Below are 230686 nucleotides of genomic sequence, written 5' to 3' on the forward strand. Positions count from 1 at the left end.
GCATCTGTTACTTTAGATGGATCTAAGGTCGCAAGCTCGGCTAAATAGCTCCAATTCAACTCTTGCTTTTCAGCTAATTTATTAGAAGCACTCTGTTCTTTATTAGAACTACATGCAGCTAATAATAGTCCTGCCGTAGCAACAACTAAAGTCTTAGTAAAAAGGCGTTTGACTTTCATAAAAATCCCCCTTGAATAAAATTATAAAAACTAAACAAAAATTAATGTTTAACTAATTTTATTCTATTCAGATTTTAAAATCAATCTTTTTCTAAAAAAAATCCAGCTTCGCTAGAAGCTAGATTTTTTTAATCACGACTTTGGATCACACAAACTACTCCACTTGTAAACTTAAAATGAGCGGTCGAACCTAAAAATTCATTACTGATATAAGCGAGTGGTCCTGCAGTTTTTTGATCGGTCAACCGATATTTCTCATCACTCAAAGTCAAACCTGTTACTGCCGTCAATGGGATAAAAGCCAGATACTTCATTTCAGGCGCTTTTCTCAACTCATGTTCTCCTGGCAAATAAAATGTGATCAAATTTTGGCGATCGATAAAACAGACTTTTTCGACCAATTTAGGGAAATCTATGTTTAAAACACTTAGTAAGTTCGCTAAAAAATGATCTAAACGTCCTCCTGTTGCGCCATAAACATTGATCCTTTCTGGGCTATAAGTAAGCTCACACTCTAATAAAGCAAGCTCTGTATCAGTTTGATCTTTTTCTGGAATAGCTGTAATGAGCTTATGACTAAACTTACGAACTAATGCTTGTTCTTTAGGCGTCGCCGAGTCAAAATCACCGATCGAAAAAAGTGGTCTGATCCCATGTTGAGCTAAATAGACAGCCCCATGATCAACACCGATCCATGTATCAGCTTTAGCTTTTTTTAAAATATCAGGCGGTAAAAATTCAACAGGGCCTCCAGTCAAAATATTGAGTTCCATCAGCCTTTAGCACCTTGTTTCAATAATTTGATCTGCTCAACCGGATCAGAGGCATTAAAAATGTAAGAACCTGCAACAGCAACAGTGGCGCCTGCTTTAGCTACTTGCTCGATCGTTTCAGCATTGATCCCACCATCAACTTCGATCTCAAAATCAAGTCCTGCCTCTTGTTTAAGCTGTGCTAACCGCGCAACTTTTGAAACAGTAGATTCGATAAAGGCTTGACCACCAAAACCTGGATCAACAGTCATCACTAAAACTTGATCAACTAGTGGCAAGATTTCCATGAGCGCTGTCAATGGTGTTCCTGGATTGATAACGACTTCTGCTTTGACACCAGCTTCTTTGATCTGACTGAGTACTCGATGGATATGAGGAGTAGCTTCGATGTGTACTCCGATCAAATCGGCTCCAGCCATAGCTAATTCTGCAATATATTTCTCTGGTGTTTCGACCATCAGATGACAATCAAACACTAATTTAGAATGCTTTCGTAACGCCTTGACAACATTAGCGCCAAACGTTAGATTTTCGACAAAATGTCCATCCATAATATCAATGTGTAAATATTCAACACCTGCTTGCTCAACAATGGCAACATCGTGAGCCAAATTTGCAAAATCTGCACTTAAGATCGATGGTGCTATTTTCATTTTTCTTCATCCCTTCTAAAATTATCCTCAACGATATTTAGGCTTTCGTTCAACGATCGCCGTATGGAATTGGCGATAGTTCTCATACCGACTAGTTAAGATCTCACCTGCTGCAACTGCTTCTTTGACAGCACAACCTGGCTCGTTCAAATGTAAACAACCTCTAAAGCGACAGCCCGCTTGAAAGGCTACAAAGTCAGGGAAAAGTAGCGGTAATTCTTCTTTAGTGATCTCACGCAATTCAAAAGAAGAAAAGCCTGGTGTATCAGCGAGTAAATTATCCCCGATCGGAAGCAATGAGACCTTTCTTGTCGTATGCCGTCCACGACTGAGAGCTTTAGAGATCTCGCCAGTTTCAAGTTGTAAACTTGGATCTAAATGATTTAATAATGTCGATTTCCCAGCACCAGTTTGGCCCATCACAACGATCACTTGGTGGTCTAAGTCAGAGAGGATCTTCTTAGCAACACTTTGTTCATTTTGTCTTCCTCCAAGATAAACAGGATAATATTTGTGATAGTAAGCTGTGAGCGCCTGTATTTTTTCCAATTGCTCTTCAGTCAATAGATCAACTTTTGAAAAATAAAGTACTGGTGCGATCTGCTTTGCTTCTAACATCACCAACTGCCGATCCAATAAGTTACTTGAAAAATCAGGCTGCACACAAGCTGTGACAACGATCGCCGTATCAAGGTTAGCCATCGGAGGGCGAATAAGTTCATTTTTACGTGGATAGATCTCCAATATATAGCCTTCATCGCTTTTTTCAGCTTTAAATTCAACTTGATCACCAACAAGTGGTGTTTGCTTTTTCTTACGGAAATTGCCCCGAGCTCGCGTGCGATATTCTTCTCCCGTTGCAGTTACTACATCGTAATAACCACTCAACGATTGTCTGATCTGTCCCTTTACCAAATTATCATTCCTCTTCTTGTTTATAATATTTCGAACCAGTCGCTCCTTTGGTCCCTATAGTAACTTCTAAAACATCCCCCTCTTGAACAAATGTTCCAACTGGCGGATCTTGAGCGATCACAGTATCAACTTCTTCACTTGAAGTCACTTTAACTTTTTTTACGATCAATTCGAGACCACATTCACGTGCGTACGCTTTAACTTCTTTTAAAGAAAAGCCACTCAGATCAGTCATTCCTGCTAAATTTTGCCCTTTGCTAACTGTAAAAGTTACGGTCGTCTCTGAAAGTGCAACTTTCTTTTTAGCTGCGATCGATTGTGCAATGATCTCTCCTTTTGCGACACTGTCAGAGTAGCGCTCCTCTTTTTTGACGACCACCCCTTGTTTGCGCAAACGTCGACTGACATCGGTATAATTTCTTCGACGATAATCACCAAAAGTCACTAAAGGCGCCCCTTTAGATAAAGTTAAAGCGATCTTAGTATTTTGCTTGACGGTCGTCCCTTTTTGGGGCGAAGTAAAAGTCACTTGACCTTTAGGGTAGTTTTTATCATATTGGTAAGTTATCTTGCCGATCTCAAGTTGCTTTGCCTCTAGTAATTGTAACGCTTGTTTTTGCGAAAGCCCCTTTAAAGCTGGAACTGAAACATCTTTTGGAATAAGGTAAAAATAACTGAGTAAAATAATTACCAAGACGCATCCGATCCCGATAAGGTAACGCCGTTTAAAACTTTTGACTTTGGCTTTTTTAGTCACTTGACTGATTTTCCCTAGATCAAGTGTCTTTTCTAATTCCAGATCAGACTTAGCTAATTTTTCAGAAAGATCTGGTAAGACTTTCGTTTCTTCTTCAACGATCTTTTTAGGTCGCCAAGGTAAAGCATCTTTTCGTTTAGGATCAAGACAAGTCTCTAGATCTAGCTGCATCTCCGTTACGCTTTGATAACGTTCCCGCCGATCTTTTGCTGTTGCGTGTAAAACAACATTTTCCAACGCTTGTGGGATATCAGGATCGTCTTTCCGAAGTGATGGCATCTGGCTACGATAATGTTTGAGAGCGATCGAAACAGCAGTCTCACCATCATAAGGCACATGCCCTGTCAAAAGCTCAAAGAGAATGATCCCCAAAGAATAAATATCTGATTGCTGGGTGATCATACTTCCACGTGCTTGTTCAGGCGAAATATAATGAACTGATCCCATTAAAGTATTGGTTCGTGTCATCGTCTCTTCAGCAACTGCGATCGCGATCCCAAAATCAGTGATCTTAACATTACCAGCTTCGTCTAACAAGATATTTTGTGGTTTTAAGTCACGATGTACGATCCCATGTTGGTGAGCTTCGCGGACAGCTACTAAGATCTGATTCATGATCGCAACTGCTTTTTCATAAGACAAAGGTGCATTTTGGGCAATATAACGTTTAAGGTCCATGCCCTTGACGTATTCCATGACGATATATTGCATCCCTTGATCTTCACCGATGTCAAAAATATCTACAATGTGCGGATCATCTAATTTGATCAAAGAGTCAGCTTCACGATGAAAACGGCGGACCGCAGCTGAATCATCGCGAAGATCAAGGCGTAAAAGTTTAACTGCCACATCACGATCTAAGATCAGATCATGGGCCAAATAAACATTAGCCATCCCACCTTCACCTAATGTTTTGATAACTTGGTAACGCCCATTAATGGCATAACCAGCTCTCATGGCTCACCGCCTCCCTTATCGATCTGGATGAGTAAAGCCGTGATATTATCTGTTCCCCCAGCTAAATTAGCTTGATCGATCAGCTGCTCACACTTCTTTTCAAGCGTTTGCTCTGATTCAAGGATCATTTTGATCTCTTTATCGTCTAACATATTTGTCAGACCATCAGAACAAAGTAGCAAAATATCACCTGCAACTTTTTTATAGATCTTTGTATCGATCTGTGCTTGCTTGGAAACGCCTAATGTTCGCGTAATGATATTTTTATGGGGATGGTGTTTAGCCTCTTCTTTGCTGATCTCTCCACGTTTGACGAGCTCATTGACATAAGAATGATCTTCTGTCAATTGTTCAAAAGAACCTGCATGCCACAAATAAGCACGACTATCACCGATATTAGCGATCGCATACTTATCTTCAAAAAGCAGTGCACACACAAGCGTCGTTCCCATTCCAGCTAGATCATGATATTGATCAGCGCGTTTTAAAATACTTGTATTCTCCACGATCACTTGGGCTTTCAACCAAGTGATCGCTGCAAGCGGATCATTTAATGTCGTCTGCTCAAATAAATAGCCTAAGTGAGAGACTGCCATTTCAGAGGCAACTTCCCCACCTAAGTGTCCACCTAGACCGTCAGCAACGATAGCAAAAGTTGCTTGATTTTTATTTTTAAAAACAGCGACTCGGTCTTCATTTATTTTACGTTCTTTTCCAACATCACTTGTGTATGCGATCTGCATCTATTACACCTCAGTTCTCTTTTTTAATGTAGCAATGAAAAAACCATCTGAAAGATGATCATCTGGATAGATCGTTAACCCCAATTCGTTGCGATCTTTCTTTAAATTATTTTTTGTTTTAGTTTTTACTTGTTCAAATTCTGGATGTTTCTCCAAAAATTCATCAACAGTTGCTTGATTTTCTGTCGTCAAGATCGTACAAGTGCTATAAGTCAAAGTGCCTCCAACTTTTAGCGTTTGCGCGACCTTATCTAAGATCTCGACTTGGATCCGATGCAAATTTTTAGAGTCTGTCAAACTTTTCTCATATTTGACTTCTGGCTTTCGCCGCAATAACCCTAGACCAGAGCAGGGAGCATCAACTAAGATCTGATCAAAAGTTTCAGGCGCAAAGACTTCTGCGGCTTTTCTTGCGTCGAGTTGTTTTGCTTCAACATTTTCAGCAACATGTGCTCTTTTAGCATTTTGCTCGATCAATTTGACTTTATGCGCATGGATATCTAGACTGACCACTTTACCTGTCGTCATCTCTGCTGCTAGTTGTGTCGTTTTTCCTCCAGGAGCTGCACAAGCGTCTAAGATCAACGCATTTGGCAAAATTTCCATTGAATCAACTGCCAACATTGCACTTTCGTCTTGAACGATGATCTGTCCTTTAGCAAAAGCTTCTGTCGCTGGGATAAAGCCCCCAGTAAGACGGAGCGCCTCGGGTGTAACTGGACTTTCTTCAACTTCAAATCCAGCTTGATGCAAACGCGTCATGATCTCTTCTTTATTTGCCACTTTTTTATTGATCCGAACAGTTTGATGCGGTGGCTGATTGACCGAGTCAAGGATCTGTTCAGTTTTTTTCAGTCCCACTTCAGCCTGCAACGCTTCGACCAACCATTTAGGTGTACTTGTTTTGATACTTAAATATTTAAGCGGATCTTTGATCTCTTTTAGATCTGGTAGTCCTTGACGATCAAGTGCATGTAAGATCCCAGTCACAAATTTTCTGATCCCTGCATGCCCTTTGACTTTAGCGATCTCGATCGTTTCGTTAAAGATCGCCCGCTTAGGAATATTATCTAAATAGATCTGTTGGTAAAGAGCAGTCAATAAAAGTTGCTTGACCCAAGGCGTGACCTTCTTAGGATCTTTGATAAATGGTCGTAAATAATATTCAAGCGTTAATTTATGTTGGATCACACCATACACGATATTGGTCAGTAAATGTGCATCACGCTTAGATAATCCATGTTTTTTAATAGTTTGGTCTAACGCCAAATTAGAATACGCCCCATTTTTTTCGACTTTGACAAGTAACTCGACCGCTAAAGTACGCGGATCATTTTTCAATTTATTCACCATCAGCTATGACCTTTTGCCCTACTTTTAATCCTTGACCGACACCATTTAAATAATCAGTGACTTTTAACTTTGGTTTTCCAGCTGGCTGTAAAATATTGATAGCATAAACACTACCATTAGCCCCAGCTAAAAGTAACTCATGTTTATCAACAGAAACAACTGTTCCAGCTGTAAATTCTGTTTTTTCAGCTAGTGGAGTCACATCCCAAAGCTTTGTTCGCTTGCCATTAAAGTTTTTAAAGTACGCACCTGGTGCAGGGCGAAGCGCACGAACTTTTTGGTCAAGCTCTTTTGCTGTCAATTTAAGATCTAACACTTCTTCTTCTGGTTTGATCGTTGGTGAAAAGACAACACTTGTCTCATCTTGTTCGACTGGCTCGACTTTACCAGCGATCAGATCAGGTAATAAGGTAAGGAGCGTTTCTTTTCCTAAAATACTCATTTTAGTAAAGATCGAAGCGGTGTCATCAGTGGCTGTGATCGGCATCTTAGCCTGGGCAAGCATCGCCCCAGCATCCATCTTTTTGACCATGTAGATGATCGTGACCCCTGTCTCAGTTTCACCATTCATGATCGCATATTGAACTGGTGCGCCTCCACGATATTTAGGTAATAAAGATCCATGAACATTGATCGCTGCGATCTGAGCTGCATTGATCAATTTTTCTGGTAAAAATTGGCCAAAAGCGGCTGTAATGATCAGATCTGGTTTTAAGTCAATGATCTCTGCCATTTCGGGACTATTACTCAATTTTTCTGGCTGTAATACTTTGATCCCGTGTTCTAAGGCTGTCTTCTTGACTGGTGAAGCAGTCAAGATGCGTTTTCGTCCTACAAGACGGTCTGGCTGGGTCACAACTGCTTTGACGTCATAACCAGCTTCGATCACTCCTTCTAAGATCGGAGCTGCAAATTGGGGTGTGCCCATAAATACGACTGATGTCATCTTATCATCCTTTACTATAAGTTTTGTGGCTCATGTTAAAAAATTGACTGGATCGCGATCAACAACGACCTGCAACCCTTTTTTCTCACCACGTTGGCTTTGAATGACTAACTCTTCGAGATAACTTTCCAAAGCCTGTTCATGTTTATATTTTATCACTAATTGATAATAAAACCGATTTTTGATCCGCATGATCGCACTCGGAGTTGGTCCTAAAATGATCGCATCTGCACTAAGGCATTGAGCTAGTTGCTTTTTGATCAAAAAACTTTCTTTTGCAGCTAAATTTTCACTTTCAGCACTGACAGTGATCTTGATCGTATAATAGTACGGTGGGTAATCGTTTAAATGGCGCAGCTGCATCTCTTGAAAGAAAAAGCGCTCATAATTTTGCTGACAAGCTAATTGGATCGCATAATGTTCTGGATTATATGTTTGGATCACAACATGTCCTTTCTTATCTGCACGACCAGCACGCCCACTGACTTGTGTCAAAAGTTGAAAAGTCCTTTCGCTAGCCCGATAATCCGGAAATTCTAAGGCTGTATCAGCATTTAAGACCCCAACTAACGTTACATCTGGAAAATCAAGCCCTTTAGCGATCATCTGTGTCCCTAACAAAATGTTAGCCTGTTTTGCTCCAAACTGTTGCAGTATTCTCTCGTGTGCGCCTTTTTTTCGCGTCGTATCAACATCCATTCGCAAGATCCGTGCATCTGGTAAAAGTTGGTTGAGTTTTTCTTCGATCTTTTGCGTTCCTGTTCCGTAATAATAGATCTTTCTACTATGACACTGAGGACAAACATGCGGGATCGCTTCTTCATGTCCACAATAGTGGCATTTCATCGAATGGGTATCCATGTGCAACGTCAAAGAAACATCACAATTAGGACATTTAAGTACGAAGCCACATTCACGACACATGACAAAAGCCGAGTATCCTCGGCGATTTAGCATCAAAACAGCTTGTTCTTTACGTTGCAAACATTTTGCTAAAGCTTCTAACATCTCATTTGAAAAATCTGGATCTGGTGCAGTCAGCTTAGCTTTGCGCATATCAACAAGCGTGACTTCAGGTAAGTTGTCCCCGTTGATCCGCTTTGTTAATTGTAAATGTGTATATAAGCCTTTTTGAGCGCGGGCCCGCGTCTCAAGAGCAGGAGTCGCTGAACCTAAAACAACTGGACAGTTATGATATTTAGCACGCCATAAAGCCACTTCTTTGGCTTGATAACGAGGCATATCTTCTTGTTTATAACTTGTTTCATGCTCTTCATCGATAATGATCACACCCAGATCTGTCAGCGGGGCAAAGATCGCTGAACGCGCTCCTACAACAACACTTGCTTCGCCCCGCTCGATCCTGCGCCACTCATCATAACGTTCACCGTCTGATAAAGCGCTATGAAGTAACGCCACTTGTTTTCCAAAACGTGCTTTGACTCGAGCGACCATTTGTGGCGTCAATGAGATCTCAGGAACTAACATCAAAGCTTGCTTTTTTTGTTCTAAAACACGTGCGATCGTTTGCAGATAAACTTCTGTTTTCCCACTGCCAGTCACACCTTGAAGTAAAAAAGTCGTTGCCTGAGCTTGTTTAACAGCTGAAGTGATCTGATCAACTGCATTTTTTTGTTCTGCTGTTAAAATTTTGGGTACACTTTGCCCATAATCTTTTGTTTGTGTTGGATCACGATAAGTTTCGCGTTCAAATTGTTTGATCCAGCCTGATTCACTAGCCTTTTTCAGTTGACTAGCAGTAAGATCGAGTTGCGCTTGAACTTGTGCTTGTAAAAGTTCTTGACCACTTTTTGCAGCTAAAAATGCTAAAAGGTCAAGTTGCTTTGTCGCATTTTTACGCACTTTAGCTTTGAACTCAGCATAATTTTGGCGTGTGACTAACGAAGTCAAAAATTTCGTTTTTTTAACACGCGCACGATCTTTCACATGATATATGACTTCTAGTTGTCCTGCTTTTTGTGCTTTGCGCAATAACGCCTGTTCAGCTTTTGAAAAGCGTTCGGCTGAAAATTCAAGTTCTTCTTTAGCTCCAAAAAATTGCTTCAATTCGCTTGAAGCTGTTGGTAAAAGTCGTAATCCTTTAGAATAACTAGCCCGCATCACATTTGGTAGCATAACTTGTAAACAACGGATCTTAAACGCAAATGTCTCTCTAGCTAAATGATCAGCTAACGCCAACGCTTCTTCATTCAAAACTGGCGTTAGATCCATCAAAGCTTCGATCTGCTTTGGTTCGATCTGATCAGCAAAAGTTACTTTTTCACTCAACTCAACGACAAACCCTTGAACTTTGCGATCTCCTTTTCCAAAAGGAACGACGACCCGCATGCCAACTCGGATCTGATCTTTTAATTCAGCTGGGATCTGGTACGTATACGGCCGATTGGTCTGCATCGCTTTGACATCAACGATCACTTGCGCATAATTTGGCATAATCTCCCCCTCTTCACTTGCTTGACCTTAAAACCTCATCTAAGATCTCATGAGCCAAGCGTTCTTTAGTTACTTTAGGTGTCGTCTTGACTTCTTTTTGAGGACGTAATAATAAAACTTGATTTTCATCTGACCCAAAACCGATATCTGACCTTGAAACGTCATTAGCGACTAAAAGATCTACATTTTTGGCGAGCAATTTATCTGTTGCGTTTTTTAAGAGCTCATCTGTTTCAGCTGCAAAACCAACTAAATATTGATCAGCTCGCTTGATCTGTCCTAAATGCTTTAAAATATCAGGATTTTTCAATAATTTTAATTCCCACGTCTCATTTTTCTTCTTGATCTTTTGCGAAGAGATCTGGGCAACACGATAATCAGCGACTGCTGCAGCCATGATCGTGATATCGGCAGTTGGGAAATGCTTTAAGAGAACTGCTTCCATTTCAGCTGCTGTTACGATTTTTTCGACCTGAATCCCCCTTGGAACAGGCAGATCACTCTTAGTTGTTACTAATGTCACTTGGGCGCCTCGAGCGTTAGCTGCGTTGGCTAGAGCATGTCCCATTTTACCACTTGACCGATTAGCAATGTATCTAACAGGGTCGATCGGTTCGAGCGTTCCACCAGCACTCACTAAAACCCGTTTCCCCTTAAGATCTGCGTTAGACGTAAGTTCGGTGGCTAACCACGCCATGATCTCTTCTGGCTCTGGCATTCGTCCTTTTCCTGTATAACCTTCAGCTAAATACCCGTCTTTAGGCATCAAGATCTTGACACCATCAGCACACAACTGCCGGTAATTACGCTGTGTTGCACTAGCTTCCCACATCTTTTCATTCATTGCTGGAACTAAATAGATCGGGGCAGCAGTAGCTAATAGTGCCGTTGAAACAAGATCATCAGCGATCCCATGCGCAAGCTTGGCCATCAGATCAGCTGTCGTCGGCACAACTAAGGCTAACTCACTCCAGTCAGCTAATTCGATATGGGGGACTGCTGTCTTTTCGTCAGTAAAAAGTTCAGTCAGGACCTCATTATGAGTCAAAGCTTTAAAAGTCAGTGGCGTTACAAATTCTTGAGCAGCTCGGGTCATAGCAACACGCACCTTGGCCCCAGCTTTCATCAACGAACGTGCGACATACGCTCCTTTATAAGCCGCGATCCCACCTGTGATATAAAGTGCGACTCGTTTATTTTTTAGGCTCTCCATAATAAATCCTACTATGTTCTTTGAATAAAGAAGTATAGTTTTTCCTTTCTTAACTGCTCGATATTTTCATTGTACCGCATTCTAGACTGCTCATGTCAAACTTCGCCTTATAAAATTTGACGATAAAAATAAATAAGATCAAGGTGATCACCTTGATCTTATTTATTATTCTATTAGCCTTCTTCACCCTCGGATTTGATCTTAAGATCTCCGGCTACGATCTCTTCTAGGGCACGACCAACACTTTTAACTGATTCATATTCATTGAGCATCGGTAAAGCACCTGCATCTAATTCATGTGCCCGCTTTGAAGCAAGCATGATCAAAGAGTAACGAGAATCCACACGTTCTAGAAGTTCATCAACTGATGGATATAAAATCATTTTAACACTCCCAATTGTTTCTTATAGTCTGGCAAAAAGCGTTTTACACGCCAACGTTCTGCTCGAATGATCGTTTTGATCTTCTCGGCTGCTTTAGCAACTTCATCATTAACGACTGCATAGTCATAATTTTGCATCATTTCGATCTCATCTTTTGCCTTTTCCATCCGCTTATCGATCGTTGCAAGATCATCTGTCCCACGGTTGATGATCCGCTGACGCAACTCCATTAAATCTGGAGGAGTCAAGAAGATAAACAAGCCATCTGGCACCTTTTTGCGTACTTGCATCGCACCTTTGACTTCGATCTCTAGGAAAACATCTTTTCCCATGTCAAGCATTTCATTAACGTATTTTAATGGTGTTCCATAGTAATTGTCAACATATTGAGCATATTCAAGCATACCATCTTCAGCTATCTCTTTTTCAAACTCTTCTTTGGAGACAAAATAATAGTCTTTCCCATTAACTTCACCAGGGCGCATCTGCCTTGTAGTCATCGAAACGGAATAATGAAAGTTGTTACCTTCTTGTGAAAAGATCTCCTTTCGTACAGTCCCTTTGCCCACACCCGAGGGGCCTGAAAGAACGATCAACATTCCTCTTTTAGCCATGCTTTCCAAAACTCCTCAATTTTATAAATTTATATACCATTTTGCACTTTTTTAGTACTATTTTCAAGTCATCTTAAACAATTTAATGGAAATATCCAAAAAAACTAGTTAAAAAAGTCCTTTTCTCATCGAATTTAGATGAACTGCTAAAATTTTAACAAAAAATACACTTGATTTATCGAACGGATGTTCATATAATGATTATATCAAACAAACGTTCTCAAGGAGGAGCCAGCCTATGTCATTCAAAACTTTTTTCCGCTCTAAGAAACTCACTCGCTTTTCTCACGAACTACATGAACGCGCCCAAACTTTTTTTGAACCAACAGCTCCAGTTAAAAACTACGCTACGATCCCAGAAAATCAGCTCAAACTTTTCTTAAATCAAGCGATCCAAACCAAACGCTTAGTAACGATCACACTCAAGACACAAAACAATAGCTACGAAAAACTCACTGGGACGCTGTATCCCTTGAACGATCAGTTAAAAGTCGTTTATTTACGCCTTGATGCTAAAAAAACACGTTTGATCTTCATTAAAGACATCGTTCACCTTGATCTTGGAAAGTTAAGTTTAAAGGATGTCCGCCCCTTGACTTACGAACGTGTCTCTTTTCACTGACAAAAAATAAAGTTGGACACTCTATTTAACCTATATTTCTTAAGGCAAGATATCGGTATTCTACCGGTACCTTGTCTTTTAGTTTGACCTTTATCCACTCGTTAATTACGATCTAGCCCTTGATCACTGTGGAAAGCCATATGATGGTTTGGTCTAAATTTTATTAATGCATCCAACGATCTTAACAAGGGCTGTTGTTGGAGGCTTACTGGTACTATAGCTCACTATTTCATCTGTACATAGATCGACTTACGTGATCACTATTTTTTTGAAATGATAATATAGATCAAAACGACGCTATAATTAAGTTTCTAGTTTTCTTACCTTGTAATCCAAGGACAAAATCATTTTCTCACATTTGTTTATTATACACATGTGCTGATAGATCATTTTCTCGCATGATACGACTAACACGTTTATACTTTATTTTTATGCCTTGAGGTCATAATTTAAGGTTACTGTACGAACGGGTAGGTCCTATATATTATTTTAAACCACCATACTGTATTTTTATTTGGACCACATAAGGATACTTGAGCGAAGCTTCACTCTATAGACTTTAGCTACTATGTTGCTCCGTATGACGAACAGGCAACAAGCGCAAAAAAACTGGTATGGGATCTCATCATCCCATACCAGAAAATGTATACTTTTTTATCAATACAGTTCTAAATATTGATCGCGTTCCCATTGAGAGACTTCTTGGCGATAAGCTTCCCATTCAAGACGCTTAGCCTCAACAAAGTTGTTGTATAAATGTGGTCCCATCGCAGATTTGATCACTTCGTCTGTTCTTAATGCTTTCAAAGCATTATGTAAAGTTGAAGGTAGATCTTCGATCCCACTTTCTTTTCGCTCTTCTTCATCCATTACGTAGATATTGCGATCAACTGGTTTTGGTGGCTCGATCTTATTCTTCAAACCATCAAGCCCTGCTGCTAACACAGCTGCTACCGCTAAGTATGGGTTAGCCGAAGGGTCAACACTGCGTAACTCAACTCGAGTCGATGCTCCACGTGCGATCGGCACACGGATCAAAGGTGAACGATTATGTCCTGACCAAGCAACATAAACTGGTGCTTCATAACCAGGCACAAGACGCTTGTATGAGTTAACCGTTGGATTCATAACAGCCGTATAATTACGTGCATGTTTGATCAGACCACCTAAGAAGTAACGTGCTTCTTGCGAGAGTTGTTCTTCTGCATTCTCGTCAAAGAAGGCATTGCCATTTTTATCAAACAATGACATATTCAAGTGCATCCCTGACCCATTGATCCGATCAAGCGGCTTTGGCATAAACGTTGCATGCAGACCATATTTACGCGCAACAGTCTTAACGACCAACTTAAATGTTTGAATATTATCACAAGCATGTAATGCATCAGCATATTTGAAGTCAACTTCATGTTGACCAGGAGCAACTTCATGGTGCGATGCCTCAACATCAAAACCTAATTTTTCTAATTCTAAAACGATATCACGACGACAATTTTCACCTAGGTCAACAGGTGCGAGATCAAAATAACTCCCCTTATCGTTCAAATGGGTCGTTGGTTTGCCTGTTTCTGGATCTAGCTTAAATAAGAAGAATTCCGGTTCTGGTCCAATATTGAAATCAGTAAAACCTAATTCTTTCATTTCATCTAAAATACGGATCAAATTATTTCTTGGATCACCATAAAACGGTGTTCGATCAGCGTTATAGACTTCACAGATCAAACGAGCAACTTTACCATGCTCACTTCCCCAAGGAAAGACGAGCCAAGTTGAAAGATCAGGGTAAAGCCACATATCACTTTCTTCGATCCGAACAAAGCCGTCGATCGAAGAACCATCAAACATCATCTTGTTATCCAAGACTTTTTCTAATTGGCTGATCGGCACCTCAACATTTTTGATCGTACCATATAGATCAGTGAACATTAAACGCAAGAATTGGACATGTTCGTCTTTTGCAATTTTGCGGATCTCTTCTTTAGTGTAGCTAGGTTTTGCCATAATGATCGCTCCTTGTAAGTTGATTAAAGGCCGTTATTTCGAAATGAGAACTGACTTTGCTTGCTTAAACCGCTGACAGCGATAAATTCATCATGCAAGATCTTTCTAACATCAGCATCCGTTAACGATTTACCTTGTTTAGCTTGCTTTTCTGCTAATTTTTTAGCATAGATCCGCTTGATCCCTGCCATATTTAGCCCTTCAGCTAAATAATCTTTGACTTCAAGTAATTTATCGATATCATTTAGCGAATACATCCGCCGATTCCCTTCATTTCGAGCAGGTATAACAAGTTCTTGTTCCTCATAATACCGGATCTGACGTGCCGTTAGATCGGTCAGCTTCATCACAGTCCCGATCGGTAAGACCGCCAATGAACGGCGCAGTTCTTTTTCTTTCATAACGTCCCTCCTTCTGACTACTCGTTAAGCATATCAATTTAAAATTAAATTGTCAACGTTTCATGTTATAAAATATAACACGAGAATCATTTTTTATAAAAAGCTTCCTTAGCTGCTGCCGTAACAGCTAATTTAACATGGGCATATGAGAGGCCACCTTGAATATATAAACAGTACGGTTCACGTAGCGGACCGTCTGAAGACAGTTCGATCGTTGAACCTTCTGTAAAGCTCCCTGAAGCCATGATAACTTGATCAGCATAACCATCCATATAACTTGGTACTGGATCAACAAAGGCATTCATCGGCGAATGATGTTGGATCGCAGCGCAGAATTTTATCATCGGTTCTGGCTTCCCAAAGATCACAGTCTGGACAAGGTCGGTTCGCTTGGCAGACCATTTAGGACTGACCTCCATTCCAAGCTCTTCTAGTAGTGCTGCTGTGTAGATCGCACCTTTGATCGCTTCACCAGTTGTATGTGGTGCCATGAAAAGTCCTTGATAAAAATCACGTAAGTAACCCCAAGTTGGACCTTCTGCTTTACCTAGGCCTGGTGCATAAAGTTGGGCTGCTGCTTGAGCGATCAGATCTTTTCTCCCGACTAAGAAAGCACCACCTTTAGCGATCCCAGCGCCAGCATTTTTAAAGAGTGACCCTGCCATCAGATCTGCTCCAAAGAATGTCGGTTCATCCACTTCAGAAAATTCACCATAGCAATTATCAACAAAGATCACTGCATTTGGCGCATATTTTTTGACAAAATCGATCATCTCTTTTACTTCAGAAACAACGAAACTATCACGTGTAGCATAACCACGTGAACGTTGGATCGCAACCATCTTGATCGTATGGTCAGTAACTAATTTTTCTTTGACTGCGTCGTAATCGACCTTACCAGTTTCATCTAACGGAGTATAGTCAAATTTGATATCATACTCTTTCAAGGTCTTAGGATTATCCCCTACGACTCCGATCACCTGTTGGATCGTGTCGTAAGGCATCCCTGTCATATAATATAATGTATCTTTAGGGCGTAAAACACCATAAAGAGCCGTTGCGATCGCATGTGTTCCTGAGATCAGTTGCGGACGCACTAAAGCATCTTCTGTCTTAAAATAATCTGCATAGATCGCTTCAAGTTTTTCACGCCCGATATCATCAAAACCGTAACCTGTCGAACCAACAAGATCTTCTTCAGCTACGCGATGTTCTCTAAATAATTTTAAAACTCGTTGTTCATTGTATAAAACTTGATCATCGATCGCTTTTAAATGACCTTTGATCATCTCATCAACTTTTGCAACTTTTTCTTGTAGATCTTTAGGTAGATCTTGTTTCCATAATTCCATCAAATCAAATTCCTTTATTATTTTTTATCTTCTTTGAGCCAATTTGAGACAAGCTTATTTACTTGTGCTAATTGCTCTGGCTTTTGGACTAGATCAAACCAATTCACGTCCATTTTATTGCGAAACCATGTTAGTTGGCGTTTCGCATAACGGCGCGAATTTTGTTTTACTTGAGCGATCGCTTCGTCTAAAGTCAAATCACCCTCAAAATACGGATAAAACTCTTTGTATCCGATCCCTTTTCCAGCTGGAAGCAACTCGCCTCCTTTTTGATATAGCTCTTTTGCCTCTTCGACTAATCCTTGTTTGACCATCAGATCGACGCGCTGGTTGATCCGCTCATATAAAAGAGCTCGATCAGTCGTCAATCCGATCACAAGTGGGTCATAAGTTGACACACGTTCATCATTTTGAGCCGAAAAAAGTTGTCCAGTCTTGGTATATACTTCAAGCGCACGAACAACTCGCTGTTCATTTTGCCAAGGTATCTTTTGCGCTGCCTTAGGATCAAGTGTCGCTAACTCTTTCCAAAGTGCCTCTTTCCCATTTTTTTGAGCAAACAAATGCCACTTAGCTCGTTCTTTTTCAGAACTATCATAATCATCTTGCCCTAGACGAAACCCATTCAATAAAGCATGGAGATAAAAACCAGTCCCACCAACAAGCAATGGTAACTTGCCTTTCTCAGCGATCAAACGCGTATCTCGAGCGCATTCTGCGATAAAATCAGCAACTGAAAAACGCTCTTCGACTCGCTTGATATCAAGCATATAATGTTTGATCCCTTGCATCTCATCTGGGGTGACTTTAGCAGTTCCGATATCCAACTTTTGATAGATCTGCATTGAATCACCTGAAATGATCTCACCATCAAATCTTCTTGCCAATTCAACTGAGAGTGCAGTTTTTCCAACAGCAGTTGGACCGACTATCAACAACAGCTTTTGTGTCATCACGTTTTCCTTTCATTTATTATCTTTCAGCTAAAGCTGACACTATCATATTCTAACACTTCTAACTCGATTTTTTTACCTTTACTTAAAATATAGGTGTAAATAACTGGATATTTTTTAAGTAATCGTTCATAATGTAAGTGTTAGCAATTCGTAAAGGGGGTCGTCTTAGATGAAATCATTTGGTAAAGGCTTTTTAGCCGGTGCATTAACAGCTTTTGGTGCTGTTGCAGGTTGCGTTTTTGCTTTCAAAAAGACAGTTGTCGAACCGATCGAAGAACGTGAAGCAGTTTTAGACGAACATCGTCGTCGCGCTTTACGCAAACGACGTTCCTCACATCAAGGTTAAATATCAAAAATTCAGTCCCCGCTTTGCCCTGTAATAAGGTAAAGCGGGGACTTTATTTATTCTTATCGTTATGATATCATTATGATATCAAAGAGAGGTGATATTTATCATGGCCACATCTGAAATGACGTCTCTTTTATTTCGTTTACCTGAGACACTCAAGGAAAAATTATCTAAACGAGCTAAACAAGAAAATCGTAGTATCAACGCAATGCTCTTAGAGATCGTATCTAAAGAATTAAATGAATACCCATCTCAGCAAACTTCTGATATAGCTTTAGAGCATAGACACTTTTTAGGCCGCCTGATCTCTCCTAAACAATTCGCCGAACTCGATGGTCTCGTCAAGCTCGATGGGATCTACTATCGGTATCTGATCGAAAGCAATCGTCCATTTGATCCAACAGTAAACTATACTGTGATCGAGGCATTGGGGAATATCTTAACACTTCGTCCACTATCACAAAAATAAATAAGCTACATAGAAAGGTGAGGAATTCATATGTTTGGTATCAAGATCGTTAAACAAAATTGTCGAGGCTTAGTCGAAACACTCGGGCGTTATTCTCGTTCAGTCGAAGCTGGACTTCATTTTTACATTCCGATCTTCCAAAAGATCCGCGTCGTTGAATTAGCGATGCACCCACTACGTTTACAAAAATATTCGGTGATCACACAAGATAATGCCGATATCGAAGCAAGCGTTACGCTGAATTATCACGTAACTGATGCTAAAAAATATACGTACGAAAACTCTGACTCAGTTGAATCAATGGCCCAACTTGTTCGTGGTCATCTCCGAGATATCATCGGTAGGATGGAGTTAAATACTGCGCTAGGTTCGACCTCAAAGATCAACGCTGAACTTGCCGCTGCGATCGGAGATTTGACAAATATTTATGGGATCAATGTTGACCGAGTCAACATCGATGAACTGACTCCTTCAAAAGAGATCCAAAAAGCAATGGATAAACAATTGACAGCCGACCGAGAAAGAGTAGCTATGATCGCTAAAGCTGAAGGTGAAGCTCGCAATATCAAACTGACAACTGATGCGCGAAACAAAGCTTTAGTCGAAACTGCTCAGGCTCAAGCTCAAGCAACGCGCGCCAAGGCAGATGCCGAAAATTATCGGATCCAAAAGATCCAAGCCGCCTTGCAAAATGTTGACGACAATTATTTCAAAGACCAAAGTATTGGGGCTTTTAAAGAGCTATCTAATTCAGAAACTAATTTAGTCGTGCTCTCCAAAGAAGAAATGACAAGTCTAGGACAAGTTCCAGTGATCCAAAAGATCTTAGAACAAACCAAGTAAACTTTTCCGCTCAAAAAGATAACGGCGAAAAAGCCTTAAAATAGAAAAAAGGCTAAGGAGTTCCCCAAAAAAAGGTTCTCCTTAGCCTTTTTCTAATACCATGATCATTGTACTTTAATTAAGCGATTTTCTCAGTCTATCTTTGGCATAGACCTCTTGCTCATTTCACTCTAGATCTGCTTTTTCATCTTCCTCTCTAGATTTCTTCTTACGCGTTCCCAAACCTAAGAAGGCAGTCCCACTCAGTATACTTAATCCTAACATCATAGCTACTGTATCAGAGCTAGCCCCTGTTTGCGGTAACTCATCCACTTTTTCATCTATTTCTACTATCGCTCTATCGTTTGTGCTCGTTTGTTTGCTCAAAGTTCCGCTCTGAAGATCTGAGTGTTTTTGTCCTCTTCTATCTTCAATCGGAGTGATATTCTTTGGCAGTGAGTCCTTTTCAATGACAGTCTCTTCTTTTTCTTCAGACAGTACTTGATCCAATGAATAATAGATCGTTTGGATCTGATCTCCGCGCTCTGGACTCAAGATCCGCTCTGCGATCATCTCTTTATCTGGCGTATATCCTGTAACACTTGGCGAAGTATGTGAAGGGATCTTTCCATCACCACTCCACATAGTCGCGATCGTCTCACCAGTTACGCGATCGATCGTATACACTGGAACAAATACTTTTTCGATCACTGTCGGAGGGAATACGGGACGTCCCTTATTTGGACCATTGTTGTAAATATAGTTAACTGTATCCGTGATAATATGAGGCTCTCCGATAACTTTCTTAACTCCATGTGTCAAGTAAACGTAGTAGTCTTGAGTAACGCTTGGATCTTCATCAAACGTTCCTTTCAGTGCTTCTGGTTGAGCCTCGATCAATTCATAACCGACTTTTTCAAAGTCCCACAACGTATTTGTATAGCTCGCATTCGCATCACCAGTCAAAGTTTGAAGCTGCGCTTCTAATTCTTTACCTGCTGTCGGTGTCGTTTCGACCCCATATGCATCGATATAGTGAACTTTGACTGTTTGCGTTCCTGCCGTGTAAACAACAGTTTCGACAATATCTTTTGCGTCGTAGGTCAAACTTTGACTGGCCACTTGTTTGCGATCAGCTACATAACCTGCGACTTCTGGACTCTCTACTACTTCTGTCATTTGAGCTGGGCTCCATTCTGTCGCTAATACTTTATGCGTTACTGCATCTACAGTATCAATCGACGTGAAGCGATACTCTTTAGTATACGTTTGAGCTGCAGTTTGCCCTTTCTGTGGTCCGTTCCCATAAACATAAGTGATCGTTTGGGTCACGACTTTTGAAGCTCCCGCTTCTTGTTTTTTACCATGGCTCAAACGGATAACGACGTTTTGATCGTGCTCACTATCATCATCAAAGTTCATTGGTAAAGGATCTTGACTATCTACAATATACCCTTGTGCTTCATAAGCTTTGGTGATCTCGCCATATCGTTTTTCAACTTCGGCTGGAAGATCACTCAAACTCTCACCTGTCGCAAGTTCTTCTTTATCAACTAAGATCTGTTCTGTTTCGTCACTATCGATCACTGTATATGTCAGTTTTTGAAGATCACCCGTATAGTAGACAGTAAATGTTTGAGCTGTACTTGTTGGAGTGACTTTAACTTCTGAGATCAAACTTTGATCTGCCGTATACCCTGTGATCTTTGGACTTACCACTTCTGTAAAGACCGCTTCACTTGGGGCCCAAGTTGCTTCACCGACTTTTTGCCCTGTGACTTGGTCTATCGTCTCTGTTGGGACGAACTCTTGAGTCCGGACGACACTTGGCGCTGCCACTTGACCTTTCTTTGGCCCACTACCATAGAGGTAATCGATCGTCTGAGTGACTGTGACTTTTTGGCCAACAACGTTTCTTAAAGCATGTGTCAAGTAAACGTAGTAATCTTGGGTGACGCTTGGATCTTCATCAAATGTTCCTTTCAGTGCTTCTGGTTGAGCCTCGATCAATTCATAACCGACTTTTTCAAAGTCCCACAACGTATTTGTATAGCTCGCATTCGCATCACCAGTCAAAGTTTGAAGCTGCGCTTCTAATTCTTTACCTGCTGTCGGTGTCGTTTCGACCCCATATGCATCGATATAGTGAACTTTGACTGTTTGCGTTCCTGCCGTGTAAACAACAGTTTCGACAATATCTTTTGCGTCGTAGGTCAAACTTTGACTGGCCACTTGTTTGCGATCAGCTACATAACCTGCGACTTCTGGACTCTCTACTACTTCTGTCGTTTGAGCTGGGCTCCATTCTGTCGCTAATACTTTATGCGTTACTGCATCTACAGTATCAATCGACGTGAAGCGATACTCTTTAGTATACGTTTGAGCTGCAGTTTGCCCTTTCTGTGGTCCGTTCCCATAAACATAAGTGATCGTTTGGGTCACGACTTTTGAAGCTCCCGCTTCTTGTTTTTTACCATGGCTCAAACGGATAACAACGTTTTGATCGTGCTCACTATCATCATCAAAGTTCACTGGTAAAAGATCTTGACTATCTACGAGATACCCTTGTGCTTCATAAGCTTTGATGATCTCGCCATATCGTTTTTCAACTTCGGCTGGAAGATCACTCAAACTCTCACCTGTCGCAAGTTCTTCTTTATCAACTAAGATCTGTTCTGTTTCGTCACTATCGATCACTGTATATGTCAGTTTTTGAAGATCACCCGTATAGTAGACAGTAAATGTTTGAGCTGTACTTGTTGGGGTGACTTTAACTTCTGAGATCAAACTTTGATCTGCCGTATACCCTGTGATCTTTGGACTTACCACTTCTGTAAAGACCGCTTCACTTGGGGCCCAAGTTGCTTCACCGACTTTTTGCCCTGTGACTTGGTCTATCGTCTCTGTTGGGACGAACTCTTGAGTCCGGACGACACTTGGCGCTGCCACTTGACCTTTCTTTGGCCCACTACCATAGAGGTAATCGATCGTCTGAGTGACTGTGACTTTTTGGCCAACAACGTTTCTTAAAGCATGTGTCAAGTAAACGTAGTAATCTTGGGTGACGCTTGGATCTTCATCAAATGTTCCTTTCAGTGCTTCTGGTTGAGCCTCGATCAATTCATAACCGACTTTTTCAAAGTCCCACAACGTATTTGTATAGCTCGCATTCGCATCACCAGTCAAAGTTTGAAGCTGCGCTTCTAATTCTTTACCTGCTGTCGGTGTCGTTTCGACCCCATATGCATCGATATAGTGAACTTTGACTGTTTGCGTTCCTGCCGTGTAAACAACAGTTTCGACAATATCTTTTGCGTCGTAGGTCAAACTTTGACTGGCCACTTGTTTGCGATCAGCTACATAACCTGCGACTTCTGGACTCTCTACTACTTCTGTCGTTTGAGCTGGGCTCCATTCTGTCGCTAATACTTTATGCGTTACTGCATCTACAGTATCAATCGACGTGAAGCGATACTCTTTAGTATACGTTTGAGCTGCAGTTTGCCCTTTCTGTGGTCCGTTCCCATAAACATAAGTGATCGTTTGGGTCACGACTTTTGAAGCTCCCGCTTCTTGTTTTTTACCATGGCTCAAACGGATAACAACGTTTTGATCGTGCTCACTATCATCATCAAAGTTCACTGGTAAAGGATCTTGACTATCTACGAGATACCCTTGCGCTTCATAAGCTTTGATGATCTCGCCATATCGTTTTTCAACTTCGGCTGGAAGATCACTCAAACTCTCACCTGTCGCAAGTTCTTCTTTATCAACTAAGATCTGTTCTGTTTCGTCACTATCGATCACTGTATATGTCAGTTTTTGAAGATCACCCGTATAGTAGACAGTAAATGTTTGAGCTGTACTTGTTGGAGTGACTTTAACTTCTGAGATCAAACTTTGATCTGCCGTATACCCTGTGATCTTTGGACTTACCACTTCTGTAAAGACCGCTTCACTTGGGGCCCAAGTTGCTTCACCGACTTTTTGCCCTGTGACTTGGTCTATCGTCTCTGTTGGGACGAACTCTTGAGTCCGGACGACACTTGGCGCTGCCACTTGACCTTTCTTTGGCCCACTACCATAGAGGTAATCGATCGTCTGAGTGACTGTGACTTTTTGGCCAACAACGTTTCTTAAAGCATGTGTCAAGTAAACGTAGTAATCTTGGGTGACGCTTGGATCTTCATCAAATGTTCCTTTCAGTGCTTCTGGTTGAGCCTCGATCAATTCATAACCGACTTTTTCAAAGTCCCACAACGTATTTGTATAGCTCGCATTCGCATCACCAGTCAAAGTTTGAAGCTGCGCTTCTAATTCTTTACCTGCTGTCGGTGTCGTTTCGACCCCATATGCATCGATATAGTGAACTTTGACTGTTTGCGTTCCTGCCGTGTAAACAACAGTTTCGACAATATCTTTTGCGTCGTAGGTCAAACTTTGACTGGCCACTTGTTTGCGATCAGCTACATAACCTGCGACTTCTGGACTCTCTACTACTTCTGTCATTTGAGCTGGGCTCCATTCTGTCGCTAATACTTTATGCGTTACTGCATCTACAGTATCAATCGACGTGAAGCGATACTCTTTAGTATACGTTTGAGCTGCAGTTTGCCCTTTCTGTGGTCCGTTCCCATAAACATAAGTGATCGTTTGGGTCACAACTTTTGAAGCTCCCGCTTCTTGTTTTTTACCATGACTCAAACGGATAACGACGTTTTGATCGTGCTCACTATCATCATCAAAGTTCACTGGTAAAGGATCTTGACTATCTACAAGATACCCTTGTGCTTCATAAGCTTTGATGATCTCGCCATATCGTTTTTCAACTTCGGCTGGAAGATCACTCAAACTCTCACCTGTCGCAAGTTCTTCTTTATCAACTAAGATCTGTTCTGTTTCGTCACTATCGATCACTGTATATGTCAGTTTTTGAAGATCACCCGTATAGTAGACAGTAAATGTTTGAGCTGTACTTGTTGGGGTGACTTTAACTTCTGAGATCAAACTTTGATCTGCCGTATACCCTGTGATCTTTGGACTTACCACTTCTGTAAAGACCGCTTCACTTGGGGCCCAAGTTGCTTCACCGACTTTTTGCCCTGTGACTTGGTCTATCGTCTCTGTTGGGACGAACTCTTGAGTCCGGACGACACTTGGCGCTGCCACTTGACCTTTCTTCGGTCCACTACCATAGAGGTAATCGATCGTCTGAGTGACTGTGACTTTTTGGCCAACAACATTTCTTAAAGCATGTGTCAAATGCACAACTACTTTCTGATCGGCAGTCGCATCTGAATCATATTTTTCTGGGATCTCGTCTTGACTTACGACTTCGTACCCTTGATCGAGGTATTTTTGTATCAATTCCTGATACTTGCTTTTGACCTGTTTATCGATCTCACTTTCTGCTCGACCTTCACTTAACAATTCATTTGAAACTAATGTTTGTGACGCATAATCATCAAGGATCGTTACTACTAATTTTTGAATATCTTCAACGTAGTTTACTCGATAAACTTGGATCTCTTTATCAACATCTCCTACATTTTCAGTCTCATCAAAAGTCAATTTAGCAGCCAAAGCTTCTGTGAGCGTCGTATATTCCTTTCCATCTGGGGCTAAGATCGTATAACGATATCCTGTACGCTTGAGTAATTCATCTGTGAGAGCTGAGTCTTTAAACATCACTTCACCTGAACGACCATCATTATAATATGGCGCCATTTGTGCTGCTTTCTCGACCGTATCTGGTATTATCTTTTGCGGATCATTTTGACTGATAAGGACCGCTTTTTGGAAATCACCACTATAGATCACAACAAAGTTTTGCGTGACGATCCCGTCGTCAGCCTTATCATCAAAAGTCCCCTGAGCTGATAACGCTTCTGCCAAACTGGTATATCTAGAGTTTCCGTTTTGGTCTACCAAAGCCTGACCTGTTTGATCAACAACTTGGATCTGATACGTATAACCTGGTCGCTTCAATTGAGCATCTGTCACGTCAAATGTGATCTCTGCGATACCTGTTGGTGTTGCTCCTGGTATTTGACTAGTATTAGCATGTGGATCACCAGTAGCTTCTGCTAATTTAGTTCCTGTTAAAGATCCTTCAAAAAGTCGTGCTTGATCGACCTGATAGTGACGTGTAATGATCGTCGAACCACCGGCAGCTAAAACTGGGGAAGTTCGAGTATCATTTACAAACTGATATCCCTTAATTACTGGTGCTTTTTCTAAGAAATAAGCTCCTCCAACTTTCCCGATCAAACCAGGATTTTCAACTTCATATTCACCTGTTTTTTCATTCAATGTAACTTTACCTTGAATATCTGGATAACCATTGATTCGGTTTCCTGCTTGATCTACGATCTGGACAGTCGCATAAGTTGCATAACTATCTGTAACATCCCCAATAATGAGCGAAGTTTGATCTTTATAGCCGGCCGTTTGTCGCAGAGTAACTTTCTTTGACATATTATCATTACTTGTTGGTGAGTAGGCATTGAATTGGTACATGATCTTGTTTTCGCTACTGAAATTTGATATAGATAAAATCAAAGCTTTGATTTGCGACCAATCTGTAACTTGATCTGCAGTCAAAAATTCACTTGGGATCATTTCACCTTGCGTCCAAGTTCTTCCATCATCAAAGGTCAAAGTTGTTCCATCACTACTCAACGTCACCAGATGCGTCGAATAATAGAGCGTATTAGGATCGTGCATTGTATTATTTAGTGGATTTGTGTCTAATACACCCGCACCGCTGATATTTAAAGTAAATTCCTGTTTGACGTTTGGATTATTTGGATCGACTCCCCCTGCTTGTGGCAAGTTCATTACTGAGATAACATTTTCCAAAGCTCGTGGCATATTATTGGCTAATCCAAACTGGAGTTTTTGTAAGCCCTCTTTCCCAGTGGCACTCTCTAAATAATCTTTAGTCTGATAATTCAAACCTTCCGCAGAAAGTGAAAAATCACTTGTTCCCTTGATCAAAGGAAGTGGTTTGACCTCACTTGGCGCAATAATTCGGAAGTAATAGTTATTACTTCCAGCATCGATCATCGTTGTATCAGCAACTGTCCCATCTTCGAATTTGATCTGTGCTTTTCGGTTAGCAGGAATATCTGATTGGCTCGTATCGCCTCCAAGTTGGATCCAACTTGTATTGCTATCACTATTCACATTTGCTGCATAAGCTCTCAACCCTTCTGTCGAAATGCCCTTTTTAGCAAGTTCAGCTTTAGTATAAAGGGTGATCGCAACGTTATTCTTTTTGTCTTCATAAGCATATAACGTTTCAGTTGTCCGCCCAACGTCAAACCCGTTGATCGCATTTTCTATGACTTTTAAGTTGAAAAGCAAGCGCATCTTCGGAGTAAATTTAAAATCAGTCCCCCGCCAATCTAAGATCACTACCGTTTGACCAGCGCTATTTTTCTTTTGCGTGATCTTTGGTGGAACAACTGCTATTTGTTTTCCATTGAGTGTAACTTGATAAAATTTATTATCGCGGGCAAAATCGGTCAACTCTGTTTGATCAGGCATGGTAAAGTAAACAACTGGTTCTTTGATCGTACCATATTCAACCGTCAAAGCATGTCCCGGTAGATCAGTTGCGGTTGCATTTCCCTTTCCGACCAATACCCCTGAGGCATCTAAATTACTACCACTACCTGTAGCACTGATCGCCCCTAACGTTTCAAACCCCATGACAAAAGAATCTCCCGCTTTATACGCTGTCTGATTATTAGCAGTATTCACTCTTGATTCGGGCCAATTATAATTTTGAAGTGGCAATTTCAAAGGTTCAGCAACTTCAACTCTAAAGTCAGCTACTATCCTTTTATATTCAGATTCGACTGCGATCTTAGAGCTATATATTTGACCGATCTGGGCTTTCGAATTTAAATACCCCAAAATATTGATGTATCCAGAATTGATATCGTTTAACGCATTTTTCCCATTAGTTCCATTTACTGAAGCTTGAAGTGCATTAGCATAATATTTATTATCTGGTGTCACATCATAAGCTACGATCCTAGTTCCATCAGCAAGTTTTACCCCTTGACTAAAACTTCCTAGGTGATCGATCCGGCCTGTCAAAGGATCATAATTATCACCTGCTTGTAAGCGTTGAGTGATCTTTGTTCCATCTGACCCAGTTACTACTACAGTATAACCAACTTGAGCTGGGTTGTATGAGCCAAAATCAGAAAAATCATTGGTTACATTATTAAGCGGTAAAGTGATACCAGTTATAGTGATCTCATCTGGAAACTCAAAATGATAAGTTGGTGTAAATTCTGTCAGACCGTTTGCACTCAAACCTACAGCATATAATACTGGCGCAGTGCTATCACCTTTCTCAGAAGGGGTTCGTCTGACAGGCTCTATGGAAGTCCCACTACTTACAGCATCAGGATCTTTGAGCGTGTCATAAGAATCATTGCGCACAGTCAATTTATGGTTACTTGTCTGTTCACTATTAGAATAGCGAAGAATAAGATCAAAATTTTCATGTACTGCGGGGATCGTTTTTCCATCTACTACTTTAGTCGCATCTTTAGCTAAGACCTTTTGTTGGAATCCTCGTGCCTGTGGATTTAACTCAGCTGGATCAAGAGCTGTGCCCGTATCGATATTGACTTCACCAAAATACTTCTTTTGCCCATCTCCAAGATCGATCCACCCAGAAGGTGAGGCACTTTTCCCAGATGTTTGAGTACTTGTGTAGCGTCCGATAAATGGTAGCTTAGCACTTATTTGCTCAAAAATGATCGGTTTGACACTTTCGATAATGATCGCTGTCCCCTCACCACCAGGTTGACTGACCGTTATGGTCCCATTCAAGTAAGGGTCTGCCATATTTTTGAGATATTTAGCCGTTGCATCAGTATCTAGTACAAAATGCTCTGGTACAGGAATTTGTAATTTTACATAACCACGAGCAGTTGGCTTTTTCCCCGCGATCAGTGGTGTTTCTAACGTATCCACGGTGTAAACATAATTTGTATCGACTGTGACTGTCGTTTGCCCGGCTTCACTTACAGCATCTGCTTTAGTGCTCACCTCAGCTCCAGTCACATTTACTTGTTTAGCTAACACGATCTTAACGTTAGAACTCGCTGAAACTGGTTGCTCATTTATTAAAAAACTGATTAGGTAATTGTCACCACTGACTAACATGTCTTCACTTGCGGAACTACCAACATATGGCCAATATTGATCAGCTACGATCCGCGCTTCCTCTGAAAAGAAATTAAGTGGCGGGATCGTCTGAGTAACTGTTGCACTCGCGTTGTCAGCAACTCCACTGATCGTCCATGTATATTTGTAAGCCCCATTAGCTAAGGCGACCACAGTTGGCGTACCTGTAGGGCGTAATGCTTGGGCAGCACTTAGATTACCATTTTTAGCAGCGGAAGGCGTAATGATCATACTAAATGTATCATTATTTTTTCCAGTATAAGAAATGTTCATACCGATCTTACCAGAAGTTGACATTGTATTGTCAGTTGTATAAGTATATTTGGTTGAACCATCAGCTTCTACTTGAGAACTCAACTTCCCGTTATTATCCGCACTGACATTCGTCACTTTGATCGCTTTTTGCTCCTCGACCTCTGCCGCTTCTGAAAGTGCTCGACTTGTTGCAGTAACCACCGGACTGCTGGTCTCACTTTCAATATTTACTGTAGACTCTGATGAAGTAGCTTCTGAAGTCGCAACTGCCAAAGATGTTTCACTTGAGTTTTCTGAAGTATTTAGCAATTCACTGTTCTCTGAGTGCGGTTGCACCGATTGCGATGTATTCGTTTCCAAATTTTCTAGATCTGGATCATTCGAGTTTTCGTCAGCATTTGCAGTCACGTTTGTCTCAGAAGTTTTTTCAGTTGCCGAATCCTCCTCCTCAACTGTAGCACGCTCTTCGGTTTTAGGATCCATCGATAGCGTTGTTATCTCATCTGCTAAAATCGGAGCTTGTAGTAAAAAGGCAGCACTAAACAATGCAACACTAGAAACGACCCATAACTTCTTTTTTTTATATAATTTAAAACGTCTCGTTTCTTCAGTCATATATTTTTGAAGACGTTGTTTTCTCTTTTTATTTTCCAAGACTCTTTTTTGCTATTTTTAAAGCAGATCATCACTCTACTTTAAAAATAAACTCTCCTTTCTTGATTTTATTTCTTTCTTAAAATAATCGTCTGTTTTAAATTCACGCAAAAGATATATTTCTCAGATACTCTCTAACTAAATGAAATTTAAATTTGTAACAAACTAAAATTTGCTAGTTACAACGAGCCAATTATTAAATATCTTATAAATATAATATAAAATTAATTGCTTAAAAATTCAAATATATAAATTATTTTTCAATAATTTTTTAATATTTTGCACAAAAAAACACTTCCTATAATTTGATCTGAGACCCGTCAAGTGAACAACTAAATAATTAAAATTCTAGGCAGCCTGATTCCGGTATTCTTCTGGAGTCAGGCTGTTTAGTTTTATTTGGTAACGTTGGGTATTGTAGAACTTGATATAGTTTTCGATCATTTCTACAAGTTCTCCATATGTTTCACATTTTAGCCAATAATAACATTCTGTCTTGAAATGACTCCAAAAACTTTCCATTGGTGCGTTATCGATACATTTCCCCACTCGAGACATACTTCTTGTAACACCATGCCTTGAGGTCAACCGAAGATATTCCTTTGAAGTATATTGAAATCCACGATCACTGTGAAGAAGTAGATTAGCTTCATTTAAATGCGTGAATGCTTTTTCTAAAGTCTTCATGACAAGCCGATTATCATTTCTTTTACTAATTTCAAAACTTATGATAGATCCATCGTATAGATCTTTGATCGCACTTAAATAAGCTTTTTGTCCTAAGCCATATTCTAAATAAGTGACATCAGTCACCCACTTTTGATTAGGTCTAGTAGCGGAAAAATCACGACCTAAAGTATTTTCTTCGTAGTTTAAATGTTCTGAACGAGTACAACCTCGGCGTTTGCGACGAATTACTGAATATAAACCAAGGACTCTCATTAAGCGACGAATACGTTTGAAGTTATATTGTTTTTGATACTTTCGATTGATAAGAAGAGTCATTCTTCTAGAACCGTAAATTCCATTTAAAGCATGAAATTCTTTTTTTATGATCTCACTTAACCATTCATTTTCCAAAGTACATTGTGATTTTGGAGCAGTTAAATAACGATAATACCCTGAGCGCGATACATTTAAGATCGCACAAAGGATCCAGAGTTCAATTTGTGGAAACTCTTTAAGAACTTCCTGAATAGCTTTAAAACGCAGATTTTTAGGTATAAAGCTTATCTCCTCCTTTCGAGTTCGTCCAATTTTTTTAAAACGATATTTTCTGCTTCTAGATATTTATTACGTTCTTTCAAACGTAGGATCTCAAGCTTGAGACGCTCAGTTTCAGAAAGAGTCTTATAATCACGATCTTTAACTGTTTTACCACGATTATCGTATAATGCCTTTTCGCCATCTACTTCAAACTTTTTGACCCAATTATAGACTTGGGAATAAGAAACATTATATTTATCGATCGCTTTGTGATAATTCTTATTATTAGCAAGTGTATACTGAACTATTTCGAGCCGTTCCTTAAAAGTAGTTTTACGTCCATGTTTCATTCTATTACGACCTCCAATGGTAGCTTTAAAGCCTTTTCCATTAGTATACAAGTTGATCCATTTACGTAAAACCGAAACACTCGAAATATTGTATTTATCACAAATTTTCTTTGGTGAACGTCCATTTTCTAAATATTCTAGAACCGCAGTTGTTTTTAATTCAACTGAATATTCTTTCCAGGTTCTAGACTCTTTTAAGCCATCTAAACCGCCAGCTTTGTATTTTCTGATCCAATTATCAAATGTATTTTTAGAAATGGTATATTTCCGGCAGATAAAGTACTTACTATATTGTCCACTAAGATACTCGGAGACTGCCTGGTATCTTTCTTCAAGTGTATGTTTAGTAGTTCTTCTAGACATAAAAAATCCCCCTAGAGTGATCACAGAATCTTTATTATTTCCGTGTCCACTCTAGGGGAATCATATCAATTTCTCATAGGAAGTGCTTTTTAAGAATATTCATATCAGTTGACAAAAACTTAGAGTTTTTTGTTAGTCAACCACCATTGACTAAAGTCAGTGGCTTGTGAGCCGAAAATCCTTACAGATTTCGAACCACAATTTGCGTAGATAGGGACAACTTATTTGACCAACCGAAATTGTAATCAAACAGCGGTCGTCTAATTACCAACGCCTTTTATGTCCCCAGGTTGCCATAGGGACAGATAAGCTAAGCTAGTTTAGCTATTCCCTTATCAAGAATATTTTTAGCTGCGTTCCAGTCACGAATATGGTGAATACCACAGTTGGGACAAGTCCATTTTCGGTCATCTAACGTTAGTTTGTCCGTCCCATTAGTGCCCATCACAAAGCCACAATCGCAACATGTTTGGGTAGTGTTTATTGGATTGATTGTGATAAATCGACGCCCATAAAGCTTTGCTTTATAAGCCAACATGCCAAGAAATGTTCGCCAACCAACGTCAGAAATACTAAGTGCTAAAGCATGATTTTTAAGCATATTCTTGCTACGCAACTCTTCGGCTACTACTAAATCGTGGTTCTTGATTAATGCAGTAGAGATTTGTTGGAGAAAATTATGTCTTTGGTTCATTACTTTGGCATGGAGTTTGGCAACTAGCAAGCGTTGCTTTTGGTAATTTTTACTATCGCGTAAAGAACGATGTTCTTTTTTTGCACGTTGTTGCCGTCTAGATAAAATGCGCTGTTCTTTGGCTAATTTACCTTTAATAGTGCGATAATATCGTGGATTAGGAACTATGTTACCTTCACTGTCGGTTAAGAAGTTATCAGTATTAAGATCAACTCCAACATGCCCATGAGTAGCTTTGGCCACTTTAACAAAAGATTCATCTGAAGCTAACTGCATTGATAAGAAGAAGCGATCCGCTGAATCTTTAGTCAACGTCACAGTACCAATTCTAGTCTCGCATATTCTTTTCAAAAGCCGTGCTTGCGAACCGGCAACACGTAACAGTCCGATTTTAGGGACTTTGACATGGCTATTATCTAGAAAACAGACTGTACCGTTAGTTAGCAACGCAGTCTTTTGCCCTGGGTATTGACAATTGGTTTGATAACGCCAGCGATAATTCTTTCGATGAAACTTAGGAACACCAGCGGTGTGAACCTTCCGAAAAGCATTCCAAGCTTTCCGATAGTTCTGAATGGCATTAGCTTTCGTCAAACTATCAATTCGTTTATCTTCTAAGAATTGATAGTGATTAGACATTTGCTTAGCGTTTTGGCGCATAGTTAGTTGCTTAATACGATCCCGAACTATGTCAATCGGTAGCTTAACTCTGCGAAGCTGCATCAGTTCCTTATTGATCGCAACCATTTCGTTATAGATAAAGCGACTAGCGTCACTGTTGATTTTAATCAACTGCTTTTGTTGGTCACTAGGATAGCAGCGCATTTTTAGGCCATAATGATATTTCATTTTTGCCATTGACTTCATTGGATTTCACCTCCCTTATTGATATAATAACATTATATCATGATGTCAATATATTAACAAAGGAGACCATATTATGACTAAAGAAAAAATCAAAGAGGCCATTTATACTCGTCGTTATATCTATAATTTCCATTACCATTTGATCTGGGTAACTAAATATCGCAATCAGACTTTTACAACCGAAGCCTTATCTAACGAAATGAAAGCTATCTTGCAGCAAGTTGCAGATAACAATGACATCGTAATCGAAAAGATGGAAGTCATGCCGGATCACATTCATATGCTGATCAGTTTTCCGCCAAGCAAAGCGCCGGCTAGTGCCATTAAGGCGCTCAAAGGACGTAGTGCCTATATTTTTTTACAAAATCATCCAGAAATACGACGTAGCCAATATTGGGGCGGTCATCTTTGGTCGCCAAGTTACTATATGAGTACATTGGGCAATATGAGCAAAGAAGTTGTCGAGAAATATATCAATGACCAAAAATATGGGTATTCGTCAACTGATATGGATATTCCTACAAACACTTCCTACAATAGAATTGATATGATTCCCCTAGAGTGGACACGGAAATAATAAAGATTCTGTGATCACTCTAGGGGGATTTTTTATGTCTAGAAGAACTACTAAACATACACTTGAAGAAAGATACCAGGCAGTCTCCGAGTATCTTAGTGGACAATATAGTAAGTACTTTATCTGCCGGAAATATACCATTTCTAAAAATACATTTGATAATTGGATCAGAAAATACAAAGCTGGCGGTTTAGATGGCTTAAAAGAGTCTAGAACCTGGAAAGAATATTCAGTTGAATTAAAAACAACTGCGGTTCTAGAATATTTAGAAAATGGACGTTCACCAAAGAAAATTTGTGATAAATACAATATTTCGAGTGTTTCGGTTTTACGTAAATGGATCAACTTGTATACTAATGGAAAAGGCTTTAAAGCTACCATTGGAGGTCGTAATAGAATGAAACATGGACGTAAAACTACTTTTAAGGAACGGCTCGAAATAGTTCAGTATACACTTGCTAATAATAAGAATTATCACAAAGCGATCGATAAATATAATGTTTCTTATTCCCAAGTCTATAATTGGGTCAAAAAGTTTGAAGTAGATGGCGAAAAGGCATTATACGATAATCGTGGTAAAACAGTTAAAGATCGTGATTATAAGACTCTTTCTGAAACTGAGCGTCTCAAGCTTGAGATCCTACGTTTGAAAGAACGTAATAAATATCTAGAAGCAGAAAATATCGTTTTAAAAAAATTGGACGAACTCGAAAGGAGGAGATAAGCTTTATACCTAAAAATCTGCGTTTTAAAGCTATTCAGGAAGTTCTTAAAGAGTTTCCACAAATTGAACTCTGGATCCTTTGTGCGATCTTAAATGTATCGCGCTCAGGGTATTATCGTTATTTAACTGCTCCAAAATCACAATGTACTTTGGAAAATGAATGGTTAAGTGAGATCATAAAAAAAGAATTTCATGCTTTAAATGGAATTTACGGTTCTAGAAGAATGACTCTTCTTATCAATCGAAAGTATCAAAAACAATATAACTTCAAACGTATTCGTCGCTTAATGAGAGTCCTTGGTTTATATTCAGTAATTCGTCGCAAACGCCGAGGTTGTACTCGTTCAGAACATTTAAACTACGAAGAAAATACTTTAGGTCGTGATTTTTCCGCTACTAGACCTAATCAAAAGTGGGTGACTGATGTCACTTATTTAGAATATGGCTTAGGACAAAAAGCTTATTTAAGTGCGATCAAAGATCTATACGATGGATCTATCATAAGTTTTGAAATTAGTAAAAGAAATGATAATCGGCTTGTCATGAAGACTTTAGAAAAAGCATTCACGCATTTAAATGAAGCTAATCTACTTCTTCACAGTGATCGTGGATTTCAATATACTTCAAAGGAATATCTTCGGTTGACCTCAAGGCATGGTGTTACAAGAAGTATGTCTCGAGTGGGGAAATGTATCGATAACGCACCAATGGAAAGTTTTTGGAGTCATTTCAAGACAGAATGTTATTATTGGCTAAAATGTGAAACATATGGAGAACTTGTAGAAATGATCGAAAACTATATCAAGTTCTACAATACCCAACGTTACCAAATAAAACTAAACAGCCTGACTCCAGAAGAATACCGGAATCAGGCTGCCTAGAATTTTAATTATTTAGTTGTTCACTTGACGGGTCTCAGATCAAATTGTGGGGAGTGTTTTTTTTACGCAAATATACAATCAATTCGTAAAAAGAAAAATTGTTGATTAGCAAAACCGTAACAACTTCGTTTTAAGAGTTTGATCTTTCGATTGATACCCTCCAAAGGACCATTGGAATATTTTGAAGTTACGCTATTTATTAGATAGCTGCGATTTTTACGGAAAGTACGAATAGTCGTATCCATCTCTGTATTGGTGCGCTCATAACTATCGAGAACCTCATTCAAAGTAGTAATGTCTTTATTCTTCAAAGCTAAGGTAATATCTTGGTAAGTCTGATAAACTATTTTGAATTCAGAAAATTTATTGATGATCAAGTCGATCGCATTCTGTTGAGTCATATATTCATTGATTCCCCTAAGATAGACAACATTTTTAGGGTCGATCTCATCAGATTTCTTATGGAATAAACGCCACTGTGATTTGAGAATCTTGTATTCTCGACTATGCTTATTGAGTGATCTAGTGAGAGCGATTCGACAACTGTCTAAAGCACGTCCGGCTAGCTGAACTATATGAAACCGATCAATAATAATCTTGGCATTCGGGAAAAGTCGGCGAATGAAGCGCTGGTATTGAGCGTTTAAATCAATGACGACTGATTCCACTTGATCACGTTCAAACTTTGAGTAACGATTTTCAAAATAATTGATAATGGTAGAAGATAGTCTATCTGGGAGTTTAACAACTAACTTATGAGTTTGTGCATCACAACAGATAAAAGAAGTTGTATTTTTAATCGAACGAAATTCATCAAAACAAAGATTCTTGGGCAAAACAGGTACTCGATATTGAGGTTTGATCCGTTCGACAATAGTTCTTCGAACACTACTAGCAGAGCAATGACAGATGCGAGCGATAAGTTCACCGTTCAAACCTTCCCTAGCTAATAACATGATCTGATTTTTTAGTTTACGAGAAAGAGTTTGATTAGGCTTAGTCAATTCAGAGGTCGCACCGAAAGTTGTGCGACAATTTTTACATTGATAGCGTTGTTTATGAAGGATCATTTCATAACGTATACCGTTTAAACTTGGTAAACGTACGTGAGCTTTAGCGAAACCATTTTTATTAACAGTGGCAAAGCCACAATTTCGACAACGGCTGATAGGATAAGATAGTACAGCTTTGATCAAAACTAATTTCTCTGTGCCATTATTTAAATTATCGATAACATCAATAACTTTGAGATTAGGGTCTTTAATATTTAGAAGTTTTAGTATACAATCGTTATGGGACATTTAAATTCTCTCCTTTACGTGGTTTGTGGTGAATTCATTGTATAACGAGAGGGCATTAAATGTCCTTTTTTTGCGCAAAAAAACTGGTATGGAATTTTTCATCCATACCAGAAAGTGTATACCCAAAAATATACAGAAACAAACAAAAAGCCCCATAAAGGGGCTCAATAGTGGCCTATCCATCCCATGACTAAAGTCACGGGATGGATAGGCGTCATTAAAATGTAGCTGATCAACGGTGGATGTAGATATAACTACCTGCGTTAGAAACTGTTTGTGTATTTGGACCAGCTGGATTGCTAAAGCCCATTCCTCCTTGGCTGATCGTAATGCTACTTCCGTTAACAGATTCAACGTAAGCTACGTGTCCATAAGCGCCGTCAGCAGTCCATTGGCCACCGACTGATTGTCCTGGAACAAAGACTACGATCGCACCAGCAGCTGGTGTATGGTCGACTCTAAAACCTGCTGCTGCAGCAGAAGAACCCCATTGACCACCGTTGCCCCAGTTGTTGCCAGCCCAAGGAGCTACTTGTTTTACATACCATGTACATTGACCCCATGGATAGGTATTACCTGCAACGACTGGATGTGAACCACCATCGCCTTGGCTAATAGCTGTATCTGTTGTAACACTTTCTTGCTTAGCAATTGAATTTCCATTATTGTTGCTATCAGTGTTTGCTTTTTCTGATGCTTTTTCACTAGTTTTATTTTCTGATTTACTTTCAGCGTTAGTTGTTGTTACATTAACTTTTTCTTGTGCAAGTTTAACTGCATTAGCTGCTTCTTCATATTGAGTTTGTAATGCAACTAAAGTGGCGCGGTTGTCTTCGATCTTTTTATTTAGATCAGCTTGTTGTTGATCTGATTTAGCCTTCATTTCTTTAAGATCGTTTTGCTTTGTTTCAAGTTCAGTTTTATCAGCTTGTAAGTTAGCTTTTGTTTGTTCTTGTTGATCTAATAAAGAAGCATATTGATCTTTTGCTTCTTTAACAGCATCTAAAGCTTCTTTGTTTGCTTGGTTTAATTTTCCAACTGTAAACGTACGTGTAACTAAGTCAGAAAAATCTTTTGAATTAATGACAAAATCAAGATAAACGTTACCACTAACGGTATTACCAGCTTGCTTTTGTAAAGCGACTAATTGGCTCTTAAGTGCATCTGTGCGGTCGTTTACTTCGACTTTAGCGCTCTCGATCTGACCATTTAATTCTTTGATTTTTTTATTTGAGTTATCGATATCTGTCTTCAAGTTATCGATCTTGGTTGTGTTATCTGAGATCTGTTGTTGTAACTTGATATTATCAGCGTTAGCGGCTGCAATATCCTTTAATAATTTGTCTGTTTCGCTTTTATTGTTTGCGATCTCTTTTTGTGTATCTTCAACTGCATCTGCTTTAACAAGACCAGTATTATTAAAAACGGAAACAGTTAATAGGCCAAGTGCGACCGTGCTTGTGACTACTTTCTTCAAAAACATAATTTTTTCTTACCTCATCAATTTAATTGCTTCTTGTAGTATACACTAGAAACATTACAGGAATATTACTTCCAAGTTACATATTTTTATTTTTAAATGTTAATAACAAAAAAAAGATACTTGAAAAAACTCAAGTATCTCTTTACTCAAAGCTTTTTGGATTTTTTCTTGCCGTCCCACTTAGAAAAGCCACCCTTTAAGATATAAATATCTTTAAAACCGGCTTTTTTCAAGCGCGATGCGATCCTGATCGGCATTGCTTTACTCGTATCGTACAAGTAAACTGGAGCATCTTTTCGAAGAGAACCTTGAAAGAGCTCAAACTGCGCAAATGGCATGTTTCTTGCCCCTAAAATATGGGAACGATCAAATTCAGCACTATCCCGTAGATCAATAACTTGACCTTTGCGAAGCCCTTGCTTGAATTCATCATTTTCAACGATCTTAGCGACTCGTTTACCACGTTGCCACCAATAAAGTTGGGCGCCAAACATCCAAACTAAGATCAAGATCAAAACAAGATCGATCCAAAGCCATGTTGAAATATCACCTAGTAGCATTTTTTATCCCTACTATACAGATGTGAGCAAATATGATCTAGCATATTTGAAAAAGATCTATAGTTTACCTCTCTTATTATACTGACTAGACCAAGATCATTCCTGATCTAAAGATATCTGCCTCACATCTTCCTTCTTGCAGATATCAGCTTATTTAAATTCCAAAGCTAAAGAAGCTGCTCCGATCACACCAGCAGAATTACCTAATTGTGCTAATTTGATCGTTGTCGTATTACGGATCGTTGGGAAGGCAAATTTCTTGAAGTAAGCAACGACTTGATCTAACAAGAAGTCACCGGCTGCTGAGACCCCACCACCGATAACGATATATTCAGGGTGCAAGATACTACTGATATTAGCACATGCAAGCCCTAAGTAATAGCAAACACGGTCAACGACCCGTTTAGCTAAAATATCGTCTTCTTTTGCTAGATCAAAGACCATTTTAGAACTGATCTCTTCACCATTATCTAACGCACGTTTCAATTCAGAATCACCAGCGAATTCTTCTGCCATATCACGCGCCACACGAACAACACCTGTCGCTGAAGCATATGTTTCTAAACAACCATGATTGCCACATGTGCAAAGATAACCTTCTGGTTCAACATTGATATGTCCAACTTCACCAGCTGCACCTAGACCGTGGAGCAATTTGCCATCAGCGATCAAACCGCCACCAACACCTGTACCTAAAGTAATGAAAGCAACATTATCAGCATTTTCGCCAGCACCTTTCCAGCGTTCACCTAAAGCTGCTACATTAGCATCATTGTCGAGCGCAAACTTGATCCCAGTGCCTTCTTGGATCTCTTCTTTAACGTTTTGGACTGTTTTCCAATTCAAGTTATAAGCACCAACGACTGTTCCCGCAGCGCGGTCAACTGTCCCAGGTGTCCCCATGCCGATCCCGATAAATTGTTCTGGTTTCATATCGTATAGACTAAGATGATGATTGATCGATTCGATAATATCTGGCACGATATGTGTTCCATCATCTAAAACATTTGTTTCAATACTCCATTTTTGTTGGATCTCACCATCTGCTGTTAAGATCGCAAATTTGATCGTTGTCCCACCAAGGTCAACACCGATAAGTTTTTTATCCATAATGTCACTTCCTAATCTTTAAATATCTTTTGTAGCTTCGTATTCTTCTTCCACGCGATGTTCTCGTGTCAAAACGAGCTTAGCACTCAAAAAAGTTGGCTTATCGATCGCACTTGCTTTATAAAGATTATCAAGTTCGATCGCCATCAATTCGATATCCCACAAACGTTTTCCGACATATACAAAAACTCCAAAATGTTTTAATAATTGTTGAACATCATACAGCGTCTTCAAGCTAAACACTCCCTTGAAAATTATACAGGATATTGCCATGTATTAAAACCGATCTTAAGTAAAACGATAAAAATAAGCCCTAAAGCGATCATACTTATGATCCGTTTGAGCTTTTCGATCTTTCCTAAGTTCGGTACACCAACGACATAAGCTACTAGAAAACCAGCTACGAGACCACCTAAATGCCCATAAAGATCAATGCCACTGGCAAAAAGATCAAAAGCAAGATTTAAAATGATCAAAACTAGAAATTGACGGGCGATCATTCGAATAGAAGGGACTTGCCTAAATGATTCACCTAACATCAAGTAAGCACCAAACAATCCAAATAAAGCTGTACTAGCTCCAGCTGAAATACTTGGCGAAAAAGCAAAACTTGCGATGTTTCCACCAATTCCACTCACCAAGTAGATCAAAAGAAAACGCCACTTGCCAAAGAGTTGTTCTAATTGACTTCCTAAAAAGTAAAGCGTCAACATATTCAACGCTAGATGTTCAGCTCCGATATGAATAAACATCGGAGTAAAAAGGCGCCAAATCTCACCTTGAACGATCAAAGGATCATATTTAGCTCCCCAATAGATCAAATTTACAGGATTTTCACTGCCACCACTCAAAGTCATTGCAATAAAGATCAGCACATTGAGCGTGATCAATCCGTAAGTTATGATCGGCTTTTTTTGAAAGCTATCCAAACACATCCACTCCTATCAAAATTCTGGCTTATTGCTATTTTAGCACAAAATCGCTTGAATTTTTCAATTTCTATGCAAACGGTTCACCTAACTTTCAAAAAAAAACAACAGGGTTTTAAACCTGTTGTTATTTTGTTTCGCGGTGCACAGTAACCTTGTGATCACGTGGGCAATATTTCTTAAGCTCAAGACGATCTGGGTTATTACGCTTGTTCTTGTTTGTCAAATATGTTTGTTCATGACATTCTGTACATTCTAATGTAATATTTACACGCATGCTCTAAACCTCCAATACGTATCGATTCAAAAAGATGTTCCAGACACCTTTAACGTTTAATATCATATCATTTTTTAAAATTAATTACCAGTATTTTTTTGTTAATTGTTAAGTGAAATCCCTTGACACTAAAAAAGAGCATATCTTTAGAAATATGCTCTCTTAATTCATCAATTAAAGCCATCGCTTGATTGCACTGTTTTCCAATAAGCTTCATAGATCTCTTTGACAGTCTGTGTGTTGATATTACTTTCTGTATTAGTAATATTTGGAAAAGCAACAACTACCACGACTTGCGGATCGTTAGCTGGTGCGTAACTGATCGCACTCAATGTTTCAGTTTCAACATTATTATAAAAAGTTTGTGCCGTCCCTGTTTTAGCAGCGATCTCTGGTTTGACCGAAGCCATCGAGCCCCCAGTCCGATACGTATTTGTCCCATGAACTACGCGCCAGAGACCTGTTTTTACAACATCCCACTGATCTTGTGTTCCTTCAACAACATTTAAGATATTGGGTTGAACTTCATATTTGACAGCGCCTAGGCTTCCATCTTTATTAGTTTTTCGGATCGATTTCAAAATATGTGGTTGGATCCGATAACCACCATTAGCGATCGTTGAGGCATATTGAGCTAACTGGATCGGCGTATAGGCATCATAGTTCCCAAAGGAAAGGTCCAAAGCATTACCAATATGACTTTGATCAGCAGCCCCTTCAAATCCAGTTGCTTCACCAGGAATGTCGATCCCTGTCTTGACCCCAAGCCCATATTGCTTGAAGTTTTGTCGTAATTTATCAAAGATCGAAGTTGGTAAATTCAAAGCAGCTCCCGAACGATAAGTAAAGCCACCTTCCATCATCGCAAGTTTCATCATATATGTGTTAGAAGAAACTTGTAATGCATCGGAAGCTGATAAACTCATATTAGCTGCACCAGTCTTATTGAACCAAGAAGTTTTAGAAGCTGTTCCCGCCAATTTGATCGGTTCTTCTAATAGCGTATTGTTCGTAGGAGTGATAACGCCATCTCTTAAAGCGCCCATGACCATCGCACCTTTAACAACTGACCCCATAACAAATGTTTGGTTGATCGTTCCCAAGGCATTTTCAGTCACTTCACCTGTTGAAAGATCCCGACTGACACCAGCCAAAGCATAGATCCCACCTGTCTTAGGATTCATCACGACCGCATACCCGCCTGGTAAGTATGGATTGCTGCCAGCATTAGCTTTAACTTGATCTTCAACGATCTTTTGAACTTGATTTTGAAACTCAGAGTTGATCGTCAATTGAAGATTATCACCTGGGCTACCAGCATACTGCTTGATCTCTTTAACGATCTCATTATTTTTAGTTTCAACATTGATGACTTCTTTACTACCTTTGAGTACGTCTTCGTATTGCGATTCGATATAACTAGAACCAACACTGTCATTACGCGAATAACCTTGTGCTAAAAGCGTATTGATCTTATCACTTGGCAGACCTTGCTTTTCAGAAGTAACTGTCCCAATGACACTCTTGACAGCTTCGCCATTTGGATAAGAGCGTGACCAGCTTGTCCCGATCTTGACACCAGGTAAAACTGAAAGATGTTCGCCAACTTCAGCCATCTCAGTGTCTGTCACATCACTTGTCTTTAGATAAACAGTCGACAGGGCATAAGCGCCTGACATCTTGCTATAAAGGGTCGCAGCTTTTTTTTGTTGATCAGTCAAGTTATCGACTAAGTTATTTTTTTTGACATACGCCACTTCTAAAGAGGCCAATTTATCTGCATCTTGCATCGTATCAGCACCTTTGATATGCGAATTGACCTCTTTTAAATGTTTAGGGTCGGCTAAGTAATAATCGATCTTATTGCGCGTCGTCAAAGATTCTGTGTCAACACTGATATACCCTGCCAAACTATTAGCCACTTTATACATCTGTTCATTTTTAACGTTTAACGGTTTAGTATACGTGACTGCCCGTGAAGTGTTATTGGCAACTAAAAGTTTACCAGTCGCATCGTAGATCATCCCTCGTTGAACATTTTTAGTCTCAGTCTTATTATCACTACTGATCGCTTCTGATTCAAATTTTGCGCCGTGAATGATCTGCAAATAGACCAATTGTCCGATAAGCGCTGCAAATAATAAGAATACGATCAAAAAGAGAAAATTCAAACGAAACGGGATCTCTGAACCCTTTTTCTTCTTTTTACTATTTGCTTTTCTTAAAAATCGCACGTGCACATTACTATACTAGATATAGCTGAATGGCAAAAGTATAGTCTCCTTTTCTAGATTCTGTCTTCACCGCTGACTTAAATAGATCACTGCTATATCTTAACTTTGCCTTGATCATTTTAAGTTAAATATCAGTGGATATATATTATAGTATACGCTCATCGCCTTAATTCAGACAATAAGTTATCGAACGTTTTTATTTTTATTTAAATTAACTCTTGATCTATATTCCAGCATAATTTTTAGCCACTTTACATGTTATAATTGTAGGGTGCATATTTTGCACGATTACTGTACGACCTTATAAAAGGTCTTATCACGGAAAGGATCCATTTCATGCAAAACTATTTAAAAAAGCATTACCCTTTGCTACTTAGTTTTTGCACTCCAGTTATCATATTGTTGGGCTACTTCATCTACCGTGGCTTCTATCCCTTTGGTTCTTCAAGTGTCCTAACAGTTGATCTGGGGCAGCAATATATCGATTTTTTTGCCTATTTTAGGCAAACTTTGCTCCAGCAGCCAAGCGCTTTTTTCTATTCATTTTCAAAAGCGCTTGGTGGTCAGATGCTCGGAGAATATGCCTACTATTTGCTTAGTCCATTTAATCTGATCTTTTTGCTCTTTCCTGGTAAATACCTAACGGCTGGCTGTTTAGTCGTTTTACTCTTAAAATATGGGCTAGCAGGCTATACTTTTGGTCGGCTCCTCCAACATAAATTAAAGCTCCGTGGCCTTTTTATCCCAACTTTAGCAACGAGCTATGCTCTAATGGGATGGATGATCGCTAATCAACTCAACATGTTATGGCTCGACGCTCCGATCTTTTTACCTTTGATCGTTTGTGGGCTTTACGACCTACTCCAAAAAAAGCAAAGTCTTGGTTATGTTTTGACTCTTAGTTTGATGATGATCATCAATTACTATATGGCTTACATGATCTGTCTTTTCTTAGGACTTTTCTTTATTTGGTACGAAACAAATTACCGCGCTCTTAAACAACTTAGGCGTGATATTTGGCTTTTTTTGAGCCGTTCATTACTTGCGGTAGGATGTGCCAGTTTGATCCTTTTACCGACACTTTATTCGCTTTCAACAAGTAAAGGTCAATATACAGAAAATTCTATTCATTTTAAATTTGAATATGCCCCGCTCGAAATGATCGCAAAATTTATGATCGGAGCCTTCAATTTTGAACAAATGCCCAAAGGACTGCCAAACCTCTTTTTAGGTAGCCTCGCACTTTTTGGCTTTTGTCTCTACTTTTTAAGTAAAAAGATCGCAGGCAAAGCTAAAATAGCTGCCTTTTTAGTCAGTGCTGTCTTTGTTCTTTCGCTTTGCTTTGAACCACTTGACCTTTTGTGGCATGGGATGCAATTTCCAGTTTGGTATCCTTATCGCTTCTCATTTGTCGTCAGCTTTTGGATGATCTTTTTAGCTGCCATTGCATTGAAAAAGAACCACTTTGCTTTAAAAAATTGGCAAACGCTTTGCTGCTTAGGGCTAGTTGGACTCGGACTAGGTTATATCTATTTTGATATCAAGAAGTTCGACTTTGCTTCGACACTTCTATTATTGATCACGGCTTTATTCAACGTTTTGATCTTATTATTGTTGACTCTGCCCAAAAGCAAAGTCCATAAACGCTTAAACCCTTTAGCGATCTATCTAGTCGTTTGTGCTGAACTTTTAGCAAATACAGCTTATTCGCTCAATAATATCAGTTATTTAACGCAAAAAGAATTTGAAGTACCGACTAAAGCATTAGCTAATGATGCACAGATCTTAAATGATCTCGATAGTTCATTTTATCGGACTGCTCAATTATATGCACGAACTAAAAACGATGGGATCGCGCATGGTCTGAATGCTGGTTCTTATTTTAGTTCAGCTCTTGAAAAAAGCATCCCAGACTTTTACGGGCAACTTGGGCAACCAGATGGTGATAACTATGTTGGTTATTACAATGGCACCTTGATCAGTGATGCTTTACTAGGGATGAAATATTTGCTCTACGCTAAAGATGAAGCTGAATTGAAAACACCGACTGACGAAAAATTAAATGTTACTAGTTATCGACCTGACTTGATCGAATATAATAAACAAGTCGTTGGTAAAACAACTTCGATCTATCGTGATCCTTACGCCCTTTCCTTAGGATACGCTGCTAATAAACAGCTAAAAAAACTACCAGTTTTATATGATCGTCCTTTGACTTACCAAACAAATTGGCTCAATGCTGCCACTGGTTCAAATTCAAAGACTAAATATTTCTACGCAGCTAATTTTAACGAAGTTGTTTTCCAAAACACTAAAAAGCAAACATCTTTAACTGGTTCGTTTTTCAAAAAGACCGATCTAAAAGATCCAGCCCAGATCATCTTTAAATTTACGCCTGATACTGATGATCCTTATTACTTGACACTTGGACCAAGTCTTGACCAAGACAATGTTACTTGGTATTTAGGAACACAAGAATATCCAGCCTATAAGACTTTTAGGCACACTGTCGTCTTGAATCCGACCACAGGAAATAAAGGCGAAGAGATCATTTTAACGGCTAAATTCAAAAAAGCCAACTTATGGTTACAAAACTTTGTGCTTTATCGCCTCGATAAAGAGTTAGCTTTACAAAAGATCGAACAACTCAAACAAAATGAACTAAAGATCTTAGATCACAGTGCTAACCGGATCTATGGTACGATCGAACTCACAAGTAAAGATCAATTTATGGCGACAACGATCCCATATGATAAAGGCTGGCACGCTAAAGTCGATGGTCAAGCGGTCAAAACATTCAAGATCCAAGATACATTCCTTGGACTAGATCTAACTCCTGGAACACATACGATCGAATTGACCTATGTTCCACCATACTTCTATCTTGGTTGTCTGATCTCTTTAGGAAGCTTTTTAGTTTTAGGGTTACTTTATTATAAGAAAAGATAGATATTAAAAAACGAGCCACAAACGGGCTCGTTTTTTGTACAGCTCTCTAAAAATCGAGTTTTTCTAAAAACAAATAGCGCAACCTTAAGGCTACGCTATTTGTTTTTATTTTACTTTTTCATTCAAAGCTTGGCCTTCAAGTTTTTGCCACTCTTTAGTGTAGAAATAATCATTGATCTTATAAGTTGGTGTTTTCTGGTCGGTGCTCAAAAACGGTCCAACTGCTTGATCCATCTTGAGCCAACCACGCCAACCTAAGTGGATCGTATCTTGCATGAAATATCTTTCGCCCCCATCTTTAGAGAGATCGACGATGTTAGTAAAGCCTTGTGATTGTAATTGATATTTGATCTTCTCGGTACAAGCTTGGAGCATTTCTCTTGATAAGCCTGTATAATTCGACCATTTTTCATTGACAGGCGGGATCACAAACATCACATTCATATTATTTTCAGCAAATTGATTTAAGACTAACTCAAAATCAGAATACTCTGGAGAGCTGACATAATTATAACTACTTTGCTTGTTCTTTAATTTGAAATACTTATCGCGCAAGTTCTTATCAAAGAAACGATCATCAATATCAAATGGGTTATTGTTAGTTTTCTTAGCTCCCATTTGATAAGCTAAAGCATCAAGTTTAGCTTGATCATATGTTGCTGGTAATTTAGCAGCAACTTTAGCGATCTTTTCTGTATTATCCTTGAGAGCTAAAGTCGAAAAGAGCTGATCCTCATGCTTGAGCTGATTATATTTTAGATCGATATAAGTTTGCATCGAACTTGAAAGTTTTTGGCCATCTTTAACTTGTAAAACAGCTTTTTTCAAAATATGGTCATTTTGGATCGTTGGCATAGCTAACAAACGCTCTGCTGCAAACCGATCCATCTTACCATCGTTGACATGCTTCAACCAACTAACAGTTTCTAAGTTTGAATAATATAAACTAAAGGCTGCTGGATTAGTTCCTTGCTTGACAAACCATTGCGGAGAAATGATCATCACTGCTTTTTTCCCTTTCAATTGGGCTAATGAGCCTTGCATCCCATAAAATTGGGCTAAAGAGGTCGAACCTGGCCCACCTAATAAGAAAGGACGGTAGTTACGATCATAACGCTTTGCTAATGAAGCTGGATGAAAGGCGTCCATCCGTGAAAGTTCTGAAGAGCCAAAAAACGGAACATAATTTTCTTCAAAAGCTTTTTGTTTGACAGCGTTACCTTTGAAAATATTTTTAGACTGTGAAAGAGCAGCAACTTGTAACGTATGTTGGTTTACTTTACGCACATTAAACGGTGAGACCAAAAAAAGTGTCAGTAAGATCCCAGCTAAAATAACTGGTCCAAAGATCTTAAATAGCTTCTTTTTTGTGTCCATTATTGCATACTTTCCACTTTCGCGATGATTTTATTTGGTGTGTTCCATTCGTTGCGATCAAATTCGGAAACTGGAACATCAACATCACATTGTGATTGTAATTCAAGTAAAAGTTGTACTGTTCCCATTGAATCTAAAAGACCTGTTTCAAAGATATCGATATCTTTGTCATTTCTTACTTCATCACTACCTGTTAAATCTTCTAAAATATCTAAAACTGTTTCTTCCATCATTACATTCCTCCAAATTTTATTACGCAAAGAATAATTTATCTAAAAAGCCTGAAAAGATCAAAAAGCTAAAGCAAACAACATTAAACGTCATAAAGATCGCAAAAGCTTCGGTGAATTTATTATGTGGGATATGCTCTTTATGTTTCTTTTTAAAACGTAACCAAGCATCACACAAGATGATCGCTAAGGCGTGGTAGAGCCCATAAACGATATAATACCATGTGATCCCATGCCAAAAACCCATGATCAAAAAGAGCGTTAAGTAACCAACATTAGCGATCGCGATCTTACTTTTCAGCAGTTTCTTTTTCATGATAAAGAAAACTAAACGCATATAGATGTAGTCTCTAAACCAAAATGAAAGGGTCATATGCCACCTATTCCAGAAATCTTTGATATTTTTGGAAATAAATGGTTTATTGAAGTTCATCGGTGTTTTGACGCCCATGATATAACTTGTTCCGACTGCAAATAAACTGTAACCTGCAAAATCAAAGAATAAGTTCATCGAAAAGACGTACATATAAGCGACGACCCACCACGACCAACCACCGTGAGCCAAAGCAAGCGCCGAAACTTTAGGTTGTAATAAAACGCCAAAAAAATAAGCTAAAATGAACTTATATAAGAATCCTAAGAAAATATACCAGATCCCTTTATCCAGCAATTCTAAGTATTTCTCACGACTTGGCGTCTTCTTGTAATCTCCTAAAAAGCGCCGATAGCGATCGATTGGTCCAGATGAGATCGTTGGGAAGAAGAGCAAGAAGTGCAACGCTTCTTTAAAATCAACTTCCTTAATGATCCCATCTCGGATCTCCATGATCATCCCGACCGTTTTAAAGGTCAAATAACTGATCCCTAAAAAGCCGATGATCGATTCCTTACCGTTGTTCAATAACGGTGAAACTTTAACGATCACTAACGGTAAGATCGACAAAACAACAGCTAAGTCAAAGACAAAGGTGTTATTTTTCTTCTTGCGATACGCCAAATAACCATAGATCAAAAGCATCTCAAAAAGGATATAACCACTTAAGGCAACACCTTGTTCCCATTTTACGCCTCCAAAGGTCAAAAGTAAAAAGAGAAATGAGATGAGCGTTTCATAGATCCTAAAACGACGACCATACATCAAGCCTACTGCGATCGGCAACAAGCCGATCAGCAAGAAGACAAAATAAGTCGGGTCTTGATACGGTTGCATGTTAAGCATCAGCTATTGACCTCTTTCATCAATTTTTTGCGATCGATCTTACCATTTGGTGTCAACGGTAATTTCTCAACGTAAACAAATTTTTGAGGCATCATATAAGACATCATCGTCTCTAAGAGCTCTTTTTTGATCGCTTGTGTCAGTTTAAAATCACTCGCAAAGTCTTTTGTCTTAGCTTGATCTTTTACGATATAAGCTACTAACTGACTGACTTTATGATCTTTATCATAACGTGGGACTGTTGTCGCTTGCGTGACATAACTGACTTTATCTAAATGATGATCGACATCTTCTAATTCGATCCTAAAGCCATGCAACTTAACTTGGAAATCGATCCGCCCTTTATAAAGTAGCTGACCATTTTCATCAAATTGCCCTAAGTCTCCCGTTTTATAAGCTGGTTGTCCGTCATATGTCAAAAAGGCATGTTTTGTCTTTTCTGGATTATTTAGATATCCCTTTGAAACACTTGGTCCAGCGATCAAGATCTCACCACTTTGCCCGACCGGTACTGGCTGATCATTTTCATCAACTAAAATGATCGTCGTATCAGCTTTTGCTTGTCCGATCGGTAAACGTGGATAAGTCTCCAAGATCTCGTCTGTGATCTCGACTTGGCTGACAGCTACAGTCGCTTCAGTCGGACCGTATGTGTTAAAGATCTTTGCTTTTGGAAAACGTTTTTTTAAAGTTTGCGCAGTCTTATGTGTCAACTCTTCACCACAGAAGAAGAAATGTGTTAGTGTTGGCAACGTTTCGGCTGAAAAGGTCGGTTGCAATAAACAAATATCGATAAACGAAGGCGTTGAGACCCATTCTGTGATCTTTAACTCTGGTAAAACAGCAAATAACGCTTTAAAGTTATCGGTCGTCTCTTTTGGTAGAACCGTCAACTGCTTTCCAGCCGTCAAAGTTGGATATAGATCCATCACTGAAAGATCAAACGAGTATGGCGGCTGTGATAAACAACTTCCTGTCTGCTCTAACGCAAAGTCCTTTTGCATCCAAGCGTTGAAACTAACTAGATTGTCATGACTGATCTGAACGCCTTTTGGTACCCCTGTTGTTCCTGAAGTAAAGATGATATAAAAATTCTCATCGCCAGAAACAAACTGAGCTTTGGTAGTTAATTTTTCTTTATTAGAAAAGACTTCTGTCAACTTTTGTGGTTCAATGATCGTCATATCAGTAAATGTTAACGGTAACTCTTCAACTGCGATACAAGCAGCTGGTTTGGCGATCTCCTTGATGATCTTGATCCGTTCAAGTGGTGAATGAGCGTCTACTGGAATGTAAGCATGTCCTGCTTTGACTGCTCCTAAAAATGAAGCGATCATCTCAAAAGTTTGTCCCCCAAAAATGATCACTGGCGCCCCTTTTGGTAAATCTAATGTCATCAAGTATGCGGCTAACGAATCAGAATACTCTTTTAATTCAGCGTATGTGTTCGTTTTCCCTAGATAATCATAAGCGATCTTATCTGGAGAAGTTTTAGCCCAGCCATCGATCACTTCGATCAAATTTTCTGACATCGCAGTTCCTCCTAAAACTCATTATAAATAAAATGTGGCTGATTTACTCCGCTATAACTATATAAATACACTAACGCAAATAGTACAGCAAAATAAAAGATAGTCTTTAAGATAAAATCGACATAGCCATTACTTAAAAATTTTTGCCATTTTTTCTTCAAGCATTTCACCCCTATATATTTAATAGGCACACAAATGCCACATCTCATTAATATTACAATAACTTTACCTCATAAAACAAGGCTTTATGTTTTCATTAAACATTTAAAATGTCATTTAAGCAAGTCCTTGTCATTTAAAAAAAAGTTAAGATCTCAATTGTCCATCAATTCTTCTAAACGATCGATCGCTTCTTTTGGCCCCGCAACTAAAATACTGTCATTTAGTCCTAAAACATCATCTGCCGCAGGAAGACACATCTCACTTTTACTATGTGCTAAAGCGATCACATTCAACTTATATTTATCGCGAAAATCTAATTCAGCTAATGAACGCCCAAAAAAGCGGGGATTGGTGATCAAGATCTCAGCCATTTTAAAGTTTGAATCAAGGTCTAAATAATCGATCATATTTTTAGAAGTCAAGCTACGCCCGATCCGCACGCCCATATCCCGTTCTGGATGGACGACACGATCAACGCCTAGTTTCTCTAGAACTTTAGCATGGTAGCCATTTTGGGCTTTAGCTGTCACATACTTGACTCCTTGCTCTTTGACCATCAAAGTTACTAAAATACTTGCTTGGATATCTTCACCGATCGCCACGATCACATGATCGAAATTTCTGATCCCTAAAGAGCGTAAAACATCTTCATCTTGAGCATCAGCTACAACAGCCTGAGTCGCAATATCTTTGTAGTCGTTGACGCGTGCTTCATCCTTATCGATCGCCAAAACTTCTTTACCGGCATCAGCTAGCGTCTGACATACGCTCCCCCCAAATCGACCTAGACCGATCACTGCAAAAGTCTGTTTTTCCATCTAGCTTTTTCCTTTCTAATATCTGCAAAGTAAAAAAGTCCAGTCTATGTCCGACCAGACTCTTTTTACTAGTATTCCATCAAACACAACGTATCATAATTTTCGAGACGCTTGCGTCCATTTAGATCTTTCAATTCAATGATGAAAGCACAACCAACGACTTTTCCCCCAAGTTGTTCGACTAGATCGATCGTAGCTCCGATCGTTCCCCCAGTCGCTAAAAGATCATCGACGATCAAGACTTTTTGCCCAGGCTTGATCGCATCTTTATGCATATAAAGTGCTGATGTCCCATATTCAAGATCGTACTTAGCTTCGATCGTTTCGCGTGGTAATTTACCAGCTTTGCGGGCTGGAGCAAATCCGACCCCTAATTCATAGGCTACTGGGCAACCGACGATAAAGCCTCGTGCTTCTGGGCAAGCGACCATCTCGACACCTTTATCTTTTGCAAATTGGACGATCCTATCAGTTGCTTGACGGTAGGCTTGACCGTCAGCCATCAAAGGTGTGATATCTCTAAAAATGATCCCTTTTTCTGGATAATCAGGGATACTTGCAACATAATTATTCAAATCTAAAGCCATTTTGCTCAACTATATAAATGTGAGTCCACAACCGTTGAGTTGCTTAAAAGTTTATATATTCCCTTCTTTAAAATATGCACTAAATATCCAGCTCACATCTCGACTTTTTCATGGATATTTTAACTACGTGCACTCAACCAATGTTTGAGTGTTCCTTCATCTGACTTAAGTAAAGTCGCTACGACTTGTTGCTTAGCCCTTTGGCTTTGGTAACTTGGAGTATCTTCCAAACGATGTGCTTTAGCACTAGCATTGAAGCTCAAGATACCCTTGTTTATTGTAACAAAACCCGCCTCAAAAAACACCTTTAAGATCAATAGCGCTTGATCGTCTTCTAAAGCACACGTCTTAGCAAGCGCAGCAAGATCGTCTGGAAACGTTATTTTTTGGTAGCGTTGCATAAGTTTATAGACTTTGCCAAATTCTGCTCGTGTCGGTAATAAAACTTCTTGCTTTTTAGTGTAAAAATGAACTCGCATAGTTTTAGGACGGACACGTTTTAAAACAAACTCTAATTGGGTCAAATTAGCTGGCAGATCCACTAAAACTAACTCATCTAGGTCAGTCGTTGTTAAGTTCTTGTCAAAAACAAGGCACTGAGCTAGAGCTGGTAAATGAGGGCGGAGTTTTTGTGCCAATTGTGGATTAAAGAAACCATAAGTCACAGGACGTAAAAACATCTCCTGCGTTAATTTTACTTTGCGCTCGATAACAACTTTTGCATGTTTCTCAGCTAAGCTAAGATCTTTGATCAAAAGTTGAGGCTTGACCTGTCCGCGCCACTCGTTTTTAGCAAGAGAAGCTACAAATTGGATATCTGCTGGCGCTTGTAAGAGCTCAGGAAGTTCTTCTTTGACGCCAAACGCTAGTGCTGTGATCTCAGTTGCTCCATTTTTCAATTCCAAGCGTAAATGATCGTTATTTTTTCCGATCGCTTTAGCACTTACAACTTGATGATCATTGATCTCAAAAAGTGGCAACTCATTCCCAGTTCCAAAAGGAGCTAACTTAGCAAGTTCATCGAGCAAATTCAGATCAACTTCGCTTAAAGATAAAGAACTAACGATCGCCAAGGCTTGTGCTTTAGCTTGATCTAATTTTTGATGTTTAGCTTCGGTATCTAAGATCTGTTGCAACTTTTCAATATTAGTTTGTAAAACCGTCACACCACAAGCCATATGATGTCCACCAAAGCTTTCTAAAAACTCTCGGTGTCCGTCAAGAGCATCAAAAAGATGAAAAGCTTCGACCGATCGACCTGAACCTTTAGCTTCTCCGTTTGCGAGATTTAAAACGACTGCTGGTCGTCCTGTCTTTTCAACTAAACGGCTCGCAACGATTCCTAAAACTCCTTCATGCCAATCAGTTCCAGCCACAACATCAACGAGATGTCCTGGCGCTTTAGCAACTTTAGCTAAAGCTTCCGTCGTGATCTTTTCAACTATTTCTTGGCGTTTAGCATTCAAAGCTTGCGCCTTTTTAGCTAACTCTTGGGCCCGCTCTTCATCTAAAGTCGTCAATAATTCGACTCCGATCTGAGCATGTTGCATCCGTCCGATCGCATTCAATCGTGGTGCCAAAGTAAAACCAACTGTTTGCTCTGTGATCTCTTTTTCATTGAGACCAGCCAATTCGTAAAGCGCCAACAAACCAGGCCTTAAAGTATTTTCTAAAGCAACCAGCCCAAATTTAGCTAGCGCACGATTTTCATCTGTTAAAGAAACAAGATCAGCGATCGTTCCTAAGGCAGCTAGATCTAAGAAATCTTCTGGGATCTCCTCTAACATCGCTTGAGCCATTTTAAAAGCGACGCCAGCTCCAGAAAGATCGGCAAAAGGATAGTCACCTTTAGGATGACGCGGATGGATCACCGCATAAGCAGGTGGAAGCTGAGCTGGGAGCTCGTGGTGATCAGTTACGATCACATCTAAGCCTTGTTCTTTAGCATACGTGATCGCTTCAAGCCCAGCGACCCCATTATCAACAGTCACTAATAGTTCTGTGCCTTGTTCGAGCAGACGAGCATATACCTCTTTATTAGGACCATAACCATCTTGGAAGCGATCAGGGATATAATAATCAACATCTGCTCCCAATTGAAGTAATGCTTCATACATGATCGCAGTACTCGTCAGACCATCTACGTCATAATCACCATAAACTGTGATATGTTCTTCATTGACGATCGCATCTTGGATCCGTTCGATCGCCCTTTGCATATCAAATAATTGATATGGATCATAAAAACTCTCGCTTGTCGGTTCTAAGAAGCGTTTGATCTTAGCCACAGTGTCTTGTCCTCTAGCCACTAAGATCTCAGTCACTAGCGGAGAAAGTCCAAGTTCAGTTGCTATTTCATCGACATTTTCTTTTTCTGGGAGATCTTGTTTTTTCCATTCATATTTTGGCGTGATCAAATTAAAATCCCTCACAATTATTTAACTTTATCTGGACGTGTTTCAGTTGTTTCCTTTTTTTCAGTTCTGCGCATCGTTTTATTAGCTTGAACTTGTTGCTCTAAACGTTTGATCTCATTTTTTTGTTGCAAGATCGTCGCTAACGACAACGAAACTGCAATGATCACACCGATCAAAAGCACTAAAACTAAAACGATCACTAACGGCATCGTAACTTTAGCAAAACCAAAATTTACTGTCGCTGGTTGAACGTTCATCCAAGAAAAGATCACCACTAACAAAACTAAGATCAATACTAAGACTAAGTTCCACTGTTTTTTCATTCTTTACCCCCCTTACTATTTTTTGTTAAAGATCCCACCAGCTAAGTGATCACCTAACCATGGGAAAAGTTGATAGCCATAATTAGCCCATTGCATATAACCAGGTAAATTCAATTCACGACGACTCGTTCCGATCGCATTAACGATCTTTTCTGCTACGATCTCTGGGTTCAAAGCCATCCATTTGACTCGATCGATATACTCGCCTGAACGGTCTGCGATCTCAAAGAATGCGGTCCTGATCGGACCAGGGTTGACAGTCATCACTGCGATCCCTAAAGGTCTCAGCTCAAGTCTTAAAGCATTCGAATAAGCGATCACAGCGGCTTTAGTGGCCGAATAGATCGAAGATTTTGGCGTTGCGATCTTGCCAGCGACCGAAGCGACATTGATGATCATCCCCCGTTGTCTTTTAGCCATGTTCAAAGCAACGTATTTTGTAATATACATAACACCTAAAACGTTGACACGAAACATCTTTTCTGCGATATCCATATTAAAACTCAAAGCTTGATTCATCAAACCAAAACCAGCATCATTGATCAAGACATCAACTGGCCCGATATTATTCTCGATCTCATCGACGATTTGTTCGATCTCCTCTGGTTTTGAAACATCAAGTTGATAAGCATAGGCCATCCGCCCTGAGATCGCTTTACAAACAGACATTACTTTATCTAATTTTTCTTTTCGACGAGCACAGCCAACAACGATCGCTCCTTTTTTGGCTGCTTGATAAGCGACTTGCTCTCCTAAACCAGAAGAGGCTCCAGTGATCAATACAACACGATTAGTTAAATTTTTTAATTGTCTATATCCCATCATTAAATTTCAGAACCTTTCTTGTTAAAGGGGACGTCGATCACATCAAAATCTTTGACGACCCGTGTTTGAGCAAAGACTTTGCGCGCATCTTTTTCAAGTTGTGTAACTAAAGGCCCAACATAACGAGCCGAGATATGCGTCAATAATAGTTCTTTGACATTAGCTCTAGTCGCTAAATTAGCCGCTTGAACACAAGTTGAATGGTAATAATTTCGAGCAAGTTTTGCTTCACCTTTACCAAAAGTACTTTCATGTACTAATATATCAGCATCTTGGGCCAAAGGTAAAATACTTGCAGTTTGGCGTGTATCACCTAAGATCGTGATCGTACGTCCTTTTTGAGGTGCCCCAACATAATCTTTGCCCTCAAGCACGCGTCCATCTGGCAAAGTCACTATCTCACCTGCTTTTAACCTACCATATACTGGTCCTGCAGGCACTCTTTCTTGCTTAAGTTTTTCGATCAAAAGTTCACCAGGATGATCTTTTTCTTCGATCCGATAACCTATACACTCGATCCGGTGGTCCAAGCGATCAAATGAAACTTTAAATTTATCATCTTCAAAGATCACACCAGGCTCAGTTAATTCGACAAAATGCAACGGATAAGAGAGCCGTGTTTGAGAAACTTGTAAACTGATATCTACAAAAGCCTTGATCCCTTTAGGGCCATAGATCGTAAGCGGTCTGATCTCTTCACCACTTTGAAATGAACGACTACTCAAAAATCCAGGTAAGCCAAAAATGTGGTCTCCATGTAAGTGCGTGATAAAGATCTTATCGACTTTTCGTGGACGGATCGTCGTCCGTAAGATCTGATGTTGTGTTCCTTCACCAACATCAAAGAGCCAAACGGCATTTTCTTCATCCAATAATTTGAGCGCAAGGGAGGTCACATTTCGAAATTTAGCGGGTGAGCCTGCGCCAGTTCCTAAAAACTCTAATTCCATGTTACTTTTTATTCCTATTCTAATCGGTCAGACCGAAGTAGTTTTCTTTGCATTCTTTTCTATTTTATCATCATTTTTTACAGCTTACAAAAAAGCCTTAAGAATTCTTCTTTATTTTAGAAAAATTACGTCACCACCCTTTTTATTGACTAGCATGCCAGCTCCTTTTACAATTAGAACACAGTTTATACGAAAGGATGGCTATTTAGCCAACATTAGATCTATGCTTATCGGAGATTTCTTACTATTGACAAATGAATTAGACCAAACATTACAACTTGGCTTAGAGACCCCTGAAAAGCCTTTAGGATTTATCCGTCTTGATGGAACACAACTCATTTTCTTACCGGCTAAAAAAGCTTTAACTTTAAAAAAAGCACGACAAAAACTTGTCACCTTTGAACCAACATTTCAGTTATGCGTATTTGATAACGAAGACGCACGTTTACTCTTTGGCTTAAAGATCGCTCCTCCTTTTTTACTACTCAAATGATCTTCCACAAAATAAATGACCGCTAGTTACATTTACTTTTCAAACTAGCGGTCATCTATTTTATTTTAATATCTGACGGGCCACATATGGTCCATAGTATTTAAGTCCTTCTGGATTTGGGTGGACGTTATCATCATAAAACCACTCAGGATGATCTTTGCTATATGTATACCAATCGATCACTTTTAAATTTGGATACTTTTTAGCAGCTACTTTCAGATCATTATTTACTTGATCTTGCCAACGTCTTGTTGGAACATGCACATTGATCCAGTAAAGTTTCCGCTCTTTTCCAACGATCGCCATGATCTGGTCTAGCTCTTGTTCAGAATACGGGCCATTCGTTCCTTCACTGAGTAAGACTGTATCTGCAAGTTTTCCACTTTGAGCTAAACTTTGTAAAACGGGGATCGCTTCTCCTACTTGCCGTCCTACTTTAGCGTCGACATACATATTAGGGAAGATTTCTTGCAAAGTAGTCGAAGAAGCAGCTAAAACTGAATCCCCAACGGCGGTGATCTGTAGTTGCTTAGCTTTGGCGATCTCATTTTCAGTCAGATCAAATTGCTTAGCTGTATTAGTATCAGCGCTACTTGAAGAGTGCTCACTACTTGAAGTTTTAGCAGCGATATTTTTATTTTGTTTGGCAACTTTTTTATCGTTTTCTTTGATCGTCTTTTCAAGCGCTGTATCTTTTTTAGCTTCAGAACCCGAAGTCGTTCCCGTTGTTGCTCCGACGACCGCTAACAAGACGATCAATCCTGGGATCAGCATATACCAACGCTTGTTGCCATAACTCGAATCTCGTCGACAAAACTCTTTGAGCGTACTCCATGTTTTAGAGTAATCAAAGTGTTGCAATGGCAGCTCTAAGAAGCGATATGACAGATCACTCAAAACTAAGATCAGCGCTACTTCGATCAAAGCATACAAAAATGAATGATCAGCCACATTGATCTTACTCTCAAAAAAGACTAAAACAGGATACTGATAAAGATAGATCCCATAGCTTCTTTTTCCGATCCAAGCAAAGAGTCGATTTGTCAACAGTCGATTCATATCAGCGCCAGGATGAGCAACAACTGCTACTAAGATCATCGATAAAACTGAGAAAAAGAACATCCCTCCGCGATAAACAAGGGCACTCTCTCCTGTCATCTGCATAAACATCAAACAAAGCAACATCAAAGCTCCGCCCCCGATCACATCTAGCAACAACCGCAGATTAGTCGGAAGATCTTTTCTCAAAGCTGTACTTGGCCAAACAACTGCTAAAGCCGCTCCAAGCAAGATCGAAAACATGCGTGTATCGGTCCCGTAATAGACACGTGAAGGGTCTTGCCCGGTTCGGTATAAGATCGCCATCAAAAGCGCTGAAATAAACGCTAAAATGATCATCGTGTCAAAGATCGGCTGCTTTTTCTTGACAAATTTCAACAAAATGATAATGATCAAAGGCCAAAAGAGATAAAACTGCCCTTCGATCGACAACGACCATAAATGTGTAAACGGTGACTGCGTTCCAAATTTATCAAAATACGACTCGTGATGGGTCACTTGGTACCAATTGTACACATATAATAAGTTAGTCATGATCACTGCCCGTATATTAGCCAAGAGATCACGAGCAAAGAGCGTGATATAGGCTGTCGTCGCCAAGACTAATGTTACTAAAGCAGGGTAAAGTCTTTTCACCCGCCTGATATAAAATCCAATAACATCGATCCGTTTATTTTGTTGCCATTCTTGAAATAAAAGATCAGTGATCAAATACCCAGAAACAACAAAGAAGATCGGCACGCCTAGAAAACCACCTTGAAATTGATATGGGGCCAAATGATATAAAATAACTCCTATCACAGCTAACGTTCTGATCCCATCAAATCCAGAAATATATCTACTTTTTTTTAACCTTTTTCCCATTTGTCAGCTATTCCTTCATTGCAATTAGTTACTACTCTACAAATTCAAACGTAAAGCTACCGATCCGCACTAGATCACCATTTTGAGCTCCTTTAGCTCGTAAAGCATCATCGACGCCCATACCACGCAATTGACGAGCAAAGCGCATCATACTTTCTTCATGATCTAAGTTTGTCATCTTGAATAACTTCTCTAATTTAGCACCCGACAAGACCCAAGTCGTATCTGGATCACGTGTGATCCCAAAGGCTTTTTCTTCTGGCTCTTCAAACTCATAAACTTTAGCTTCATTCATCTTCTTAGCTGCTACAGTTTCAAAGGCTGGGGTCTCTTCTAATAGCTTAGCCGTTTTTTGTAGCAATTCTTCTAAGCCTTGATGCGTTACAGAAGAGATCGCTAGGATCTCAGGTCGTTTTGGTAAAGTTGTGTCTGCTTCCAATTTTTCAGCAAAACGGGCTAAATTATCTGCCGCTTCAGGCATATCCATTTTAGAAGCAACAATGATCTGTGGTCGCTTCAGCAGATCTGGATCGTATTCAGCTAATTCAGCATTGATCTTTTGGTAATCTTCAAAAGGATCACGACCTTCTGTCCCAGACATATCGATCAAATGCAAGATCACACGTGTACGTTCAACATGGCGCAAAAATTGGATCCCTAAGCCAACACCTTGGGAAGCACCTTCGATCAAACCTGGTAGATCAGCCATCACAAAATCTTTGCCACTATCTAAACGGACCATACCTAGATTTGGCACAAGCGTTGTAAAGTGGTAATCAGCGATCTTCGGCTTAGCACTTGTAACAACAGAAAGTAATGTTGATTTTCCGACAGATGGAAAACCAACTAAACCAACATCAGCCAAAACCTTTAACTCTAGACGTAATGTCCTTTCGATCCCTGGTTCACCATTTTCAGCGATCTCAGGGGCTGGATTTTTAGCTGAAGCAAAGTGGATATTACCACGACCACCGCGACCACCTTTAGCTACAACTAATTCATCTCCATCTTTGATAAGATCGCCTAAAACTTCACCAGTTTCATCATCAGTAACTGTCGTACCTTCTGGAACTGAGATATAGAGGTCTTTTGCTCCACGACCATACATGCCTTTTGTCATTCCATTTTGTCCAGGCATAGCTTTAAAAGTCCGATGATAACGAAAATCCATCAAAGTTCGCAGGCCTTCATCAACTTTTAAGATCACGCTACCTCCTTTACCACCATCACCACCAGCAGGTCCACCGTTAGGCACATATTTCTCACGACGGAAAGCAACAGCCCCGTCGCCCCCTTTGCCGGCTTTAACTTGAATCTTAACCTGATCTACAAACATTTTTTTCACCCTTCTAAATCTAGCTTCTACATAAAAATCTTATTTTCAGATCACCATCGTCAGCTATAATAATAGCACTAAGCTTCAATATAACAGTTTTTTTAGACTTGGTCAAAATATTTATTCATTACATTTTATTTTTATTCTTTGAGTCTTTTTCCGTTGGATTCAAACTCAATTTGATCGTTTGAGCAACTTTTTTAGAGATACCTAGAGCCTGCAGTTCTTCTAAACTAGCTTGTGCAACTTTCTTTAATGAACCATATTGGCGCAAAAGCTTGATCCGCGTCTTAGGTCCGACACCTGGGATCCGTTCCAAACGCGAAGATAGCGAATTTTTCGAGCGCACTTGGCGGTGAAACGCGATCGCAAAACGATGGACTTCATCTTGGATCCGCTGTAAAAGATAAAAGCCTTCACTTTTAGGATCTAAACCAAGCTTATGCCCATCTGCGCGCAAAAGATCAGCCGTCTTATGGTGATCATTTTTGACCATCCCAGCAACTGGGATCGCTAACCCCAATTGATTTTCTAAAACATCTTTAGCTGCTTCAACTTGGATCTCGCCCCCATCCATCAAGATCAGATCGGGTAAAGGTCGGTTTTCTTTTGCTAAACGACTATAACGACGATAAATAACTTCACGCGTGCTTGCTGCTTCATCGGCATGATCGACGGTTTGCAATTTATATTTGCGGTATTCCTTTTTTTCTGGACGTCCATCGATAAAACAGACCATCGCCGAAACAAGATCACTACCTTGGATGTGAGAATGATCAAAAGCTTCGATCCGATGTCCCAAAGGCAAGCCTAACGCATCTGTGAGCTCTTTCATCGCTCCGGTTGTTTTCCGATCATCTAATTCGAGTAAACGGAATTTTTCTTCTAAGATAAGTTGTGCATTTTTAGTAGCCAATTCCAGCAATTCTTTTTTAGGGCCACGTTTTGGTGTTTTGATCGGGACTCCTAAGATCTCACTTAAGATCTCTTTATCTAATTTAGCCGGAACTAAGATCTCTTTTGGTAACAGCCGATTTTTTTGGTTATAAAATTGAAGAATAAACGAAGCTAATTCTGCTTCAGGCGTATCGATACATGGGAAAAGCCGCTTCTCGCGCTTGATCAAGCGTGCTTGGCGGATAAAGAAGACTTGGATCGAGATCCAGCCTTTATCCATGTAAAAACTAAAGAGATCACGTGGCGTATTATCATTTGAAATGATCTTTTGTCGCTCAACTGTCATCTCAACGTAACGGATCTGATCTCGTAATTCACCCGCTCGTTCATACTCCATATTTTCTGCTGCTTGTTGCATTTTATGCGTGAGCTCTTTTTTGATCCCTTTTACATTTCCATTTAAAAATGATTTGATCTTTTTGATATTTTTAGCATATTCTTCTGGAGGTACTTCTTTGAAACAAGCACCTAAGCACTGTCCCATATGATAATAAAGACATGGTCGTTTTTGATAACCGTGACACCGCCTCAACGGATAAACTTTTTGTAAAAGTTGCAGTGTCTCTTGGGCTGCATAAACATTGGGATACGGGCCAAAATAATAGCCCCCATCTTTTTTGACTTGACTTTCGATCTTTAACACAGGATCTTTTTCATTTGTGATCTTGATATATGGATACCCAGTCCCCCGTTTTAATTTGATATTATAATGAGGCTTATGTTTTTGGATCAAAGTGATCTCAAGTAAGAACGCTTCTTTGTCAGTCGATGTTACGATCGTTTCAAAGTCATAGATCTCAGAAACAAGCTTTGCTGTCTTACCTTCATGTGAACTCTTGAAATAAGAGCGCACTCGATTTTTCAAGTTTTTAGCTTTACCAACATAGATGATCTTACTATTGATATCTTTCATCAAATAGCAACCGGGAAGATCTGGTAGAAGTTTCAATTTTTTTTCGATATGTTCTGAAGCCACGTGCGTATCCCTTCCTCTAAAATATCCTAACTTGATTATACCGCAAAATACTGAGCTACTCATGAAAAAAAACGTTTGCCTGGAATAGACAAACGTTTCAGAACGTAGACAAACTCTATTCAAATCGGATAGAGTTTGTTTTTTTATGTATTTTTATAACTATATACTTTGAAATATACGAATATAACAGGGTTTTTCCCCAGTATTTTTACCAATTTTTTTAGATTTAGGCACGCAAATATCAACCCAACTTTAGCTAGAATTTTATCAATTCCTACTTCTCGGGCGTATCTCAAGTTGTGATATTCTTTTGCCGAACCAAAATTTCTTTCGATCGTCTCCTTTCGCGCTTCATACTTTAATTTTGAGCCAGTTTGATGCCTGATATCCTCACATTTTTCCATACTATCTTGCCAAACATGACGAGCGATAACTCTTTGATGATTTTTACTTTGTGTACATTTGTGCAGTAAAGGACATTTTTCACAGATTGTAGGATCACTTTTATATTCACGATAACCACTTCGATTAGTTGTGGAGTACATTAAGATTTGATCGCCAGGACATAAATAACAATCATAATATTCATCATAAACAAAATCTTTGGGTCTAAGCGTACCAACTTTGCCCCTTGGGCGTTTATAAGGAAGAATGGGAATTATGCCTTGAGATAGTAAAAAGTGTGCGATCGTGGGTGTTTTATAGCCAGAATCAGCGATAATATATTGTGGGTCGTACTTCCGTACTTTTTCAAATATTTCAGGAAAAAGTTGCGTATCATGGATATTTCCCGCACCGACCACATAAGCTAAGAGCCACCCATTTTTATCACAGGCAGCTTGAACGTTATAGGCAAAAACCTGTTTGTGTTCACCCTTATGAAACCATCCACTATCAGGATCAGTTTTAGATATTTTTACTTGTCTAGTTTTTTTTTAGGTTTTTCTTCTTTTAAGGGTTTCTTTTGATGTTTAGCTCTATCTACATTTATTTCTTTTTCGAGATCTTCACTCATAAATTTTGACTTAGTTTCAATAACTTCAGTAGTATATTTACGGCTGTTAGCAGCAGCTTTCAAATGAGTTCCATCAATAAAGATATCAGTTGTGTCGATAAGATCATTTTCTAAACAGAGTTTCAAAATATGAGCAAAAATAGCTTCTATTACATGGCTTTCAGCAAATCTTCTTTTATAATTTTTACCGTAGGTAGAGAAATGAGGAACAGGATCATTTAAACCTAGTCCTAGAAACCATCGATAAGCGACATTAACTTGAATTTCTTTGATCGTTTGACGCATAGAACGAATACCAAATAGATTTTGGATCAAAGGAATCTTTATGAGTAGTACAGGGTCAAGACTAGGACGACCATTATTTTTACAATAGGAATCTTCGACAAGATCATAAATAAAAGAGAAATCAATAATTTGATCAATTTTACGGAGTAAATGATCTTTTGGGACCAAATCATCTAGAGAAGTACGAGCATATTCACAGCGTTTGAGATTGGGATCACTTTTGTGAAGCATAATGAGCACCTCCGTAACCGTTTTCTTTAATTATACAAAAAAAAGTCACCAGAGCACATACTCTGATGACTTAGTCTACATTCTGAAACGTTTGCCTGGAATAGACAAACGTTTTTTTCTATAAAACCTTGGCTAAAAAATCTTTAGCCCGTTCAGTTTTAGGATGTTCAAAGATCTCTTCTGGCGTCCCGATCTCTTGAACATATCCATCAGCCATAAACCAAACTTCATCAGCCACTTCACGGGCAAAGCCCATTTCATGGGTAACAACGACCATCGTCATTCCTGAATCAGCTAGATCTTGCATAACCTTTAAAACTTCTCCGACCATTTCTGGATCAAGCGCTGAAGTCGGTTCGTCAAACAAGATCACTTCTGGATCCATCGCTAACGCCCGTGCGATCGCGACCCGTTGTTTTTGTCCTCCTGAAAGGCTCTCTGGATATTGGTCTGCTTTATCCAACAATCCCACTTTTTCCAAAAGCTCTTCACCACGTTTTTTAGCTTGCGCTTCTGGCACGTTTTTTACTTTCATCGGGGCTAATTTGATATTTTCAAGCACACTCATATTAGGAAAGAGATTGAACCCTTGAAAGACCATTCCCATTTTTTCGCGTAAAACATTCAGTTCTTTTTCTGAGATATCTGTCAGATCTTTACCTTCAAATAAAATTTTCCCAGCTGTTGGTCGTTCTAAAACATTTAAACAGCGTAAAAAAGTACTCTTTCCTGAACCAGATGGGCCGATCACACAGATCACTTGCCCTTTCTTGACTGTTTCCGTGATATCTTTTAAAACTTCATTTTCACCATATTTTTTCTGCAAGTTTTTGATCTCGATCATATTATCCATGGTTCAACTTCCTTTCAAAGACGTTAAGTAGCTTCGAGAGACTAAAGGTCATGACAAAGTAGATCACCATTGCAACAAAAAGCGGTAAGACCCCTTTATAAGTTGAGGATTGAACTAATTGGGTCTGATACATCAGATCACCGACCCCGATGATCGAAACGATCGAGCTTTCTTTGATCAATGTCACAAACTCATTTCCTAGAGCCGGCCAAATATTTTTAAGCGCTTGTGGGATGATCACATAACGGTAAGTATCTTTTTGGTCCATTCCAAGCGATCTAGCTGCCTCAGTTTGCCCAACGGGGATCGATTCGATCCCTGAACGAATAACTTCAGCGATATAAGCTGCCGAGTTCAAAGAAGTTGCAATGATCCCAGCTATAAGCGCTGGAAGCGATTGGATCAAAGCACCGATCCCAAAGTAAACAAACATCACTTGGACCATCAAAGGTGTCCCTCTGACAAATTCAATATAGCAAACAGCTAAACTATGCATCACCTTACTATTTGAAAGACGCATCAATGAAAGTAAGATCCCTAAAATAAACCCGAAGAAAACAGCTGCGACTGTGATGATCAAAGTATATTCGATCCCTTTAGCAAAATAAGTCCAATAACTTAAAACCGTATTGTTTTTAGTTGAAGTCTCCATATATTTAGCGGCTTCAGGTACGTATTTAGTATCGATCAAGTTCTCAGCTTTGATCTGATCCAACGTTTTGTTGGCTGCTGCTACTAACGCTGGTGAATTTTTAGCAAAGGCGATCGCTGAACCAGTTTGGCTCGTATCGCTCACAAAACCTGGATCGATCGCGACAACTTGACTATTATTAGCTGCGTAAGCTTTAGCTGTTGGTTCTTCCATCGCCACCCCAGTTACTTTACCTGATTGAAGCGCGATCACTAAGTTATTTAATTTTGAAAGACCTTTGATCTCTGAACCAGGCAATTGTTCTTTAACTAAACTGTACTGTAATGAACCTGTCTGAGCTCCGATCGGTTGACCTTTAAAATCTGCTAATTTTCTATATTTTGTCACATCTTTTTTATTGATCAACATATATTGCTTACCAGTATAGTAAACATCTGAAAAATCAACGCTTGCTTTTCGTTCTGGCGTTGGATTCATCGCAGAGATAATTGCATCGATCTTGTGCGTTTCTAACGCGACCAATAAAGAATCAAAAGCCATATTTTTGATCTCAAGTTTGACACCTAAGTCTTTGGCTAGCTTTTTAGCGATCTCAATATCGATCCCCACGTATTTTGTCTTATCGCCTTCTTTGACGGTAAATTCATACGGTGGATAATCAGCACTTGTTCCAACCACTAATTTCCCGCTTTTTTTGATCTGCTCTAATGAAGCATCAGTTTGATCAGCGTGGATCTGGGTCGGTAAGAGTGGTACGAAAACAGCTAACAACATGACGACTAGTAATAGCATTTTTTTAGCTTTATTCATCACTTTAAAACCCCTTTTATTTTTTGATTTATTGGTATTATACCCCCATAAGATTATTTATGCAATAAAATCACAATAAAATTTATTTTTATACATAAATTAAACATTTATTCATTTGAAAAAAAGTACGCGACCTGTTATTCTAGAGACAAATCGAGCTAAAGGAGTTTTTTACATGGGCTTAAAAGTCAACCAACAAAATAGTTTAGAAGATCTCTTCAATAAATTTGCGATCGAACCCCAAAAAAAGAGCAAAGATGAAGAAAAAGAGAGTCGTGATCCTAAGAAAGAAGATAAAACAAAGAAAAAATAACAGCGACTGGAAAAATCGCAAAAACGCTAAGAAGTACTTTTAAAAAAGTTTACTTCCTAGCGTTTTTTAGTATCGATAGTTATTTGCTTTTTACTTAGTGACCAAGTCTTGGCTAGTTTTTATGCATTTGGTGTAAAACCATTGGGATAACGCTGATTGAGCGTTTCGATATTTTTTTCTGCCACTTCATCAAAAGGAATATCTGCCCACTGTGCGATCTGAGAAAGATACCATAAAACATCACCCATTTCATCGATCAATTTATCTCGGTCAAGATCTTTACCTTTGAACGTATAATCTTTGACCAAATCGATCAATTGTCCACTTTCGCCTGCTAGACCTAAGGCACAGTTTGTCAAAACTTGTTCGTTACCATATAATGTGCGGTTAGCCGCTACTTGATATTCATTAAACTCCATTCGAGCTTGCCCCCTAATCTGTATGTTGTTCGATCCAATCCCAGATCTTTTCTTTACCTTGTTTTGTCACTGCGGAAAATAAAATCAGTTGATCTTCTTTATGCAGATCTAGCTTGCGTCTGATCGTGCTTTCGCTTTTATTCCACTTGCCACGTGCGATCTTATCGACTTTTGTCCCCACGACTAAGATCGGGAGCTCATAGTAATGTAAAAATTCGATCATCTGTTTATCCAGTTCTGTTGGTTCATGTCGTGCGTCGACAAGTGAGATCACCCCGCGCAGTGGTTTGCGTGTTTCAAAGTAAGTTTCGATCATCTTACCCCATTTTTCACGATCTTTCTTAGATACTTTAGCATAGCCATATCCAGGAACGTCAACAAAATATAACTCATCTTCGATATTATAAAAATTAAGTGTTTGCGTTTTTCCCGGTTGACTTGACGTGCGCGCATAATTTTTTCGATTGATCAAAGTATTGATCAAAGAAGATTTGCCCACATTTGAGCGTCCAGAAAGTGCGATCTCAGGATAACCTTGCTCAGGATACTGTTCTGGCCTAACTGCACTGATCGTTAATTCGACATTATGTACGTCCATCTGATTGACCCCCGTAAAGTAATTCATGTTTCATTCTATCATAGATCTTTAACAAATAAGCAAGAATTGTATTTAAAAAAAAGAAACACCCCAGAACGTTAAAGTTTGGGCGTGCTTCAGTGATAAAAACAGCTAGGGCCATGGTCCCTATTCGTTTTTATATAAAATTATTTTGTTTTCACAACTTCTTTGTCACCGTAAAAACCACAAGCTGGGCATACGTGGTGTGATTTTCTTAATTCACCACAGTTAGGGCATGCGCTCATGCCAGGGACTGACAATTTGTAGTGTGTACGACGTAATCTTTTACGTGTTTTAGATGTTTTACGTGCTGGTACAGCCATCGAGAAACACCTCCTTTAAAATTTTAAGAATCTCCAACAAAAAGAATTGTACTGGTTATTGGCCACTTTTGCAACTATCATTCTGATTTTTCAAAAAAATCTTTTAGTTTTGCAAAGCGTGGGTCGATCCCGTCTTTATCTTTTTGTAATTTCTTTAGCTGACCTTCACTGATGACGCTCCAATCAGAACCAGTCGGTAAACTCGCATCTGCTTTGCGCTCAGCTTCAGTCAAAACCTGCATCGGAATTTGTAACAAAATATTATCTTCGACCACACTCTTTAGATCTAAGATATCATTTTCTAAAATGATCACAACATCTGTATCTTCAAAGCGTGAGAGATCACGTTCATGAAAACTGACATAATGTTCAGTCAAATCAAAATCAAGAGCGATCGTCGCTGGTTCAAGCGAACGAGTCGATGGCAAAACGACTGTCGTCTTGATCTTCAAATAACCTAAAACACCGAGTTCATCAACAGAAAACAAGCCTTCAACTAATACATCAGAAACATCTAAAATATCTGGTCGGCGTTTCATCAGATCAGCTTTAAGGTCTAAAACTTCTTTAAAACGCAAGGGCTCGTCAACTGTTTGACGTAATTCATTTAGCGACCACTTCATGCTATATTCCTCCTAATGCAACAAAATTGATTATACCTGTCTTAAAAAGCTTTGTCAATGCTTTTTCCTTGACACCTGATCAGAAAATGCGTATTGGCGCTCTTTTCAAGTCTTGTTCAGTTTTATTTTTCAACTGATAGATCTTACCTGCTCGATAGTCAAGGGCAAAAAAATTATTTTTATCATCTTGTGAAACTTTAGTTACAAGTGGATGAGGATTACTTTTTTTAGCTTTATTCAAAATATTTTGCCCAGTCGGTGTAAAACCAAGTAGTCGCAAGTACGGAACTTTTTCATACGCTAAAACTTCGGCTGTTTTCATTTCTAATAAGATCGCACAAGCTAAACGAGAAAGACGCGTATACGTAAAGCGCTTGGTTTTGACAGCTTTTAACCATGTTTCAAAATCAGCTTGATCTGTAAGGCGCTCCATCTGATCTTTCAAACGATATTCGATACCTTCTGCCATTCCATAGATAGTCTGCAATTCTGCAACTGAACTTGAAAGCAACTTATACTTCAAATAAGGGAAGAAATCATCCCAAGATAAGAGTTCTTTTTGCCTTAAATCGTTAAAAGTTTGCGCTGGAATATACTGTGCAAGCTTATTTTCTCCTTGAGTATAGTTCTTTCTGATCGCAGAAGCACTGGCGATCGTTCCTTTCCCTAAGGTCACTTCATGGTAACCAGCTTGTTTTCTTTGGATCGGATGAAATGTCAACGGACTGTCAAAAGCTAAATTAGCCTTAGCATACGCTAACCCTAATAGATCGTTTGGTTGTGAAACTTCATGTCCGATCTTTGTTGTGATCGCCCGTTGAAATGAAGCCGCGTAAGATTCATCATATTTTTTAAAATCACCATGTGCTTCTTTGACTAATTTGGCATATGTCATAAAATCATACTCGGCATGTTCAGCTCCAAAAAAGAGATCCGTTACGCCAAGTGCTGCTAAACTGCGGACTCCACTTCTAGCAAAGCGATCAGCTGGTTGAACACAAGCAGCAACTGGTAGCTCTACTACAACATCTGCTCCGTTTTGAAGTGCTTGGTTAGCTCGTGTCCATTTATCTAAACAAGCAGGTTCGCCACGTTGCAAAAAATTTCCACTCATTGCGATCACAAGCGGAACGTTTGGTAAAGCGCGTTTGACTTGTTTGATCTGATATAAATGGCCATTATGAAATGGATTATATTCAGCAATGATCCCCGCTACTTGCATCTTAATCTCGCTTCCTTTTCCTATTTTTGACAGCTAAAAAACCAGCGTGTCGTTTTTTCAGTAGGTCGACTCTTCCCAAAATCAGCACTGACTTGGATCTGCTTGAACCCAGCTTGACGCAACAAACGCTGATACGTTGCTAGCGGATATGTGCGCTCATGATGAAGCTCGCTGACCCGGCGATAGCTATCACGGGTTGGTTCATAAATAAAAAACGTTAATTCATGAACTGCACTATGTGGTGCTTCATCAGCAAAACTGGACCAGACAAACGCCTGGGTCTCATCAGTATAATTATACATATAACCAGGATAAACTTCGTCTGTTTGGTATGGTGTGATCACATCAAAGATAAAACGCCCGCCAGTTTGCAAGTGCTGATTTACTTCGGTAAAAGCTTGGAGCATTTGAGCTTCATCTTTTAAATAGCAAAAAGAATCTGCAAAACAAGTTACGGCTCCAAACTTAGGTAATTCAGCAAGATCTAACATATCAGCCTGAATAAATGGGATCTCACACTGAGCCTCGCGAGCATGCATTTCTGCTAAAGAGAGCATCTCTTCAGACAGATCAACACCAACGATCTCATAGCCACTTTGAGCTAACATAACAGCTAAACGCCCAGCTCCACATGCAAGTTCTAGGACAGGACTAACATTTGGCTTTAATTCATGGGTAGCAAAGTCAAACCACTTTTCATACATCGTTTCATCCATCAGCTCATCGTAGAGCTTAGCAAAACTTGAATAGATCATCTTATTCTTTGACCCAAGCACTTAAGTCAACTAATGGTGCTTCTGACCAAAGCTTTTCTAAATTATAAAATTGACGTGTTTCTTCTTTGAAAACATGCACGATGACATCACCTAGATCAAGCAAGATCCAATTGGCACCGTCTTTGCCTTCAACACTTTTGACTTCTTCTTTGGCTTCATGTACTTTTTCCACGATCGCTTCTGTGATCGCTTTGACTTGGCGCTCTGAACCACCTTGCATGATCACAAAATAGTCAGCTAATAAGCTGACATTTTGTACATCAAGGGCTACGATATCTTCTGCCCGCTTACTATCAGCGGCTTTAACAACTAATTCTAATAATTCTTTACTTTCCATATAGTACCTCTCAATTTTTTATCGTCAGATCTTTTTACTTAGCCACATAGGCATTATAAGTCAAGATCGCTGCTGGATAGATCGTTTTTTCTTGTTGCATCAAATGGAGCAATGTATGCTTAGTCTCGTAACTGACGGCCTGTGTTAAGTTCTCAAAAGCAAGCTCACGCGCCTTGTTGACCCCTGGAAAGTCACGACCAGCTTCGATATAATCAGCAACATATAAAACCTGTTCTAATAAAGTCATTTCTGGTGCACCGACAGTATGTCTGCGCACGGCTTCTAAGATCGCTTCATCGGTGATCTGCAACTCGTCTTTGATGATCTGAGCCCCAACAACCCCATGCCAAATAAAGTTATTCCATAAAAGCAGTTCGGGATCAAGCCCCTTTTGTACGATAACAGCTTTAAATTCAGCCGCACTGCGCTCTTTTGCATAGTCATGAACTAAAGCTGCTACACTTGCTTGTTCTAGGTCAACACCATTTTTTTCAGCTAATGTTAAGGCTGCTTGTTCGACTCCTAAAATATGAGCAAACCGCTTTTCACTAACGCTAGCTTTGACTTTTTCTAAAAGTTGTTGGCGTGTGCCTGGATAATAATGTTTTTGATACTCAATCTTTTTTGTCACGATATAACCCTTCTTGCTTGATATATTCTTCAACTTCACGCGTGACGAGATACTTGATCGATCGATCTTGTCTAATTTTTTCACGGATCAAAGAAGAACTCAGATCGATCCGCAAAACATCGACCCAGATCAAAGGATAGTCACTTTGCTTTGGATATCCTTTGCGTTCAACACTGACAAATTGGACTAATTTGACCAATTCATCGATCCGATACCATTTTGGAAGATAAGCGACCATATCGCCCCCAATGATAAAATAAAACTCGATCTCTGGATACATTGCTCTTAACTCTAGGATCGTGTCATACGTATAGCTGACACCACCTCGCTTGATCTCAAGCTCTTCTAACTTGAAGTCAGGCTCGTCTTTAATGCTTAACGCGACCATCTTGACCCGATATTTGGCTTCAAGCGCATCTTTTTTATCGATGTGTGGTGGTAAATTATCTGGCATGAACCAAACTTCATCTAATCCAAGTTGTTCTTTGACTTCTTTAGCGATGATCAAATGACCTAAATGTGGTGGATTAAAAGTCCCCCCCATCAGACCAACTTTTTTCTTCGGTAGCTCAGTCAAAGGCTGCACCTCAACTTGCGTCAAGGGTCCATCTGTCTTGATCAACTTTGACCACCCCTTATAATTTAGCGACCTCATTTGAATAGGAACGATTCTCTTTTTTAGTAGCACGCTTATAAACGACTAAAACATGTCCGATCTTTTGGACGACTTGGATCGCAGTATTATCTTCAATAAAAGCGACCACTTCTTCATCTTCAACGAGTGCATTTTGTAAGATGTTGATCTTAAAAAGTTCACGTTTTTCGATCGCATCTTCGATCTGGGCTAACCAATTTGCACTCAATCCTTCTTTACCGACTTGAAATAATGGACGCATCCCGTGTGCTTGGGAGCGTAAATAACGTTTTTGTTTTCCTTTAAGTTGTTGCATTCTCTTTTTCCTCTTAAATCATTGCTCTTCTTAAGATCACAGCGACTCCTTCAGGGGCCCAACCAGCGACGACACTATTAGCTTTGACAGTGACCCAGCCTAAACCTGCAAAAACAAGATCGCTCTTTTCTGTTGTTTTGAACTCAAAACGGACAAGTTTAGGGAAATCTTTCATTTCTGCCTTAGTCGGTGGCTGTAAAAGTTCTCCTGCATGTTTTTCATAAAAGGCACTAGCCTTTTCTGTCTTCGTTCGATGGATCATTAAATTATTATCTACATAGACTACGACACCTTGTTTTCCACCAGAAATATAATCAAAGCGTGCTAAAGCTCCAAAGAACAGAGTTTGTCCTTCATTTAATTGATAAACTTTTGGTTTGATCTCTTTTTGCGGTGTTGCCAACCTTAATTCTTTTGGTGACAAATAATGCGCCATTTGATGACGGTGAATGATCCCTGGCGTATCGATCAAAAAGTGCCCATCTCCCAATGGGATCTCGATCTTATCAAGTGTTGTCCCTGGAAAACGGGAAGTCGTGATCACATCTTTGACTCCTGTTGAGTTGTCGATGATCTTGTTGATCAACGTTGATTTTCCGACATTTGTCACGCCAACGACATAAACATCGCGCCCAGCCCGATATTCATCGATCAAGGCCAATAACTCTTCCAGATCTTTACCACGTTTAGCACTTGTTAAAGCTACTTCGACTGGACGAAGCCCTTGCTTATTAGCCTCTTGGCGCATCCAATCTTTGATCTTAGAGCGTTTGAGTGAATGAGGTAAAAGATCTTCTTTATTACCAACTAGAAGAACTGGATTATCACCTACGAACCGGTGAAGTCCTGGGATAAGTGAGCCATTGAAATCAAAAATATCAACAACATTAACGATCAAAGCATCAGCCTGTCCTAATTGATTCAAAAGACGTAAGAAATCATCATCTGTCAAAGAAACATCGGCGACTTCATTATAATGTCGTAATCTAAAACAACGTTGACAATATAATTCACCCGTCTCGAGCCCTTTTTGCAAAGCTGCTTTAGGTGTGTAGCCTGGTTCATTTTTATCATCAGATTGGATCTTAGCTCCACAACCGATACAGTACAATTCTTCATTTGTTTCAGTCATCTAGCTTATGCCCCCATTTTGTACTTAATCTGTTAGTCTTGACTAAACGTTTTTTGACTAAGCGTTCAAAAAAACGATTGATCTTAGTATTCCAAGCATCAGAATCAACTAGTGGCCGAACTAAGATGCTTTTGATCTGCGCATTATTTGCTGCCAAAACATCGGTCATCAACTGATCACCAACTAATACGACTTCAGAACGCTTAACGTGATAGCGTTTGAGTGCAACATTTATCCCTCGCGTCAATGGCTTTAAAGCCCGGGCGATAAATGGCAATGAAAGTTCATCCAAAGCTTTTTTGATCCGCTCATGTTTATTGTTTGAAACAACAACAACTGGGATCTTGGCTTTTCTCATTTCTTTTAGCCACTCATGGAGTTGTGGCGTCCCACTTGGGTTATCCCAAGCGATCAAAGTATTGTCAAGATCGGTCAAAACTACTTTGATCCCCTGTTTTTTTAATTGTTCAGGTGATAGATCATAGATCGACTCGACCATCCATGTTGGTCTAAATCTATTGAGCAATTCTCTTTCTACTATATCTGCTCTTGCTTTTTTTAAAGATATAGCTTTTCCTTTCTTGATTTTAACGAGCAAAAGTTTTTGTTTTGTCCCTTTAATTTTGAGACACAAAGAACTTTTTTACTAAATATTATTATATGCTAGTTAGCTATGCTTTCGCAAAAATTTCTTTACTAAAAGAAAAAGCCGAGACAAATCTATGTCTCAGCCTTTTAACTAAATGAATGACAAATTATTTTGCCAAAGCTTTCTTAGCTTCTTCAACGATAGCTGTAAATGCAGCTGCATCGCTGACTGCAAGTTCAGCCAACATCTTACGGTTAACATCGATGTTAGCTAATTTCAAACCGTGCATCAACTTGCTGTAGCTGATATCGTTCATGCGAGCTGCTGCGTTGATACGAGCAATCCATAATTTACGGAAGTTTGATTTTGTCTTACGACGATCGCGGAATGCGTATTGGTAAGACTTCATAACTTGTTGCTTAGCTACTTTAAATTGGATATGCTTTGAGCCGCGGTATCCTTTAGCTAATTTGATCATTTTTTTACGGCGTTGACGCGTAACTGTTCCACCTTTAACACGTGGCATGGTTAATTCCTCCTTAAACTTTGCCCGACGTATGTGCGGGACTCAAAAACTGATCTGTACGTTGAAACAAAACACCCACTGGTCTTTGCTGCAAGCACGTTTTTGCAATAATGTTATATTGCACCGAGTAATAGAATCTCAATAATTATTTCATTTGAGAAAGCATTTGCTTGATACGCTTCATATCTGAAGCAGATACCATTGCTGGTTTACGCAATTGACGACGTTGTTTCTTCGTCTTGCCGTGGAAACGGTGAGATGTGAAAGCGTGAGCACGCTTTAAACCACCATTTCCTGTACGCTTAAAGCGTTTTGCTGATGCGCGGTGTGTTTTTTGTTTTGGCATAATACTGTACTCCTCCTAAATAAACTATCAGCCTATTTTTCGGCTTTAGGCGCAAGCATCAAGAACATGCTGCGTCCATCCATTTTTGCTTTAGATTCAACTGTGGCAACATCACTTGTTTCATCAGCAAATCTATCGAGAACTTCGCGTCCGATCTCTTTATGAGTGATCGCACGACCCTTAAAGCGGATCGAGACTTTGACTTTATCACCTTTGGCTAAGAACTTACGCGCATTCTTGACCTTTGTGTTGAAATCATTAGTATCGATCGTTGGACTTAAACGAACTTCTTTAACGTTGATCACTTTTTGCTTTTTACGAGCTTCACGCTGTTTCTTCTGCAACTCAAAACGATACTTCCCATAATCCATGATCTTGGCAACAGGTGGTTTTGCTTTAGGTGCTACCAAAACAAGGTCTAAGTTAGCTTGTTCTGCCAACTTCAAAGCTTCTTGCTTAGATTTGACCCCCAACTGGGAACCATCATCAGCAATCAAGCGTAACTCACGTGCGCGAATGCCTTCGTTTACCATTTTATCAACTGCTATGGCGTTTCACCTCCAAAAAAATTCAGAGAAAATGCAGAAAAAATGCGGGGATTTTGAAGTTACAAAGTCCCCGCACAGATCCGTTTTTATCGGAATTACATTCATAATTCTGCCCCGGGACTGATATATCCCTTAGGCGAGAAGCGGGAGCCTCTGCTTTTTTTCTCAACTATCACATCATAGCATATCCTTGAACTTAAAACAACTATAAAAACCAAAAAACTTCCTTTTATACAAAAGGAAGCCTTTTTAGATCATCGATCGATCTCTGGTGCTTGGTCTAATTCAGCACTGATCATCCAGATCTTCTTTTCGATCGCAGTCTTAAAACCAATAAAGATATCTTGGGTACTGTAATCTTTTTCTTGATCGCTGACTTCGATCCCTTTTTGATAAAGTGCAGCTAGATAACGATAACCGACTAATAGACCAGCTAAACGTTCTGGGGTACTCTTTTCATATGTCCCAGGTTCATCTTTGATCCCTGTATGCTCCGCCATTTCTGTCAAGGTCGAATATGGTGCGCCATCAAGTGCGATCAAACGTTCTGAGATCACATCGAGCTGAGCATTGATCTCATCCATGAACTCATCCATCAAGGGATGAAGCTTCAAGAAGTTCGTTCCACGCATATACCAATGTGTCTGGTGGATCACCATCGACATCTGACTTAGATCAGCTACAAGTTGATTCAAAACATTTTTTGTTTCTGCATACTTCATAAAAAGATCCTCCTAAAACGTTTTCTTTTAACTACACATACACTATAACACTTCCTGATAATAACTTTCAAAATTTTAGCTTACTTGCGACATTAAAAAAGATCCCCTATCCATGCGATCGAGGATCTTTGTAGAAATTTATCAGTAAATAACTACTGGTTCACTTTGCTCTAAGTTATTAAAGACGTTCCCAGCCTCACTTGGTTTCATATTGACACATCCAAGCGATCCTTCTTTAATATAGGCTGTATTAGACCAATTCGTCCGCCAATCAGCATCATGGAACCCACAACCATCAAGGGTAAAAGGAGCCCAGTATTCAACCGGACTTGCATAGGCTGAGCCATCTGCTCTAGAGCCACGTAAAGTTGTTTTTGTCTGTTTATACATTATATAGTAGACACCCTTAGGCGTATCGTTATGCGTACTTTGAGTTCCAGTGACAACATCGATCGAAGCGACTTGCTGACCGTTTTTATAAGCCCAAAGATGTTGTTTTTCGATCGAAACTTCAACATAAGTGTTGCCGATCCCGTTATTATCTGTAATATCGTAACCAGTCCCCCGCGTATCATAACCAGTTCCATAAATATCACCTTTAGCATCGACTTTGGTCTTGTCACCTGTCAACGCCTCAGTTAACGTTTTTTCTGCTTTAGTTGCACTGATCGCCCAACCATAAGAACCATCAGGAACGCTGATCATATTACCTTCACTTGTCTTAAAATTAAATGCTTTATTCAAAGTTGCTTGTTTTTGATTGATCTCAACGATCTTATTTTTTAAAGCTTGTGTATCAAACTCATATTTACCGTTTTGATACCGCGCTGTTGTCAATATGTCACTTGTCGTCAACTCGTAGTTCGTTTTTTGAACTGTATAGGTGACTTTTTTATCAACTAGTTCTTTTAACTTTTGTTCTTGTGTCTTGACTGTCTGACTCGTAGCTTTGACTGGTCGAAGGTACTTAGCAGTTAAATAGATCTTATCTGCACTCTCTTTTTGATTTAATTCCTTTATTAAGGCTGCGATATCGTACTGATCACCCTTGACCTCTTTTTGGACTCTGACTTTGCCCCCCTCTAAGATCGCATAAGCATCGACTGGTGCAGTTCTCGTCTTATTTTCTGCTGTTAATTTATTTGTAACTGCATCTTGCAAAGTTGCATCTTTTTTTCCAACTAGATCAGCTGGAACGATCGTATAATTCTTTTGTTCAGAATTTGGTAAAAATGTTGCTTGTTTTTTCAAAGTTGCTTCAAATTTTGTTTGATCTTTTGCTGTTATTTCAGAAGTTTTAGGCTCAGCTGTATAGAACAACTTCCCATTTAAGTAGACTTTTTTTTCAACTTTTGTTTTAGCTACTTTAGCGCGCGCTTCTTTAGCAGTCAAGCCACCGACATTGACCCCATTTATTTGAATATTTTTGTTAAAATGCGTTTGTTGTTGATAAATAAAATATCCGCCACATACTAAAGCAATTCCAGCTACCACAGCACAGATCGCTAATTTACTTTTGTACTTCATCATAAATAGATAAAGATCTTGAATTTGATCTTTATCTGCTTCAACCCCTTTGCTTCATTTATTTATTGTGGTTTTTGATTTTTTTACAACATCGCTCACCTTTCAAAATATCTAATTATTACAGATATGTTACAATATTTTGCACAAAAAAACAAATTTTTAGGAAAATATTTACAAACACCATTTTAGTTTCCAAGAAAATTATACGCTCTTAGCTAAATTTAAGCATGAAATATGTGTTATAATGGTGTATCATTCGTCTAGAGTTAGGGGATATTTTAAATGGAAACAAATAGTCTTTTGACCTTTGATCGCAGTATCGGAAAAACTAAACGAGTGGCTGGTAAAAAAGCGACTAGCTGTCCATTTTGCGATGTCGCACATTTGACTGATATTTACGACCAACAAGGTGACATGATCTTTTTAAAGAATAAATATCCAACCCTTAAACAGACCGATCAGTTCGTCTTGATCGAATCAAGTAAGCATGACGGCAATATTTCTAATTACACAAAAACTGAGTGGGAAATGATCTTCACTTATGCGATCCAAAAATGGAAAACATTTTACAGTGACCCTAAATATAAAAGCGTCTTACTTTATAAAAATTACGGTAAGTTATCTGGTGGTTCTTTATCACACCCGCATATGCAGATCGTTGGTCTGTTGGAAGCTGACGGTTATCGCGAGATCGCACCAGCTTATTTTACTGGGCAAATCGTTACAAAACGAGCTGGAGTTTACTTAAACATTTCAGACCATCCGATCATGGGTTTCTTAGAGTTCAACGTTAGCTTTACCGAAGAGACACTGCTTACAGCGGCAGACCTCATCAAAAAAGTTGTTTCTTTTATCTTAAAAGACTACAATGATGGTCAATGCGAAGCATACAATCTCTTCTTCTACAAATTAAATGACCGCCTATTTTGTAAGATCGTTCCACGTTTTATAGTCTCGCCATATTTTGTTGGATATTTTATCAGTCAAAAATTCGATGATGCCTTTACTGACCGTGTCATCGCTAAATTAAAAGCTGACTACCTCTAAAAAGTCTCAAAGTAACAAAAAGCACTAGGGAGCTCCACTTTTTTAGGTGCTCCTTAGCGCTTTTTAGTATCATAATTATTTATTTGATGGCCACGTTTTAGTCTAACTTTTAGTTGTAAAAGCGGAGACCCTTTGGGAAAAAGTTTTTGACTGTCTTATCGACTAACTTTCCAAACGCAAATGGTTTTCCTTCACAAACTAAGAGATACCACCCATTTTTCAAGTCTTTTTTATCAAGCTGGACTGTATTGCCAGCAACATAATCTTGCCACTGTTTTTTAGTCACTGCTAAAACATTTTTGACTTCATCTTGCCTTAAACTAAGAGCTAACGTATAACTTGGTTCAAAACGCTTCTTTTTAAAAACGCCTAGCAATAATCCTGGCCGCATAAAACGTAACCGCGAGATATCAGGCCAACTTGGAGCATAAAAATAAAGATATTCCCCATAGCATCGCAATTGGTCTAATGAAAAAGGTGTTTCTTTAAAGAAGTTTTGGGCAAAATCTTGCCACAACTGCTCTTGTTCTTTTGTCAAAGTCCCCTTTTGTTTTCGCTTTTTTTTCTTTTTGAGCTCAGTAGCTTTTTTAGGTCGCATATCTTTTAATTTAGCGATAAAATGCCCTTCACCCTTAAAATGATGTGGCATTAATCGAACTGTTCCAGTTAATTCTTCAGCACCATTCCCAAAAGCTGGAACACCTTGATCCATCCCTGCATAATGCTTTAATGGAACAATTTTTAAATACGGATAGTTCTCTAAAAGCCAGGCGATGATCTGTTCATCTTCTTCAGGAGCAAATGTACAAGTCGAATAGATCAATTCGCCTCCAACGCCTAGCATTTTCAAGGCTTCGACCAAGATCTCTTTTTGGCGGACTGCACATTGAGCAGGATAATCTTTATGCCAATAACTGATCGCATGTGGATCTTTCCGAAACATCCCTTCACCAGAACACGGTGCATCGACTACGACTTTATCGAAATATTCTGGTAGCTCTTTTGCTAGCGTTTGTGGCTCTTCATTGACTACGATCACGTTTTTAGCCCCCGTTCGTTCAATGTTTTCGGCCAAGATCAAAGCCCGCTTTTTACTGATCTCATTTGCGACTAACAAACCTTCATTAGCCATACTTTCAGCAATATGCGTCGATTTTCCTCCTGGGGCTGCACAAAGGTCCAAGATCTTTTCTCCGGGTCGAGCAGCTACGACCTCTCCTACATACATCGCGCTCAAGTCTTGACTATAGACATACCCCGCTTGATGTTCCAAAGTCTTACCACTGACAGCACCAACATAACCAGTCTTAACGTAAGCAACTGGTTCTTGCAAGGAAACGTCTACCTCTTGATAATTTTGTTTGAGTGGATTGATCCGAAAGCCTTTTTGAACTTCATCATCTAAGCTTTCAAAAAAAGCAGACGCTTCCTCACCTAATAATTTTGTATACTTTTCTTTAAAATCGACTGGTAATTTCACACTAACGTCCTCATTTTCCTTCTTTTTCTAAGCGTGCCTTGATCAGTAAATAAAAGCTCATACTGCATAAGATCGCGATCCCTAGCAAATAACTGATCAGTGCCACATATGAAGTCATTTGGAAGTATAAGATCCCAAATAACGTACCACTTCCAAGACCTAATAAAAGCCACAGTGAATACGTACGCCATTCATCAAAAATAAAACGCGCTTTGTCAGCCTTTAAAAAAGTGGCCTCGGCAAACCGTTTGCCAGACGCTAACAGCCATAAAAGCATTTGCGCTAAGACCCCAACTACGACTGCCATTAGCCCTAATACTTGCGCTAAATGCGAAGATAACCATGACTCATGCGAAATGATAAAGTTTTTATTGACTAAACTTTTTGCTGTTGCAAGGTTTAATTGTTTCTTTAGTGTTTTAGCACTCAGCGGTTCTGTCATATCAAGTACGATCCGATAATGACTCGTATTCAGTTCATTTAACGTTGTTACTGAAGCTGCAATAAAGATCTGATCATCTAACTCAGACGCATATTGTTCTCCCATGATCCCAAGCACAGGAACATACTGACCGTCTAATTTTAAATATGCTTGATCTTTAGGCTGGTAAAGTTTATCTTGATAATTCTTACCAACGACTAGCAAAGGAACAGCCGAATCAAAGTCAGCATTTGAGAAAAAATGCCCCGAGATCATCGGAGGAACAGCATAGTCTCCTTTACCGTAAAAATATGTTATCCGCGGGTCTTTTTTACTTTGATAATGGATCTGGATATCGTCTAAAGCACTTGCATTTTTGACTTTTTCACTAAAAGCTGCTAAAGATGAATTTTGCTTAGGTGTTACCTTATAAGCATCAAGCGACAAGTTATTATTATTCAAACGGATAATAATATCTCGTTCTTGGATCTTAAAAAAAAGATAAACGCTCAAAAAAGCTAACAGAGCAATATAGATCACAAAGACGAACTTTCTTTTGAACACTTTATATACCATTTGAATCGTGGGCTAAACACCCAACTCATTTTCCTTTCCTGCTTATTTAGCTCAATGGATCCCCAATGCCATTTTAGCATATGTTGTCATTCGCTCTGTCGTCCAAGCTGGTTCCCAGACAAACTGAATATCGACTTTCTCTACTTCGGGAACATCTTTTAAAGCCCTTTCGACCATATCTGCCAAAATATTTGTCAAAGGGCACCCCATCGTTGTAAGGGTCATTTGAACCTCACATGTTCCATCTTCTTTTAGATCGATCGCATAAACTAGACCTAAATTAACGATATCGACCCCTAGTTCTGGATCGATCACTGTTTCAAGCGCAGCTAAGATCTCTTCTTTAATAACTTCGGTTGCTCGTTTTTCCATTTTTGATTTCCTTTCAGACATTGAAATATTCGGCAAATTTTTCAGCCATCTCAACGGCAGCTTGATAACTAACTTTATGGCCTTGACCTTCAGCTGTTGTGAAAGTCACATTTCGTGCAAAAGGCTTTCCTTTGATCTGCTCATAGAAAGCATGATCTGGTCCGTACAAAACGACCTCATCAGCTGTCCCATGCCAAAAATGAACTGGACGTCCTGCGATCTTTTCTGGCTGGCGTGAAAGATCGATCACTTCTAATTGTTGCAACTGTTCAGCGATATATTCGGCTGGAAGCTCTGCGGTTCCTGGTAGTTCAGCGATCAAGCGATGTGCAAATTCGACGGGACAAGGCGAGCCCATCAAACTCACTCCTGCTGTGATCTGTTCATAAACCGTTAAAAGTGCACAAGTCGTGATCGCTCCCATTGAAAGTCCGCTGACCCCAAGTTTGTTTTCTTTGATACCAATATTTTTTTGATAGTACGCGACTAGCGTAGGAAATTCTTTGACAGAACTTGCAACGATCTCCCAAAATTCTTGCCGATGTGTGATCGTTTCACCTACTTGTCTTTGACCATGAAACTTAGCATCTGGTGAGACGACTCTAAGTCCACGTTTAGCCAATTCATAACCTTCCATCAAGACTTTTTCTTTACAGCCAGTCCAACCATGATAGAAGATAACAAGTGGTAACGCTTCGGCCTTTTTAGTGGCTGAAACTAGTTCTAAGACAGGAAGCCCTGCGATCTCTTTTGTTGTGATCTCGATCAAATCCATCGCACCTTTCAATTTGAGTTTCTCGTTAATTATACCAATTTTTATTTAAAAAACCTAATCACTAAATGCTATGCTTTTTAAATAACTTATTCTCCGTGATCGCTCTAACTTGTTTTTTTATAAACTTTATGATAACTTAAATCAGATAATATTTTGCACAGAGGATGAAAACTTTATGGAACAAAAATTGATCGCGATCGACCTTGACGGTACGACGTTGAATAATCAAAGTCAGATCACTCAAAAAACAAAAGAAGTGCTCACAAAGGCAGTCCAAGCAGGCCATATCGTCTCGATCGTCACTGGCCGACCTAATCGGATCTCTGAAAATTACTACGACTTTTTAGGTCTCAGATCACCAATGATCAATTTTAATGGGGCCGTTGGACATATTCCTCATCAACAATGGGATAAAGAGTATGCTTTGACTTTTAATAAAGATATCGCTTTTGAGATCATGGCTAAAAAACAACACTTGGGGATCCAAGTGATCGCAGCTGAAGGAAAAAATATGGCATTAGCCGATGTTCCTAATACCGTGATCGACGACTTTTTCCCCGTAACATTGAAAGCAAATGAAGTTTTGAATCGGATCAACTTAAAAGAAGATCCTTCAGCAATGACGATGTTAGTTAAGCGTCCTCAAATGAAAAAAGTTGTTTCACTACTTGAAGATGAATTTGGTGACAAGATCAATGTCGGCGTCTGGGGTGGCCCAAATCCAGTCTTAGAACTTTCACCTAAAGGCGTTGATAAAGCACATGGCGTTAAATTTTTAGCCGATACGTATCAGATCGACCGTAAAAATATCGTAGCTTTTGGTGATGAACATAATGACGCCGAAATGATCGATTATGCTGGGTGGGGAGTCGTCATGCAAAATGGAACAAAACAACTTAAAGCTTTAGCCAATGACATCACACCGCTAACTAACGAACAAGATGGTCTCGCCCACTATTTAGAAGAATATTTAAAACTTGCTTAAAACAAAAGATCGCTAACGCAAAAACGTCAGCGATCTTTTGTTATTTTTCATCACTCTTTAACGTTCCACCAACAGCGTAACGATCCTTTTGCATCTCGTTTAAAACAACATGCACGTGTTCAGCTGGCGCACCTGTGTTTTCAACTACGGCAGCTGTAACATCTTTAACTAAGTTCTTTAACTGTTCTTCACTCCGACCTTCGATCAGTTCGATATGAACTAAGGGCATTTATTTCACCTTCTTTATTTTGATATCATGATTATAGCATAATTTTAGCCAGACCAAACTAAGAAGTTCTAGAGGATCTTTACACTTTTAACTTTTTTGATGCTAAAATTATCCTATCGAGCATTTCTAATTTAGAGAGGAAGTTTTTTATGCCACTTTATAAAGGATTTGATTTTTCTGCTTGCACGAGTATTTTAGTCGGTAAAAAAGCGATGGCTGATGGTTCAACCGTGATCGGACGTAATGAAGATGCTAAAAGCGCGTGGCCCAAACATATGGTTATCCATCCCCATGAAGAATTTACTACTAGACAAGAATTCACCTCACGGGCCAACGGTTTTAAAATGCCCCTACCTAATGTCCGCTTCAAGTATAGCGCTACCCCTGAATGGACACCTGAATTTGGTCTTTTTGAAGAAGATGGGATCAATGAATATGGAGTTGCGATGAGCGCGACCGAAAGCGCCTATGCTAACGAACGCGTTTTAGGTGTCGATCCGTTAGTAAAAGACGGCATCGGTGAAGAAGCGATGGTCACTGTTGTCTTGCCTTATATCAAAAATGCGCGTGAAGGCGTCAAGCGTTTAGGTAAGATCATCGAAGAATATGGGACTTGTGAGACAAACGGGATCTTATTTGCTGACAACGATGAAGTTTGGTACCTAGAAACTGGTTCAGGCCACCACTTTGTCGCTCAACGGATCCCAGATGACCACTACGCTGTTGTGGCTAATCAATTAGCGATCCAACAGATCGACTTCAATGATCCCGATAACTTTATGTACTCAACTGGGATCCAAGAATTTGTTGACAAAAATCATCTCAACCCAGATCCAACTTGCTTTAATTTTCGCAATATTTTTGGAACACATGAATTATCTGATGAGATCTATAGTACTCCCCGCGTCTGGTATGGGCAAAAATATCTTACACCTAGCGTCACCCAAGATCCAATGAGTGAAGAATTGCCTTTTATCCAAAAAGCAGACCGTCTCTTATATTTAGACGATCTCAAATATGTTTTAGGCTCTCATTTTCAAAATACACCTTATGATCCTGTTGGTAACGGTAGTTCTCAAGACAAACATAAATTCCGACCGATCAGTTTAGCTAAGACACAAGAATCTCACCTCTTACAACTTCGCCCTGAGCTACCATTAGAGATCGCAGGTCTGCATTGGGTCGCTATGGGTGTCACAGCGCAAAGTATTTTCGTGCCAGTCTACGCTGGAACAAACGATGTCCATCCCGCTTATAAAGTTGGCCAACAAACTTATTCAAGCGACTCAGCTTACTGGACGTATAAATTGCTAGGTGTACTAGTTGATCCTCACTATCATCGCTTTAGTAAACAGATCGCTGATCTCCAAAAAGAGCTTGCAGTGCTTTTTAGTCAAAAGATCAGCCAAACCGATCAGTTAGCTTTAGAAGTGACCGACGCAAAACGCAGTCTACTTTTGACAGAAGCCTCAGTGGCTATGCAAGAACTAGGTTTGACTAAAACAAAAGAAGTCATCGCTTCGATCATCACCGAAGCAACTGATCTTTCGCCACTAAACTTCAATACAGACGCTAATTTATAGTTAATAAAAAACGAGTAGCAAAGAACTACTCGTTTCAGAACGTAGACAAACTCTATTCAAATCGGATAGAGTTTGTTTTTTTATGTATTTTTATAACTATATACTTTGAAATATACGAATATAACAGGGTTTTTCCCCAGTATTTTTACCAATTTTTTTAGATTTAGGCACGCAAATATCAACCCAACTTTAGCTAGAATTTTATCAATTCCTACTTCTCGGGCGTATCTCAAGTTGTGATATTCTTTTGCCGAACCAAAATTTCTTTCGATCGTCTCCTTTCGCGCTTCATACTTTAATTTTGAGCCAGTTTGATGCCTGATATCCTCACATTTTTCCATACTATCTTGCCAAACATGACGAGCGATAACTCTTTGATGATTTTTACTTTGTGTACATTTGTGCAGTAAAGGACATTTTTCACAGATTGTAGGATCACTTTTATATTCACGATAACCACTTCGATTAGTTGTGGAGTACATTAAGATTTGATCGCCAGGACATAAATAACAATCATAATATTCATCATAAACAAAATCTTTGGGTCTAAGCGTACCAACTTTGCCCCTTGGGCGTTTATAAGGAAGAATGGGAATTATGCCTTGAGATAGTAAAAAGTGTGCGATCGTGGGTGTTTTATAGCCAGAATCAGCGATAATATATTGTGGGTCGTACTTCCGTACTTTTTCAAATATTTCAGGAAAAAGTTGCGTATCATGGATATTTCCCGCACCGACCACATAAGCTAAGAGCCACCCATTTTTATCACAGGCAGCTTGAACGTTATAGGCAAAAACCTGTTTGTGTTCACCCTTATGAAACCATCCACTATCAGGATCAGTTTTAGATATTTTTACTTGTCTAGTTTTTTTTTAGGTTTTTCTTCTTTTAAGGGTTTCTTTTGATGTTTAGCTCTATCTACATTTATTTCTTTTTCGAGATCTTCACTCATAAATTTTGACTTAGTTTCAATAACTTCAGTAGTATATTTACGGCTGTTAGCAGCAGCTTTCAAATGAGTTCCATCAATAAAGATATCAGTTGTGTCGATAAGATCATTTTCTAAACAGAGTTTCAAAATATGAGCAAAAATAGCTTCTATTACATGGCTTTCAGCAAATCTTCTTTTATAATTTTTACCGTAGGTAGAGAAATGAGGAACAGGATCATTTAAACCTAGTCCTAGAAACCATCGATAAGCGACATTAACTTGAATTTCTTTGATCGTTTGACGCATAGAACGAATACCAAATAGATTTTGGATCAAAGGAATCTTTATGAGTAGTACAGGGTCAAGACTAGGACGACCATTATTTTTACAATAGGAATCTTCGACAAGATCATAAATAAAAGAGAAATCAATAATTTGATCAATTTTACGGAGTAAATGATCTTTTGGGACCAAATCATCTAGAGAAGTACGAGCATATTCACAGCGTTTGAGATTGGGATCACTTTTGTGAAGCATAATGAGCACCTCCGTAACCGTTTTCTTTAATTATACAAAAAAAAGTCACCAGAGCACATACTCTGATGACTTAGTCTACATTCTGAAACGAGTAGCAAAGAACTACTCGTTTTTTATTAGGCACGTAAGTCGATGACATTCAAAACTGGGGTCAGATCTCCTGAGTTATTGCCGACTAAACGTAAAGTCATATTCTGCTCATTTACTTTGAGTTGCATCACTTGGTCTAAATACATGTCAGAGTAACCTTTGTAATAGACTTTACCTAAATTTGTCTCAAGCACTTGATCGTAATCATGTAGATCAGCTTCTTTAGGAGCTACGACTAATTGGAATGCTTGATTGAGTGAGCAGACTCCCACTTTTGAAAACGGTCCGACTCCATCGTCAAAATCCAATAATATAACTGCATTTTTATCGTCAAAATAAGGTTTTAATTTAGCTTCTGCTTCTTTTGTGATCGTTAATTGCATAATATCGACCCTTCTTTTTTTAGTATATCTTGATTATTATCCTTTTTCTTTTTAAAGACAAGTTTTTTGCTTACCTTTAATAAGTTCTACGCAACTTGATCTAAATGTCTGTCTACTGAAAAACATGTTACAATTATATGATAGGATATGTAGAAAGGGTGACTTTTGTGGAACCGATCATTGATCCCCAAACAAAAAATGTTACTTTTAAATTAGCTGATGACCAGACATTGTGGCTCGATCCCCCAAGAAATGCAACTTTAAAGGCAAAAGACATCGTCTTATTCACACATCTTTCGACTGATATGCTTGAGCTCTTGAACCAGCCACAAAGATCTTTGCTTTATTTGCCACAAGAGCTTTTAAAATTACTCCAAAAGCTCGTTTGGCAAAAACGGATCACACCTTTAGTTTTAGATAAAATCAAGTGTTATCCCTACCACTACTCGGTTTCTTTGACTACTGAGCTAAGTGTCACAGCTTTTCCAAGTGATGATGGCTTTTTAGGTGCTACTAGTCTCCTTTTAAAGACTAAGACTTCAACGCTTGGATATAGTGGGCGTTTCATCACCCAAGGGCCACATAAAAATCGAATCAAAAAATGGAAAAAAGCTTTCCAGCAAGCTGATATAGATCTTTTCTTGCTTGATAGTCGTGCTTTGCAGAGCAAAAAGCCTTTTAACAGTAGTGCTAAAAACTTGACCCGCTTTTTCAAGCAACTCCCAGAGACAAGTTTACCAGCGTTCAAACTTTCGCCTTTTGCGCCAGAAAAAACATTATTTTATTTAGCAAATACTGCTAAAAATGGGCGAACTCTCCTTTTAGATCTCGAAGATGCTAAACTTTTACATGCCTTAGATCCGTTTACTGAATTTCCTGAGATCTCACAAGAAACTTTGACTGCAGCTTTAGCTGAGCCAACACACTATGCGCTTCAAAAAACAGGTCCAGCTCAAGGCGAAAACGTCTTTAACGCTTCAGAAAGTTTTGAACTAGATGAGATCAATGCAGATCAGACTGTAAGTGAGCTAAAAGAGTTCGTTCATGTGATCGCACCTCAAAAGACACTCATTTATGGTCCAAATGAACTTGAATTTAATTAGAAAGGATGTCAAACTATGTTGATCGTAACAACTGAAAATATTCCCGGAAAAAATTATGAAGTCTTAGGTTCTGTTTTTGGCGTAACGACGCAATCACGAAACTTTGCCAGTGATCTAGGGGCTGGTCTCAAAAGTATCGTTGGGGGCGAGATCAAAGGTTATACAAAAATGTTGAACAACTCTCGTTTTGAAGCTTTAAAACGCCTCGAAAAAGAAGCAGCTACACTTGGAGCCGATGCCGTCGTCATGATGCGTTTTGACTCAGGCTCGATCAGCGCTGATATGCAATCAGTTGCTGCTTATGGAACAGCTGTTAAATTTATCGACTAAAAAAATACCTTTCTAACACTATCTGTTAGAAAGGTATTTTTTGAGATCTTAGATCACCGCCACTAAACATTAAATGCCGATTTTTTTTATGATCTCCGCTTGATATTTTTGATCATGAACCTCTGAAATATCGATATCATAGTTCATTTCAGCTGTATGTTTGCCCTCGATCGGGACCCTTGTTTTCGCTCCCATTTTGTACCATTCATACTCTGGGTCAAGATGTCCTAGATCGATCACTTGTGTAAAACCTGCTAGATCTGCTGCAATAACACTAGCTGTCATTCCTAACATAACAAGAACCAAACGCTCTTTTCCATATAGTTTTATTGCGTCTTCGATCTCTTGATATTTTGTCCATGCATTTTTAGAAGGACAAATGATCCGTTGAAGCGAACGGGCATTTGAAAATAGATCGTTGCCTACTCCCGAACGCGTGTAATGTCCTTCAACTATAAGCAGATCACGATCAGTCCAAAGTTCTTTTAGCTGCTTAAAGACCCGATCGGCTGCAGTCCGATCCTTAAAATCTATATATGGTCGAGTCACCATCGTATTACCATATATATTTTCTTTTTTGCCAAGTTCTCTATAATAATCAGCAAAAGTAATAAGATGTCCTTGCCACCAATCCCGTGCAGGATCAACTAACATATCCAAACCATGAAAAACGTCACTTAAACAAACTAAGAGCTCAGGGCTACTTCCTGCCTGTACGATCTCATTTAATCTTTTATTAAGTGCTGGATCTGCTTGTTGGAAAACTTGATCAACTCCGTTTAACAGTGCAATTTCTCCATCGCCGAAGCGAGATACTGAACACTGATGTTTTCTTATATACATCAAGGTATCTTCACTATCCATGACCCGCAGATCGTACTTAGCTGGGCGAAATAAGCTGGAAAAATCAGCATTAGATCGCTCTGATAACTGCTTTGGTAGATCTATTGCTAGTTGATCAGAATGAACTGTAGTTTCTGCTTGTAATTTTTTTAAATAATTTATCATACCAGAAACATCAGTATCAGAAAAGCTCTGATAATTAACTGCATCTTTAAAAATAGAATTTACTTCATCAAAAGAAATGATCGGCTTTCCGGTTTTTTGAAACTTTTCTAATATCGCTTCGTTTTTAGTGCCGTAATTAATATCTAAGTAACAGTCAGCCTCATCTATCAATTGATCCCTAATAGTCCCGATGATCGCTGGATAAAGATGAACATTAGGATAACAAATCAATTTAGTTAAATTTTCTCCCATATTAGTATAGGCAGCTATATTAAAAGTCCAATTCGGTAATGCTCTAACTAAGCGTTCAAGATCCTTTACGTTCTCACTATCTGTCATAGTAAAAGATCGTCCGTTTTCTTGGTATCCAAGCGTCGAAGGAATATGTGCATGCTGACATACTTCTGACCAGGAGAGATCATGATACTGCCACCACTTGCTCCGATAACGACTAGTGCTCAATTGGTCCCATGGCTTTGAAAACCCAGTGTAGTGAATAATACTCCCCTTGATATCAGTCTTATCCCAGTAACCGTGGTCATACGACGGATAATAGTAACATAAAAAATCATACCCAATAGCAAGATTATACTTTAGTGGAAGTTTTAAATATGTGCTATTGAAGGCTTCATTTAAAAGCGCTCGAGCTTTCTCAGTTAACTCTTTGTCTATGCCGATCTTAAGTATTTTTGTGATAATATCTGGGTATTTTTTTAGGACAGGCATGTTGAGCAATAATACACCAGGATCAAAGCGATCATCATAAAGTAGATCAGGAACAGCCGCGATAGGATGGTCAGCAAGCTCCAACTCAAACAATTCACTAAGATCTTGATCCACAATAACATCACTTTCTAGATATAATACTTGCTCATCATCAAATGATCCAGGGATCAAAATGCGCTCATAAAATGTTTCGTCAGTTTTTGATCGCAGTGTATGTTCGTATGTTACAATGCTTTGATCAATTCTTGTATTTATAATTTGACTATCTACTTGCCTAAGATGCTTGTTGATATTGTTAAACCATTCTTGTGGAATATCCTCGTTAACTATATAGATTTTTGTCTTAGAATGATGATAAATAATTGATTTAGCAGTTGTTTCAATTTGATTTATATGCCCATAATCACTTACTAAAACAAAACTTTTTTGCTTCATCAGTTAAAGATCCCCTTTTAATAATAGTTTTATTTTATTATACTAGCTAACTGCCCCACGCTAAAGTAGGAGGCTCATGAGATCGATCTCTACAACTGAAGAGCTATAAATAAAAGAGATACTACACGAGATCACGAGCAAAAAACATATCAATTAGTAAATGTAAAAGCAATACATCTTTAAAACACGATGAGCAGATCTTTATTTTGATCAGATAAAATAGTGAGCAAATTAATTTGTAAAGCTTGACGTTGGTCTAGTGTCTCGCAGATATTTTTCAAACAAGATCTTCTTTTCGTTTTTGCAAGACAAAGTATCCTAGAAGTAACATCCCACTTATAAGCAAAACTAACTCTACGATCCAAGCAAGCTTTAAGCTAAAGAAATAGAGCAGTAGCGTAGCTTGTAAAGAACCGAGTGGTGGCGCAAATAACAGCACAAAATTCGTCAAGCTTGCAACGCGGGCAAGCTCTTCTTCAGGTACCATCTCGATCATCTCAGCCGAAAATTTCGGTACTAAATACCCCATCACACTTGCAAATGCTATCTGGGCTAATAAGACGACCCATAATGGACCGTAAAACAGACAATCGATGACACTAACGGTGATGATCCCGATCATGATCACTAAAAGCTCAGCATAACTTAAAGCTTCTAGCCATTTTGGACGCAAAAAAGCCCCTGTGAGCAAGCCTATAAAAAAGCATAATTCCAATGTAAACAATGTTTGACTGTAACTGCCAAAGTGCAAATTTTGATCAGCATCTAAAGCGACTTTTCGCAATAACGAAAAACTCGCCAAAATAAAATTGACTAACGCCATCATTATCAAATTATTCAACAATTTTGTCGTTTTGATCTGATGATAGGCCCTTTGCATTTTTGTCCCAAAATCTTTGAGCGAGATCTTTTCAGCTCGCTCTGTACTTTTTAGCGTACCATCCACCTTTATGCGCTTTAAAAAACAAGCACACAGTAAAAAAGTCATAGCATTCAAAACTGAGAGCGTAGCAAACTTCTGCGGGTAAAGCATCAACCAGAAAACACCTAAAAGTTTACCCAAGATACTACAGATCTGGCGAATGATCGTTGACGCTGAAGAAAATAGGCGCAATTCATCTGACGCGACCCACCGTTTGATCAGGGGATTTTGTAAAGCTATTATGTAATTATCTAAAATATCTGACAAAACGTTAGCTAAAACGACCACGATAAAAAGGGCAAATGGTAACTGAGAGTCAAGCAAAAAAATAGCTGTCACTAAGTAGATCAACGCTTGCACAAAACTTAACTGGATCCCCTTTTTTAGATGTTTTTCTTCACGATCACTCAAGTAAGCTGTAAACGGATCGATAATATCTGGCAGATAGCCTAGTAAACTGACTAACGAAATCGCTAAGGCAGGATCTTTTTGTTGTGACGCTAACGTCAAAAGCGCTAAGTTATAAAGTGAACTACCAATGATCGAGGCCGACTTACCCTCTAAAAGAGAGCCTAGATGAGGCTTTTTTCTCATTAAAACTGCAAATTGACTTTGCTGAAGTTTTTTACTTTCATCTCAATTCCCCCTCAAAACTTTTTGAAGAGCATAACATTTTTTAAGACTTCAAAACCAAAATTGTCTTTTTTGACAAAAAGTTTTTAAGTTTGAACTAAAAAATAAGCACTTGAGAATTCCCAAGTGCCTATTTTTTATTAAAAATCTGCTTCCCGATAACCGGCTTTTTCTAAATTCTTACGTCCCCGTTGTAAAATGTAGATCGCTAAAATAACTAAGACGATCCCCACAACTTCGACCCAATTCATGCCTAGACCTAAAAAGATCACGCTTAAAACTGCCGTCGTAGCTGGTTGTAAAGCATCCATGATACTGATAACATCTGATGGGGCAAAGCGAGAACTGTATAATAATAATCCAAATGGAATGATCGTGCCAAGTAAGATGACCGTTGAAATCGTTAGCACAAGTCCCCCTGTGATCGTTGGCGGAGCGACCCAAACTGGGTGATAACAGTTGAATAAGACTCCAGCAATGAAAGTCCCCCAACCTAAGATCACAACAGGGGGATAATCTTTAGCAATCGGTTTAGGCAAGACCACATAAAGTGCGGCTGTGATCCCAGAAACGATCCCCCACAAAAGTGAATCGACTGGGATCGACATTTGCGTAAAGTCACCTTTAGTGATCGCAAGTATGACCCCTAATAAAGCGACGATAAAGGCGATCATGTCTGTCGTCAAAGGTCGTTGACGTTTGATAAAGATCCCACCTAATACGATAAATAACGGACTCAAGTACTGTAAGATCGTCGTGGCTGAAGCATTCCCTTTTTGGATCGAGATATAAAATGACAATAAGTTTGCCATCAAACCAAAGATCGCATAGGCAAGCAAATAGCCAAATGTTCTCCAAGACGAAAAAACACCAAAAGTCTGTTTACCATACAAAATAAAACTGATAAGTAGTAAGATCACACCGGCACCTAACGTTCGGATCGATAAGTACCAATCAGCTGGTAAGTTCTGATTTTGTGAAATAAATTGCACAGTAGTGCCTGAGATCCCCCAGACTGCTGAAGCCACAGCCGACCAAAAGATCCCTTTCATAACATTATTTGATGTTGCCTTCATTGATATTCCCTCCAAATATTTAATTATATTGTGAGATCTTGATTTTGGCAATCATCTATTTTACTTTAGCTACTAAAAAGTAGCATTAGCTTTTAGCTATGATCTAAATACGAAAAACTAGTGTCAAAATAAAATAGACCTCTTAAGCTAGATCCTTCAGCTAACTTAAGAGGTCTATTCAAAAATCAGTTTTTACTCAAACATGCGTTTTGTTGCCCGTAACAAGACACGGGGATCTTTATCATATCTTGGCGTTTTGACTAAGCGCTCGGCTGGAACACCGGCAAAGTGGAACGCAGCGATCTCACCTGAACGGACTGCACTTTGCTCAGTGAAGACCATTTGGTAAGGTTGTTCGACAAATTCACCTGTGAAGGCTAAATTTGTGGAATGTTCTGGGATGATCTCTGGGCGATCTGTCTTAGCCCGGTTATTGAAGAGCGCTGAAGCATACGGCATATAAACTGGGATACAGTTGATCACACTTTCCATGATCTCTTTTTCTTTTTCTTTGATGTTGACTGGACCTGGGTCAACTTTTGAAAGTTGTCCGATCAACTCTTGGAGCATTTCCTTCCCAGTCATCTTGATATATGGTTTGTCAACAAACTCCCCGTGACGTCTTGGATATAAGAAGTAACCCCAAAGAACTGTTTCGTTTGGCTTTTGTGTCGTAAAGTGCGGTTGATGATGTACAACGATCGACATATTGACGTCTTCTTGACCTAGTGGCGTGATCGGCGTCGTTGATAAGAAGGAATTCAAAGCATTCCCTGGTAATTGAGTCGTAATCCGAGTGATCTCATTTAACAAAAGATGATCTTTAGTCGTCAAAGTAAAACTGACCCACTCAGAAGCATTGCGATCAGCAAAGAACTTATCTGGATTACCAAGGTTGTAGAAATGCTCAGTCGCTTGTTTCCAAAGCGATGAGGCTGCACCATAATCCATATTTTCAGGAGCAGGTGTATTGAAATCACCTAAAGTTGCTGAATCAGTGATCGAACCGTTTGTGAAGAAGACTGCTGTCTTATCATCGATCTCAACATGTTTCTCTTCGTTAGTCTTTGTGTCTAAGATCTTAAGTCCAGTAACAGTGATCTCATCTTGCATTGGTGTTTCTTTAAAATCAAAAGCCGTGACGCGACTGTTCATGATAAAGTGACATCCTTTATCTTTCAAGTATTCGATCAAAGGCAACATGATACTTTCAAATTGATTATAGCGTGTCCGATTGACCCCTACTAAATGTTCGATCTGAGTAAATTCGTAGATCATTTGGTGCATATAGCGCCGTAACTCTTGCGCAGAAGATTCGACCCGGAAAGCAAAAGTCGTCTCCCACATATACCAGAAGTTCGTTTGGAACATGTGTGGATCGTCTTTGAAGTATTCAGCGATCGAAACGTTATCTAACTCTTCTTCTTTGTCATCTGGCATCATGACTAAACGTGTCAATAACAAGCGGTCTAAATTATTCAGACCTAATTTATGTCCATCGATGATCCCTTTGCCACCTTGCATCAAACGTGCTTTATCATAGGTCCGATGTTTGCTGTCAAAATCACGTGTATCTTCAGCTGCCGTCATCCCTTTTTCTGTAACCGAAGGAACACGGTCTAATAAGTCCATCAGATCGACATAAGTCCGGTAGTTGAGCATCCGTCCACCACGGGCAACATAGCCTTTAGTGTTTTCCATTGGGTGATTTCTGTTCCAATATTGTTCTGCCGCAATTGAAGCAGCTGCCCCATCGTTTGAACCATGTAGGTCAAGTGCATAGAAAGTGATATCATCACCTTTCCAATGTCCTTCTTGGATCAAGTAAACGGCAGCTGCCATATTGGCAATACCGCCACCGATCATTACAGCTTTATTCTTTAACATCCTTATCACCCCATCAATCATAATTCACCTACATTATAGTTCCCACTTGTAAATAATGCTCAATTAAACACTTAAAAATGGGACATTTTTTTCAAAATGTCCCATTTCAACTATTTTTCTCGTCCGTAAGCAACTAAGATCTTTCCTAAAAGTTCGGTCCCGTTGACAAAATCAGCTAACCGGATATGTTCATTTGGACTATGAACTTGACTACCTGCATAAGAAACACCTAAGATCGCGATCGGAAGTTCTAATAACTTTCCGAAAACTTCTGCTGGCCCACCCCCAGCCGAGTTAGGCAAATATTTTGTTTCTGGACCGTATTGTTTCTTTGCTTCTGCTAGCGCTAACTGGATAAACGGATCATCCATTTCTGAGCGATAACCATTTTCTCCTAAACGATAACGAACTTTTAGATCGGGATAACCGTTTTTGATGAGTTGTTTTTGGATCAGTTCTGCGATCTTTTCTGGATCTTGACTTGGAGTAAGGCGGCAATCGAGCTTAGCAGTCGCTAGATGAGGGATCACTGTTTTGATCCCTTTGCCTTGATAACCCGAAGTGATCCCGTTGATCGTTAGTGTCGGTTGATTGACCAATTCAACTTTATGATCTTTTTTGATCGTCCGGCGTAACCCCGCCCGACTGATCGCCACATCAAGGTCAAAATCATAGGCAAAGACTGCTTGTTCTTCTTTAGGCGATAAAGGTTCTACATCATCATAAAAGCCTTCGACTAAAACAGTCCCATCATCAGCACGCAACGAGGCTAGACCTCGAACTAAACGCCATGCAGCATTTTCAGCATAAGAGGCTAGCGATGAATGTAGATCGATATCAGCTGTCACAGCTTGAACATCAAAGATCGTGATCCCACGCATCCCACCAACGATCTGGTAGTTATCGACATAATTTTTACCGCCACCTTCCCAAATGCAAGCATCAGCCTGAAGTTTGAAGCGATTTTTTCGCACGATCTCTTCAACATGGGGACTTCCATTTTCTTCTTCACCTTCAACGAAAAATTTTATATTGACCGGTAACCCGCCATGCTCTTGAAAATATTTGACTAAGACTAGCCGCGAGATCAGCTCACCTTTATTATCTGAAGCACCCCGGGCAAAAAGTTTTTCGTCTCTGATCACTGGAACAAATGGATCACTTAGCCATTTTTCTAACGGTTCAGGCGGTTGGACATCGTAATGTTGATAAAACAACACTGTTTTATCAGAACGTTCACTAGTAAATTCCGCAAAAACTGCTGGGGGGTGTCCTGGACCACCTAGTTTTTCGACCCTAGTCGCGCCGAGTTCTTTAAAAGTTTTGACTAAATATTCAGCTGTTTGGTTGAGCTCGGAACGCTCAGATGAAACTGAGCGAAAAGTAAAAAGTTCGGCATGATCCATTAAATGTTTTCGTGCAAATGTGCGTAAAGTTTCTCCCATATTACCCTCTCATTTTAGCAAAATGCTTTCATTTTTTTCTAAAGTATATTTAATCTAAAATGAGTTGTCAATCATTCGCAAGCATTTCTTCCCTAAAAACTAACTGACACGATCATCGATAGGCTTGCTTTTGTAATTCATATAACTCGCGGTAACTTGGCTCAGTCGCTAAGAGCTCTTTATGTGGGCCACAAGCGACTGACCGCCCATCTTTTAAAAATAAAACTTTGTCGGCTAGATTCACGGCTGACATCCGGTGTGTCACAAACAAAAGCGTCGTATCTTTTCCGAGTTCTACAAAATGTCTATAAAGCTCTTGTTCACTCTTAGCATCAAGCGCTGCAGTCGGTTCGTCTAAAAAGATCAGTTTACTTTTTCGATGTAAGCAACGCGCTAAAGCAACTTTTTGCCATTGTCCGCCAGATAGCTCAGTTCCGCCTTCAAATTCACGCGATAAGATCGTTGTTAGCTCTAGCGGTGCTTTTAACGGTAGCGTAACTTCTTGCAAAAGCGCTTTGACTGTTGCCTCGGGTAGCTCTTCAAGTGCAGTCACATTATCTTGCAAACTCAATTTAAAATGACTAAAGTCTTGAAAAGCAACTGTCACTTTTTGCCAATAACTTTTAGCACTAAGATCACATAGCTTTTGTTCATCAAAACTGATCGTTCCACTTGAAGCTGGATATAGTTTGAGCAGTAACTTGACTAAGGTCGACTTACCCGAACCATTCTCACCAACAATCGCGATCCGCTCACCTTTTTTGACTGAGAAATTTATTTGATGTAACACTTCTTTAGTTGAAAAAGGATATGTAAAAGAAAGATCTTTAACTGTCAGTGCTTCAAAATCAGCATCAAATTCGAGCTTTCCATCTGTGGCCGATTCTTTGAAGTCTAAAAAGTGCTCATATTTTTTGACCCATAATAATGAATCGTAGAGTAAACTCGTTGTCTCAACGATATTTGTCATCCTCTCGACGATACTTGCGATCACTGAGATATATAATAATAAGATCCCGACTCCTAAAACTTGACGTTGAACTTGTACGATGAACCACCAAAATCCAAGCGAACTGACCGTCACTGTCAAAAGCAAAAAACAACTTGCGATCACGAGTTGCTTTTTGCGCACTGCATTTACCGTACGCTGTGTTTCAAAAAATAACGTACGATACTTTTTGATCACAGAATTAAACATTTGAAAGATCCTGACTTCTTTAGCATCCTTTCTTTCTAACAACAGTGAGCTAAAATAATCGAGTTTCCGGGCATTTTTACTACGTGTTACCATCGTTTCAAAGGCTTCTTGTTGGATCCGATAATAAACTAATGTTTGTGGCAACAAAACTAAAAATAATAAGAGTGCTAAAAACCAGTTATATTTTCCTAACAAACAAAACATCCCAACTAAAGTCAAAGCATCGCGTAAAACAGCAACTCCAAAGACGATCAAATTGACTGGGCGCCAACTAGCATCTTCACTCAGTAATTTGAGATCGTCAAAATAAGCACTGTTATCAAGAAGTTCTAACGTTACTAGTTTTTTAGATTTCTGCTATATAAAATATGAATAAATGTAATCAAACGTGTCGAATGATTACATTTGAGAAAGAAATATAGCTTTTCCTTTCCTAATTTTATTTACTACCGTCAATGCTAGTATTCCCATATCCTAACTAGAGGGTAATGACATTGACTAGCTCTGATAGCCTAAGGGGGTAGCCCACCCCGTTATCTTTTTAATTTAATAAAGCTAAAAGATTAGCTACTGCATTTTCATCTCGATCCATGATCGCACCACATTCATAACAAATATATTCGTTATGCTTAGTTCTGTGCTTTTCATTACCATTAAGACCGACTTTATCTTCGCCAGTCTTAATGAAGCCACACTTAGAACAACGTTGCGTGCTTGGATAATATTTATCAGCCAAAACTACTTTTTTACCATACCAGTTGCACTTATAAGTTAATGTTTGTCTAAAGTAGCCAAACAATGAACGGTGAAGCCCTTTAGAGGCAACATGTGTCATCTGCATTTTCTTGACATCTAGATCTTCTATTACGACCTGATCGTAATTAGTCACTAACTCAGTGGTAAATTTATGGATAATGTCATGTTGGATACTAGCCGCTTTGCGATAATCACGTTGTAACTTGGCTCTCGTTTTAACGTAATTACTCGTTTGAGTAGCTTTTTTACCATTCACAACACGTTTTCTAGCTAATTTTCTTTGATAATACTTGATACGTTTATAAAGTCGTTTCAAATTACTTAGCAAAGTATTGATCTTACCGTCTGTGTAGTTTAGATGTCCGACATTGACGTCAACGGCTGAGTTCTTACCAGTCTTGATCTTCTTTTTTATCTCGATCTCAAAAGGCAAACTCGCCCAGTACTTACCATTTTCACGATAAATTGAAACAACTTTTAATTCACCTTCTAAGTTCTTAGCACCTTTGAATCTAATATCATACCAAATTTTGATCCCTCGAGGTTTATCTAGACGTAACTTTCCCGCAACGATCTTAGCTCGATCAGTTTTAAAACCTTGTCTAGGAGCTTTCTTGGACTTAAATTTTGGTTTGCCCCAATCAGGTTGGGATCTATTAAAGAAATTTTTCCAAGCTTTACCTAGATCAGAGATCGCTAATTGTAAACAACGAGCTGATAACAAATATTGCCAATCTTCTTTATTAGCTACTAATTCATCACGAACCTTACGTTCGCTAGGTTTTAACTTTTTATCCTCTAAAATCAAGGAATTATCATACATATCATTCCATAAAGCTAAGCCTTGATTCCAACAATATCTGCGATAATCACACAAATCATCAATCACCTTTTTCATGGTCTTGTTTGGATAAAGCCTTACTTTTTGAACTCGAATCATTATTTTCACCAGCTTTCAAAGACTTGTCATTTTTTAATTTACTTTTGTATTTACGTAAACCATATAAGCGACAAGAAAATCCATGTACAATGCTTATCATATCGTCGATCATTTCTTGAGTAGGACTAGTTTCAATGTTATTTAACACTACAATTTTTGTATTGTGCATCTTACATAATCTTTCAAACCATTCGTAACCAAAGCGGATAAATCTATCTTTATAGGTAATAAAGATCGCATCGACTTGATCATCCATTACTTCTTTTAGTAATTGATTCCATTTTTTACGGTTATAATCAAGCCCGCTGCCAATATCAGTAAATGTTTCATCAAGAATAATGCCTTTTGCATTAGCATATTGTCTAATAAAAGCAATTTGATTTTTTAAATCATCTTTCTACCCATATGTTGAGACTCTAGCATAAGCAACATTCTTACGATCATTACTGGTTGATCGACCGATGTATTTTAAGTATTGTTCTTCTGTGTAATATCTTCGATTAGTGGGAGTACGATAAGCTTTTAAAATCCCATTATTATCCCAGCGTTGGAGGGTCAGAACAGTAACGCCCAATCTTTCAGCCATTTCTTTTGGTTTTAATATCGCCATAATATCTACCTCACATTTTATCTTTATTGTAGATATTATATAACATTTGATTATATTTTAATTAACAGTTATCTCCTCCATCAATGAGATATTGATAAAACCAGTCAGTTTATCAGTCAAGATCCCTTGGATGTTTGTTACTAAGACCGGCAACAGTTGCGTTAATAATGTTGCTATGATCCAAAGTATCAAAAAGTAAACATAACTTTTTTGTGCCGTTAACTGATCGACTAATTTTGTCCAGCTTGAACGGTCACTAGTGGTAACAAAGCCTGGATCGGCGTCAGTAAAACTAATAGTAACGTTATCTTAAAAGCTGCTTAAAAAAACGTCTGGTATGTCTTGTATAATAACTTGAGATACTGTTTGATCTGTTCAAAATGAATGACTAACATCTGATCCCCCCTTAAGCTATAATTGCTTTGATTATAGCAAAAAGTAAGGCTTGAGCTATATTTTTGTCATATATGACAAAAACCCGCTAAAAAACTTAGCGGGTCCAACGTTTTTAGTTATCGGCCTCTAACGCCTTTTTTCTTGGTGGAGCTTTTCTTTTAGTTTGCGACGTTTTTCTTTGACCAACTCTTCGTACTTGTGCGGGACATATGTTTTCAAATAACTAGCAGCTGTCGTCTTCAATTCTGCTTCATCAAAATCAAACTCTTTATGCATTTAAACGTCACCTCGATCTTTATTTATTTGCCTTTATCCTACCTCTCATTTCTTTAAACTGCAATAGAAAACGCTTTAATTTAAAACTAAAAAAAGAGATACTCACGAGCATCTCTTCTTATGATTTTTTTAATCTTTACGGCTGTATGTTTCAACGTCGTGCAAGATCAGATCTCTGAATTGGTCTTGACTCATCGTTTCTGTATCTTCACTACCGTATTTGCGGACAGTCACTGTTCCGTCAGCTACTTCTTGATCACCGACAACTAAAGTATATGGTGTCTTCATCACTTGCGCTTGACGGATCTTGTAACCCATCTTTTCATTGCGATCATCGATACTTACACGAAGCTTGTAAGCCCCGAGTTTTTCACTCAACTTGCGCGCATAGTCTAAATGAAGTTCATTTTTGACTGGGATGATCTCAACTTGTTTTGGTGCTAACCATGTTGGGAATGCCCCCTTGTACATTTCTGTCAAGTAAGCTGTGAAACGTTCCATCGTTGAAACGATCCCACGGTGGATCATAACTGGACGGTGTTCTTCACCATCAGCACCAGTATATTTAAGATCAAAACGTTCTGGTAACAAGAAATCCAATTGGATCGTGGATAATGTTTCTTCGCCACCTAAAGCGGTCTTCGTTTGCACGTCTAATTTAGGACCGTAGAAAGCAGCTTCACCTTCAGCTTCAAAATATTCTAGCCCAAGATCGTCCATCGCAGCTTTCAACATCCGTTGTGATTTTTCCCACATTTCATCATCATCGTAATATTTGTGGGTATTCTTAGGATCACGATAACTCAAACGGAAACGGTAATCTTTGATGTCAAAGTCATTATAAACATCGACCATCAATTGTAATGTCTTCTTGAATTCTTCTTCGATCTGATCTGGTGTCACAAATGTATGACCGTCATTTAAAGTCATTTCGCGAACGCGTGAAAGACCTGTCAAAGCACCAGATTTTTCATAACGGTGCATCATCCCAAGTTCAGCGATCCGCAATGGAAGGTCACGATAAGAGCGAATATGGTGGTTGTAAACTTGGATATGTGATGGACAGTTCATCGGACGTAATTCAAGCAATTCGCCATCGCCCATATCCATTGGTGGGAACATATCTTCCCGATAGTGATCCCAGTGACCTGATTGCTTATAAAGATCAACGTTAGCTAAGATCGGTGTGTAAACATGTTCGTAGCCACGGGCCACTTCTTTATCGATGATATAGCGTTCGATCGTTCGGCGGATCGTTGCCCCGTTTGGCATCCAGTAAGGTAGACCAGCCCCCACTTTAGGATCAACAAAGAAAAGATCTAAGTTGTTTCCGATCACACGGTGATCACGTTCACGCGCTTCTTTGCGACGTTGTAATTCAGCTTCAAGATCTTTTTGCTTGTAAAAAGCTGTTCCGTAGATCCGTTGTAACATCGGGTTGCTTGAAGCGCCTTTCCAGTAAGCACCAGCTACTGAAAGAAGTTGGTAAACTTTGATCGAACCTGTTGTTGCAAGTTGCGGACCAGCTGAAAGATCGATAAAACCATCTAAAAGATGCGCAACGACTTTGCCATCGTTATCGCGTGCGATCTCTTTGACTAATTCAGTTTGGTATTCATCACCTGCAACAGCTGCTAAAGCTTCTTCTTCTGTATAAACGACACGTTCGATCGGTAAGTTTTGCTTGATGATCTCGTTCATCTTCTTTTCGATCTTTTCAAAGTCAGCTTCTGCTACTTGCCCGGAAGCGTTATCTGTATCAAAGTAGAAACCGTGTTCTAAGCTTTCCCCTTGACCAAACTTCATTTCAGGATAAAGGCTATGTAAAGCACTTGCCATAACATTAGCCACTGTTTGCCATAAAACTTGCATACCTTCAGCTGAATCTTTTGTGATGATCTCGATCTCACCGTCTTCAGTCAACGGTTCGGTATAATCGACTAATTTACCGTTGAATTTACCGGCAACAGCTTTTTTAGCTAAGCTGATGCTGATCGATTCAGCGATCTCTTTTGTCGTTGTGTTAACTGCAAATTGCTTTACTGCGCCATCTGGAAATTTGATATTGATCTCTGACATAAAATCTTGCTCCTTTATTTTTGACAAACGAACGTAAAAAACGCCCCTAATACTTCTAAAAAGTACTAGGGGCGTCTTTTGACGCGGTTCCACCCAAATTCCAGGCCAAACAGACCTGCTCTTAGACCGTTGATAACGGAAACGAACCGTCTTACCTTTACCGTAAGCTTTCAGCGTAAAAGTGGTAAGCTCCTCTTTTAAGAGACTTGCAGTCGAGATCTCTTTCCCTGGATCGATTTGCCGTTTGTCTTTTACTAATGTAACTCCTATTTAAGCACGAAAATTTGATTTTTTCAAGTCTCTACTAAAATTTCTTTAAGGATTTCGTCGGTTTTTGCCGACAATATGATATTCGTCTGCTAAAAATTTGATCCGCTCCATGATCCTTAAAGCTTTTAACGGTTCAGCCTCGCCACGATTATTGATCGCTAAATACTCATTTTCTAACTGTTCAAACGAAAGATTTGAACTAAAGAAGGTCGGCAGTTCTTCTTGCATACGATATTGCAAGATCACCCCTAAAACATCGTCGCGGATCCAGCTACTCAATGAATCAGCTCCGATATCGTCTAACATCAAGATCGGAGCTTTTTTTAAACGTTCTAGATACTCTGTCGTCTTATTTTGTCCGATCGAACCTTTGATATCGACAACAAAAGAAGGAAAATGTACTAATGTCGTTTTATATCCTCGTTTGGCTAGATCATTAGCGATTGCAGCTAATAAATATGTTTTACCGACACCAAAACTACCTTCTAAATATAAACCTTTATGAAATTTTTTTGGTTCTTTGGCATAGTCATTTGTAAACTGCAAGGCAGCGCGGAAAGCTTCATTTCGTTCTTCGCTACGATCATAATCGACTAATTGAGCTTGGCGCATGCTCTTTGGTAAAGCGATCATCTTGACGCGCGCATCAAGTTCTTGTTTAGCTCGTTTAGCTAAAAGCTGTTCACTTGGAACATAAACGACTTCGATCCGGTGTTTACTCACCGCTAACGTCGGCAAATATCCAGGCGCAAAGGTTTGCTCTCCTTGAGCCATTTTTTGCTTGATCGTCACATATTCATAAAGCTTACTGATGCTTTTCATAACATCGTCTTTTGTCAAAAGATGCTTATTTTCAGCTAAAAAGCGTTTGACATCTGGATCATTTAAGGCCGTTTCGACTAATTCATTATAGCGCTTTGACCAGTTATGCCGTTGCATCTGTTCTGTCAAACTTTTCCCTATATCTTCCATAGTCTTTCTATCCTTATTCTTTATTTTCTTCGAGTTGTGCTAAGAGATCATCGATCTCAGCATCTAACTTCTGTTTTTCAGTTGCTGAGCTTTTTTCTTTTGAACTAGACTGTTCTTTTTTAGCCCAATCCGGAAGTGTCTCACGCTGAACGACCTTTCTTGAGGCATAACTTTGCTTTTTCTTTGTTCTTTTTTCTAAAGCTTCTTGATTCGCACGTTTCATAAGATCCATCGCTTCTTCTGGGGTCTGGACCTTGTTTTCTGCCAGTTTAGCCGCTGCTACCGTAAAGCGATTAGAAACTCTACCCTCTAACACAGGATTATCTTGAGCGATCAAATAATAATGCAACAAGACATTGATGACTGCATTTGGCAAAACTTTTTTCGTCACTAAATTTTGAACGACATAACGCTCTAAATCAGAAACAAAACTATTTTTTTGTTGCTTTAAGACCGTTAAAAACTCAAGTGGTAAATAAGCTTTGCAAACTTCAGCGATCGCTTGTTCTTCTTTTGAGAGCACCGGAAGTTCTTTTGCCGTCTCGTTCTTACTTTCAACAACTTGTTCTCGTGGCTGAAGCTCGCGCTCAAATTGGCGTGTGGCTAATTTTTTGAATTCTTCATGATCAACTGTATTATCATGCACGTTCAAGGCTTGTTCTAATAAGCGAACGATCTGTAATTCATCTAAACCATAAAGGAGCGTTACCGTTTTGATCAGCTCACTTGCTTTAGTCAACTCTTCTTCAGGAACAAATGAATTTGCCACAAGATCTTTCAAATATTCTAGATCTAAGGTAACTTCGACTTGTGCAAGTGGGCTTTTTTTCGGACGTTCAACGACCCGCGGACGTTTTGAAGCAGTCAATAGATCTGCACTTTTGACTGTGTAGACATCTAATAAATCCCGAGTGATCTCTTGCACTTTAGGATATTCCAATTTTGTAGCTAAATAGCTAGTTTTCAGTTCATCATAACGAACTTGCCCAACTGAATCACAAAGTAACGTGCTAAAAAGGTCGTCTGTAAAAAAAGCTTTGGCGCTTAAAGGTGCTTGGAGCTCATAAATAAGCAGATGGCCTAGATCATCTGTTCGTTCAAAAGTTCTAAGAAGCCCTAAAGCTTCTAACTTGATCCGTGCTTCATAAAAAGCCCGCAGACCTAAACCAGAACTAGCCAATAGTTCTTTATGCAAGCGCCGTTCAAGTAGATCAAAAGTACGCTGAGCCTGTGAAACTAACAGTGCATAGATCCCATAAGCTTCGACTCCCAGAAGTGGTTGATAGAGCTCTAAAACTAGCTTAGCTTCAGTGGAGCCGATCTGGTCTAGCGTTGTTGCGATATAGCCATCTTTAGGCGACAGCTGTTTTAATGCATCAACCATCGACAGACCCCTTTCACTCTTTATTTTCAGTCTTAGGTGCCTTTTCGCGGGCCATCAGCTCTTGGAGCTCATTTGCAAAAGAAGCCATATCTTTGAACTCACGGTAGACACTAGCAAATCTGATGTAGGCGATGTCATCAACATCAACTAAGATCGACATCACATATTCTCCGATCAATTGACTAGAAACTTCATTTCCACCAACTGCTCGGATCTTCTTTTCAACTTGATCAACGATCGCTTGGATCTGATCCATTGGGACTGGACGTTTTTCGGCAGCGCGCATCACGCCCCGCAAAACTTTTTCACGATTAAATTCTTCTCTAGCTCCATTTTTCTTGATAACGAGTAGTGGAGTTGCTTCAACTCTTTCAAAAGTTGTAAAGCGAAACCCACAATTTTCACATTCCCTGCGCCGCCTGATCGCATGTCCATTGTCGGCGGGCCGGCTGTCCACTACGCGTGATCCATTTTGATGACAATTTGGACACTTCATGTTTCTTTACCCCATCTTATCTTTCTATCAAATGATTTGTCTTTAGCCATTTTATCATTTGTGCCCGCGTCTCTTCAACTGTTCCCGAACTATCAAGCACAACAGTCGCCTTTTTACGCCTGATCTCATCTGGTAATTGGTGTTTGATCCGCGCTAAAGCATCTTCTTTTGCAAGGTGATCGCGTGCCATGATCCGCTTTATTTGTAAAGTTTGCGGTAAACTCACAGTCACGACTGCATCACAAAGCTCATCATATCCTTGCTCAAATAATAAAGGCGCATCAAGAACGATCACCTTGGCTGATTTGGCGTGCGCGATCTGAGTTAGATACTCAGCTTTGATCAATGGTATCATCACCGTATTTAGCTTAGCTAACATCTTAGGATCGTCAAAAACGATTTTTCCTAAAACAGCCCGATCTAGATCACCTTCAGGCGTTAAGATCTTTTGGCCAAACGTGTGCACGAGCCGTCTTAGACCGGGTGTCCCTTTTTTGACGACTTTTCGGGCGATCTGGTCAGCATCTAAAACACAAAAGCCTAACGTTTTCAAATAGGTGCTCAAAGTTGATTTTCCCATTCCGATCCCGCCAGTCAAGCCTAAAATATAACTCATTTTGGCACCTGCTGACATTGAGGGCAAAAATGCGTTCCTCTTTGACCAACAACTGTTTTTTCGATCAAGGTCCCACAACGCTTGCATGGCTTACCCGTTTGACCGTAAACATCTAATTCAAATTGGAAACCACCTTCATTTTCAAACGCATCTGTATAGCTTCGGATCGTTGTACCTCCAGCTGCGATCGCCATTTTAAGTTCGGCAATGATGTTATCATGAAGTTCTTTAGCTTTAGCAAAAGATACTGCATTACAAGGTGTCAACGGATGAAGTTTTGTCTGCCATAAAACTTCGTCGACATAAATATTACCTAGACCCACAACAAGCGTTTGATCAAGTAAGGCTGTTTTGAGCGCCTTTTTCTTTTTTTGTAGACCTGTATAAAAAGTCTCAACTAAAAAGTCGCTTGCGACAGGTTCTGGTCCCAATTTTTTTAAACTTGCAAGTTGGGCTTCTTGCCCAGTTTTCACTAGCTGCATTCGCCCAAATTTGCGTACATCGTTATAACGCAGTTGTTTTCCCGAGGCAAGCTCAAAAATGACATGTGTATGCTTATCGACTGGTTCGGTAGCTTGTTTGACATAATATTTACCTTCCATTCGCAAATGAGAAACAACGGTCTTGGCATTTGAAAAGCGTAATAGAAGATATTTTCCGCGCCGATCGACACGTTCTAGCGTTTCCCCTGCTAATGCCTGTTCAAACTCACTTGGATCGCCTAAGATCATCTTAGGATATAAGACCTCGACTTGTTTGATCTTTTCATGCAAAACCAGTTGCGTTAGTCCGCGTCTGATCGTTTCAACTTCTGGTAATTCTGGCATTTTCTTTCCCCCTATTTTGTATCGAACCACGTTTTGCCACTAGCACTTTCGACTTTAAGTGGCACGGCTAATGAAACTGCAGAATCCATCACTTGTGGCACAAGTTGGGCTAGTTTTTCGATCTCATCTTTTGGCGCTTCAAAGATCAACTCATCGTGGACTTGCAAGAGCATCTTAGCTTGTAAGCCTTCTTTTTGGAGCATCTTTTGCATATTGATCATCGCAACTTTGATGATATCGGCAGCACTTCCTTGGATCGGCGTATTCATTGCAGTTCTTTCGGCAAAAGAACGCAGATTATAGTTTCTGCTATTGATATCATCTAAATAACGGCGGCGGTGGAAAAGTGTTTCAACATAGCCTTGTTCTTTAGCTTGCTCAACGATCTCTTGCATATACCGATGGACACCTGGGAACGAGGCAAAATAAGCTTCCATAAACTCTTTCGCTTGTTTACGTGTACTATTGATGCTTTGGGCCAACCCAAAATCACTGATCCCATAAACGATCCCAAAGTTAACAGCTTTGGCTTGACGACGCATATTAGGCGTTACTTGACTTGGATCATCTAAGCCAAAGATCTGCATGGCCGTATTAGCATGGATATCGCGATCCTCCCGAAAGGCTTGTTGCATCCCTTTATCGCCTGAGATATGTGCTAAAACGCGTAATTCGATCTGCGAATAATCAGACGCAAAGATCTCCCAGTCGGGATGACTTGGAACAAACGCTTGTCTGATCTTACGGCCTTCTTCTAAGCGAACTGGGATATTTTGCAAGTTAGGATCGACTGAAGATAGACGTCCGGTTGCAGTCAAAGTTTGTGTATAACGCGTGTGTACTTTTCCATCTGGTGCGATCACTTTTAAAAGCCCTTCGACATAAGTAGACTGTAACTTAGCTAACTGACGATATAATAAAATATTATCGATGATCGGTGACATTCCCCGTAATTTTTCTAAAACACCAACTGCCGTTGAATAACCAGTTTTTGTCTTTTTGATAACTGGTAATTTGAGCTTTTCAAATAAGATCACTCCCAGTTGTTTGGGTGAATTGATATTGAATTCTTCTCCGGCTTCCTGATAGATCACTTGCTCTAACTCGCTTAAACGTTCTTTAAACTCGCTTTGCATGCGATCAAGCCGCTCACGATCTACTTTGATCCCAGCCAGCTCCATCTGCGCTAAAACTAAAGAAAGGGGACGTTCGATCTCAAAATAAAGCTCATCTTGTTTGTTTTGCGCTAGTTCTTCCATCAATTGATCTTCAAGATCTGAGATCGCCTTGGCTTTATGCGCTAAATGTTCAAAATAGAGCTGATCATCAGCGGGAACTTTTTTCTTTGCGCCTTTACCGTAAACTTCTTCATCTGTTTTGACGTCTAAATAGTTATGCCGTTTAGCCAAACTCCCTAGATCATTGCTATTATCGCTTGTATTCAAGAGATAAGATACTAATAAAAGATCAAAATTGATCCCAGTTAGTGTGATCCCTAACCGATCAAGCGCAGCATAAGTTTGTTTTCCATCAAAAACATCGATCTTAAAACGTTCATCTTCAAGAAGCGTCTTTAACTTTGGCTCTTTTAACAGCTCAACATCCCGACTTGCATAGTATTTTTCATCGATCTTAAAAACAAAGCCCCAAAAATCGGCTGTATGATAATTATCATCAGCTAACTCTAAATAAAAACTGATATCTGAGTCAGGTGTAAGATCGAGTTTAGCGAATGTTTCAGTTGTCAAAGGGGTCACAGCTAAGTGACTGATAGCTTCGTCTTCTTCAGGTATTTTAGCGTCTAATTGCGTTAAGAAACTCTTAAAATCCATCTCCTCAAAAAAGTCAACGAGTTTAGTATGATCTTTACCGTTCCATGTAGTTTGAGCTAAGGTCATTTCGACTGGCGCATCTTGTTTGATCGTGGCAAGTTCTTTACATTTGAAAGCAAGCTCTTGGTCGGCCAAAAGATTTTCTTTGAGTTTTGATTTTTTCATCTCGGCGATATTTTCATAGATCCCTTCGATCGAACCATACTGTTTCAAAAGTTTGATCGCGGTTTTTTCGCCAACTTTTGTTACCCCAGGATAATTATCTGAACTATCCCCAGTCAGACCTTTCATATCAATGATCTGAGCTGGCTCTAAGCCATATTTTTCTAAAACATGTTTTGGAGTATATTTCTCGATCTCTGTAACGCCTTTGATCGTTACCGCTACAGTCGTGTTATCTGTCGTCAATTGCGTTAGATCTCGATCTCCTGTCACGATCGTAACTTGATAACCTTCATCTTCTGCTCTTTTAGCCATCGTTCCGATGATATCATCAGCTTCGTAGTTAGGTAGTTCATAATTTTTGATCCCATAAGCAGTCAATAACTCTTTTAAATATGGAAACTGCTCGGAAAGCTCCCCTGGAGTCTTAGAACGTCCTCCTTTATAATCAGCATAAGCTTTAGTTCTAAAAGTTACCTTACCAGCATCAAAAGCCACTAAAACATTTTGCGGATCAACTTCAGCTAAGATCTTATCTAACATCAATTTAAAACCATAGATCGCATTTGTATGCAATCCCGCATGATTGACAAACCGCTCTAGTTGATTATGCATCGCAAAAAAAGCACGAAAAGCCACACTATTCCCATCGATCAAAAGTAATCGTTTCTTTTCTGCCATAATATCGCCATCCTTTATACGTTTCTACTTACTTTCTATTTTACCAAAATTTTGATCAGATTAAAAAAAGCCTCTCATAAAGAGAGACTTTAAAATCACTGGATCAGTCGCGGTCGCCACCAACACCAGTAAAGATATTTAGCAAGAAGATAAAGATGTTGATAAAGTCAAGATAGAGTTGTAAAGCTCCCATCAAAGCTAAGTTATTGACGTTGACTTGTGATCCCATCTGAAGATACATTTGCCGTAAACGTTGTGTATCCCAAGCTGTCAAGCCCATAAAGATCACTAACCCTACAAAAGAGAAGATATAGTTGATCATTGGACTTCTTAAAAAGAGATTGATCAAAGAAACAATGATCAAAGCGATCAACGCAGCGGTTGCTTGCCGTCCGATCCCTGAAAGATCTTTTTTCGTTGTCGTTCCCATGATCGCTAAAACAGTAAACATCACAAAGGCAGCCACAAAAGCACTCGTGATGTTTTGCGCAGTATAAACGATAAAGATCCCGCTAAACAAAAGCCCTTCTAAACCAGCAAATAAAAATAACCCTAAGGCACTCATCAACGGTGAACGGTCTGCTTTGACCGAAGACATCGAGTAGACTAAAACTAGTTGGATCGCAAAAACCCCAAATAAGGCTAATGGGTTGCTCATCATTCGGATCACAGTTGGATTAAATGACCCAATGTAAGCAGTTAGGGCACTGATCGCAACTGCTAAGCCCATATATCCATACATCTTTGTAAAAAAGCTGTTCAATCCTGTCGAACGGCTATCATATAGATTTGGTTCGTTATTCATCAAAAATTCCCTCTTCCTATTAAATTACTCTTGGCGTGGAGGACGCGCCATGACGACTGAATCTAAAACACGTTCGTCCTGACTATTAGTCGCTTCGACCGAGATCATGACGACTTCTTTCATTAAGTCGACTTTAATGACTTCGAAACTAAACGTGATGATCTCATCGTGATAGACTGGCATGATAAAATTAGCTGACAAATTAACGATCTCACTTCCTGGACCAGGTAAAAGTTTTGAGACCGAACTAGTGATGATCCCACTCAATAAGATCGGTGGAACGATCGTCTTCTTATGGCCTAAACTCTTAGCATATTCGTTTTGAATATACAACGGATTGTTATCATTTGTCAGTCCTAAATAGATCAAAAGATCTCTTTCTGAGATACTTTCGGTTACTGTCAACGAATCACCTTCGCTGATAGCAGTGATCGGTTTTCCTTGCCTATGCACATCATCAGGCATAAAGCTTCACACTCCTCTACGTTGTCTTAGATACATAATAGCACACCTGATTTTTTTGCTCAAATAACGTACTCAAATAACTAAAAAAGCTGGCATTCAAGCCAGCCTTTTTTAGTTATTATTCAAACTTAGATCACTTAAAAGTTTTTCATAAGCATATTCGTATTTTTGAATATCGCCTGCGCCCATGAAGACCACGACATCATCATGGTAATCAAGTAATGGCGACATATTATCGAGTTCTAAAACTGCGCCACCCTTAGTGATCTTTTCACCTAGATCTTTAGCTGAGACTTTGCCATCATGTTCGCGGATCGAGCTGAAAATATCCGTCAAATAGACTTTGTCAGCTAGATCTAAACTTTTAGCAAAATCATCCATCAAAGCGATCGTCCGACTGAACGTATGCGGTTGAAAAACAGCAATGATCTTTTTATCTGGGTATTGTTGCCGGGCAGCGTCAAGTGTAGCAGTGATCTCAGATGGATGGTGTGCATAATCATCGATAATGACCATATCAGCAACACGTTTTTCTGTGAAGCGCCGTTTAACACCTTTAAAAGTTAAAAGTTCCTTTTTGATCTCTTCTTGATCGACTTTTTCTAAATGTGAAACAGCGATCACAGCTAAACTATTTAAAATGTTATGCTTGCCAAACATCGGAATCTCGTAATTGCCCAGATATTGGTCATGCAAATAAACATCAAAAGTCGAGCCTTTAGTCGTGCGCTTGATATTTTCAGCGCGAACATCATCATTTGCTTCTGTACCATAGTAGTAAACTGGGACATCAGCCTTCAAGCGCCGTAGATACTTATCTTCACCCCAAACAAAAAGTCCCTTTTTAGTCTGTTTTGCCAAAGTTTCAAAAGCATCACAAACATCATCGATCCCAGTGAAATAGTCTGGATGATCAAAATCGATATTTGTCATGATCGTATAATCGGGGTGGTAAGCGACAAAATGTCGGCGGTATTCGTCAGCTTCAAAAACAAAGAAACGAGCATCTGGGATCCCTTTTCCCGTTCCATCCCCAACTAAAAAACTTGTTGGTGAAACGCCACTCAACACATGTGCTAACAAACCTGAAGTACTTGTCTTACCATGGGCTCCCGCCACACCGATACTTGTTGTTTCTTCGATCAACATTTGCACGACTTCAGGATAGCGTAAAACTTTCAAACCTAATTCACGTGCTCTTTTGATCTCTTCTTGATCATCACCAAAAGCATTTCCGGCTACGATCGTCATTTTTTTATCAATATTTTTTTCATCAAACGGGTAGATCTTGATCCCCGCTTGTTCTAATCCTCTTTGCGTAAAAGTATACTTTTCGATATCTGAACCGGCGACTTTACAACCTTTATCATTTAAGATCAAAGCTAAAGCGCTCATTCCAGTCCCTTTGATACCTACAAAAAAGTAGGTTGTATCCATATCCATGGTAAAGATCCTCTTTTCTTATTTAACGGTCAAAAACAGTTTACCATAGATAATAGATCGATTGAAAGTCTTGTAAGCCTTTCAAAGAAAACTTAGTATTTTTAACTACTGTGTAGTTAAAGGTTTAAGTTTCCCAAGATCTGCGATGATCTCAAACATCTCAGTTTTTGTCTTAGTATTGAAAATATAGCCGATATCTCCCATCACATCTGCAAAAACACCAGGAACTTTTTGGATCTCTTTTAAATTAGTTTGATATTTTTGTTTGATCTCTTGTTCACTATAATAGTAATTTTGCTCTAAATCGCGTGAAATATAGACACTATAGTAAGGACAATCACTTGTGCCATAGAAACGATCTTCAAGCACGATGTGGGCATATTCATCAAAGAGACTCAGTTCGTGCGCATGATTCATAAGATCGATCGAAGGTCCTCCTGGTGGGCGACAATTGATCTCTAACGCGATCAACTTACCAGTTTTCGTTTTGAAAAATTCAAAGTGAAAGAAACGTTCACGAATATCAAAAGCTAAAACGCATTTCACACCTAATTCATATAGGTCTGCAGGCACGTTTCGTGTTTCATAGAAATACATATCACCAGCACGTGAAACTGTTTCTAGCGCCGGCTCCTGATACACTAAAGAAGAATAAAAAACAACATTACCGCTTTGGTCTGTCAGACCATCAAACGTCACGATATCACCTTCGATAAATTCCTCCATAAAGTATGGACGATCATGTTTGTTCTTCAAAAAATCGGCTAGCTCTTTTTCATTTGTGATCTTATATGTATCACTTGCCCCAACGCCTTCGTCTGGTTTAATGATAACTGGATAGCCTAACTCTGATAAAGCTTGCTTAGCTTCAGCTTCAGTCGTAAAGACTTGGCCTTTAGCAACTGGGATCGCATTTTTTAAAAAGACCTCTTTCATTTTAGATTTATACTTGATAACATCCATGTCTTTTGTTTTATAACCTGGAATATTAAAATCAGTTCTTAACTGAGCATCTTGAAAGAGCCAGTATTCGTTATGCGATTCTAAGCGATCGATCTTCCCGTATTTAAAAGCAAAATAGGCTACAGCACGATACATTTGAGCGTAATCTTCCATGTCATCTACACGGTAATATTCTGTCAAAGCATCCTGCAAAGTCGGTGACAGCTGATCATAAGGATGATCACCGATCCCTAAAGTCGTTGCGCCATTGGCATTTAAGCGCACTGAAAATTGTTCAAAATTTTCAGGAAAATGTGGTGAGATAACAATAAAATTCATACACGGCCCCTTTCTAAACTTTACCAGCAGCTTCAAGTTCTGTCAGATAATACGGTAACTGTTTTTGCCACCAATTCCAATCATGAGCAACATCATAGCCCCAATAATCAAACCATCCAGGCACTCCTTTAGCTTGAAAGACCTCTTCTAACTTTTTAGTCTCATAAGGTTCTTCATAAGGCCCTTGACCAGTGCAAACAATAAACGTATTTTGACGATATTGCTCTAAAAACCACGGATCAGCCAAATTAGCTAAGTAACTCGTCGGCGAATTTAAATAGACATGTTCGTCATTGATAGTTCCTAGTAAAAAACTTAGATCGTAAAAACCGCTCAATGAGATCACAGTCGCAAAAACATCAGGATGACGTAAACCAAAATTCATCGCATGATACGCTCCCATTGAACAACCAGTCGCCAAAAGCTTATCCTGGGACTTATTTTCAACTTGGATAACTGGGACTAACTCTTCAATAATGAACCGATCATACGCATCGTGGGCTAATGCCTGTTCAAATGGGGCTTTGTAGGATGCCTCCCATGACTGTGCATCATAGGAATCAGGTGTATAAAAACGCAAAAGGCCACGTTCGATCCACGAACGACAGGCTTCGATCATTCCAAAATCCCCAAATTCAGAATGACTCCCACCTGAAGATGGAAAGACAAGCACTGCTTTGCCTGCATGTCCATAGACATTATAATGCATCGTCTGACCTAAATTTTTACTCTCGTAGCTTCGTTCTTCAAAATACATGTAGTTTCCCCCTCATAACTTTCAGTCACCTTAAAATTCATTCTTATCTAATTTTTCATTAATATTATCACAAATGAAAATTAATGTGAATAATAAAATCACTTAAAGTTTTTACTAGACTTCTCATAAACAACAAGATATGATAAAGCAAAAAGGAATTATGGAATTTATATCCTTGAAAAACAACAGGTGATGGAGATGCCACAGAATAATTTTTTAGAATTAAAAACGCACTATCTTGCAATGCCTTATGACCGCCCCCGGCGGATCCGAGTTTTATTACCTAAAAACTACTACCAAGAACGGCATAAGACGTATCCTGTGTTGTACATGCACGATGGACAAAACGTTTTTTATAGTCGCGAAGCTTTTATGGGTCATTCTTGGAAAGTGATCCCGACGCTTAAAAAACACCGAGAATTTCCCCCTTTGATCATTGTTGGACTTGACAACAGTCCCCGATATCGTTCGGATGAATATACTCCGTGGCCGACCGAATTTTATCAAGATGGAAAGCAGCAACGATTTGGAGGGGGCGGTCAAGCTTATGCTGCTTGGATCGTAGAAGTCGTTAAACCATTTATCGATACTCATTACCGAACACGTCCAGCTCGAAGCGATACACTTTTAGCGGGAAGCTCTCTAGGCGGTTATATTACTGCTTATATGGGTTCGGCTTATCCAGACATCTTTGGGAATCTAGGTGTTTTTTCTAGTGCCGCTTGGTTAAGTGATCAATTTAGTCCCTTTGTCGCTGAAAATCCATTGAAAAAAACAACTAAAGTTTATATCCAAGCTGGAGCCAATGAAAGTGACGCTGGCGATGATGAGATCATTTCCCCTAACTTTCAAGCTCAAGCCTATATTGATGAAGCCATTGCCTATTACCAAACTTTACTTTTGAATGGTCATCCTCTACCCCAGATCAAATTAAAGATCTTTGCTGGTGAATCACACAATGAGTACTTTTGGGCCAAACATTTCCCTGAATTTTTAGATTTTTGCTTAAAAAAATAGAGCTAAGCCTACACTTAGCTCTATTTTTTAAGATAGCGACGATCTGCCGTCCACTGCTTGAGCAAGTAAGGTGCCGGGATCTACACAAAGCGTGCTTCGAAATTCGTTAGGCTTTTAGGCTCACAAATAGCACCTTTAGCCAGTAGTGGTCGCGCGCAGTTTATCTAACCCTTCTTGCGTCAAGAAAACTTTACGGGGCTTAGCACCGTGGGCTGGTGAGATATATTGCTTGCTTTCAAGTGTATCAATGATACTTGCGGCTCGATTATATCCGATCGAAAAGACTCGCTGTAATTTAGAGGTCGAGATCGTCTCTTCATTGACTAGATAATCTAAAACACGTGGTAAAAGTTCGTCTTGCTTTTCGCTTTCTAAAACTCGCTGTTTCAAACCATCTGGGTCAAAAGCATATTTAGGCCGTCCACTTTGTCTAACAAAATCCGTGATACGCTCAACTTCATCTTCAATGTAAGTTCCTTGCAGGCGCAGTGGTTGACTTGCCCCATTGCCAAGATAAAGCATATCTCCCCGTCCTAACAAGCGCTCTGCTCCTGCAGTATCTAGGATGGTGCGCGAATCAACTTGACTAGCTACCATAAAGGCGATGCGTGTTGGAATATTATTTTTGATCGTTCCCGTAATAATATCCACACTTGGACGTTGTGTCGCAACGATCAAGTGGATCCCTGCTGCCCGTGCTTTTTGCGTGATCCGTGCGATATGATCTTGAACTTCAGAAGAAGCGACCATCATCAAATCAGCCAATTCATCGATGATCACAACGATATATGGTAGCTGTAGACTGTACTCACCTGCTTGTTTTGCTTTTTCATTATATACTTCGATATTACGTGATCCTGCTGCAGCTAAACGTTGATAACGTTCCTCCATCTCATTAACTAACCATTTTAAAGCAGCGGCGGCAGCTTGAGGGTCAGAAATAACTGGAGCTAAGAGGTGCGGTAGGTCATGATAAGGAGCCATCTCAACTGCTTTGGGATCGATCAAAAGTAGTTTGACTTCAGCTGGAGTAGCTTTATAGAGCAAGGAAACTAATAGACTATTGATAAATACTGATTTACCTGAACCTGTAGCCCCTGCGATCAAGCCATGTGGCATTTTTTTGATATCTGTGATCTGTGGCTCGCCAAAAAGATCGACTCCTAAAGCGATCGTTAGTGGAGAAGAGGCTACTTGAAATTTTTCAGAACGTAAGACTTCTGATAGCATGACCGGACGCGAAGTCTTATTAGGGATCTCGATCCCGACAGTGCTCTTTCCGGGGATCGGAGCTTCGATCCGAATATCTTTTGCAGCCAAAGCTAGTTTGAGATCATCTGTCAAATTAGTGATCTTATTGACTTTGACGCCATGCCCTAAAGTCAGTTCAAACTGTGTGACTGTTGGCCCGATCGTCCATTCGCTCACCGTAGCCTCAACATTGAACGCTTTAAGTGTTTCATTTAAAGTCACAACTTGTTCTTCGACCCACTGCTCAAGTGCGGGATCGGCCTCAACAACTGGGGCTGGCAACAAAGTCAACGGCGGATAAGTATATTGGACATCTGGATTTGATACACTAGTGTTAGCTAGCTTCTCTGCTTGGGCTACTTCTTTTGTTTCGTGTTCTAGTGCTGCCGCTAACCCACTCAAGCGTTTCTTAGGTCTACGAACTTCAGTTTGTGCTAAAGTAGTGTTTTCTACTGGTCGTTTTACTTCTCCAGTTGTTGTTGCTTCTTTTGTGACTACTGATCGCCATACTTTTTCAGTTGGGCGTGTCTCTTGAGAAATTTCAGGTCGTTTAGTTGGCAGACTAGAGGACTTAGTAGTGGCAGGTCCTTCATCTAAAGCTCGCTCATCACTCAAAGGTTTTGAGTGTTCTTCTTTAGATCGGGCTGCCGTGTGTTCTGAAACGTTTTTGACTTCGTTTACTTTTGGTCTTTCTTTTGTCAGATCGATCGCTTCTGAGCCAAACAAGATCCCACTATCAAATAGCAGATAATCACCTGGGTCCTTTTTTAATGCATTGATCAGTTTAGCATAATCAGTCCGCTCAACAACAGGCGTCGTGTGTACTAACGATTGCGGAACATATTTGGGACTAAAGGCACGTACTGTATTATATTGAGAATTTGTTTTCTTTTTTTCTTTTTTTTGTTCGACCTGCTTATCTGGCTTATGGTAAGAAACTTGCGGAACTTGTCGCTCTCTTCTTCCATTTCTAAAAAAAGCTGGTCCGTCGTAATGTTCCATTTCTTTCATCCTAACTTCTTTTAGCTCCAAAACTTAATTAGCTCTGGCATCATAAATATACACTTAATTATATAGTCTAGCTAAAGACAAAACAACTAAGTCTCTTAAGATCTGATAGTAAAAGACCGGATATGTCTAACATATCCGGTCAAAATTTTTTAGCGTTCTTCAGGGTAAAACAAACCCCACTCTTTTCGCAACGCACTCATCATTTCCATAACATCTGTCGTATAGTTTAAGTACATCACATTTTCAGCCCCACTGACTGCTCGTTCCATATCTTTAACTTCATATGCCAAAGCATTTTCAGTTTGGCCTGCTTGGAGAACTTCTTTACTCCCATCTTCTGTATAAGTGATCGTTGCTTCGTTTCCCCGTGGATATTCGTAGATCTCAATGTAGCCTTCTTCAAAAGCTAACATCCCACGTTTAGGTTGTTTAGCGTGTAATGTCAAGGCGATCGTTGCCATCTCACCAGCTTTATTTTGCAATAAGATCCCTGCTTGTTCATCGACTCCACTTGGAGCTAAGCGCACTTGAGAAGCCAGTTTATCTGGTTTTTCTGACATAAACCAACGCGCAAACGATAAAGCATAGACTCCGATATCTAATAAAGCCCCACCAGCTAATTTAGGTGAGAAAAAACGGTTATTCATATCATAATCTTTGTAACTTCCAAAATTCAACTGGATCATCTGCAATTTACCTAAACGTTTTGTTTCGATAATATCACGAAGCTTTTTATAGATCGGCATATGGTAAAGTGTCATAGCTTCAGCCAAGACCACATTATTTTCTTTAGCTAAAAGTTTAGCTTCAGCAAGTTCAGCAGCATTCAACGTGATCGATTTTTCACATAAAACATGCTTCCCTGCCGCTAGAGCTTTACGCAAAAATTCAATATGCGTATTATGGGGCGTTGAGATATAAATAATATCTACATTGGGATCAGAAAAAACACCATCGATCTGATCATAGACTTTTTTGATCCCATATTTTTCAGCAAAAGCTTCGGCCTTGCTATGTGTTCGGTTAGCCACACTATAAAGTGTGCGTCCCTCTTTAGCCAGAGCTTGCGCTAATTCGTTAGCGATCACACCACAACCTAGCGTCGCCCAATTATATGTTTTCATCCTAAACACCTCTACTTTATTGATACTCTTATTTTAGCAAAATTACTTTATCTACTTCAAAATAATAGCTTAAAAAAAGTCATACCGTCTCGTTAAGACGATATGACTCAAAGTTATATATTATTCGTATAAAACCTTAAAGACTGCTTCTGTTAATGTTTTTTTAGCAAAAAAGCCTTCACGAATAAGTGGGGCAAAAGCTTCAACCCGTTGGACCATCTCATGATACTTTTGGTCACTTAAAGCTTGAACTAGAGTAACGGCTTCCTTTAAATCAGAAACTGCAAAGCCTAGACCTTTTTCTACGATCCTCTGACTTTCAGGTAATTCTTTGGGCAAGATCAACGGGATGCCTGCTGCCAGATATGTACTCAATTTATGGTTAGCATTGAGTTGCATATATTTACTCCAGTAAGCATTGTCATCCCAAACTAAGCCAAATCCACCATTTGTTCGTAATTTTTCAATTAAAACCCCATCTGACTGCCAACCACCAAACTTGATGTTTGCATTTTCAGGGACCTCTACCTGCTCACTAAATACATATAAACTAGTTTCAGCGAATTTCCAATTTTGTATAAATCTAAACTTTTCTGGATTACCAGCAAAGTTAATAACTTTAGTGTTTTGTGGAATAGTCAACGGGTTGATCTGACATAAATGATCCCACATATGCTGAACTACGATCTTTTCGACTGTCAGACCTTCAGTACGTAAAAAATCAGCCATATTTTGAGAAGCAACGATAACAAGATCAGCACTGTTATAAAAATCAATAAACTTAGGCAGTAAATAGCGATTCGATTCAAACATCAATGGAATGATGTCATGAATAAAGATGATCTTATTAACAGCGTACGGTGCTAAGTGATCAAGAAAGGCTTGATCCCATTCGATCGAATTCCAACTTGGAGATTGAAAAATGATCGTATCCCCTTTACTGACCGAAGCAATGATCCCATCAAAACGTGCATTGAGTTGCGCATCTGGTTCTTCTGGCCAGTTATAGTTGTAGATCCCCAGTTCTTTGAAACCAAGTTCTCGGCAAGCAATTTGAGCGACTTGATTTTGCGCAAGTTGCGCAGTGCTTTGGTAACTTTGGCCATGTATATTTGTGATATGCACTTTCATTTCAATCACTATCCTATAGCCTGTGGAATTATATAACGATCTATATAATCAGAAATACTATAGTGCTTCCTTTCTTGGATAAGTCATCTGCCCCACAACCTATTTTTCTAGCAAACCTGCTTTGTTTGTAAGCTTAAGCAAATAATCGTGCGCCTTTTGCAAAATCAAAAGCTGTCCCAACTTTGAATTCAGCTGGATCTAAAATCAAGATCCCACGTGCTTTAGGTGCGTTAGGTAAAGCTAATTCACGTGCAGCACAGAGCATCCCAAAACTGTCGACCCCGCGTAACTTTCCAGGCCAGATCAAAGCCCCACTTGGCATCATCGCACCAACTTTGGCAACGACAACATTTTGTCCTGCTTCGATATTTGGTGCTCCACAAACGATCTGAAGCGTTTCACCGTTATCGACTTCGACTTTAGCAATATGCAAATGATCTGAATCTGGATGTTCTGCTAATTCAGCTACATACCCCACTACAAATTTAGGTGTCATATCAACTGTAAGTTCTGCTTCAAAACCAGCTTGACTTAAAGCTTCGTTTAAAGTCGCTACTTGCTTTTCTGTTAAAAAGACTTGTCCTTGATCTGTCAGATCAGACAAAAGTTCACTGACTTCAAAAAAGTTATAACCTAAAGTCTCATTCGAACTTACATCATAGATCCGAACGATCTTTTCTTTTTTCTCAGTTGCTTGCGTAGCAACATCTGGTTTTGTTATTGCTACTAAAACATCACCCATTTGCGCTGGGTTATAGCTAGTGATCAACATGTTTCATACTTCCTTTAGCTTAAATATTATTTAAAAAATCTTCGACTTCTTTTTTAGTCTTCCGGTCTTTATTGACAAAACGAGCCTTTTCTTTGCCATCTTCATAAACGACAAAACTAGGGATCCCCATGATCATCAGCTCTTGGCAAAGATCGATATTTTCATCACGATCAACTGTAATAAACTCAAATTGGCTAAATTCTGCTTCGATCTCAGGCATCGCTGGTTTGATAAAACGACAATCTGGGCACCAATCTGCGGTAAAGAAAAGAACGTACTTGCCATCTTGTAACTTTTCTTCTAATGTTTTTTTATCCATTTTTGCTAATTTTTCCATAATGATCCCTCCAGAATAAATTACTTACTTTTTGTATTATAACTTATCAAGAGTTATTTTTAAATTTATTTGCTTGTTTTGAAATGTGCTTCTAACTTATAGATTGGTTGACCTTTTTGACTGAATTTTTCTTCATATTCTGTCATCACATTGTCAACTAAGTCGGGAGTTTGGTGAAGATCTAACCAAACTTGATCAAATTCCATCCCATAGTTATTCATGCTTACTAATGAATACTCAAAAAGACCACGATTGTCAGTCTTAAATTCTAAGTGACCTTCTGCGCACATAACTTCTTCATATTGAGCTAAAAAACTCTTATATGTCAAACGCCGTTTCTCAGTACGCTTCTTCGGCCACGGGTCTGAAAAATTCAAATAGATCCCACTGACTTCATTTTTTTCAAAAAATTCTGTCAGTCCACTCCCGTTAGCACAAATAAATTGGAGATTCGGTAACTGTGCTTCAAGTTGTTTTTTCAAAGCGATCCCTGTTGCTACAGTTTGCATCTCGATCCCGATAAAATTTCTTTCTGGATATTTTTTAGCCATTTCGACGATGAAACGACCTTTTCCCATCCCAACTTCAATATAAAGTGGTTGTTTTTTGGCAAAACGACTTTGCCATTTTCCACGCAACTCAGCTGGTTCTGTAACGACATATTGCGGGTTTTCCTCGATCAAAGGCTTCGCCCAAGGTTTATTTCTTAAACGCATCTTTTTTTAACTAGTTAACAACTAGTTTTCCTTTCTATAACTAACTTTCACTAAATAAGGGACAAAAGGTGCACTGCCTTTTATCCCTTATCGCATCAACAATGCTTGGCATTGTTATTTTTGTTTTTGATAAATTGACTAAGCTTGATAATGTCTTGGTTCATTTCATGGAAATGACCACGTTCATAGTTATGCTTGATCACTAACAATAAGTTGATCATCGCATACCAATCGATCCGAGCTGATAAGTCTGCTGAAGGTTTTTTTCCTTCATAACGCGTTAACCATTGCTCCCAATCCTTACGTGGGACATATTGACACATTAACATACTAAGATCTAAAGCTGGGTCAGCTATACGAACTGCTTCCCAATCGACTAGATATAGCTGTCCTGACTCAGATAAGAGCCAGTTTTTATGATTTAAATCGCCATGACATACTTCGTAATTCGAGCTTTCAAGCCGCGGCATATCCTCTCTTAATCGTGCGACAACACGCATCAATAACGGATGCTTACGTAGATCACTGCTCAAGTTAGTAAAATATTGAGCTAAGAGGTCATCTGGTGTATAAGTCTTACCCCCAACTTGGAGCAACATCTTTTTTAAAAGTTTTGAGTGGTGCATTCGATAAAGAAGTTGAGAAACTTGTACTGAACACATCTCTTCGCGCTTGAGCGAACGACCATTCATCCACTCTTGTGCAGTCAAAGTATCACCTGAGACCATCGTTTTAGTCCAAATCAGACGCGGAACGATCTCCTCTAACGATAAAGCCGCCAAAAATGGGGAAGTATTTCTCTTTAAAAAAATACGTTCATCATTATTGACTGCCATATAAGCAGTACCTGTGTCGCCATCGATCGGAAGGATCTGCCAGCCATTGTCCAAACTGATATCCATCTGGGGCTCTCCTTTTGAAAATATCGATAACTAAAATAAGTCTACAAAGAACTAAGTAGCCTGTCAAGCTCTTTTTATTAGGCGCACTTTGGTATAGGGACCAGCAAGCAGTAAACACTCACCTAATAAAAGACCTAAAGAAATGCTTCCTGAAAAAAGACCTAACGAGCTAAAAACGACAAGTGAAAAGACAACTGCACAAAGCGCAAGACTAGTAAATAAAACTTGACTGAAGGCTTTGAGCTTTTGGTTCTTCTCTAACGGATAAAGATGCATAAAAACAAGCTCATCATAGTAAAAATAAAGTGGCAATAACTGGAAACCTAAAAGATAAATGAACAGCATCCCTAAAACATAAGCTAACCACGGAGTTTCGACAAAGTATAAGATCACCATTCCTAGTAAGCTCAAACGTAAATAAAGGCCACTATAGTTTCCATTTCGGACTAACGCCCGCCAATACAAATAAGTGAAACTTCTCGTAGGACTATTTGAAGCTTTAGGTAAGAAGCGATCTAAATAACGCCGTCTCTTAGCAGCCACTTGGATAAATGGTACATCGGTAAAAAGATCAAAAAAGCGATACCAACGTAACATTCTTCGTTGTTCTCTTTTGATCGCTTGCTCCCATAGAAAGCTCCCACTAGCGGCACTTGCTTTTTGCGCTCTTTCTAAAAAGATCCCTATCATCGCACTCAACAAGAGCAAATAAAGCGCATTAAAATAAAAACTCGCTAGTAAAATGAGGAAACAAAAAAGATCAGCAAAAAGTAATCTGAACCATCTTTGAGCTAATTTAGCGTGATACAAAGCAAGTAATTCGCGCTCAAGTTGCAAATATTTCAATACTAAAACGAGCAACCAAAGCAATAAGATCTGTGGCGTCTTCAGCAAGACCGCATGCAAAAGATACGGAACAAGCGCCAAATAAAACACTGAAACGCTGAGCCAAGAAAAAAATAGTGAATGCGTAAAAGCACGGCTTAAGTAGCTTCCGATCTCGGCTTGCTTAGGTCCTAAAAAAACAAGATCTGCTGGGCGCAAAAGGGTCGCTAAAGAACCACATTTTAAAACGAGCCATAAGATCAAAGCACTGATCACAGGACTAAATGAAACACTTTTTTGACTAGTCAATGTTTGCAGATAATTAGAATAACTCAAACCTAGCCCACCTAGTAAAAAGAGCAAAGCTAAGACAAAATGATCATTCAATACATAACGTAAATATTTGAACATTTGTTTTTGATGTTTAGCTTGACGTTTTTTCCATAATTCAAGCATCACTTTCACCACCCTGCGCGAATTTGAGATAGATCTCAGATAAAGAAGCTTCTTGTTTTCCATAGGTTTGCCGGAGTTGCGCTAGATCGCCGCTTGCTGTGACTTGCCCTTGGTCAAGCATCACAAACCGATCACAATACTCTTGCGCAGTACTCAAAACGTGCGTTGACATCAAGACGGCTGCGCCAGCTTGCTTTTTTTGGGCGATCAACTCAAGTAGATCATTTGTTGCAAGTGGATCTAGTCCTAAAAACGGCTCGTCAATGATATATAAAGATGCATCTGTGATGAAAGCACAAACGATCATCACTTTTTGTTTCATCCCTTTTGAAAAATTAGCGGGAAACCAATCTAACTTATTATCTAAGCGAAATTTCTTTAATAGTTTCTGCGCCTTTGGCCAAGTTTTTGTTTGATCGAGTCCATAAGCCATCATCGTTAGCTCAAGATGTTCTTTTAACGTCAACTCTTCATATAAGATCGGAGTTTCTGGGATATACGCTAGTTGGCTCTTATAGTGCTTAGGATCTTTAGCAAGAGTCACTCCATCAAGTTTGATAGTTCCTTTTTGTGGCATAAGTAAGCCAATGATATGCTTCAAAGTCGTCGATTTACCTGCCCCGTTGAGCCCGATCAGGCCAACTAGTTCACGATCATTCACTGTAAAAGAGATATCCTTTAATACTGGGACTTGTGAATAGCCACCAACAAGTCCGTTAACTTCTAAAGTCATAGACTACCCTCCGAGAAATTTTCTTATTCTTTAGTTTACACCAAATTCAGGCTAAAGGAAAAATTGGATACATAGTGTTAGAATTTTTTCTAGAATAGATGATCGACTAAATTTTAGTGTATACTAGAAGAAAGATCTATTTTTTTGAAAGAAGGTTTTAAATATGCAAGATTGTATCTTTTGTAAGATCGTCGCTGGAACGATCCCAAGTACAACAGTCTACGAAGATGATGAAGTCAAAGCTTTCTTAGACATCTCCCAAGCTACACCAGGACATACTCTTGTCGTTCCTAAAAAACACGCAGCTGATATCTTCGAATATGATGAAGAACTGGCTAAAACCGTTTTTAGTCGGATCCCCAAGATCGCTCGGGCACTCAAAGCCTCAGATCCTCAGATCACAGGGCTAAATATCGTCAATAATAACGGTGAAGTTGCCTACCAAACGGTCTTTCATTCACATGTTCATTTGATCCCACGTTACAGCCAAAAAGACGGCTTCAAGATGGTCTTTGACGATAATTCAGACCAATATGATAGCGCAAAACTCCAAGCGATCGCAGCTAACATCAAAGCCCATTTAGAGGATCAGACCAATGAATAAATTAACTCGTTTTGCGTTGATCACAGGTTCGCTTGCAACGATCGTCTATCTCAAACGTGATGAGATCTTCAAATATTTGACTAAAAAGGCAGTCGTCCTTGATCAAACAGTCGCAGAAGGTAAAGCTTATCTAGCTAAAGTTCAAGTTGTCAAAGATAAGGCTCACGCTTTCAGTGCTGAATTAGAAAAAGCCACTCCTGTTTTAGATGAGCTTTCAAAAGAGATCAATGTTTATAGCGAAGAGATCAAACCTTTGACAAAAGAGCTCGACCGTTCTGCTTCTGAGCTCGAACAACGATTTTCTTAAAAATTATTAAACGTTTGCGCGTCATTTCGCCAAATGTGTTATATTGTACTTATTAGATTTTTACGAATAGGATGTGTTTAACATAATGAAAAAATGGTTAGTCGCCTGTGCTGGTGTCTTGATGACATTGAGCTTATCAGCTTGTTCAAGTAAAACTGTGGCCACTACTTCGGGTGGTAAGATCACTGAAAGTCAATACTACGATAGTATGAAAAAGACCTCTTCTGGGAAACAGATCTTACAACAAATGATCTTAGACAAGATCTTAGAAGGTAAATATGGTGATAAAGTTACCGATAAGATGGTCAACAAAGAATATAACAAATACAAGAAACAATACGGTTCTTCTTTCTCAGCTGTCCTTTCACAAAACGGCTTGACAGCTTCAGCTTTCAAGAAGAGCATTCGTTCTAACTTGTTATTACGTCAAGCAGTGATCGCTAATACAAAGATCACTGATGCGCAACTTAAGAAGCAATGGAAATCTTATGAACCAACGATCACGGTTGCTCAGATCCTCGTTTCAAATGAAGACGAAGCTAAATCGATCATCGAAGATCTCAACAAAGATGGTTCCTGGAAGAATTTCAAGAAGTTAGCTAAAGAAAAATCGATCGATGACTCAACGAAAAACGATGGCGGTAAGCTACCATCATTCAACAACACAGATACTTCACTTGACAGTACATTCAAAAAAGCAGCATTTGCTTTGAAACAAGGTGAATACACTAAAGAACCTGTCAAGACAAGCTATGGCTACCACATTATTTACAGCGTCAAGAACCCTGGTAAAGGTAAGATGTCTGACCATACACAAGAATTAAAAGATCAGATCATCGATGAAAAACTAAACGACTCTGCAACACTTCAAGCTGTTATCTCAAAAGAATTCAAAGAAGGTAACGTTTCGATCAAAGATAGTGACTTGAAAGATATTCTAGCTGATTACCTTTCAACAAGTAGTGTGACGACTTCAAGTTCTTCAAGCAAGAAGAGTAGCTCTTCTTCTAAGAAAGAAAGCTCTTCTTCTGAAGCTTCCTCTTCTGAGAGTTCTTCAGAAAGTTCAGCTGCTGATAGCAGTAGTGCCGAAAGTAGCAGTGCTGAATAAGCAACACGCTTACTAAACCAATAAACTAAAGACCGATCAAGTTGGATCCCTAACTTGATCGGTCTTTTTAAGGTTCTTTATTTTAAGCCACAAGCTTCTTTAGCTAGTTGATCAGCACGTTCATTAAATCTTATACCTGTATGAGCGGCAACTTTATAAAACTTGAGCTTTGCTTGCGTTTCAGCTTTAAATTTCTGCACAAAGGCGACATAGCGTTTTGTTACTGGTGTCTTAGCTTGCCAAGAACCATCCGCCCAACTAGCGATCCCCTGATAATCATGACAGATCACCACTTCAGTCATCCCTTTGGCTTGCGCATACTTAAGCGCATAGATCGTAGCCAATAACTCACCCCCGACATTTTGTAACTTGATCAAGTCTAGATGCCGATCGTCTCTGACTTTTTGTTCAAAAATGATCTGCTCATTTTTAACATGGATAAAAGCGCCTCCTACGACCTGTTGCTCTTTTGCAAAACTTCCATCTACAAAAATACTCTCTTTGGGAAGAGCTTGTTCTGTCTTTCCTAAAAGAAAAGCTTCTGCTTCTTCTTTGGTCACAAACCCCTTAAAAACAGGATTTGTGACTTGTTTTAACGCTTGTTGACACTCTGGCCAAGAAGTGTAGATCTGTCCGGTATTTTTAAGCGCATAAAAATTTTTCTTTGCCATTGTCTACCTCGTTATTTTTCACTAGGACGATAAAAATTGCGCCCATCCAGCCCAAAGATCCGCTCAGTAAATTCTCCTGGTGCTGTATGTTCTAAACTTTTGTCTAACATTTGTAAAGAAGCGTCTAAGTTATCTAACTGATGCAACACTTCAGCTTCGACCAAGTGCGGACGCACAGGTGAACCATATTCTAACAAACCATGATGTGAAATGATCATATGTCGTAATAAAAGCGCATCCTCACTTTCAGTTGCAAGTCCTAGACGTTCACAGGTCTTAACGATCTCTTCATCGATCAAAACGATATGCCCTAAAAGATTTCCCGCTAAAGTATAAGACGTAGCAACTGGACCTGAAAGTTCTAAAACTTTACCAATATCGTGCAAGATCGCTCCTGCATACAATAACGAAGTATCTAACTGCGGATATTGTGTACCTAACGCTTTGGCTAAACGTAAGATCGAAAGCGTATGAAAAGCTAGACCCCCAGCATATGCATGATGATTTGATTTAGCTGCAGGGAAGGTGAAAAATTCCTTTTGATATTCCTTTAATAAAGCACGCACGATCCGATTCCACGTAGGATTAGTGATCTCAAAGAGATAACGGTTCAATTCTGCTTCGATCTCAACTCTTTTTTCAGGTGCTTTTTGTACAAAAAGTGCGGGATCTTGAGGCTCACTTTCTTTAGCTAAGCGCAATTTAAAGATCTTGATCTGAGGATTATTTTGATAGAGTTCGCGCTTGCCTTTGAGATATACGACCTTTCCAGGCGTAAAAGTAGCGATCGCTTCTTTAGAAGCATCCCAAAATTTAGCACTGATCACACCGGACTGATCAGAAAAATTGAAAGCAATAAATTGTTTTCCATTTTTAGCGATCCGCGTCTCAGCCGATTTGATCAAAACAAAAAGTTCTATATTTTCATCATTTTTATAATCAAAGATTCTTTTATTCAATATTTCTACCTATCCGTTTCTTTCAAGGTTCTCGCTTATTAACTTTAACATATTTTAGCTAAGTAAGATACGCTTTTCCAAACGCTACATTTTTCTTTGCGAAAAAACGCTTGGGAACAGTCGCGATCGACTGCTCCCAAGCGCTCAAGCTCACTTATTAGTCTTTATATAATTCTTGAACTGGTTGGAAGATGATCTGGCTCACTTCATCCATCAACATACTCAAAGCTTGTTCTTTCAACATAAGTTGTTGTAAAGTTTCAAAGTCTTTAGCTTTAGCTCCTGCTTCTTGTAGCTTCTTGAAATCTTCTTCAGTGATCTCGCCTTTCATCTGCTTTTGTTGCATCTCTTCTTGCAAAGTTTGCAATTCTTTGAAGCAACTATAAGCAGCTTCATCAGCTTTTAAAGCATCATAAGCAGCTTTGAGCTCTGTGTATTGTTGGGTTTCTTTTAACTCGCTTCCCATTTGGTTAGCCGTATCATAAATGTTTACCATAGATCTTCTATCCTTGCTATATCAAATATGGCTCAAGATAAAGTACTTTATCCTGCTAAAAAGAAATATAGCCTTCCTTTCATGTTTATTTGCTACTCTTAGTTTCAAAAAATAACTTAAGCAGCTCTAAAAGATAGTCATCATCCTGATCCTTAGTACCTAGTCCATATTTTATCTTTTTTGTAGATACTATCGATCAACTATCTTTTTACTTTTCAATTACTATTATACATCACTTTATATTTTTGATTAATTCAAAAGCCTCTCAATTTCCAAATAAGTTATTCCAAACATCGCGTCCTTTTTGCAACCACGAATCAGCTGTATCGCGCCAATCAGAAGTTTCATTTTCGGCTTGTTGACCTGCTTTTTTCAGTTTATCCCACCAACTTTCAGTATTGTTTGTTTCATCTTCTTTAGCTAGCGTTGAAGCAGCAGCAACATCAAATTTTGTTTGTTTTGTATATGGCAAGATATTTTCCATCTCTGTTTTGAATAACAAAGCTCCTCCACGTGAACCAGCATCTTCGATCGAATTTTTATTTGAATCAAAACCGACCCAAGTTGCTAGTACGATATCTGGTGTATATCCAACATACCAATGATCAGTGTCCGCACTATTAGGATCAATACCATTTCCTTGAGTCGAACCTGTCTTTCCAGCGATCGTATATCCTGCTGGTTTAGCATTGCTTCCTGTCCCGATCGTATAAACGTCGATCATCATGCTCGTCATTTCTTTAGCATTTTTTGCAGATAAAACTTGATGTGAATCAACATCACCATTATCAACGATCGTCTTACCAGAAGCATCTACGATCTTGCGAATAAAATGCGGATCATAACGGACTCCATCATTGGCAAAAGCCGTATATGCACTAGCGATCTGATATGGAGAGACCCCTTTCTTTAGTCCCCCTAAAGCTAAACTTAAATTCTCGTCTGACTCATCAAGTTTGATCCCAAATTTTTCAACTGAATCAAAGCCTGTTTTAACACCGATCTTGTTCAGTAACCAGACCGCAGACGTATTTTTACTTTCAGCTAAGGCTTTATACATTGGAAGTTCTCCAGTATAAACGTTGTTCCAATTATGTGGTGTATACTTATTAGTTCCATAACTTTTGAGTTTGTCAGGTAGTTCTGTATCATAATGATACCCTTTGGCCAATGCAGGTGCATAAACAGCTAACGGTTTGATCGTTGACCCAGGTGAACGAACTAACTGTGTTCCACGATTATACCCCCGAAAAACATGAGTCCCACTGCGTCCTCCAACAACAGCTGCTACCCCGCCGGTCTTAGGGTCGATCGCAACCGATGCTCCTTGAGCTTTAGCCCCACTGGCGGCATCTGCTGGAAAAAGATAGTCATTTGCAAAATCTTCTTGCAGGCTGGCTTGGTAGTTTTGATCTAATGTTGTGTAGATCTTGTATCCGCGGTTCATGATGTCCGATTCACTTAAGCCATACGTATTGATCGCTTCCGAGATCACAGCATCAAAATAATAGGGATATTTATAACCAGAATTATAAACATACGTATCATTTGTGATCATCGCTTGTGCTTGATATTGTTTAGCTTGTTCTTCAGTCAGTTTATTATTAGCAACCATCAGACTCAAAACAACATCCCGTCTTTTTTTAGAAGCTTCAGGGTGATCAAGAGGATTAAAAGCATTAGGACTTGTCAGCATTCCAGCCAGCGTGGCTGCTTGCGGAACAGTCAATTGACTTGCACTTGTCCCAAAATACTTTTTGGCCGCATCTTCAACACCCCAGACACCATTCCCAAAATAAGCATGATTCAAATACATCGTTAAGATCTCTTTTTTGCTATACGTATTTTCGACTTGCATTGCGATAAAGATCTCTTTAGCCTTACGCGAGAACGTCTGCTCTTGCGATAAAAAAGCATTTTTGACTAATTGTTGCGTTAAAGTACTGCCCCCACCACTGATCGCTTGGCTACCAGTCAGTTTATTTTTGACATAAGACACACCTGCTCGGGCGATACCTTTGACAGAAAAACCGTATTCTTTATAAAAATTACGATCCTCAGTTGACAAAACAGCATCTACGACATTTGGTGAAATATTATCAAGTGAGGTCCAAGTCCCTTTTTGCGAATACAGATACCCTGCTTTTTGATCATTTTTATCATAGATCTCAGTTGCTTGTTCTAATGCGCTTTTCAAACCTTTAACATTTGACGTCTTTGCAATAAAAGTCAAATAGATACTCATACATAAAAAAAGCGATAAAACTAAGACGATCGCCCAGCGGATCAATTGATATCTCTTACACTTAGCCCAAAACCAGCACCAAAAACGTTGGCTGTAATAGGCTATTTTTTGCCAGGCTTTTTCTAAAAATCCATTCATAATAAAACTTTCCTTTTTAGCATTGTCACTCTCTCATCTTACCATATCAGATAAGGTTATCACATAATGCCTTCTAATCTTAAGCAAATATCTAAAAACGAGCACCTAAAGGCACTCGTTTTAGCTTATGTAAGCTCATCATGTGCAAGATGCTCGTTAAATAAAGTATTGATCTTCACTGCACTTTCACGTGTCGGACTAATGACGACTACAGTATCAAAGCCGGCCACGGTCCCAGCAATATCCTCTAACGCTAGGTCATCTAAGATCGCTGCTAAAACGTTCGCACTCCGTGGCGTCGTATGGATCACATTCATAAATTCGACCAAAATGACTGCTGTGACCGAATCATAGATCGCTTTATTCAATTTATCTTGTTCAGAACTATTGTGAGCTTTAAAGATCATATAACGCAAATTACCTTGCGCATCTTGTTGTTTAACGATCTGCATCTCACGAATATCACGTGAGATCGTGGCCTGCGTAGCACTGATCCCAAGCTCTTTTAGTGCTGCCATCAGCTCTTCTTGATTAGCGAGCGGTCGTTGATTTATCAACTGCTCGATCTTTGCTTGTCGTAGTTCTTTTTTCAAAAGATCACCTCAAACATTAGTACACATCTTGATACATATCATTTTAACAAAAAAAACTTAACAATCATAGGTCAACTACTGCTATATAAAATGTAAGTAAACATGAACAAATAATTATGTTTGAGAAAGAAATATAGCTTTTCCTTTCCTAATTTTATTTACTACCGTCAACGCTAATTCCTATATCCTAACTAAAGGGTAATGATATTGACTAGCTCTAATAGCTTTAGGGTATAGCCCCCCTTCATATTTTTAATCTATTAAAGTCAAAAGATTTTTTACTGCATTTTCACCTCTATCCATAACTAGACCACATCCATAACAAATATATTTGTTTTATTCTATGTTTTTCATTACCATTGAGACCAACTTTATCTTCGCCAGTCTTAATAAAGCCACACTTAGAACAACGTTGCGTGCTTGGATAATATTTATCAGCTAAAACTACTTTTTTACATACCAGTTACACTTATAAGTTAATGCTTGTCTAAAGTAGCCAAATAATGAACGTTGAAGTCCTTTAGCGGCAATATGTGTCATTTGCATTTTCTTGACATCTAGATCTTCGATTACGATCTGATCGTAATTAATAACTAACTTGGTGGTAAATTTTGGATAATGTCATGTTCACTTTGAGATGATCACGTTATACTTTGGTTCTCTTCTTAACGTAATTACTCGTCTATGTGGTTTAGATGTCCGACATTGACGTCAACGGCTGAGTTCTTACCTGTCTGGATCTTCTTTTTTATCTCGATCCCCAAAGGCAAACTCGCCCAGTATTTACTATTTTCACGATGAATTGAAATAACTTTTAATTCATCTTCTAAGTTCTTAGCGTCTTTTAATCTAATATCATACTAAGTTTTGCTCCTGCTCAAAAGTCCCTAAAATAAAACCCCTCAAATTGCTCCAAAACAAAATTCTTATCTAATAGCATTTTATAGCGCCCTGTTAAAGCTAAATTTTCGGCTACTAACTGTGTCAAGACCTCTGTTACAGATGAACGTGAAGTTCGCGCAAAAGAAGCTAAGATCCCCCGTGTCAACTTATGAGGCAAACAGATCCAACCGTTATGTTGATCTTGGCCATAAAAAAGAGCCAAATAACAAAGCGAGGCGAGCACTCGATTTTTAGCAAATAATTGATAACAATAGAGTTCAAAGATAAGCATTCGTTCCAGTTGAGCTTTGAGCTCTAAAAACAAAAACATCTCAAAAGAGCGCGAACGTTCCCGCAAAAGCATCACGATCTTACTTGGGATCTTTACTAAAGTAACTTCCCCATCAAAGGCTACTAACTCTAAATTGAGCTTTTCTTGCGACGAAAAAGAGTCCAGCGATAAAAAACATTGACCTTGTTTATAAAATTGAAGATAGTCCACTTCCTCTGCATCTCGCGCAAAAGTGCGACAAGCTACTAACCCACTGACCATAAAATAAAGTGAGTCACTTGGGCGTGCACTTAACTCGATGATCTCATTATAAGTAAAAAGTTGTACATGGCATGTTTCAGCCAAAAGCTTTTGTTCAGTTTCGTCTAATTGCAGAAAAGATCCTAAAATATTAGTAAGTACGATCTGCTTTTGTTCATAATTATAATTATACATTGATTCACCTTCCAATGCTGAAACTGGTTTTTTAAATTTTACCACGATAATTTACTTTATGAATTTACGTTTTACTAAATTATTTACCACGTTTTTTTCATTTTAGAGATTTTTCTATCACCAATCACTAAATAGTTCCCTAGCTTCCGCTGATTTTACCAGATCTTTTTAGAACATCTGATCAAAATCACTTTACAAGTTTTAGTTATCATTATTATCAAGTTATACTAAAAAAACTCACCCCCAAAGGAGTGAGTCTTCTTAGTATAACTTGATAACTGACTATCACTTCAAAATCAGCGATCTATAAGTCAGATACGTTATAATACTGTTTGGAAAAGACACGATAAATATTATCGGACTAAACCCAAAAATTCAGATTAAAGTGCGTTTGATGCACCATGGTAAACAATACCGCGACGAGAGTCAACAGTTACAACTTCACCATCAGTGATCAATTCTGTTGCGTTAGTAGCACCAACAACAACTGGGAGACCCATAGAGATACCAACAACAGCAGCATGTGATGTCAAACCACCGTTTTCAACGATCAAAGCAGATGCTTTTTCGATAGCTGGTAAGTAGTCTTTGTCAGTTGTCTTTGTTACAAGAACAGCACCTTCAACAGCTTTTTCGTTTGCTTCTGCAGCAGATGTTGCTACAACAGCTTTACCGATAACTGTTTCGTCACCAACGCCTTGACCTTCAACTAACTTAGAACCGATCAATTGGATCTTCATAACGTTTGTTGTACCTTTTTCACCAACAGGAACACCAGCAGTGATCAAGATCAAGTCGCCTTCTTTAGCAAAGCCAGCTTCTTTAGCTTTTTCTGTTGCTAAGTTGAACATTTCATCAGTTGAGCTTGGTGTTTCAGCCACAACTGGGAAGACGCCCCAGTTTACAGACAAGCCACGACGTGTACGTTCGTCAAATGTCACAGCCAAGATGTCTGCATCTGGACGGTATTTGGAGATCATACGTGCTGTATGACCAGATTTTGTAGCTGCTACGATCGTCTTGATGTTCAAGTTATCAGCAGCTTCAGCAACAGCGCGACCAATAGCTTCTGTCACGTCTGTCTTATCAAATTCATTCAATGCAAATGATTTGTGTTGACGCAATGCATTTTCAGCTTTAACGTCGATACGTGCCATTGTTGCAACAGCTTCAACTGGGTAATCACCGTTTGCAGATTCACCAGAAAGCATTGTTGCATCTGTACCGTCAAACACAGCGTTAGCAACGTCAGAAGCTTCGGCACGTGTAGGACGTGGGTTTTCTTGCATAGAATCAAGCATTTGTGTAGCTGTGATAACAGCTTTACCAGCAGCGTTACACTTCTTGATCAATGATTTTTGTACCAAAGGCACGTTTTCTGCTGGGATCTCAACACCCATGTCACCACGAGCGATCATCAAACCATCAGAAACTTTTAAGATCTCGTCAAAGTTATCGATACCTTCTTGAGATTCGATCTTAGGGAAGATTTGAACATGTTCCATGTTCTTTTCTTCTAAAAGTTCACGAATATCTAAAACGTCTTGAGGTTTACGTACGAATGATGCAGCGATGAAGTTGATCTCGTTGTCTAAACCAAAGCGGATATCATCAGCATCTTTTTCTGTGATACCAGGTAAGTTGATGGAAACGCCAGGAGCGTTAACACCTTTACGTGAACCAAGTGTACCTTCGTTGATAACTGTACATACTAATTCGCGGTTTGCTTCGTCTTTCTTTTCGATCTTCATGTCGATCAAACCATCATCGAATAAAACATGACCACCTTCATGTACGTCATCGTACAAGTCTGGGTAAGTAACAGCGATCTTTTCTTTTGTACCTTCAAGTGATGCGTCCATTGAGATACGAACTTCATCACCGATGTTGAAGTGTAACTTACCACCTTGTTGAACTGTTGTACGGATCTCAGCCCCTTTTGTATCAAGCATGATACCTACCATCTTGCCTGTTACTTTTTCAGCTTCGCGCACAAGGTTCATACGGCCTAAATGTTCTTCATGGTCACCATGAGAGAAGTTGAAACGGAAAACATTAGCACCCGCTTCGATCAATTTGCAAATTGTATCTAGATCTGAACTAGCTGGTCCAAGTGTACTTACGATCTTGGTCTTTTTCATGAGTTGATTCTCTCCTTTGAAATCTTTCGATGCTTTATAGCATTTATCAAATATTAGTAACACAGTTTCAAACTGTCTCTACCGGATGATCAAGTCCGCCAGAGCGCCTTTTTTAGTTACCAGTCAAAAAGCATTTGGATGATAAATTAGAAGCTCAAACGTTCGTTTAAGTCTAGCAAGGACACGTCTGTCACATGCTTGTGGTTTTCTAAAGTATCGATAATGTCTGTTGCAACAAGTTGGTTATCGTGGATGCCAATAGCAAGGCCACCTTTGCCTTCAAGCAACAAACGAACAGCATAATCGCCAAAACGACTAGCTAAGACACGGTCTTTAGCAGTTGGTACACCACCACGTTGGACGTGTCCTAAAGTGATCGCACGACTATCAAAATCACCATGTTTATCAAGTTCTTCTTTGAAGTCTTGCGCTGACATAACTCCTTCAGCTAACACGATCAAGCCATGATCTTTGCCATGTTCGCGGTTCTTTGTCAACTTATCAGCGATCGCTTTGATGTCATATTCGCGTTCTGGTACGACAATAGCATCTGCTCCGGCTGCGATCCCAGACCACAATGCGATGTCACCAGCACCACGACCCATGACTTCAACAACAAAGACACGTTGGTGTGATGTTGCTGTATCATTGATACGGTCAAGTGCTTCTGTAGCAACGTTAACAGCTGTATCAAAACCGATCGTAAAATCTGTTCCTGGAATATCGTTATCGATCGTTCCTGGGACACCGATCGAGTTAAAACCATGCCTTGTAAGTTTCAAAGCACCATGATATGAACCGTCGCCACCGATCACAACTAAAGCATCGATCCCAAACTTCTTAAGTTGTTCGATACCTTTTAGTTGTGTTTCTTCTTCTGCAAATTCTGGGAAACGTGCAGAGTAAAGAATTGTACCGCCACGATCAATGATACCGTCCAATTGTGCAGATTCCATCTTGAAGATATTACCTTCAACCAGACCCTTGTAGCCATAGTTGATACCATAGGCTTCAAGACCGGCGTTCATGGCAGAACGAGCAATCGCACGTACAGCAGCGTTCATCCCGGAGGCATCGCCACCGCTTGTTAAAATACCAATGCGTTTCATTTCTTCACCTCAAGTAATAATTCTGTAGTACTACATTCTCCAAATGTAATCTTATCACTTTTATGAGCGCTTGTCTTGTAAAAAATTGTTTTTCTGTAATAAATTAAAAGCGCATTTTCACAAATTTTCATTACTTTAAGACAACGTTTTTGCTACCTAATAAGGTTGTTAGCGCTTCTTTTGTTTCTGGAGTGTTATTTAGCCACATATTTTCTTTTAAAATTATTTTTTTCTTCTCATTTGTTTCGATCAAGATCACTGGAACATTCCCTTGATTTTTTTGTATCAAAGTTTGTAATTGTTTTCGTTTTTCCAGTGTTGCTGTCGCATCCAAACGTAGATAATAGCATTGCTTTGAAAATGAAGTCGCTAAAGCAAGCTTAGTCACGATAATATTTTTTTGGTCATTACGCATCTCGACTTTGCCTTCAACTAATACACATTCATCTACTTGTAATAATTCTGAAAAACGCCGATATTCTTCTGGAAAAACGACTAATTCACCTTCGGCACTCTGGTCGCCAACTTTGACAAACGCCATCTGTTCTCCTTTTTTAGTTCGGATCACACGTACTTTATCGATATATACGAGAACTTTCATGCGTGTTCCTGGTACGATCGCATTTAAAAGTTTAGCTTGCTTTCGTTTGGCTAACCAAGCATATTTTTCGACTGGATGCTTTGAAAGATATGTGCCTAAATAGTATGCTTCTTTTGCCAACAACTCTTTTTCAGAAATCTCTGGGATCTCAGCTTGTTCTTTAGGGGCAAGTTTTTCAAATAAAGTTTGATTATCTCCACTTAGTGCGATATTGCTCAAAAGTAGCGGTACTTGTGCGATCAACTTTGCGCGATCTTTTGTTAAACTATCTAAAGCTCCAGCATAGATCAAAGCTTTTAACTGCTCTTCTTTTAAAAATTTTTTATCGATCCGCTTGATCAGATCGACTAAAGAAGTATAGGGACCATTTGCCTGGCGTTCGTTGAGGATAGCTTTGAGCAGATCACTACGTACCGTCTTGATCGAAGCTAGACCAAATATCAACGCCTGTTCTTTGAGCGAAAAATATAAAACACTTTGATTGATATCTGGACCTTTTAGTGTCAGCCCGTACTGTTTGATCTCCCCTAGATATTCACGTAACTTAGCCTCATTTCCGATCACAGAATTCAATAAAGCCGCAAAAAAAGCTGCTGGATAATGACTTTTTAAATACGCTAATTCAAAGGCCATCTTGGAATAAGCGACCGCATGTGAGCGGTTGAAACCATAATTTCCAAACCTTTTCATGTAATCATAGACTCGCTTGGCTTTTTCTTTAGCATAGCCTTGTTGCTTAGCGCCAGCAATAAACGCAGTCTGCAATTGGTCGATCTTCGTCTGATCTTTTTTACTGATCGCACGTCGCAACAGATCGGCTTGTCCAAGCGAAAAGCCCCCCATCTCGGAAGCAACCTGCATGACTTGCTCTTGATAGACCATAATACCATAAGTTGACTCTAGGATCGGACGCAAGCTTGGTTCAGGATAGATAACTGGCTTTTTTCCGTGCTTTCTTGCAATAAACTCATCGATATTTCCGATCGGTCCTGGACGATAGAGAGCATTGACGGCCGCTACATCTTCAAAAGAGGTCGGTTTTAGGCGACGTAAGACATTTTGGATCCCATTTGATTCAAATTGAAAGATCCCGTTTGTTTGGCCTAACTGAAATAAACGAAGAGTCCTAGGATCGTCCAAAGATATCTTACGAAGATCTAGACGTTCTCCATAACCAGTTTTGACGAACCGCAGTGCATTATCTAAGATCGTTAGATTGCGCAAACCTAAAAAATCGATCTTTAATAGACCAACTTCTTCGACTTGTTCCTTTGCAAACTGTGAAAGTAAGATCTGATCTCCACCAAGTTGAACTGGAACTGATTCACTCAACGGACGATCACTCAGTAAGATCCCAGCCGCATGGGTCGAATAGTGACGTTTCAAGCCTTCCAATTTAAGTGCCGTTTTAAAAAGACGTTCATTTCTTGGACTATCTGCGATCAAATTTTTCACTTTTTGAGATTCTTGATAAGCTTCACGTAAAGTAAGCTTGTATCGATGTGGTAAAGCTTGCGACCATTCGTCTAATTCAAAACTCGTCAGTCCCATCACTCGCCCTACATCTCGGATCGCCTGACGTGCACCTAATGTTCCAAAAGTAATGATCTGCGCCATATGCGTATGCCCATATTTTTGATGAACATATCGGATCAGGCTCTCTCTTTTAGTATCTGGAATATCTAGATCGATGTCAGGCATCTGAGCTCGCTTAGGATTTAAAAATCTTTCAAACAATAAGCCATACTTTAAAGGATCCACATCTGTGATCTTTAAAACATAAGCAACTAACGAACCAGCGGCTGAACCACGTCCTGGACCGATCCGGATCTTTTTTTCATGCGCAAAATTAGTTACATCCCAAACGATCAAAAAATAGTCTGCAAAACCTAATTGTTCGATCAAAGTTAGTTCTTTTTTTAGTCTCTTTTCATAAGTTGCTCTAGTCGAAACTTGTTCGATTCGTAGACGTTCATTTAGACCTTCTTGACATAATTTTTGTAAATAACTCACTGCACTCAATCCATTTGGAGTCTCAAAATGAGGCAATTTTGTTTTCGAAAATTCCAAATGTAGCTGGCTTTCAGCTAACAATTTTTCCGCATTTGAAAAAGCATCTTGTAGACCAGCGTTTTGATATTCGATCTGATACTGACTAGGCTCTTTTAAATAGTGGCGCCCGATCTGAGCTTTCAAAGAACTTTCAAAAGAGAGCTTTTCCCCCGAAGCGATCGCGCGTAAAACTTTAACTTCAAAATATTCATCTGCAGTCAAATAATGGACGACACTTGTAGCAAGTAAGGGGGTTTGTGAGAGCTTAGAAAGCATCGTCAGGGCCAACTGTTCTTTTTTAGCTAACGTCGGTTCGATCCCTAAATAGACGCTATTGGGATCAGCATATTCTTTTAGATGCTTCAAGATCTCAGTAGCATTATCATAATACTTGGCTAGCAAACTCTCTGTTGGGGGCGCAATGATATTTAGATCTGTCAAATAAGGGCTTATCTGGTCTAAAAATTCACTAAAAGCTAGTTCGCTATCTTTAAAACGTGTTAATTTCAACGAAGAGATCTGTAAAAGATTGCGGTAACCTTGTTCATTTTTAGCTAACAAGACTAAAGAAGAACTCGCTTCCACTTCAAGTGTGATCCCCACAACAGGCTTGATATGATATTTTTGACATGCATGATAAAAATCTAAGACTCCATACATTACATTGAGATCACTTAAAACTAAAGTCTGATACCCAAGATCAGCAGCTCTTTTGACATAGGTCTCGATCCGCAGATCACTTTTCAAAAGACTATTTTCACTCAAAACTTGGAGCGGGCTAAACATTTTTATCACTTCCTTTGCAAAGTTTCGCTTTATTAATAATAATTATACTATGCCTTAAGATCTTAGCAATGATTTACTAAAGCGACATTTAGTCCTATTTATTTGTGCAAATCACCCATAAATGTGCTACACTACTTAATGTGAATGCGAGGTGTTAGCAATGGCAAAACAACTTACGATCCTCTTTTGGGGGTTTATTTATGGTGAAGTTATCGGTTATATCCTTTCAGCACTTTCAGGAAGTACATTTGAACCACTCTCAAGTGGCTTGATCGCCATGGTTGCTGGTTGGATCGCAGTCAACTGTTTGACTCCTTTCATCAAAAGCCCTACAAAGACTAGTGATAGCAAATAATTTTTCAACTGTACGACAAATTCGTACAGTTTTTTCTTAGATGTAAAAAAGATCATTCTACTCTCGAATGATCTTTTTTACATCTATTTTTGGATAAGATCCTTTGTCTCAAAAGCGACTTGATCACCAGCAAGTTTTAATAAGACCTCAGAATGAGGCATGATCTGCCCAGCGATCAAAGCTTTAGCAAGTGGAGTCTCGATCTTTTCTGTGATGAAACGCTGTAATGGACGCGCACCATAAGCTGGATCGTAACCATTTTTTGCGATCCACGCCTTCAATTCATCACTTAAAACTAATTTGATCTCTTGATCAGCTAAACGTTTCGTCAAACGTTCGATAAATTTTGTCACGATCTCAGTCACGGCTAAAAGATCCAACGGTGTGAACATGATGATATCATCGATCCGATTTAAAAACTCAGGTTTAAAGTGTGCTTGAGCGATCTTTAAAACTTGCTCTTTAGTTTTATCTGAGATCTGACCATCAGTTGAGGCATCATTTAAAAGCAATTCTGAACCTAAATTAGAAGTCAAGATCAAGATCGTATTTCTAAAATCAACTGTCCGCCCTTGACCATCTGTCAAACGTCCGTCATCTAAAACTTGTAGTAACAAATTGAAAACATCGGGATGCGCTTTTTCGATCTCATCAAATAACACGATCGTATAAGGATCTCGGCGCACAGCCTCTGTCAATTGGCCGCCTTCTTCATAGCCGATGTACCCAGGTGCTGCTCCTACTAGCCGTGAGATCGAAGCTTTTTCCATATATTCAGACATGTCGATCCGCACCATATGCTTTTCTGAATCAAAGAGATCTTCAGCTAACGCTTTAGCTAATTCCGTTTTCCCGACCCCAGTTGGTCCTAAAAACATAAAAGAGCCTAACGGTTTAGATGGATCTTGTAGACCGGCGCGCGAACGTAAGACAGCATCTGAAACAGCTTTGACTGCTTCGTCTTGTCCGATCACACGTTGGTGTAACTTTTCATCAAGGTGTAACAGTTTTTCTCTTTCACCTTGAACGATCTTGTTGACTGGGATCCCTGTCAAACGACTGACAACTGAAGCGATCTCATCGTCAGTAACTGATTCTTCAACTAAGAGATGCGCAGGCTTTTTCTCATTTTCAAGTGTGGCTAGCTCTTGTTCGAGTTTTGGGATCACTCCATACTGTAACTTAGCTGCTTTTTCAAGTTCATAGTCACTCTCAGCTGTTTGCAATTCTTGCTTAGCGTGATCAAGCTCAGCCTTTTTATCACTAACTTTTTGAATACTTTCGCGTTCACTTTCCCACCGCATCTTTAATTGATTTGCTTGCTCTCTTAAATCAGCTAACTCGCTTTGCATCTCTGCTAATCTTTTTTTAGAGGCTGAGTCGCTTTCCTTTTTCAAAGCAGCTTCTTCAACTTCTTTACGCATCAATTCACGCGTGACTTGATCAAGTTCAGTTGGCATCGAATTCATCTCAACTCTGATCTCAGCACAAGCTTCATCGACTAGATCGATCGCTTTATCTGGCAAATAGCGATCAGTGATGTAACGGTCAGATAATGTTGCTGCTGCGACTAACGCATTATCATGGATCCGTACTCCGTGGTGTGTTTCATACCGTTCTTTTAAACCACGCAAGATCGAGATCGTCTCAGTGACACTTGGCTCTTTAACTAAAACTTTTTGAAAACGCCGTTCAAGTGCTTTGTCTTTTTCTAAATATTCACGATATTCATCTAACGTCGTCGCCCCGATCAAGTGCAATTCTCCTCGGGCAAGCATTGGTTTCAAGAGATTCCCCGCATCCATACTTCCCTCGGTTTTACCTGCACCAACGATATTATGGATCTCATCGATAAATAAGATGATCTGACCTTCACTTTTAGCGACTTCTTTTAAAACAGCTTTCAATCGTTCTTCAAATTCACCACGATACTTAGCACCTGCGATCAAAGCTCCCATATCAAGTGAAAAGATCGTCTTATCTTTCAAATTATCTGGAACATCGCGTGAAACGATCCGTTGCGCCAAGCCTTCAATGATCGCCGTCTTGCCGACCCCAGGTTCTCCAAGCAACACAGGATTATTTTTGGTTTTGCGTGATAAGATCCGGATTACATCGCGGATCTCATCATCGCGTCCGATGATCGGATCTTGCTTACCTTTTTTGACTTGTTTGACTAGATCGATCCCGTATTTTTCTAAAGCCTTATATTGCTCTTCTTGATTTTTAGAAGTTACTTTCTCACCATTGCGCAATTGAACAACAACTTCTTCTAACTTTTTAGCAGTGATCTTGTGTTCTGTTAAAAATTTGACTAATGGATCATAAGTTTGCTTCATCAAAGCTAAAACAAGAGTATCTAAGGCAATATATTCGTCAGCAAACTGTTTTTTGATCTCATCTGCATCCCGTAAAAGTTGTAACAACTTTTGGCTAAAAGTTTGACCATAGCTCACATTACCAGTCAAAACAGGTTGCTCAGCTAAAATTTGATCGATCTTTTGCTCAAATCCATTTAGATCAATGCCAGCCCTTTTATAAATATCAGCGACTAGTTCACCTGGTTGCACTAAAAATTTAAATAGGTGGCTCACATCGATCGCTTGATTTTTACGGGTGATCGCGATCTGTTGTGCTTGTCCTAAAGCATCTTGGACTGCTGTCGTAAAATTATTTTCATCATTCATCGTCTTCTTTGCCTGCTATATAAAATGTGAATAAACATACTTATTTATAATAAATGAGCACATTTTTAGAAAGAAATATAGCTTTTCCTTTCTTGATCTTATTTACCATTATTGCTATCAAAAGGCCCTACTTTTGACGGCAAATATATTCGCCTCACATTTGATCTTTCTTACGAATCTTGATCATATCTCAGTATCTTTGGGCCAACAAGCGAGCACTCAGCCACAGATCACCGAACTGCCAGTGAAATGATCTCTAAGATCACTGCTACAGCTTGTTCCATAACTTGTGTCGAAACATATTCATAGCGCGCGTGCATATTTTCGCCTCCAGCAAAAATATTTGGCGTTGGCAGACCTTTAAATGAGATCGTTGAACCATCAGTACCACCCCGAACTGGATAAATGACTGGAGTGATCCCTAAATTCTGCATTGCTTGCTTAGCAAGTTCAACTACTGTCATATCTTTTTCGATCACGTCACGCATATTATAATATTGATCTTTTAGCTCTAATTTGATCCGCTCTGTCCCTAGTGCTTGATTGATTTGCGCGACATTTTCTTGCATCAAACGTTTCCGTTGTTCAAATTTTGCGTGATCATGATCTCGAATGATATAGCTTGAACTAGCATGATCAACTGTCCCGCTCAATTCTTCTAAATGAAAGAATCCTTCGCGCCCAGATGTTTTTTCAGGAACTTCGTCTTTAGGCAACATTTCATGAAGATCGATCGCCAGTTGTAACGCATTGACCATGATCCCTTTAGCGGTAGCTGGGTGCACATTTTTCCCGATAAATTCAAGTTTAGCTTGCGCAGCGTTGAAAGTCTCATATTCAAGTTCACCAAGCGGTCCTCCGTCAACAGTATAAGCGATCTCAGCTCCAAAATCGTCTACGTCAAATTTGAGTGCCCCTGTTCCGATCTCTTCATCTGGCCCGATCCCGATCATTACATCGCCATGTTCGATCTCAGGATGAGCAAGTAAATATTCCACTGCAGTGATCACCTCAGCTACTCCTGCTTTATCATCGGCCCCAAGTAATGTCGTTCCATCAGTTGTGATCAGATCATGACCAGCATACTTTTTCAAACTTGGAAATTCAGCAGGTGACAATACATACTCACCCGCAGCATCTAACTTGATCTCGCTACGCCCATCATATGCTTTGACGATCTGAGGTGAAACATTTGTTGCATTAAAATTAGCTGTATCCATATGGGCTAAAAAACCGATTTTTTTAGCTTTCTTACCTGCTGGCAGATTACTTGGCAAAACAGCTAAAACATAGCCATTATTAGGATCGATCCGCACATTTGCTAGTCCAAGCTCACTTAGTTCTTTAGCTAGCTCCTTAGCAAATTCAACTTGACTTTTAGTTGACGGGATCGTCGTTGAAGTCGCGTCTGAACGTGTTTCTTTTTTCACATATTTTAAAAAACGTGGTACTAGATTTTCATACTTGCTCATTTAAACTCACCCTTCTTTTTAAATATATTCAAATGGATCAGTCGTTAATCGTGAAGCGATCACTTCGATCCCCCAGTTATTTTCTGCTTGCCACTTAGTGAACAATGTTTGTAAATGTGGTTTACAGATCGCTTCAAAGTGATGTCCAGGATCGATCACCGCTAAGCCAGTCTCATACATGTCATGTGCGGTATGATAAGAAACATCACCTGTCACATATACATCGGCCCCTTTTTTTAGCGCAAATGGATAAAATTTAGCTCCTGAGCCTCCTAAAACGGCAACTCTTTGAACTAATTTAGTTTGATCTTTAGCAACTAAGCGCAAGCCTTTTAAATTTAAACGTTCTTTACAAAAAGCAACGTAATCCATCAAAGGCATCGGTTTGGGTAGCATTCCGATCCGCCCCATCCCTGTCTTTTGACCTAAGCCTTCAACTTGATAAAGATCAAAAGCGATCTCTTCATAAGGATGGTTAGCTCGCATCGCTCGTAAAACATTATCCTTTATCTCACCTGGAAAAACGACTTCGATCTTTTCTTCTTTGACTTCTGTAAATTCACCGACTGTGCCAATATAAGGCGTAGCTCCAGCTTCTGGTAAAAAACGTCCTGTACCAGTTAATGAGTAGGAACAACCTGCATAGTCACCTAAATACCCTGCCCCAGCTTTAGCTAAAGCTTGACGCATTGCTTTAGCTGCTTCAAGTGGGGTAAAAACAGCTAATTTATACCAAGTCTGTTCTCGTGTTGGCAATAAACTAGTAGTTTGACTGAGCCCTAGTGCTTTAGCTAACCAATCATTCATGCCTCCATTAGCGTTATCTAAATTCGTATGCGCTGCATAAACTGTGATCCCGTGTTTGATCAATTCAGCATACATCGCATTTTGCGGGTCAGCTAGATCAAAACTTTTGATCGGAATAAACAGCGCTGGATGATGCGCAAAGATAAAATCGACTTGGTTTGCGATCGCTTCAGTAACGACTTCAGGGCGAACATCTAAGGTGACCATCATCTTAGTGACTTCTTGTTCTAAACTACCTAGTTGCAACCCGATCGGATCGTTTTTTTCAGCGATCTCTTTGGGCGCAAACTTTTCAAATCTTTGGACGATCTCTTTAACTTTTACCATTCAAAACACCTTCGATCTGCTCGATTTTGGCTTCAAGTGCCTGTTTCTTTGCGACTGGAACATCTTTAGCTTTTGTCAACTGCGCTAAGACGGTTTCACTTTTAGCGATCTCTTTTTGCCATTTTTTAACAAAAGCATTTGCACGTTCATTCAACAAATATGGTCCAAAAATAGCCTCTTTATCTGTTAAAACTGGCTTTGTAGCAGTATACTTTGCAGCTATGATCTCATAAATATGTCCATCTTCTTCCATGATCATCTCATTTACAAGCGTATAACCATTAGTGTCGAGCCAATTTCTGACATTTTTTTCGCCCACATTTGGTTGCAAGATCAAAAAAGGATGTTCGACTAATTTATCTTTACCTTTTTCCAATATATCGCAGATCAAAGTGCCTCCCATCCCACAGATCGTGATCGTATCGATCTGGTCACTAGCTTCGATCGCAGCTAGACCATCAGCTAAACGAACAGCGATCTGTTCATTTAAGCCTTGCGCTCTGACGACTTGCTGAGCGTTTTGGAATGGTCCTTTGACAACTTCACCTGCAACTGCAAATTCGATCTGTCCTTTTAAAGCTAAATAGGCCGGTAAATACGCATGATCTGAGCCAATATCAGCTAATCGTGCTCCTTTAGGAACTAATTTTGCTACATTCAATAAACGCTTTGATAAATGATGTGCGTCCAAATCAAACCACCTCAACTAAAATTCTCTAACTATATTCAATTATCTATTATCGGCTCTAAGATAGCAAGGTCAAATGCTGACTTGCCGATCCGAAGCGCGTTCAGCGGTCTTTTAGGTATATAAAAAAGCTTTGGCCTGTACCAAAGCTTTTAAGTTTATTCTAAGAAATCTTTTAATTGTTTAGAACGCGATGGATGGCGCAGTTTGCGCAAAGCTTTAGCTTCGATCTGACGGATCCTTTCACGTGTAACACCAAAGACTTTACCTACTTCTTCTAAAGTCCGTGTGCGTCCATCATCAAGTCCAAAGCGTAAACGTAAAACATTTTCTTCGCGATCAGTCAACGTATCTAAGACACTTTCGATCTGTTCTTTTAAAAGTTCATAGGCTGCATGCTCGGCTGGGCTAGTCGCATCTTGGTCTTCGATAAAATCACCTAAATGTGAATCATCTTCTTCACCGATCGGTGTTTCTAATGAAACTGGTTCTTGTGCGATCTTTAAGATCTCACGCACTTTTTCAGTCGGCATGTTCATCTCAGCACCGATCTCTTCTGGGATCGGCTCACGTCCTAAGTCTTGCAACATTTGACGTTGGATCCGGATCAATTTATTGATCGTTTCGACCATATGAACTGGGATCCGGATCGTCCGCGCTTGATCAGCGATCGCACGGGTGATCGCTTGCCTGATCCACCATGTCGCATAAGTTGAGAATTTGAAACCTTTCCGATAATCAAATTTCTCGACGGCCTTCATCAGACCCATATTTCCTTCTTGGATCAGATCAAGAAATGACATGCCTCGACCAACATAACGTTTCGCGATCGAAACAACTAAGCGTAAGTTAGCCTCAGCCAAACGTTGCTTAGCTTCTTCATCGCCCTCTTCGATCCGTAAAGCAAGAGCCACTTCTTCGTCAGCTGTCAATAGGTTCACCCGACCGATCTCTTTTAGATACATCCGTACAGGATCGTTGATCTTGACCCCAGAAGGAGCAGAGAGATCACTTTTAGAAAGTTCTTTTTCTTCGCTACTTGCTTTTTTCAAACTTAAAGCACTTGGGTCACCATTTTCATCAACAACGGAGATCCCAGCATCTTCAACACGTGCGATCAAAGCATCCATTTGATCAGCATCGAGATGAAATGGAGTCGCCATCTTATCAGTCAATTCATCATATCTGATCTCTTTTTTTGCCTTATATTCTTGTAATAATTCCCGTAAAGCTTTACGATATGCTATTTCGTCAAGGTTTGTATTTTTCTTCTCTTCTGCCAAAATAGAGGCCTCCCTTAAATGATTGACTTCTCCGTCTGCTTTTTTTGTAATAACTCGATCAATTTTGCAGTTTGCGTAACGATCGTTTGACTATCATTGATCCGTTTCGCTTGTGCGATCTTTTCTTTAACGGCTTCGATCTGAACTTCAAGCGGTGAACGCTTCATAATAAAAGCTAAACAATCATCGATCTCTTGCTCATTTGCCTCGCCATATTCAGTCAGCTCAAGCGCGATCACGATCTGTCGTAAATGTTCTTCTTTTAGATAATCTAAAAAACTGGCACTTTCATAAGTTGCATAATGTTCAAAATAACCCTCTGCCAGTAAAAAGATCGTCTCATATTCTTCGTGAATAAAAGAAAAATCAGCAAGTGCTCTGACCCGTAAATAAACATTTTGTTCATGTAAACTTCGGTACAATAATAAACGCTCTGCTTGTTCAACTGGTGAATACCGCGTCTTTTCGTGACTTTTTTTTGTTGTATAGGCTATTTTTTCTGAATGCTTATAGTTTACTTGCTCTTTGACTTGCTCAGCTTGAAAACGTGTCAGCAAAACTTGGAGCTGACTTTCAAGATTGACACGCTCGATCCCAAATTCTTTTGCTAAACGACCTAACGTTAGATCGCGTAAGAGTGGATCTGTAACTTGGGCTACTTTTTCTAAGATCGCAGTGATATATTCTAATTGATCGTGTTCATTTTCAAGATTTTTATTTTGTTTGTAGTATTCTAAGTAGAATTCTAATTCAGTTTGGCGATTTTGCATAACAAAATCCGCAAAACTTGCTTCACCATATTTTTTTACATATTCATCAGGGTCGAGCTTTTCTGGAAGTAAGACAACGCCTAATTCAAATTTATGCAAAGGACTGATCAACTCAAGCGCACGTTTAGCTGCCGCTTTTCCAGGTGCATCACCATCATAGCAAACATAAAGTTTTGTCGCAGTTTGCTCTAATAAGTAGATCTGTTCAGTCGTTAGACTCGTTCCCATCGAGGCAACGCTATTTTTGATCCCTGCTCGCCAAGCAGCTAAAACATCCATAAAACCTTCAAATAAAAAAACTTCACCTGTATGCCGAATAGTTTTTTTAGCTTTATCAAAATTGAAAAGAATTTTACGCTTGTTAAAAAGCGGTCCTTCAGGTGAATTGAGGTATTTGGGGACCTTTTTATCAGCCGTTAAAGCTCGGCCTGAAAAAGCGATGACCTGCCCCATTTGATCACGGATCGGAAACATGATCCGATCATTGAAACGTTCTTTTAATGTCTCATCTTTGCGCTCGCTAAAAAGTCCTGAACGCCGTAATAATTGATAATCATCTATTTTCTTTTCATGAAAAAAGGCTTGTAAAAGTTCATCATTTGGCGCATATCCTAGCTGAAACTCATTGATGATCTCATCGGATAAACCTCTTGCATGTAAATATTCTAGCGCAGATTCACCCAATTTAGTATTAACTAAAATATGATGGTAAAGCTGACTCACTTGGGCATAGAGTTGCTTTAATCGCCCGTTCTCCGAATGAGCTGATTCGTTTGCTTTCGGCAAATATGCTTGGTCAAGTTCGATACTTGCAAGTTCAGCCGTTCGAGAGACAGCTTCCGGAAAAGTGAGGTCTTCGATCTCCATCAAGAATTTAAAAACATTTCCACCACGCCCACATGAAAAGCAATGAAAAAACTGTTTTTGTTCATTAACCGAAAATGAACCTGTCTTTTCAGTGTGGAAGGGACAAAGGCCAAACCAGTTGTTTCCTGAACGATGTAACTGTACGTACTGGCCAACTATATCTAAAATATTGACACTTGACCGAACTTGATCGATCACTTCCGTTGGAATCCTACGTTGACTCACAGTCTCACCCACCCATCTTTGTGCCTGATTGAGAAGAGCCGCACATGACGTACGACTCTTCCAACTGTTTTTACACTCATTAACGATTTTATAATAAATAGAACTTGATTGCAAGACTTGTGTTAAATTTTAAATATATCAGATCTAAGTACCTTTGACAAGTTTTTTCCACATTCTACTTAGAAAAAAGAGTTGCACTGTTAGGCAACTCTTTTAAAGATCTATTTGATATTCAAGTTGTCTAGCTCACCAAAGACAGCTGTCAGATCAGCGATCTTAGCTAATTCACGAAGACGGTTTGCTCTGATCTTTTCGTCCTCAGCCATGACCATGATCTTTTCAAAATATTGACTGATCGGTCCACGTAAGGTCTGCAAAGCCATGAATTTTTCTTCAAGGTCTGCTGTCGCAAATTCTTTTGCAACCGTTTCAACAGCTTGATGTAGCTGTTGTTCAGCTTCGTCTTCAAACAAGGCTGGATCAACTTCACCTTTTTGCTCTTTATCCATTTTTGCTGCTAAACGCCCTACCCTAGTCAAAGCCTCGATCGTTTCTTTGAAAGTTTCATCTTCAATATGATCGGCCAATGTTTGCGCAGCTTTTCTTTCAGCTACAAAAGGATTTTCCTTATTTGCGATAACTGTTTCCAAAATGTCACGCCGAACTTCATCGTTCAACAACTGATGAACTCGATCGATCATAAAGTCACGCAATGGTGTTTCATTTTTGACTGGTGCGATATTTTTATAAAGATCAGGGCGTTTTTCAAACGCATACTCAATCGCCGCGCGCAATAATGGCGCCGATAGCGCCCAATCTTTTGCAAAAGCGATCCGCACTATCCCTAGTGCTTGGCGTCGAAGTGCATACGGATCATTGGAGCCACTTGGCAACATTCCTGCACTAAAGAAAGCTTGGATGCTATCTAGTTTGTCTGCAACTGATAAAACAGCGCCTACATCAGTCTTTGGTAATTTTCCTTCAGCACTGATCGGCATATATTCTTCACGCATCGCAGTAGCAACAGCATCATTTTCACCTTGCAAGCGCGCATAGATCTCACCCATTACACCTTGAAGTTCGGCAAATTCACCGACCATCCCTGTTACGAGGTCAAATTTATAGATCTGACTAGCACGTTTTAAATCTGCCAACTCTGTTTCACTTAAGCCTAACTTTTCACCAAGAAATTCTGCGATCAAACTAACACGTTCCATCTTTTCGTAGATCGTGCCGATCTTATCATGAAACATAACTTTCTTCAAACGCTCAACATAGTCAGCGATCGTTTGTTTTTGATCTTCTGCATAGAAGAACTCAGCATCTTCTAGGCGAGCAGTCAAGACTTTCTCATTTCCAGCGATCACATTTTCTAAATATTCTTGGTCACCATTGCGGACAGAAACAAAGTTTGGTAAGAGCTTACCATCTTTGTCAGTAACGTAAAAGAAACGTTGATGATCTTTCATCGAAGTGATCAAAACTTCATCTGGGATCGCTAAATATTTAGCTGCAAATGAACCTGCAAAGACCGTTGGATATTCAACTAAATTATTTACTTCCTCTAATAGATCAGGATCAACTTTGATATCCCAATCATTTGCTTTAGCTAATGCTTCGATCTGTGAAACGATCAGTGCTTCACGCTTTTTAGCATCAGCAATGACCTCTTGACTTTCTAAGCTAGCTGGGTATTCGTCTGCATGTGCTAATGTTACTGTTTCACCTAAGAAACGGTGTCCTTTTGTCGTTCGCCCAGTTTCAACGTCCAAAACGTTAAAGGAGATGACTTCATCATCAAGTAAAGCAACGAGCCACTTGATCGGACGCACATACTCAAAGTCATTATCCGCCCAACGCATCATCGTTGGAAATTTAAGATCCATCACGACAGCTTTTAAGTCAGCTAAAACTTCCTTAGCTAGACGGCCAGGAATAAATTTCTTAACATATGCATATTCGACTCCTTTTAATTCCTTAAAAAAGATGTCATCTGGCGTACAGCCTTGACCACGCGAAAATCCTTGCGCAGCTTTGGACCAATTGCCTTCTGCATCAAGCGCGATCTTTTTAGCTGGACCTTTAGCTTCCTCTTCGATATCGGCTTGTTTGTCTGCAAGACCGAACACTTTGATCGCTAATCTTCTTGGAGTCGAATAAGCTTTGATCTCTTCAAAACTCAAACGTTCAGCTTCTAAAAAGTTTTTGACTTTTTGAACTAGTTGTTGACTGCTAGGTGTCACAACATGCGCAGGGATCTCCTCAAGTCCGATCTCTAATAAAAATGTATGTGCCATTATTTTTCCTCCTCTAGCAGTTTTTGACGTAATTTTTCATCTTTCAACAATGGATAGCCTAATTTTTTACGTTCGGCCACAAATGCACGTGCTACTGAACGTGCCATGTTACGGATCCGTGAAAGATAGCCAGCACGTTCTGTCACTGAAACAGCCCCGCGAGCATCTAATAAATTAAATGTATGGCTGCATTTTAAAATATAATCATACGCTGGATGGACAAGTCCTTTTTCGATCTGTTTTTTAGCTTCTGCTTCATACGTATCAAAGAGCGTAAGTAACATTTCTTGATCACTTTCCTCAAAGGAATATTTAGAATGTTCGTACTCAGGTTCTTTGAAAATATCGCCATATTTTACACCATCAGCCCATTCAAGTTCAAAAACTGAATTAACATCTTGGATATACGAAGAAAGGCGCTCAAGTCCATAAGTTACTTCAACTGCAACCGGTTTGACTTCAAGGCCACCAACTTGTTGGAAATACGTGAACTGGGTGATCTCCATTCCATCGAGCCAAACTTCCCAGCCAACACCAGCACACCCCATCGAAGGGTTTTCCCAGTTATCTTCAACAAAGCGAATATCATGTTCTAGCGGATCGATCCCTAAAGCACGTAAACTATCTAAATAAAGTTCTTGGATATTTTCTGGCGAAGGTTTCATGATCACTTGGAATTGATGATGCTGGTATAAGCGGTTGGGATTTTCGCCATAACGACCATCAGCAGGACGTCTGGAAGGTTCAACATAAGCTACATTCCATGGTTCAGGCCCGATCGCCCGTAGAAATGTATATGGGCTCATCGTTCCGGCCCCTTTTTCTGTGTCATATGCTTGCATCAACATACAACCTTGACGTGCCCAAAATTGTTGTAACGTCAAAATGATATCTTGCATCGCTAATTTATCTGCCATAAACTCGACCTTCTACTGATTGTGTGTAAATAGAAATATCAGTAGTTTCCTTTCTTAATTTTAAATCTCAAAAGCTTAGTTCAAAACAACAACTAGCACACAACTTCTAACTAGCTTTGAACTTTTTTGCAAAAATAAGCCAAAGAAGAGAAAAAACGCCCCTATGTAGCGCCTTTGGCTACATAGGGACGATCTTTCGCTGATCGCGGTTCCACCCTACTTCTAGTTAGACTAGCAACTTAATTCGTTTAGACTCCGAAAGTGCCAACTACATCTCTAGCAACTATCTGCTCTCACCATACCAGACTCGCTACAGTCACCTTTGAGACAGCCCTCTTTCATCAACATCTACTCTATCAATAATCTTAGGATAGTTGACCCTCAAAAATTTGTCAAGGTTTATTTTTTCCAAGGTCCCAATCAGCCATTTGATCTAAAAATTTTTTAGCCGGAACATAGATCCCTACTTGACTTTGATAGATCTCATCAAGTGTTTTACGTAACATCGTTTTTGTTTCGGGTCTGACTTTGATCGAGCTCAACTTACTCAAATCAACGACTGAAAACAAACGCAAGTAGTAGATTGTCCTTTGATCTAAATGTAAACGGTGCGGATCCAAATGAAAATGTTTTTGGCATAAGAGTCCACCATAGTTTTCTGAATAATCAAAGGGTCCATCTGAACGTTGGCAGACCACACAATCTTCTAAATGTGGACGCACTCCAAATTCTGTCATCAGTTGGATCTCGATGATATTAGTGATGATCGCAGGATCAAAGTGCGCATCGATCAATTCTAAAGCTTGTCGCAATTTTAAAAACCACCCACCAAAAACGAGCTGTCTTTCACTAAGAGCTTTTTGGGCTAAGCTCAGTAGATACGCTGCATAAGCATTCAATTCGATATCTTGCGTGAGGGCTAAGTATTGCTGTATCTCACGTGTCGCAGTGATAAAAGAGAGCCCAGCGTCATTGATCGTGCCCAAATAGGTCCCATGAGTAAATGGTAAGATCGCAGCCCCTAATTTAAAACCTCGTTTTCTGACACCACGGACAAAAAAAGTTTTGAAGCCATATTTATCTGTTAAGATCTGGACCAACATGTCACGCTCGCGGTAATCACGCCGTGAAACAACGATCCCATAAAATTCTGCGCCTTGCTTAACTACCATGCTTTTTCCTTTCACTAAAAAAGGGTCAGATCATTATGACCTTAGACCCTTCATCACTCAATTATCTACTTAATAATCATCTTGACGATAACCAAACGCTTTGAGGTCAACTTGACGATCTTTCCAATTTGGTTGGACCTTGACCCAAAGTTCTAAAAAGACTTTATCACCTAGCATAAACTCGATCTCTTTGCGCGCTCGCGTACCGATCTCTTTTAGCATTTTACCACCTTTACCAATGATGATCCCTTTTTGACTAGCACGTTCAACAACGATCGTTGCTTGGATCAAAACTTTTTCATCATCTTCACGTTTGATCCGATCAACAACAACAGCGACTGAATGTGGGATCTCTTCGCGTGTTAGTTGTAAGACTTTTTCGCGGATCAATTCTCCAATGATAAAACGTTCAGGGTGATCAGTCACTTGATCTTCTGGATAGTATTGTGGCCCTTCTGGCAGATCTTTGACTAGATCTTGGACAAGTTCGGCACAGTTATTTCCATTTAACGCTGAGATCGGAAAAACTTCTTTATAGTCGAGCGTCTCACGATAATCATCCATAACTTCTAAAAGATGATCAGGGTGGATCTTATCGATCTTATTGATCACTAAATAGATCGGTTTTTTGACTTTTTTCAAGCGTTCGATGATAAAGTCATCACCCCGTCCACGCTTTTGTTCGGCATTGACCATAAAAAGCACTGCATCAACTTCATTTAAAGTCGAAAGTGCAGATTGGACCATGAAATCACCTAAACGACTATGTGGTTTATGGATCCCTGGAGTATCGATGAAGACGATCTGAGCTTCATCTGTTGTATAGATACCTTGGATCTTATTTCTTGTCGTTTGTGCTTTATCGCTCATGATCGCGATCTTTTGACCAACAACATTATTTAAAAATGTTGATTTACCAACATTAGGACGTCCAACGATCGCTACGAAACCTGAATGAAAATTTTCCTTCAAAATAATTACCTCTCTTACAAACAAATCAACTAAATAAATGCCATATTTTTGGCAAAAAGATCAGTGAAGCTACGATAAGCGAAAAGATAGCTGCTAATAAAACAGCCGCAGCCGCCATGTCTTTAGCCTTTTTTGCTAAGGGGTGGCGCTTATAGTTCGTTGCTAGATCGACAACATTTTCGATCGCCGAATTCCAAACTTCACTTGAAATAACTAAGAAAACACACAAAGCTAACCACAGCCACTCACCGATCGAAACATGTAACAAAAAACCCATAACTACGACCAAAGTTATGGCACTTACATGAAACCGCAGATTTCTTTCTTCCCGATAAGCAGTTTTCAAACCGACGAGAGCAAAATACAGCGACTGAAAAAAATGTCGATTCTTCCAACCATTTACTGGTTGGCGTCTTTTATCTCTTAAGCCCATACGCATCTAAGATCTCACGTTGCAGACCAAACATCTCCTGTTCATCTTCTGCTTTCATGTGGTCGTAGCCGTTGAGATGTAAAAAACCATGAACAACTAAAAAACCTAACTCACGTTCTTTTGAATGCCCTAAATACTCAGCTTGTTCAGCAACTTTGTCTAAAGAGACCATGATATCACCGATATTTTTAGGTAATTCAAATTCTGGATCATCTGGCATGATGATCGGGAGTTCTTCAGGATCTTCTTCTTCGATCGCAAAACTGATCACATCTGTCGGTTTATCAACGCCACGATATTTTTTATTGATCTGATGGATCTCTTCATCATCCATCAAAGTGACCGACATTTCTGTATTTTCAGGCAGATCAATGTAAGCACCAGCATAATTTAAAATATCTTTGATCAATTCAAGCCATGCCTCAGGCGCTTGCTTAGTATTGTCGTAAACTTCCAAATCCATCGTTATTCCTCATTTTCTGTTTGTTTATTTTGTGCATCATAGGCTTTGATGATCTCAGAAACGACCGGATGTCGAACTACATCAGCTGCATCAAAATTGACAAAACCGATCTGGGGTAACCCTTTTAAGATCTTCTCTGCATCGACAAGCCCACTTTGTTGATGTCCACGTGGCAGATCGATCTGCGAACGGTCACCGTTTACGACCATCTTCGAACCAAAGCCAAGCCGCGTCAAGAACATTTTCATTTGTGCCCTAGTCGTATTTTGAGCTTCATCTAAGATCACAAATGCATTATCTAATGTTCTTCCACGCATATAAGCTAGTGGTGCGATCTCGATCACACCTCGTTCGATCAAACGTTCAACATGTTCAGCCCCTAAGATCGAATTTAACGCATCATAGATCGGACGTAAATAAGGGTCGACTTTTTCTTTGAGATCACCAGGCAAAAAACCTAGTGATTCACCCGCTTCAACTGCTGGGCGAGTCAAGATCAAGCGCTCGACTTCTCGGCGTTTTAAAGCAGCCACCGCCATCACGACAGCTAAATAAGTTTTCCCCGTTCCGGCTGGTCCGATCCCAAAAACTAGATCTTTATGTTTGATCTCTTGCACATATTGTCTTTGTCCATAATTTTTGACGCGGATCACACGTCCCCGACGATCTTTTAGTAGTTCTTCTGTATAAAGATCTTTGAAATATTCTAACGTTCCTCGTTCAGCCATCTTTAAGGCTGAAACGATATCTGGTCCGCTGATCGTGATATTTTTACGTAAAAGTGCGGTCAATTCTTGTAAGATCGCATAAGCATCATTAACATTTTCTGCTTGTCCTGTGATCTTGATCACACCACCAAAAGGCTTCAATACAACGTCTAGACCTTCTTCCAGTAATTTAAGATGGCTATCATTGATCCCTGCAAGTGAGATCTGTAACTGTGAATCATTTACGATATATTCTTTTTCGATCAACTTTTCTTCGTTCAACCGCCTATTTATCGCTATTTAAAATGTGAGCGTCCCTAACTATCTCTCAAGGAACGCGAAAGTTAGATAGCTTTCCTTTCTCGATTTTTCTCATATAATGGATAATAAATAGTAGTACCTAGCGAAGCATTTACTTGTGACTAAAATCACACATTAACATATGGACTACTCTGAACTTTGATATTTATTTCACATCTAAACTTTCCTTTAAATATCAAAAACAGTCATAGTCAACGACCTAACTTCTAAATACTAGGTACCTAGCTTCGTATCCGCTTTGATATACCCCAATTATACTTGTAATCAATAGGATAAGCAAATATCGCAAGGAAACGACAAAAAAGCCGAGATCAAGATCTCGACTTTTTTGTTTACTTGTTAAGCAATGACATTACAGTAGAGTTGACGAGTTTACCGTCAGCTTTACCTTTTAATTTTGGCATCACTGCCCCCATTACCTTACCGAAGTCAGCTTTTGATGTCGCTTTGACCTGTTCGATCGTTTCTTCAACTACGGTCTTTACTTCATCAGCACTGAGTTGTTTTGGCAAATAGCTTTCAACAACCTTGATTTCTTCTTCGAGTTTTTGGACAGCTTCGCTACGTCCGGCAGCTTTGAATTCTTCTAAAGAATCCTTCCGTTGCTTCAACTCACGAGATAACACGCTGATCTCTTCATCAGAGGTCAGGTCATGTCCAACGTTGATCTGCTCATTAGTAACTGCAGCTTTAAGCATTCGAACAGTGCCTAAACGGTCTTTGTCCTTAGCTTTCATCGCAGCTACCATGTCTTTTTGTAATGAATCTAACAAACTCATCACATTTGCCTCCTCTAGAAACTAGAAACGACGCTTATTTTTGCGCTTTCTTGCTGCTTCGGATTTTTTCTTACGTTTTACACTTGGCTTCTCGTAGAATTCACGTTTCCGATATTCTTGCAAAGTACCTGTTTTTGAAACGGAACGTTTGAAGCGACGAAGAGCGTCATCAAGAGATTCGTTTTTACGAACGACTGTCTTTGACATGGTTGTTTCCCTCCCTCCGAGCTTAAATGTAACCGTCTTAATTGTAGTACAACAAACTTCAACAGTTCCTTTCTATTATAAACTAAATTTAAAGATCTCGTCAACAAACTTTATCAACTTTCACACAATTCTTTAAGTAGACATAAAGTACTCTGTATCGTTTGTCTCAGAAACAAGATCTGTAATATAATTGACTCAGAAATAGCTTTCATTTTCCTACACCTATCTCGATCATGTGAAAAGTAAAATGTGCTCTGTGGTCGCAGCCGGAAAGCTAGAATATCTAGAAAGGAGTAGCTATATATTTTCATCAGCACATTTATATAGCGATCATCATCTATGTCAAATAAGGCCAATATTTATGCTATCTCAGATTCATTAGGGGAAACAAGTTATGCACTTGCTCAAGCAGCCGCCGTCCAATTCCCACAAACCGATTTTAAGATCCAACGTTTTCCATTGATCAAGACAGTCTCGATCTTGACTGGGATCTTAAATCGTGCTAAGCGTGAAGATGCTACGATCTTTCATACTTTTGTCGATCCCGAGTTATCAAATTTTGCGAATAATTTTTGTAAAGATAACGGACTGATCGTGATCGATGCTTTGAGCCAAGCTCTGACTGAGCTTTCGCAAAAAACAGGGCAAAAACCACTGCAAAAAGCCGGGATCAATCACAATACTGACAAAGAATATTTCAATCGGATCGAAGCTTTAGAATTCGCTGTCACATACGACGATGGTAAAGACCCAGCCGGCTTCTTAAAAGCTGACCTAGTTTTATTAGGGATCTCGCGTACTTCTAAGACGCCACTTTCGCTTTTCCTAGCTAACCGCGGTTACAAAGTCGCTAATTTACCACTCGTTCCTAAAGCTCAGATCCCACAAGAGATCTATAAAGTCGATCCAAATAAGATCTTTGGACTAACAAATGATCCTGAGATCTTGAACGGTATCAGACGTGAACGCATGATCTCTTACGGACTTGATCCAGATACACACTACTCAAATATCGATAACATCGAAAGCGAGTTACGCTTTGCCAATGAACTTTATAAAAAACTAGGTTGTCCAGTGATCAACGTTGCACACAAATCGATCGAAGAAACAGCAACGATCATCACCGAAAGTTTAGACAATAACGCCAAAAAATAATATCACTAAAAAGTAGCCCTCTCAAGTTGATCTGAGACCCGTCAAGTGAACAACTAAATAATTAAAATTCTAGGCAGCCTGATTCCGGTATTCTTCTGGAGTCAGGCTGTTTAGTTTTATTTGGTAACGTTGGGTATTGTAGAACTTGATATAGTTTTCGATCATTTCTACAAGTTCTCCATATGTTTCACATTTTAGCCAATAATAACATTCTGTCTTGAAATGACTCCAAAAACTTTCCATTGGTGCGTTATCGATACATTTCCCCACTCGAGACATACTTCTTGTAACACCATGCCTTGAGGTCAACCGAAGATATTCCTTTGAAGTATATTGAAATCCACGATCACTGTGAAGAAGTAGATTAGCTTCATTTAAATGCGTGAATGCTTTTTCTAAAGTCTTCATGACAAGCCGATTATCATTTCTTTTACTAATTTCAAAACTTATGATAGATCCATCGTATAGATCTTTGATCGCACTTAAATAAGCTTTTTGTCCTAAGCCATATTCTAAATAAGTGACATCAGTCACCCACTTTTGATTAGGTCTAGTAGCGGAAAAATCACGACCTAAAGTATTTTCTTCGTAGTTTAAATGTTCTGAACGAGTACAACCTCGGCGTTTGCGACGAATTACTGAATATAAACCAAGGACTCTCATTAAGCGACGAATACGTTTGAAGTTATATTGTTTTTGATACTTTCGATTGATAAGAAGAGTCATTCTTCTAGAACCGTAAATTCCATTTAAAGCATGAAATTCTTTTTTTATGATCTCACTTAACCATTCATTTTCCAAAGTACATTGTGATTTTGGAGCAGTTAAATAACGATAATACCCTGAGCGCGATACATTTAAGATCGCACAAAGGATCCAGAGTTCAATTTGTGGAAACTCTTTAAGAACTTCCTGAATAGCTTTAAAACGCAGATTTTTAGGTATAAAGCTTATCTCCTCCTTTCGAGTTCGTCCAATTTTTTTAAAACGATATTTTCTGCTTCTAGATATTTATTACGTTCTTTCAAACGTAGGATCTCAAGCTTGAGACGCTCAGTTTCAGAAAGAGTCTTATAATCACGATCTTTAACTGTTTTACCACGATTATCGTATAATGCCTTTTCGCCATCTACTTCAAACTTTTTGACCCAATTATAGACTTGGGAATAAGAAACATTATATTTATCGATCGCTTTGTGATAATTCTTATTATTAGCAAGTGTATACTGAACTATTTCGAGCCGTTCCTTAAAAGTAGTTTTACGTCCATGTTTCATTCTATTACGACCTCCAATGGTAGCTTTAAAGCCTTTTCCATTAGTATACAAGTTGATCCATTTACGTAAAACCGAAACACTCGAAATATTGTATTTATCACAAATTTTCTTTGGTGAACGTCCATTTTCTAAATATTCTAGAACCGCAGTTGTTTTTAATTCAACTGAATATTCTTTCCAGGTTCTAGACTCTTTTAAGCCATCTAAACCGCCAGCTTTGTATTTTCTGATCCAATTATCAAATGTATTTTTAGAAATGGTATATTTCCGGCAGATAAAGTACTTACTATATTGTCCACTAAGATACTCGGAGACTGCCTGGTATCTTTCTTCAAGTGTATGTTTAGTAGTTCTTCTAGACATAAAAAATCCCCCTAGAGTGATCACAGAATCTTTATTATTTCCGTGTCCACTCTAGGGGAATCATATCAAAAGTCGCTTCATTGCTCAACTTAAGAGGGCTACTTTTTATTTTTAACTTAATTTCCCTTTAGTCGCATAAACTTTATCTAGCAGATCAGGATCAAATTCGCCTGCCCGTAACATAGCTAGCTCATAAGCATATGGTGCATAACGATCATTTTTATCTGGACCAACATACGGCGTTTCAAGGATCTTAGCGATCTCTTTGAATTCTTCTTTTTGCGCGACCCTTTCAAGGGCAGCAAAACCGATCGTCCCAAACCCTAGATTAGCATGCCGATCTTTATGACTTCCCCGCTCATTTTGGGAATCGTTCAAATGGATCACTTGCAATCTTTCTAAGCCAATGATCTTATCAAATTCAGCTAGCACACCATCAAAATCATTTTTGATATCATAACCAGCGTCATTTGTATGGCATGTATCAAAAGTTACCGAAACTTTATCGTCATGTTCGACTAATTCGATGATCTGTGCTAATTCTTCAAAACTACGCCCGACTTCAGTCCCCTTGCCAGCCATCGTTTCTAAAGCGATCTGGATCTTTTGGTCTGGTTTGATCACTTCATTTAAGCCCCGTGCGATATTTTTGATCCCTTCATCAGCACCTAGACCTACATGCGCTCCAGGATGAAGTGTCATTTGCGTTGCTCCTAAAGCTTCAGCACGTTCAACTTCTTCTCTTAAAAATTGGACGGCAAAATCAAAATTTCCTGGTTTTTTTGTATTAGCTAAATTGACGATATACGGTGCATGCACAACGATCTGACTTAAGCCATGCTCTGCCATATATTCTTTGCCAGCTGGGATATTTAACTCTGCGATCGCCTTTCTTCGCGTATTTTGGGGAGCGCCAGTATAGATCATAAATGTCGATGCTTGATAGCTTGCCGCCTCTTTAGCAGCACCAAGTAGCATCTCTTTACCTTTCATCCCTACATGTGAACCGATCAACATTTTCTCACCTCATATCAGATAATATAAAATAACTTAAACAACAGCGGATCAACGACCCGCAAATATAAATTGACTTTACTACGCGTTTTTAAGTACGGATTGTGTTTATAATTAGGAAAATCATGCCGTAAAGTTTGCTTGATCTGATCAAGAAGTTGACGGCGTAAAGCTTTATCCTTGATCTTTAAAACTTTACGTACTAAAACATTGCCTAATAAATTTCGGCTAAAACGATACTCCAATTCAGATCGATATTTTGCTAAACACCCTCGTTGCTCATAAAAAGACAAAATATCGGCATAGATCGTAAAGATCTCTTGAACTCGTGTCGTTTCTCGATACGAGATCGAATCTCCTCGCTGGATATAATGGACTTCACAGACTGGATCGAGCGCAACTTCTGTAATATCTGTCAAATAAGTCACTAACTTAAAGAAAAACTCTTGGTCTTCATATAAGAGGCCAACTGGAAATTTGACTTTTGTTGCTAAGAGCCAGTCACGTAAATAAAGTTTGTTCCAGGCTACAACGCGTCCTTTAACTAAATAATCTTTGAGTGAGGCATAACTTTTAATGATATCAGCTCGTTTCTTTGTCTCATATTCCCAAAAAAAATTACACTCAACGATCTTTTTTTGCCCGGCTTGACTTTTAGCGTACATTCGCGCTAACATTTCAGGTTCAACATAGTCATCTGAATCGATAAACAAAATATATTGTCCAGTAGCATAAGGTAAACCGTAATTTCTAGCGTCTGACAAACCACCATTTTCCTTTTCATAATATTGGATCAACGCTGGATATTTGTCAGCATATGTTTGACAGATCTCACCTGAAGCATCGGTGCTACCGTCATTAACTAAGATCACTTCATATTCTGTCAAAGTTTGTGCCACTAAACTTTCTAAGCAACGGGGTAAATAAGCTGAAACATTATAAACAGGTACAATGACACTGATCTTTTTCATTGTTCATCCCTACCTATCAATTTTTTAGCCCGCCTTTCAAGTGCCCAGTATGCCCGAAAACCTAAATTGATCTTCATTCCGAATTTTTTTCCAAAAGTTCGGTTGATCTTTCTGATCGTTTGGATATGTTTTAAATTCGTTTGACTTTGCCACAAAGCACTATAATGGTGAATGCTCAAAGTTTGTTCTGTGATCACGATCTCTCCTGTCAAAAAATCCATTGGTGCAAAATATTTTGTTGGATAAATAACGACATCATCTAACTTTTGTAACTCATTTTTACGTTCATACCCAAGCTTTTCTAATTCTTTTGTCGTATAAACTGGGACGGCAAGCATATTCAAACTACCATCTGGAGTGATAAAATCGACATCTAAGTACATATCGCGCAACTTTTTCAACAGTGGATGTTTAGCTCTTGCCCCAAAACCTAGCCCAGGAGCAACTTCTAGACCAGCCTCATTTTCTTCGATCGCAAAGAAAGCTTCATTATCTAAAACTGGATCTAGAGAACGAACTAATTCAACATCAGTATCTAAATAGATCCCCCCATACTCATAAACAACATCAAAACCTAAGTAATCAGAGACAAAACTCCATTTTCCTGCTTTGGCTGCTTGCGCCATATACGGGACTTTTGTCACATCGTAATTTTTTTCATTCCATTCAATGACTTCATAATCAGGACAAAGTCTTTTCCATCCTGCGATATAATCTTGATATTCTTTAGGGAGTGGTTTATCACCAAACCAACAATAATGGATCTTTTTTTCGATCATATCTTCACCTCGATTTGTTCACAGATCTTTTGCACGGCCGTTTTCAAATACTCTCCTTGCCGCATTTTTTGTGCGATCAATTGTGTATTGTGCCACATCTGTTCATATTCAGCTTGTTCTAATCCAGTTAAACGTTCATCTAATTCAGTCAGGTCGGCAACACACAGACCGACTTTATTTTGAGCGACAAAATCAGCCAAAGCAGCTTCTTGCCAAATGATCACTGGAAGACCCGAACTCAAGTAAAGTGATGCTTTATGCGGATCATTATATTTTAAATACTCACCATAGACACCATCGCACCGCTCTAAGCTCGTCCCGTCCCAGATCAAGCCAAGATCTTGCGTTAACTTTTTAGGTAATTCATCTGGTGCAAAAGAACCTTCATAGCTAAGTGCAGTCGGATAGTGATCTTTTGGATTAGGTCCAAATAAACTCATTTTATGCGTCAAGCTCAATTTTTGCAAAAAATCAGCCTTTTGAAGATTACCGGCGTAGCAAAGCGTCCTTTCAAAATGATGCTCTTTTGGCAACGCAACTGGATTTAAATAGTCAAAGATCTCAAGCGAAACTAAAGGTTTGGCTATTTTATGTTCTTTAAACCATTGCTTCATTTTTTCATTGTGCACGATCAAGCCATCACCTTGGGCTAAAAAATCGAGCTCAGTTTGTTGATAAAGACGATCAGCTCGCCGAGTTCTCAAGCTTTCGACATCATGGATCAAAAAAACGATCTTAGCCTTCGTATAACGGCGTAATGCTTTTAAGATCGCACGATCAGTCATTTGATCAAAAGTTGGATATTGAAAAATAACTAATTCAGGCTGGATCTTTTTGATCTTTTGCGGAATATCCCAGACTCTTTGTCTCAGACTGATCACTTTAGCTTTCCGAGCTCCTGAAAAATAAAAATTAAGACGTTTGAAACCTTGAGCAGCTAAAATGTCTTCAACGTCAACTTTAGCTTTAGGGCCAGCTTCATTTTGCCCCTTGTCATACATCGAGATAACATATTTTTCCATGTTATTTTCCTTTCCTTACGGCTTAGGCTCATAAAAATGTCCCATAATATGCACATTCTCAGCAATGCTAACAAATGCGTGTGGATCTGATTCCCGCATAGCTTTACGAAGTTCAGGTTGTTCATACCGCGAAATGACCGTAAACAAGATCGTTTTTTTATCGTGTTTATAAGCCCCTTCGACACCATGCACGATCGTGATCCCACGGCGCATATGATTTTGAATGCAATCGATCACACTTTTAGGTTTACTTGTTACGATCATAACTTGCATCTTCTGTTGTTTAGTATAGACCATATCCATGACGCGCGCATTGACGATGATCCCTAAAGCTGAATAAAAAGCATAAGGCCAACCGTAAACTGCACCAGCCGCTAAGACGATAAAAGCATTGAAAATGATATTGATCGTCCCCACACTTTTACCAGTATGCTTTCTGATCGTCAGCCCTAAAATATCTAAGCCCCCTGTCGAGATCCCATTTTTTAAAGCTAGCCCTGTCCCAAAACCATTGATCGCCGCGCCAAAGATCGCACAAATGATCGGATCAGTCGTCAACGGGAGCGGTTGGATCGCTTTGATCATCAATGAAGAACAAAAAACAGCAATGATCGTAAAGATCGTAAAGCGATGGCCGATCTGGAACCAAGCTAAAATAAATAATGGCACATTCAAAACAAAGATCAAAAGCGCAGTTGACAATGGTACTGGCCAATTAGCGCTTAAAGTAGTCAATAACTGAGCTAGTCCCGTTATTCCTGAAGAATAAATATGTCCTGGTTCCCAAAAAAAGTTCAATGCAACTGAAACTAAAACACCATACATAAAAGCAGTTGAGGCTTTAGCGATATAAATATGTCGCTTCCAGATCTTCTGTAGTTCATCCATAGATATGTAGTTCCTTCCTTAATTCAATGGCTTAAAAAGCACATCAAAACTTTGAGCGATTCTCTTACTTCTCTATACTAATATACCGCACTTTATCACTAGAACAAACTATTTTTCAAATGAAAAATAGCCTATTTATATGAAAAAAATTTCACATAAATAGACTATCGATCAATAAACTATTCCTTATTTTCAGGCACTTCTGTCTTCAAATATAATTCATCCAATTGTTTTGGTGCCACAACACTTGGTGCGTGTGTCAAAGGTTCAGAAGCTTTCGAGTTCTTTGGAAAGGCGATCACTTCCCGAATATTATCTTTACCTGCAAGTAACATCGCAAAACGATCTAAGCCAAGCGCTAATCCGCCATGTGGTGGGAAACCAAAATCAAGTGCATCCATGAACCACCCGAACTGTTCTTTAGCACTTTCTTCGGTAAATCCTAACGCTTTGAACATCTCTTCTTGTACTTTACGTTGGTGGATACGGATCGAGCCCCCGCCTAATTCATACCCATTCAAAACGATATCGTAACTTTGGGCATGGCATTTATGTGGATCGGTCGTCAATAACTCTAGGTCTTCTTCATTTGGCATCGTAAATGGATGGTGAGCTGCAATATAGCGTTCAAATTCTTCACTATATTCAAAGAGTGGCCAGTCAACGACCCAAACAAAGGCAAATTGCGAACGATCGATCAGATCTAATTCTTTAGCGATCGCAACCCGTAAATAACCTAAAGCATCAGCGACAACTTTACGTGTATCAGCAACAAATAAGATCAGATCACCAACTTTAGCGCCTGTTGCCTCTAAGATCTGTGCTTCACGTTCCTTTAAGAACTTGGCGATCGGTCCAGTCAGACCTTCTTCGCTGACTTTGAGCCAAGCAAGACCTTTAGCACCAAAGCGTTTGATGTATTCTTGTTTTTCATCGATATGCTTGCGTGAATACTTATCTGCTCCACCTGGTACTGTGATCGCTTTGACTTGACCACCATTTTCTAAAGTTGCATCAAAAACTTTAAACCCAGCGCCTTTAACGGCCGTAGCCATATCCGTCAATTCCATCCCAAAACGAATATCTGGTTTATCTGAACCAAAACGATCCATCGCTTCATCCCAAGTTATCTTTTGGATCGGAGTTTGCAATTCGATCCCTAAAGTTTCTTTCATGATCGCTTTTAATAGACCTTCTGTCATTTTTTGGATCTCTTCGGCTGTCATGAAAGACATTTCCATATCGATCTGCGTAAATTCTGGTTGGCGATCGCCCCGAAGATCTTCATCACGGAAACAACGTGCGATCTGGTAGTACCGGTCAAAGCCAGCCCCCATCAACAACTGTTTGAAGAGCTGTGGTGATTGTGGTAAAGCATAAAAATGTCCAGGGTAAACACGTGATGGCACTAAGTAGTCTCGCGCTCCTTCAGGTGTCGAACGTGTCAAATAAGGGGTTTCGATATCTAAGAAATCATTTTCATCTAAATAACGATGAACTGTTTGGGTGATTCGATTTCTGATCTTCAAAGCCCGTAACATTTCAGGTCTTCTGAGATCTAGATAACGATACTGCAATCGGAGATCATCTGAAGCATTGATGTCATCCGCAATATCAAATGGAGTCGTTTTAGCTTCATTCAAGACTTTGATCGTTTGCACTTCGATCTCAACTTTCCCAGTCTTCATATTAGGATTGGCATTAGCTCGTTTGACGACTTTTCCTGTGATCTCGATCACATATTCACTACGAATATTTTCCGCTACTTTAAGAGCTTCTTCACTAAATTCTTGACTAAAAACTAATTGCACGATCCCTTCACGGTCGCGAAGATCGACAAAGATCAAATTACCAAGGTCACGTCGCTTTTGGACCCAACCTTTTAAAGTTACTGTTTGGCCTAAATATTTTTCATCAACTAGACCTGCATATGTTGTCCGTTCCATAATATTCTTTATTCCCCTTTACTCAAAACTGTCGCAAAATCGCCATAGATCGCAGCTAGAGCAACACTGGTCTCTTCTCCTGTTGCCATATTTTTTAAATTGGCTTGTCTTGCTTCTAATTCAGTTTCTCCAAGCGTCAACGTATACCGCGCATTCAAGCGACTTGCCGTCTTAAATTGACCCTTTGGTTTTCGAGCGAGATAGTCTCTTTCCGCACTAAAACCTTGATGACGTAAAGCTTGTACTAATTTCAAAGCTTCAGCATTAACTTTTTCGCCGATCGAAACGATATAAACATCAAGTGGATCACTTAAGTCAAGCTGATCTGTTTCTGCTTCTAAAACTAAAAGTAAACGTTCGATCCCTAGCCCAAAACCGATCCCTGGCGTTTCTGGGCCTCCAAGTTGTTCGACTAAGCCATTATAACGACCACCTGCACAGACTGTCGTCCACTTACCACCAAAAGCCTTTGAATCACTCATTATTTCAAAGATCGTATGATTATAGTAATCTAGACCGCGAACCATATTAGGATCGACGACATATTCGATCCCTAAAGCATCAAGCAAACTTTTAACTGTTTCAAAATGCTCTTTAGCTGCTGGTGTTAAATGATCTAAGATCGATGGTGCATCTGCTACGATCTTTTGATCAGTTTGATCTTTACTATCTAAGACCCGAAGCGGATTTTTGTGCAGACGTTCTTTTGAATCAGCTGAAAGTTGGTCTTCATAGGGCTCTAAATAATCGATCAGAGCTTGCCGATAGTTTGTTCGAGATTCATTATCACCTAAAGTATTGAGTGCTAGTTTCAAACTCTTGAGCCCAAAATTTTGCAAAAGATCGATCGCCATTGCGATAACTTCAACATCTAATGTAGGACTATCGACGCCAAAAGCTTCGACTCCGATCTGATGAAATTCACGGAGACGCCCAGCTTGAGGACGTTCATACCGAAACATCGGCCCCATATAATATGTTTTGACAGGTTTTTGGAATTCTGGTCCATAAAGTTTGTTTTCAACAAAACTCCGAACGACCCCTGCTGTTCCCTCAGGTCGAAGTGTAATATGCCGGTCACCTTTATCATAGAAGTCATACATCTCTTTTGTGACGATATCTGACGTTTCACCTGAAGTTCTAGAAAAGACCTCAAAACTTTCAAAAATTGGCGTCCGCATTTCTTGATAGCGGTACTTTTTAAATAATTCGCGGGCTTTTTTTTCAACATATTGCCATTTAGCCGAATCTTCTGGCAAAATATCAAAAGTTCCCTTTGGACGTTGGTATTTCATAATCACACCATATAAAATGTAGTAGATCATTAATGATCTTGAAAGATATATATCCTTTCATTTGATTTCTCTGCTCGCTCCCCTACATTTTTAACTTTCTAGTCGCTGAGCTTTTCAGAAATCGGTCAAAAGAAAAACCCTTGCTGAATAAAATCCAACAAGGGCGCAAAAACGGCGCGGTACCACCTTTATTTTTTCTATGGATAACGCACCATTACGCGGCATGTTCTCACATACACCTCAAGAGTTGTCTTTTAGTCAGTTCCACTGGCGGATCTTGCAGCTAACTCCGCTCTCTAAGCAGTTTCCCTGACCTACTTTTCTCTTTAGACCGGTCTGATATTCTACTATTCAGAATAATATCAAACCAAGTTAAAGTCAAGCACATCTCAACGATTATTTTCTAAATGCTCTAAAAAGCCTAACGCTGTTTTATAATCAGGTTCATTAGTTTGTTCTTTGATCAGTTCTTGATATAAGATCTCTCCATTTTCAGCAACGACCCAAATACTCCGAGCATCGATCTTTTTGTCAGCAACATACAACCCTAACGCCTTTCCAAATTCAGCTTGTACATCGGAAAGAAGTTGCATTTTTTCAACACCTTCAGTCGCACACCAATTGGCTTGTTCAGCTAAAGTATTTGTCGAGATCGTGTAAAAATTGAATCCTTGATACTTGTCGACTTCTTGGTTGAAATGCTTAGTTGAAAGGCTACAAACTCTGGTATCGATATCTGGCACGACACTGATCAAACTTGGTTTAGTCAATAGCTCTTTAGTGGACAAAGTCTTATTGGGAGCTAAAACCTTAAACTCTGGCAAAAATTCACCTACTTTAGGTGGCATTTTCTCTGTTTGACTAGCAACTCCGTGAAATGTGATCTCCATTAGCTTTATCTGCTATCAAATGGTAGAGTTTAGCACTAAAGATCTGTGCTTTCTTCAGAAAGAAAGATAGCTTCTCCTTCGTTATTTTTAAAAGTGATGAATCTACTCTACTTTTTTCTTTCTGATCTGATATCATCTTTATCAAAACGCTATCTTTTTATAGCGCTTCTATCTATTACTCTACCACCAAATCAAAACAGACCGTAACTTTTTGCTTAACTACCAACTAGCTTTTTTGACCCCTGGGATCAAGCCTTGATGCGCAAGCTTGCGGAAATTCAAGCGTGACATTTTGAATTTGCGCATATATCCATGTGGGCGCCCGTCGATCTGATCACGATTATGGTAACGTGTTGGACTCGAATCCCGAGGCAATTTTGCTAAAGCCTCCCAATCCTTTGCTTGTCTTAATTCACGTCGTAAAACAGCATATTTTTCGATCATTTCAGCTTGTTTTTTAGCTTTTGCGATCTTTGATTTTTTAGCCATCACTTTCCTCCTGTTTAAATAGTAATAATTACCATTTAAACAATACAATTTCTATTTTATTTTGTCAATAGCTAAAATTTACGCAAGCTTTTGATAAAGATAAAAACTGAGCAAAGCACTAGCTAGTAAAAAAACATTCAAACAGCCAACTATATTGACTAAAGCTATTTTTTCACCTAGCGCTCCGATCAAAAAAGAAGCAGTTGTCAAAAGCGCCGAGATCATTAGATTGCTGACTGAAATGATCGTCGCTCGGACATTTGCATAAGCAAGTGCTTGGAGTTTATTTTCTAAAATAACGTTCCAGATCTCATAGACAACATTCACGCTCACCAAGCTCAATAAAATAATACTCAACTTCTGCTCTAAAAAGAGCGCAAACAACACTAAGCTAATACTTTGTAAGCTCCAAACTAAAAGATCTTCTTGAATGATCTTTGAAAGACGATAAGTAAAAAAGACTGCTATCGCGCCTAAAAAAGAAAGGATCCCAAAGATCGTAGAAACAAGACTGACATTTAGTTTGAGCGTTTCTAAGATCAACGGTCCATATTGATAACTGATCGTCACTGCAGTTGCTGAAAAACAGGTCGTCGCAAGTAAAGGAAGTGCCCTTTTTTCACGTAAAAAGAAAGTCCTTAACTCAGCCAATAAAAGTTTGAAAGTCTTACTATCCTCTTCAGTAGTTATTAAATTTTTAGTGTCGATCTGAGTACATAATAAAAATGCTATCGCTCGACCACTAAGCCCAAGGATAAAGAGCAGTGTCCAAGAGTACTGTGCGATCCAACCACCAGAAAAGTTTCCAAGCGCAGTCGCTAAAACGCCAACTGCAGTAAAAACACTAGCATATTTCAAATAATTTTGTTTTTCTTTAGATGAAAGACTTTCATATAATAATGAAATATCAGTTCCAGATATCAAAGCTAAACCTAAAGCAAACAATAAAAAACTTATATAAAGCAATATATGTATTTTAGGAACAAAATATGCTAGAAGATAAATAAAACAAAGAGTTTCCCCTAAAAGTAACGCTTTTTTATGCCCGATCCGATCTGAGATCAAACCTGAAGGAAGCTCAAAAATAACTTGACAGATCGTAAAAAAGCCTTCAAGTAAAGCGATCTGCGTGATCGTCCAGCCTTGACTTTTCAAATAGATCATCCACACAACAATTTCCAACATCAAATTAGAAAAACCATTATATAATAGTAATTTTCGCATAAAAACCCCCCTTTACTTGCTGAATTATAACATATCCGCCCATTAAATATTTAGTCACTGTGAGGATCTAAGTAGGAATTTTTCAACTCATCCTTTATGCTAAAGTATTACCCTTTTTTCACTACAACTTACTGTTTTTAACTATTTTTGATATAAAATAAAAGGGTATTCGTCAACTGATATGGATATTCCTACAAACACTTCCTACAAACACTTCCTACAATAGAATTGATCTGAGACCCGTCAAGTGAACAACTAAATAATTAAAATTCTAGGCAGCCTGATTCCGGTATTCTTCTGGAGTCAGGCTGTTTAGTTTTATTTGGTAACGTTGGGTATTGTAGAACTTGATATAGTTTTCGATCATTTCTACAAGTTCTCCATATGTTTCACATTTTAGCCAATAATAACATTCTGTCTTGAAATGACTCCAAAAACTTTCCATTGGTGCGTTATCGATACATTTCCCCACTCGAGACATACTTCTTGTAACACCATGCCTTGAGGTCAACCGAAGATATTCCTTTGAAGTATATTGAAATCCACGATCACTGTGAAGAAGTAGATTAGCTTCATTTAAATGCGTGAATGCTTTTTCTAAAGTCTTCATGACAAGCCGATTATCATTTCTTTTACTAATTTCAAAACTTATGATAGATCCATCGTATAGATCTTTGATCGCACTTAAATAAGCTTTTTGTCCTAAGCCATATTCTAAATAAGTGACATCAGTCACCCACTTTTGATTAGGTCTAGTAGCGGAAAAATCACGACCTAAAGTATTTTCTTCGTAGTTTAAATGTTCTGAACGAGTACAACCTCGGCGTTTGCGACGAATTACTGAATATAAACCAAGGACTCTCATTAAGCGACGAATACGTTTGAAGTTATATTGTTTTTGATACTTTCGATTGATAAGAAGAGTCATTCTTCTAGAACCGTAAATTCCATTTAAAGCATGAAATTCTTTTTTTATGATCTCACTTAACCATTCATTTTCCAAAGTACATTGTGATTTTGGAGCAGTTAAATAACGATAATACCCTGAGCGCGATACATTTAAGATCGCACAAAGGATCCAGAGTTCAATTTGTGGAAACTCTTTAAGAACTTCCTGAATAGCTTTAAAACGCAGATTTTTAGGTATAAAGCTTATCTCCTCCTTTCGAGTTCGTCCAATTTTTTTAAAACGATATTTTCTGCTTCTAGATATTTATTACGTTCTTTCAAACGTAGGATCTCAAGCTTGAGACGCTCAGTTTCAGAAAGAGTCTTATAATCACGATCTTTAACTGTTTTACCACGATTATCGTATAATGCCTTTTCGCCATCTACTTCAAACTTTTTGACCCAATTATAGACTTGGGAATAAGAAACATTATATTTATCGATCGCTTTGTGATAATTCTTATTATTAGCAAGTGTATACTGAACTATTTCGAGCCGTTCCTTAAAAGTAGTTTTACGTCCATGTTTCATTCTATTACGACCTCCAATGGTAGCTTTAAAGCCTTTTCCATTAGTATACAAGTTGATCCATTTACGTAAAACCGAAACACTCGAAATATTGTATTTATCACAAATTTTCTTTGGTGAACGTCCATTTTCTAAATATTCTAGAACCGCAGTTGTTTTTAATTCAACTGAATATTCTTTCCAGGTTCTAGACTCTTTTAAGCCATCTAAACCGCCAGCTTTGTATTTTCTGATCCAATTATCAAATGTATTTTTAGAAATGGTATATTTCCGGCAGATAAAGTACTTACTATATTGTCCACTAAGATACTCGGAGACTGCCTGGTATCTTTCTTCAAGTGTATGTTTAGTAGTTCTTCTAGACATAAAAAATCCCCCTAGAGTGATCACAGAATCTTTATTATTTCCGTGTCCACTCTAGGGGAATCATATCAAATTGTGGGGAGTGTTTTTTTACGCAAATATACAATCAATTCGTAAAAAGAAAAATTGTTGATTAGCAAAACCGTAACAACTTCGTTTTAAGAGTTTGATCTTTCGATTGATACCCTCCAAAGGACCATTGGAATATTTTGAAGTTACGCTATTTATTAGATAGCTGCGATTTTTACGGAAAGTACGAATAGTCGTATCCATCTCTGTATTGGTGCGCTCATAACTATCGAGAACCTCATTCAAAGTAGTAATGTCTTTATTCTTCAAAGCTAAGGTAATATCTTGGTAAGTCTGATAAACTATTTTGAATTCAGAAAATTTATTGATGATCAAGTCGATCGCATTCTGTTGAGTCATATATTCATTGATTCCCCTAAGATAGACAACATTTTTAGGGTCGATCTCATCAGATTTCTTATGGAATAAACGCCACTGTGATTTGAGAATCTTGTATTCTCGACTATGCTTATTGAGTGATCTAGTGAGAGCGATTCGACAACTGTCTAAAGCACGTCCGGCTAGCTGAACTATATGAAACCGATCAATAATAATCTTGGCATTCGGGAAAAGTCGGCGAATGAAGCGCTGGTATTGAGCGTTTAAATCAATGACGACTGATTCCACTTGATCACGTTCAAACTTTGAGTAACGATTTTCAAAATAATTGATAATGGTAGAAGATAGTCTATCTGGGAGTTTAACAACTAACTTATGAGTTTGTGCATCACAACAGATAAAAGAAGTTGTATTTTTAATCGAACGAAATTCATCAAAACAAAGATTCTTGGGCAAAACAGGTACTCGATATTGAGGTTTGATCCGTTCGACAATAGTTCTTCGAACACTACTAGCAGAGCAATGACAGATGCGAGCGATAAGTTCACCGTTCAAACCTTCCCTAGCTAATAACATGATCTGATTTTTTAGTTTACGAGAAAGAGTTTGATTAGGCTTAGTCAATTCAGAGGTCGCACCGAAAGTTGTGCGACAATTTTTACATTGATAGCGTTGTTTATGAAGGATCATTTCATAACGTATACCGTTTAAACTTGGTAAACGTACGTGAGCTTTAGCGAAACCATTTTTATTAACAGTGGCAAAGCCACAATTTCGACAACGGCTGATAGGATAAGATAGTACAGCTTTGATCAAAACTAATTTCTCTGTGCCATTATTTAAATTATCGATAACATCAATAACTTTGAGATTAGGGTCTTTAATATTTAGAAGTTTTAGTATACAATCGTTATGGGACATTTAAATTCTCTCCTTTACGTGGTTTGTGGTGAATTCATTGTATAACGAGAGGGCATTAAATGTCCTTTTTTTGCGCAAAAAAACTGGTATGGAATTTTTCATCCATACCAGAAAGTGTATACCCAAATAAAAGAGGCAAAACGTTGATATAACAGCGTTTTGCCTCTTCTTAACTAGTATTAACTTCATTTAAAATGATTCGGGTGAGATTCGAACTCACGACCTACGGTTTAGAAGACCGTTGCTCTATCCAACTGAGCTACCGAACCATCGCAACGAAATTAATTATACCTTTTAAACTATTCTACTGTCAATAATTAGTCTAGAAAAAATTAAGAAATTATCGATAAAGCTTATTCATTTTTTAAGCCCTTGAATAAGCGATCTAAAAAGCCGCCTTCTTCTGTGACTTCATCACCAGACGCTTCAGCAAAAGCCTTCAAAGCGAGTTTTTGTTGCTTATTCAAATTCCTTGGGACTTGAACTTTGACTGTGACCCTTTCATCACCGTTTCCAGCTCCATGCAAACGTGGTGCACCTTTGCCACGTAAGCGGAAAGTTGTACCAGTTTGCGTTCCTGCTGGGATCTTTAATTTGACATCCCCATGAACAGTCTTCACTTGGATCTCATCCCCTAAAGTTGCTTGCACAAAACTGATCGGTTGTTCAAGATAGATCTCAGAGCCGTCACGCTTGAAGATGTCACTTGGAGCTACATTAAAGACGATAAAGAGATCGCCATATGGACCTCCGTTTACTCCAGCTTCACCTTGCCCTTGTAAACGCATTTGGTTACCATCTTCAACACCAGCTGGGACTTTGACTTCCACAACATGTTTTTTCCGCACATGTCCTGAACCATGACACGTTGTACATTTATCTTTGATCTCTTTTCCGGTCCCACCACAAACTTCACATTCTTGTTGAGTCATGATCCGACCAAGCGGTGTTTGCCGTTCAACTTGGACAAACCCCCGCCCACCACAGTGCGAACACGTAACTGGAGATGTTCCAGGTTTAGCACCTGAACCACCACACGTATCACATTCTTCTTCGCGAGTATATTCGATCTCAGTCGTTTTTCCAAAGATCGCTTCTTCAAAAGTCAAGTTCATTTCATACTGAAGATCACGCCCTTGACGAGGAGCATTGCGTGTCCGACCACCGCCTGCTCCACCACCAAAAAATGAGCTAAAGATGTCTTCGAAGCCACCGCCAAAGCCACCATCAAAACCACCAAAACCTTGGCCTGCTCCGCCACCAAAACCTTGAGCACCAGTTGAACCAAATTGGTCATATTGTGCTTTCTTTTGAGGATCACCTAAGATCTCATAAGCATCATTGACTTCTTTAAAACGTTCTTCTGCTCCTGGTTCATGGTTTAGATCTGGGTGATATTTCTTAGAAAGCTTGCGATAAGCCTTCTTTATCTCATCAGCAGATGCGTCTTTGGAGACACCCAATACGTCATAAGGATTTTTTTGTTCTGCCATTTTATTTATGCTATACCAAATGTGGTAAATACGTCGAGTATTCTAGAAAAATATAGCTTTTCCTTTCATGATTTTATTTACCAACTTACTCCACCTAAAGATCCGCTTTCTGTGCCACATTTTTCTTCCTAAACAGTAATTGCTTGATCATTTTGGGTAAAGTTTTATTGAGCATATTATGTTTTAATTATACAAAATTAATCAAAGCTTATCTATGCTCGAATGATAAACTTAGGTAAAAAAGAAAAGTCAAAGTCCCCACGGGCCTTTGACTTTTCTTTGTGCCATTTAGTGATTATTTATCGTCTGGATCGACTTCTTTGAAATCACCATCAACAGTGTTATCATCATTAGCATTTGCGTCTGATGCATCAGCTGTCTGTGCTTGGCCTTGAGCTTCTTGTGCCTGTTGGTAAAGTTTTACAGACATATCTTGAATGATCTTTGTTAGATCATCTTTTTTAGCTTTCATTTCTTCGATGTTGTTTTCTTCTTGCGCTTTCTTCAATGCATCGCGTGCATCAGTTGCTTTTTGAACTTCATCATCAGAAACTTTACCTTTGATCTCTTCTAAAGTCTTATCTGTTTGGAAGAGCAATTGGTCGACTTCATTACGAAGATCAACTTCTTCTTTTCGTTTCTTATCTGCTTCTTCGTTTTCTTTAGCTTCTTTGACCATTCGTTCGATCTCTTCGTCAGAAAGACCAGATGAACTCTTGATCGTGATCTTTTGTTCTTTATTTGTTCCAAGATCTTTAGCAGAAACATTTACGATACCATTCTTATCGATATCAAATGTAACTTGGATCTGAGGAACACCACGTGGAGCTGCTGGAATATCTGTCAATTGGAAACGACCTAATGTCTTGTTATCAGCTGCCATTGGACGTTCACCTTGTAAAACATGGATATCAACAGCAGGTTGGTTATCAGCAGCAGTTGAGAAGACTTGTGATTTAGAGGTTGGGATCGTTGTGTTACGATCGATCAACTTCGTAAATACGCCACCCATCGTCTCAATACCTAATGATAATGGAGTAACGTCAAGTAAAACGACATCTTTTACATCACCAGTGATGACCCCACCTTGGATCGCAGCCCCTAAAGCAACAGCTTCATCAGGGTTGACAGATTCGTTTGGTGTATGTCCAGTTTCAGCTTTAACAGCTTCCTTAACTGCTGGGATACGTGTTGACCCACCAACTAAAATAACTTCATCGATATCAGCATTTGTTAACCCTGCATCTTTTAAAGCGTTACGAACGGGGATCTTTGTTCGTTCGATCAGATCATGTGTCAATTCATTGAATTTAGCACGTGTCAATGTTGTTTCCAAATGCAACGGTCCAGCTTCACCTGCTGTGATAAATGGAAGTGAGATCTGTGCTGAAGTTACCCCAGAAAGATCTTTTTTAGCTTTTTCAGCAGCATCTTTTAGACGTTGCATTGCCATCTTATCGTTTGAAAGATCGATTCCATGTTCTTTTTTGAATTCATCAACTAACCATTCAATGATCTTGTTATCAAAGTCATCCCCACCAAGATGTGTGTCTCCGTTTGTCGAAAGCACTTGGAAAACACCATCACCTAATTCAAGGATCGAAACGTCAAATGTACCACCACCAAGGTCAAAGACTAAAACTTTTTCGTCTTTATCTTGCTTATCTAAGCCATAAGCTAAAGCAGCAGCTGTTGGTTCGTTGACGATCCGTTCAACCTTCAAACCAGCGATCTTACCAGCATCTTTTGTTGCTTGACGTTGGGAGTCATTGAAGTAAGCTGGAACTGTGATAACAGCTTGGGTCACTTCTTCACCAAGATAATTTTCAGCATATTCTTTGATATATTGTAAGATCATAGCTGAGATCTCTTGTGGTGTATATTCTTTACCGTCAACATCTACTGTATAACCAGCTTCACCCATGTGACGCTTGATCGAACTGATCGTGTTTGGATTTGTGATCGCTTGACGTTTAGCAACTTCACCTACTTGTGTTTCGCCATTTTTAAAGGAAACAACAGATGGTGTTGTCCGGTTACCTTCTGGATTTGTGATGATCTTTGCTTCTTTACCTTCAAGAACAGCAACTGCAGAGTTTGTTGTTCCAAGGTCAATACCAATAATTTTTGACATTAAACTTCCATCCTTTTAAAAATTTATTGTGCTACTACGACCATTGCTGGACGCAAAACGCGATCCTTTAGCATATAGCCTTCTTGTAAAACTTGAACGATCGTTTCAGGTTCTTGTCCTTCTGTGACCTCAACTGTTTTAACAGCTTGGTGTTTAGTTGGATCAAATGTCTCACCTAAAGAAGCGATCTTAACGATATCATTACTTGTTAGAGCTTTTTCAAGGTCACGGGCGACGATCTCGATCCCTTGCTTTAATTGCTTAGAGCCTGCATCGTCGACCTCTGTTTCAAGTGCACGATTCAAATTATCGATAACCGGCAAAATATCACGTGCTAAAGCTTGACCTTCATATTTTAACAGTTGCTCTTGTTCTTTTTTGAAGCGTTTAGTCATATTGGCCATTTCCGCTTCAGAACGATAATATCGATCTTCTAATTCATCATACTTCTTTTGTAATGCTTCTAATTTTTCATCAAGCGTTGGCTCTTCTTCATCAACTGCTGAAGTTGCTTTTGTTTCTTCACTTACAACAGTTTCCTTTGTTTCAGCTTCTTTTTCAGCTTCGTCAGCCATAGCTTTCTTGATATCTTCTGTCACGCCAACACCCCTTTTCTTAATAATTTAAAATCTTTGATAATAATCAGTGATCCGCCTAGTCAATTCATCTCGAAAAACACTAACTAGTCCGATCATTTTAGAATACGGCATATTTGTCGGTCCTAAAAGGGCGATCATCCCTTGACCATTATTACCATCATCAAATGTCGCCGAGATCAAACTATAATTTTGTAAAAGTTTACTTGGTAGTTCATCACCTAGCTTGACCGAGATCCCGCTCTTAGCTGGTGTTACTAAACTGCCGATCTTTGTCTGATCAACTAACGAATAAAGTGACTTTATCTGCTCAAGTGAGGCTCCCTTAGAAAAATCCAACATATTCATCTTCCCACCAATATAGACTTGCTCTTTCAAAGCCTTATCTAAAATACTACCAAAGACTTCGACAAATCCAGCTGGTTGATGCAAATATCGGCTCAGTAAAGGCAAACAATCATTCAGCCTGACAAGCACTTGACTTAAAGGAACACCTGCGATCTTATCATCTAAAAGACGCATCGCCACTTCAAGTTCATCGCTACTGATCCCAGCCGGCATCGTAAACGTCTGGCTTTCGACTGTTCCGTCACTAGTCACTAAGATCCCCATCACTTGTTGATTACCAAGGGGTACGATCCTCAGCCCTTCAACTCTGATATCTTTAGCTTTTGGCTTTAACGAGATCGCAGTATAACTTGTCAGATCAGAGAGGATCTGGGCTGACGTCGCCACGATCTCATCGACCTTTTGAAATTCGTTACCAAAAGAGCTTCGGATATTTTTTAGAGATGTTCGGTCAAGCTGACTAGGTTGGACGATATTATCAACATAATAGCGATAACCCTTCAATGAAGGGATCCGTCCTGAACTTGAATGTTCTTTAGCGATATAGTCTTGTTGTTCTAAGACCGCCATCTCATTGCGAATGGTCGCTGAACTCACATGGACAGGTAATCGTTGCTGTAAAGTCTTCGATCCGATCGGCTGACCTGATTCAGTGTAATTACGGATAACAGCCTCTAAGATCAATAATTGCCTCTCAGTCAACAATACTATCACCTCTTTTAGCACTTAACACTTCTGAGTGCTAAGTCAATTATTAATATACACAACTCTTAGCAATCTGTCAAGCAGAGTGCTAATTTTTGCGACGGAATATTTTTTCAACATTAGCCTTATCTTTTTCAAGTTGGGCGACTAGCTCTGCTACCCCTGAAAACTTGACCATTTCACGTATCATTTCTTCCCAAAAGACAGTCACTTTCTTACCATAGACCATTTGTGAAAAATCAAAAAGATTGACCTCTAACGTTTTAGCAAGATCAGCACCAAAAGTCTCATTATATCCGATCGAAGCCATTCCCATGTATTCTTTAGGAGTATCAGCTAATTTGACTTTAACAGCATAAACTCCAACAGCTGGTAACTTTTTATTAGCTTTCGTTTCGATATTTAAAGTCGGAAAACCTAATTTTCTTCCACGCTCAAAACCATGTACGACAACACCCGTTGTCGTGTAAGGGTGACCTAATTGCCGTGTCACCAACGCTAAGTCACCTTGATCAAGTGCTTTTCTGATCGCAGTTGATCCGATCTTTGTTTCTTCTTGTAGCAGATCAACTGCGACCACCTCGAAACGCCCTTTAGCATGCAGTGGTAAAGTTTGCATATTGGCTTTTTCTTTAGGTCCATACGTATAATCTTGGCCAGCAACAACAGCTTTCGCATGTAAACCAACAATGTATTTATCAACAAAAGTTTGCGGACTTAAATAAGCCAGCTCCTCATCAAATTTAACAATATACGCTATGTCAGCTCCAAGTTCTTCAAAACAAGTTAACTTCTCATCTAAGGTCGTCAAATAGCGTAGGTCTTGGGCTCTTTTCTTTTGAAAGATCACACTTGGATGCTGATCAAAAGTCATCACAGCCAGTTTTACTCCTAATTGCTGCGCTTTTTTGGCAGCTGTTTTTATCACCGCTTGATGTCCCCGATGGACTCCGTCAAAAAAGCCCAAGGCTAACACGATCGGCTCTTGCGCGACCGTATTTGTCATATATGGTTCTGCTAGCTCAATAACTTTCATTTTTCCCTTACTTTCTTACTCTAGATCGATCATCTGTTCTGCTCTAAACAATTTCTTAGTTTTATCATAATAATACAACGCGCGCACTTTACCTGCATAGTTCAAAACTACTTTATTGGCTGTATTTATATTTTTTAAATATTTAGGGGCTAAAAAACCTCCATTTTTCACAAGCTGCCATTGTTTATCTGAAAGCTCATATTGTGGATAGCTCGCTAACGCAGTTTGGATCGGTGCAACATATTTTTCCAGGCCATCACTCTTAACTGCTGCTTCTAATTCACTTAAGGTGACACTTTCAGCCAATGTAAAACCACCACTCTTAAGGCGGGTAAGATCAGACATAACTGCTGGTACACCTAAGATCTTCCCTAAATCAAAAGCAAGTGTGCGAACGTACGTCCCTTTTCCACAACCAACTTCAAAAAAGAGAGTTTGTTGTTTTTTGAGTGGATCATAAATACTCGCTTTTACTTGTTTAAAATAATCGACTCTAATTTTTCTTTCCGGTCGTTTAACCGTCTCGTTGTTACGCGCATACTCATAAAGACGTTTACCGTTGACTTTGACAGCTGAATACATCGGTGGGACTTGGATGATCTCTCCAGTTAAGCGTTCCATCGCTTGCTTGATCTCTTCATCTGAAAATGGTTTTTCGATTTCTTTTGTAGTAACAACTTTTCCATCAAGGTCTTCTGTTTCAGTTGCAAAACCTAAAATGATCTGTCCCGTATAAACTTTTCCCGATTCCATCAAGTAGTTGACAACTTTTGTTCCTTTACCGATGCAGATCGGTAAAACACCATCAACATTAGGATCAAGTGTACCACTATGTCCGATCTTACGCGTTCGGAAAAGTTTACGACATTTGACTACTGCATCGTGACTTGTCATACCACGATCTTTATTTAAAGGTAAGATCCCATCCATTGTTATAACTGCTATCCAATGTGGAGCTACCCTTGTAGCTTAGAAAAAAGATAGCTTTTCCTTTCTAAAAAATTGCTATTACCCAGACCACACTTTTCTATCTGGATCTCGATACAAAAAAAGAAGCTAGTTAGACCAGCTTCTTTTTCTCAAACTAAGTTAACGATCATTTTCTTGCTGGTGTAGCTTATTTAAAAGCTCATCAATGTGATCACCATAACGAACAGAGCTATCACGCTCAAATTTGATCTCAGGTGTCACATAGATCCGAAGTCGTTGACCTAATTCACGTCTGATCAAACCTGTTGCTTTATCAAGCCCGATCTGAGTCTTTTCTGCATCAGAAGCGAGATTTGAGAGCGTACTGTAATAGATCGTGGCATGCTGTAGATCACCTGTAACTTCGACACCCGTGATCGTTACCCCTTGAACTCGTGGATCACGAACACGCTTTGCTAAAATATCGTTGACTTCTTTTTGGATCTCTTGTGATAAGCGACCCACTCGATAATGTTGTGCCATTGCCTTATCGCTATATAAAATGTGAGCAAGTGTAGTTAAAGTACATTTGAGAAAGAGATATAGCTTTACCTTTCTTAATTTTATTTACTACCATTTTTACATATCTTGATCAAGGTAGTAATAGCGACTAACTTAAATATTTTAGGGGATATTTAAGACACGCTTAAAAGCTCCCCCCAGGCCATGTTTACTTCACATTCTATCCTTCTAGTAAACATGATCTTTTTTTAGTCTTGTGGAACTTCTTCCATCACAAAGGCTTCAATACGGTCACCAACCTTGATGTCGTTGTATTTTTCGATCATCAAACCACATTCATAACCTTGTTTGACTTCTTTGACATCATCTTTGAAACGCTTCAAGGAAGCTAACTTACCTTCGTAGATAACGATCCCATCTCGGATCACACGCACACCACTATCACGTTTGATATAGCCATCTGTCACATAGCCACCACCGATCGTCCCAAGTTTAGAAACTTTGTATGTTTCGCGGATCTCAACTTCACCGATGACTTTTTCTTCAAAGACAGGTTCAAGCATCCCTTTCATCGCCGTTTCAACTTCATCGATCGCTTTGTAAATGACGTTGTGTAGACGAATATCAACTTGGTCACTTTCAGCTTGGATCTTAGCTTGTGGTGTTGGGCGTACGTTAAATCCGATAATGATCGCATTTGAAGCTTCAGCTAATGTTACGTCAGATTCATTGATCGCACCAACAGCTTGATGGATGATATTAACTCTGACTCCTTCAACATCGATCTTCTTAAAACTTTGGGCTAAAGCTTCAGCAGAACCTTGAACATCTGCTTTGATGATCAGATCAACTTCTTTTAGATCGCCTTCTTTCAACGTATCAAACAAGTTATCTAACGTTACATGAGTTGTTTGACTACGCTCTTTGATCAAGGCACGTTTAGCACGTTCTTCACCAGCTGCACGGGCAGTCTTTTCGTCATCAAAAGTAATGAAGCGATCACCTGAATCAGGAACATCATTTAACCCTGTGATCTCAACTGGTGTAGCTGGTGTGGCTTTCTTGATCGCGCGTCCTCTAGCATCAGTCATCGTCCGAACACGACCAAAAGTATTTCCGACAACGATCGGATCACCAACATGTAAAGTACCGTGTTGTACAAGCAAGGAAGCGACTGAGCCTTTACCTTTATCTAGACGAGCTTCAATAACTGAACCAGCTCCATGTTGTTTTGGATTAGCCTTTAACTCAAGCATTTCAGCTTCTAATAAGATCATATCGAGCAATTCTTCTAAGTTCTTATTAAATTTAGCTGAGATCTCAACAAAAATCGTATCGCCCCCCCAACTTTCAGGGATCAATTCGTATTCTGTCAATTGTTCCATAACATGATTTGGGTTAGCGCCTGGTTTATCGATCTTATTGACTGCTACAATGATCGGTACGTTAGCTGCCTTAGCATGGTTGATCGCTTCGATCGTTTGTGGCATCACACCATCATCTGCCGCAACGACTAAAACGGTGATATCTGTAATATCAGCTCCACGCGCCCGCATGTTCGTAAAGGCCGCGTGTCCTGGTGTATCTAAGAAAGTGATCGTTTTACCTGCATGTCTTACTTGGTAAGCCCCGATATGTTGTGTGATCCCACCTGCTTCACCAGCAGTAACATTTGTGTGACGCAATTTGTCCAATAAGGTCGTCTTCCCATGGTCAACGTGACCCATGATCGTTACGACTGGTGGCCGCGAAGCAAGATGTTTTGTATTATTTTGCTCTTCTTCAAAGAATTTATCGATATCAGCCACATCGACTTCAACTTTTTCTTCGGCTTTGATCCCGTAATCAGCTGCTAAGATCTCGATCGTATCTTTATCAAGTGATTGGTTTTGGTTGACCATCACACCCATCATAAAGAGTTTTTTAATGATCTCAGCTGGTTCACGGTGGATCTTCTTAGCAATATCAGCAACATTCATCCCAACTGTATAAACAAGAACTTCTGGTAATGGCTTGTTCTTTCTTTGAGGAACAGCAGGTTTATTATTTTTTTGGTTGAATTTATTGCGCTTATTTTTTTTATTCTTTTTGTTGAACTTATGGTTGTTGTTGCCCCCAAAACGATTATTCCCAAAGCGATTATTTTTTTGGTTATTGTTTTGGCCATTGCCATGAGCTTTAGTATCACGATTTCTTGTATTGTTATTATTTTCCATTCGACTACCTGAATGCCTTTCGTTGTTTCTTTGAGCAAAAGACTGAGGTCGCTTGTTTTTTTGAGTTTTATTTTCATTCTCAGCCTTTGAAGCATGATCATTTTTTGGTCGTTTCACTTCAACTTTAGGAGTCTCTTTTTTTACTTTTTCAGGCATATTTTTAGGTTTACTAAACGAAGCTTTGACTTTAGCCTCTGCTTCTGCATCTAAAGACGACATATGGTTACCTACTTTGTATCCATTTTGTTTAGCGACTTCGATCACTTCTTTATTGCTAACGTTTAGTTCCTTCGCCAGTTCATAGATCCTTTTTTTACTCATGACTTCACTCTCCTTATTTTCAAGAATACCCATCCTACTCGATCCTTGACCGAATAAGCATTAGCACTCTTCGCTCAAGAAAAAAGAAGTTGGCGTATCTTTTTTCCAAAACCAGGATCGGTGATCGCGATCAAAGATCTTTTCGCTCCGATCGCCCCACTTAGCTCCTGCTTTGTAAATTCTGTTGTCAATGCTACCCCGTAGCTTTTACACTTGTCTGTAAATTTCTTTTGGGTACTTTTTCCGCAATCATTTGCCATAAAAACGATCTGAGCTTTATTAGCTCGGATCGCACTTAAAACTAGCTCTTGGCCAGTGATCAATTTGTTGGCGCGTCTAGCCAACCCTAGCATATTCAGAACTTGCTTTTCTTTATTTTTATTTTCCATTGCCAAATAACTCAGCTCGGGCAACTTGATGATCAACGTAAGCTACAAGTTCATCATAGAAACTTGGTTCGATCGTCAGCCCAAAAACTTTATCAAATGTTTTTTCTGTACGAGCTTTTTTTGCAGTCTCAACATCTAAATGAATGTATGCACCTCGGCCTGCTTTCTTCCCAGTTGGATCGATGCTAACTTCATTTTCTTTGTTTTTCACGACCCGAACAAGCTCTTTTTTTGGTTTCATTTCACCTGTTACGATGTCTTTTCGCATCGGTATCTTACGCTGTGCCATGCTCCTAGCCCCCTTATTTACTCTGCTGATGTTTCATCTACTTCTTCTGCAAATGTTTCAGTTTCTTCCAAAACCTCAGTTTCGTTTTCTAAGGCTTCCATATCAGATTCTGACTTGATATCGATCTTGTAACCAGTCAAGTGAGCAGCTAAACGTGCATTTTGACCGCGCTTTCCAATTGCAAGTGATAATTGATCGTCTGGAACAACAACTGTACAAACACGTTCATTTTCAGGATCAAAAATGACATCTAAAATATTAGCTGGGTTCAAGGCGTTTGAGATATACTTAGCAGGATCTTCATCCCATTCAATGATATCCATTTTTTCACCGTTCAATTCATTAACGATCGCTTGCACACGTTCACCACGTGGACCAACACATGTTCCGATCGGATCCACTCCTTCTTCAGCTGAAAAGACAGCTACTTTAGCACGATCGCCAGCCTCACGTGCGATCGATTTGATCTCGACTGTACCATCAAAGATCTCAGGCACTTCATTTTCAAAAAGACGCTTCAAAAGGTCTGGGTGCGAGCGACTTACATAAACTTGTGGTCCGCGATTCTTTTTCTTCTTTTTGCCCTCTTTATTTTCAGCTTCAGCTTCATTATTGTTAGCTGATGGGTCAACTACTTTATAAATATAAACTTTGATCCGATCATGTGATTTATAAACTTCACCTGGAACTTGATCTTTTTTAGATAAAACAGCTTCAACGTTTCCAAGATTGACGTAAATATAACGACTATCGTGACGCTCAACTTCACCTGTCACGATCTCATTTTCATATTTACTATATTGATCATAGATCATTTGGCGTTCTTCTTCACGAACACGTTGCATGATCACTTGTTTAGCTGTTTGGGCTGCGATCCGTCCAAAATCACGTGGTGTCACTTCAAAACGAATCGTATCACCAACTTCGTAAGCCTTGTTGATCGCCAAAGCATCTTCAAGGCTCACTTCTAGACGAGAGTCAAAAACGTTGTTGACGACTTCTTTGACTGAGTAAACTTTGATATCGCCTTTGCGCTTATCAAATTCAACTTCAACATTTTGCGCCTTATCATAGTTACGCTTATAAGCTGAGACCAATGCTTGTTCTAAGGCATCGATCACGACTTCTTTTTTGATTCCTTTTTCAGTTTCAAGTGCATTCAACGCATTAAGTAATTCCTTACTCATCTTTTGCTTCTCCTTAAGTAATAAATAATTCTTAAAATTTGATCGCTAAGCGTGCTTTAGCGATCTGCTTTCTTGGGATCGTAATATTTTTTTGACGCGTCTTATCCATGTACTCCAAGGTCAACTCGTCTTTTGTCAACGCTGTTAACGTCCCTTCATAGACTTTTTTGCCTTCAAGTGGTTGATATAAGGAAACATGAATGTAAGAGTTTAATGCTCTTTCATAGTCTTTTTCCTTTTTCAACGGGCGTTCTGCCCCTGGTGAAGAAACTTCCAAATAGTATGCTTGTGGGATCGGATCTGGATCACATTCATCTAATTTTTCACTTAGTTTATCACTCACAAGTGCACACTCTTCGATGTTTATCCCGCCGTCTTTGTCAATAAAGACACGTAAATACCAGCTTTTCCCTTCTTTGACAAATTCGATATCCACTAATTCAAAATGATATTCATCTAAGATCGGTGTGACGAGATCAGTTACTGTTTCTACAACACTCACGCATTTGCCCCCTCTAAAAAATAACTTGCAACTTCATTGTAACGCATTTTTCATTCCAATAAAAAGAGTGAGCATCTCTGCTCACTCTTACGAGTTATCAAAATACACTGTAATTATACTATAAGCTAAAAGATTATTCAAGTTTAGCCTAAAATCACTTCATGCATATAACTCATAATATTTTTCTTCGATCTGCTCAGATGTAAATCCGGCTTCGACTAGGCCATATTTGATAAAAATATGCCATGCATGTACCAATGGTTCACTTTTACGCTCAAAATAACTTTTATTCACTTGTTGTTGTAAGATCAAATATAAAACGTTGAGTGAACGAGTTTGCCACTTAGTTGAAAATTGAACTATTTGTTGTTCATCGAGCAATAACAAATAAAGCCATTTAGTTTCATTTGCGATCGCCAAAAAATCCTTTAATACGATGCAGTAGCGTTTGAGTCGTTCTTCTTTTGGACTCCTAAAAAAAGTGGCTAGATTTAACTCTAATTCTGCATAAAGGCTAGCCTTCTTTTCATTTAGCGGATCTTTTAATGGCAACAATGGTAGTGTTTTATCTCGTCGAGCTAGTTCAGCTAATTTTGTGATATCCATTACTTTCATCCCTTAAAAAAACGTTCATCTGATCTGATCGCTAAGCTATCTAGATTATTTAGATACCAATCACGAATAAATTCATAGCGGTACAAGATATCAAACCAAGAAATTTTATGTTCAGCGTCATGAACTTGCAAGACCCACTGTGAGCTAAGCGTGTCTGGATCTTTTTTTTCAAAAAGAGCAAGCGAGAGATCTTTTTTTAGCTCTAACAAAGCTTGACCTTGCTCACCGTTGAGTAACATATGACCAGCTTGAGCACTTATAATAAACAATTTATCTAAGGCATTTCGTGGCTCTTCAGTTGAAGCGATCGGGTAAACTGCACTGTTAGAAACATCAAGTAAATTGAAATCGACATCAAACCCATAATCTTCTTTGAAATAACGTCCGATCGCAACTAAGTATTGCTCAAAGCGTTTGACCGTTTTATAATCAAATTTCTCGCTATAATCAACAACCAGCAATTTAGTCAAAGCTTGACTATTGAAACGGATCAGTTGCCGTTTAAAGTTGATGTAAAATAGCTTGAGTCCTGTATTTTTATCGATATAATAAGCCCCTTCGCGCATATTATCATCGATCTTAAAAATAAAGTACCCTTCCATATCGATCCCTGGAAATTCATGGTAAAGTTCATTTCGATGATCGCTTGACTGTAAAATAACTTGCTCATTTTCATGCAACTGCAATAAACGATTCAAAAAAATCAAATAATAGTCAGCTCGACTATATTGTTGTGGGAAGACTAAATAAGCTGTATCTAAGCGATAATCAGTCAAAGTCATGATCGCATCTAATAAAGCTTCTTTATCCGTGGTATGGATCAGTTCGTCAATGACTTGGGTAAAATAGATCCCTCGTTCTAAACTTTCCTTTAATTGATCATTATAAGACATCAAGCGCCCAGTTGTACTCAATGAACCAGCATAGGTACTCTTATCTTGAGCTTTTTTTGTTTTTTGCGGATAAAATGTTTCCGTTGGCCTTAGATATTTTTTGCTCATTTGTCTTCACCTGCTCTTCTAGCGATCAGATCTGCAATATAATTACGGTATAATGAAGCATTATGCGCTTCGAAATTTTCGAAACTACCAAATTTAGCAATAATACTTTGCTTCTCATATCCCATCAAAGTATCCTCTTTAGAAAGAGCCAAAACTTTTTCTTCATTTTCCCTGATCTTTCGATATGCTTTACCAGCTTGTTCATCTAACTCCGTCAAATAAGTCAACTCTTCAACTAAACGTTGTTTTGATTCCTTTAACTTAGAAGTTTCCCATGGCATAACTTTTTCTTGAGCGATCTGTTTTAACTCTTGACGTAATTCATCTTTTCGAGCATCACGTTCATCTTGTTGATCGATCAGTTCTTGCCAATCATCAGATTCGCGTGAGAGTTCTTCGATCGCATCGCTGTTCAAACGCTTATTTTGAGCTTCAAGTTCAAAAGCTTTAGCTAGCTTATGATATTCTGCTTCATTGAATTCAAATTTCACGTTTAAAACATCTAACGTTCCAAAAAGTCTTCTACCCCACCAATTTCCAAAATAAAATTGGAAATATCCTAACGAAACTTCTTCGAAATAAAAAAACGGATACATTTCACGCAAATAATCGACTAAGTTTTCACTTAAATACGCACTTAGTTTAGGGTAAATATCAACGATCAATTTTTCATTTGCTAAGTCTAACTCAGCCTCTTTATCTTGTAAGATCTCACGTGCATACCTTTTGGCATCGATCAATTGATATACTTGACGATCATCTTGTTTTTTGACCGCTTCTTCGAGCGTATTTAAATACGTAACTTTAGCTAGGATCGCCTGAGTTAGATTTTCAGTTGCTTCTTTGTGGTCTAGCGAACTAAGTTGGTTTGAATTGGCCATAAAAATCTCCTCTATTTCTTAGTGCTCAAAATACTTTTGAGCAAGATGTTCATAGCTCTATTGTGACAAAAAAACTTAAAATTATCAATTATTATCTTAGTTTCACTTGGATAGTGGCCAATGTTCTTCTAAAAGGTCTACCAACTGTTCACGTTCTCGTAAATAACTCCCTTTGACTTTCTCTGCATAGGTGACCGTCAGTTCTTGAGGCGTTTTGCGCATGATCTGCTTACAAATAAATTCATGGTAGGCTCGATACGGATCTTTGTTCCTGCGAAAAAACTGTTGTTGTTTCTTACTCAATCTTTTGAAATAGTCAAAACGAACTCCATCACTTAAAAGCAAAAGCTTATTTTCAGCAAATGATAGCTCTAACTTAGGATGGTTAGGATAAATAAAACTCTTTTGTTTAAAAAAACATAAATAGTAAGTTTCAAAACTTTGATAGATCATAAAATATTCATGTTTTTTTGCCTCTTGTTTTGAGATCAGATCGTATTTTAATAAAAAATCAACTTTACCACTACAGATCCCTCTAAGCATCCAATGCGAAAAATGGCGCTTTTGATAAAAAATCTGTTGTAATAGTAAGAGTGTCTGTTCAAGAGTGTGTTTGAACAAAGGTTCCTCTGTGTTTTTAGCTCGAATATAATATTTAGTTGCTAAACAATTATAGCCATACTCAAAAGGAACATCAAAATAATCATCGATGTATTCTCCGATCACATTATGGCTAAGCTGTAAATACCGTCTCACGATCGCAAGTGGTGCTTGCGGTAAAACGATCTGCCGTTCTTTTGTTAATAATTCCATAAAAAAACCTCACTTTCTGCTTATACTATATAGATACGCAAAAAGTGAAGTCATTTCTTATTGTTTTATATATTGTCGTTTATTTTCTTTTACACCTGCTAAAACAAACTGCGCTGGGTCACTTGTAATATCCAATTCACGATCGCTTTCATGCTTTAAATTACTTTCAAAAATTTTTTCATATTCTAAAACATCGACTTCTTTTCTATGAGCTAATAATTTAGTATGATCTCCTAATGCTTCTTTAAATTTTGGTTGTAAGATTCCTGAATAAAATTCGGCTTGTGCTCCTGAGCCATAACTAAATAATCCTAGTCGATCACCTGGGCAAAGTGAAGTACTATTTTCTAAAAGTGATAGTAAACTCAAATATAAAGAACCCGTATAAAGATTTCCCGTCACTTTACTGTATTGCTTACTTGCCTCAAATTCCGCCAAGAGCTGAGCTTGCTTAGTTGGATCAAGTGAAGCGATCGCTACACGCAAAGCCTTCAATCCTTGTTTGGTATACGGTAAATGGAATAAGAGAGCTTTAAAATCATTAGCAGTCAACCCCGTTTTTTGCTGATAGCGGGCAAAGACTTTTGCAAAAAAGTCTAGATAGATACCAGCTGAGTATTTTCCATCGACTAATGCTTCCGTTGCTGCTAACGGACGCCAAAAGTCCATGATATCATCAGCATAATAAACACTATCATCTTGTAAAGCTAAGATCTGTGGATCGTTTGCGACTAACATCGCAACTGCCCCACCGCCTTGCGTTGGCTCACCAGCAGTTTTCAACCCATAGCGTGCAATATCTGCCCCGATCACTAAGGCCTTTTTATCTGGATGAAGTGCAATATGCCCTTTCGCCAGCTGAAGACCAGCTGTGGCTGCATAGCAAGCTTGTTTTAGTTCAAGGACTCGGATATCTTTTCGCAGTCCCAATAGTCGACTGACATAAGCAGCCACTGATTTAGAATTATCAACACCTGATTCAGTGGCTACGATCACAAGATCGATCTTTTCCATATCTTCTTTAGTTATGATCGAAGCTGCTGCATTAGCTGCTAAAGTCACTGCATCTTGTGTTGGCGGGATCACTGCCATTTTTTCTTGTCCGATCCCGATCAAATATTTATTAGGGTCAACCTCCCGCGCTTTTGCTAATTTTGCCATCTCAACATACAAATGTGAAGTATAAAAACCTAACTTATCAATCCCGATATTCATTATTTTTTTAGATCAAACAAGCTGACCTTCGCTATAGTAAGCACAAATACAAATTTATATATTTTGGAAGACTATAGCATTTCCTTTCTCTATTACTCACTATTATCAAGAAGAGTCGTTGCGAGCTCCTTTATGCTTAAACTTCCTAGTATTTATGACAATAGCTTTCCTGTACGCTAAAATTATACCACATGATCTGAGAGCTCAAAACTGACCGCTTTCCAAAAACGTAGTATACTAAAAACAGATATGAAATTAGAGGTGATCAACGTGGCTGCTATTAGTTTAGAAGTTTACGGTATCGTGCAAGGAGTAGGTTTTCGCTATACTACTAAAATGTTAGCTGACCAGATCGGGATCGTTGGTAAAGTCGAAAACCGCAATGACGGATCTGTCTATATCGAAGCTCAAGGTGATTCAGAAAAGTTATCTGCCTTCATCGATGGCATCAAAGCTTCACCTACTCCAGCTGGTAGAGTCGACCGTGTTATTTTGAATTCGATCCCAGAAACAAACTATACACGTTTTAATGTCACTTACCTTTGATACGATGGGACTGTCTTCGTTATTTTGATCATGAACGTAGTAGACACCACCAACTATATGATCTTTTTACTTGATCAAGACATCGATATTGCAGTCTAGATAGAGCTTACATCAGCATAAGTTCTATCTATTTTTTTGTGTCTTTTTCGCTCGAGCTATCATTGAAAAAAGAGTACTTTTACAGTATAGTAATAAGCGATACCGCAATTCATTGAAAGGAATTTTATCAATTATGAAAAATAAAAAACTGTTTGCAGTTTTGTCGACGCTCTTAGTCACAACTTTATTTTTAAGTGGCTGTGTCCAAAGAACTGCTTCTGGTAAACCATACGGTTGGGTCTACGATAATATGGCTGTCCCAACACAACATGTTTTAGTTTGGCTTTCTCAGATCTTTGGAAATAGCCTTGGTTGGGCGATCATCGTGATCACTTTTATCGTACGGATGATCTTGATGCCAGTTATGATCAAACAATCCAAAAATGCTACGATCCAACAAGAAAAGATCGCACACATCAGACCTTTGATGGAGGATATCACTAAACGCCAAAAAGAAGCAAGTAGTGAAGAAGAGCGCATGGCGATCAGCCAAGAAATGATGCAACTTTATCGCGATAACAACATTTCAATGACTGGTGGGATCGGTTGTTTACCTCTTCTGATCCAAATGCCGATCTTTGCTGCGTTATATGCTGCGATCCAATACTCACCTGAGTTATCACGTTCATACTTTTATGGGATCAACCTTGGGCAAAGAAGCTTTATCTTAGTCATTTTATCTTTTCTCGTCTATGCTCTTCAAGGTTGGTTATCGACTCTTAGTGTACCAGAAGCCCAACGTGCACAAATGCAACAGATGATGATCATCAGTCCTTTGATGATCACATTTATGACTTACATCTCACCAGCTGGTCTAGGGCTATACTTCTTTGTTGGTGGGATCTTTGCTTGTTTGCAAACTTTGATCATCAACTACATGCGCCCACGGATCAGAGAAGAAGTCATCGCCGAAATGAAGAAAAATCCCCCTAAAAAAACGACCTCGACTACTAAAACAGCGATCGAAACCAGTTCAAAAATTGACCATACACCTAAAAAATCGACTATTAAAAAACGAAATGCTGGTAAGCAACGTTCAAAACATAAATAGTAAGAAAGCCTTGGGATGAAGTGGACCCAAGGCTTTTTTATATTAGTCGTATCTTTTTATAAAAAAAGAGTCACTATTTAGCGACTCTTTCTTATATAGTTTGCGTTGGATCTTTTCCAGTTCGTTTATTAGTACTGTCAACTATCGGTAAGGAGATCTTAAAAAGTGATCCTTGTCCAACAGCACTTTCAACGATCAATTTACCTCGATAGCCTTCGATCAAGCGACGAGCGATCGAAAGTCCAAGACCGTTACCACCTTTATCGCGACTTCGCGCTTTATCCACACGATAGAAACGATCAAAGATCCGTTCGATATTTTCTTGTGAGATCCCTTCGCCAAAATCTTGGATCACGATATCAACATCATGGATATTTTTTGAGAGCGTCATATGCACTTCCTTGCGATCACGAGAATATTTGACTGCATTATCCATCAAAATGATCAAAACTTGCTCTAAGTGATTACGATAGATCTGAACATTGACTGGTCCTTTTAGATCATCGTCTAAAACAAAAGTAAAATCTGGATGGATCATCTGAAAATTATTGAAAACTTGAAGCCCAACTTCTTGAGCATCAGTGATCTCTTTGCCAAATTGGATCTCAACTTGTTCTGCTCGTGATAGATCGAGCATTTCTTGAACTAAACTCTTCATCCGTGTGATCTCCTGCATTGAAGCATCGATCGATTCTGCTAAAACTTTAGGATCATCTTTACCCCAACGTTGCAGCAAAGAAAGATGGCCTTGGATGATCGCTACGGGCGTCCTTAGTTCATGCGAAACATCTTCAACAAACTGTTGTTGCTGTTCAACATAACGTTGCATCCGGTCGAGCATTTTATTAAATAAACGCCCTAATTCGGAAAGCTCATCTTTATGCTTGAACTCGGGAACACGCACATGAGCTAAAGCATCACTCTCATCATCACCATTGATCTTTCCGATCGTATCATTGATCAGATCGATCGGACGTAAAAGCCAAGAAGATAGTCCATAACTCAATAGTGCGATCCCGATCGCAGCGATCAAACAAAAGACTAAAAAGATCAAGACTAATTTTCGCCTTGTCTGATCATAATTGATCAGATCATTTGTGATCTGGACATAACCGATCGTTTTATGAGTCCTTTCAGAAATGATCCGGCTCCCCATTACTAAAACAGTAACGCCACCAACTTTACGGATCGTACTATTATCCAGTTGCTTTTGATCAAAATCAACTGGTACTTCACGTGAAGCAAAAACTCGTTGATTGGAAAGATCATAAACACTAACACTGATATTTTCACGCGTCAGTGTTGTATAAAATGAACTTGAATATAAAGTTTTTAGATCTTTTAGATTATGATCGTTGCGAACTTTCAAACTCAGTGAATGTTCTGCTGCTTCTTTAGTCAACTCATCTCTATTAGTGGCTAAACTATCAAGAGCAGTCGTCAATGCAGCTTGCGCGTATTGGCGCTCTTGATTCATCAATAAACTTGAAAGACTTTGAAACAGCAAAGCTGAAAAGACCGCAAAGATAAGTAAAACGCCGATCCCAGTTCCTACCGACCATTTTAACTTGAGCGAAAAAAAGCGTCTTTCTTTCTCTGGGGACTTTAATTTATCACGGTTACACTTAAATATGCACATTAGGAGCGCATGACATAGCCGGTACCACGCACAGTTTGGATATAGCTATCTTCACCTGGGCGATCGATCTTATTACGTAAATAACGAATGTACACATCAACAACATTCGTTTCGATCTGTGACTCATAGCCCCAAACTTCTTTTAACAACACATCACGAGCTAAAACAACATTGACATTTTCCATCAAAGTCAAAAGCAGTTCATATTCACGTTTTGTTAATTCGATGATCTCATCTCCTCGACGGACAACACGATTTTCTTTTTCGATCACAAGATCACGGTAACTAACTGTTGTTTGTTTTGATGAATTATATTCACTTTCAAGATCTACTCGGCGCAATACAGCACGTAAGCGTGCAAGTAATTCCTCGATCGCAAATGGTTTGATCACATAATCATCGGCCCCATGATCAAGTCCTGAAACACGATCGATCACAGAATCACGAGCTGTCATCATAATGATCGGCGTATTTTTAACTTGGCGTACACGGCGGCAAACTTCAAGCCCATTTAGATCTGGTAGCATCAGATCTAACAAGATCGCATCCCAATCTTCACTAAGTGCTGCTTCGAGTCCTGTTCGACCACTTTCACATACAAACGTTTCATAACCCTCATGCTTTAGTTCCAGCTCTACAAAGTGAGACAAATTTACCTCGTCTTCGATGATAAGTATCTTACTCATTTTGACACACTCCTATTTATTGTTGTTGTTAAATTTTTATTATTTACTTTAATGATAACATATCTAATTTTAACATTGACACTATCAATAAGTACATACGTAATTTAAATTAAGAAAAAAACATTATAGCATATATATCATTTTCTTGCCACTTTGCCTATCAGATAGGGTACTCAAGATCTTATTTTAAAATAATATATCAATAATTTTAATTATATTTGATGAAATTTATTTTTATAAACAAAAATAGCCTCAAGCTGAAGTGAACCCTGTAAGTTGGACACTTTAGTTTAGGCAATTTTTCCTAAGGCAAGATTCCGATATTCAATCGGCGTCTTGCCTTTTAATTTGTGCCTTATTCGATATTGGTTGTAATATACGATCCACTCCTTCATTGCTTTGATCAATTCTTGTTTGGTCTGATAATGATGATCATAATACAATTCAGTTTTCATGGTATGAAAGAAGCTCTCCATTGATGCATTGTCTAAACAAGTTGCCCGTCGTGACATGCTTTGGAAAATATGGTGCTTCTTTAGTGTCTGGCGCCATATATTTGTTTGATATTGGATGCCTTGGTCACTATGAACAGTCATGCGGTAGTCAAGCGTGGGCCGCTTATTAATTAGCTCGATCAATGGTTTCATCACAAAATCAGTAGTCGGGTGATCGCTAATATTATAACTAACGATTTCACCAGTACACAGGTCTTTAATTGGCGAAAGATAAACCTTTTCATCCTGGCTCATATTACCATAGCGATATTCACTCACATCAGTTACCATTTTCTGATAAGGACGATCAGTGTTAAAACGTCGATTTAACCGATTCATGGCCTTCTTACCTTGAGGGCCGATCGATGAATCGTATTTACGGGTTTGACGATTATACATTAGTGACAACAGCCCATTTTCACGCATCAGACGGCTAACTCGTTTATGATTAGCTTTGATTCCACGGCGGTGTAGCTCATCTGTCACTGGTCGATATCCATAGCCAGGATTATGTTGTTTGATGTTCTTAATGACTTGAAGTAATTCTTGATTATCTTTATTTTCATGACGATGTGCTTGGTAATAGAACGTACTCCGCTTGATGGTGGTGTATGGTAAGATCTCCGTTAAGCTAAATCCGAATTCGTGCCTTAGTTCTTTGATGATTTGATATTCTTCTTTGACTGTCCGCGACGTTGAACTAAGGCTTCGAGTTTTTTTAGATATTCGTTCTCCACTTTCAAAGCCCGATTCTCAGCCTTTAAGCGCTCTAATTCTGATAATTGTTTCCTAGCTTGTTGATTATGGTTGGTAGTCATGTGGTTTGCCCGTCCTCTTCTAGTAAACAAGGCCTCAATACCACGTTCATTAAGCTTTCTCTGCCAATTAGCGATTGTCCCGGGATTACTAATATCAAATTGGAGTGCTGTTTGTGGATACGAGGCTTTGTGTTGTTTTCTCCAGTTTAAGACTTTCAGCTTAAAATTACCATCATAATCAAATTTTGGTGAACGAATTTCTAAGCCTTGAATCCCATATTTTCGATAACGAGCAACCCATGTCTGTACAGACATTTTCCTTTTAATACCTAATCTTCGAGCAATAGTCGCTGAACCAATTCCAGCTAAATACATTTGAACAGCTTTAAGTTTAACTTCAAAACTAAATTTAGTCATAGCAAAACCCCCTAAGTTAGATTCTTTTGTCCAACTTAGGGGGTTCACTTCAAAGCTTTACCTGAGGCTATTTTTTTACTCTATTACAAATCAAAGGTAGGCATCTTACTCTTCGTCATACCACTCATAGTGATAAGAACCTTCACGGTCAACACGCTCATATGTGTGAGCCCCAAAGTAGTCACGTTGAGCTTGGATCAAGCTTGCTGGTAACACAGCTGAACGATACTGATCATAGTAGGTGATCGCACTTGTAAAGCCAGGACATGGAACACCTGCTTGGATCGCCAATGCTGCAACTTCACGGACAGCCGCTTGATATTTAGCAGTTACATCTGTGAAATATGGATCAAGTAGTAAGTTCTTTAATTCTGGTTCTTTATCAAAAGCATCAGTGATCTTTTGTAAGAATTGAGCACGAATGATGCATCCTTCACGCCAGATCTTAGCTAATGAACCGTATTCTAGATCCCAACCATATTTTTCAGAGGCAAAACGCATTTGCTCAAATCCTTGTGCATAACTAACGATCTTGCTAAAGTAAAGAGCTTGACGGATCTTTTCGATCACTTCAGCCTTATTGAGCTTAGAAGCATCAAACTGAGCTGGTTTAGCTAAAACTTTACTTGCAGCTACCCGTTCATCTTTCAAAGCAGAGATATAACGAGCATAAACCGATTCTGTGATCAAAGATTGTGGGACTCCTAATTCTAAGGCACTTTCCGAACTCCATTTACCAGTACCTTTATTACCAGCACGATCTAAAATGACATCTACAACAGGTTTACCAGTTGAAAGATCATCTTTTCTCGTCAAGATATCGGCAGTGATATCGATCAAATAACTATCTAATTCGCCTTTCTTCCAATCTTGGAAAATATCGGCAATTTCTTCAACTGAAAGACCTAAGAGATTGCGCAAAAGATCATAGCTTTCAGCGATCAATTCCATATCTCCATATTCGATCCCGTTGTGGACCATTTTAACATAATGACCTGCACCATTTGGTCCGATATAAGTTACACACGGTTCACCATCAGTAGCTTTAGCTGCGATTTGTTCAAGGATCGGAGCTACAAGATCATAAGCTTCTTTTTGGCCACCTGGCATCAAAGAAGGTCCTTCCAAAGCACCTTTTTCACCACCAGAAACACCCATACCGATAAAGTTGATATCAGAATCATCAAGTTGTGCGTTGCGTCGCATCGTATCTTCAAAGAAAGTATTCCCACCATCGATCAAAACATCACCCTTATCAAGGTAAGGCAACAAACTCTTGATCGTTGCATCTGTTGGTGCTCCAGCTTTGACCATCAAAATGATCCGCCGCGGTTTTTCTAACGAGTTTACGAAGTCTTCGATCGTATAACTTGGAACTAATTTTTTATCTGGATGATCTGAAACGACTTGTTCAGTCTTAGAACCTGTTCGGTTATAGATCGCTACCGTGTAACCTCGACTTTCGATGTTAAGTGCTAAATTTTTGCCCATTACGGCCATACCAACTACACCGATCTGTGCTTTATCCATCAATTGACCCTCCTAAAATAATTATCGCGTTTAATTTTACCAAAAGTTAGCAAAAAATTAAAGCTATGCCTTTGTAACGATCTCAGGTTCTTTTTTTCCTAAGACCGTATCTTTGGTGATCACGACTTTTTCAATATCTTTATTGCTTGGAACTTCAAACATAATGTCGCGCATCGTTGCTTCGATGATCGAACGAAGTCCACGTGCCCCAGTATTGCGTGCGATCGCTAGATGTGCAACTTCACGTAAAGCGTCTTCTTTAAATTCCAATTTGACACCGTCAAATTCAAGTAACTTACCATACTGCTTGACTAAAGCATTCTTTGGTTCAGTCAAGATCCGCACAAGGTCATCTTCGGTCAATTTTTCAAGTGCTGTCAAGATCGGTAAACGTCCAATGAATTCAGGGATCAAGCCAAATTTAAGCAGATCTTCTGGAATGATCTGTTGCATCAAACTCTTCGATTCATCATAATTTTGGTTGCTATCTACTCCAAAACCGATCGTCTTATCACCAAGACGATTCTTAACGATATTTTCGATCCCATCAAAAGCTCCACCCACAATAAATAAAATATTTGTTGTATCGATCTGGATGAATTCTTGTTGCGGATGCTTCCTTCCGCCTTGCGGAGGAACATTAGCGATCGTTCCTTCTAAGATCTTGAGTAGCGATTGTTGGACCCCTTCACCAGAAACATCACGTGTGATCGAAACGTTCTCACTTTTTTTAGCGATCTTATCGATCTCATCGATATACACGATCCCACGTTGTGCTCGTTCAACGTCATAATCAGCATTTTGTAAAAGTTTTAACAAGATATTCTCGACATCTTCACCAACATAACCTGCTTCAGTCAAGGTCGTTGCATCAGCGATCGTAAATGGGACATTTAAGATCTTCGCTAAGCTTTGAGCTAAGAAAGTCTTACCTGAACCAGTTGGACCAACAAGACAGATATTACTCTTTTGAAGTTCAGTGTCATCCGTCTTCTCATCCAAAGCTGCACTGATCCGTTTATAGTGGTTATAAACTGCGACTGCTAGTGTTTTCTTAGCTTGCTCTTGTCCGATCACATATTGGTTTAAAATATCAACGATCTCTTTTGGTGTTGGAACATCATTGAATTCACTTTGCACAACTGCCTTATTTTCTTCGTTGATGATCGTCTGGGCCAACTCAACACATTCATTGCAAATGTAAACACCTGGACCAGAGATCATACTTTTGACTTGCCGTTCAGATTTGCCACAAAAAGAGCATACTGCCGGTTCGTTTTGGTCTGTATTTTCGTACATTCTGAATCACCTTTATTTTACTGATTACCTATATTCTATCAAACATTACATGTAAACACTACATAGTTGTATTTTATTTGTAGATAAACTTAGGGATCGTAACGGATAAAAGCGCTACGATCCCTAATAAATTCTATTTATCAGTAAGCCACTAAGCTTAGACTTGCTTTGCAGAATCTGTCATTTCTTTAACGACTTTTCTGATAGCAATATCATGGTTCAACATGTCATCTGAAAGTGCTGAACGTACAGCATTTTCTTCCATACCGTATTGTGCAGCTAAATTCTTGATCTCTTCATTGATCTCTTCTTCTGAAGCTTTGATATCTTCTTTAGCTACGATAGCTTCAAGGACAAGATTTGTCTTAACGCGCTTTGCAGCTCCGTCTTCAAATTGCTTGTGTAAGTCTTCTTCAGAAGATCCTGTGATCTTGTAGTACATATCTGCACTGATCCCTTGTTGTTGGAGACCAGCTAAATATTGATCCATTTGACGATGAACGTCTTCTTCGATCATTGCTCCTGGGATCTCACCGATCTCAGCATTTTCAACTGCCTTATCGATAACTTCATCTTGAATAGCTTCTTTAGCAGCATTTTGTTTTTGTGTTTCAAGACGTTCGCGTGTCTTAGCTTTCAATTCAACTAAAGTATCGACTTCTTCGTCAACATCCTTAGCAAATTCATCGTCAAGTTCTGGTAATTCTTTTGTTTTGACTTCATGGATCGTTGTTTCAAAGACAGCATCTTTACCCTTAAGATCTTCTGCATGGTATTCTTCTGGGAAAGTTACTTTGACTTCAACTGTTTCACCTGCTTTGTGACCAACTAATTGGTCTTCAAAGCCTGGGATAAATGTGTTTGAACCAAGTTCAAGTGAGTAGTTTTCACCTTTACCACCATCAAAAGCAACACCGTCAACTTTACCTTCAAAGTCGATCACAACTGTATCACCATTTTCAGCTGGTTGATCTTCTTTTAAAACTAACTCTGCTTGTTGTTCTTGAAGTTTTTTGATCTCTGCGTCAACTTCTTCATCTGTAACTTCTGTTGATTGTGCTTTCACTTCAAGATCTTTGTATTGACCAAGTTTAACTTCTGGTTCAACAGTCACTTTGGCTGTTAAGACCCATGTAGAATCTTTTTCCATTGATTCAACATTGATCTCTGGTTGAGCAACTGGCTTGATATTTGTTTCAGAAACAGCGTTTGCGTATGCTTCTGGTAAAACTGCATTCAATGCATCTTGATAAAGTGATTCTTCACCAAACATTTTGTTGAAGATCTGACGAGGAACTTTACCTTTACGGAAGCCAGGAACATTTAACGTCTTTTTAACACGGTTAAATGCTGTGTCTAAACCTTCCTTGATTTTTGCAGGTTCGATTTCAAAGGTCAACTTACCGTTGTTTGTACCTTCTTCTTTTTCCCATTTTACAGACATTATTTTCCCTCCGAGTAAAATAGTTTCTACAATTTACTGAGTAATTGCATACTAAATAATTTTAACGTAGAACATCCTAAATGTAAATGTTTTATCAAATTAAAAAGGTGTTTTTCAACAAAAAAGACTTGAAGGCGGACCTCCAAGTCTTTCTTTCGAAACGATAAAGCAAAAATCAAGCAAAGCTGATCATTTAAATACCGTTTCAACAATAACATATTAGTCGTCGATTTCAGAAACGACACCAGCACCAACTGTACGGCCACCTTCACGAACTGTGAACTTAAGACCTTTTTCGATAGCAACTGGAGCGATCAATTCAACAGAGAATGTTACGTTATCGCCAGGCATAACCATTTCTACACCTTCAGGCAATTCGATAACACCTGTAACGTCTGTTGTGTGGAAATAGAATTGTGGACGGTAGTTTGAGAAGAATGGTGTATGACGGCCACCTTCTTCTTTTGTCAAGACGTAAACTTCACCCTTGAATTTCTTGTGTGTTTGGATAGAACCTGGTTTTGCAAGAACTTGACCACGTTCGATTTGTGTACGGTCAACACCACGAAGCAATGCACCGATGTTATCGCCGGCTTCACCTTCGTCAAGTGTCTTACGGAACATTTCAACACCTGTGACAGTTGTCTTAAGAATATCGTCTTTCAAACCAACGATTTCAACTTCGTCACCAACTTTAACAACACCACGGTCGATACGACCAGAAGCAACTGTACCACGACCTGTGATCGTAAATACGTCTTCAACTGGCATCAAGAATGGCTTGTCTGTTGGACGTTCTGGTGTTGGGATGTATTCGTCAACTGTATCCATTAATTCAAGGATCTTCTTCTTAGCATCTTCATCATCTTCCAATGCTTTAAGAGCAGAACCACGGATAACAGGAATGTCATCACCAGGGAAGTCGTATTCGCTCAATAAGTCACGAACTTCCATTTCAACTAAGTCTAACAATTCTTCATCGTCAACTAAGTCGCACTTGTTCAAGAATACAACGATGTATTCAACACCAACTTGGCGAGCAAGCAAGATGTGTTCACGAGTTTGTGGCATAGGACCATCTGTTGCAGCAACAACTAAGATAGCACCGTCCATTTGAGCAGCACCAGTGATCATGTTTTTAACGTAGTCGGCGTGTCCTGGAGCATCGATGTGAGCATAGTGACGGCCTTCTGTTTCGTATTCAACGTGTGCTGTGTTGATTGTGATACCACGTTCACGTTCTTCTGGAGCAGCATCGATAGAAGCGTAATCTTCAGCTTTAGCTAAACCTTTTTCAGATAAAACCTTTGTGATAGCTGCTGTTAAAGTTGTCTTCCCATGGTCAACGTGTCCAATTGTACCGATGTTTACATGGGGTTTTGTTCTTTCGTAATGTTCTTTTGCCATTAATAGAACCTCCTGTAATTTTCAAAGAAAATCTGCAGATCCTGCCGATAATCCTTTAATTTTTATTATACTACTTTCAGTAAAGAATGCCAAGCAAATTATCAACTGGGTCCTTCCTAAACTGAAAACCTTGAATTATTATATAGCCCTGATTGATTTTTGTAAATACTAAAATTTATTTTTTTAAAAAAATCTTTATAGCGCTTAAATTTCCCAAGCTTGTAAACTTTTCTCAAGTTCAGCAGCAAATTCTTTTTCCTTTTCATCCTCATCTGGGCGATCCATTAAAACGCGATAAAGCTTTTCTGGTTCTGGAAAAGGTCGTGTCAATTGCGGATATAATAATTGGAGTTTTAATGTCATTTCTGCTAAAGCAGCCTCTTTAAGATCAGGGGTGATCGCACTATCTGTAGCTAATAGTTGGGTCAATCGTTGATACATCAAATAATCATTAAGTTCTTTCAGTGCGGCTGGTATAAACGAACGCACTTCTTTAGTAAATGACAGATACTCTACTTCACGTTCACTACCTAGATAACGCAACTCATCTAAGATCGCTGAGCGCAATAAAACATGTACATCTGGATCAAGGAGCGGTCCTTGAGAAATTTCCTCAAATTCTTTGATCGTCAACGATTTAGTTTTTTCAAAGACCTCTCTTTGCCCAATAACATCATTTGCACCTAAATACTTAAACTGCTTTTTGAGTGTTTCGATTTCTTCTTGTGATCTAACTTCTGCTAAAGTTTTTTCAAACTGAACCTGAAGCCGTTTTGTTTGTGGCTCAGAAAAAAAGGCCTGAACGAGCTCTAATGTCATTTCGATCTTTCTGATCTGTCCTGCCAAGACCATCACTTTAACATACTCTAAAAATTTAGCCTCATCTTTTAAGTAATCCGTCACATAATCGTCAGCTATTTGAGCTGCATTATCATATCGTTCAGCTTTTTCTAATGTCTCAAATAATAAATAGTTCACTTTAAAAGTTTTCTTAGCTTGATAAGCAGCCATAAAACAATTGATAGCCTCGTCTAGATCACCTTTTTCAAGTGCTGCTAAACCTGCTTGATAAGTATTTTCTTGCATTATTCAAAACCCCTTAACTATGATAAATAGGACTGCAGTTCCCTACAGCCCCATTTTTTTATTTATGCGCCTCATCTGAATTCTTTTTGCGCTTTTTATTATTATGGTTATGATACTGATTGATCTCCATGATCACAGGTAAGATCACTGGATGACGCTTTGTTTGTTCATATAAGAAGTGATTCAACTGTTCACGGACATCTTGTTTTAGATGACTCCAATCAAATTCTTTATTATCAAGATTATCTTGGACTGTTTTTTTGATGATCTCAGCACTTTCAGCGATCAAATCACGACTTGTTTTGACATAAACGAATCCTCGCGAGGTGATCTTTGGTTTGTCAATGATCTTCTTTTTCTTTCGGTCGATCGTAACTACTGCGATAAAGATCCCATCTTCTGATAAGATCTTCCGATCGCGCAAGACGATATTTCCGATATCGCCAACTCCGATCCCATCGATCATTGTATTACCAACTTCGACCGAAGATGCAACTAGCATCTTATCATGGGTATATTCGACCACATCTCCTTTATCAAGAAGAATAATATTTTCGGCCGAGATCCCAACTTCTTTTGCACTGCGCGCATTAGCCGCTAAGAGGCGATACTCTCCTTGAACAGGGATCACATAGCGTGGTTTTAAAAGATTCATCATCAACTGAAGATCATTTTTGCTTGCATGTCCTGAAGAATTTAATTCATCTGAGATCGATTTGACATCTGCGCCAGAGCGATAGATCATATCGCGCGTTTTAGCAACATTTGTTTCCATCGCATGCGATGGTGTCGTTGTGATAAAGACTAGATCGCCTTCATGTAAAGAGACAAAACGATGGCGCTTCAAAGCCATTTTTTGAAGTGACTTCAAGGGTTCACCTGAGCGTCCGGCTTCTAAGACAACGATCTGATCATCAGCATAGCGATCGATATCTTTGATCGGGATCAAAATATCATCACTTGGCAAATGAAGTTTGTTTAACTTCATCGCTGTACGTACGATCTTTTCAACATCGTGTCCTGTTAAGGCAACTTTACGATCATTAGCATAAGCCGCATTCAAAACTTGTTGAACACGTGCAATATTAGACGCAACGCAGGCAACGATGATCCGGCCATTTCGATATTCAAAAGTCTCACTGATAAAATCATAGATCTCTCGTTCATTAACAGTCTCATTAGGATTTTCAGCATTTGCCGAATCGCTCAATAATGCTAAAACACCTTCATTTCCTAATTCAGCCAAACGAGCTAGATCTGTTTGATATTGCACTGTTGCTGTTTGATCAAACTTAAAATCACCAGTATAGACGATCGTTCCTTCATCAGTCTTTAATGCGACCCCTAAACTTTCTGGGATCGAGTGAGTCGTTTTGAAAAATGAAACTGTTGCACTCGGAAAATCGATCTCGGTTTTCTCATCAATAACATGAAAATCTTTGAATTTCTTAGCAACTTCTTCATTTTCACAAGCGATCTTAGCTAATGCGATCGTTAATTCAGAACCAAAAACTGGTACATCAAATTCACTTACAAAATAAGGTAAAGCCCCGATCGCATCGGCGTGACCGTGTGTCAAAAAGACCCCCACGATCCGGCGTGCGTTTTGACGTAAATATTCAAAATTAGGGATCACGATATCGATACCTAGCAACTCATTTTCTGGGTACTTCAAACCACAATCTAAAATATAGATATCTTCATCCACTTCGACGGCGTACATATTTTTAGCATTTTCACGTACACCACCAAGTGAAATGATTTTTATCTCACTCATATTTTCACCTCGGTTTTAAAATTTTTATCTGATAATATCTTTAAATCGACGCAATAAACACTCTCACCTAAGAAAGGATCATACCTTTGCGTCAAATAATTCCTTATCCTGATGTATATAAATAGCTAAGGGACTATAAAAATATCCTATCGTCATTAGATCCAGGTCCAAAAGACCTATCAACATAAAATTATATCACAAAACCGTACAGACTTGAACTACTCTCACTTAGCTAAGTTCCTAGCCCGCACACACAAAAATATGTAAAAAAAAGCAACGAGACTAGATCTCGTTGCTAAAAAAACTATTAACGACGCAAGCCTAAGCTCTTGATCAATTCACGGTAACGTTGAACATCTTTGTTACGTAAGTATGCTAACAAGTTACGACGGTGACCGATCTTCTTCATCAAACCACGTTGTGAAGCAAAGTCTTTTTTATGGTTACGAACATGTTCGTTAAGTTCGTTGATATCTGCCGTCAAAACAGCGATTTGCACTTCAGCAGAACCTGTATCGCCTTCATGACGTGCATATTTTTTCATGATCTCGTTTTTCTTTTCGTTTGAAATAGCCATTATTGTATTTCCACCTTTCAAAAAATGCTGCCCAAAGACCGAGTAAGTCGTCGGTGTCGTCGCCAAACTAAGTCTTGGGTCTGGTACATCCGTACTCTATATAATCTACTAAATTTTAAATAAAAAAGCAAGTTAAAAATTCTGTGTCAAGGAAAATTTCTTGACATCATTTTTATTTTTTTATTGCATTGTTCAAAGCGCTCTTGTATAATGGGGTATGTTGAAAAATTAGATGATACCGTTACGGATCATGCAGGTGGAGGTGACTATTATGCCAATTATCAAATCCGCAATCGAACGTGTTAAAACAAACGAAAAAGCTAATGCTCGTAATTCTGCTGAATTGAGCAAGATGCGTACAGCAATCAAAAAATTTGAAAAAGCTAAAACTGCTGGTGCTGACAACGTTGAAACACTTTACCGTGAAGCTGTTTCTGCTGTTGATCGTGCACACTCAAAAGGCTTGATCAAAGCTAACAAAGCTGCTCGTGATAAGTCACGCATGGCCGCACGCTTAGCTAAGTAATAAAAAGAGGTAGGCAAAAACCTACCTCTTTTTTATGCTCTTTTTTGTGTAAAATTCAACATGAAAAGTTGAAATAACAATTCCGGATCTTGCGAAGAGCCTTTGAGCCGTTCTTCAATATGGATCAAACCCAAATAAGCATCTTTTAGATCTTCACGTTTGAAAAAGCGCGTCTTTTGTAAAGCTAACTTGACTCGATACGGGTGGACCTTTAATGTGCTCGCGATATTCCCTTGTGCATAGCCATGGCGTTTCAACACTTCAACTTGCAAAAGGAGCCGAAATTGCCCCTCCAAGATCGCATTGATCTTTAGCGGCTCTTCTTTTTGTTGTAACAGATCATGATATAATTCAAGCGCCTTAGCTGTCTTTCTTCTTAAAACTAAGTCAACTAGATCAAAGACATTTTGTTCTAAAGAACGCGAGACCATTAAAGTCACAAGCTGCTCTGTGATCTTCTTTTCTTCTTTAGCAGCCAATAACAATTTTGGTAACTCACTTGCGACCATCGTCAAATTAGCATCTGTTCTTTGTAGCAAGATCTCTAAAGCTGTCGGCTCGATCGTATAACCTTTAGCTTTTAGGTCGTCTAAGATCGTTTTGCGAACTGCAGCTTCATTTAGCGGACTGTTATCAACTACGACTGCCTTTTGCTTTAATTGCTTGACTGCTTTTTTTCTCTCATCTAATTTAGCGTATGGTGCTAAAATAACTAGCGTTGTCGTTGGCTCTGGGTCATCCAAATAAGCGCTCAATTCATTTGTATCATGCTCGATCTTTACTTTCTTGTTTTCACCTGTTAGAAAATAAGGCCGCGTGATAAAAACTAAACGTTTATCACCAAAAAAAGGCACCGACATTGCATCGGCGATCGCATTGGCCAATGACACATCTTCCATATCATAGATCCCTACATTAAATTCACGTTCTTCTTCTGGAAAGTTAGCTAATAATTTTTGTTTGATCTTTTCAGCATTGACTTGTTCTTCACCTAAAATTAGATAAACTGGGGCCAATTGATCATTTTCAATATCCTTTAAGACCTTATCTACTGTTATCATTTTAATCAACGTAGCGCTACGGCTACTTGTCCCTTCTTTCTACATTAAATACGTTACTGGCTTATTTGTTTGAAATACCACACTTTGACTTGACCAGCCTCTTTTTTTAATTTGATCATCCCATCACGAGCAGTTAAAAGATATGGAATCTTTTGGTGCGCCAAAGTCTTTAACGTCAACGGATCTGGGTGACCATAGCGATTATTTCGTCCAGCGGATATGACCGCAAGCTGTGGCTTGATCTTTTGGACAAATGTGGGATCGCTAGCCGTCTTACTGCCATGATGACCTGTTTTTAAAATGTCGACATGCAAATTGGGATATTTTGCTAAAACTTTTAGCTCATTTGTGCGATCAAGATCTCCAGTAAACAGACATTGCATATCCCCAAAAGCTAACCATAGTACGAGCGAATCTGCATTTGTTCCCTGACCTGCTCGAAAAGGATGAAGTAATTTTAAATCAGGATCATTAAAACTATTCTTATCTGTTACAGGTAAAACATCTTGCTGACGATTAGCCGAGTGAGCTAAGCGTCGCTTAAAACTCGGGAGCTTTTCCATCCCAGCAGGCACAATGATTTTTTTGATCTTTATTACTTTGCTTAAACTTGGAAAATTTCCAACATGGTCTGCATCTTGATGCGTTAAGTAGAGTCGGTCGATCTGCGCGATCCCCTTACTTAGTAAATAATTGGCCACGATCGTTTCGCCACTTGTCACTTCATGGCGCTTTTTTTGCCAGTCTTTTTGTTTAAAATGGACTTTTCCACCTGTATCGATCAATACAACTTCATTTTTAGCAAGTCGATCGATCAAAGTACAGTCTCCTTGACCAACATCAAAGTAAACCACTTCATCTGTAAGTGGAAAATGGATCACCAAAAAACACAAGAGATATGTTCCTGCTAACAGCCAATAGTAGCGCATTTTTTTACGACTTATCTGGATATAAAAAAGCGCGCCGAGCCAAAAAACCACAAGCCAGAGAGGTGGTTTTCCAAAAACAACTGTTCCTGGGATCTTTGCTAAAAAGCTAAAAAAATCGGAGAACAACTGCAAAACTAAAGCTAGATCTCGACTAAAGAGTGGCACAAAGACACCTACAAGAGTCAAAGGTAATAATAAATATTCAAACAAAGGTGTGACTAAAAAAGCATAAAAAGCTGTCCAGACATTCCATTGATAAGTCGTATATAAAACAAGTGGCAAACTAAATAAATTCAATTTGACATTCAATTTAAAATTTGATCTTGATTTTTCAAATAACAACACTAACGTCAATAAATAGCTTAAACTTGCACCTAGATCGGTCAATAACAAAGGTGACCAAAAAAGCTCACCTAATAAAACTAGCCCCCAGATCGTTAAGCTATCAAACTTTTTGCCTAACACATCTACCTAAAATAAGTATCCAATTCATCAAAACGGCTCTTACTAAGCTAAAAGATCCACCTCCTAAAAAGCCATAAAATGGTAAACAAAATAATAACATGAGATCTCTGCTTCTTTCAGAGCAAATTCTTTTCGTTACCACTCTAAAAAAGGTGATCAAGTAAAAGACGTGCATCCCCGATAAACTAAATAAATATAATATCCCTGTCTGTTTTAAAGCCTCCAACGTCTCTAAAAAGCTCACTTCGTGGATCCCTAAAAATAATGCTTCGCCGTATTCAGCTAATGGTTTAGGTAAAGTTTTGAGATGCAGCACCATTTCTTGGCGAAGTTGATGCACCCAGATCAAAAAATATTGTTTTAACGGTAATGAGACTTGGACTTTCTGCCACTCAGACACTTTAAAGCGAGTAAATATTTTGCGAGCATAGTAGTGAGAACGTTGATCGAATTGATTTTCATTTGTCGGACTTTCAAATTTTGATTCTATCCCCTTACTTCGCCAAACTATCGCCTGTTGAGCATTTAAAAATGCACGTTTTTCTTGATAAGAATGCAAATAGGTCGTTACTAATAGCTTTTTTCCACTTTGAAGGTCAAATGCTTCCGTTTGAAAACTTGCACCATCGATCTTAACTTTATCAGGATAGATCAAAAGATAATGGATCGCTTTAGTTGCTAGTGGTTCTTTGATAATTTGACCAAAAAGAAGCATTCGCCCATAAAAAATCATCATTAAACCTACAACAACGGCACTCACTTTAAAACAACGACCAAAAAAGAGGCGTAAAGCTAACAAAAGCAAACAAATGATCCAAACTAAAGTTGGTTTGAAAACTAAAAAACTTAAACAACTGACTCCAACAACTGCTAACAAGATCGTTGCCCGAAAGATCGTCACTCACTTCCCTTTATCGATCAGTTCTTTGATAAATGTAGTTGCCATATACTTTTCGTCGATCTTAACTTGAGAAACAGTCACATCTTTTAGCTCTAAAAGTGAGACTGCATAAGGATCGTTATGATAGTTTCTTAAATAATGGATCTTTTTGATCCCTGCCTGCAATAGCATTTTCGTGCATTGTAAACAAGGAAAATCAGTCACATAGATCTCAGCATCTTCTGTTGGAATACCAAATTTAGCACACTGTAAGATCGCGTTCATCTCAGCATGGATCGTTCGCAAGCAATGCCCATCGACCATGTAACACCCATCATCGATACAATGTTTATCACCTGCAACTGAGCCGTTATATCCTCCAGCAATGATCCGTTGATCACGCACTAAGATCGCTCCAACTGCTAAACGATTACATGTACTCCTTAATGACAATAGGACCGCTTGTAACATGAAATATTGGTCCCACGGGATCCTCTTTTGGTTCATATCTTTACCTCAATTTACAAATTTAGTAACAGTATAACAAATGTCCTGTTGGCTGACTACACCTTCAAACGGCTACTTAAAACTTGATACAACTTTTCACCGATCCCGGTGACATTCTTTAACTCAGCTAATTGTTTGAAACCTTGATGTTGTTTGCGATATAAAATGATCTGCTCTGCTTTCTTCTCACCGATCCCATCGATCTGCATCAGTTGCTGTTTATCGACTTGATTTAGATCAAATTTAGTTTGATCATCTTCACTTGTTGATGACTCTAGGGTGGTTGAGGCTGGCGCTTGTTTAGTAGGATCAGTTGTTTGTGCTGTTTGTTCTCCTTGTTTACTTACATAGATCACCATCTGATCGCTCAACTTTTTAGCAAAGTTTACTTGTGAACTATCAGCTTCAGCGTTGACTCCACCAGCTAACGCGATCGCATCTCCCACACGTTTAGATGCTAAGATCTTATATAAGCCAGGAACTTTGACAGCGCCTTTGACATCAACAAAAATATACTTTGCCTTCGTAGCAATACGATGATGTTCGATTTTGGTCGTTTGCGTCGGTCCAAGAAAGTTCTCTTTTGGCACTGGTTTATTCCACCATACAAAAGCGAGCCCACTGAGCACCACCATCAAAACACTTCCTAAACTCAACAAGAAAACCTTATGCTTCGTTATGAAATTTTGCCAAAGTTCATTTATCATGTCTTTTTTTCGATACATAAAATAGCTAGCTACTTTAGGAAAAGTTCTCTCCTTATCTCTTTTTTAAAGGTCACTGTTCATACCGTACACTTTTCCAACAGCTTTGTTTCCTTCACTATATACATACGAAAAAAAACTCTATTTTTCTTATTTATTTTTTTGGGCTAAAGCGAGCGCTACATTGGGAGGAACTAGCTCAGAAAAATCGCCCCCGAACTGCGCAACTTCTTTGACTAGTGTCGAAGATAAATGACTATACTTAGGATCAGTCATCAGTAAGATCGTTTCTAACTTAGGCGCTAAAGTTTTATTCATCTGAGCAATATTTCGCTCATATTCAAGATCGAGCGCATTTCTTACAGCACGAACGATAACTCCTGCATTTAATGCTTCAGCAACATTGACTGTTAGATCAGCATCTTTAACTTGCACAACAACATTTTTTAAGTTTTTCGTTGCTTCTTCAAGCATTACTAAGCGTTCCGTCGCGGTAAATAATGGCGTTTTACTTGTATTTGTCAAAATCACAACAAATACTTCATCAAAGAGTCTTGCTGCACGCGCAATGACATCTAAATGCCCATTTGTTACAGGATCAAAACTTCCTGGAAAGATCGCTCTCATCTGTTCTCCCTTCCTTGATACCGATAAAACGTCAGCTCCGTGATCCCATAATCAGCCTGCTTGATGAAAGTGAAATCAGGGAGTTCTTCTGGTAATTTAGCTTGCTGGTCAGTTTCACAAATAATTAAAGCATCAGCATTCAATAGTGCTAGATCACTCAATTTTTGCATCAATTCAATGATCTGTTGTTCTTTATAAGGAGGATCTAAAAAAATGTAATCAAAACTCCGCTTAGCTTTAGCTAATTTAAGCACCATCTTATTGGCGTCTCCTTTGAGTACTTCAAAACGCTCTGTTTCTTTTGTTACTGCGATATTTTCTTTGATCGTTTTGATCGCTTGATACTGTCGGTCGATCAAAGTCGCTTTTTTGGCGCCTCTTGAGACTGCTTCGATACTAAGACCACCAGATCCGGCAAAGAGATCTAAAACTTCGCCTCCATCAAAGTAGGGGCCGATGATATTAAACATCGCTTCTTTAACTTTGTCAGTCGTAGGTCGAGTCTTCATCCCTGGAACAGCTTTTAATCTTCTCCCACCATAATCACCTGCTACGATCCTCATCTATCGATACCTTCTTTACTAAAAATTCTCTTGATACTAGCTTATCGTATCAGCAGAATAGTTACAACTATCTATCCGATCCAAAACAAAAAAGCCATGCTTCTGCATGACCTTTAAGGCGTTAGATTATTAACGATCAAATTTTTCTTGATCTTCTTCCGTTAATTTATACGCTTTTTTTCCTTGTTCATCAAACTCTGTTTTAAGTTCTGGTCTTTGTGAAAGTTCAACACGTTTGACAAATCTCAATTGTTTCAACTTAGCCACTGTTTTTTCAACATCTACTTCATCCATGTAAAGTAATGCATACTTCATCTTTCGTGAAACATACTGAATACTACCGTAACGTCGTAATTGCTTACTTTGTCGTAAATGATGTAAGTAAACAATAACACCACGTCGCTGCTTTATTTCAAACATCATAACCACTTCTTACTATATCTTAGCTTCCTAACATTTAGCGCTATTTTTTATTATACAAAAACTTGAGCTAGTTATCTATGCTTACTTTTCAAGCACGACTACAAGCAAGCCATGGTCATATTTCAAACCTAGATGCTCACTTTTGCTAGTCACTATTCCTTGCCAAAAAGTGTGTTCTTTTCCCGTAGAGGCAACAGCAAGTTGTGCAGGATCAAGCACAGGCATTCCTAAATAGATCTCATACTCATTTTGATCGACCCCAGCATCTTTCAAAAGCTTAGGTGCGATCTCTTTTGGCATTAAAAATAAACTTTTAGTATCTGCAAAGCGTTCATTTTCTAACCGCTGATAACGTTTAGCTTGTTTTTCACTTAAATACTTCTTTGGCGCTTGCGACAAGGTCGTTATGACCCTTGTCGCAACTTGCTCAGCGGCTTCACTTTCAATAAAGATCCCTTGTTTTCGTTCAAAAGATAAAAGTTCAAAAGTACTTTGTTCTAAAGCTATTTGTTCATCTTCCCATGTTATCATCCCACTATAACGAACAGGTAATGGAGTTTTTGAGCGAACTTTATATGTTTGACTTCGTAAAAGTTCATTTTTATCTAAATACTGGATCGCCTTGATCTTACCAGCTTCAAAATAGCAGATCGCATAACTACCATTCTTAAAAGCAAGTAGCGGTCTTTTGACTAGATCAGCTTCTGTCAAACTGAGCTGAACTGGTTGCTCATTTAAAGTTAATCTAAAATCAGTTGATAGAGCAACTAATTTTAATAATTGAGGCATTGACATCCCAACATGGAGCTTGGCTGTTTGCTCAAAAGCACCAAATTGATAAAGTGAGCAGATCCGATCATCATAATTATTGACACCAACTAAAAGCAAACTATCATTATCGGGCTGATACTGATACCATGTAATATTTTCAACGCTTCTAAAACTCTGACTTGGTTCGCCAAATCGTGCTTTAAAAGAAGAGTTCGGTGCACCGATATAGCGCACCAAACCCTTTGTTGGCAATTTATCTATTTTAGGTGAAGTCGCTTTGCGATCTGTTTTGGGTGCCGTTTGAAGATCGACTTGTTCTTTAGGTCGATCAAAAAGTGCTACCCCGTAGCATATACTCAACGTTAGCACAAAAATAAGCACAAAACGTCCTAAAAATCGCTTACTTACCATTATTTTTCTTTGACTGGTTCTAATTCAAGAAGCAAGTCTTGACTCGCTAAAACATCGCCATCTTTGACATAAATATGCGTGACTTTACCATCAAATGGTGCTTTGATCGTTGTTTCCATCTTCATCGCTTCGGTAACGATCAAAGGCTCACCTTTTTTAACGACTTGATCTTTACTTACTAATACATTCAAGACCGAGCCACTAAGCGTTGCGCCAATATGATTTGGATTAGTTGGTTCTGCTTTCGGGATCGCATTGACTTTAGCTTCTTTGCTCTTGTCATGGATCACGATCTGCAAGTTCTGTCCGTTGACTGAGAAGAATAGACTTCGGTTACCATCTTCATCAGCTTCCGAGATCGAATCTAAGCGGATGATCGAAGAACGTCCTGGTCTAAATTTAACGCGGATCGTCTCTCCTGGACGCATCCCTTGATAGAATGTCGTTGTGTCCAAAACGTTCATCGAACCAAAACGTTTAGTATTTTCTTCATAACCTAAGAAAACATCTGGATATAAAATATAACTCAAAACTTCTTCTTGGGTCGGCTTGCGTTTGATCTTCTCTGTCAACTCAAGTTCCTTTTTCTCAAAGTCAACTGGTTTCGCTAAACTACCTGGTCGAACAGTGATCGCCTTTTTGTCTTTTAAGACGACTTTTTGTAATTCTGTTGGAAAACCACCATATGGCTGACCTAGATCTCCTGCAAAGAAATCCACGACTGATTCTGGAAAATCAAGAGTTTTTCCACGCTCCAAAATATTTTCTTTTGTTAATTCATTTTGGATCATGAAGATCGCAAAATCCCCAACGACTTTAGAACTTGGAGTTACTTTGATGATATCGCCCAATAACTCATTGACGATCCGATAAGTCTTTTTCACTAGTTCAAAATCGTCGATCCCCAATGCTTTAGCTTGTTGTTGTAAATTAGAATACTGTCCACCTGGCATCCCAGTTTGATAAATATCTGTTTGCGGTGAAGTCATCCCATTCATAAAGTCTTGATAGAATGGTTTGACTCCTTGCCAATAACGGTTGACCTTTTCAGCATTTTCTATATTTACTTTTGGCTGCCGTGGATCTTCTTCAAGTGCATAGTAAAAACTTCCTAAACTTGGTTGACTCGTTGTTCCTGAAAGTGAGCTCATCGCTACATCGACGATATCAACTCCCGCTTTAGTAGCGGCGACATAAGTCGAGACGCCATTTCCAGTCGTATCATGCGTATGCAAATGGATCGGAACGGCGACCTTTTCTTTCAACGCTCCTACTAACTCATAAGCAGCTTTTGGTTTCAAAAGGCCTGCCATGTCTTTGATACCGATCATTTGTGCCCCAGCATCAACGAGCTGTTTTGCTAATTTTTCATAATATGCCAAAGTATATTTTGTTTCATCTTTAGCCAAAATATCCCCAGTGTAACACATCGTTCCTTCCGCGATCTTACCAGTTTCTCGGACATACTGGATACTTTTTTCCATTTGTTCGATCCAGTTCAAACTATCAAAGATCCGAAAAACATCGATCCCGTTAGTAGCACTTTTCTCAATAAAGGCTTTCAAAACATTATCAGGATAATTTTGATAACCAACAGCGTTTGACCCTCGCAGTAACATTTGCAATAACGTATGTGGCATCTTTTCACGCATATAACGTAATCTTTCCCATGGATCCTCATTCAAGAAACGATAAGCCACATCAAAAGTCGCTCCGCCCCAAACTTCGGCTGAAAAGAGATCAGGTAAAGCTTTATCGTAAACTTCGATCACAGGTGCCATATCTTTTGTCCGCATACGCGTTGCAAATAAACTCTGGTGCGCATCACGCATAGAAGTATCTGTCAATAAAACTTCTTTTTGATCTTTGACCCATTTCATCGTTGCCTCAACACCAAGGTCATCGAAAACTTGTTTAGCGTTGATCGTTTCAGTTGGTGTAAATGTATCTGTTAATTTGATATCTGGCACAAACACTTTTTTATGCTGTTTAACCCCTGGGAAACCATTGACTGTTACATCTCCGATATATTTCAAAAGTTGGTTAGTCGTTTTTGGTTTACGCTCAAAAGCAAAAAGTTCTGGTGTCTTATCGATAAAAGTCGTATTGGCTTGCCCAGCATCAAACAGCGGATGGTTGATAACATTCCGCATAAAATCAATATTCGTTTTTACGCCTCGGATCTTGAATTCTCGTAAGACCCGATCCATCTTAGCAACAGCTTCACTAAAACTTCGAGCTTGAACACAAGTTTTAACTAATAATGAATCATAAAATGGAGTCACTACTGCTCCAGCATAAGCGTTCCCACCATCTAGACGCACACCAAAGCCACCAGGAGAACGATATGTCTCGATCTTTCCTGTATCAGGCATGAAGTTGTTTTCAGGATCTTCAGTCGTGATCCGACATTGGATCGCACATCCATGATAAGTCAACTCATCTTGTTTCGGTAATTTTAAGTCTTTAAAAAGATCTTTGCCAGCCGCGATCAAGAGCTGAGATTGAACGATATCGATCTCAGTGATCATTTCTGTTACTGTATGTTCGACTTGGACACGTGGATTGACTTCAATAAAATAAAAATCATCGTCTGTCACTAAGAATTCAACGGTCCCTGCATTTTGGTAATTGACACTTTTGGCTAATCTAACTGCTGCATCGCAGATCTCTTTTCGACGTGCATCATCTAACGTAATACTTGGGGCAAATTCGATCACCTTTTGATGACGTCTTTGAACAGAACAATCTCTTTCAAATAAATGCAAGATATTTCCATGTTGGTCGCCTAAGATCTGAACTTCGATATGTTTAGGTCCTTGCAAATATTTTTCAACATAGAGTTCATCATCCCCAAAAGATTGCATCGCTTCACTGCGAGCTCGGTTATAAGCTTCTTCGAGCTCATCAGCACTATAAACGATCCGCATTCCACGACCACCACCACCTAAAGCAGCCTTGACCATGATCGGATACCCGTATTTATCAGCAAAATCACGCACTTCTGTGATCGAACGAACTGGGTCTTCTGTCCCAGGGATCGTTTTTAAGCCAGCTGCGTGGGCAACTTCTTTTGCTTCGATCTTATCACCAAACATTTGTAACTGTTCAACTGTCGGTCCAATAAAGGTAATATCAGCATCAGCACATTTTTGGGCAAACACTTCATTTTCAGATAAAAAGCCATAGCCTGGATGGATCGCATCAGCTCCAGTTTTCTTAGCGATCCGAATGATATCATCCATATCAAGATAAGCTTCGATCGGTTTTTTACCCGCACCAACAAGATAAGATTCATCGGCCCGAAAACGATGAACACCATATTCATCTTCTTTAGCATAGATCGCAACTGTTTCTAAATTCAGTTCGTGACAAGCACGAATGATCCGGATCGCGATCTCGCCCCGATTAGCGACTAAGATTTTTTTCATTAAAAGCACCACTTTCTCATAATAGTATCGTTAGACTTGATGTTTAAAATGCATAAATAATTAAACTAAAGCTCTCTCTACTTACCAAAGATCTCGATCTCAGTCCCCCGCTTTTGCCGGGCAGAAATATTCATGACCATCCCTAAAGCAATCGCTAAGACGATCATACTCGAGCCCCCGTAGGAGATAAAAGGTAGAGTAACGCCGGTCAAAGGCATCAGACCGATCGCCCCCCCAACATTAAAGAAGGTCTCGACAGCAAAAAAAGTTCCGATCCCATAACAAAAATACATTGCATATGTACTTTTAGCACGGATCCCGATCAAAAAGATCCGCAAGATCATCCAAGCTAATAAACATAAAACGACTGTTACGCCGATAACGCCCAATTCTTCTGAAATGATCGATAAAATAAAGTCCGTATATGGTTCTGGAAGATACCCTCTTTTTTGGATACTTTCACCGATCCCTCTACCAAAGAGTCCTCCATTGCTAACTGCATAAAAAGAGTTGACAAGCTGTTTACCAGATGAATTTTCGTATTTGAACGGATCAAACACAGCAGTGAAACGCCGAATGATATAGCCGATCCTCGAGTTGTTCAGAAAAGTTGTAAACTGCATAAAATAAGCAACGATCCCGGCAAAAGTAACTCCACCGATGATCAAAGTGACATTAAAACGGTAATTATAATTGGCGTAGGCTAAAAACATTACTAAGACGATCATGAAATTGATCCCCAGACCGCCAAAGTCTGGCGCACTTCCGATCATCCCAAGCATTGCCAATACGGCAAATGAGATGACCATTTCCGGAACAAACAAATTGAGCCTCTCAAGGAAGTTTAGATCTTTTATTGCCCATTTACGGCGCAAGATGTGTCCACCTTTTTCCGTATAGATCGTAAAAACTTTGGCTAAAAGTAAGACTAAGTATAGTTTACAGATCTCAGAAGGTTGGATACTGATGACTTTTAAGTTGATCCAACCGTTAGCACCGTTGACCGCATCTGTAAAAAACTTAGCTACGACTAACAAGCCCATTAAAATAAACCAACCACCGACCAAAACGTACAAACTCCACCAATGCTTAGGTCTACTATGAGCCATAGTCAAAACTAAGCCCGTCCCTAAAAGAGCATAGATCAACTGGCGAATGAAATACTTCATCGTATTGCCAGTCACGTAAGATAAATTGATCGAACTCGCAGAATAAACCATTACGACCCCGATGAGCGCTAATAGGATAAAGGGGATAAAAAGCCCATAATCGAAGTATTTCAATTGATTTTGTAACTTTTTAATCATCAGCAACGCCAGCCTCTCTTACTGTTTTAGCCTGGATCGCTCCTAATTTTTCCTCTAACGCTCTGATCAAAGCATTTCCTTCATTTTTAGATAATAAGCCTGCGCGCTCTAAAAATTTGACTTCACATGAAAAACCATAGATCCTTGTATCAGCCACTTCCTCAAATGCCGGACAAGCAGTTCGACAAAGGAGATTTCTTTGTTTGCCTAAAAGCTGACAGATCTCAGTCGCATCTTTTTCCAAAATACTTAGAGCATTTTGCTTTGAAATAACTTTTTCCATCAATAGCCACCTACTGCTATATGACACATGATCAAAAAGACTATCGCTCCTTATTTGAACTTATGAGCTACCGGCAACATCAGCTAACGGGTCACGCCTTAGCTGAGCATGGTAGCCTAAGGACTAGTCTTCCCATTATTTAAAGCCCTTTTAGGGTTTAAATAGACGTATCTGCACCGCTACATCTAGATGCTATGCCAGATACCCCGATAGCAGTTGGTTCCTCCTCTCGTACTTTCGCAATTATAACATAAATCTAGTGCAACAATCTCTTTTCAAGCGTTACGAACTAGCACACTTCTGAAAGTGCCTAGCTAAATTATCTCATATTAGTTAAAAAACTCAAAGCGCCTAAAAAAGAGTCAGCGACATTTTTTGAACATCAACTGACTCTTTTCTAATTATTTTGTTGCTTTAGCTGCTTTTTTAGCTGCTTTTTCACGGGCATTTGTCTCTAAAATACGTTTACGTAAACGAATGTTATCTGGTGTGATCTCAAGCAGTTCATCTTCATTCAAGAATTCAAGTGACTCTTCAAGTGTCAAGTGAGTTGGCTTTTTGATCGTTGCAGTTTGATCTTTGTTGGAAGAACGAACGTTAGTCATGTTCTTACCTTTTGTAACATTGACTGAGATATCACGTTCACGTGAAGATTGTCCAACGATCATACCTTCGTAAACTTCTGTTCCTGGATCAACAAAGATCGTCCCACGACCTTCGACCCCCATGATCGCATATGTTGTTGCTTTACCTTGATTGATCGAAACTAAAGCACCATTACGACGACCTGGTTCCCAGTTACGGATCACTGGCTTATATTCAGCAAATGTATGGTTCAAGATCCCATAACCACGTGTCATTGAAAGGAATTGTGAATCGTAACCGATCAAACCACGAGTTGGCGTTGAAAAGACTAAACGAGTTTGTCCATTCAATCCAGTTTCCATATTCAACATTTCACCTTTACGTTGTGCCATCGAATCGATCACAGAACCAGAATATTCATCTGGAGTATCTATGATCACATTTTCAAATGGCTCACATAATTGACCGTCGATCTCACGATAAATAACTTTTGGACGAGAAACAGCCAATTCAAAACCTTCACGCCGTAAGTTTTCGATCAAGATCGATAAGTGTAACTCACCACGTCCTGAAACAGTCCAAGCATCAGGAGAATCTGTATCTTCAACTTTCAAAGAAACATCTGTGTGCAATTGAAGTTTCAAACGATCTTCCAATTTACGCGCCGTGACTTGGTCACCATCACGTCCCACAAAAGGTGAATCATTTGTCATAAATGTCATTTGTAATGTTGGTGGATCGATCCGAAGCAATGGTAAAGCTTCTGGTTTATCTGCTGGACAAACTGTTTCGCCAACAAAGATATCATCCATCCCTGAAACTGCGATCAGATCACCCGCTTTAGCCTCATCGATCTCCAAGCGATTCAAACCAAAGAAACCAAAGAGTTTTGTTACACGGAAGTTCTTTTGAGTCCCATCAAGTTTCATAACTGTAACTTGATCGCCAACTTTGATCTTGCCACGGAAAACACGTCCGATCCCAACACGACCGACAAAATCGTTATAATCTAACATCGATACTTGGAATTGGAGTGGTTCATCTGAATTGTCAACTGGAGCTGGGATCGTGTCTAAGATCGTATTAAAGATCGGATCCATCGTATGTTCTTGTTTAGCTGGATCTGGATCAAAAGAAGATGTTCCGTTCATCGCCGAAGCATAGATGACTGGGAATTCTAATTGATCTTCATCTGCCCCAAGTTCGATAAAGAGGTCTAACACTTCATCTACGACTTCTTCTGGTCGAGCACCTGGACGGTCGATCTTGTTGATGATCACGATCGGTGTTAAATGTTGTTCTAAAGCTTTTTTCAACACAAAACGTGTTTGTGGCATCGTTCCTTCAAAAGCATCAACGATCAATAAAACACCATCGACCATTTTCATGATACGCTCAACTTCACCACCAAAATCGGCATGTCCTGGTGTATCTAAAATGTTGATCTGTTTACCATTATATTTAACGGCCGTATTCTTTGAAAGGATCGTGATCCCGCGTTCCTTTTCAATATCGTTTGAATCCATCGCACGATCGCCGATCTCCGTATGTTCATCAAGTGTATCTGATTGTTTTAATAATTCGTTAACTAACGTTGTTTTACCATGGTCGACATGGGCGATAATAGCAACGTTGCGAATATCATCACGTGTTTTCAAAGTTCTTTCTTCCTTTCAAGAATCTGTTGCTTGAGAAATGCTCGACTTGACTTAAAGTGTGCTCAGTTTCAGCCTATATTTTCATGAAAAAAATATAGGCATTTTCACTGAGTGCCATAAAAAAACTGTGACTTAGTCGCCACAGTTCCAAACATTCGGTCGATCCAACTGTTTGAGAATATCTTTTTCAGCATTTTTCGTCGCTACTAATACATCGTTTGATGATAACATATCAAACGGGCGTCCGTCAATCGTTTCCACGACTAAACCTTGAACATGCGCCAAGATCTTTCCAGCTGCATAATCCCACGGATGTAAATGTGACAGATACCCCAGTGTCTTACCAGTCAAAACATGGATGAAGCCAAGCCCCGCACTACCATAGACACGGATCCCCAAACTTGCTTTGACAGCTTTTTTTACATGACAATAATCTTCTACGAGCATCCGACCGCTGATATCTAGCAGACCTTCACTCAAGGGGAGATCTTTTGGCGGAGCAAGTTTCTCATCATTACAGTAAACACCGCATTCTGGTCCGCCCCAATAAAGTTTATTAGCAGTGACATCTAAAATATAACCTAATTTTTCATGCCCATTTTCATAAACAGCTAACATACTTGCAAAGTGATCTCTTTGTTTGACATAGTTCATCGTTCCGTCAACTGGATCGATGACCCAGACTAGACCTGGATAAGTTGTTAAACCGTTGTCTTTATCGCCCTCTTCGCCTAAGATCTTTGAATCAGGAAAAGTTGTTTTGATCTGCTTTACAAAGTAAGCTTCGATCTCTTGATCAACGTTTGTCACTAAGTCGGTCCGGTCACTTTTTTGTTTGATCTCAAGTGGCTTTTGATCACTTGTCCGCAATTTTTGTTGGACAACAGTGAACCACTCAGTGATCGCTTCATTTAATTTTGTCCATTCTGTCATCTCAAATCAGACCTTTTAACTATATTTAATGTATTTCTTATTGCTTTCTTTAACATATTTTATCGCTTGATATAGGCTTAGACCACTTGCCCGTTTAAAGTCACGATCGAGTTGCTTTTGTGCCATGATCGCAGGTTCCATTTTCAAGAAACGCTCATATTTTGCTAAAAATTCATCGCGAGCGATCCCAGAAGTATAAACTTTTTCAACTGCTTCATAAAATTCACTAGCGATAATGATCTCTGCCGTTGACCATTCTGGCATCAATGGATATTCAAAATTTTCTGTTATCTTCATTACTGTATCCCCTAATTTTTTCGTAATCGTTCTAATTCCTCAACGACTTTTTGTTTAGTTGCTAAATATGTTTGTTTTTCTTCTTCTGATAAATTCAATTTAGCCATATGTTTGATCCCTTGCTTGGCGATCACAACTGGTTCACTAAGCGCGATCTTTTGCGTCGCAAATTCCACTTCGTGTGTCAGTGGTACTAAGATCGGGTGGTTGAAAAATAATGCTTTGATAACGCGTCGCAAACACCGAGTCGTCATCATCGTGTGCATCAAGCGTTCTTTTTCTTGATACGTCTTTTCGATCTCATCTAAGTTAGCTTGCCCAAATAAGCTCTTATCTTGTGCAACTAAGCTCAAAATGAGGTTACCTGCGATCTGAGCACGACTCCAAGTGATCAAAGAATCGCTTGTCGTTCCAATGACGTTTGCATAGATCGGATCACTCCCAAGATCTAATTGTCGTCCAAGTAGCAACGCCACTACTTCAGATAACGGCATCGTACCCAAACCAAAAACATCACTTGCAGGCAGACCAGAAAAACGTAACGCTGAATAGACCCACAAATGATCATCAGGAGTCACAAAACAGATCTTGCCTTTAAATCCATTTGCCATCGCTTGATTGATGATCAATTGCGTCCACTTTCTTTGGGTATTTTTTTCATTTTCTTTAACAAATTCGATCGGTGCAGGTCCGATCAATAAAAGCTCTAATTTATCCCATTTTGGATGCATCGTTGCTTCTAAAGTAAAATTATCAGCTAACTCTGCGTTGGCCAATAATGTCTGCATCTGTTCTGAAATGTGATCAGAAATTTGAAATAAATATCCATGTAGTTGATCGTCGTGTAAAATACAGGAGTTTAAAAACAAGGTCAATTCATCACTTATACCACACACCATCAAATTATTCTCCACTATGATCCCTCCGTTATCGTTGACCGAGCTTAACAAAGAACATAAGTATAACTTTTTAGCGCCAAAAATGCAAACATATTTTCGAAGACCATTAGATCATAGGCTTATTATAGCATAAACTTGTTCTACGTCCGTTTACTTTTTCCGCATTAAAAATCGCTAAATTCTTTTTCGTCCAAAACTATAAAAATGTGCTAAGATGGAGAAGAAAGTACAAATGAAGGGATGATAATATTGCTTACGATGCATGATATTATCCGCGAAGATCATCCAACTTTGCGGGCACGAGCAGAAAAATTCGAATTTCCATTGACTGCAGAAGAAAAAGAAACAGCACAAAAGATGATGGAATTTCTTGAAAATAGTCAAGATGAAAAGATCGCTGAAAAATATAATCTCCGCGCTGGCGTTGGTTTAGCGGCTCCACAGATCAACGTTTCTAAACGAATGACTGCCGTCCTTGTTCCAGGTGAAGAAGGTGCCGAACCGATCTTTAAAGAGATCTTGATCAACCCAACGATCTTGAGCGAATCAGTTCAAATGGCTGCACTCTCTGAAGGCGAAGGCTGCCTTTCCGTTGACCGTGATGTGCCTGGTTATGTACCTCGTCACGCTCGCATCAAACTTCGCTGGTACGATCTCGATGGGAATGAACATATCAAACGTTTACGCGATTACCCTGCGATCGTTGTGCAACATGAGATCGATCACTTGAATGGTATCCTTTTCTTCGATCATATCAATGAAAAAGAACCTTTTGCTACGACTGAAGGAATGATCTTACTTTAGTCAAAGATAGATCCACTAAAATCTTCTAAAAGAAGACTTTAGTGGATCTATCTTTATTTTCCATCTAATTGACTGACATCGCGAATGTAACTTGCAGTCGCACGATTGATCACATAAGCAAGATCTATGTGTAACGTTTTTTCTTTTAACCACAGATCAGAGATCACAAAAACTTGTTCACTGTACTCTGAGGTCAAGTGCTCTTCTTTGGCAAAGAGCTTTAGCTGGAGCGTTAATGCTTGCCGAAGAGCATTTAGATCCAAGTTATCTGGTCGTTGTAAGTATCCTTGGTATTCAAAAGCTAAAACTCCTTTTCCCCAAATATCTGCGATCGGTCTAGGCGAACTGAGCTCCAACGGTTGCTTTAAAACTAAAGGCAAACACTTTTTTACGGCTTTCTCTGTTAGCTTTTGACTATCAGCTTGTAAGATCGTCAAAGCTTTTTTTTGACGCCAAATATGACCAAACATGAGCGCTCCTCCGATCAAAATAGCGCCAATCAAGATATATACTATCTCCAAAATCTCACCTACTTAAAGTTCAACTACTCTTAATTATGGCACAGACTTTAAATTTTTCCAAAAACAAACATTTTAAGCGCCATCTAGACGCGTTCCAAGCTCTCTTTATATACTTAACTTCCAAACTATGGTAAAATAGACTTAATTATTGTGCAAACAATCCTTGTTCGGAAGTTTATTTTTTGCTGAAATGTACTTTCAAGTGCAAATTATTAAAAATCTATATTTAAGGAGGATCATTAATGATCTTTAAAGTTTATTATCAACCATCTAAAAAAATCAATCCTCGACGTGAAAACACGTTATCACTATATTTAGAAGCAGACTCAGAACCAGAAGCAAGAATCTTAGTTGAATCAAATACAGAATACAATGTAGAATTTATCGAAAAACTTGATGACGCAGCTTTAGCTTATGAAAAAGAGAGTCCAGCTTTTAAATTGACGGAGTTCTAAAAAATGAAGAAGCTAAACGTCAAAAATAACGAGACTGCCGTTTTTGCACTCGGTGGTCTAGGTGAGATTGGGAAAAATACTTATGGTATCCAATTTCAAGACGAGATCATCGTTGTTGACGCTGGAATCAAATTCCCCGAAGATGATCTCCTTGGTATTGATTACGTCATTCCTGACTATCAATACTTAGTTGCAAATCAGCAAAAAATCAAAGCTTTAGTAATTACCCACGGACATGAAGATCATATCGGCGGGATCCCTTACCTCTTAAAACAAGTCAATGTACCGATCTATGCTGGACCTTTAGCTTTGGCATTGATCAAAAGCAAACTTGAAGAGCATGGGCTTTTGAACTCGACTGAGTTACATGAGATCAACGAAGATACCGTCTTACGTTTTCGCAAGACAAGCGTTTCTTTCTTTCGTACGACGCACTCGATCCCTGATACTTTAGGGGTCGCTGTTAAAACTCCTTCAGGTACGATCGTATGTACTGGTGATTATAAATTCGACTTGACTCCGATCACCAATCAGCCCCCTAACCTCCAAAAGATGGCTCGGCTAGGTGAGGAAGGCGTTTTATGTCTACTCTCTGATAGCACGAATGCTGAAGTTCCAAACTTCACTAAATCAGAACGTTGGGTCGGTAAATCGATCAAGCGGATCTTTGAACAAGTCGAAGGACGGATCATCTTTGCAACTTTTGCTTCCAACATCTCTCGTGTTCAACAAGCAGCAGCAGCAGCAATCGCTAAAGGTCGCAAGATCGCTGTCTTTGGGCGAAGCATGGAAGCAGCGATCGTCAACGGGCGAGAACTTGGTTATCTTGACATTCCTGACGATTCACTCGTTGATGCTCGTGAGATCAATAGCCTACCGGCAAATAAAGTAATGATCTTATGTACGGGGTCTCAAGGAGAACCGATGGCTGCTTTGAGTCGGATCGCTAACGGAACTCACCGTCAAGTTGCGATCCAACCTGGAGATACAGTTGTCTTTTCAAGTTCACCGATCCCTGGTAATACTTTAAGTGTCAATAAAGTCATCAATGAACTTGAAGAAGCTGGAGCAACAGTGATCCACGGTAAAGTCAATAATATTCACGCCTCTGGCCACGGTGGTCAAGAAGAACAAAAACTGATGTTGCGTTTACTCAAGCCCAAGTTCTTCATGCCAGTCCACGGTGAATATCGCATGCTAAAGATCCATACTGAATTAGCTGAAAAATGCGATGTACCTGTTGAAAATTCTTTTATCTTAGAAAATGGCGATGTCTTAGCTTTGACTAAAGATTCGGCTCGTTATGCCGGTCATTTCAATGCCGAAGATGTTTATGTCGATGGTTCTGGGATCGGAGATATCGGTAATGTCGTCTTACGTGATCGTCGCATTTTATCTGAAGAAGGACTAGTCGTTGTCGTTGCCACGATCGATATGCAAAGACGTGAGATCTTAGCAGGTCCTGACTTACTTTCACGCGGTTTCATCTATATGCGCGAATCAGGCGAACTGATCAAACAAGGACGACGTCGTGTCTACCGAACGATCAAACAAACGTTGAAAAATGAAAAGGTGACTGAAGCGATGCTACGGGAAAATATCATTGCTGAACTCCAAACATTCTTGTTCGAGCAGACCGAACGGCATCCGATGATCTTACCAATGTTTGTCACAGTTTAAGATTTATCTTTTAAGGAAAACAAGCTAAATAAGTTTGTTTTCCTTTTTTAATGCGTACGTTATCTTGTCGCTCACCTAAATATTAGCTATAATTATTTAGTAGCGCCTTTTTTGCGCTGAGACTATCTTTAAAGAAAGGAATTATATGCTAAAGCTCTAGGACCTCTGGCATATTTGGATAGCAGATTGAGATCTTTCTTTATTATTATCAATCCACAAGCAAACGATGCAAAAGCTACAAAAGTCTGGGAAAAAGTACGTCCAATTTTAGATTCACGTCAGATCGATTACGCTTTTCGTTTGACTGATCATCCTGGCCATGCAACGCAACATGTTCGCTTATTTTTCAATAAACTAACAACTACTGAAGCTAAAAAATATATTACCCTTGTGATCGGTGGCGATGGAACTTTAAATGAAGTTTTGAATGCTTTGAAAAAAGAAGTTTCACCTGAGATCCCCCTGGCTTTTCTCCCTGCTGGCAAAAATAATAACTTTGCTAAAGGGATCGGATTAGCTGAGGACCCATTGATCGCATTAGAACAGATCTTAGCTACGACTGATCCAGTTTACTACGATATCGGTGAATACCAAGAAACGACCCATAGTGAACAAGGGTATTTTTTGAATGATTTTGGGATCGGGCTTGATGCTTATATGCTCAGTCTAAATAAAAGTCAAACTAAATATCCGCGTCTAAGAAAAATTTTGACAAAGCTCCATTTGCACTTTCTTGTTTATCTCTTAAATGTCGTAACCGCCTTTTTAAATCAAGAAGCTTTTGCTCTTACTTTACGCATCGGTGAGAAGTACCACTTTTTTAAACATGCACGCTTAGTCAATATCGCTAATCATCCTTATTTTGAAAAAGGAGTCGTGCTCTCACCTAAAGCTGACGTTTCAGATCATAAACTTGATCTGATCATTGCAGATAATCTAGGCTTTTTTAGGTCTGTGCTCCTTGGTTTGGCGATCTATTTCAAAAAACAACTCAAGCTCCCTTACCTTCACCACTATAAAGATCAACAGATCCATTTGATCATCAATTCACTTGAATTTGGTCAGATCGATGGTGAAGATATGGGGAGTAAATATTACAACATTTTCTTCAGTTCAACGCAATATCCTTTTTGGATCAAGTTAAATTAAAAGGATCCGCCTGAAAAAACAGGTGGATCCTTTTAATTTAGAAAATCATACGGCGAGAACTCGTTCATTCCGATCATCGGATCGATCTGCTCTACTAGTTCAGCAGTTAAAATAAACTTAGGCGTCTTAGGGCGCGTTTTTTTATCCATAGAGTTTGAAGTGACCTCGAATAATTCTTGCAGTCGGTTTTTCAAAGTCGTTTTACGGTTCAAAGCCACGGTTTGGATACAATCGGCAAAAGCTTTCGGTTCGCCTAATAAGATCAACTTATCTTTAGCACGAGTCAAAGCAGTGTATAAAAGATTACGCGCAAACATCCGTGAATACTGTCTTACAAACGGTAAGATCACGATCGGAAACTCACTGCCTTGTGATTTATGGATCGACATACAATAGGCTAATGTCAAATTACGTAGATCTTTCCGAGCAAATTCAACTTCTTGTTCATCAAACGCTACGACCAATTTATCCTTTGCTTGACCAGTCTTACTTTTTTCGATCCCGACAACTTTTCCGATATCACCATTGAAAATATTATTTTCAGGGTCATTAACTAAATGTAAGACTCGATCATTGATCCGAAAAATAGTCTCCCCACTTACGATCTCTTTAGTATTCGCTTTTTTAGGGTTGAGCAAGTCTTGTAATAATAAATTGAGTTGATCGATCCCCGCCTCGCCCCGATACATTGGAGCGAGGAGCTGGATATCATCTTTTTTATTTTGCTTTTTTAAAGCCGCCAAAACGACTTTTTGGACAACATCTTTGACTTGGTGAGCTTGACACGAAATAAACGAGCGATCACTTGTTTTTTGCAACAGATCTTTTGAAACTTCGCCGTTTTTGACTTCATGAGCCAACGAAATGATCGTTGAACCATCACCTTGACGGTAGATCTTTTCCAGTTCTTTTTTGGGTAAAGCCTCACTTGCTAACATATCTGAAAAAACTTGCCCTGGGCCAACCGAAGGTAATTGATTTTTATCCCCTACAAAAATAACTTGCATTTGATCAGGAATGCTTTGCAATAAAAGATGTAATAGCGTCGTATCGACCATTGAAGTCTCATCAACGATCAAAAGCGCACCTTCGAGTTCTTTAGCTTCTTCACTTGATTGCTCTTCACGTCCGTTCAAGCCTAATAAGCGATGGATCGTTGAGGCGTAAAGCCCTGTCGCTTCACTCATCTTTTTAGCTGCCCGCCCAGTTGGTGCAGCTAGCAAGATCGGTACTTGCCGTTGCTCTGAAAGATCAAGCTCATGGATCTCAGCAAAAAGTTGAACGATCCCATTGATGATCGTCGTTTTACCTGTTCCTGGTCCACCAGTCAACAAAAAGACAGGCGAAACGACAGCTTGTAAGATCGCTTCTTTTTGAGACTTACCGTAAGTTATTCCTTCTTCAGCTTCGATCTGAGCTAAAGCTTTTTTTAACTCTGCTTCAGTCACTGCTTTTAGTTTAGGTCGTTCCATCAACCGCTGGAGCTCTTTAGCACTTTCGTACTCAGCATAGTAATAACGCTTTAAGTAGATCCGTCCATCTTCTGAGATCACTTGGCCTGCTTCACCGAGCTGTAAGAGCTGATCGGCAATAAGTTCAGGTTCGATCTTTTCAGAACGACTATGCTCTAATAATTCAAGAGTTCTTTGTAAAAGTTCTTTACCATTTGTATACGTATTCCCCTCTTGCAAGCTCAATTGTAAGATACTTTCAAAAAGAGCACCTTTCAAACGAACAGGATCAGTTGCACCAAAGCCTAATTCATGTGCGATCTGATCTGCACGAACAAAGCCGATCCCTTCGATCTCATACGCTAAACGATAAGGATCTTGATGTAAAATGTCGAGCGTTTTTTCATGATATTTTTCAAAGATCTTTGCAGCCATGTTATCTGAAAAGCCTAAGCTACCTAGTCCGATCAAAGTCTGTTCTGTTCCGTTATCTTCTTTTAAACCGACAAGTAAACTTTCTTTTTGTTTAGCTGTCAGATCTAACTCCTCGGCTTTAGTTGGATCTTTCAACAAGATCTCGATCGCATTCTCACCTAGTTGCGTAACGATCTTTTGGGCTGTCTTTTCGCCGATCCCAGAAAAATGATCACTCGCTAAATAGGCAACGACACCTTTTTTCGACGCTAAAACAGCTGGTTTATAACTTAAAACTTGGAATTGCTGCCCATATTTTGGATGAGTCACGATCTTTCCTTTGAAATAATAGCTGTTTCCTTCAACTAACTCAGGGAAATTACCTGTGATCGTTACTTCTGCGCCTAATTCAAGATCGGTCTGTTCGATCGAAACAACGGCAACTTTATAAAAGCTAGCAGGAGCCTCAAAAAAGATGCTTTGCACCATTCCTGTCAAATGACCTTGTTTTTCATCTTCATCAAATAATGCTAATTCTTCTTGTTGCATCTTCTACCTCGCTTCCTGCTTTAATACACTATTGTTTTTTCTTATTTTGGAGCAATTTTTCAATATCGCCTAAACGCGTCTGTAAACGTTCGTATAATTTAGGATCAGCTTGTTTAGCTCTTTCAAAGTAAACTTTAGGATCTGCGCCTAAAACAACAGCTAGT

At 39.1% G+C, this 230686-nt stretch carries 203 protein-coding genes, 1 tRNA gene, 8 pseudogenes and 1 other annotated feature (2 of these 213 only partly in view); of the genes and pseudogenes, 27 read left to right on the plus strand and 185 right to left on the minus strand.

Annotated features, from left to right (window positions below; genetic code table 11):
* From QFX10_RS09315 to gmk, 12 genes are all read right to left on the minus strand, one after another.
* Window positions 1-179 carry the start of a peptide ABC transporter substrate-binding protein gene (locus QFX10_RS09315; RefSeq protein WP_280605951.1) on the minus strand. 1462 nt of this gene lie to the left of the window's left edge, so 179 of the gene's 1641 nt are visible here — the first part of the coding sequence; the start codon lies at window positions 177-179; its stop codon lies off the left edge, out of view.
* A 128-nt stretch (window positions 180-307) separates the two neighbouring features.
* Window positions 308-952 (minus strand): thiamine diphosphokinase, encoded by a 645-nt coding sequence (locus QFX10_RS09320; protein WP_280605952.1) that lies wholly within the window; start codon window positions 950-952, stop codon window positions 308-310.
* Window positions 952-1605 carry a ribulose-phosphate 3-epimerase gene (gene rpe / locus QFX10_RS09325; protein WP_280605953.1) on the minus strand — a complete coding sequence of 218 codons (654 nt, stop codon included), beginning with the start codon at window positions 1603-1605 and terminating at the stop codon, window positions 952-954. The genes QFX10_RS09320 and rpe overlap by 1 nt, the downstream gene beginning before the upstream one ends.
* A 27-nt stretch (window positions 1606-1632) precedes the next feature.
* Window positions 1633-2520, minus strand: coding sequence for a ribosome small subunit-dependent GTPase A (gene rsgA, locus QFX10_RS09330; RefSeq protein WP_280605954.1), 888 nt, complete (start codon window positions 2518-2520; stop codon window positions 1633-1635).
* Between the two features lie 4 nt (window positions 2521-2524).
* A complete protein-coding gene (pknB, locus tag QFX10_RS09335; RefSeq protein WP_280605955.1) occupies window positions 2525-4234 on the minus strand; it encodes a Stk1 family PASTA domain-containing Ser/Thr kinase in 1710 nt (569 codons plus the stop codon).
* A complete protein-coding gene (locus QFX10_RS09340) occupies window positions 4231-4977 on the minus strand; it encodes a Stp1/IreP family PP2C-type Ser/Thr phosphatase (protein ID WP_280605956.1) in 747 nt (248 codons plus the stop codon). Before QFX10_RS09340 ends, pknB begins: the two co-directional genes overlap by 4 nt.
* Window positions 4978-4980: 3 nt before the next feature.
* Entirely contained in the window at window positions 4981-6330 is a 1350-nt protein-coding gene (gene rsmB / locus QFX10_RS09345) for a 16S rRNA (cytosine(967)-C(5))-methyltransferase RsmB (protein WP_280605957.1), read from the minus strand.
* Window positions 6320-7276: a methionyl-tRNA formyltransferase gene (gene fmt / locus QFX10_RS09350; protein WP_280605958.1), complete on the minus strand. Its 957-nt coding sequence runs from the start codon at window positions 7274-7276 to the stop codon at window positions 6320-6322. Before fmt ends, rsmB begins: the two co-directional genes overlap by 11 nt.
* A gap of 30 nt (window positions 7277-7306) precedes the next feature.
* Window positions 7307-9730 carry a primosomal protein N' gene (gene priA, locus QFX10_RS09355; RefSeq protein ID WP_280605959.1) on the minus strand — a complete coding sequence of 808 codons (2424 nt, stop codon included), beginning with the start codon at window positions 9728-9730 and terminating at the stop codon, window positions 7307-7309.
* A 13-nt stretch (window positions 9731-9743) separates the two neighbouring features.
* Window positions 9744-10943, minus strand: a complete 1200-nt coding sequence (gene coaBC / locus QFX10_RS09360; protein ID WP_280605960.1) for a bifunctional phosphopantothenoylcysteine decarboxylase/phosphopantothenate--cysteine ligase CoaBC — start codon at window positions 10941-10943, stop codon at window positions 9744-9746.
* A gap of 173 nt (window positions 10944-11116) precedes the next feature.
* Window positions 11117-11326, minus strand: a complete 210-nt coding sequence (gene rpoZ / locus QFX10_RS09365) for a DNA-directed RNA polymerase subunit omega (RefSeq protein ID WP_280605961.1) — start codon at window positions 11324-11326, stop codon at window positions 11117-11119.
* A complete protein-coding gene (gmk, locus tag QFX10_RS09370) occupies window positions 11323-11940 on the minus strand; it encodes a guanylate kinase (protein WP_280605962.1) in 618 nt (205 codons plus the stop codon). The genes rpoZ and gmk overlap by 4 nt, the downstream gene beginning before the upstream one ends.
* A 238-nt stretch (window positions 11941-12178) precedes the next feature.
* Between gmk and QFX10_RS09375 the strand changes: the two genes are divergently transcribed.
* Entirely contained in the window at window positions 12179-12562 is a 384-nt protein-coding gene (locus QFX10_RS09375) for a hypothetical protein (RefSeq protein WP_280605963.1), read from the plus strand.
* Window positions 12563-13219: 657 nt separating this feature from the next.
* Here the strand turns inward: QFX10_RS09375 and glnA are convergent.
* From glnA to miaA, 4 genes are all read right to left on the minus strand, one after another.
* Complete coding sequence (gene glnA / locus QFX10_RS09380) at window positions 13220-14563, minus strand: type I glutamate--ammonia ligase (RefSeq protein WP_280605964.1); 1344 nt, start codon at window positions 14561-14563, stop codon at window positions 13220-13222.
* 23 nt (window positions 14564-14586) lie between these two features.
* Window positions 14587-14964, minus strand: coding sequence for a MerR family transcriptional regulator (locus tag QFX10_RS09385; protein WP_280605965.1), 378 nt, complete (start codon window positions 14962-14964; stop codon window positions 14587-14589).
* Window positions 14965-15050: 86 nt separating this feature from the next.
* Entirely contained in the window at window positions 15051-16316 is a 1266-nt protein-coding gene (locus QFX10_RS09390) for a methionine gamma-lyase family protein (protein WP_280607275.1), read from the minus strand.
* A gap of 17 nt (window positions 16317-16333) precedes the next feature.
* Window positions 16334-17269 carry a tRNA (adenosine(37)-N6)-dimethylallyltransferase MiaA gene (gene miaA, locus QFX10_RS09395; protein WP_280605966.1) on the minus strand — a complete coding sequence of 312 codons (936 nt, stop codon included), beginning with the start codon at window positions 17267-17269 and terminating at the stop codon, window positions 16334-16336.
* A 172-nt stretch (window positions 17270-17441) separates the two neighbouring features.
* Between miaA and QFX10_RS09400 the strand changes: the two genes are divergently transcribed.
* The 3 genes from QFX10_RS09400 to QFX10_RS09410 all read left to right on the plus strand — a co-directional run bounded on the left by QFX10_RS09400 (window position 17442) and on the right by QFX10_RS09410 (window position 18933).
* A complete protein-coding gene (locus QFX10_RS09400) occupies window positions 17442-17618 on the plus strand; it encodes a DUF3042 family protein (protein WP_280605967.1) in 177 nt (58 codons plus the stop codon).
* Between the two features lie 109 nt (window positions 17619-17727).
* Window positions 17728-18090: an Arc family DNA-binding protein gene (locus QFX10_RS09405; protein WP_280605968.1), complete on the plus strand. Its 363-nt coding sequence runs from the start codon at window positions 17728-17730 to the stop codon at window positions 18088-18090.
* Window positions 18091-18120: 30 nt separating this feature from the next.
* The gene (locus tag QFX10_RS09410) at window positions 18121-18933 is read left to right on the plus strand and encodes an SPFH domain-containing protein (RefSeq protein ID WP_280605969.1); all 813 of its coding nucleotides are present in this window, start codon (window positions 18121-18123) and stop codon (window positions 18931-18933) included.
* Between the two features lie 165 nt (window positions 18934-19098).
* On the opposite strand, the gene QFX10_RS09415 is transcribed toward QFX10_RS09410, so the two are convergent.
* The 3 genes and pseudogenes from QFX10_RS09415 to QFX10_RS09425 form a co-directional block, all read right to left on the minus strand.
* Complete coding sequence (locus QFX10_RS09415) at window positions 19099-29034, minus strand: mucin-binding protein (protein ID WP_280605970.1); 9936 nt, start codon at window positions 29032-29034, stop codon at window positions 19099-19101.
* 348 nt (window positions 29035-29382) lie between these two features.
* Window positions 29383-30953 (minus strand): annotated as a pseudogene (locus QFX10_RS09420) (IS3 family transposase).
* A gap of 310 nt (window positions 30954-31263) precedes the next feature.
* Window positions 31264-32514, minus strand: coding sequence for an RNA-guided endonuclease InsQ/TnpB family protein (locus tag QFX10_RS09425; protein WP_280605971.1), 1251 nt, complete (start codon window positions 32512-32514; stop codon window positions 31264-31266).
* 73 nt (window positions 32515-32587) lie between these two features.
* Between QFX10_RS09425 and tnpA the strand changes: the two genes are divergently transcribed.
* Together tnpA and QFX10_RS09435 are read left to right on the plus strand one after the other, a co-directional pair.
* On the plus strand, window positions 32588-33091 hold the full coding sequence (tnpA, locus tag QFX10_RS09430) for an IS200/IS605 family transposase (protein ID WP_280605972.1): 504 nt from the start codon (window positions 32588-32590) through the stop codon (window positions 33089-33091).
* Between the two features lie 34 nt (window positions 33092-33125).
* A pseudogene (locus tag QFX10_RS09435) lies at window positions 33126-34696 on the plus strand (IS3 family transposase).
* Window positions 34697-34758: 62 nt separating this feature from the next.
* Here the strand turns inward: QFX10_RS09435 and QFX10_RS09440 are convergent.
* From QFX10_RS09440 to QFX10_RS09475, 8 genes are all read right to left on the minus strand, one after another.
* The gene (locus tag QFX10_RS09440; protein WP_280605426.1) at window positions 34759-35997 is read right to left on the minus strand and encodes an ISL3 family transposase; all 1239 of its coding nucleotides are present in this window, start codon (window positions 35995-35997) and stop codon (window positions 34759-34761) included.
* A 232-nt stretch (window positions 35998-36229) separates the two neighbouring features.
* Window positions 36230-37480 (minus strand): CHAP domain-containing protein, encoded by a 1251-nt coding sequence (locus tag QFX10_RS09445; RefSeq protein ID WP_280605973.1) that lies wholly within the window; start codon window positions 37478-37480, stop codon window positions 36230-36232.
* Window positions 37481-37626: 146 nt separating this feature from the next.
* Window positions 37627-38040, minus strand: a complete 414-nt coding sequence (locus QFX10_RS09450) for a rhodanese-like domain-containing protein (protein WP_280605974.1) — start codon at window positions 38038-38040, stop codon at window positions 37627-37629.
* 150 nt (window positions 38041-38190) lie between these two features.
* Window positions 38191-39150, minus strand: a complete 960-nt coding sequence (locus QFX10_RS09455) for an ROK family glucokinase (protein ID WP_280605975.1) — start codon at window positions 39148-39150, stop codon at window positions 38191-38193.
* Between the two features lie 18 nt (window positions 39151-39168).
* Complete coding sequence (locus tag QFX10_RS09460) at window positions 39169-39384, minus strand: YqgQ family protein (protein ID WP_280605976.1); 216 nt, start codon at window positions 39382-39384, stop codon at window positions 39169-39171.
* A 20-nt stretch (window positions 39385-39404) separates the two neighbouring features.
* Complete coding sequence (locus QFX10_RS09465) at window positions 39405-40079, minus strand: rhomboid family intramembrane serine protease (protein ID WP_280605977.1); 675 nt, start codon at window positions 40077-40079, stop codon at window positions 39405-39407.
* 127 nt (window positions 40080-40206) lie between these two features.
* On the minus strand, window positions 40207-40356 hold the full coding sequence (gene rpmG, locus QFX10_RS09470) for a 50S ribosomal protein L33 (protein WP_025086941.1): 150 nt from the start codon (window positions 40354-40356) through the stop codon (window positions 40207-40209).
* A gap of 170 nt (window positions 40357-40526) precedes the next feature.
* Entirely contained in the window at window positions 40527-42590 is a 2064-nt protein-coding gene (locus QFX10_RS09475; protein WP_280605978.1) for a peptidoglycan D,D-transpeptidase FtsI family protein, read from the minus strand.
* 336 nt (window positions 42591-42926) lie between these two features.
* On the opposite strand from QFX10_RS09475, the gene QFX10_RS09480 reads away from it, so the two are divergent.
* The gene (locus tag QFX10_RS09480; RefSeq protein WP_280605979.1) at window positions 42927-45539 is read left to right on the plus strand and encodes a YfhO family protein; all 2613 of its coding nucleotides are present in this window, start codon (window positions 42927-42929) and stop codon (window positions 45537-45539) included.
* Window positions 45540-45644: 105 nt separating this feature from the next.
* On the opposite strand, the gene dltD is transcribed toward QFX10_RS09480, so the two are convergent.
* The 11 genes from dltD to rnz all read right to left on the minus strand — a co-directional run bounded on the left by dltD (window position 45645) and on the right by rnz (window position 55979).
* Window positions 45645-46916, minus strand: coding sequence for a D-alanyl-lipoteichoic acid biosynthesis protein DltD (gene dltD / locus QFX10_RS09485; RefSeq protein WP_280605980.1), 1272 nt, complete (start codon window positions 46914-46916; stop codon window positions 45645-45647).
* On the minus strand, window positions 46916-47146 hold the full coding sequence (dltC, locus tag QFX10_RS09490) for a D-alanine--poly(phosphoribitol) ligase subunit DltC (RefSeq protein WP_369941083.1): 231 nt from the start codon (window positions 47144-47146) through the stop codon (window positions 46916-46918). Before dltC ends, dltD begins: the two co-directional genes overlap by 1 nt.
* Before the next feature lie 22 nt (window positions 47147-47168).
* Entirely contained in the window at window positions 47169-48365 is a 1197-nt protein-coding gene (dltB, locus tag QFX10_RS09495; protein WP_280605983.1) for a D-alanyl-lipoteichoic acid biosynthesis protein DltB, read from the minus strand.
* Window positions 48365-49897, minus strand: a complete 1533-nt coding sequence (gene dltA / locus QFX10_RS09500; protein ID WP_280605984.1) for a D-alanine--poly(phosphoribitol) ligase subunit DltA — start codon at window positions 49895-49897, stop codon at window positions 48365-48367. The genes dltB and dltA overlap by 1 nt, the downstream gene beginning before the upstream one ends.
* Window positions 49898-49908: 11 nt before the next feature.
* Window positions 49909-50010, minus strand: a complete 102-nt coding sequence (locus QFX10_RS09505; RefSeq protein ID WP_369941085.1) for a teichoic acid D-Ala incorporation-associated protein DltX — start codon at window positions 50008-50010, stop codon at window positions 49909-49911.
* A gap of 201 nt (window positions 50011-50211) precedes the next feature.
* On the minus strand, window positions 50212-50877 hold the full coding sequence (locus QFX10_RS09510) for a potassium channel family protein (RefSeq protein WP_280605986.1): 666 nt from the start codon (window positions 50875-50877) through the stop codon (window positions 50212-50214).
* A 68-nt stretch (window positions 50878-50945) separates the two neighbouring features.
* On the minus strand, window positions 50946-51464 hold the full coding sequence (locus QFX10_RS09515; protein WP_280605987.1) for an adenine phosphoribosyltransferase: 519 nt from the start codon (window positions 51462-51464) through the stop codon (window positions 50946-50948).
* Window positions 51465-51583: 119 nt separating this feature from the next.
* On the minus strand, window positions 51584-53881 hold the full coding sequence (gene recJ, locus QFX10_RS09520) for a single-stranded-DNA-specific exonuclease RecJ (protein WP_280605988.1): 2298 nt from the start codon (window positions 53879-53881) through the stop codon (window positions 51584-51586).
* A gap of 17 nt (window positions 53882-53898) precedes the next feature.
* The gene (locus QFX10_RS09525; protein WP_280605989.1) at window positions 53899-54204 is read right to left on the minus strand and encodes a lipopolysaccharide assembly protein LapA domain-containing protein; all 306 of its coding nucleotides are present in this window, start codon (window positions 54202-54204) and stop codon (window positions 53899-53901) included.
* A gap of 15 nt (window positions 54205-54219) precedes the next feature.
* Window positions 54220-55029: an SDR family NAD(P)-dependent oxidoreductase gene (locus QFX10_RS09530; protein ID WP_280605990.1), complete on the minus strand. Its 810-nt coding sequence runs from the start codon at window positions 55027-55029 to the stop codon at window positions 54220-54222.
* Entirely contained in the window at window positions 55029-55979 is a 951-nt protein-coding gene (gene rnz, locus QFX10_RS09535; RefSeq protein ID WP_280605991.1) for a ribonuclease Z, read from the minus strand. The genes QFX10_RS09530 and rnz overlap by 1 nt, the downstream gene beginning before the upstream one ends.
* A 247-nt stretch (window positions 55980-56226) precedes the next feature.
* Here rnz and QFX10_RS09540 point away from each other — a divergent pair, with 247 nt between their 5' ends.
* Window positions 56227-56472: a hypothetical protein gene (locus QFX10_RS09540; RefSeq protein ID WP_280605992.1), complete on the plus strand. Its 246-nt coding sequence runs from the start codon at window positions 56227-56229 to the stop codon at window positions 56470-56472.
* A 60-nt stretch (window positions 56473-56532) separates the two neighbouring features.
* Here QFX10_RS09540 and QFX10_RS09545 read toward each other — a convergent pair whose 3' ends face one another.
* The 6 genes and pseudogenes from QFX10_RS09545 to QFX10_RS09570 form a co-directional block, all read right to left on the minus strand.
* Complete coding sequence (locus tag QFX10_RS09545) at window positions 56533-58395, minus strand: acyltransferase family protein (protein ID WP_280605993.1); 1863 nt, start codon at window positions 58393-58395, stop codon at window positions 56533-56535.
* A gap of 31 nt (window positions 58396-58426) precedes the next feature.
* Window positions 58427-59731, minus strand: coding sequence for a GTPase ObgE (obgE, locus tag QFX10_RS09550; RefSeq protein WP_280605994.1), 1305 nt, complete (start codon window positions 59729-59731; stop codon window positions 58427-58429).
* A gap of 127 nt (window positions 59732-59858) precedes the next feature.
* A complete protein-coding gene (gene uvrC, locus QFX10_RS09555; protein ID WP_280607276.1) occupies window positions 59859-61664 on the minus strand; it encodes an excinuclease ABC subunit UvrC in 1806 nt (601 codons plus the stop codon).
* Between the two features lie 115 nt (window positions 61665-61779).
* Window positions 61780-63195, minus strand: a pseudogene (locus QFX10_RS09560) (IS1182 family transposase).
* Window positions 63196-63313: 118 nt separating this feature from the next.
* On the minus strand, window positions 63314-64048 hold the full coding sequence (locus QFX10_RS09565; RefSeq protein WP_280605995.1) for an amino acid ABC transporter ATP-binding protein: 735 nt from the start codon (window positions 64046-64048) through the stop codon (window positions 63314-63316).
* Window positions 64041-65510, minus strand: coding sequence for an ABC transporter substrate-binding protein/permease (locus QFX10_RS09570; protein ID WP_280605996.1), 1470 nt, complete (start codon window positions 65508-65510; stop codon window positions 64041-64043). Before QFX10_RS09570 ends, QFX10_RS09565 begins: the two co-directional genes overlap by 8 nt.
* A gap of 175 nt (window positions 65511-65685) precedes the next feature.
* On the opposite strand from QFX10_RS09570, the gene QFX10_RS09575 reads away from it, so the two are divergent.
* Complete coding sequence (locus QFX10_RS09575; RefSeq protein WP_280605997.1) at window positions 65686-65823, plus strand: SPJ_0845 family protein; 138 nt, start codon at window positions 65686-65688, stop codon at window positions 65821-65823.
* A gap of 119 nt (window positions 65824-65942) precedes the next feature.
* Here the strand turns inward: QFX10_RS09575 and QFX10_RS09580 are convergent, their stop codons facing one another.
* The 17 genes from QFX10_RS09580 to QFX10_RS09660 all read right to left on the minus strand — a co-directional run bounded on the left by QFX10_RS09580 (window position 65943) and on the right by QFX10_RS09660 (window position 77116).
* Complete coding sequence (locus tag QFX10_RS09580; protein WP_280605998.1) at window positions 65943-66242, minus strand: nucleoside triphosphate pyrophosphohydrolase family protein; 300 nt, start codon at window positions 66240-66242, stop codon at window positions 65943-65945.
* Window positions 66243-66255: 13 nt separating this feature from the next.
* A complete protein-coding gene (gene yihA, locus QFX10_RS09585) occupies window positions 66256-66840 on the minus strand; it encodes a ribosome biogenesis GTP-binding protein YihA/YsxC (RefSeq protein WP_280605999.1) in 585 nt (194 codons plus the stop codon).
* 167 nt (window positions 66841-67007) lie between these two features.
* Window positions 67008-67184, minus strand: a complete 177-nt coding sequence (rpmF, locus tag QFX10_RS09590; protein ID WP_004047302.1) for a 50S ribosomal protein L32 — start codon at window positions 67182-67184, stop codon at window positions 67008-67010.
* Window positions 67185-67261: 77 nt separating this feature from the next.
* A complete protein-coding gene (locus QFX10_RS09595; protein ID WP_280606000.1) occupies window positions 67262-67807 on the minus strand; it encodes a YceD family protein in 546 nt (181 codons plus the stop codon).
* A gap of 79 nt (window positions 67808-67886) precedes the next feature.
* Window positions 67887-69029, minus strand: coding sequence for a nucleotidyltransferase (locus QFX10_RS09600; protein WP_280606001.1), 1143 nt, complete (start codon window positions 69027-69029; stop codon window positions 67887-67889).
* 20 nt (window positions 69030-69049) lie between these two features.
* Window positions 69050-69784, minus strand: a complete 735-nt coding sequence (locus tag QFX10_RS09605) for a class I SAM-dependent DNA methyltransferase (RefSeq protein ID WP_280606002.1) — start codon at window positions 69782-69784, stop codon at window positions 69050-69052.
* 1 nt (window position 69785) lies between these two features.
* On the minus strand, window positions 69786-70142 hold the full coding sequence (gene rsfS, locus QFX10_RS09610; protein WP_280606003.1) for a ribosome silencing factor: 357 nt from the start codon (window positions 70140-70142) through the stop codon (window positions 69786-69788).
* A gap of 34 nt (window positions 70143-70176) precedes the next feature.
* Window positions 70177-70773 (minus strand): bis(5'-nucleosyl)-tetraphosphatase (symmetrical) YqeK, encoded by a 597-nt coding sequence (yqeK, locus tag QFX10_RS09615; RefSeq protein WP_280606004.1) that lies wholly within the window; start codon window positions 70771-70773, stop codon window positions 70177-70179.
* Window positions 70757-71395 (minus strand): nicotinate-nucleotide adenylyltransferase, encoded by a 639-nt coding sequence (locus QFX10_RS09620; protein ID WP_280606005.1) that lies wholly within the window; start codon window positions 71393-71395, stop codon window positions 70757-70759. The genes yqeK and QFX10_RS09620 overlap by 17 nt, the downstream gene beginning before the upstream one ends.
* Window positions 71396-71408: 13 nt before the next feature.
* A complete protein-coding gene (yhbY, locus tag QFX10_RS09625; RefSeq protein WP_280606006.1) occupies window positions 71409-71723 on the minus strand; it encodes a ribosome assembly RNA-binding protein YhbY in 315 nt (104 codons plus the stop codon).
* A 13-nt stretch (window positions 71724-71736) separates the two neighbouring features.
* Window positions 71737-72855 carry a ribosome biogenesis GTPase YqeH gene (yqeH, locus tag QFX10_RS09630; RefSeq protein WP_280606007.1) on the minus strand — a complete coding sequence of 373 codons (1119 nt, stop codon included), beginning with the start codon at window positions 72853-72855 and terminating at the stop codon, window positions 71737-71739.
* On the minus strand, window positions 72848-73396 hold the full coding sequence (locus QFX10_RS09635) for a YqeG family HAD IIIA-type phosphatase (protein WP_280607277.1): 549 nt from the start codon (window positions 73394-73396) through the stop codon (window positions 72848-72850). Before QFX10_RS09635 ends, yqeH begins: the two co-directional genes overlap by 8 nt.
* 214 nt (window positions 73397-73610) lie before the next feature.
* The gene (gene rplT, locus QFX10_RS09640) at window positions 73611-73970 is read right to left on the minus strand and encodes a 50S ribosomal protein L20 (RefSeq protein ID WP_280606008.1); all 360 of its coding nucleotides are present in this window, start codon (window positions 73968-73970) and stop codon (window positions 73611-73613) included.
* A gap of 145 nt (window positions 73971-74115) precedes the next feature.
* Window positions 74116-74316 carry a 50S ribosomal protein L35 gene (gene rpmI, locus QFX10_RS09645; RefSeq protein WP_004047272.1) on the minus strand — a complete coding sequence of 67 codons (201 nt, stop codon included), beginning with the start codon at window positions 74314-74316 and terminating at the stop codon, window positions 74116-74118.
* Between the two features lie 32 nt (window positions 74317-74348).
* Complete coding sequence (gene infC / locus QFX10_RS09650; protein WP_280606010.1) at window positions 74349-74849, minus strand: translation initiation factor IF-3; 501 nt, start codon at window positions 74847-74849, stop codon at window positions 74349-74351.
* Between the two features lie 45 nt (window positions 74850-74894).
* Window positions 74895-75029 (minus strand) — a sequence feature (ribosomal protein L20 leader region).
* An 89-nt stretch (window positions 75030-75118) separates the two neighbouring features.
* Window positions 75119-75586 carry a Dps family protein gene (locus QFX10_RS09655; protein ID WP_280606011.1) on the minus strand — a complete coding sequence of 156 codons (468 nt, stop codon included), beginning with the start codon at window positions 75584-75586 and terminating at the stop codon, window positions 75119-75121.
* Window positions 75587-75727: 141 nt separating this feature from the next.
* Window positions 75728-77116: a L,D-transpeptidase family protein gene (locus QFX10_RS09660; protein WP_367617604.1), complete on the minus strand. Its 1389-nt coding sequence runs from the start codon at window positions 77114-77116 to the stop codon at window positions 75728-75730.
* A gap of 279 nt (window positions 77117-77395) precedes the next feature.
* On the opposite strand from QFX10_RS09660, the gene QFX10_RS09665 reads away from it, so the two are divergent.
* Window positions 77396-78160 carry a DUF4931 domain-containing protein gene (locus tag QFX10_RS09665; protein WP_280606012.1) on the plus strand — a complete coding sequence of 255 codons (765 nt, stop codon included), beginning with the start codon at window positions 77396-77398 and terminating at the stop codon, window positions 78158-78160.
* Between the two features lie 109 nt (window positions 78161-78269).
* Here the strand turns inward: QFX10_RS09665 and QFX10_RS09670 are convergent, their stop codons facing one another.
* From QFX10_RS09670 to QFX10_RS09685, 4 genes are all read right to left on the minus strand, one after another.
* Window positions 78270-79640 (minus strand): RsmB/NOP family class I SAM-dependent RNA methyltransferase, encoded by a 1371-nt coding sequence (locus tag QFX10_RS09670; protein WP_280606013.1) that lies wholly within the window; start codon window positions 79638-79640, stop codon window positions 78270-78272.
* A gap of 10 nt (window positions 79641-79650) precedes the next feature.
* A complete protein-coding gene (locus QFX10_RS09675; protein ID WP_280606014.1) occupies window positions 79651-80625 on the minus strand; it encodes a hypothetical protein in 975 nt (324 codons plus the stop codon).
* A gap of 63 nt (window positions 80626-80688) precedes the next feature.
* Window positions 80689-81009 carry a metal-sulfur cluster assembly factor gene (locus QFX10_RS09680; protein WP_280606015.1) on the minus strand — a complete coding sequence of 107 codons (321 nt, stop codon included), beginning with the start codon at window positions 81007-81009 and terminating at the stop codon, window positions 80689-80691.
* Window positions 81010-81022: 13 nt separating this feature from the next.
* The gene (locus tag QFX10_RS09685; RefSeq protein WP_280607279.1) at window positions 81023-81778 is read right to left on the minus strand and encodes an acyl-CoA thioester hydrolase/BAAT C-terminal domain-containing protein; all 756 of its coding nucleotides are present in this window, start codon (window positions 81776-81778) and stop codon (window positions 81023-81025) included.
* 181 nt (window positions 81779-81959) lie between these two features.
* Between QFX10_RS09685 and QFX10_RS09690 the strand changes: the two genes are divergently transcribed.
* Window positions 81960-82769 carry a Cof-type HAD-IIB family hydrolase gene (locus QFX10_RS09690; protein WP_280606016.1) on the plus strand — a complete coding sequence of 270 codons (810 nt, stop codon included), beginning with the start codon at window positions 81960-81962 and terminating at the stop codon, window positions 82767-82769.
* Window positions 82770-82809: 40 nt separating this feature from the next.
* Here the strand turns inward: QFX10_RS09690 and thmT are convergent, their stop codons facing one another.
* Window positions 82810-82998: a 2-hydroxymuconate tautomerase gene (gene thmT, locus QFX10_RS09695; RefSeq protein ID WP_280606017.1), complete on the minus strand. Its 189-nt coding sequence runs from the start codon at window positions 82996-82998 to the stop codon at window positions 82810-82812.
* A gap of 149 nt (window positions 82999-83147) precedes the next feature.
* On the opposite strand from thmT, the gene QFX10_RS09700 reads away from it, so the two are divergent.
* Window positions 83148-84581 (plus strand): C69 family dipeptidase, encoded by a 1434-nt coding sequence (locus QFX10_RS09700; protein WP_280606018.1) that lies wholly within the window; start codon window positions 83148-83150, stop codon window positions 84579-84581.
* Window positions 84582-84633: 52 nt separating this feature from the next.
* Here QFX10_RS09700 and QFX10_RS09705 read toward each other — a convergent pair.
* Together QFX10_RS09705 and QFX10_RS09710 are read right to left on the minus strand one after the other, a co-directional pair.
* Window positions 84634-86049 (minus strand): annotated as a pseudogene (locus QFX10_RS09705) (IS1182 family transposase).
* Window positions 86050-86165: 116 nt separating this feature from the next.
* A complete protein-coding gene (locus QFX10_RS09710; RefSeq protein WP_280606019.1) occupies window positions 86166-86522 on the minus strand; it encodes an iron-sulfur cluster biosynthesis family protein in 357 nt (118 codons plus the stop codon).
* Between the two features lie 167 nt (window positions 86523-86689).
* On the opposite strand from QFX10_RS09710, the gene QFX10_RS09715 reads away from it, so the two are divergent.
* Together QFX10_RS09715 and QFX10_RS09720 are read left to right on the plus strand one after the other, a co-directional pair.
* A complete protein-coding gene (locus tag QFX10_RS09715) occupies window positions 86690-87625 on the plus strand; it encodes a hypothetical protein (RefSeq protein WP_280606020.1) in 936 nt (311 codons plus the stop codon).
* 15 nt (window positions 87626-87640) lie between these two features.
* Window positions 87641-87955 carry a heavy metal-binding domain-containing protein gene (locus QFX10_RS09720; protein WP_280606021.1) on the plus strand — a complete coding sequence of 105 codons (315 nt, stop codon included), beginning with the start codon at window positions 87641-87643 and terminating at the stop codon, window positions 87953-87955.
* A gap of 69 nt (window positions 87956-88024) precedes the next feature.
* Here the strand turns inward: QFX10_RS09720 and QFX10_RS09725 are convergent, their stop codons facing one another.
* The 22 genes and pseudogenes from QFX10_RS09725 to QFX10_RS09830 all read right to left on the minus strand — a co-directional run bounded on the left by QFX10_RS09725 (window position 88025) and on the right by QFX10_RS09830 (window position 114333).
* Complete coding sequence (locus tag QFX10_RS09725) at window positions 88025-90124, minus strand: SP_1767 family glycosyltransferase (RefSeq protein ID WP_280606022.1); 2100 nt, start codon at window positions 90122-90124, stop codon at window positions 88025-88027.
* Between the two features lie 277 nt (window positions 90125-90401).
* Entirely contained in the window at window positions 90402-91640 is a 1239-nt protein-coding gene (locus QFX10_RS09730) for an MFS transporter (RefSeq protein ID WP_280606023.1), read from the minus strand.
* A 179-nt stretch (window positions 91641-91819) separates the two neighbouring features.
* Window positions 91820-92755: a DMT family transporter gene (locus QFX10_RS09735; protein WP_280606024.1), complete on the minus strand. Its 936-nt coding sequence runs from the start codon at window positions 92753-92755 to the stop codon at window positions 91820-91822.
* A gap of 192 nt (window positions 92756-92947) precedes the next feature.
* Window positions 92948-94642 (minus strand): oleate hydratase, encoded by a 1695-nt coding sequence (locus tag QFX10_RS09740; RefSeq protein WP_280606025.1) that lies wholly within the window; start codon window positions 94640-94642, stop codon window positions 92948-92950.
* Between the two features lie 110 nt (window positions 94643-94752).
* Window positions 94753-96087 (minus strand): M20/M25/M40 family metallo-hydrolase, encoded by a 1335-nt coding sequence (locus QFX10_RS09745; protein WP_280606026.1) that lies wholly within the window; start codon window positions 96085-96087, stop codon window positions 94753-94755.
* Window positions 96088-96199: 112 nt separating this feature from the next.
* The gene (locus QFX10_RS09750) at window positions 96200-97540 is read right to left on the minus strand and encodes an ATP-binding cassette domain-containing protein (protein ID WP_280606027.1); all 1341 of its coding nucleotides are present in this window, start codon (window positions 97538-97540) and stop codon (window positions 96200-96202) included.
* A 286-nt stretch (window positions 97541-97826) separates the two neighbouring features.
* Window positions 97827-98981, minus strand: a complete 1155-nt coding sequence (locus QFX10_RS09755) for an RNA-guided endonuclease InsQ/TnpB family protein (RefSeq protein WP_280606028.1) — start codon at window positions 98979-98981, stop codon at window positions 97827-97829.
* Window positions 98923-99591: pseudogene (locus QFX10_RS09760) on the minus strand (IS607 family transposase). Before QFX10_RS09760 ends, QFX10_RS09755 begins: the two are co-directional and overlap by 59 nt.
* Before the next feature lie 57 nt (window positions 99592-99648).
* Window positions 99649-99783: a hypothetical protein gene (locus QFX10_RS09765; protein WP_280606029.1), complete on the minus strand. Its 135-nt coding sequence runs from the start codon at window positions 99781-99783 to the stop codon at window positions 99649-99651.
* A gap of 330 nt (window positions 99784-100113) precedes the next feature.
* On the minus strand, window positions 100114-100263 hold the full coding sequence (locus QFX10_RS09770; protein ID WP_280606030.1) for a hypothetical protein: 150 nt from the start codon (window positions 100261-100263) through the stop codon (window positions 100114-100116).
* 129 nt (window positions 100264-100392) lie between these two features.
* A complete protein-coding gene (thrS, locus tag QFX10_RS09775; RefSeq protein WP_280606031.1) occupies window positions 100393-102342 on the minus strand; it encodes a threonine--tRNA ligase in 1950 nt (649 codons plus the stop codon).
* A 315-nt stretch (window positions 102343-102657) separates the two neighbouring features.
* Window positions 102658-103584 (minus strand): primosomal protein DnaI, encoded by a 927-nt coding sequence (dnaI, locus tag QFX10_RS09780; protein ID WP_280606032.1) that lies wholly within the window; start codon window positions 103582-103584, stop codon window positions 102658-102660.
* Between the two features lie 13 nt (window positions 103585-103597).
* On the minus strand, window positions 103598-104968 hold the full coding sequence (locus QFX10_RS09785; protein WP_280606033.1) for a replication initiation and membrane attachment family protein: 1371 nt from the start codon (window positions 104966-104968) through the stop codon (window positions 103598-103600).
* Window positions 104969-104981: 13 nt separating this feature from the next.
* Window positions 104982-105464: a transcriptional regulator NrdR gene (gene nrdR / locus QFX10_RS09790; protein ID WP_280606034.1), complete on the minus strand. Its 483-nt coding sequence runs from the start codon at window positions 105462-105464 to the stop codon at window positions 104982-104984.
* A 16-nt stretch (window positions 105465-105480) separates the two neighbouring features.
* Window positions 105481-106080 (minus strand): dephospho-CoA kinase, encoded by a 600-nt coding sequence (coaE, locus tag QFX10_RS09795; protein WP_280606035.1) that lies wholly within the window; start codon window positions 106078-106080, stop codon window positions 105481-105483.
* The gene (gene mutM / locus QFX10_RS09800) at window positions 106077-106907 is read right to left on the minus strand and encodes a DNA-formamidopyrimidine glycosylase (protein WP_280606036.1); all 831 of its coding nucleotides are present in this window, start codon (window positions 106905-106907) and stop codon (window positions 106077-106079) included. The genes coaE and mutM overlap by 4 nt, the downstream gene beginning before the upstream one ends.
* 11 nt (window positions 106908-106918) lie before the next feature.
* The gene (gene polA, locus QFX10_RS09805; protein ID WP_280606037.1) at window positions 106919-109582 is read right to left on the minus strand and encodes a DNA polymerase I; all 2664 of its coding nucleotides are present in this window, start codon (window positions 109580-109582) and stop codon (window positions 106919-106921) included.
* 103 nt (window positions 109583-109685) lie between these two features.
* On the minus strand, window positions 109686-110387 hold the full coding sequence (locus QFX10_RS09810; protein WP_280606038.1) for a Bax inhibitor-1/YccA family protein: 702 nt from the start codon (window positions 110385-110387) through the stop codon (window positions 109686-109688).
* Between the two features lie 24 nt (window positions 110388-110411).
* A complete protein-coding gene (locus QFX10_RS09815) occupies window positions 110412-110852 on the minus strand; it encodes a MaoC/PaaZ C-terminal domain-containing protein (protein ID WP_280606039.1) in 441 nt (146 codons plus the stop codon).
* A gap of 111 nt (window positions 110853-110963) precedes the next feature.
* Window positions 110964-112295 carry a UDP-N-acetylmuramate--L-alanine ligase gene (gene murC, locus QFX10_RS09820; protein WP_280606040.1) on the minus strand — a complete coding sequence of 444 codons (1332 nt, stop codon included), beginning with the start codon at window positions 112293-112295 and terminating at the stop codon, window positions 110964-110966.
* Between the two features lie 105 nt (window positions 112296-112400).
* Window positions 112401-113576 (minus strand): ATP-grasp domain-containing protein, encoded by a 1176-nt coding sequence (locus tag QFX10_RS09825; protein WP_280606041.1) that lies wholly within the window; start codon window positions 113574-113576, stop codon window positions 112401-112403.
* Between the two features lie 13 nt (window positions 113577-113589).
* Window positions 113590-114333 carry an esterase family protein gene (locus QFX10_RS09830; protein ID WP_280606042.1) on the minus strand — a complete coding sequence of 248 codons (744 nt, stop codon included), beginning with the start codon at window positions 114331-114333 and terminating at the stop codon, window positions 113590-113592.
* Window positions 114334-114531: 198 nt separating this feature from the next.
* On the opposite strand from QFX10_RS09830, the gene QFX10_RS09835 reads away from it, so the two are divergent.
* The gene (locus QFX10_RS09835) at window positions 114532-115350 is read left to right on the plus strand and encodes an alpha/beta hydrolase (protein ID WP_280606043.1); all 819 of its coding nucleotides are present in this window, start codon (window positions 114532-114534) and stop codon (window positions 115348-115350) included.
* A gap of 135 nt (window positions 115351-115485) precedes the next feature.
* Here the strand turns inward: QFX10_RS09835 and QFX10_RS09840 are convergent, their stop codons facing one another.
* The 9 genes from QFX10_RS09840 to QFX10_RS09880 all read right to left on the minus strand — a co-directional run bounded on the left by QFX10_RS09840 (window position 115486) and on the right by QFX10_RS09880 (window position 124608).
* Window positions 115486-117612: a DNA translocase FtsK gene (locus QFX10_RS09840; RefSeq protein WP_437178591.1), complete on the minus strand. Its 2127-nt coding sequence runs from the start codon at window positions 117610-117612 to the stop codon at window positions 115486-115488.
* A gap of 149 nt (window positions 117613-117761) precedes the next feature.
* Window positions 117762-118736: a Gfo/Idh/MocA family protein gene (locus QFX10_RS09845; RefSeq protein WP_280606044.1), complete on the minus strand. Its 975-nt coding sequence runs from the start codon at window positions 118734-118736 to the stop codon at window positions 117762-117764.
* A gap of 120 nt (window positions 118737-118856) precedes the next feature.
* Complete coding sequence (locus tag QFX10_RS09850; protein ID WP_280606045.1) at window positions 118857-119867, minus strand: sugar transferase; 1011 nt, start codon at window positions 119865-119867, stop codon at window positions 118857-118859.
* 133 nt (window positions 119868-120000) lie between these two features.
* The gene (gene ytpR / locus QFX10_RS09855; protein ID WP_280606046.1) at window positions 120001-120639 is read right to left on the minus strand and encodes a YtpR family tRNA-binding protein; all 639 of its coding nucleotides are present in this window, start codon (window positions 120637-120639) and stop codon (window positions 120001-120003) included.
* 19 nt (window positions 120640-120658) lie between these two features.
* Window positions 120659-120976, minus strand: a complete 318-nt coding sequence (locus QFX10_RS09860; RefSeq protein WP_280606047.1) for a thioredoxin family protein — start codon at window positions 120974-120976, stop codon at window positions 120659-120661.
* Between the two features lie 65 nt (window positions 120977-121041).
* A complete protein-coding gene (gene trmB, locus QFX10_RS09865) occupies window positions 121042-121692 on the minus strand; it encodes a tRNA (guanosine(46)-N7)-methyltransferase TrmB (RefSeq protein ID WP_280606048.1) in 651 nt (216 codons plus the stop codon).
* Between the two features lie 95 nt (window positions 121693-121787).
* Window positions 121788-122594 carry a phosphotransferase family protein gene (locus tag QFX10_RS09870; protein ID WP_280606049.1) on the minus strand — a complete coding sequence of 269 codons (807 nt, stop codon included), beginning with the start codon at window positions 122592-122594 and terminating at the stop codon, window positions 121788-121790.
* A gap of 63 nt (window positions 122595-122657) precedes the next feature.
* Window positions 122658-123875 (minus strand): ABC transporter permease, encoded by a 1218-nt coding sequence (locus QFX10_RS09875; RefSeq protein WP_280606050.1) that lies wholly within the window; start codon window positions 123873-123875, stop codon window positions 122658-122660.
* Window positions 123868-124608 carry an ABC transporter ATP-binding protein gene (locus QFX10_RS09880; protein ID WP_280606051.1) on the minus strand — a complete coding sequence of 247 codons (741 nt, stop codon included), beginning with the start codon at window positions 124606-124608 and terminating at the stop codon, window positions 123868-123870. The genes QFX10_RS09875 and QFX10_RS09880 overlap by 8 nt, the downstream gene beginning before the upstream one ends.
* A gap of 163 nt (window positions 124609-124771) precedes the next feature.
* Here QFX10_RS09880 and QFX10_RS09885 point away from each other — a divergent pair, with 163 nt between their 5' ends.
* The 3 genes from QFX10_RS09885 to QFX10_RS09895 all read left to right on the plus strand — a co-directional run bounded on the left by QFX10_RS09885 (window position 124772) and on the right by QFX10_RS09895 (window position 126627).
* Entirely contained in the window at window positions 124772-125212 is a 441-nt protein-coding gene (locus QFX10_RS09885) for an HIT family protein (protein WP_280606052.1), read from the plus strand.
* Window positions 125205-125519, plus strand: a complete 315-nt coding sequence (locus QFX10_RS09890) for a hypothetical protein (protein ID WP_280606053.1) — start codon at window positions 125205-125207, stop codon at window positions 125517-125519. The genes QFX10_RS09885 and QFX10_RS09890 overlap by 8 nt, the downstream gene beginning before the upstream one ends.
* Window positions 125520-125604: 85 nt before the next feature.
* Entirely contained in the window at window positions 125605-126627 is a 1023-nt protein-coding gene (locus QFX10_RS09895) for a peptidylprolyl isomerase PrsA (RefSeq protein WP_280606054.1), read from the plus strand.
* Window positions 126628-126704: 77 nt separating this feature from the next.
* Here QFX10_RS09895 and QFX10_RS09900 read toward each other — a convergent pair whose 3' ends face one another.
* From QFX10_RS09900 to dnaE, 10 genes and pseudogenes are all read right to left on the minus strand, one after another.
* Window positions 126705-127298 carry a ribonuclease H1 domain-containing protein gene (locus QFX10_RS09900; RefSeq protein ID WP_280606055.1) on the minus strand — a complete coding sequence of 198 codons (594 nt, stop codon included), beginning with the start codon at window positions 127296-127298 and terminating at the stop codon, window positions 126705-126707.
* An 11-nt stretch (window positions 127299-127309) separates the two neighbouring features.
* Window positions 127310-128260 (minus strand): 3'-5' exoribonuclease YhaM family protein, encoded by a 951-nt coding sequence (locus QFX10_RS09905; RefSeq protein ID WP_280607281.1) that lies wholly within the window; start codon window positions 128258-128260, stop codon window positions 127310-127312.
* Window positions 128261-128414: 154 nt separating this feature from the next.
* Window positions 128415-128753, minus strand: a complete 339-nt coding sequence (locus tag QFX10_RS09910) for a YlbF family regulator (protein WP_280606056.1) — start codon at window positions 128751-128753, stop codon at window positions 128415-128417.
* 265 nt (window positions 128754-129018) lie between these two features.
* Entirely contained in the window at window positions 129019-131136 is a 2118-nt protein-coding gene (locus QFX10_RS09915; RefSeq protein WP_280606057.1) for a PBP1A family penicillin-binding protein, read from the minus strand.
* Window positions 131137-131261: 125 nt separating this feature from the next.
* Entirely contained in the window at window positions 131262-131729 is a 468-nt protein-coding gene (locus QFX10_RS09920; RefSeq protein WP_280606058.1) for an arginine repressor, read from the minus strand.
* A 252-nt stretch (window positions 131730-131981) separates the two neighbouring features.
* A pseudogene (locus QFX10_RS10985) lies at window positions 131982-132589 on the minus strand (zinc ribbon domain-containing protein); the annotation flags it as partial.
* A 17-nt stretch (window positions 132590-132606) separates the two neighbouring features.
* Window positions 132607-133338 (minus strand): Crp/Fnr family transcriptional regulator, encoded by a 732-nt coding sequence (locus QFX10_RS09930; protein ID WP_280606059.1) that lies wholly within the window; start codon window positions 133336-133338, stop codon window positions 132607-132609.
* A gap of 380 nt (window positions 133339-133718) precedes the next feature.
* Window positions 133719-135479, minus strand: a complete 1761-nt coding sequence (pyk, locus tag QFX10_RS09935) for a pyruvate kinase (RefSeq protein WP_280606060.1) — start codon at window positions 135477-135479, stop codon at window positions 133719-133721.
* A gap of 146 nt (window positions 135480-135625) precedes the next feature.
* Window positions 135626-136588: a 6-phosphofructokinase gene (gene pfkA / locus QFX10_RS09940; RefSeq protein ID WP_280606061.1), complete on the minus strand. Its 963-nt coding sequence runs from the start codon at window positions 136586-136588 to the stop codon at window positions 135626-135628.
* A 130-nt stretch (window positions 136589-136718) separates the two neighbouring features.
* Window positions 136719-140027, minus strand: coding sequence for a DNA polymerase III subunit alpha (gene dnaE, locus QFX10_RS09945; RefSeq protein WP_280606062.1), 3309 nt, complete (start codon window positions 140025-140027; stop codon window positions 136719-136721).
* Between the two features lie 160 nt (window positions 140028-140187).
* Between dnaE and QFX10_RS09950 the strand changes: the two genes are divergently transcribed.
* The gene (locus tag QFX10_RS09950) at window positions 140188-140382 is read left to right on the plus strand and encodes a YjzD family protein (protein ID WP_280606063.1); all 195 of its coding nucleotides are present in this window, start codon (window positions 140188-140190) and stop codon (window positions 140380-140382) included.
* 83 nt (window positions 140383-140465) lie between these two features.
* On the opposite strand, the gene clpB is transcribed toward QFX10_RS09950, so the two are convergent.
* The 15 genes from clpB to rpsU all read right to left on the minus strand — a co-directional run bounded on the left by clpB (window position 140466) and on the right by rpsU (window position 157776).
* Complete coding sequence (gene clpB / locus QFX10_RS09955) at window positions 140466-143069, minus strand: ATP-dependent chaperone ClpB (protein ID WP_280606064.1); 2604 nt, start codon at window positions 143067-143069, stop codon at window positions 140466-140468.
* A 230-nt stretch (window positions 143070-143299) separates the two neighbouring features.
* A complete protein-coding gene (gene pepT / locus QFX10_RS09960; RefSeq protein ID WP_280606065.1) occupies window positions 143300-144541 on the minus strand; it encodes a peptidase T in 1242 nt (413 codons plus the stop codon).
* A gap of 18 nt (window positions 144542-144559) precedes the next feature.
* Window positions 144560-145675 carry a Nif3-like dinuclear metal center hexameric protein gene (locus QFX10_RS09965; RefSeq protein ID WP_280606066.1) on the minus strand — a complete coding sequence of 372 codons (1116 nt, stop codon included), beginning with the start codon at window positions 145673-145675 and terminating at the stop codon, window positions 144560-144562.
* Complete coding sequence (locus QFX10_RS09970) at window positions 145662-146366, minus strand: tRNA (adenine(22)-N(1))-methyltransferase (protein WP_280606067.1); 705 nt, start codon at window positions 146364-146366, stop codon at window positions 145662-145664. Before QFX10_RS09970 ends, QFX10_RS09965 begins: the two co-directional genes overlap by 14 nt.
* Window positions 146367-146521: 155 nt before the next feature.
* Window positions 146522-147646 carry an RNA polymerase sigma factor RpoD gene (rpoD, locus tag QFX10_RS09975; protein WP_280606068.1) on the minus strand — a complete coding sequence of 375 codons (1125 nt, stop codon included), beginning with the start codon at window positions 147644-147646 and terminating at the stop codon, window positions 146522-146524.
* Window positions 147647-147660: 14 nt separating this feature from the next.
* Window positions 147661-149508 (minus strand): DNA primase, encoded by a 1848-nt coding sequence (gene dnaG, locus QFX10_RS09980; RefSeq protein ID WP_280606069.1) that lies wholly within the window; start codon window positions 149506-149508, stop codon window positions 147661-147663.
* Between the two features lie 221 nt (window positions 149509-149729).
* Window positions 149730-151805: a glycine--tRNA ligase subunit beta gene (glyS, locus tag QFX10_RS09985; RefSeq protein WP_280606070.1), complete on the minus strand. Its 2076-nt coding sequence runs from the start codon at window positions 151803-151805 to the stop codon at window positions 149730-149732.
* Window positions 151805-152722: a glycine--tRNA ligase subunit alpha gene (glyQ, locus tag QFX10_RS09990; protein ID WP_280606071.1), complete on the minus strand. Its 918-nt coding sequence runs from the start codon at window positions 152720-152722 to the stop codon at window positions 151805-151807. The genes glyS and glyQ overlap by 1 nt, the downstream gene beginning before the upstream one ends.
* A 392-nt stretch (window positions 152723-153114) precedes the next feature.
* Window positions 153115-153894, minus strand: coding sequence for a DNA repair protein RecO (gene recO, locus QFX10_RS09995; protein WP_280606072.1), 780 nt, complete (start codon window positions 153892-153894; stop codon window positions 153115-153117).
* A gap of 69 nt (window positions 153895-153963) precedes the next feature.
* Window positions 153964-154866, minus strand: coding sequence for a GTPase Era (era, locus tag QFX10_RS10000; RefSeq protein WP_280606073.1), 903 nt, complete (start codon window positions 154864-154866; stop codon window positions 153964-153966).
* A 25-nt stretch (window positions 154867-154891) separates the two neighbouring features.
* Complete coding sequence (locus tag QFX10_RS10005; RefSeq protein ID WP_280606074.1) at window positions 154892-155299, minus strand: diacylglycerol kinase family protein; 408 nt, start codon at window positions 155297-155299, stop codon at window positions 154892-154894.
* Window positions 155283-155762 carry an rRNA maturation RNase YbeY gene (gene ybeY / locus QFX10_RS10010; protein WP_280606075.1) on the minus strand — a complete coding sequence of 160 codons (480 nt, stop codon included), beginning with the start codon at window positions 155760-155762 and terminating at the stop codon, window positions 155283-155285. Before ybeY ends, QFX10_RS10005 begins: the two co-directional genes overlap by 17 nt.
* 2 nt (window positions 155763-155764) lie before the next feature.
* Entirely contained in the window at window positions 155765-156751 is a 987-nt protein-coding gene (locus QFX10_RS10015) for a PhoH family protein (RefSeq protein ID WP_280606076.1), read from the minus strand.
* Window positions 156752-157122: 371 nt separating this feature from the next.
* Entirely contained in the window at window positions 157123-157569 is a 447-nt protein-coding gene (locus tag QFX10_RS10020) for a GatB/YqeY domain-containing protein (protein ID WP_280606077.1), read from the minus strand.
* 21 nt (window positions 157570-157590) lie between these two features.
* Window positions 157591-157776, minus strand: a complete 186-nt coding sequence (rpsU, locus tag QFX10_RS10025; RefSeq protein WP_003694124.1) for a 30S ribosomal protein S21 — start codon at window positions 157774-157776, stop codon at window positions 157591-157593.
* Window positions 157777-158115: 339 nt separating this feature from the next.
* Here rpsU and QFX10_RS10030 point away from each other — a divergent pair, with 339 nt between their 5' ends.
* Entirely contained in the window at window positions 158116-158931 is an 816-nt protein-coding gene (locus QFX10_RS10030; protein ID WP_280606078.1) for a pyruvate, water dikinase regulatory protein, read from the plus strand.
* Between the two features lie 69 nt (window positions 158932-159000).
* Here QFX10_RS10030 and QFX10_RS10035 read toward each other — a convergent pair.
* The 31 genes and pseudogenes from QFX10_RS10035 to QFX10_RS10185 form a co-directional block, all read right to left on the minus strand.
* A pseudogene (locus QFX10_RS10035) lies at window positions 159001-160571 on the minus strand (IS3 family transposase).
* 111 nt (window positions 160572-160682) lie between these two features.
* Window positions 160683-161588, minus strand: a complete 906-nt coding sequence (locus QFX10_RS10040; RefSeq protein ID WP_280606079.1) for a deoxyribonuclease IV — start codon at window positions 161586-161588, stop codon at window positions 160683-160685.
* Window positions 161589-161602: 14 nt separating this feature from the next.
* Entirely contained in the window at window positions 161603-162556 is a 954-nt protein-coding gene (locus QFX10_RS10045) for a glycosyltransferase family 2 protein (protein ID WP_280606080.1), read from the minus strand.
* Window positions 162553-163335, minus strand: coding sequence for a glycosyltransferase family 32 protein (locus QFX10_RS10050; protein WP_280606081.1), 783 nt, complete (start codon window positions 163333-163335; stop codon window positions 162553-162555). Before QFX10_RS10050 ends, QFX10_RS10045 begins: the two co-directional genes overlap by 4 nt.
* On the minus strand, window positions 163332-164357 hold the full coding sequence (locus QFX10_RS10055) for a sugar transferase (protein WP_280606082.1): 1026 nt from the start codon (window positions 164355-164357) through the stop codon (window positions 163332-163334). The genes QFX10_RS10050 and QFX10_RS10055 overlap by 4 nt, the downstream gene beginning before the upstream one ends.
* A 15-nt stretch (window positions 164358-164372) precedes the next feature.
* The gene (locus tag QFX10_RS10060) at window positions 164373-165245 is read right to left on the minus strand and encodes a YitT family protein (RefSeq protein WP_280606083.1); all 873 of its coding nucleotides are present in this window, start codon (window positions 165243-165245) and stop codon (window positions 164373-164375) included.
* Window positions 165246-165424: 179 nt separating this feature from the next.
* Window positions 165425-167191, minus strand: coding sequence for an aspartate--tRNA ligase (gene aspS / locus QFX10_RS10065; protein WP_280606084.1), 1767 nt, complete (start codon window positions 167189-167191; stop codon window positions 165425-165427).
* An 8-nt stretch (window positions 167192-167199) separates the two neighbouring features.
* Complete coding sequence (gene hisS / locus QFX10_RS10070) at window positions 167200-168486, minus strand: histidine--tRNA ligase (protein ID WP_280606085.1); 1287 nt, start codon at window positions 168484-168486, stop codon at window positions 167200-167202.
* A 389-nt stretch (window positions 168487-168875) separates the two neighbouring features.
* Entirely contained in the window at window positions 168876-169376 is a 501-nt protein-coding gene (locus tag QFX10_RS10075; protein WP_280606086.1) for a thiol peroxidase, read from the minus strand.
* A 219-nt stretch (window positions 169377-169595) separates the two neighbouring features.
* The gene (gene rpsN, locus QFX10_RS10080) at window positions 169596-169865 is read right to left on the minus strand and encodes a 30S ribosomal protein S14 (RefSeq protein ID WP_280606087.1); all 270 of its coding nucleotides are present in this window, start codon (window positions 169863-169865) and stop codon (window positions 169596-169598) included.
* A gap of 78 nt (window positions 169866-169943) precedes the next feature.
* Window positions 169944-171089 carry an MFS transporter gene (locus QFX10_RS10085; protein WP_280606089.1) on the minus strand — a complete coding sequence of 382 codons (1146 nt, stop codon included), beginning with the start codon at window positions 171087-171089 and terminating at the stop codon, window positions 169944-169946.
* 271 nt (window positions 171090-171360) lie between these two features.
* Window positions 171361-172931: pseudogene (locus QFX10_RS10090) on the minus strand (IS3 family transposase).
* Window positions 172932-173018: 87 nt separating this feature from the next.
* Window positions 173019-174257: an ISL3 family transposase gene (locus QFX10_RS10095; RefSeq protein ID WP_280605426.1), complete on the minus strand. Its 1239-nt coding sequence runs from the start codon at window positions 174255-174257 to the stop codon at window positions 173019-173021.
* A gap of 195 nt (window positions 174258-174452) precedes the next feature.
* A tRNA-Arg gene (locus QFX10_RS10100) sits at window positions 174453-174526 on the minus strand.
* Between the two features lie 84 nt (window positions 174527-174610).
* On the minus strand, window positions 174611-175750 hold the full coding sequence (gene dnaJ, locus QFX10_RS10105) for a molecular chaperone DnaJ (RefSeq protein ID WP_280606090.1): 1140 nt from the start codon (window positions 175748-175750) through the stop codon (window positions 174611-174613).
* Between the two features lie 295 nt (window positions 175751-176045).
* Window positions 176046-177884, minus strand: a complete 1839-nt coding sequence (dnaK, locus tag QFX10_RS10110) for a molecular chaperone DnaK (RefSeq protein ID WP_280606091.1) — start codon at window positions 177882-177884, stop codon at window positions 176046-176048.
* 23 nt (window positions 177885-177907) lie between these two features.
* Entirely contained in the window at window positions 177908-178459 is a 552-nt protein-coding gene (gene grpE, locus QFX10_RS10115; RefSeq protein ID WP_280607282.1) for a nucleotide exchange factor GrpE, read from the minus strand.
* Between the two features lie 48 nt (window positions 178460-178507).
* A complete protein-coding gene (hrcA, locus tag QFX10_RS10120) occupies window positions 178508-179533 on the minus strand; it encodes a heat-inducible transcriptional repressor HrcA (RefSeq protein ID WP_280606092.1) in 1026 nt (341 codons plus the stop codon).
* An 88-nt stretch (window positions 179534-179621) separates the two neighbouring features.
* Window positions 179622-180569, minus strand: a complete 948-nt coding sequence (ribF, locus tag QFX10_RS10125) for a riboflavin biosynthesis protein RibF (RefSeq protein WP_280606093.1) — start codon at window positions 180567-180569, stop codon at window positions 179622-179624.
* Window positions 180570-180584: 15 nt separating this feature from the next.
* Window positions 180585-181499: a tRNA pseudouridine(55) synthase TruB gene (gene truB / locus QFX10_RS10130; protein ID WP_280606094.1), complete on the minus strand. Its 915-nt coding sequence runs from the start codon at window positions 181497-181499 to the stop codon at window positions 180585-180587.
* A 159-nt stretch (window positions 181500-181658) separates the two neighbouring features.
* Window positions 181659-182021 carry a 30S ribosome-binding factor RbfA gene (gene rbfA, locus QFX10_RS10135; RefSeq protein ID WP_280606095.1) on the minus strand — a complete coding sequence of 121 codons (363 nt, stop codon included), beginning with the start codon at window positions 182019-182021 and terminating at the stop codon, window positions 181659-181661.
* A 227-nt stretch (window positions 182022-182248) separates the two neighbouring features.
* Window positions 182249-184537 (minus strand): translation initiation factor IF-2, encoded by a 2289-nt coding sequence (infB, locus tag QFX10_RS10140; protein WP_280606096.1) that lies wholly within the window; start codon window positions 184535-184537, stop codon window positions 182249-182251.
* Window positions 184538-184611: 74 nt separating this feature from the next.
* The gene (locus QFX10_RS10145) at window positions 184612-184926 is read right to left on the minus strand and encodes a YlxQ-related RNA-binding protein (RefSeq protein ID WP_280606097.1); all 315 of its coding nucleotides are present in this window, start codon (window positions 184924-184926) and stop codon (window positions 184612-184614) included.
* On the minus strand, window positions 184916-185215 hold the full coding sequence (rnpM, locus tag QFX10_RS10150) for an RNase P modulator RnpM (protein WP_280606098.1): 300 nt from the start codon (window positions 185213-185215) through the stop codon (window positions 184916-184918). The genes QFX10_RS10145 and rnpM overlap by 11 nt, the downstream gene beginning before the upstream one ends.
* 17 nt (window positions 185216-185232) lie before the next feature.
* Entirely contained in the window at window positions 185233-186402 is a 1170-nt protein-coding gene (gene nusA / locus QFX10_RS10155; protein WP_280606099.1) for a transcription termination factor NusA, read from the minus strand.
* 31 nt (window positions 186403-186433) lie between these two features.
* Window positions 186434-186904, minus strand: coding sequence for a ribosome maturation factor RimP (gene rimP, locus QFX10_RS10160; protein ID WP_280606100.1), 471 nt, complete (start codon window positions 186902-186904; stop codon window positions 186434-186436).
* Window positions 186905-187063: 159 nt separating this feature from the next.
* Window positions 187064-187510, minus strand: a complete 447-nt coding sequence (locus QFX10_RS10165; protein WP_280606101.1) for a dUTPase — start codon at window positions 187508-187510, stop codon at window positions 187064-187066.
* A 5-nt stretch (window positions 187511-187515) separates the two neighbouring features.
* Complete coding sequence (locus QFX10_RS10170) at window positions 187516-188520, minus strand: hypothetical protein (RefSeq protein ID WP_280606102.1); 1005 nt, start codon at window positions 188518-188520, stop codon at window positions 187516-187518.
* On the minus strand, window positions 188517-189401 hold the full coding sequence (locus QFX10_RS10175; protein WP_280606103.1) for an exonuclease SbcC: 885 nt from the start codon (window positions 189399-189401) through the stop codon (window positions 188517-188519). Before QFX10_RS10175 ends, QFX10_RS10170 begins: the two co-directional genes overlap by 4 nt.
* A gap of 102 nt (window positions 189402-189503) precedes the next feature.
* On the minus strand, window positions 189504-190214 hold the full coding sequence (locus QFX10_RS10180) for a hypothetical protein (protein ID WP_280606104.1): 711 nt from the start codon (window positions 190212-190214) through the stop codon (window positions 189504-189506).
* 57 nt (window positions 190215-190271) lie between these two features.
* On the minus strand, window positions 190272-191429 hold the full coding sequence (locus QFX10_RS10185; RefSeq protein ID WP_280606105.1) for a hydroxymethylglutaryl-CoA synthase: 1158 nt from the start codon (window positions 191427-191429) through the stop codon (window positions 190272-190274).
* A gap of 270 nt (window positions 191430-191699) precedes the next feature.
* On the opposite strand from QFX10_RS10185, the gene QFX10_RS10190 reads away from it, so the two are divergent.
* Window positions 191700-191975, plus strand: a complete 276-nt coding sequence (locus QFX10_RS10190; protein ID WP_280606106.1) for an acylphosphatase — start codon at window positions 191700-191702, stop codon at window positions 191973-191975.
* A gap of 232 nt (window positions 191976-192207) precedes the next feature.
* Window positions 192208-193125, plus strand: coding sequence for a membrane protein insertase YidC (gene yidC, locus QFX10_RS10195; RefSeq protein WP_280606107.1), 918 nt, complete (start codon window positions 192208-192210; stop codon window positions 193123-193125).
* A 91-nt stretch (window positions 193126-193216) separates the two neighbouring features.
* Here the strand turns inward: yidC and QFX10_RS10200 are convergent, their stop codons facing one another.
* The 11 genes from QFX10_RS10200 to rpsO all read right to left on the minus strand — a co-directional run bounded on the left by QFX10_RS10200 (window position 193217) and on the right by rpsO (window position 206239).
* The gene (locus tag QFX10_RS10200; RefSeq protein ID WP_280606108.1) at window positions 193217-194764 is read right to left on the minus strand and encodes a HAMP domain-containing sensor histidine kinase; all 1548 of its coding nucleotides are present in this window, start codon (window positions 194762-194764) and stop codon (window positions 193217-193219) included.
* Complete coding sequence (locus tag QFX10_RS10205; RefSeq protein ID WP_280606109.1) at window positions 194764-195450, minus strand: response regulator transcription factor; 687 nt, start codon at window positions 195448-195450, stop codon at window positions 194764-194766. Before QFX10_RS10205 ends, QFX10_RS10200 begins: the two co-directional genes overlap by 1 nt.
* A gap of 290 nt (window positions 195451-195740) precedes the next feature.
* Window positions 195741-196670, minus strand: coding sequence for an IS3 family transposase (locus QFX10_RS10210; protein ID WP_367617630.1), 930 nt, complete (start codon window positions 196668-196670; stop codon window positions 195741-195743).
* Window positions 196595-197119: a helix-turn-helix domain-containing protein gene (locus tag QFX10_RS10215; RefSeq protein ID WP_280606110.1), complete on the minus strand. Its 525-nt coding sequence runs from the start codon at window positions 197117-197119 to the stop codon at window positions 196595-196597. Before QFX10_RS10215 ends, QFX10_RS10210 begins: the two co-directional genes overlap by 76 nt.
* Window positions 197120-197224: 105 nt before the next feature.
* Entirely contained in the window at window positions 197225-198649 is a 1425-nt protein-coding gene (gnd, locus tag QFX10_RS10220) for an NADP-dependent phosphogluconate dehydrogenase (protein ID WP_280606111.1), read from the minus strand.
* Between the two features lie 63 nt (window positions 198650-198712).
* Window positions 198713-199948: an ATP-dependent Clp protease ATP-binding subunit ClpX gene (gene clpX, locus QFX10_RS10225; RefSeq protein ID WP_280606112.1), complete on the minus strand. Its 1236-nt coding sequence runs from the start codon at window positions 199946-199948 to the stop codon at window positions 198713-198715.
* 157 nt (window positions 199949-200105) lie between these two features.
* Window positions 200106-201392 (minus strand): trigger factor, encoded by a 1287-nt coding sequence (gene tig / locus QFX10_RS10230; RefSeq protein ID WP_280606113.1) that lies wholly within the window; start codon window positions 201390-201392, stop codon window positions 200106-200108.
* A 219-nt stretch (window positions 201393-201611) separates the two neighbouring features.
* A complete protein-coding gene (gene tuf, locus QFX10_RS10235) occupies window positions 201612-202799 on the minus strand; it encodes an elongation factor Tu (RefSeq protein WP_280606114.1) in 1188 nt (395 codons plus the stop codon).
* Window positions 202800-203003: 204 nt separating this feature from the next.
* Window positions 203004-203885: a hypothetical protein gene (locus QFX10_RS10240; protein WP_280606115.1), complete on the minus strand. Its 882-nt coding sequence runs from the start codon at window positions 203883-203885 to the stop codon at window positions 203004-203006.
* A 58-nt stretch (window positions 203886-203943) separates the two neighbouring features.
* Window positions 203944-205662: a ribonuclease J gene (locus tag QFX10_RS10245; protein WP_280606116.1), complete on the minus strand. Its 1719-nt coding sequence runs from the start codon at window positions 205660-205662 to the stop codon at window positions 203944-203946.
* A 307-nt stretch (window positions 205663-205969) separates the two neighbouring features.
* On the minus strand, window positions 205970-206239 hold the full coding sequence (gene rpsO / locus QFX10_RS10250; protein ID WP_280606117.1) for a 30S ribosomal protein S15: 270 nt from the start codon (window positions 206237-206239) through the stop codon (window positions 205970-205972).
* Between the two features lie 271 nt (window positions 206240-206510).
* Here rpsO and rpsT point away from each other — a divergent pair, with 271 nt between their 5' ends.
* Window positions 206511-206765, plus strand: a complete 255-nt coding sequence (rpsT, locus tag QFX10_RS10255; protein WP_280606118.1) for a 30S ribosomal protein S20 — start codon at window positions 206511-206513, stop codon at window positions 206763-206765.
* Window positions 206766-206797: 32 nt separating this feature from the next.
* On the opposite strand, the gene holA is transcribed toward rpsT, so the two are convergent.
* From holA to QFX10_RS10335, 16 genes are all read right to left on the minus strand, one after another.
* Window positions 206798-207826, minus strand: a complete 1029-nt coding sequence (gene holA / locus QFX10_RS10260) for a DNA polymerase III subunit delta (RefSeq protein ID WP_280606119.1) — start codon at window positions 207824-207826, stop codon at window positions 206798-206800.
* A 53-nt stretch (window positions 207827-207879) separates the two neighbouring features.
* Window positions 207880-209220, minus strand: a complete 1341-nt coding sequence (locus QFX10_RS10265; RefSeq protein ID WP_280606120.1) for a ComEC/Rec2 family competence protein — start codon at window positions 209218-209220, stop codon at window positions 207880-207882.
* Window positions 209201-210121 (minus strand): ComEC/Rec2 family competence protein, encoded by a 921-nt coding sequence (locus tag QFX10_RS10270; RefSeq protein WP_280606121.1) that lies wholly within the window; start codon window positions 210119-210121, stop codon window positions 209201-209203. Before QFX10_RS10270 ends, QFX10_RS10265 begins: the two co-directional genes overlap by 20 nt.
* Window positions 210122-210607 (minus strand): ComE operon protein 2, encoded by a 486-nt coding sequence (locus QFX10_RS10275; RefSeq protein WP_280606122.1) that lies wholly within the window; start codon window positions 210605-210607, stop codon window positions 210122-210124.
* 56 nt (window positions 210608-210663) lie between these two features.
* Window positions 210664-211332, minus strand: a complete 669-nt coding sequence (locus QFX10_RS10280) for a helix-hairpin-helix domain-containing protein (RefSeq protein ID WP_280606123.1) — start codon at window positions 211330-211332, stop codon at window positions 210664-210666.
* Between the two features lie 129 nt (window positions 211333-211461).
* On the minus strand, window positions 211462-211938 hold the full coding sequence (gene coaD, locus QFX10_RS10285) for a pantetheine-phosphate adenylyltransferase (RefSeq protein ID WP_280606124.1): 477 nt from the start codon (window positions 211936-211938) through the stop codon (window positions 211462-211464).
* Window positions 211935-212501, minus strand: a complete 567-nt coding sequence (rsmD, locus tag QFX10_RS10290) for a 16S rRNA (guanine(966)-N(2))-methyltransferase RsmD (protein WP_280606126.1) — start codon at window positions 212499-212501, stop codon at window positions 211935-211937. The genes coaD and rsmD overlap by 4 nt, the downstream gene beginning before the upstream one ends.
* Before the next feature lie 129 nt (window positions 212502-212630).
* On the minus strand, window positions 212631-212924 hold the full coding sequence (locus QFX10_RS10295) for a YlbG family protein (RefSeq protein WP_280606127.1): 294 nt from the start codon (window positions 212922-212924) through the stop codon (window positions 212631-212633).
* A gap of 81 nt (window positions 212925-213005) precedes the next feature.
* Entirely contained in the window at window positions 213006-214076 is a 1071-nt protein-coding gene (locus QFX10_RS10300; protein ID WP_280606128.1) for a CAP-associated domain-containing protein, read from the minus strand.
* Between the two features lie 29 nt (window positions 214077-214105).
* Entirely contained in the window at window positions 214106-217537 is a 3432-nt protein-coding gene (locus tag QFX10_RS10305) for a pyruvate carboxylase (RefSeq protein WP_280606129.1), read from the minus strand.
* A 77-nt stretch (window positions 217538-217614) separates the two neighbouring features.
* Window positions 217615-218844: an FtsW/RodA/SpoVE family cell cycle protein gene (locus tag QFX10_RS10310; protein WP_280606130.1), complete on the minus strand. Its 1230-nt coding sequence runs from the start codon at window positions 218842-218844 to the stop codon at window positions 217615-217617.
* Window positions 218837-219127, minus strand: a complete 291-nt coding sequence (locus QFX10_RS10315; protein WP_280606131.1) for a DUF1507 family protein — start codon at window positions 219125-219127, stop codon at window positions 218837-218839. The genes QFX10_RS10310 and QFX10_RS10315 overlap by 8 nt, the downstream gene beginning before the upstream one ends.
* A 401-nt stretch (window positions 219128-219528) precedes the next feature.
* Complete coding sequence (gene typA / locus QFX10_RS10320; protein ID WP_280606132.1) at window positions 219529-221370, minus strand: translational GTPase TypA; 1842 nt, start codon at window positions 221368-221370, stop codon at window positions 219529-219531.
* Window positions 221371-221502: 132 nt separating this feature from the next.
* Window positions 221503-222303 (minus strand): inositol monophosphatase family protein, encoded by an 801-nt coding sequence (locus QFX10_RS10325; protein WP_280606133.1) that lies wholly within the window; start codon window positions 222301-222303, stop codon window positions 221503-221505.
* A 15-nt stretch (window positions 222304-222318) separates the two neighbouring features.
* Window positions 222319-222600, minus strand: coding sequence for a UPF0223 family protein (locus QFX10_RS10330; protein WP_280606134.1), 282 nt, complete (start codon window positions 222598-222600; stop codon window positions 222319-222321).
* An 11-nt stretch (window positions 222601-222611) separates the two neighbouring features.
* Window positions 222612-223514, minus strand: a complete 903-nt coding sequence (locus tag QFX10_RS10335) for a lactate dehydrogenase (protein ID WP_280606135.1) — start codon at window positions 223512-223514, stop codon at window positions 222612-222614.
* 234 nt (window positions 223515-223748) lie between these two features.
* Between QFX10_RS10335 and def the strand changes: the two genes are divergently transcribed.
* The gene (gene def / locus QFX10_RS10340) at window positions 223749-224303 is read left to right on the plus strand and encodes a peptide deformylase (protein WP_280606136.1); all 555 of its coding nucleotides are present in this window, start codon (window positions 223749-223751) and stop codon (window positions 224301-224303) included.
* A gap of 53 nt (window positions 224304-224356) precedes the next feature.
* On the opposite strand, the gene QFX10_RS10345 is transcribed toward def, so the two are convergent.
* The gene (locus tag QFX10_RS10345; protein ID WP_280606137.1) at window positions 224357-224824 is read right to left on the minus strand and encodes a hypothetical protein; all 468 of its coding nucleotides are present in this window, start codon (window positions 224822-224824) and stop codon (window positions 224357-224359) included.
* A 242-nt stretch (window positions 224825-225066) separates the two neighbouring features.
* Between QFX10_RS10345 and QFX10_RS10350 the strand changes: the two genes are divergently transcribed.
* The 3 genes from QFX10_RS10350 (at window position 225067) to QFX10_RS10360 (ending at window position 228108) form a co-directional block, all read left to right on the plus strand.
* A complete protein-coding gene (locus QFX10_RS10350; RefSeq protein WP_280606138.1) occupies window positions 225067-225279 on the plus strand; it encodes a DNA-directed RNA polymerase subunit epsilon in 213 nt (70 codons plus the stop codon).
* 3 nt (window positions 225280-225282) lie between these two features.
* A complete protein-coding gene (gene rnjA / locus QFX10_RS10355; protein ID WP_280606139.1) occupies window positions 225283-226959 on the plus strand; it encodes a ribonuclease J1 in 1677 nt (558 codons plus the stop codon).
* A gap of 174 nt (window positions 226960-227133) precedes the next feature.
* On the plus strand, window positions 227134-228108 hold the full coding sequence (locus QFX10_RS10360; protein ID WP_280606140.1) for a diacylglycerol/lipid kinase family protein: 975 nt from the start codon (window positions 227134-227136) through the stop codon (window positions 228106-228108).
* Window positions 228109-228140: 32 nt separating this feature from the next.
* On the opposite strand, the gene recD2 is transcribed toward QFX10_RS10360, so the two are convergent.
* Entirely contained in the window at window positions 228141-230522 is a 2382-nt protein-coding gene (recD2, locus tag QFX10_RS10365) for an SF1B family DNA helicase RecD2 (RefSeq protein WP_280606141.1), read from the minus strand.
* 28 nt (window positions 230523-230550) lie between these two features.
* Window positions 230551-230686, minus strand: the 3' end of a protein-coding gene (locus QFX10_RS10370) for a tetratricopeptide repeat protein (protein ID WP_280606142.1). 524 nt of this gene lie beyond the right edge of the window; 136 of the gene's 660 nt are visible here — the last part of the coding sequence; its start codon lies beyond the right edge, outside the window; the stop codon is at window positions 230551-230553.

Source organism: Ligilactobacillus faecis, from assembly GCF_029889745.1.
Lineage (GTDB): Bacteria > Bacillota > Bacilli > Lactobacillales > Lactobacillaceae > Ligilactobacillus > Ligilactobacillus faecis.

What these genes read in the sequence shown, in the direction of transcription:
- QFX10_RS09890 (WP_280606053.1), top strand. Translation starts at nt 125,205, where the DNA reads ATGAATAAATTAACTCGTTTTGCGTTGATCACAGGTTCGCTTGCAACG.
- dnaK (WP_280606091.1), bottom strand. Translation starts at nt 177,884, where the DNA reads ATGTCAAAAATTATTGGTATTGACCTTGGAACAACAAACTCTGCAGTT.
- QFX10_RS09580 (WP_280605998.1), bottom strand. Translation starts at nt 66,242, where the DNA reads ATGGAGTTTAATGAATATCAAGTAGCGGCTAACCGCACATTATATGGT.
- QFX10_RS10330 (WP_280606134.1), bottom strand. Translation starts at nt 222,600, where the DNA reads ATGAAGATAACAGAAAATTTTGAATATCCATTGATGCCAGAATGGTCA.
- pyk (WP_280606060.1), bottom strand. Translation starts at nt 135,479, where the DNA reads ATGAAAAAGACCAAGATCGTAAGTACACTTGGACCAGCTAGTTCAGAT.
- QFX10_RS09830 (WP_280606042.1), bottom strand. Translation starts at nt 114,333, where the DNA reads ATGTATTTTGAAGAACGAAGCTACGAGAGTAAAAATTTAGGTCAGACG.
- hisS (WP_280606085.1), bottom strand. Translation starts at nt 168,486, where the DNA reads ATGAAATACCAACGTCCAAAGGGAACTTTTGATATTTTGCCAGAAGAT.
- QFX10_RS09445 (WP_280605973.1), bottom strand. Translation starts at nt 37,480, where the DNA reads ATGTTTTTGAAGAAAGTAGTCACAAGCACGGTCGCACTTGGCCTATTA.
- QFX10_RS10185 (WP_280606105.1), bottom strand. Translation starts at nt 191,429, where the DNA reads ATGAATATCGGGATTGATAAGTTAGGTTTTTATACTTCACATTTGTAT.
- QFX10_RS09680 (WP_280606015.1), bottom strand. Translation starts at nt 81,009, where the DNA reads ATGGAAAAACGAGCAACCGAAGTTATTAAAGAAGAGATCTTAGCTGCG.
- QFX10_RS10205 (WP_280606109.1), bottom strand. Translation starts at nt 195,450, where the DNA reads ATGAGTAAGATACTTATCATCGAAGACGAGGTAAATTTGTCTCACTTT.
- QFX10_RS10165 (WP_280606101.1), bottom strand. Translation starts at nt 187,510, where the DNA reads ATGGATATCACAAAATTAGCTGAACTAGCTCGACGAGATAAAACACTA.
- priA (WP_280605959.1), bottom strand. Translation starts at nt 9,730, where the DNA reads ATGCCAAATTATGCGCAAGTGATCGTTGATGTCAAAGCGATGCAGACC.
- QFX10_RS09480 (WP_280605979.1), top strand. Translation starts at nt 42,927, where the DNA reads ATGCAAAACTATTTAAAAAAGCATTACCCTTTGCTACTTAGTTTTTGC.
- QFX10_RS09815 (WP_280606039.1), bottom strand. Translation starts at nt 110,852, where the DNA reads ATGCCTGATGATGTGCATAGGCAAGGAAAACCGATCACTGCTATCAGC.
- rplT (WP_280606008.1), bottom strand. Translation starts at nt 73,970, where the DNA reads ATGCCACGTGTTAAAGGTGGAACAGTTACGCGTCAACGCCGTAAAAAA.
- recO (WP_280606072.1), bottom strand. Translation starts at nt 153,894, where the DNA reads ATGGTAGTTAAGCAAGGCGCAGAATTTTATGGGATCGTTGTTTCACGG.
- rsmD (WP_280606126.1), bottom strand. Translation starts at nt 212,501, where the DNA reads ATGAGGATCGTAGCAGGTGATTATGGTGGGAGAAGATTAAAAGCTGTT.
- tnpA (WP_280605972.1), top strand. Translation starts at nt 32,588, where the DNA reads ATGACTAAAGAAAAAATCAAAGAGGCCATTTATACTCGTCGTTATATC.
- yihA (WP_280605999.1), bottom strand. Translation starts at nt 66,840, where the DNA reads ATGGACGTACATAATGTCGAATTAACGATCAGTGCAGTTAGGCCAGAA.
- rpsT (WP_280606118.1), top strand. Translation starts at nt 206,511, where the DNA reads ATGCCAATTATCAAATCCGCAATCGAACGTGTTAAAACAAACGAAAAA.
- QFX10_RS09440 (WP_280605426.1), bottom strand. Translation starts at nt 35,997, where the DNA reads ATGTCCCATAACGATTGTATACTAAAACTTCTAAATATTAAAGACCCT.
- QFX10_RS09845 (WP_280606044.1), bottom strand. Translation starts at nt 118,736, where the DNA reads ATGAAAACATATAATTGGGCGACGCTAGGTTGTGGTGTGATCGCTAAC.
- QFX10_RS09570 (WP_280605996.1), bottom strand. Translation starts at nt 65,510, where the DNA reads ATGAATAAAGCTAAAAAAATGCTATTACTAGTCGTCATGTTGTTAGCT.
- QFX10_RS10050 (WP_280606081.1), bottom strand. Translation starts at nt 163,335, where the DNA reads ATGATCGAAAAAAAGATCCATTATTGTTGGTTTGGTGATAAACCACTC.
- dnaE (WP_280606062.1), bottom strand. Translation starts at nt 140,027, where the DNA reads ATGTTTAGCCCGCTCCAAGTTTTGAGTGAAAATAGTCTTTTGAAAAGT.
- QFX10_RS09730 (WP_280606023.1), bottom strand. Translation starts at nt 91,640, where the DNA reads ATGAGAAAAAAGCCTCATCTAGGCTCTCTTTTAGAGGGTAAGTCGGCC.
- thrS (WP_280606031.1), bottom strand. Translation starts at nt 102,342, where the DNA reads ATGTCAGAGATCAATATCAAATTTCCAGATGGCGCAGTAAAGCAATTT.
- rnz (WP_280605991.1), bottom strand. Translation starts at nt 55,979, where the DNA reads ATGGAATTAGAGTTTTTAGGAACTGGCGCAGGCTCACCCGCTAAATTT.
- QFX10_RS09375 (WP_280605963.1), top strand. Translation starts at nt 12,179, where the DNA reads ATGTCATTCAAAACTTTTTTCCGCTCTAAGAAACTCACTCGCTTTTCT.
- rbfA (WP_280606095.1), bottom strand. Translation starts at nt 182,021, where the DNA reads ATGGCACAACATTATCGAGTGGGTCGCTTATCACAAGAGATCCAAAAA.
- QFX10_RS10240 (WP_280606115.1), bottom strand. Translation starts at nt 203,885, where the DNA reads ATGCAAGAAAATACTTATCAAGCAGGTTTAGCAGCACTTGAAAAAGGT.
- QFX10_RS09530 (WP_280605990.1), bottom strand. Translation starts at nt 55,029, where the DNA reads ATGATGGGATATAGACAATTAAAAAATTTAACTAATCGTGTTGTATTG.
- QFX10_RS10310 (WP_280606130.1), bottom strand. Translation starts at nt 218,844, where the DNA reads ATGATTAAAAAGTTACAAAATCAATTGAAATACTTCGATTATGGGCTT.
- QFX10_RS09320 (WP_280605952.1), bottom strand. Translation starts at nt 952, where the DNA reads ATGGAACTCAATATTTTGACTGGAGGCCCTGTTGAATTTTTACCGCCT.
- grpE (WP_280607282.1), bottom strand. Translation starts at nt 178,459, where the DNA reads ATGGCTGACGAAGCTGAAAAAGAAGCTGAAACAAAGGAAACTGTTGTA.
- dltB (WP_280605983.1), bottom strand. Translation starts at nt 48,365, where the DNA reads ATGCTTAACATGCAACCGTATCAAGACCCGACTTATTTTGTCTTCTTG.
- polA (WP_280606037.1), bottom strand. Translation starts at nt 109,582, where the DNA reads ATGGCAGAAAAGAAACGATTACTTTTGATCGATGGGAATAGTGTGGCT.
- gmk (WP_280605962.1), bottom strand. Translation starts at nt 11,940, where the DNA reads ATGGCTAAAAGAGGAATGTTGATCGTTCTTTCAGGCCCCTCGGGTGTG.
- QFX10_RS09860 (WP_280606047.1), bottom strand. Translation starts at nt 120,976, where the DNA reads ATGGAAAAATTAGCAAAAATGGATAAAAAAACATTAGAAGAAAAGTTA.
- truB (WP_280606094.1), bottom strand. Translation starts at nt 181,499, where the DNA reads ATGGATGGGATCTTACCTTTAAATAAAGATCGTGGTATGACAAGTCAC.
- QFX10_RS09455 (WP_280605975.1), bottom strand. Translation starts at nt 39,150, where the DNA reads ATGGATAAAAAACTTATCGGTGTTGACCTTGGTGGGACAACGATCAAA.
- obgE (WP_280605994.1), bottom strand. Translation starts at nt 59,731, where the DNA reads ATGTTTGTAGATCAGGTTAAGATTCAAGTTAAAGCCGGCAAAGGGGGC.
- QFX10_RS09390 (WP_280607275.1), bottom strand. Translation starts at nt 16,316, where the DNA reads ATGGAATTATGGAAACAAGATCTACCTAAAGATCTACAAGAAAAAGTT.
- QFX10_RS10315 (WP_280606131.1), bottom strand. Translation starts at nt 219,127, where the DNA reads ATGGAAAAAGTTATTTCAAAGCAAAATGCTCTAAGTATTTTGGAAAAA.
- QFX10_RS09880 (WP_280606051.1), bottom strand. Translation starts at nt 124,608, where the DNA reads ATGACTTTAGAAGTTAACGGACTTGTTGGTGGCTATTCACAAGTCCCA.
- QFX10_RS09655 (WP_280606011.1), bottom strand. Translation starts at nt 75,586, where the DNA reads ATGAAGTATGCAGAAACAAAAAATGTTTTGAATCAACTTGTAGCTGAT.
- QFX10_RS09600 (WP_280606001.1), bottom strand. Translation starts at nt 69,029, where the DNA reads ATGCAAGTAGCGGGGATCATTGCTGAATATAATCCATTTCATAATGGC.
- rpsO (WP_280606117.1), bottom strand. Translation starts at nt 206,239, where the DNA reads ATGGCTATTTCAAACGAAAAGAAAAACGAGATCATGAAAAAATATGCA.
- QFX10_RS09835 (WP_280606043.1), top strand. Translation starts at nt 114,532, where the DNA reads ATGCCACAGAATAATTTTTTAGAATTAAAAACGCACTATCTTGCAATG.
- QFX10_RS09850 (WP_280606045.1), bottom strand. Translation starts at nt 119,867, where the DNA reads ATGAAAGTGCATATCACAAATATACATGGCCAAAGTTACCAAAGCACT.
- QFX10_RS09875 (WP_280606050.1), bottom strand. Translation starts at nt 123,875, where the DNA reads ATGCTTGAATTATGGAAAAAACGTCAAGCTAAACATCAAAAACAAATG.
- aspS (WP_280606084.1), bottom strand. Translation starts at nt 167,191, where the DNA reads ATGGAACGGACAACATATGCAGGTCTAGTTGATGAAAAATATTTAGGC.
- QFX10_RS10045 (WP_280606080.1), bottom strand. Translation starts at nt 162,556, where the DNA reads ATGAAAAAGATCAGTGTCATTGTACCTGTTTATAATGTTTCAGCTTAT.
- QFX10_RS09965 (WP_280606066.1), bottom strand. Translation starts at nt 145,675, where the DNA reads ATGGTAAAAGTTAAAGAGATCGTCCAAAGATTTGAAAAGTTTGCGCCC.
- QFX10_RS10095 (WP_280605426.1), bottom strand. Translation starts at nt 174,257, where the DNA reads ATGTCCCATAACGATTGTATACTAAAACTTCTAAATATTAAAGACCCT.
- pknB (WP_280605955.1), bottom strand. Translation starts at nt 4,234, where the DNA reads ATGAGAGCTGGTTATGCCATTAATGGGCGTTACCAAGTTATCAAAACA.
- QFX10_RS10245 (WP_280606116.1), bottom strand. Translation starts at nt 205,662, where the DNA reads ATGAGTGAGATAAAAATCATTTCACTTGGTGGTGTACGTGAAAATGCT.
- QFX10_RS09575 (WP_280605997.1), top strand. Translation starts at nt 65,686, where the DNA reads ATGGGCTTAAAAGTCAACCAACAAAATAGTTTAGAAGATCTCTTCAAT.
- holA (WP_280606119.1), bottom strand. Translation starts at nt 207,826, where the DNA reads ATGATAACAGTAGATAAGGTCTTAAAGGATATTGAAAATGATCAATTG.
- QFX10_RS09910 (WP_280606056.1), bottom strand. Translation starts at nt 128,753, where the DNA reads ATGGTAAACATTTATGATACGGCTAACCAAATGGGAAGCGAGTTAAAA.
- QFX10_RS10350 (WP_280606138.1), top strand. Translation starts at nt 225,067, where the DNA reads ATGATCTTTAAAGTTTATTATCAACCATCTAAAAAAATCAATCCTCGA.
- tig (WP_280606113.1), bottom strand. Translation starts at nt 201,392, where the DNA reads ATGTCTGTAAAATGGGAAAAAGAAGAAGGTACAAACAACGGTAAGTTG.
- yhbY (WP_280606006.1), bottom strand. Translation starts at nt 71,723, where the DNA reads ATGCAACAACTTAAAGGAAAACAAAAACGTTATTTACGCTCCCAAGCA.
- QFX10_RS09770 (WP_280606030.1), bottom strand. Translation starts at nt 100,263, where the DNA reads ATGCATAAAGAGTTTGATTTTGATGAAGCAGAATTGAAGACGACAGCT.
- QFX10_RS10040 (WP_280606079.1), bottom strand. Translation starts at nt 161,588, where the DNA reads ATGTTGATCGGTTCACATGTAGGGATGAAAGGTAAAGAGATGCTACTT.
- QFX10_RS09950 (WP_280606063.1), top strand. Translation starts at nt 140,188, where the DNA reads ATGGCAAAACAACTTACGATCCTCTTTTGGGGGTTTATTTATGGTGAA.
- QFX10_RS10280 (WP_280606123.1), bottom strand. Translation starts at nt 211,332, where the DNA reads ATGTATCGAAAAAAAGACATGATAAATGAACTTTGGCAAAATTTCATA.
- QFX10_RS10005 (WP_280606074.1), bottom strand. Translation starts at nt 155,299, where the DNA reads ATGGGCTTAAGAGATAAAAGACGCCAACCAGTAAATGGTTGGAAGAAT.
- coaE (WP_280606035.1), bottom strand. Translation starts at nt 106,080, where the DNA reads ATGAGTTATATTTTAGGCTTGACTGGCGGGATCGGAATGGGAAAATCA.
- glyS (WP_280606070.1), bottom strand. Translation starts at nt 151,805, where the DNA reads ATGGCACATACATTTTTATTAGAGATCGGACTTGAGGAGATCCCTGCG.
- QFX10_RS09525 (WP_280605989.1), bottom strand. Translation starts at nt 54,204, where the DNA reads ATGAAAAAACAGTGGAACTTAGTCTTAGTATTGATCTTAGTTTTGTTA.
- QFX10_RS09565 (WP_280605995.1), bottom strand. Translation starts at nt 64,048, where the DNA reads ATGGATAATATGATCGAGATCAAAAACTTGCAGAAAAAATATGGTGAA.
- rpsU (WP_003694124.1), bottom strand. Translation starts at nt 157,776, where the DNA reads ATGTCAAAGACAGTCGTTCGTAAAAACGAATCTCTTGATGACGCTCTT.
- QFX10_RS09510 (WP_280605986.1), bottom strand. Translation starts at nt 50,877, where the DNA reads ATGGAAAAACAGACTTTTGCAGTGATCGGTCTAGGTCGATTTGGGGGG.
- QFX10_RS09690 (WP_280606016.1), top strand. Translation starts at nt 81,960, where the DNA reads ATGGAACAAAAATTGATCGCGATCGACCTTGACGGTACGACGTTGAAT.
- miaA (WP_280605966.1), bottom strand. Translation starts at nt 17,269, where the DNA reads ATGACACAAAAGCTGTTGTTGATAGTCGGTCCAACTGCTGTTGGAAAA.
- QFX10_RS09870 (WP_280606049.1), bottom strand. Translation starts at nt 122,594, where the DNA reads ATGGATATCAGTTTGGACAATGGCTGGCAGATCCTTCCGATCGATGGC.
- dnaJ (WP_280606090.1), bottom strand. Translation starts at nt 175,750, where the DNA reads ATGGCAGAACAAAAAAATCCTTATGACGTATTGGGTGTCTCCAAAGAC.
- ytpR (WP_280606046.1), bottom strand. Translation starts at nt 120,639, where the DNA reads ATGTTGATCACTAGCTATAACCCAGCGCAAATGGGTGATGTTTTAGTA.
- QFX10_RS09840 (WP_437178591.1), bottom strand. Translation starts at nt 117,612, where the DNA reads ATGAAAGAAATGGAACATTACGACGGACCAGCTTTTTTTAGAAATGGA.
- rnpM (WP_280606098.1), bottom strand. Translation starts at nt 185,215, where the DNA reads ATGGCACAGCGTAAGATACCGATGCGAAAAGACATCGTAACAGGTGAA.
- QFX10_RS09595 (WP_280606000.1), bottom strand. Translation starts at nt 67,807, where the DNA reads ATGAAGTGGTCGCTAAATGAATTACGTCAAACAGTTGACGAGCCCTTG.
- glnA (WP_280605964.1), bottom strand. Translation starts at nt 14,563, where the DNA reads ATGGCAAAACCTAGCTACACTAAAGAAGAGATCCGCAAAATTGCAAAA.
- QFX10_RS09425 (WP_280605971.1), bottom strand. Translation starts at nt 32,514, where the DNA reads ATGAAGTCAATGGCAAAAATGAAATATCATTATGGCCTAAAAATGCGC.
- QFX10_RS10060 (WP_280606083.1), bottom strand. Translation starts at nt 165,245, where the DNA reads ATGGATGAACTACAGAAGATCTGGAAGCGACATATTTATATCGCTAAA.
- QFX10_RS09810 (WP_280606038.1), bottom strand. Translation starts at nt 110,387, where the DNA reads ATGAATAACGAACCAAATCTATATGATAGCCGTTCGACAGGATTGAAC.
- nrdR (WP_280606034.1), bottom strand. Translation starts at nt 105,464, where the DNA reads ATGAAGTGTCCAAATTGTCATCAAAATGGATCACGCGTAGTGGACAGC.
- QFX10_RS09665 (WP_280606012.1), top strand. Translation starts at nt 77,396, where the DNA reads ATGGAAACAAATAGTCTTTTGACCTTTGATCGCAGTATCGGAAAAACT.
- recD2 (WP_280606141.1), bottom strand. Translation starts at nt 230,522, where the DNA reads ATGCAACAAGAAGAATTAGCATTATTTGATGAAGATGAAAAACAAGGT.
- rsfS (WP_280606003.1), bottom strand. Translation starts at nt 70,142, where the DNA reads ATGGAAAGTAAAGAATTATTAGAATTAGTTGTTAAAGCCGCTGATAGT.
- QFX10_RS09785 (WP_280606033.1), bottom strand. Translation starts at nt 104,968, where the DNA reads ATGGTTGATGCATTAAAACAGCTGTCGCCTAAAGATGGCTATATCGCA.
- coaBC (WP_280605960.1), bottom strand. Translation starts at nt 10,943, where the DNA reads ATGGAGAGCCTAAAAAATAAACGAGTCGCACTTTATATCACAGGTGGG.
- QFX10_RS09450 (WP_280605974.1), bottom strand. Translation starts at nt 38,040, where the DNA reads ATGCTACTAGGTGATATTTCAACATGGCTTTGGATCGATCTTGTTTTG.
- QFX10_RS09515 (WP_280605987.1), bottom strand. Translation starts at nt 51,464, where the DNA reads ATGGCTTTAGATTTGAATAATTATGTTGCAAGTATCCCTGATTATCCA.
- glyQ (WP_280606071.1), bottom strand. Translation starts at nt 152,722, where the DNA reads ATGGCAGATAAATTAGCGATGCAAGATATCATTTTGACGTTACAACAA.
- QFX10_RS09720 (WP_280606021.1), top strand. Translation starts at nt 87,641, where the DNA reads ATGTTGATCGTAACAACTGAAAATATTCCCGGAAAAAATTATGAAGTC.
- QFX10_RS09825 (WP_280606041.1), bottom strand. Translation starts at nt 113,576, where the DNA reads ATGAATTTTATTGTTATCTCACCACATTTTCCTGAAAATTTTGAACAA.
- QFX10_RS09895 (WP_280606054.1), top strand. Translation starts at nt 125,605, where the DNA reads ATGAAAAAATGGTTAGTCGCCTGTGCTGGTGTCTTGATGACATTGAGC.
- coaD (WP_280606124.1), bottom strand. Translation starts at nt 211,938, where the DNA reads ATGAGAGCGATCTTTCCAGGAAGTTTTGATCCTGTAACAAATGGGCAT.
- rsmB (WP_280605957.1), bottom strand. Translation starts at nt 6,330, where the DNA reads ATGGTGAATAAATTGAAAAATGATCCGCGTACTTTAGCGGTCGAGTTA.
- QFX10_RS10325 (WP_280606133.1), bottom strand. Translation starts at nt 222,303, where the DNA reads ATGACAGAATGGACAAAATTAAATGAAGCGATCACTGAGTGGTTCACT.
- yidC (WP_280606107.1), top strand. Translation starts at nt 192,208, where the DNA reads ATGAAAAATAAAAAACTGTTTGCAGTTTTGTCGACGCTCTTAGTCACA.
- QFX10_RS10200 (WP_280606108.1), bottom strand. Translation starts at nt 194,764, where the DNA reads ATGTGCATATTTAAGTGTAACCGTGATAAATTAAAGTCCCCAGAGAAA.
- QFX10_RS09410 (WP_280605969.1), top strand. Translation starts at nt 18,121, where the DNA reads ATGTTTGGTATCAAGATCGTTAAACAAAATTGTCGAGGCTTAGTCGAA.
- QFX10_RS09885 (WP_280606052.1), top strand. Translation starts at nt 124,772, where the DNA reads ATGCAAGATTGTATCTTTTGTAAGATCGTCGCTGGAACGATCCCAAGT.
- gnd (WP_280606111.1), bottom strand. Translation starts at nt 198,649, where the DNA reads ATGGATAAAGCACAGATCGGTGTAGTTGGTATGGCCGTAATGGGCAAA.
- QFX10_RS09930 (WP_280606059.1), bottom strand. Translation starts at nt 133,338, where the DNA reads ATGTATAATTATAATTATGAACAAAAGCAGATCGTACTTACTAATATT.
- trmB (WP_280606048.1), bottom strand. Translation starts at nt 121,692, where the DNA reads ATGCGTTTAAGAAATAAACCTTGGGCGAAGCCTTTGATCGAGGAAAAC.
- rpmF (WP_004047302.1), bottom strand. Translation starts at nt 67,184, where the DNA reads ATGGCTGTACCAGCACGTAAAACATCTAAAACACGTAAAAGATTACGT.
- mutM (WP_280606036.1), bottom strand. Translation starts at nt 106,907, where the DNA reads ATGCCAGAATTACCAGAAGTTGAAACGATCAGACGCGGACTAACGCAA.
- infB (WP_280606096.1), bottom strand. Translation starts at nt 184,537, where the DNA reads ATGAGTAAAAAAAGGATCTATGAACTGGCGAAGGAACTAAACGTTAGC.
- QFX10_RS09725 (WP_280606022.1), bottom strand. Translation starts at nt 90,124, where the DNA reads ATGAAGCAAAAAAGTTTTGTTTTAGTAAGTGATTATGGGCATATAAAT.
- dnaI (WP_280606032.1), bottom strand. Translation starts at nt 103,584, where the DNA reads ATGGAAGATATAGGGAAAAGTTTGACAGAACAGATGCAACGGCATAAC.
- QFX10_RS09545 (WP_280605993.1), bottom strand. Translation starts at nt 58,395, where the DNA reads ATGGGAAAAAGGTTAAAAAAAAGTAGATATATTTCTGGATTTGATGGG.
- dltC (WP_369941083.1), bottom strand. Translation starts at nt 47,146, where the DNA reads ATGGAAGAAACAGTTTTAGATATTTTAGAAGATTTAACAGGTAGTGAT.
- infC (WP_280606010.1), bottom strand. Translation starts at nt 74,849, where the DNA reads ATGGTAAACGAAGGCATTCGCGCACGTGAGTTACGCTTGATTGCTGAT.
- QFX10_RS10075 (WP_280606086.1), bottom strand. Translation starts at nt 169,376, where the DNA reads ATGGAGATCACATTTCACGGAGTTGCTAGTCAAACAGAGAAAATGCCA.
- dltD (WP_280605980.1), bottom strand. Translation starts at nt 46,916, where the DNA reads ATGGACACAAAAAAGAAGCTATTTAAGATCTTTGGACCAGTTATTTTA.
- QFX10_RS10175 (WP_280606103.1), bottom strand. Translation starts at nt 189,401, where the DNA reads ATGGCCAATTCAAACCAACTTAGTTCGCTAGACCACAAAGAAGCAACT.
- QFX10_RS09385 (WP_280605965.1), bottom strand. Translation starts at nt 14,964, where the DNA reads ATGAAAGAAAAAGAACTGCGCCGTTCATTGGCGGTCTTACCGATCGGG.
- QFX10_RS09340 (WP_280605956.1), bottom strand. Translation starts at nt 4,977, where the DNA reads ATGCAGATCGCATACACAAGTGATGTTGGAAAAGAACGTAAAATAAAT.
- QFX10_RS09400 (WP_280605967.1), top strand. Translation starts at nt 17,442, where the DNA reads ATGAAATCATTTGGTAAAGGCTTTTTAGCCGGTGCATTAACAGCTTTT.
- QFX10_RS10020 (WP_280606077.1), bottom strand. Translation starts at nt 157,569, where the DNA reads ATGAGTTTGTTAGATTCATTACAAAAAGACATGGTAGCTGCGATGAAA.
- QFX10_RS09700 (WP_280606018.1), top strand. Translation starts at nt 83,148, where the DNA reads ATGCCACTTTATAAAGGATTTGATTTTTCTGCTTGCACGAGTATTTTA.
- QFX10_RS09710 (WP_280606019.1), bottom strand. Translation starts at nt 86,522, where the DNA reads ATGCAATTAACGATCACAAAAGAAGCAGAAGCTAAATTAAAACCTTAT.
- QFX10_RS10305 (WP_280606129.1), bottom strand. Translation starts at nt 217,537, where the DNA reads ATGAAAAAAATCTTAGTCGCTAATCGGGGCGAGATCGCGATCCGGATC.
- rnjA (WP_280606139.1), top strand. Translation starts at nt 225,283, where the DNA reads ATGAAGAAGCTAAACGTCAAAAATAACGAGACTGCCGTTTTTGCACTC.
- murC (WP_280606040.1), bottom strand. Translation starts at nt 112,295, where the DNA reads ATGGATATGGATACAACCTACTTTTTTGTAGGTATCAAAGGGACTGGA.
- fmt (WP_280605958.1), bottom strand. Translation starts at nt 7,276, where the DNA reads ATGACATCAGTCGTATTTATGGGCACACCCCAATTTGCAGCTCCGATC.
- QFX10_RS09735 (WP_280606024.1), bottom strand. Translation starts at nt 92,755, where the DNA reads ATGAAGGCAACATCAAATAATGTTATGAAAGGGATCTTTTGGTCGGCT.
- QFX10_RS10145 (WP_280606097.1), bottom strand. Translation starts at nt 184,926, where the DNA reads ATGGAAAATAAAAATAAAGAAAAGCAAGTTCTGAATATGCTAGGGTTG.
- QFX10_RS10180 (WP_280606104.1), bottom strand. Translation starts at nt 190,214, where the DNA reads ATGGAATTATTAACAAAAGAACGGCAGATCGTTTTACCGCAAGCACCA.
- yqeH (WP_280606007.1), bottom strand. Translation starts at nt 72,855, where the DNA reads ATGACTGAAACAAATGAAGAATTGTACTGTATCGGTTGTGGAGCTAAG.
- QFX10_RS09740 (WP_280606025.1), bottom strand. Translation starts at nt 94,642, where the DNA reads ATGTTAAAGAATAAAGCTGTAATGATCGGTGGCGGTATTGCCAATATG.
- pfkA (WP_280606061.1), bottom strand. Translation starts at nt 136,588, where the DNA reads ATGAAACGCATTGGTATTTTAACAAGCGGTGGCGATGCCTCCGGGATG.
- QFX10_RS09900 (WP_280606055.1), bottom strand. Translation starts at nt 127,298, where the DNA reads ATGGCAAAGAAAAATTTTTATGCGCTTAAAAATACCGGACAGATCTAC.
- rpe (WP_280605953.1), bottom strand. Translation starts at nt 1,605, where the DNA reads ATGAAAATAGCACCATCGATCTTAAGTGCAGATTTTGCAAATTTGGCT.
- QFX10_RS09915 (WP_280606057.1), bottom strand. Translation starts at nt 131,136, where the DNA reads ATGAATGGATTTTTAGAAAAAGCCTGGCAAAAAATAGCCTATTACAGC.
- dltA (WP_280605984.1), bottom strand. Translation starts at nt 49,897, where the DNA reads ATGTCAGAAAATTTGATCGAAGTGATCGATGGCTGGGCTAAAACTTCT.
- tuf (WP_280606114.1), bottom strand. Translation starts at nt 202,799, where the DNA reads ATGGCAAAAGAACATTACGAAAGAACAAAACCCCATGTAAACATCGGT.
- QFX10_RS10295 (WP_280606127.1), bottom strand. Translation starts at nt 212,924, where the DNA reads ATGATGTTTGAAATAAAGCAGCGACGTGGTGTTATTGTTTACTTACAT.
- QFX10_RS09405 (WP_280605968.1), top strand. Translation starts at nt 17,728, where the DNA reads ATGGCCACATCTGAAATGACGTCTCTTTTATTTCGTTTACCTGAGACA.
- rpmG (WP_025086941.1), bottom strand. Translation starts at nt 40,356, where the DNA reads ATGCGTGTAAATATTACATTAGAATGTACAGAATGTCATGAACAAACA.
- rpsN (WP_280606087.1), bottom strand. Translation starts at nt 169,865, where the DNA reads ATGGCTAAAAAATCAAAGATCGCAAAAGCTAAAAAACAAGCTGAAATG.
- QFX10_RS09605 (WP_280606002.1), bottom strand. Translation starts at nt 69,784, where the DNA reads ATGATCTATTCAAGTTTTGCTAAGCTCTACGATGAGCTGATGGATGAA.
- rpoZ (WP_280605961.1), bottom strand. Translation starts at nt 11,326, where the DNA reads ATGATTTTATATCCATCAGTTGATGAACTTCTAGAACGTGTGGATTCT.
- QFX10_RS10085 (WP_280606089.1), bottom strand. Translation starts at nt 171,089, where the DNA reads ATGCGAAAATTACTATTATATAATGGTTTTTCTAATTTGATGTTGGAA.
- QFX10_RS10170 (WP_280606102.1), bottom strand. Translation starts at nt 188,520, where the DNA reads ATGAGCAAAAAATATCTAAGGCCAACGGAAACATTTTATCCGCAAAAA.
- QFX10_RS10215 (WP_280606110.1), bottom strand. Translation starts at nt 197,119, where the DNA reads ATGACTAAATTTAGTTTTGAAGTTAAACTTAAAGCTGTTCAAATGTAT.
- QFX10_RS09660 (WP_367617604.1), bottom strand. Translation starts at nt 77,116, where the DNA reads ATGATGAAGTACAAAAGTAAATTAGCGATCTGTGCTGTGGTAGCTGGA.
- QFX10_RS10030 (WP_280606078.1), top strand. Translation starts at nt 158,116, where the DNA reads ATGTCAAATAAGGCCAATATTTATGCTATCTCAGATTCATTAGGGGAA.
- QFX10_RS10275 (WP_280606122.1), bottom strand. Translation starts at nt 210,607, where the DNA reads ATGAACCAAAAGAGGATCCCGTGGGACCAATATTTCATGTTACAAGCG.
- ribF (WP_280606093.1), bottom strand. Translation starts at nt 180,569, where the DNA reads ATGAAAGTTATTGAGCTAGCAGAACCATATATGACAAATACGGTCGCG.
- rpmI (WP_004047272.1), bottom strand. Translation starts at nt 74,316, where the DNA reads ATGCCAAAACAAAAAACACACCGCGCATCAGCAAAACGCTTTAAGCGT.
- clpX (WP_280606112.1), bottom strand. Translation starts at nt 199,948, where the DNA reads ATGTACGAAAATACAGACCAAAACGAACCGGCAGTATGCTCTTTTTGT.
- QFX10_RS09755 (WP_280606028.1), bottom strand. Translation starts at nt 98,981, where the DNA reads ATGATTCGAGTTCAAAAAGTAAGGCTTTATCCAAACAAGACCATGAAA.
- QFX10_RS09745 (WP_280606026.1), bottom strand. Translation starts at nt 96,087, where the DNA reads ATGGGAGAAACTTTACGCACATTTGCACGAAAACATTTAATGGATCAT.
- nusA (WP_280606099.1), bottom strand. Translation starts at nt 186,402, where the DNA reads ATGAGTAAGGAATTACTTAATGCGTTGAATGCACTTGAAACTGAAAAA.
- ybeY (WP_280606075.1), bottom strand. Translation starts at nt 155,762, where the DNA reads ATGGATTTGGAAGTTTACGACAATACTAAGCAAGCGCCTGAGGCATGG.
- pepT (WP_280606065.1), bottom strand. Translation starts at nt 144,541, where the DNA reads ATGAGCAAGTATGAAAATCTAGTACCACGTTTTTTAAAATATGTGAAA.
- thmT (WP_280606017.1), bottom strand. Translation starts at nt 82,998, where the DNA reads ATGCCCTTAGTTCATATCGAACTGATCGAAGGTCGGAGTGAAGAACAG.
- QFX10_RS10055 (WP_280606082.1), bottom strand. Translation starts at nt 164,357, where the DNA reads ATGGAAAAATATGTTATCTCGATGTATGACAAGGGGCAAAATGAAGCT.
- clpB (WP_280606064.1), bottom strand. Translation starts at nt 143,069, where the DNA reads ATGAATGATGAAAATAATTTTACGACAGCAGTCCAAGATGCTTTAGGA.